Origin of the sequence: Comamonas sp. UBA7528, from assembly GCF_002479375.1 — a bacterium.
Lineage (GTDB): Bacteria > Pseudomonadota > Gammaproteobacteria > Burkholderiales > Burkholderiaceae_C > Comamonas.
Map to the genome: position 1 here is coordinate 57,672 of NZ_DLMU01000003.1, position 190,708 is coordinate 248,379.

The 190,708-nt window shown below is 66.8% G+C and carries 161 protein-coding genes and 2 pseudogenes (1 of these 163 running past the window's edge); 86 read left to right on the top strand and 77 right to left on the bottom strand.

Translation table 11 applies throughout. The annotated features are described in order from the left end of the window. The 6 genes from B3349_RS03295 to B3349_RS03320 form a co-directional block, all read right to left on the bottom strand. Positions 1-160: the 5' end (the start) of an amidase gene (locus B3349_RS03295; protein ID WP_291586384.1), read on the bottom strand. It extends 1,022 nt beyond the left edge of the window; 160 of the gene's 1,182 nt are visible here — the first part of the coding sequence; the start codon lies at positions 158-160; its stop codon lies beyond the left edge, outside the window. A gap of 140 nt (positions 161-300) precedes the next feature. Further along, positions 301-1,326 (bottom strand): ABC transporter ATP-binding protein, encoded by a 1,026-nt coding sequence (locus B3349_RS03300; protein WP_291586386.1) that lies wholly within the window; start codon positions 1,324-1,326, stop codon positions 301-303. Between the two features lie 14 nt (positions 1,327-1,340). Then, positions 1,341-2,378 (bottom strand): ABC transporter ATP-binding protein, encoded by a 1,038-nt coding sequence (locus B3349_RS03305; RefSeq protein WP_291586388.1) that lies wholly within the window; start codon positions 2,376-2,378, stop codon positions 1,341-1,343. A gap of 3 nt (positions 2,379-2,381) precedes the next feature. Next, entirely contained in the window at positions 2,382-3,284 is a 903-nt protein-coding gene (locus B3349_RS03310) for an ABC transporter permease (protein ID WP_291586390.1), read from the bottom strand. A gap of 24 nt (positions 3,285-3,308) precedes the next feature. Continuing rightward, entirely contained in the window at positions 3,309-4,259 is a 951-nt protein-coding gene (locus B3349_RS03315) for an ABC transporter permease (RefSeq protein ID WP_291586391.1), read from the bottom strand. Between the two features lie 161 nt (positions 4,260-4,420). Beyond that, complete coding sequence (locus B3349_RS03320; RefSeq protein ID WP_414646847.1) at positions 4,421-6,100, bottom strand: ABC transporter substrate-binding protein; 1,680 nt, start codon at positions 6,098-6,100, stop codon at positions 4,421-4,423. A gap of 153 nt (positions 6,101-6,253) precedes the next feature. On the opposite strand from B3349_RS03320, the gene B3349_RS03325 reads away from it, so the two are divergent. After that, a complete protein-coding gene (locus B3349_RS03325; protein ID WP_291586393.1) occupies positions 6,254-7,510 on the top strand; it encodes a Zn-dependent hydrolase in 1,257 nt (418 codons plus the stop codon). A 77-nt stretch (positions 7,511-7,587) separates the two neighbouring features. Further along, positions 7,588-8,271, top strand: a complete 684-nt coding sequence (locus B3349_RS03330) for an aspartate/glutamate racemase family protein (protein WP_291586396.1) — start codon at positions 7,588-7,590, stop codon at positions 8,269-8,271. Positions 8,272-8,289: 18 nt separating this feature from the next. Here B3349_RS03330 and B3349_RS03335 read toward each other — a convergent pair whose 3' ends face one another. From B3349_RS03335 to B3349_RS03375, 9 genes are all read right to left on the bottom strand, one after another. Next, positions 8,290-9,249 (bottom strand): tripartite tricarboxylate transporter substrate binding protein, encoded by a 960-nt coding sequence (locus B3349_RS03335; protein ID WP_291586624.1) that lies wholly within the window; start codon positions 9,247-9,249, stop codon positions 8,290-8,292. Between the two features lie 146 nt (positions 9,250-9,395). Continuing rightward, a complete protein-coding gene (locus tag B3349_RS03340) occupies positions 9,396-10,187 on the bottom strand; it encodes an IclR family transcriptional regulator (RefSeq protein WP_291586397.1) in 792 nt (263 codons plus the stop codon). Between the two features lie 186 nt (positions 10,188-10,373). After that, entirely contained in the window at positions 10,374-11,846 is a 1,473-nt protein-coding gene (locus B3349_RS03345; protein WP_291586399.1) for a M81 family metallopeptidase, read from the bottom strand. Further along, the gene (locus tag B3349_RS03350; RefSeq protein WP_291586401.1) at positions 11,843-13,111 is read right to left on the bottom strand and encodes a Zn-dependent hydrolase; all 1,269 of its coding nucleotides are present in this window, start codon (positions 13,109-13,111) and stop codon (positions 11,843-11,845) included. The genes B3349_RS03345 and B3349_RS03350 overlap by 4 nt, the downstream gene beginning before the upstream one ends. Before the next feature lie 50 nt (positions 13,112-13,161). Next, positions 13,162-13,869: an ABC transporter ATP-binding protein gene (locus B3349_RS03355; protein ID WP_291586402.1), complete on the bottom strand. Its 708-nt coding sequence runs from the start codon at positions 13,867-13,869 to the stop codon at positions 13,162-13,164. Next, positions 13,866-14,678 (bottom strand): ABC transporter ATP-binding protein, encoded by an 813-nt coding sequence (locus B3349_RS03360; RefSeq protein ID WP_291586626.1) that lies wholly within the window; start codon positions 14,676-14,678, stop codon positions 13,866-13,868. The genes B3349_RS03355 and B3349_RS03360 overlap by 4 nt, the downstream gene beginning before the upstream one ends. Positions 14,679-14,692: 14 nt before the next feature. Then, the gene (locus tag B3349_RS03365; protein WP_291586404.1) at positions 14,693-15,715 is read right to left on the bottom strand and encodes a branched-chain amino acid ABC transporter permease; all 1,023 of its coding nucleotides are present in this window, start codon (positions 15,713-15,715) and stop codon (positions 14,693-14,695) included. 11 nt (positions 15,716-15,726) lie between these two features. Next, positions 15,727-16,587, bottom strand: coding sequence for a branched-chain amino acid ABC transporter permease (locus B3349_RS03370; protein ID WP_272970264.1), 861 nt, complete (start codon positions 16,585-16,587; stop codon positions 15,727-15,729). Positions 16,588-16,671: 84 nt separating this feature from the next. Next, positions 16,672-17,877, bottom strand: coding sequence for an ABC transporter substrate-binding protein (locus B3349_RS03375; protein WP_291586409.1), 1,206 nt, complete (start codon positions 17,875-17,877; stop codon positions 16,672-16,674). A gap of 244 nt (positions 17,878-18,121) precedes the next feature. Here B3349_RS03375 and B3349_RS03380 point away from each other — a divergent pair. Then, positions 18,122-18,952: pseudogene (locus B3349_RS03380) on the top strand (FadR/GntR family transcriptional regulator); the annotation flags it as partial. 435 nt (positions 18,953-19,387) lie between these two features. Here the strand turns inward: B3349_RS03380 and B3349_RS03385 are convergent. The 3 genes from B3349_RS03385 to B3349_RS03395 form a co-directional block, all read right to left on the bottom strand. Beyond that, a complete protein-coding gene (locus B3349_RS03385; RefSeq protein WP_291586414.1) occupies positions 19,388-20,905 on the bottom strand; it encodes a CoA-acylating methylmalonate-semialdehyde dehydrogenase in 1,518 nt (505 codons plus the stop codon). Between the two features lie 136 nt (positions 20,906-21,041). Next, positions 21,042-22,400: an omega-aminotransferase AptA gene (gene aptA, locus B3349_RS03390; protein ID WP_291586415.1), complete on the bottom strand. Its 1,359-nt coding sequence runs from the start codon at positions 22,398-22,400 to the stop codon at positions 21,042-21,044. A gap of 156 nt (positions 22,401-22,556) precedes the next feature. Beyond that, a complete protein-coding gene (locus tag B3349_RS03395; protein ID WP_291586417.1) occupies positions 22,557-23,192 on the bottom strand; it encodes a LysE family translocator in 636 nt (211 codons plus the stop codon). Between the two features lie 251 nt (positions 23,193-23,443). Here B3349_RS03395 and B3349_RS03400 point away from each other — a divergent pair, with 251 nt between their 5' ends. Together B3349_RS03400 and B3349_RS03405 are read left to right on the top strand one after the other, a co-directional pair. Then, the gene (locus B3349_RS03400) at positions 23,444-24,379 is read left to right on the top strand and encodes a LysR family transcriptional regulator (protein ID WP_066538223.1); all 936 of its coding nucleotides are present in this window, start codon (positions 23,444-23,446) and stop codon (positions 24,377-24,379) included. A 650-nt stretch (positions 24,380-25,029) separates the two neighbouring features. Beyond that, a complete protein-coding gene (locus tag B3349_RS03405) occupies positions 25,030-25,326 on the top strand; it encodes a flagellar basal body protein (RefSeq protein ID WP_291586419.1) in 297 nt (98 codons plus the stop codon). A gap of 192 nt (positions 25,327-25,518) precedes the next feature. Here the strand turns inward: B3349_RS03405 and B3349_RS03410 are convergent, their stop codons facing one another. Next, a complete protein-coding gene (locus tag B3349_RS03410; protein WP_291586627.1) occupies positions 25,519-25,716 on the bottom strand; it encodes a DUF2061 domain-containing protein in 198 nt (65 codons plus the stop codon). Positions 25,717-25,740: 24 nt separating this feature from the next. Beyond that, a pseudogene (locus B3349_RS03415) lies at positions 25,741-25,941 on the bottom strand (DUF2061 domain-containing protein); the annotation flags it as partial. A 303-nt stretch (positions 25,942-26,244) separates the two neighbouring features. On the opposite strand from B3349_RS03415, the gene B3349_RS03420 reads away from it, so the two are divergent. The 4 genes from B3349_RS03420 (at position 26,245) to B3349_RS03435 (ending at position 32,180) form a co-directional block, all read left to right on the top strand. Next, positions 26,245-29,937: a PAS domain S-box protein gene (locus B3349_RS03420; RefSeq protein WP_291586421.1), complete on the top strand. Its 3,693-nt coding sequence runs from the start codon at positions 26,245-26,247 to the stop codon at positions 29,935-29,937. Next, positions 29,922-30,944, top strand: a complete 1,023-nt coding sequence (locus B3349_RS03425; protein ID WP_291586423.1) for a response regulator — start codon at positions 29,922-29,924, stop codon at positions 30,942-30,944. Before B3349_RS03420 ends, B3349_RS03425 begins: the two co-directional genes overlap by 16 nt. Positions 30,945-31,024: 80 nt before the next feature. After that, positions 31,025-31,567 (top strand): GNAT family N-acetyltransferase, encoded by a 543-nt coding sequence (locus tag B3349_RS03430; protein WP_291586425.1) that lies wholly within the window; start codon positions 31,025-31,027, stop codon positions 31,565-31,567. A 91-nt stretch (positions 31,568-31,658) separates the two neighbouring features. After that, the gene (locus B3349_RS03435) at positions 31,659-32,180 is read left to right on the top strand and encodes an NUDIX hydrolase (protein ID WP_291586427.1); all 522 of its coding nucleotides are present in this window, start codon (positions 31,659-31,661) and stop codon (positions 32,178-32,180) included. A 220-nt stretch (positions 32,181-32,400) separates the two neighbouring features. Here the strand turns inward: B3349_RS03435 and B3349_RS03440 are convergent, their stop codons facing one another. The 5 genes from B3349_RS03440 to B3349_RS03460 form a co-directional block, all read right to left on the bottom strand. Further along, entirely contained in the window at positions 32,401-33,381 is a 981-nt protein-coding gene (locus B3349_RS03440; protein WP_291586428.1) for a Bug family tripartite tricarboxylate transporter substrate binding protein, read from the bottom strand. 81 nt (positions 33,382-33,462) lie between these two features. Further along, positions 33,463-34,659, bottom strand: a complete 1,197-nt coding sequence (gene tcuB / locus B3349_RS03445; RefSeq protein ID WP_291586628.1) for a tricarballylate utilization 4Fe-4S protein TcuB — start codon at positions 34,657-34,659, stop codon at positions 33,463-33,465. Between the two features lie 9 nt (positions 34,660-34,668). Then, a complete protein-coding gene (tcuA, locus tag B3349_RS03450) occupies positions 34,669-36,108 on the bottom strand; it encodes an FAD-dependent tricarballylate dehydrogenase TcuA (protein ID WP_291586429.1) in 1,440 nt (479 codons plus the stop codon). Between the two features lie 232 nt (positions 36,109-36,340). Further along, the gene (locus B3349_RS03455; protein ID WP_291586431.1) at positions 36,341-37,729 is read right to left on the bottom strand and encodes a GntP family permease; all 1,389 of its coding nucleotides are present in this window, start codon (positions 37,727-37,729) and stop codon (positions 36,341-36,343) included. A 275-nt stretch (positions 37,730-38,004) separates the two neighbouring features. After that, positions 38,005-38,943, bottom strand: coding sequence for a LysR family transcriptional regulator (locus B3349_RS03460; RefSeq protein WP_291586432.1), 939 nt, complete (start codon positions 38,941-38,943; stop codon positions 38,005-38,007). Between the two features lie 63 nt (positions 38,944-39,006). Here B3349_RS03460 and mnmA point away from each other — a divergent pair, with 63 nt between their 5' ends. Beyond that, a complete protein-coding gene (gene mnmA / locus B3349_RS03465) occupies positions 39,007-40,125 on the top strand; it encodes a tRNA 2-thiouridine(34) synthase MnmA (RefSeq protein ID WP_291586434.1) in 1,119 nt (372 codons plus the stop codon). Here the strand turns inward: mnmA and B3349_RS03470 are convergent. From B3349_RS03470 to B3349_RS03490, 5 genes are all read right to left on the bottom strand, one after another. After that, positions 40,100-41,968, bottom strand: coding sequence for a sensor histidine kinase (locus B3349_RS03470; RefSeq protein ID WP_291586435.1), 1,869 nt, complete (start codon positions 41,966-41,968; stop codon positions 40,100-40,102). The two genes, mnmA and B3349_RS03470, sit on opposite strands and share 26 nt — an antisense overlap. Positions 41,969-42,057: 89 nt before the next feature. Further along, positions 42,058-42,750: a response regulator transcription factor gene (locus B3349_RS03475; RefSeq protein WP_291586437.1), complete on the bottom strand. Its 693-nt coding sequence runs from the start codon at positions 42,748-42,750 to the stop codon at positions 42,058-42,060. 108 nt (positions 42,751-42,858) lie between these two features. Then, entirely contained in the window at positions 42,859-44,220 is a 1,362-nt protein-coding gene (locus tag B3349_RS03480; protein WP_291586438.1) for a GGDEF domain-containing protein, read from the bottom strand. Positions 44,221-44,350: 130 nt separating this feature from the next. Further along, positions 44,351-44,914, bottom strand: a complete 564-nt coding sequence (locus B3349_RS03485; RefSeq protein WP_066538180.1) for a single-stranded DNA-binding protein — start codon at positions 44,912-44,914, stop codon at positions 44,351-44,353. Between the two features lie 300 nt (positions 44,915-45,214). Next, the gene (locus B3349_RS03490) at positions 45,215-46,399 is read right to left on the bottom strand and encodes an MFS transporter (RefSeq protein ID WP_291586629.1); all 1,185 of its coding nucleotides are present in this window, start codon (positions 46,397-46,399) and stop codon (positions 45,215-45,217) included. A 253-nt stretch (positions 46,400-46,652) separates the two neighbouring features. Between B3349_RS03490 and uvrA the strand changes: the two genes are divergently transcribed. Further along, positions 46,653-49,661, top strand: coding sequence for an excinuclease ABC subunit UvrA (uvrA, locus tag B3349_RS03495; protein WP_291586631.1), 3,009 nt, complete (start codon positions 46,653-46,655; stop codon positions 49,659-49,661). Positions 49,662-49,831: 170 nt separating this feature from the next. On the opposite strand, the gene B3349_RS03500 is transcribed toward uvrA, so the two are convergent. Then, complete coding sequence (locus B3349_RS03500) at positions 49,832-51,850, bottom strand: methyl-accepting chemotaxis protein (RefSeq protein ID WP_291586442.1); 2,019 nt, start codon at positions 51,848-51,850, stop codon at positions 49,832-49,834. A gap of 337 nt (positions 51,851-52,187) precedes the next feature. On the opposite strand from B3349_RS03500, the gene B3349_RS03505 reads away from it, so the two are divergent. Next, positions 52,188-53,336, top strand: a complete 1,149-nt coding sequence (locus tag B3349_RS03505; RefSeq protein ID WP_291586444.1) for an NAD(P)/FAD-dependent oxidoreductase — start codon at positions 52,188-52,190, stop codon at positions 53,334-53,336. 151 nt (positions 53,337-53,487) lie between these two features. Here the strand turns inward: B3349_RS03505 and B3349_RS03510 are convergent, their stop codons facing one another. The 3 genes from B3349_RS03510 to pyrF form a co-directional block, all read right to left on the bottom strand. Beyond that, positions 53,488-54,459 carry a Bug family tripartite tricarboxylate transporter substrate binding protein gene (locus B3349_RS03510; RefSeq protein ID WP_192334469.1) on the bottom strand — a complete coding sequence of 324 codons (972 nt, stop codon included), beginning with the start codon at positions 54,457-54,459 and terminating at the stop codon, positions 53,488-53,490. Between the two features lie 132 nt (positions 54,460-54,591). After that, complete coding sequence (locus B3349_RS03515) at positions 54,592-55,485, bottom strand: LysR substrate-binding domain-containing protein (RefSeq protein ID WP_291586449.1); 894 nt, start codon at positions 55,483-55,485, stop codon at positions 54,592-54,594. 26 nt (positions 55,486-55,511) lie between these two features. Next, positions 55,512-56,339, bottom strand: a complete 828-nt coding sequence (pyrF, locus tag B3349_RS03520) for an orotidine-5'-phosphate decarboxylase (RefSeq protein WP_291586451.1) — start codon at positions 56,337-56,339, stop codon at positions 55,512-55,514. A gap of 93 nt (positions 56,340-56,432) precedes the next feature. Here pyrF and B3349_RS03525 point away from each other — a divergent pair, with 93 nt between their 5' ends. From B3349_RS03525 to B3349_RS03535, 3 genes are all read left to right on the top strand, one after another. Next, a complete protein-coding gene (locus B3349_RS03525) occupies positions 56,433-57,314 on the top strand; it encodes a DMT family transporter (protein ID WP_291586453.1) in 882 nt (293 codons plus the stop codon). A gap of 126 nt (positions 57,315-57,440) precedes the next feature. Beyond that, positions 57,441-57,857, top strand: coding sequence for an RcnB family protein (locus B3349_RS03530; protein ID WP_291586455.1), 417 nt, complete (start codon positions 57,441-57,443; stop codon positions 57,855-57,857). A 239-nt stretch (positions 57,858-58,096) separates the two neighbouring features. Next, positions 58,097-58,690 carry an exopolysaccharide biosynthesis protein gene (locus B3349_RS03535; RefSeq protein WP_218333236.1) on the top strand — a complete coding sequence of 198 codons (594 nt, stop codon included), beginning with the start codon at positions 58,097-58,099 and terminating at the stop codon, positions 58,688-58,690. Positions 58,691-58,795: 105 nt separating this feature from the next. Here B3349_RS03535 and B3349_RS03540 read toward each other — a convergent pair whose 3' ends face one another. Next, positions 58,796-59,989 (bottom strand): phosphoglycerate kinase, encoded by a 1,194-nt coding sequence (locus B3349_RS03540; protein ID WP_291586459.1) that lies wholly within the window; start codon positions 59,987-59,989, stop codon positions 58,796-58,798. Between the two features lie 299 nt (positions 59,990-60,288). Between B3349_RS03540 and B3349_RS03545 the strand changes: the two genes are divergently transcribed. Together B3349_RS03545 and B3349_RS03550 are read left to right on the top strand one after the other, a co-directional pair. Then, positions 60,289-60,522: a hypothetical protein gene (locus B3349_RS03545; protein ID WP_291586461.1), complete on the top strand. Its 234-nt coding sequence runs from the start codon at positions 60,289-60,291 to the stop codon at positions 60,520-60,522. 104 nt (positions 60,523-60,626) lie between these two features. Continuing rightward, positions 60,627-61,304 (top strand): N-acetyltransferase, encoded by a 678-nt coding sequence (locus B3349_RS03550; protein WP_414646850.1) that lies wholly within the window; start codon positions 60,627-60,629, stop codon positions 61,302-61,304. Between the two features lie 45 nt (positions 61,305-61,349). On the opposite strand, the gene B3349_RS03555 is transcribed toward B3349_RS03550, so the two are convergent. Together B3349_RS03555 and purB are read right to left on the bottom strand one after the other, a co-directional pair. Next, positions 61,350-61,910 carry a YaeQ family protein gene (locus tag B3349_RS03555; RefSeq protein ID WP_291586463.1) on the bottom strand — a complete coding sequence of 187 codons (561 nt, stop codon included), beginning with the start codon at positions 61,908-61,910 and terminating at the stop codon, positions 61,350-61,352. Positions 61,911-62,058: 148 nt separating this feature from the next. Further along, entirely contained in the window at positions 62,059-63,438 is a 1,380-nt protein-coding gene (gene purB, locus B3349_RS03560; protein WP_066538153.1) for an adenylosuccinate lyase, read from the bottom strand. Positions 63,439-63,588: 150 nt separating this feature from the next. On the opposite strand from purB, the gene B3349_RS03565 reads away from it, so the two are divergent. Then, positions 63,589-64,209 carry a glutathione S-transferase N-terminal domain-containing protein gene (locus B3349_RS03565; protein WP_291586634.1) on the top strand — a complete coding sequence of 207 codons (621 nt, stop codon included), beginning with the start codon at positions 63,589-63,591 and terminating at the stop codon, positions 64,207-64,209. Positions 64,210-64,495: 286 nt separating this feature from the next. Here the strand turns inward: B3349_RS03565 and B3349_RS03570 are convergent, their stop codons facing one another. Together B3349_RS03570 and glnE are read right to left on the bottom strand one after the other, a co-directional pair. After that, on the bottom strand, positions 64,496-65,704 hold the full coding sequence (locus tag B3349_RS03570; protein ID WP_066538150.1) for an HD-GYP domain-containing protein: 1,209 nt from the start codon (positions 65,702-65,704) through the stop codon (positions 64,496-64,498). Between the two features lie 86 nt (positions 65,705-65,790). Then, positions 65,791-68,547 carry a bifunctional [glutamate--ammonia ligase]-adenylyl-L-tyrosine phosphorylase/[glutamate--ammonia-ligase] adenylyltransferase gene (gene glnE, locus B3349_RS03575; RefSeq protein WP_291586466.1) on the bottom strand — a complete coding sequence of 919 codons (2,757 nt, stop codon included), beginning with the start codon at positions 68,545-68,547 and terminating at the stop codon, positions 65,791-65,793. A gap of 106 nt (positions 68,548-68,653) precedes the next feature. On the opposite strand from glnE, the gene B3349_RS03580 reads away from it, so the two are divergent. From B3349_RS03580 to B3349_RS03595, 4 genes are all read left to right on the top strand, one after another. Then, a complete protein-coding gene (locus tag B3349_RS03580; RefSeq protein WP_291586468.1) occupies positions 68,654-72,715 on the top strand; it encodes a YhdP family protein in 4,062 nt (1,353 codons plus the stop codon). After that, entirely contained in the window at positions 72,712-73,530 is an 819-nt protein-coding gene (locus tag B3349_RS03585; RefSeq protein WP_291586469.1) for a carbon-nitrogen hydrolase family protein, read from the top strand. Before B3349_RS03580 ends, B3349_RS03585 begins: the two co-directional genes overlap by 4 nt. A gap of 89 nt (positions 73,531-73,619) precedes the next feature. Continuing rightward, complete coding sequence (locus B3349_RS03590; protein WP_291586636.1) at positions 73,620-75,575, top strand: two-component system sensor histidine kinase NtrB; 1,956 nt, start codon at positions 73,620-73,622, stop codon at positions 75,573-75,575. Between the two features lie 25 nt (positions 75,576-75,600). Next, a complete protein-coding gene (locus B3349_RS03595; RefSeq protein ID WP_283340233.1) occupies positions 75,601-76,245 on the top strand; it encodes a response regulator transcription factor in 645 nt (214 codons plus the stop codon). A 101-nt stretch (positions 76,246-76,346) separates the two neighbouring features. Here B3349_RS03595 and B3349_RS03600 read toward each other — a convergent pair whose 3' ends face one another. Then, a complete protein-coding gene (locus B3349_RS03600; protein ID WP_066538137.1) occupies positions 76,347-77,003 on the bottom strand; it encodes a YiaD family glycine zipper/OmpA-like lipoprotein in 657 nt (218 codons plus the stop codon). A 323-nt stretch (positions 77,004-77,326) separates the two neighbouring features. Continuing rightward, on the bottom strand, positions 77,327-77,452 hold the full coding sequence (locus B3349_RS03605) for a hypothetical protein (RefSeq protein ID WP_255503409.1): 126 nt from the start codon (positions 77,450-77,452) through the stop codon (positions 77,327-77,329). On the opposite strand from B3349_RS03605, the gene mltA reads away from it, so the two are divergent. After that, a complete protein-coding gene (gene mltA / locus B3349_RS03610) occupies positions 77,451-78,623 on the top strand; it encodes a murein transglycosylase A (protein ID WP_066538135.1) in 1,173 nt (390 codons plus the stop codon). The two genes, B3349_RS03605 and mltA, sit on opposite strands and share 2 nt — an antisense overlap. A gap of 234 nt (positions 78,624-78,857) precedes the next feature. Here the strand turns inward: mltA and B3349_RS03615 are convergent, their stop codons facing one another. Both B3349_RS03615 and B3349_RS03620 read right to left on the bottom strand, forming a co-directional pair. Beyond that, the gene (locus tag B3349_RS03615; protein WP_291586475.1) at positions 78,858-80,570 is read right to left on the bottom strand and encodes an MFS transporter; all 1,713 of its coding nucleotides are present in this window, start codon (positions 80,568-80,570) and stop codon (positions 78,858-78,860) included. Between the two features lie 125 nt (positions 80,571-80,695). Further along, the gene (locus B3349_RS03620; RefSeq protein WP_066538402.1) at positions 80,696-81,190 is read right to left on the bottom strand and encodes an Lrp/AsnC family transcriptional regulator; all 495 of its coding nucleotides are present in this window, start codon (positions 81,188-81,190) and stop codon (positions 80,696-80,698) included. A 292-nt stretch (positions 81,191-81,482) separates the two neighbouring features. Here B3349_RS03620 and B3349_RS03625 point away from each other — a divergent pair, with 292 nt between their 5' ends. The 4 genes from B3349_RS03625 to secF all read left to right on the top strand — a co-directional run bounded on the left by B3349_RS03625 (position 81,483) and on the right by secF (position 88,682). After that, positions 81,483-85,082 (top strand): indolepyruvate ferredoxin oxidoreductase family protein, encoded by a 3,600-nt coding sequence (locus B3349_RS03625; RefSeq protein WP_291586476.1) that lies wholly within the window; start codon positions 81,483-81,485, stop codon positions 85,080-85,082. A 317-nt stretch (positions 85,083-85,399) separates the two neighbouring features. Further along, entirely contained in the window at positions 85,400-85,738 is a 339-nt protein-coding gene (yajC, locus tag B3349_RS03630) for a preprotein translocase subunit YajC (protein ID WP_291586478.1), read from the top strand. Positions 85,739-85,815: 77 nt separating this feature from the next. Then, on the top strand, positions 85,816-87,717 hold the full coding sequence (gene secD, locus B3349_RS03635) for a protein translocase subunit SecD (RefSeq protein ID WP_291586480.1): 1,902 nt from the start codon (positions 85,816-85,818) through the stop codon (positions 87,715-87,717). A gap of 11 nt (positions 87,718-87,728) precedes the next feature. Then, entirely contained in the window at positions 87,729-88,682 is a 954-nt protein-coding gene (gene secF / locus B3349_RS03640) for a protein translocase subunit SecF (RefSeq protein WP_291586482.1), read from the top strand. 134 nt (positions 88,683-88,816) lie between these two features. Here the strand turns inward: secF and dprA are convergent, their stop codons facing one another. Beyond that, complete coding sequence (gene dprA, locus B3349_RS03645; RefSeq protein ID WP_291586637.1) at positions 88,817-90,040, bottom strand: DNA-processing protein DprA; 1,224 nt, start codon at positions 90,038-90,040, stop codon at positions 88,817-88,819. A gap of 215 nt (positions 90,041-90,255) precedes the next feature. Here dprA and def point away from each other — a divergent pair, with 215 nt between their 5' ends. The 5 genes from def (at position 90,256) to B3349_RS03670 (ending at position 93,564) form a co-directional block, all read left to right on the top strand. Next, complete coding sequence (gene def, locus B3349_RS03650) at positions 90,256-90,768, top strand: peptide deformylase (RefSeq protein WP_291586484.1); 513 nt, start codon at positions 90,256-90,258, stop codon at positions 90,766-90,768. Continuing rightward, positions 90,765-91,283, top strand: coding sequence for an outer membrane protein assembly factor BamE domain-containing protein (gene bamE, locus B3349_RS03655; protein ID WP_291586485.1), 519 nt, complete (start codon positions 90,765-90,767; stop codon positions 91,281-91,283). The genes def and bamE overlap by 4 nt, the downstream gene beginning before the upstream one ends. A gap of 78 nt (positions 91,284-91,361) precedes the next feature. Further along, positions 91,362-92,339: a methionyl-tRNA formyltransferase gene (fmt, locus tag B3349_RS03660; protein WP_291586486.1), complete on the top strand. Its 978-nt coding sequence runs from the start codon at positions 91,362-91,364 to the stop codon at positions 92,337-92,339. Continuing rightward, positions 92,336-93,226, top strand: coding sequence for an AzlC family ABC transporter permease (locus B3349_RS03665; protein ID WP_291586487.1), 891 nt, complete (start codon positions 92,336-92,338; stop codon positions 93,224-93,226). Before fmt ends, B3349_RS03665 begins: the two co-directional genes overlap by 4 nt. Continuing rightward, complete coding sequence (locus B3349_RS03670; protein WP_066538108.1) at positions 93,223-93,564, top strand: branched-chain amino acid transport AzlD family protein; 342 nt, start codon at positions 93,223-93,225, stop codon at positions 93,562-93,564. Before B3349_RS03665 ends, B3349_RS03670 begins: the two co-directional genes overlap by 4 nt. Before the next feature lie 115 nt (positions 93,565-93,679). Here B3349_RS03670 and B3349_RS03675 read toward each other — a convergent pair whose 3' ends face one another. Then, entirely contained in the window at positions 93,680-94,081 is a 402-nt protein-coding gene (locus B3349_RS03675) for a DUF3717 domain-containing protein (RefSeq protein ID WP_218333467.1), read from the bottom strand. Between the two features lie 426 nt (positions 94,082-94,507). Between B3349_RS03675 and B3349_RS03680 the strand changes: the two genes are divergently transcribed. The 3 genes from B3349_RS03680 (at position 94,508) to B3349_RS03690 (ending at position 96,409) form a co-directional block, all read left to right on the top strand. Then, a complete protein-coding gene (locus B3349_RS03680; RefSeq protein ID WP_291586488.1) occupies positions 94,508-95,281 on the top strand; it encodes a TerC family protein in 774 nt (257 codons plus the stop codon). Positions 95,282-95,444: 163 nt separating this feature from the next. Further along, complete coding sequence (locus tag B3349_RS03685) at positions 95,445-95,921, top strand: hypothetical protein (RefSeq protein WP_291586489.1); 477 nt, start codon at positions 95,445-95,447, stop codon at positions 95,919-95,921. Between the two features lie 140 nt (positions 95,922-96,061). Next, entirely contained in the window at positions 96,062-96,409 is a 348-nt protein-coding gene (locus B3349_RS03690) for a phage holin family protein (protein WP_218333225.1), read from the top strand. Here the strand turns inward: B3349_RS03690 and B3349_RS03695 are convergent. Beyond that, on the bottom strand, positions 96,383-97,954 hold the full coding sequence (locus tag B3349_RS03695) for a M48 family metalloprotease (protein ID WP_414646848.1): 1,572 nt from the start codon (positions 97,952-97,954) through the stop codon (positions 96,383-96,385). The genes B3349_RS03690 and B3349_RS03695 overlap by 27 nt on opposite strands. Positions 97,955-98,236: 282 nt before the next feature. Between B3349_RS03695 and moaC the strand changes: the two genes are divergently transcribed. Beyond that, entirely contained in the window at positions 98,237-98,707 is a 471-nt protein-coding gene (gene moaC / locus B3349_RS03700) for a cyclic pyranopterin monophosphate synthase MoaC (protein WP_291586490.1), read from the top strand. A 34-nt stretch (positions 98,708-98,741) separates the two neighbouring features. Here moaC and B3349_RS03705 read toward each other — a convergent pair whose 3' ends face one another. From B3349_RS03705 to sucC, 4 genes are all read right to left on the bottom strand, one after another. Next, entirely contained in the window at positions 98,742-99,443 is a 702-nt protein-coding gene (locus B3349_RS03705) for a TerC family protein (protein ID WP_291586491.1), read from the bottom strand. A gap of 239 nt (positions 99,444-99,682) precedes the next feature. After that, a complete protein-coding gene (locus tag B3349_RS03710; RefSeq protein ID WP_066538101.1) occupies positions 99,683-100,366 on the bottom strand; it encodes a TerC family protein in 684 nt (227 codons plus the stop codon). Positions 100,367-100,521: 155 nt separating this feature from the next. Further along, complete coding sequence (gene sucD, locus B3349_RS03715; RefSeq protein ID WP_066538099.1) at positions 100,522-101,415, bottom strand: succinate--CoA ligase subunit alpha; 894 nt, start codon at positions 101,413-101,415, stop codon at positions 100,522-100,524. Positions 101,416-101,436: 21 nt separating this feature from the next. After that, entirely contained in the window at positions 101,437-102,597 is a 1,161-nt protein-coding gene (gene sucC / locus B3349_RS03720; protein ID WP_192334460.1) for an ADP-forming succinate--CoA ligase subunit beta, read from the bottom strand. A 305-nt stretch (positions 102,598-102,902) separates the two neighbouring features. On the opposite strand from sucC, the gene argC reads away from it, so the two are divergent. From argC to B3349_RS03740, 4 genes are all read left to right on the top strand, one after another. Beyond that, complete coding sequence (gene argC / locus B3349_RS03725; protein ID WP_192334457.1) at positions 102,903-103,835, top strand: N-acetyl-gamma-glutamyl-phosphate reductase; 933 nt, start codon at positions 102,903-102,905, stop codon at positions 103,833-103,835. 253 nt (positions 103,836-104,088) lie between these two features. Continuing rightward, a complete protein-coding gene (cycA, locus tag B3349_RS03730; protein ID WP_291586496.1) occupies positions 104,089-105,531 on the top strand; it encodes a D-serine/D-alanine/glycine transporter in 1,443 nt (480 codons plus the stop codon). 216 nt (positions 105,532-105,747) lie between these two features. After that, entirely contained in the window at positions 105,748-106,686 is a 939-nt protein-coding gene (yddG, locus tag B3349_RS03735; RefSeq protein WP_291586498.1) for an aromatic amino acid DMT transporter YddG, read from the top strand. A gap of 66 nt (positions 106,687-106,752) precedes the next feature. After that, positions 106,753-107,979, top strand: coding sequence for an MgtC/SapB family protein (locus B3349_RS03740; protein WP_291586500.1), 1,227 nt, complete (start codon positions 106,753-106,755; stop codon positions 107,977-107,979). 30 nt (positions 107,980-108,009) lie between these two features. Here the strand turns inward: B3349_RS03740 and recX are convergent, their stop codons facing one another. After that, on the bottom strand, positions 108,010-108,471 hold the full coding sequence (gene recX / locus B3349_RS03745) for a recombination regulator RecX (RefSeq protein WP_066538087.1): 462 nt from the start codon (positions 108,469-108,471) through the stop codon (positions 108,010-108,012). 179 nt (positions 108,472-108,650) lie between these two features. After that, on the bottom strand, positions 108,651-109,769 hold the full coding sequence (gene recA / locus B3349_RS03750) for a recombinase RecA (protein ID WP_066538084.1): 1,119 nt from the start codon (positions 109,767-109,769) through the stop codon (positions 108,651-108,653). Between the two features lie 148 nt (positions 109,770-109,917). Here recA and B3349_RS03755 point away from each other — a divergent pair, with 148 nt between their 5' ends. The 3 genes from B3349_RS03755 to B3349_RS03765 all read left to right on the top strand — a co-directional run bounded on the left by B3349_RS03755 (position 109,918) and on the right by B3349_RS03765 (position 112,939). Next, complete coding sequence (locus B3349_RS03755; RefSeq protein WP_066538081.1) at positions 109,918-110,421, top strand: MarR family winged helix-turn-helix transcriptional regulator; 504 nt, start codon at positions 109,918-109,920, stop codon at positions 110,419-110,421. Between the two features lie 288 nt (positions 110,422-110,709). After that, positions 110,710-111,384, top strand: coding sequence for a response regulator (locus tag B3349_RS03760; protein ID WP_066538078.1), 675 nt, complete (start codon positions 110,710-110,712; stop codon positions 111,382-111,384). Between the two features lie 103 nt (positions 111,385-111,487). Further along, positions 111,488-112,939 (top strand): sensor histidine kinase, encoded by a 1,452-nt coding sequence (locus B3349_RS03765; protein ID WP_066538071.1) that lies wholly within the window; start codon positions 111,488-111,490, stop codon positions 112,937-112,939. Positions 112,940-112,997: 58 nt separating this feature from the next. Here the strand turns inward: B3349_RS03765 and B3349_RS03770 are convergent, their stop codons facing one another. Further along, complete coding sequence (locus B3349_RS03770) at positions 112,998-113,969, bottom strand: LysR substrate-binding domain-containing protein (protein ID WP_291586506.1); 972 nt, start codon at positions 113,967-113,969, stop codon at positions 112,998-113,000. A 107-nt stretch (positions 113,970-114,076) separates the two neighbouring features. On the opposite strand from B3349_RS03770, the gene B3349_RS03775 reads away from it, so the two are divergent. Beyond that, positions 114,077-115,051 (top strand): tripartite tricarboxylate transporter substrate binding protein BugE, encoded by a 975-nt coding sequence (locus tag B3349_RS03775; protein ID WP_291586508.1) that lies wholly within the window; start codon positions 114,077-114,079, stop codon positions 115,049-115,051. Positions 115,052-115,170: 119 nt separating this feature from the next. Here the strand turns inward: B3349_RS03775 and B3349_RS03780 are convergent, their stop codons facing one another. The 3 genes from B3349_RS03780 to B3349_RS03790 all read right to left on the bottom strand — a co-directional run bounded on the left by B3349_RS03780 (position 115,171) and on the right by B3349_RS03790 (position 117,289). Beyond that, positions 115,171-115,884 carry an SPOR domain-containing protein gene (locus tag B3349_RS03780; protein WP_291586510.1) on the bottom strand — a complete coding sequence of 238 codons (714 nt, stop codon included), beginning with the start codon at positions 115,882-115,884 and terminating at the stop codon, positions 115,171-115,173. Between the two features lie 13 nt (positions 115,885-115,897). Beyond that, the gene (locus tag B3349_RS03785; protein WP_291586512.1) at positions 115,898-116,713 is read right to left on the bottom strand and encodes a biotin--[acetyl-CoA-carboxylase] ligase; all 816 of its coding nucleotides are present in this window, start codon (positions 116,711-116,713) and stop codon (positions 115,898-115,900) included. A 72-nt stretch (positions 116,714-116,785) separates the two neighbouring features. Then, entirely contained in the window at positions 116,786-117,289 is a 504-nt protein-coding gene (locus B3349_RS03790) for an SET domain-containing protein (protein ID WP_291586514.1), read from the bottom strand. 121 nt (positions 117,290-117,410) lie between these two features. On the opposite strand from B3349_RS03790, the gene B3349_RS03795 reads away from it, so the two are divergent. The 3 genes from B3349_RS03795 to B3349_RS03805 all read left to right on the top strand — a co-directional run bounded on the left by B3349_RS03795 (position 117,411) and on the right by B3349_RS03805 (position 122,337). Next, the gene (locus B3349_RS03795) at positions 117,411-120,323 is read left to right on the top strand and encodes a DNA topoisomerase III (RefSeq protein WP_291586517.1); all 2,913 of its coding nucleotides are present in this window, start codon (positions 117,411-117,413) and stop codon (positions 120,321-120,323) included. A gap of 146 nt (positions 120,324-120,469) precedes the next feature. Then, positions 120,470-121,267 carry a tyrosine-protein phosphatase gene (locus B3349_RS03800; protein WP_291586520.1) on the top strand — a complete coding sequence of 266 codons (798 nt, stop codon included), beginning with the start codon at positions 120,470-120,472 and terminating at the stop codon, positions 121,265-121,267. Between the two features lie 248 nt (positions 121,268-121,515). After that, entirely contained in the window at positions 121,516-122,337 is an 822-nt protein-coding gene (locus B3349_RS03805) for an SDR family oxidoreductase (protein WP_291586522.1), read from the top strand. 347 nt (positions 122,338-122,684) lie between these two features. Here the strand turns inward: B3349_RS03805 and B3349_RS03810 are convergent, their stop codons facing one another. Next, a complete protein-coding gene (locus B3349_RS03810; protein ID WP_291586524.1) occupies positions 122,685-125,243 on the bottom strand; it encodes a penicillin-binding protein 1A in 2,559 nt (852 codons plus the stop codon). A 282-nt stretch (positions 125,244-125,525) separates the two neighbouring features. On the opposite strand from B3349_RS03810, the gene B3349_RS03815 reads away from it, so the two are divergent. From B3349_RS03815 to B3349_RS03845, 7 genes are all read left to right on the top strand, one after another. After that, entirely contained in the window at positions 125,526-126,086 is a 561-nt protein-coding gene (locus B3349_RS03815; RefSeq protein WP_291586526.1) for a DUF1439 domain-containing protein, read from the top strand. Between the two features lie 171 nt (positions 126,087-126,257). Further along, a complete protein-coding gene (locus B3349_RS03820) occupies positions 126,258-126,959 on the top strand; it encodes a glutathione S-transferase N-terminal domain-containing protein (RefSeq protein WP_066538033.1) in 702 nt (233 codons plus the stop codon). A gap of 178 nt (positions 126,960-127,137) precedes the next feature. Continuing rightward, entirely contained in the window at positions 127,138-128,184 is a 1,047-nt protein-coding gene (locus B3349_RS03825; protein WP_291586528.1) for a pirin family protein, read from the top strand. A gap of 260 nt (positions 128,185-128,444) precedes the next feature. After that, positions 128,445-130,658 (top strand): methyl-accepting chemotaxis protein, encoded by a 2,214-nt coding sequence (locus B3349_RS03830; protein WP_291586530.1) that lies wholly within the window; start codon positions 128,445-128,447, stop codon positions 130,656-130,658. Between the two features lie 100 nt (positions 130,659-130,758). Further along, positions 130,759-131,244, top strand: coding sequence for an FKBP-type peptidyl-prolyl cis-trans isomerase (locus tag B3349_RS03835; protein WP_291586532.1), 486 nt, complete (start codon positions 130,759-130,761; stop codon positions 131,242-131,244). 292 nt (positions 131,245-131,536) lie between these two features. Then, positions 131,537-133,717: a TonB-dependent receptor gene (locus B3349_RS03840; protein WP_291586534.1), complete on the top strand. Its 2,181-nt coding sequence runs from the start codon at positions 131,537-131,539 to the stop codon at positions 133,715-133,717. Positions 133,718-133,729: 12 nt separating this feature from the next. After that, a complete protein-coding gene (locus B3349_RS03845; RefSeq protein WP_291586537.1) occupies positions 133,730-134,992 on the top strand; it encodes a PepSY-associated TM helix domain-containing protein in 1,263 nt (420 codons plus the stop codon). A gap of 72 nt (positions 134,993-135,064) precedes the next feature. Here B3349_RS03845 and B3349_RS03850 read toward each other — a convergent pair whose 3' ends face one another. Next, positions 135,065-135,937, bottom strand: a complete 873-nt coding sequence (locus B3349_RS03850) for a gamma-glutamyl-gamma-aminobutyrate hydrolase family protein (RefSeq protein WP_291586539.1) — start codon at positions 135,935-135,937, stop codon at positions 135,065-135,067. A 412-nt stretch (positions 135,938-136,349) separates the two neighbouring features. Here B3349_RS03850 and B3349_RS03855 point away from each other — a divergent pair, with 412 nt between their 5' ends. Together B3349_RS03855 and B3349_RS03860 are read left to right on the top strand one after the other, a co-directional pair. Further along, the gene (locus B3349_RS03855) at positions 136,350-136,712 is read left to right on the top strand and encodes an HPF/RaiA family ribosome-associated protein (protein WP_291586541.1); all 363 of its coding nucleotides are present in this window, start codon (positions 136,350-136,352) and stop codon (positions 136,710-136,712) included. A gap of 271 nt (positions 136,713-136,983) precedes the next feature. After that, positions 136,984-137,259: a hypothetical protein gene (locus B3349_RS03860; RefSeq protein ID WP_291586543.1), complete on the top strand. Its 276-nt coding sequence runs from the start codon at positions 136,984-136,986 to the stop codon at positions 137,257-137,259. A gap of 138 nt (positions 137,260-137,397) precedes the next feature. Here the strand turns inward: B3349_RS03860 and dkgB are convergent, their stop codons facing one another. After that, entirely contained in the window at positions 137,398-138,234 is an 837-nt protein-coding gene (gene dkgB / locus B3349_RS03865) for a 2,5-didehydrogluconate reductase DkgB (RefSeq protein WP_291586545.1), read from the bottom strand. A 225-nt stretch (positions 138,235-138,459) separates the two neighbouring features. Here dkgB and B3349_RS03870 point away from each other — a divergent pair, with 225 nt between their 5' ends. Continuing rightward, positions 138,460-139,383: a LysR family transcriptional regulator gene (locus B3349_RS03870; protein WP_291586547.1), complete on the top strand. Its 924-nt coding sequence runs from the start codon at positions 138,460-138,462 to the stop codon at positions 139,381-139,383. Positions 139,384-139,404: 21 nt separating this feature from the next. Here B3349_RS03870 and B3349_RS03875 read toward each other — a convergent pair whose 3' ends face one another. After that, complete coding sequence (locus B3349_RS03875; protein ID WP_291586548.1) at positions 139,405-139,764, bottom strand: tRNA-binding protein; 360 nt, start codon at positions 139,762-139,764, stop codon at positions 139,405-139,407. Between the two features lie 233 nt (positions 139,765-139,997). Between B3349_RS03875 and B3349_RS03880 the strand changes: the two genes are divergently transcribed. After that, complete coding sequence (locus B3349_RS03880) at positions 139,998-140,975, top strand: tripartite tricarboxylate transporter substrate-binding protein (protein WP_291586550.1); 978 nt, start codon at positions 139,998-140,000, stop codon at positions 140,973-140,975. A gap of 215 nt (positions 140,976-141,190) precedes the next feature. On the opposite strand, the gene gap is transcribed toward B3349_RS03880, so the two are convergent. Next, on the bottom strand, positions 141,191-142,189 hold the full coding sequence (gene gap, locus B3349_RS03885; protein WP_066538004.1) for a type I glyceraldehyde-3-phosphate dehydrogenase: 999 nt from the start codon (positions 142,187-142,189) through the stop codon (positions 141,191-141,193). A gap of 95 nt (positions 142,190-142,284) precedes the next feature. Further along, positions 142,285-144,330: a transketolase gene (tkt, locus tag B3349_RS03890; RefSeq protein WP_291586553.1), complete on the bottom strand. Its 2,046-nt coding sequence runs from the start codon at positions 144,328-144,330 to the stop codon at positions 142,285-142,287. Positions 144,331-144,540: 210 nt separating this feature from the next. On the opposite strand from tkt, the gene B3349_RS03895 reads away from it, so the two are divergent. The 9 genes from B3349_RS03895 (at position 144,541) to B3349_RS03935 (ending at position 155,186) form a co-directional block, all read left to right on the top strand. Then, entirely contained in the window at positions 144,541-145,335 is a 795-nt protein-coding gene (locus B3349_RS03895) for a nucleotidyltransferase family protein (protein WP_291586555.1), read from the top strand. A 142-nt stretch (positions 145,336-145,477) separates the two neighbouring features. Then, the gene (locus tag B3349_RS03900) at positions 145,478-146,224 is read left to right on the top strand and encodes a sulfite exporter TauE/SafE family protein (RefSeq protein ID WP_291586557.1); all 747 of its coding nucleotides are present in this window, start codon (positions 145,478-145,480) and stop codon (positions 146,222-146,224) included. A 162-nt stretch (positions 146,225-146,386) separates the two neighbouring features. Further along, positions 146,387-147,769, top strand: a complete 1,383-nt coding sequence (locus B3349_RS03905) for an aminopeptidase P N-terminal domain-containing protein (RefSeq protein ID WP_291586561.1) — start codon at positions 146,387-146,389, stop codon at positions 147,767-147,769. 47 nt (positions 147,770-147,816) lie between these two features. Next, positions 147,817-148,599: a CPBP family glutamic-type intramembrane protease gene (locus B3349_RS03910; RefSeq protein ID WP_291586562.1), complete on the top strand. Its 783-nt coding sequence runs from the start codon at positions 147,817-147,819 to the stop codon at positions 148,597-148,599. 68 nt (positions 148,600-148,667) lie between these two features. Further along, positions 148,668-150,104, top strand: a complete 1,437-nt coding sequence (gene pyk, locus B3349_RS03915) for a pyruvate kinase (protein ID WP_283340291.1) — start codon at positions 148,668-148,670, stop codon at positions 150,102-150,104. A gap of 209 nt (positions 150,105-150,313) precedes the next feature. Beyond that, positions 150,314-151,378: a class II fructose-bisphosphate aldolase gene (gene fba, locus B3349_RS03920; protein WP_066537977.1), complete on the top strand. Its 1,065-nt coding sequence runs from the start codon at positions 150,314-150,316 to the stop codon at positions 151,376-151,378. A gap of 226 nt (positions 151,379-151,604) precedes the next feature. After that, the gene (locus B3349_RS03925) at positions 151,605-153,308 is read left to right on the top strand and encodes a long-chain-fatty-acid--CoA ligase (RefSeq protein WP_291586565.1); all 1,704 of its coding nucleotides are present in this window, start codon (positions 151,605-151,607) and stop codon (positions 153,306-153,308) included. A gap of 112 nt (positions 153,309-153,420) precedes the next feature. Next, positions 153,421-154,287 (top strand): aspartate dehydrogenase, encoded by an 867-nt coding sequence (locus B3349_RS03930; RefSeq protein WP_291586567.1) that lies wholly within the window; start codon positions 153,421-153,423, stop codon positions 154,285-154,287. A gap of 149 nt (positions 154,288-154,436) precedes the next feature. Continuing rightward, a complete protein-coding gene (locus B3349_RS03935) occupies positions 154,437-155,186 on the top strand; it encodes a 5'-methylthioadenosine/adenosylhomocysteine nucleosidase (RefSeq protein WP_291586569.1) in 750 nt (249 codons plus the stop codon). A 143-nt stretch (positions 155,187-155,329) separates the two neighbouring features. On the opposite strand, the gene corA is transcribed toward B3349_RS03935, so the two are convergent. The 4 genes from corA to tsaB all read right to left on the bottom strand — a co-directional run bounded on the left by corA (position 155,330) and on the right by tsaB (position 158,530). Next, positions 155,330-156,316 (bottom strand): magnesium/cobalt transporter CorA, encoded by a 987-nt coding sequence (gene corA, locus B3349_RS03940; RefSeq protein WP_066537970.1) that lies wholly within the window; start codon positions 156,314-156,316, stop codon positions 155,330-155,332. Between the two features lie 198 nt (positions 156,317-156,514). Next, positions 156,515-157,366, bottom strand: a complete 852-nt coding sequence (locus tag B3349_RS03945; RefSeq protein WP_291586572.1) for a uracil-DNA glycosylase family protein — start codon at positions 157,364-157,366, stop codon at positions 156,515-156,517. Further along, positions 157,350-157,829, bottom strand: a complete 480-nt coding sequence (rimI, locus tag B3349_RS03950) for a ribosomal protein S18-alanine N-acetyltransferase (protein WP_291586574.1) — start codon at positions 157,827-157,829, stop codon at positions 157,350-157,352. Before rimI ends, B3349_RS03945 begins: the two co-directional genes overlap by 17 nt. After that, positions 157,826-158,530: a tRNA (adenosine(37)-N6)-threonylcarbamoyltransferase complex dimerization subunit type 1 TsaB gene (tsaB, locus tag B3349_RS03955; protein WP_291586576.1), complete on the bottom strand. Its 705-nt coding sequence runs from the start codon at positions 158,528-158,530 to the stop codon at positions 157,826-157,828. Before tsaB ends, rimI begins: the two co-directional genes overlap by 4 nt. A 169-nt stretch (positions 158,531-158,699) precedes the next feature. Here tsaB and dacB point away from each other — a divergent pair, with 169 nt between their 5' ends. Continuing rightward, a complete protein-coding gene (gene dacB / locus B3349_RS03960; protein ID WP_291586578.1) occupies positions 158,700-160,217 on the top strand; it encodes a D-alanyl-D-alanine carboxypeptidase/D-alanyl-D-alanine endopeptidase in 1,518 nt (505 codons plus the stop codon). Positions 160,218-160,281: 64 nt separating this feature from the next. On the opposite strand, the gene B3349_RS03965 is transcribed toward dacB, so the two are convergent. The 3 genes from B3349_RS03965 to purE are packed head-to-tail and all read right to left on the bottom strand — an operon-like array spanning position 160,282 to position 162,953. Then, positions 160,282-161,280 carry an L-threonylcarbamoyladenylate synthase gene (locus B3349_RS03965; protein ID WP_291586580.1) on the bottom strand — a complete coding sequence of 333 codons (999 nt, stop codon included), beginning with the start codon at positions 161,278-161,280 and terminating at the stop codon, positions 160,282-160,284. Positions 161,281-161,289: 9 nt separating this feature from the next. Continuing rightward, positions 161,290-162,462, bottom strand: a complete 1,173-nt coding sequence (locus B3349_RS03970) for a 5-(carboxyamino)imidazole ribonucleotide synthase (RefSeq protein WP_291586582.1) — start codon at positions 162,460-162,462, stop codon at positions 161,290-161,292. Continuing rightward, entirely contained in the window at positions 162,459-162,953 is a 495-nt protein-coding gene (purE, locus tag B3349_RS03975) for a 5-(carboxyamino)imidazole ribonucleotide mutase (RefSeq protein WP_291586584.1), read from the bottom strand. The genes B3349_RS03970 and purE overlap by 4 nt, the downstream gene beginning before the upstream one ends. Before the next feature lie 481 nt (positions 162,954-163,434). Between purE and trxA the strand changes: the two genes are divergently transcribed. Further along, complete coding sequence (gene trxA, locus B3349_RS03980) at positions 163,435-164,391, top strand: thioredoxin (RefSeq protein WP_066537950.1); 957 nt, start codon at positions 163,435-163,437, stop codon at positions 164,389-164,391. Between the two features lie 76 nt (positions 164,392-164,467). On the opposite strand, the gene B3349_RS03985 is transcribed toward trxA, so the two are convergent. The 5 genes from B3349_RS03985 to B3349_RS04005 form a co-directional block, all read right to left on the bottom strand. After that, positions 164,468-165,484, bottom strand: a complete 1,017-nt coding sequence (locus B3349_RS03985; RefSeq protein ID WP_291586586.1) for a tripartite tricarboxylate transporter substrate binding protein — start codon at positions 165,482-165,484, stop codon at positions 164,468-164,470. Between the two features lie 14 nt (positions 165,485-165,498). Continuing rightward, a complete protein-coding gene (locus B3349_RS03990) occupies positions 165,499-165,984 on the bottom strand; it encodes a hypothetical protein (protein WP_291586588.1) in 486 nt (161 codons plus the stop codon). A 239-nt stretch (positions 165,985-166,223) separates the two neighbouring features. Continuing rightward, positions 166,224-166,586 carry a ribbon-helix-helix domain-containing protein gene (locus B3349_RS03995; protein WP_291586590.1) on the bottom strand — a complete coding sequence of 121 codons (363 nt, stop codon included), beginning with the start codon at positions 166,584-166,586 and terminating at the stop codon, positions 166,224-166,226. Between the two features lie 143 nt (positions 166,587-166,729). Continuing rightward, the gene (locus B3349_RS04000; protein ID WP_280013729.1) at positions 166,730-167,311 is read right to left on the bottom strand and encodes a DJ-1/PfpI family protein; all 582 of its coding nucleotides are present in this window, start codon (positions 167,309-167,311) and stop codon (positions 166,730-166,732) included. A gap of 256 nt (positions 167,312-167,567) precedes the next feature. Then, a complete protein-coding gene (locus B3349_RS04005) occupies positions 167,568-168,491 on the bottom strand; it encodes a phosphoribosylaminoimidazolesuccinocarboxamide synthase (RefSeq protein WP_291586593.1) in 924 nt (307 codons plus the stop codon). Between the two features lie 402 nt (positions 168,492-168,893). Between B3349_RS04005 and hpf the strand changes: the two genes are divergently transcribed. The 3 genes from hpf to hprK all read left to right on the top strand — a co-directional run bounded on the left by hpf (position 168,894) and on the right by hprK (position 170,778). Continuing rightward, positions 168,894-169,241 (top strand): ribosome hibernation-promoting factor, HPF/YfiA family, encoded by a 348-nt coding sequence (hpf, locus tag B3349_RS04010; RefSeq protein ID WP_280013726.1) that lies wholly within the window; start codon positions 168,894-168,896, stop codon positions 169,239-169,241. 102 nt (positions 169,242-169,343) lie between these two features. Continuing rightward, positions 169,344-169,820 carry a PTS sugar transporter subunit IIA gene (locus B3349_RS04015; protein ID WP_291586596.1) on the top strand — a complete coding sequence of 159 codons (477 nt, stop codon included), beginning with the start codon at positions 169,344-169,346 and terminating at the stop codon, positions 169,818-169,820. 4 nt (positions 169,821-169,824) lie between these two features. Then, the gene (gene hprK / locus B3349_RS04020) at positions 169,825-170,778 is read left to right on the top strand and encodes an HPr(Ser) kinase/phosphatase (RefSeq protein ID WP_291586598.1); all 954 of its coding nucleotides are present in this window, start codon (positions 169,825-169,827) and stop codon (positions 170,776-170,778) included. A 95-nt stretch (positions 170,779-170,873) separates the two neighbouring features. Here hprK and fur read toward each other — a convergent pair whose 3' ends face one another. Beyond that, on the bottom strand, positions 170,874-171,302 hold the full coding sequence (gene fur / locus B3349_RS04025; RefSeq protein WP_066537912.1) for a ferric iron uptake transcriptional regulator: 429 nt from the start codon (positions 171,300-171,302) through the stop codon (positions 170,874-170,876). Between the two features lie 150 nt (positions 171,303-171,452). Here fur and B3349_RS04030 point away from each other — a divergent pair, with 150 nt between their 5' ends. From B3349_RS04030 to B3349_RS04045, 4 genes are all read left to right on the top strand, one after another. Continuing rightward, positions 171,453-172,010: an outer membrane protein assembly factor BamE gene (locus B3349_RS04030; protein ID WP_280058267.1), complete on the top strand. Its 558-nt coding sequence runs from the start codon at positions 171,453-171,455 to the stop codon at positions 172,008-172,010. 146 nt (positions 172,011-172,156) lie between these two features. Beyond that, positions 172,157-172,981 (top strand): 4-hydroxy-tetrahydrodipicolinate reductase, encoded by an 825-nt coding sequence (dapB, locus tag B3349_RS04035; protein ID WP_291586602.1) that lies wholly within the window; start codon positions 172,157-172,159, stop codon positions 172,979-172,981. Between the two features lie 38 nt (positions 172,982-173,019). After that, entirely contained in the window at positions 173,020-173,673 is a 654-nt protein-coding gene (locus B3349_RS04040) for a MotA/TolQ/ExbB proton channel family protein (protein WP_066537897.1), read from the top strand. Positions 173,674-173,801: 128 nt separating this feature from the next. Next, positions 173,802-174,236 carry an ExbD/TolR family protein gene (locus B3349_RS04045; RefSeq protein WP_291586606.1) on the top strand — a complete coding sequence of 145 codons (435 nt, stop codon included), beginning with the start codon at positions 173,802-173,804 and terminating at the stop codon, positions 174,234-174,236. A 39-nt stretch (positions 174,237-174,275) separates the two neighbouring features. Here the strand turns inward: B3349_RS04045 and B3349_RS04050 are convergent, their stop codons facing one another. Then, positions 174,276-175,529 carry a mechanosensitive ion channel family protein gene (locus B3349_RS04050; RefSeq protein WP_414646849.1) on the bottom strand — a complete coding sequence of 418 codons (1,254 nt, stop codon included), beginning with the start codon at positions 175,527-175,529 and terminating at the stop codon, positions 174,276-174,278. A 191-nt stretch (positions 175,530-175,720) separates the two neighbouring features. Between B3349_RS04050 and leuS the strand changes: the two genes are divergently transcribed. From leuS to holA, 3 genes are read left to right on the top strand one after another with little or no spacing between them, the layout of a single operon-like run. Continuing rightward, positions 175,721-178,429 carry a leucine--tRNA ligase gene (gene leuS / locus B3349_RS04055; protein WP_291586607.1) on the top strand — a complete coding sequence of 903 codons (2,709 nt, stop codon included), beginning with the start codon at positions 175,721-175,723 and terminating at the stop codon, positions 178,427-178,429. Positions 178,430-178,456: 27 nt separating this feature from the next. Then, positions 178,457-178,969: an LPS-assembly lipoprotein LptE gene (locus tag B3349_RS04060; RefSeq protein WP_066537881.1), complete on the top strand. Its 513-nt coding sequence runs from the start codon at positions 178,457-178,459 to the stop codon at positions 178,967-178,969. A 10-nt stretch (positions 178,970-178,979) separates the two neighbouring features. Next, the gene (gene holA, locus B3349_RS04065) at positions 178,980-180,047 is read left to right on the top strand and encodes a DNA polymerase III subunit delta (RefSeq protein ID WP_291586609.1); all 1,068 of its coding nucleotides are present in this window, start codon (positions 178,980-178,982) and stop codon (positions 180,045-180,047) included. A gap of 75 nt (positions 180,048-180,122) precedes the next feature. Here the strand turns inward: holA and B3349_RS04070 are convergent, their stop codons facing one another. After that, positions 180,123-180,428 carry a hypothetical protein gene (locus B3349_RS04070; RefSeq protein ID WP_291586611.1) on the bottom strand — a complete coding sequence of 102 codons (306 nt, stop codon included), beginning with the start codon at positions 180,426-180,428 and terminating at the stop codon, positions 180,123-180,125. Positions 180,429-180,544: 116 nt separating this feature from the next. On the opposite strand from B3349_RS04070, the gene B3349_RS04075 reads away from it, so the two are divergent. The 7 genes from B3349_RS04075 (at position 180,545) to gshB (ending at position 190,565) form a co-directional block, all read left to right on the top strand. Continuing rightward, on the top strand, positions 180,545-181,825 hold the full coding sequence (locus tag B3349_RS04075) for a glutamate-5-semialdehyde dehydrogenase (RefSeq protein WP_291586613.1): 1,281 nt from the start codon (positions 180,545-180,547) through the stop codon (positions 181,823-181,825). Positions 181,826-181,884: 59 nt separating this feature from the next. Continuing rightward, positions 181,885-183,351: a Trk system potassium transporter TrkA gene (trkA, locus tag B3349_RS04080; protein ID WP_291586614.1), complete on the top strand. Its 1,467-nt coding sequence runs from the start codon at positions 181,885-181,887 to the stop codon at positions 183,349-183,351. A gap of 16 nt (positions 183,352-183,367) precedes the next feature. Then, positions 183,368-184,834 (top strand): TrkH family potassium uptake protein, encoded by a 1,467-nt coding sequence (locus B3349_RS04085; protein WP_291586615.1) that lies wholly within the window; start codon positions 183,368-183,370, stop codon positions 184,832-184,834. A gap of 93 nt (positions 184,835-184,927) precedes the next feature. Continuing rightward, a complete protein-coding gene (gshA, locus tag B3349_RS04090) occupies positions 184,928-186,229 on the top strand; it encodes a glutamate--cysteine ligase (RefSeq protein WP_291586616.1) in 1,302 nt (433 codons plus the stop codon). A gap of 132 nt (positions 186,230-186,361) precedes the next feature. Next, positions 186,362-188,239 carry a potassium transporter Kup gene (locus tag B3349_RS04095; RefSeq protein ID WP_291586617.1) on the top strand — a complete coding sequence of 626 codons (1,878 nt, stop codon included), beginning with the start codon at positions 186,362-186,364 and terminating at the stop codon, positions 188,237-188,239. Positions 188,240-188,381: 142 nt separating this feature from the next. Further along, positions 188,382-189,560 (top strand): benzoate/H(+) symporter BenE family transporter, encoded by a 1,179-nt coding sequence (locus tag B3349_RS04100; RefSeq protein WP_280013711.1) that lies wholly within the window; start codon positions 188,382-188,384, stop codon positions 189,558-189,560. A gap of 51 nt (positions 189,561-189,611) precedes the next feature. Next, positions 189,612-190,565 (top strand): glutathione synthase, encoded by a 954-nt coding sequence (gene gshB, locus B3349_RS04105; RefSeq protein ID WP_291586619.1) that lies wholly within the window; start codon positions 189,612-189,614, stop codon positions 190,563-190,565. Positions 190,566-190,708: the final 143 nt, after the last annotated feature.

Sequence of the window (190,708 nt, forward strand, 5' to 3'; positions counted from 1 at the left end):
TGGCCAGCACCAGCGGGTTGCCGCCACCGGTGGGGTAGCCGGCTACGTCAAACAGGTCTTTGACACCGAAATACAGACCGCTCAGGGGGCCGGTGCCGGCGTGGGGCACGGGCACATCGGGGTAGGGAACAAAAGCGTGTGCAGGGTCGTTCAAGGGCATGGCAAGTCTCGTGGAAGGACAGGGGGGAGTGGTGCTTGCGAGCAGGTGCTGCGAGCCGTGGTCTCCAGGGATTCACCTGCATGGCGCATGCAGAGCCCATAGGGACACACGCGGGGCAGCACCTGCGGCGTCAACGCGCGTCAGGCCGCCAGCAACTGGGGCGCCAGCGCGGCCGAGGCATCGGTGCGGATGCAGCGGGCGATGTGACCGGGCGCCAGCGTGACCGGGTTGGGTACGGCCTGCAGGCAGGCATCCTGTGCCAGGCGGCAGCGTGGTGCAAAAGCGCATCCGGGTGGAATGGCGGTCAGGTCGGGGGGGGCGCCGCCAATGGTCTGCAGGGGCTGGCCACGTTCCATGGCCCCGTGCGAGCGGCTTTGCAGCAGTGCCATGGTGTAGGGGTGGCGCGGGCTGCGGATCAGCTGCTCGGCCGTGCCTTCTTCCACGATGCGGCCGGCGTACATCACGGCAATGCGGTCGGCCACTTCCACGGCGGCGCCGATGTCGTGCGTCACAAAGATCACACCCAGGCCCAGCTCGCGTTGCAGTTCGCGCAGCAGCAGCAGCACCTGGATCTGCACCGTGGCGTCCAGTGCGGTGGTGGGTTCGTCCGCGAGCAGCACCTGCGGATTGCAGGCCAGGGCCAGGGCAATCATGGCGCGCTGGCGCATGCCGCCAGACATCTCATGCGGGTAGGCCTTCAGGCGTTGTTCCGGGCTGGGAATGCTCACGCGCTGGAACAGCTGCAGCGCGCGTTGCTCCGCTTCGGCCTTGCGCACCCCGGGTTCGTGGCGGCGGATGGCTTCCACAATCTGTGCGCCCACCGGATAGACCGGATCCAGGGCCAGCAGCGGGTCCTGAAAAATCATGGCGCAGGTCTTGCCGCGAAAGTCGTTCAGCGCCTTGCCCTGCAGGGCCAGCACGTCGTGGCCGGCCACCTGCACCTTGCCCTTCATGGTGGTCTTGCGCTCGGGGTGCAGGCGCAGCAGGGTGCGCAAGGTCACGCTCTTGCCGGAGCCCGATTCGCCAATCAGCGCCACGGCTTCGCCCGGGCGCACGGACAGGCTCACGCCGCTGACGGCCTGCACCGGTTTCCTGCCGCCGGTGAACTGGATGTTCAGGTCTTCAATCGCCACCACAGGGGCGGAGGAGGGGGTGGGGGTGCTCATTGCGTGCCTTTCCATCAAGCAGCCAAAGGAATGCAGCCGGCCGCCGGGGCCAGCGGGTGGCCGCTGCCGGGCTCGTGCACCAGGCAGCGCGCACTGTGGTGCAGCTGCACCTGGGTGATGCCGGGCACCAGCTGCGCGCACACCCCATCGGCTTTGGGGCAGCGGGGGTGAAAGCGGCAGCCGCTGGGTGGGTTGATGGGATTGGGCGGATCGCCCGCCAGCGGCGCCTGCTGCGTGCGATGGGCGGGGTCCATGCTGGGCACGGACGACAGCAGCGCCTTGGTGTAGGGGTGGGCAGGCTCGGCAAACAGCGCATCGGACGGGCCGATCTCCGCCACCTGGCCCAGGTACATCACCATCACGCGGTCGCTGATGTAGTGCACCACGCCCAGGTCGTGGCTGATGAAGACATAGGTCAGGCCGAATTCGCGCTTCAGCTCGGCCAGCAGGTTCAGCACCTGCGCTTCCACCGATTTGTCCAGGGCGGAGACGGCTTCGTCCAGAATCACCATGCGCGGCTGCAGTGCCAGCGCGCGGGCAATGTTGATGCGCTGGCGCTGGCCGCCGGACAGCTCGTGCGGGTAGCGCTCGGCAAAGCGGGCGGGTGCCAGGCCCACGCGGTCCATCAGGTGGTGAGCGCGGGCCACGGCCTCCTTGCGCGACACGCCGTGCACCTGGGGGCCAAAGGCGATGGAGTCCTCGATGGTCAGCCGCGGGTTCAGCGAGGCATAGCTGTCCTGGAACACCATCTGCACCTGGCGGCGGAACTCCTTCAGCGGCAGATCGCGCGAGCCCACGGTCCGGCCGTCAAAAATTAGCTCGCCCTTGGTGGGATCCATCAGGTGCATCAGCAGGCGTGCCGTGGTGGATTTGCCGCAGCCGGATTCGCCGACCACGCCCAGGGTCTCGCCCTTGAGCACCTCAAAATCCACCCCGTCCACGGCGCGCACGGTGGCGCCGTTCTTCAGCGGGAAATGCTTGGTCAGGCCGCGCACGGTGAGCAGGGGCTGGGCGGGGCCGCCCACATCGGGCATTGCGTGGGTCAAAGGCATGGCTTACCCCTTGTTGTCCATGGCCGAACGCAGGCCGTCGGACAGAAGATTGAACGAGATCGAGGTGATGAAGATCATCAGACCGGGCAGGGCGGCCACCCAGGGCTGGGTGTAGATGGCGGTGCGCAGGGTGTTGAGCATCAGCCCCCATTCCGGCTCCGGCGGCTTCACGCCCAGGCCCAGGAACGACAGGCCGGAGGCCAGGATCATCGACACCGCAATCAGGCTGGTGGAGTAGACAAAGATCGGTCCCAGTACATTGCCCAGCACATGCACGCGCACGATGGTGAACGGGTGGGCGCCGGTGGCCCGGGCGGCTTCCACATAGTCGCGGTTGCGGGCCTGGGCGGTGACGCTTTCGGCCACCCGGGCAATCTGCGGAATGAACACGATGGTCAGCGACACCAGCGAGTTGAAGATGCCGGCGCCCAGTGCTCCCGACAGTGCAATCGCCAGCAGTACCGAGGGGAAGGCATAGAACACATCGATGGTGCGCATGATCACGGTGTTGGTGCGGCCCCCGGCGTAGCCCGCCAGGATGCCGATGCCGGCGCCGATCACAAAGGCCATCAGCACCGGGGTGATGCCCATGAACAGCGACAGGCGCGCGCCCACCATCAGGCGCGACAGCAGGTCACGGCCCAGCTCATCGCTGCCCAGCGGCAGGCCTTCGGTGCCGATGGGCTTGAGGCGCTTGAGCATAGAGGCGGCATAGGGATCGGATGGGACGATCCACGGCGACAGAATGGCCACGATCACCAGCAGCAGGATGACGGCGGCTGCACCCATGGCGACCGGGTCGTGCAATAGGCGCTGCAGCACCGAAGACCAATAGCCGCGCGAGCGCTGCGCGGGCAGCGGCTGGACCTGGGCCGCCGCGTCGTTGGACAGGGAAAGGGTGGTCATGGAACGGACTCCTCAAGGTGGCGGTCAGCGGGCGATGCGGGGGTCGAGCAGGGTCTGCACCACGTCGACGATGAGGTTCAGCAGCACGAAGAACACGGCCAGCACCAGGATGGAACCCTGCAGCAGCGGCAGGTCCCGCTGGAAGATGGCCTGGTTCAGCAGAAAGCCGGTGCCAGGCCAGGAGAACACGGTCTCGATCAGGATGGAGCCGCCCAGCAGATAGCCCAACTGCAGGCCCATCACGGCCAGGGCGGTGGGGGCGGCGTTCTTCAGCACATGGCGGAAGATGCCGACGTGCGTCAGGCCCTTGGCCTTGAGGCCGAGGATGAATTCCTGGTCCAGCAATTCCGCCACCAGTGCACGCACGGTGCGGGCGATGATGCCCAGCGGAATCACCGACATGGTGATGGCCGGCAGGATCATGAACTGCACATGCTCCCAGTCCCAGGCCCAGTCGCCCGATCCTCCGGGGCCGGCGCCGGTGGCCGGCAGCCACATCAGCTGGGACGAGAAGACGATCACCATCACCATGCCCAGCCAGTAGTGGGGCACGCTCACGCCCAGCACCGACAGCATGGAGCAGGTGCGGTCCACCCAGGAGTTGCGGAAGTAGCCGGCCACAAAGCCGAACAGGCTGCCCAGCACAAAGCCGATCAGCGTGGCCACCACGGCCAGGCGCAGGGTGTTGACCACGGCGGTCATCACCTCGCTGGCGACAGGGCGGCTGGTGGCGATGGACTGGCCCAGATCGCCTTGCAACGCACGCCACACCCAGCGGGCAAACTGCTCGGGCAGCGGGCGGTTGAAGCCGTACAGCTCGCGCATCTGCGCCTGCAGTTCGGCCGAGGCATCGGCCGGCAGCACGGACACCAGCGGATCACCTGGCGCCAGGTGCACCAGTGCAAAGCACAGCAGGGCCACGCCCAGCATGATGGGGAGGGTGTAGAAAACGCGTCGCAGCAGGTAGGCAAGCATGGTGGGAGAGAGGTTCGTGGGAGGAAGCGGACCATGCGGGTTCGCACTGGCGGGTGGGTGGGTTTGGCACCCCCCCGCCACCGGCGTGGCAAGGGCTTGCGGCCCTGCCACCAACAGCGTGCGGCGGCGTCTGCGCGCCCGCTCACACGCGCAGAACGGGCTTACTTCATCGTCATGGTGGCGATGTCGATGAACCAGCTTTGGGGCTGGACCACATTGCCCACCTTGGCCGACATGGCGCGCGGGCCGACGTCGTGGGCCACGAACAGGAACGGTGCTTCGTCGACCACCAGGGTGTGCAGCTCGGCCAGGGCCTTGTCACGTTCCTTGGCATCGAAGGTGGTGCGCGCCTTGTCCACCACGGCATCGACCTGCTTGTTGCTGTAGAAGCCCCAGTTGTTGGACAGCGGCGGGAAGGCCTTGGTGCTGACGAAACGCACCATGGCGAAGAACGGGTCCATGGTGGCGGCGGTGATGTTGGTGGCGTTGCTCTTGTTGGCGCTGGCGTCCTTGGCGCCGATGCGCCAGCTGGAGAACAGCGTGTTCCACTCGACCACGTCGAATTCCACGTCAAAGAAGCACTGCTTGAGGTTCTGCTGGATGAATTCGTTCATCGGCAGCGGTTGCATCTGACCCGAGCCGGAGGCCGAGGTCTGGATCTTCACCTTGATGGGCTTGCTGGCACTGTAGCCCGCCTGCTGCATCAACGCCTGTGCCGCCTTCACGTCGTACTTGATCTGGAAGCTGGGCTTGCCGCGCCAGGGGTGGCCGGGCTCGAACATGCCGGTGGCCGGTTCCATCTGGCCATTGAGCAGCTGCTTCATGCTGGTGCGGTCCACGCACAGATTGGCGGCATGGCGCACGCGCTTGTCCAGCCAGGGCGAGCCTTCCACAAACGAGAACTGCCAGGGCCAGATGTGCGGCTGCAGGTTGGAATAGACCTTGAAGCCGCGGCCCTTGATGGCATCCAGCGCATCGGGAGCGGGGGCTTCGATCCAGTCCACCTGGCCGCTCATCAGCGCTGCGGTGCGGGAGTTGGCCTCGGGCAGGGGCAGCAGCACCACCTTGTCGATGGTGGGCGTGCGCTTGGGGTCCCAGTAGGCGGTGTTCTTCACCATTTCAAAACGTTCGCGCGGCACGAAGCGCGCGCCCTTGAACGGGCCGGAACCGGAAGGATCGGCTGCAAACGCGGTCCACGCGGCCTTGCTGCGCTCGGCCTTGCCGGTGACCGAGGCGGGCACCGCTGCCAGCTTCTTGGCCCAGTGTGCGGGCGAGGCCATGAACAGATTGGTCAGGTTGATGGGCAGGAAGGCATCGGGTTCGGACGTGGTCAGTTCCACGGTCAGGTCGTCGATCTTGCGGGCGCTGCGCAGCGTGGGCATGCGCGATGCCGTCACACCCACCTGGGCGGGGTCGAACTGCTCGGCCTCCTTGTCCAGCACTTTCTTGACGTTCCACACCACCGCGTCGGCGTTGAAAGCGCTGCCGTCGTGGAACTTGACGCCGGGACGCAGCTTGAAGACCCACTTGGTCTTGTCCTTGGCATCCACTTCCCAGGACAGGGCCAGGCCGGGGATCATTTCGCTGGGCTTGTCGGTCTTGGTCAGATCCCACTGGGTCAGCGCGTCGTACAGCGGAATGCCGGTGAAGCGGTTGCCTTCGAAACCCTGGTCGGGCTGGCCGGAGGTGCGGGGAATGTCCCCCGCCGTCATGGCAATGCGCAAGACTTTTTCTTGCGCCATGGCGGTGGTGGCTGCAGCACCGCCCAGGGTCATGGCGACAGCGAGGGCCATGGTTTTGAGCGCGGGGCGGGAAACGGAGAAACCGGAAGACGAGCGCATCGGAGACCTTTCCAAATTGGTGGGAGACAAGGCCTGCAATGCAAGTGCCGTGCCATCACGTATCTATCGAATATCGATATGTGATGCGGTGTGTTCGATGCGTGTTGGCACGGTTTATGCGAATTTCAGGCTTTCTATCGAGGAGTCCCGCGAATGAGCACGCCTGCAAATTCCCTGCGTATTGATGCCGACCGCCTGTGGCAGTCACTGATGGATCTGGCCCGGATCGGAGCCACCCCCAAAGGGGGGGTGTGCCGCATCGCCCTGACCGACGAAGACAAGGCCGGCCGTGACCAGGTGGTGCAGTGGTTTCAGGAGGCCGGTCTGGCGGTGCGCATCGATGAGGTGGGCAATGTCTTTGGCCGCCGTGCCGGCACCGATCCGCAGGCCCGTGCCGTGGCCACGGGCAGCCACATCGACACCCAGCCGACCGGTGGCAAGTTCGACGGCAACTACGGGGTGCTGGCAGGCCTGGAAGTGGTGCGCACCTTGAATGCCCAGGGCATCCAGACCGTGGCACCGCTGGAAGTGGCGTTCTGGACCAATGAGGAAGGCACGCGCTTCACCCCGGTGATGATGGGTTCCGGTGCATTTGCCGGTGTTTTTGGTGCGGAAGACATCCGCTCGCAACAAGATGGTGCAGGCATCACCGTGGGGGCCGAGCTGGAACGCATCGGCTACCGCGGCGCAGTGGCCTGCGGCGATGTGCCCGGCGGCCCGTTTGCCGCCTACTTTGAAGCGCACATCGAACAAGGTCCGGTGCTGGAGGCCTACGACAAGCCGATCGGCGTGGTCAGCGGGGCCCTGGGCCAGCAGTGGTACGACGTGACGGTGACCGGCATGGACGCGCACGCCGGCCCCACGCCCATGGATCTGCGCCATGACGCCATGCTGGCCGCCGCCCGCATGATGGACGCGGTGAACCGCATTGCCCTGGACGAAGCCCCGCATGGCCGGGGTACCGTGGGCCATGTGCAGGTGCTGCCCAACTCCCGCAATGTGATTCCCGGCCAGGTGAAGTTCACGGTGGATTTCCGCAATCTGTCGCAGGACGGTCTGGACCGCATGGACCTGGGCATGCGCACGCAGTTTGCACAGCTGGCGGCGCAGTGCCAGTGCACGGTGGAACTGGAGCAGGTGGTGAAGTTCGAACCCTGCGTGTTCCACGCCGATTGCGTGGCCAGCGTGCGCCATGCGGCCGAGCAGCTGGGCTATGCACACATGGATGTGGTCAGTGGCGCCGGCCACGATGCCGTGTATGTGCACGGGGTGTCGCCCACCGGCATGATCTTCGTGCCCTGCAAGGACGGTATCAGCCACAACGAGATCGAAGACGCCAAGGCCGAGCATCTGGCCGCCGGCTGCAATGTGCTGCTGCACGCCATGCTGGAGCGTGCCGGCATCGCCTGACGGGGGTGTTCAGGGGTTGGCACCCAATTTGCACGCGCCGTGTGCACAGGGCCGCTGGCCCGTGCAAAGGAGTGCGCATGCCGCAGTGGCTGGTGGTCAACCCCAATACCTCGGAAACGGTCACCCAGGCCCTGGTCCATCACCTGTCGGCGGGCACGCCGCAACGGCGCTGGCATGGGGTGACGGCGGCGTTTGGTGCCCCCTATATCGCCGATGAGCGCAGTTACTGCATTGCCGGCCACGCCGTGCTGGACGCCTGGGAACGGGCCCAGGCCGCGGCCCCGCCGCAGGGCTATGCGGGCGTGCTGGTGGGGTGCTTTGGCGACCCGGGGCTGGAGGCGCTGCGGTCCACCACTCCGGTGCCGGTGCGCGGGCTGGCCGAAGCCTCGCTGCAGGCGCTGTGGGTGCAAGGGCCGCAGCGCATTGCCATCGTCACCGGCGGGGCGGCATGGAAGCCCATGCTGCAGCGCTGGAGCCGTGCCCAAGGCCATGCCCTGGCGCCGCACGCCCATGGGGCCGGCATCACCGACATCCATGTGCTGCCGGCTTCCGGTGCGCAGCTGATGCAGTCGCCGGAGCAGGCTGCGCAGGCCTTGGTTGCGGCCTGCGCCCTGGCCTTGCAGGTGCCCGGGACCGATGCCGTGCTGATCGGTGGTGCGGGCCTGGCCGGCATGGGCGCCCGGGTGCGGGCCTTGAGCGGCGCACCGGTGTGGGACTGTGTGGAACTGGTGCGTGACGCCTGGGCACCGCACAACGCCTAGGCGGGCGGTGCTGCGGCGCTATTCCGCGGCCGCAAACTGCTTGAGCACCGGGGTCCAGCTCTTGAGCATGTCCTGGATATAGGCGCTGTAGGTGGGCGCGTCCTTGTAGTCGAGCTTGAGGCCGAACTGGTCAGCACAATTCTCGAACTCGGGCGACTGGCCGGCGATGTGGAAGGCGTCCTGCAGTTTCTTCACGGTGGCCGGCTGCATCCTGGCCGGACCCAGCACGCCCAGGGTGCTGGGCGCGACCAGGTTGTAGCCCAGCTCCTTGAGCGAGGGCGCATCGAAGCCCTTGACGCGGTCTTCGGTGAACACGGCCAGCAGGCGCAGGCGGCCGTCGCGCACATAAGGCACCCATTCGGCCGTCTGGGCCATGAAGTCCACATCGCCCCGCAGCAGTGCGGTGATGGCTTCAGGCCCGCTCTTGTACGGTGCATGCACCCAGTCCACCGCCACCTGCTTGGCCAAGCGCTCGGCCGTCAGGTGCTGGGGCGTGCCGATGCCGGCGGTGCTGTAGCTCAGCGTCTTGGCGCTGGATTTGGAGGCCTTGATCAGATCGGCCAGGGTTTTGTGCGGCGAGTCGGCCCGCACCAGAATGCCGGCCTGGTACTGCGCCACCATGGCCACGGGCGTGAAATCACGCACCACGTCATACGCGACCTTGGGCATCAGCACCTGGTTCAGCACACCGGCCGAGGACAGGGCGGTGAGTACATAGCCATCGGGTTTCTGGCGCGCACCGTGGCTCAGCGACAGCGTGGTGCCGGCGCCGGGCTTGTTGTCCACGATCACCGTCTGTCCCAGCTGTTTGCCCACATTCATGGCCAGTACGCGGTTGCAGACATCGGTGCCACCGCCGGCGCCGTAACCCACCACCAGCGTGATCGGGCTGGCGGGGTATTCGGCCGCGCCAGCGCCCAGGCTCAGGGTGCAGAGCAGGGGCAGCAGTGCCAGGGAGGAAGTCGTTGTGCGGTGCATCACGGTAGGTCTCCTGTGGGTGAATCCGGCAAGAACACGCGGGGTGTTGCAGGCATTCTTCACAGGCCTTGCGCGCGGTGCATGGATGTTTCTACCGTGCTGCTGTTGCCTAGGCGACGCTGGCACCGCAGGTGCCATGGCAGCGCTCAGGTCGGAGGCACCAGCCGGGAGATGGCCCGTGCGCACTCGATCACCAGCGGGGCCAGCTGGCGTTCCGCATCGGCCATGCTCCAGCGGCTGGTGGGGGGCGCCACATGCACGGCACCCACCGCCTCCCCCCGGGTGTTGAAGACCGGCGCGGCAATGCCCATGTCGCCGATGAAGAGCTCTTCGCAGTTGGTGGCGTAGCCGGTCTCGACGCAACGCTGCAGCTGGGCCATCAGCGGCTCCATCTGCGTCAAGGTGGTGCGCGTGCGTACGGGCCGTACTGCCTGCTCCAGCAGGGTGCGGGCCTGGGCCGTGGGCAGCTGGCTCAGGTAGGCACGGCCGCAGCTGCTGGCGTACATGGGGATCTGCGTGCCCACCGGTGTCAGCACCGGGATGTGCTGGGTGGTCAGCACCTGGGCCAGGTAGACCATGTGGGTGTCGGTCGGTTCGGTCAGTGTGGCGGTTTCGCCGCTGGCGCGTGCCAGCTGCGCCAGGTAGGTGTGGGCGGCGCTGATCATGGGGTGGGCGTCCAGGTAGTTGAAGCCGAGCTCCACCACACGTGGCAGCAGCAGAAAGCGCCGGGTGCTGGGGTGCTTGCCGATGTAGCCCAGGGTCTGTAGCGTATGCACCGAGCGCTGGGCCGAGGCCTTGCTCATGCCGGTGCGCTGTGCCACCTCGGCCAGTGTCAGGCTGCGGTGGGCGCCATTGAAGGCGCACAGCACTTGCAGGCCCTTGGCAAGCGACTGGTTGAACAGGCCGTCGGAGGAAGGGGCTGCATCGTGGGGTGGCATGGTCAGGACGGTGGTGGCAATGCCGGAGGCCTCGCAAGAACTGCACCAATCCGGGCCGTCGCGACACGGGCCCGTGCCATCAAAAAAGCCCCACCATGGTGGGGCTGTGAATCCGGGCGGCAAACCGAGGGTCCACCCGGCAAGGAGACCGGTGCGCCGAGCCGGGACAGCGGGCGCCGGGCGCAGTCACATGGCGTCCAGCGGGAAGGCGGGGCGCTGCACCTGCTGGAAGGCAAAACGGCTGTAGTCCGAGGTCGTCACGCCGGGGCTGTCGCATTCCACCAGTCCGGCGGACAGGGGTACGAACACCGGTCGGCAGTACATGCGGGATTTCAGCAGCAGGTAACGGAATTGGGTGGGATCCAGGCCCACGCAGTGGAACACGCCCAGGTCCCAGGGTTCGTGCGTCTGCTCGGTCAGCACCACCTGCACCGCTCCGGCATCCAACAGCACGGTGCGCCCCATGCAGAAGGTCTGGCCGGTGTAGATGGGACCGCTGACGGTGTAGCAGCCGTCGCTGATGGCACGGACCGTGCCGCGCAGCCGCACCGGTGCCGGGTCACGGCCGATCTGCGGCATGGGCACCTTGTTGCCCACGTCCAGTTCCACCACCGCACCTTCGCCAGCGGTGATCAGGTGGGCGACGGCCTCGGGGTCGCAGATGGGCCCCATGGCCATGCCATCCAGACCCTGGGCCAAGGCGGCCTGCAGCACATCCATGGTGTCGCAGGTGCCGCCGGACATGCAGTTGTCCCCATGGTCCAGCAGCAGCACCGGACGGGTCGCGCTGTGGGCCAGTTGTCGGGCCTGCTGCAACGCGCTGTCCAGGGATGCGCTGCGGTAGATGAAGTCCTGGCGGTGGCCCCAGATCCAGCTGGCGATCTGGTCCACCTGGGCCTTGCCTTGGGCGTAGGCGGCGCCGGTGTCCTGCACCGTGGCCACCACGCTGATGAAGGGCTGGGGAATGTCGGAGAGCGAGAAGCCGCCAAACACCGTGACGGCTGCCACACCTGCCTGCTCGGCCGCGCGGGCCTGGGTGACGGCCTCGGCCATGGCGCCCCCCAGCGTGGTGCTGCGCAGGGTGTGGCCCATCAGCGGCAGTTGCCGCCAGATGACGCGGTAGCGCGGGCCAGCAGTGGCCATGGCCAGCAGCAGGCGCGCGGCATGGGCACCTGTTTCGTACATGTCGACGTGCGGGTAGGTCTTGAAGCCCACCATCACATCGGCGTTCTGCACCATGGCCTCGGTCAGATTGCCATGCAGATCCAGCGCCACGCCGATGGGCACCCCCGGCGCTGCCGCACGCACGCGGGCGAGCAGGTCACCTTCACCGTCGGCCGCCTGTTCGGCCACCATGGCCCCGTGCAGGTCCAGCAGGATGGCGTCGCAGCCTGGCAAGGCGTCGAGGATGCACTGGGTCAGCGCGGCATAGGCATCGGCATGGACGGTGCCGCTGGGGTTGGCCATGGCGGAGACCGGGGTGACCAGGGTGGCGTTCAGGGTTTCAGCCTGGTCGATGAATGCCGCCATGGCGGTGCGCATGCCTTTGTTGGCGCGGTAGGCATCGCGGCCGTAGGTGGGGCTGAAGGCCTGCAGCGGCGTGGGCACGGGGGAAAAGGTGTTGGTCTCGTGGTTGAGCCGGGCGATCAGTACTTTCATGCAGCCACTCCTGCGACATCGAGCATGCTGCGCAGCAGCACGTTGCAGCCGGCCTCCAGGTGGTCGGGCTCGGCGTCTTCGATCTCGTTGTGGCTGATGCCGTCGGCACAGGGTACGAAAATCATGGCCGTGGGAGCCAGTCGGGCCACGTAGACGGCGTCGTGCCCCGCACCGCTGACCACGTCCATGGCGCTGTAACCCAGTGCCTGTGCATGGCGGCGCACCGCATCCACCAGGCGGGGCGTGAACGGCTGGGGTGCAAAGTACACCACCTGTTCGACCGCGATGTCGACATGGCGGCCGGAGGCAATCTCCTGGCACAGGCCGCGCAGTGCGGCATCCATGTCGGACAGCATGGTGTCATCGGGGGCGCGCAAGTCCACGCTCATCTTCACGCCGCCGGGAATCACATTGCGCGAGTTGGGGTAGACCTCCAGCTGGCCCACGGTGCCGCGCCCGTGCGGCATGCGGTCCACGGCAATGCGGTTGACGGCCGCAATCAGGTCGCTGGCGGCCAGCAGCGCATCCTTGCGCATCTCCATGGGCGTGGGGCCGGCGTGGGCTTCCATGCCCTGGATCTTCACGTCATACCAGCGCTGGCCCAGCGCGGCTTGCACCACGCCAATCACGCGCCCGTGCTTTTCCAGCACCGGGCCCTGTTCGATGTGGGCCTCGAAGTACGCACCCACCGGGTGCGCGGCGGGGCCGGCGGGACCCGCGTAGCCGATGGCGCGCAAGGCCTCTTCCACGCTGGTTCCCTGGGCATCGCGCTGCTGCAGTGCATGCTCCAGCGTGAAGGCGCTGGCAAATACGCCGGAGCCCATCATCACCGGGACAAAGCGCGAACCTTCCTCGTTGGTCCAGACCGCCACTTCCAGCGGGGCGCGGGTGCGCACGCCCGCGGCGTTGAGCGTGCGCAGCACTTCGATGCCGGCCAGCACGCCGTAGTTGCCGTCGAACTTGCCGCCGGTGGGCTGGGTGTCGATGTGGCTGCCGGTCATCACAGGGGGCAGGCTGTCATCGGTCCCGGCGCGGTGCGCAAAGATGTTGCCGATGGCATCCACCCGCACGCTGCAGCCGGCTTCCTGGGCCCAGCGCACGAACAGGTCGCGGGCCTGGCGATCCAGGTCGGTCAGGGCCAGCCGGCACACGCCGCCTTTGGGGGTGGCACCGATGCGGGCCAGATCCATCAGCGATTGCCACAGGCGCGCACCATTGGTGCGCAAGGTGGCGGTCTGTACGGCGGGGGGGGAATGCAAGTCCATGGAGGGCTCCCGGTGAAAACAAAGGTCAGCGCGCGGGTGTGGGCTGCCGCTCAGGCAATCCCCACGCCCAGGTAGCGGTCCTTGACGGTGTCGTCGGCAATGAAGTCGGCATTGCACGCTTCGTGCACGATGCGGCCTTGTTCGATGATGTAGTGGCGGTCGGCCAGCTGGGTGCAGACCTCCAGGTTCTGCTCCACCAACAAGATGGTCACGCCCGCCGCCTTGATGACCTTGAGCTGGGCGACGATCTCCTCCACGATCACCGGGGCCAGCCCTTCCACCGGCTCATCCAGCATCAGCAGGCGCGGCCTGTTCATCAGCGCACGGCCAATGGCCAGCATCTGCTGCTCCCCGCCCGACAGTTGCCCGCCCCCGTTGGTGCGGCGCTCCTTCAGGCGCGGGAAGATGCGGTAGACATCGTCCAGCTGCCAGGGGGAGTCCTTGCGCAGGGCCAGCAGCAGGTTTTCCTCCACCGTCAGCAGCTTGAAAACCCCCCGGTGCTCGGGCACCAGGCAGATGCCGCGCTGCGCCACATGGTGGGTGGCCAGTTGGTGTGTGGGTTGGCCGGCAAAGGTGATGCGGCCCTGCGGTGGCTGCAGCACACCGGCGATGGCCTTGAGTGTGGTGGTTTTGCCGGCACCGTTGCGGCCCAGCAGGGTCACCAGCTCGCCCTCCTGGATGCGCAGGCTCACGCCCTGCAGCACATGGCTTTTGCCGTAGTAGGCGTGGATCTGGTCCACAGTCAGGATGCTGCTCATGCCTTCCCTCCGGTGATCATATTGCCCAGGTAGGCGGTGCGCACCCGGTCGTCGTTGCGGATCTGCTCGGGAACACCCTCGGCCAGCACGCGACCCTGCTGCATGACGGTGATGGTGTCGGAGATGTCCATCACGATGCCCATGTTGTGCTCGATCAGCACCACAGTGTGCTCGTCCTTGAGGCTGGCGATCAGGCGCTTCATGTCGTCCAGATCGTCGATCCCCATGCCGGAGGTGGGCTCGTCCAGAAAAATAGCCTTGGGCCGGGCGGCCAGGGCCATGCCCACTTCCAGCCGGCGCTGCTGGCCGTGGGACAGATTGCCTGCCGCCGTATCCGCAAAGCGCTGCAGGCCCAGGCGTTCAATGACCTGGTCGACCACCTCCTGGTTGGCGCGCTTGCCGGTGGGAGCGTTCCAGAAGTCCAGCGCATGCTGGGGGGCGATGCCCTGTGCGGCCAGACGCAGGTTTTCGCGCACCGACAGCGTCAGGAACAGGCTGGTCACCTGGAACGAGCGTGCCATGCCGCGCTGCACGCGGCGGTGGTCGGGTTCCCGGGTCACGTCGTGGCCGTCGAAGACGATCTGCCCGCTGGTGACGGTCTTGGTACCCGTGAGCATGTGGAACAGCGTGGTCTTGCCGGCGCCGTTGGGGCCGATGACCGAGTGCACGGTATGCGCACGGACCTGCAGGTCCACGCCGCCCAGTGCGATGAATTTGTCATAGTGCTTCTGCACGCCGTTGGCCTGCAGCAGGACTGGCGAGCGCGCGTTGGCGGCAGAGGCAGGGTGTGATGCGGCCGGGGTGGCCATGGCGGTGGAGCTCATCAGACCTGCCCTCCCTGCTGGGTGCGGGTGACCGTGGGTGCCTCGGCCACAGGATCGACATCGGTGGCCGGTTTTCTGCCGCCGGGGCGCAGGCGCTGGAGGATGCTTTCACCCAGGCCCCACAGGCCGCGTTGCATGCCCAGGCTGACGACGATCAGCACCATGCCCAGCAGCATCAGCCAGCGCGGCCACAGCGTGGACAGCCAGTCGCCCAGCAACAGATAGAACGCCGCGCCCAGCACCGAGGCCAGCAGGTTGCCGGTGCCGCCAATCACGGTCATCAGCAGGATGACTTCGCTGGTGTGGTACTCCGCGTTCGACAGCGGTGCAATGCCTGCCATCATGGCGTGCAGCCCCCCGGCCAGACCGGTGACGGCGCCCGAGATCACAAAGGCCTGCAGCTTGAGCAGTCGCAGGTTGTAGCCCACGGCGGCGGCGCGCTCCTCGTTGTCGCGCACCGCCAGCAGGGTGCGGCCGAACATCGAATCGCAGGCACGGCGCAGGAACCAGAACGTGACCAGGAACAGCACCGCCACAAAGCTGTAGAACTGCCACGGCGTCTGCAGTGACCACAGGGTGTAGCCGGCCACGCCGATGGCGGGGCGGGGCACGTCCAGCAGGCCGTTGTCGCCGCCGGTGATGTCGGTGGCGGTGTAGGCGATGAAATAGAACATCTGCGAGAACGCCAGCGTCAGCATCACAAAGTAGGTGCCGCGCTGGCGTATGGCCACCCAGCCCACGATGGCGGCGCCCACGGCCCCCATCAGCACGGCCGACACCAGTGCCACGGGCACGGGCAGCTGCCAGCGCGTGAGCAGCACGCCAATGGTGTAGCTGCCCAGGCCGAAGAACACGCCTTGGCCAAAGGACAGCAGGCCGGTGTAACCCAGCAGCAGATTGCAGGCCATGGCGGCCAGCGAGAAGATCAGCACTTCGGTGGCCAGCGAGCCGGACTGCATGCACAGCGGCATCAGCAGCACGATGGCGAGTGCCAGCAGCAGTTGGATATGGGGTCGGTTCATCACACTCACCTTCAGGTCTTGCGGCCCAGCAGGCCGTGGGGGCGCAGCAGCAGCACGGCCGCCATGGCGATATAGATCATCAAGCGGGCACCTTCGGGCCAGAGGGTGCTCATCAGGCTCTGCACGATGCCGATGAGCAGGCCGCCTACCAGGGCACCGCCAAAGCTGCCCAGGCCGCCCACCACCACGATCACAAAGGCCACGCCCAGGGCTTCAATGCCCATGAACGGCTCGGCGCCGCGAATGGGCGCGGCCAGCACCCCGGCCAGTGCGGCGGTGCCGGCGCCCAGGGCGAACACCAGGCTGAAGATGCCGAACACGTTGTAGCCCAGCAGGGACACCATTTCGGTCGATTCGCTGCCTGCCCGCACCGCACTGCCCAGGCGCGTGCCTTCCAGCACCCACCACAGCAGCACGGCCAGCACGGCGGTGAAGCCAATCACGAACAGGCGGTACTTGGGGTAGACAAAGCTGCCCCACATGACCACGCCTTGCAGCAGATCGGGGGTGGCCACGGTGTCGCCCAGCGGGCCCCATTGCACGATGACCAGCTCCTGCACCACCAGTGCCAGGCCGACGGTGATGAGGATGTGGAACTCATGCGGCTGCGCGTACACATGGCGCAGCAGCAGCTTTTCCGTCAGCCAGCCCAGGGCGGCCACGGCCAGCGGCGCCACCAGCAAGGTGAGCCAGAAACTCATTCCCCAGCGGGTGAGCTGGTAGCAGAAATAGGCGCCCAGCAGGTAGAAGGCACCGTGCGCGAAGTTCACGAAACGCAGCAGTCCGAACACGATGGACAGGCCCACGGCCAACAGGAAATACAGCATGCCGATGCCGATCCCGTTGATTGTTTGCAGGAGGTAGATGCTCATGGGAGGGGGACGTCTGGGAAGCCGCGCTGCAGAGCGCACACACCCATGCGCCGCCGTGCGGCAGCGCATGGCGCGGGGCCGGTGTCAGGTCAGCTTGCAGCCGGTCTGGTCCACGGGCAGGAAGGACTTCCCGGAGCTGATGACGTCCACATAGTCATCCTTGTTGGCCATCTTGGCCTTGGCCTTGCCTTTGAGCAGGTAGTAGTTCTTGAGCACCTGGTGGTCGGCCTTGCGGACCTCTTCCTCGCCCGTCAGGCCCTGGTACTTCATGCCTTCCAGGGCGGCGATCACCGCCTTCTGGTCGGTCTTGCCGGCCTTGAGGATGGCGTCGATCAGCAGCTTGGTGCAGATGTAGGAGCCCGCCAGGCTGTAGTTGGGGTTGTGCTTGAACTTGTCCTGGGTGCGCTTGACCAGTTCCTTGTTCAGCGGCGTGTCGGCGGTGTGCCAGTACTGCGCGCCGAAGTACACGCCGTCGCACAGGTCGGCGCCCAGCGATTCGAACTGTTCCAGACCCGAGGCCCAGGCAATCAGGATGGTCATGTTCTTGTGCATGCCAAAGCTGATGGCCTGGCGCAGCGTGTCCGACGACTGGGCGCCGAAGTTCAGGATCAGCAGCACATCGGGCTTGGCCGCGGCGGCATTGGTCAGGTACCCGCTGAACTCCTTTTCCGTCAGCGAGTGGTAGCTGTTGCCCACATGCTCCACGCCCTTTTCCTTGAAGATGTTCTTGGCGGCGCCCAGCAGGCCGTCCCCGAACACATATTGCGGCGTGATGGTGTACCAGCGCTTGGCCTTGGGCATGGATTCGATCAGCGGACGCACCGTCTGCTCGACGGCACCAAAGGTGGGGACCGACCAGCGGAAGGTGGCGCTGTTGCAGTCCTTGCCGGTCAGTTCGTCGGCGCCGGCGGTGGTGATGAACACGCCGCCCGCTTTTTCCACCTCCTTGCCCATGGCCAGCGACTCGGACGACAGAATGCCGCCGGCAAAGAAGCGGGCGCCCTTCTGCTGCGAGCTTTCCTGCACCTTTCGCACGGCGGTGGCGGGCTTGCCTTCGGTGTCGAGCAAGGTGTAGGCCAATGGCATGTTGAGCGCCTTGCCGTATTGCTCGATGGCCAGCTTCATGCCCAGGTCGGCAAACTTCCCATTGGCTGCAAAGGCGCCGGACATGGGCACCGGGCAGCCGAACTGGATGGTGCTCTGGGCCTGTGCCCACACGCTGGACCCCAGTCCCAGCGACGCGGGCGCGGCGCCCAGGGCAGAAAGTTGCAGAAAGTGGCGACGTTGCATGGAGAAGCTCCGGTTCGTGGGTCGGTGGCACTACTGCCCTGTCGGGCGTGGTTCGGAGCTGCGGCGTGTGCACGCCATCAAGTTTCTGTAAGCTCCTTAATTCATATTTATAGTGATAAATAAGACGAAACTTACGCGAGCAAACCCTAGGCCGCGACAGGCATGCCGGCGATGCACCATACGGTGTGAGACGCCCGCCGAACATGTTGTTGTGGCCCCTGGGGCTGCGGAGGGAAAGACCGAAATGAGCACTTCCAGACCGGCTGGCTTGTCCATCAAGCCGCTGAAACGTTCCGATCTGATTGCGCAGGAAATCAAGCGCCTGATCACCGAGAAAAACCTGAGCCCGGGCGATCGCCTGCCGCGGGAAAGCGAGCTGCAGGCACAGTTCCGGGTCAGCAAGGGCACCATCCGCGAGGCGCTCAAATCGCTGGAAGTGCAGGGGTTGCTGTCGATCTCGACCGGGCCCTCCGGAGGGGGCACCATCGTGGAAGTGCCGCTGGATCGCACGCTGCAGTTCATGCAGAACTACCTCTTTTTCCAGGAGGTCACGATCGACAACATCTATGGTGTGCGCCAGATGCTGGAGCCCGAGCTGGCGGCCGGTGCCGTGCCCCATCTGACCGAAGCCGATTTCCACGCACTGGAGCACAGCATTTCCTGTTGCGACCCGAACCAGAGCGGTGTGGAGCTGCTGGAGCAGCGCCGTGAGGACGTGAACTTTCACGACATTCTGGCGGCCGCCAACCCCAATCCCTTCCTGCGCTTCACCTGCGAACTCATCAACGAGATGATTCGCCAGCTCATCGTGTTCGGCAACCGCACCGCACAGGCGGAGCACCGGCGTTTTGGTGCCGAGAATGCGGCCTTCCACCGCGACATCCTGGATGCCGCACGGGCGCGCGACAGCGAGCAGGTCCGTCGCCTGATGCAGGAACACATGCAGTCGGCCACCCGCAGTGTCCAGCGCATGAAAGGGCGGCTGCAAGGGCGCCTGATTCTGGATGCAGACACGCTGCGCCGTGGCAGTGCGGCATCCACCCCGCCGGCCCGCTCTGCGGCACGCAAGTCCGCCGGCGCTGCAGCCAGCACGCTCGCCAAGACACCCGCCAGGACGCGCGGGCAGGCGGCGGTGCGAACGGCCCCGGAACCGTTGCACGCTGCGACTTCGCCGAAGGCGAAGGCCGTTGCGAGCGCTCGATCCCGCAGCACCGCCGCAGCGAAGCCGGTGGCGGCAAAGACCGCTGCCAGGTCCAAGACAGGGACGCAGAAAAAGTAAGCTGGCGGTGCGGAGGCCGCTCAGATGCCCATGTGTTTTCAGGCCGGAGTCTGTGCCCGGGGGATGCAGACAGCCAGAGCAGGGCGGCGCAGCATTGCCGGTCTGCACCACAGACCCCGGGCATTGAAGAGTGCACCCTGGGGCAGGGTCCGTGCTGCAGGGCTGCCGTGGCCGGGCGCATAAAAAAGCCCCGCCGAAGCGGGGCATGTGGAGACAGACGCAAAAGCCTTTTCAGCGGCTGCTGGGGAAGCTGAACACCGCCCCTTCGCGCACGCCGGCGCTGGGCCAGCGCTGGGTGATGGTCTTGCGCTTGGTGTAGAAGCGCACGGCATCGGGGCCGTAGGCATGCAGGTCGCCGAACAGCGAGCGCTTCCAGCCGCCGAACGAGTGGTAGGCCACGGGCACGGGCAGGGGCACGTTCACGCCCACCATGCCGACCTGGATGTGGTCGGTGAAGTAGCGGGCTGCTTCACCGTCGCGGGTGAAGATGCAGGTGCCGTTGCCGTATTCGTGGTCGTCGATCAGCTGCATGGCTTGCTGCAGCGTCTGCACGCGCACCACGCCCAGCACCGGGCCGAAGATTTCTTCCTGGTAGATCTTCATACCGGGTTTGACATGGTCGAACAGGCAGGCGCCCAGGAAATAGCCTTCCTCGTGGCCGGCCACCTTCACGCTGCGGCCATCGACCACCAGCGTGGCCCCTTCGGCCACGCCGCTGTCCACATAGGCTTTCACCTTCTCGAAATGGGGCTTGGTCACCAGCGGGCCCATGTCGTTGCTGTTGTCGGTACCGGGGCCGACCTTCATCTTGGCGATTTCGGTCTTCAGGCCGGCGATCACCGCGTCGCCCACTGCGTCACCCACGGCCACCAGCAGCGGGATGGCCATGCAGCGCTCGCCGCAGCTGCCGTAGGCCGCGCCCATCAGCGCGCTGACGGCGTTGTCCACATCGGCATCGGGCATCAGGATGGCGTGGTTCTTGGCGCCACCCAGGGCCTGCACGCGCTTGCCGTGCTTGCAGCCTTCGGCGTAGATGTACTCCGCGATGGGGGTGGAGCCCACAAAGCTCACGGCCTTGACGCGCGGGTCCTGCAGCAGCGTGTCCACGGCGGTCTTGTCGCCGTTGACCACGTTCAGAACGCCCGGGGGCAGACCGGCTTCCAGTGCCAGCTGGGCGATGAGCAAGGTGCTGCTGGGGTCGCGCTCGGAGGGCTTGAGCACAAAGGTGTTGCCGCAGGCCACGGCCATGGGCCACATCCACAGCGGCACCATGGCGGGGAAGTTGAACGGCGTGATGCCGGCCGTCACGCCCAGGGCCTGGAATTCGCTCCAGCTGTCGATGCCGGGGCCCACGTTGCGGCTGTGCTCGCCCTTGAGCAGCTCGGGTGCGTAGCTGGCGTATTCCACGTTCTCGATGCCGCGCTGCAGCTCGCCATGCGCGTCGGCCAGCACCTTGCCGTGTTCGGCAGTGATCAGCGCGGCAATCTGGTCGGCGTTCTGCTCCAGCAGCACCTTGAGCTTGCTCATCACGCGGGCGCGCTTGAGCGGCGGCGTGTTGCGCCAGGCAGGGAAGGCTTTTTCAGCCGAGGCAATGGCCGCTTCCACCGTGGTCTTGCTGGCCAGCGCCACGTTCAGCGTGCTTTGGCCTGTGGCGGGGTTGAACACCGGCTGGGTGCGTTCGGTGTCGGGGACGAGCTGGCCGTCGATCAGGTGGCCGACGGTGGTGGTGATGGCGGAGTCCTTGTGCATGGGCTTGGTGCTCAATGGGCTGCAGCGCAATCTGGGTGTGCTGCAGCAGCTATGGTTTCAGGAATGTGCGGCAGTATCAGCACGCACGTCAACGGAGGCCAGCGCCTGCGGGACAGCGGCGCTGGCACGGGCGGATTTACGCCGTGGCCTGCAAGGTGTCGCCCAGCGCGCTGACCAGGCGGTCGATCTCGGCCTCGGTGCTGATAAAGGGCGGGGCCAGCTGGATGGTGTCCGCGCCATAGCGCACGTAAAAGCCTTTTTCCCACATGGCCATCGCGATCTCGTAGGGGCGCTTGGCAGGCTCGCCCGGCAGCGGGGCGATGGTGAAGCCGGCCGCCAGACCGAAGTTGCGGATGTCGGCCACATGCCGGGTGCCCTTCAGGCTGTGCACGGCCGCCTCGAACCTGGGTGCCAGTGCCTTGACGCGGGCGGGCAGGTCTTCCTTCTGCAGGATGTCCAGCGCAGCCAGGCCGGCGGCGCAGGCCACGGGGTGGGCCGAGTAGGTGTAGCCGTGGGCAAACTCCAGCATGTACTCGGGGCCACCGGCGGCCATGAAGGTGTCGTAGATGTCCTTGCTGGCCACACAGCCACCCAGGGGCTGGGCGCCGTTGGTGACCTGCTTGGCGAAGTTCAGGATGTCAGGGGTGACACCGAACACTTCCGACCCCGTCCAGCCGCCGCAGCGGCCGAAGCCGGTGATGACTTCGTCGAAGATCAGCAGGATGTTGTTCTGTGTGCAGATTTCACGCAGGCGCTGCAGATAGCCAGCGGGCGGAATCACCACGCCAGCCGAGCCGGAGAAGGGCTCGACGATCACGGCGGCAATAGTGCTGGCGTCGTGCAGGGCGATCACGTCCAGCAGGCGGTCGGCCAGCGCGCGACCGTCGATGTCGGGCATGCCTTTGCAGAACGAGCCGGTGGCGGGCTGGGTGTGGGGCAGGTGGTCGGCTTCGATACCCTGGCCGAACATCTTGCGGTTGCCCGACAGGCCGCCCACCGAGATGCCGCCGTAATTCACGCCGTGGTAGCCCTTTTCGCGCCCGATCAGGCGGGTCTTGCCGGCCTGGCCCTTGGTGCGCCAGTAGGCGCGCGCCATCTTCAGCGAGGTGTCTGCGGCTTCCGAGCCCGAGCCGGTGAAGAACACATAGTCCAGGCCGTCGGGCGTCAGTTCCTTGATCTTGTTGGCCAGCGCGAAGGCCGCGGGGTGGCCGAACTGGAAGGCGGGCGCATAGTCCAGCTGCAGCGCGGCCTTGCCCACGGCTTCGGCGATTTCCTTGCGGCCATGGCCCAGGCCCGAGCACCACAGGCCCGACAGGCCGTCAAAAATCTTGCGGCCGGCGCTGTCGTGCAGGTAAGCGCCCTGTGCACCCACGACCATGCGCGGATTGGCCTTGAAGTTGCGGTTGCCGGTGAACGGCATCCAGTGCGCGTCCAGCCAGGCGGCATCCATGCGGGTGGCGGTGGCAGCGGGTTGGGTGATGTCGGCAAAGTCCATGGGAGGCTCCAGGCAGGGGGATCGGTATGCAATCCATTGTTGGAGCGGTCCACGTTTTCTTGAATAGCCGTAAACCCATGTTTACTTGCGAAATATCGCAAGTAATGGGTGCGCGTGTTCGGCAGGCAGCGGGGTGGCCCGGGGGCTCTGCCGCGCCTAGCGGCGCTGTTCCATGGCCAGGCGCACCGCCAGGCCGGCCAGCACTGTCCCCATGACCCATTTCTGGGCGCGCAGCCAGTGCGGGTTGTCCTTGAACCAGATCGCAATGCGTGCGGCAAACAGCGTGATCAGCAGGTTGACGCTGAAGCTGGTGGTGATCTGGACCATGCCCAGCGTCACGCTCTGCCAGAACACCGAGCCATGCTCGGCGCTGACGAACTGCGGAAAGATGGACAGATAGAAGATCGCCACCTTGGGGTTGAGGATGCTGGTGAACAGCCCCATGGCAAACAGCCTGCGCGGTGACTCGGGCGGCAGCGTGGTGGTCTGCTCGAACGGTGAGGCGCCGCCCGGCCGCAGCGCCTGCCAGGCCATCCACAGCAGGTAGGCGGCACCGGCCCATTTCAGGGCCTCGAACGCCATGGGCACGGCCATGAACAAGGCCGTGACCCCCAGGCTGGCGGCCAGCATGTGCACAAAAAAGCCCAGCACCACGCCGGCCAGCGACGTCACGCCGGCCGTGCGCCCCTGGCAGATGGAGCGCGAGATCAGGTACAGCATGTTCGGCCCGGGGGTGAGCACCAGCAGCAGGGAGGCGCCGGCAAACACCAGCAGATCGTGGACAGGAATCATGGCGGGCAGCAGGAGGGCAGGGCGCACGGCGTGCGCTGGGGCCAATTACACCAGCGCTGCCGCGGCCCTGCTGTAACGGATGCGCAAGGCCTGCCGCAGGGCGAGAGCACATGGCCGGGTGCCGGGGAGATGCTGCTGTCTAGGCCGCTGGTGCAAAACTTGCTCTAATGCTTGCCATGACGTCACGGCCTGCTCGCATTTCTGCACCCGTTTCCGCTGCCGCCCCCACGGGCGCACCCGTGCCCGCGCCCATGGCCCGTGCCCGCGCGGTGCTGGGCCAGCTTAGCGACATGGATCTGCGCCTGCTGCGCATTTTCAAGAGCGTGGTGGAGTGCGGCGGCATGTCGGCCGCCGAGCTGGAGCTGAACATCAGCGCCTCCACGCTCAGCCGCCACATGAAAGACCTGGAAGAGCGGCTGGGCCTCGTGCTGTGCCGGCGCGGGCGCGCGGGGTTTGCCACCACCGCCGAAGGGCTGAAGGTGTACGAGGCCACGCTGCAGCTGCTGGGCGGCGTGGACCTGTTCCGCAGCCAGATCGACGACATCCACGACCGCATGGGCGGCAATCTGGAGGTGGCGGTGTTCGACAAGACCGTCACCAACCCGGCGGCCCACCTGGACGCCGCCATCCGTGCCTTCCACCGCCAGGCGCCCGAGGTGAATCTGCAGCTGCATGTCAGCAGCATCAACACCATCGAGCGCGGGCTGATGGACGGGCGCTTTCAGGTGGGCATCATTCCAGCGCACCGGGCTTCGGCCAGCCTGGTCTACCGGGATCTGTTTGCCGAACACATGCAGCTGTACTGCGCCGCCGGCCACCCGCTGTATGGCGCCCACCATGGCGATCTGGACTGGGAGGGGCTGCGCCACTACCCGTTTGCGGGGCTGGGCGAGCATTCCCCGAACATGGAGCTGAGCCACCGTGCGCACCTGCCGCGCAAGGCCACAGGCTTTGACCAGGAGGCAATTGCCACGCTGATCCTGTCGGGCTGCTACCTGGGCTTTCTGCCCGACCATTATGCCCAGGCGCTGGAAGCGGCCGGCCGCCTGCAGGCGGTGGCGCCGGCGCGCTTTCACTACGACTGCCAGTTTGTGGCGATGTGGCGGCTGTCACCCCAGCCCAGCCGCGCCGCGCAGGCCTTCATCGACTGTCTGGTGGCGGCCCATGGTGGGGAGGGCGCGGCATAGCGCTGCCGCACCCTGTTTGCGGGGCAGTCGGGGGCTTGTCCACAGAAGGGCACAGTTTCTACAGGCCTGTGCACAGGCTTGCTCCCAGCTTTATCCACAGGCCGCATGAGGCGGTGCCATGCCTTTGTTCGCCATGGGCGCCCGAGATGACCAGGGTGATGGTGCAGCGTCCAGCAGGCGGATGCCAGCGCAGCCGCGAGGCGGTCGCTGCGACCACCAGTGCAGCAAAAAAAAGCCGCCCCAGGGGGCGGCCATAAAGTAGCCCTGAAAGAGCCACAAGGAAACAATACTGCCAGCCAACGGAAAAACCGTGCGGACGCCGCCAGTGTGGCGTCCCGCCATGACAGCGGTGTGACGAACGGTGGACCCAGCACGGCGGAAAAAATTCCCTGCGGAGGCGGTTTTTTCGCGAAAACGGCAGAAATGGCCGAAATAGCCGAAAACCAACGGAGAAAGCCCATGGTGCAGGGGCTATCCACCGTACAGCCACAGCTTGCACACACCATCAGGTGGTTTTTATGAGGTTTATCCACAGTTTGTCCCGGGGGTGGTCTGCCGCCGGCCGGTGCCGCCGGGCTGGCCGAAATGGCGCTGCCGTGGCATGCTTTCGCCATGTTGATCTTGGTTCATCACTTCGGTAGGAGAGCGGCATGAGCGCCATCGCATCCATTGCCCAGTCCGGCTTGCAGGCAGCACAGCAGCGCTTGAACGCCTCGGCCCACAATGTGGCCAACCAGCAGACGGAAGGTTTCCGCCGCCAGCAGGTGGCGCAGCAGGCCGTGCCCGAAGGTGGGGTGACGGCGCAAACCGTGCGCGGCCAGCAAGGCGTGGCGCTGGAGCAGGAGGCCGTCGAGCAGATCAGCGCCAGCTACGCCTATCTGGCCAATCTGCAGGTGCTGCGCACCAACGACCGCATGCAAGGTTCCCTGCTGGACGAACGCGCCTGAGCGGCGTTCAAGGCACGGCATTCCTCACCCGCAGCCCGCCTGGTGCCCCTGCCCGGCGGGCTTTTGCATGCCTGCCTGCAGGCCGCCTGCGTCACAGCGCGCAGGCCCAGTGCGCCAGGCGCTGTGTCAACCAATGGCGAAACTGGGTGCGGATGGCATGGGACATGGTGGCTCCGATCGTGGACAGCGGGTTCAGGCTGCGGAAACGGTCTGCTGACGGCGCTGCGTGCGGCGTTCCCACAGCTTCTCGTGCAGGTAGAAGAAGACCATCTGTACGGTGGGCTCCAGCAGGCTCAGCGTCAGGGCCTGGATCCAGCTGCCGGTGACGGTGTAGGCCACCATCGACGCCACGCCGATGTGCAGCAGGTAGTAGCTGCCGGTCTTGACCAGGGTGCGTGCCCGGAACGCCCTGGTCCGTTCCCAGGCCTTGTCATGGAAAAAGAAGGCCACGGCCTGTACCGTGGGCTCCAGCAGGCTCAGCGCCAGCGCGGTGTGCAGGTTGCCGGTGACGGCATAGGCGACCGCAGCGGCCACCACGATGTGCACCAGATAGTAGCTGGCGGTCTTGCGCAAGCTGGTCTGGTGGTGGTCGATCAAACGGTGGATACAGGTCATGGCGGTGTCGGCAAAAAGGGGGGAAGGCACAGGGTCCGCATCACCAGCGAACCGTGTGGTCATGGTAGGTCACCGACTAATACAAATCCAATCAAAATGCTATAAATGATTGATTGAGGCTATCAATTGACCGCGGGGCATGGCCTTGGACCGGAGGGGTTGTTCGGAAATTTGTGAAACTTTGTGCAACAACCGGCCCGGGCATGTCAGCATGCGCCTGCTTGCAGTGCAATGGCCTCTGGTCAATGCCGCCGGCCATCGCCACCGTTTTCTGGACGAACCACAGCCTCTGCTGCCTTCATCGTGATCTTGGACCTGTTTTTCATCCACGGCGAGGGCTTTGCCCCTCCGCTGTGGACCTGGATGGACCCGCTGCTGGTGGCGGTTTCGGTGGCGATTGCGGTGCTGTCGTCCATGATGGCGCTGCAGATGGCCGTCATGGCGCGCCGCAGCCAGCACCGCTGGGCGCGCACCACGGCGCTGAGCACCGGTGCTCTGGCCATGGGCGGCGGTATCTGGAGCATGCATTTCGTCGGCATGCTGGCCTACCTGCCCTGTGCCCAGAATGGCTTCGATCCCTGGATCACGCTGCTGTCCACCTTGCCGGCGCTGCTGGCCTCATGGCTGGCACTGCGCGTGATGATGCGCGAAGCGATTTCCGTGCGCCGGCTGTGGCTGTCAGCCGTGCTGATGGGCGTGGCCATCGGCAGCATGCATTTCATCGGCATGGCCGCGTCCAGCCTGCGTGACATCATGCGCTACACGCCCCTGGGCGTGTTCCTGGCGGTGGCGGTGAGCGTGCTGCTGGCGGCTGCCGCGCTGGCCGTGCGCTTTCGCCTGGCATACAGCGGCCGGCGTCTGTGGCCCACGCTGCTGGGCGGCTCCATCATGGGCTGTGCCATTGCCGGCATGCACTACACAGCCATGGGCGCCATCCGCTATACCGACCCGCTGCCGGCGCAGGCCACGGCCGACCCCGGCACCCACCTGAGCCTGGTGGCCGGACTGAGCGGCTTTGTGCTGCTGCTCAGCCTGCTGGTCATCGCGCTGAATGTGGGCCTGCGCTACCGCCAGTTCTTCCATGACATCAAACGCAGCGAATCCCGCCTGCGCGCCGTGGTGGATACGGCGGTGGATGCCATCATCATGATCGAAGGCAATGGCCTGATCAGTTCCTTCAACGGGGCGGCAGAACGCCTGCTGGGGTGGACGGCGCAGGAGGTGATCGGCAAGAACGTCAGCATGCTGATGCCCCAGCCCATGCAGCGCGAGCATGACAACTACCTGCGCCGCCACATCGATACCGGTCACTCCAGCATCATCGGCGTAGGCCGCGAGGTGACGGCACTGCACAAGGACGGCTCTCTGGTCGACGTGCGCCTGGCCCTGGGGCGCGTCCCGCTGCCGGGCATGCCGCTGTTCGTGGGCTTTCTGACCGATATCCGCAGCCGCAAGCAGATGGAGGAAGCCGTGCGCCGCAGCGAAAAGCAGCACCGCACGTTGATCAGCAATCTGCCGGGGGTGACCTTCCGCCGCCAGCTGGGCGAGGCGGGCTCACCGCTGTTTCTGGGCGGGGCTGTGGAGTCCTTGACGGGCTGGCCGGCCGAAGACTTCCTGGACCAGCGCATCCGCTTCGTCGACATCTTGCACCCTGACGATGCGCAGGCGTTCTGGCGCCAGGTGAATGATGCGCTGGCGCGCAGCGAGCCCTACACGGTGGAGTACCGCATTCTGCACCGCGATGGCGGCGTGCGCTGGGTGACCGAGAGCGCGCGCGGCATCTATGGCGCCGATGGCGTGCTGCAGTATGTCGACGGCGTGCTGATGGACAACACCGCGCTCAAGACCCGCAATGCCGAGTTCGAAGGCACGATGAATGCCATCAACAGCGCGCTGGCCGTGGTGGAGTACGACCTGGCCGGCCGCATCACGGCCGTCAACGACAACTTCTGCCAGCTGTTCGGCTACAGCGCCGAGGAGGTGGTGGGCAAGTTCCACCGCCTGCTGTGCCCGCCTGAGCATGTGGCCGACGCCAGCTACATGCAGCTGTGGGGCCAACTGCGCAGCGGCAAGCCCGATGCCGGCGAATACCAGCATGTGGGCCAGGGCGGGCGCCTGCTGTGGGTGCAGAGCAGCTACAACCCCATCCTGGATGCCGGGGGGCAGCCGTCCAAGATCGTGCAGCTGATCACCGACCTGACGGGGCGGCGCAAGATGGAGCAGGAGCTGCTGCTGGCCAAGGAGCATGCCGAAGCCGCGGCCGCGGCGCGCAGCACCTTCCTGGCCAATATGAGTCATGAGATCCGCACGCCGATGAATGCCATCATCGGCTTCACCGAGGCGCTGCTGGACACACCGCTGCAACCCCAGCAGTCGCGCTATCTGAGCACGGTGCACTACTCGGCGCGCTCCATGCTGCGGCTGCTCAACGACATTCTGGACACGGCCAAGCTGGACAAGGGGGCCGTGCTGCTGGAGCAGGCGTCTTTCAGCCCGCGCGAGCTGTGCGAGCAGATCCTGGCGTCGCTGCGCATCAGTGCCGACAAGAAAAAACTCTTTCTGCGGCTCGATTTCGACCGCGAGGTGCCGCCCTATCTGGTGGGCGACGCGCTGCGTGTGCAGCAGATCTTGGTGAACCTGGTGGGCAATGCCATCAAGTTCACGGAAAGCGGCGGCGTGACTGTGCAGGTGGACTATCTGGACGGCCGACTGTGCATGACGGTACAGGACACCGGCATCGGCATTGCCCGGGAGCAGATCCGCCGCATCTTCGATCCCTTCGCCCAGGCGGATGCCTCGACCACCCGCCAATACGGCGGCACCGGGCTGGGCACCACCATCTCGCGCCAGCTGGCAGAGCTGATGGGCGGCCGCATCGAAGTCGAAAGCACGGTGGGCCAGGGCAGCAGCTTCCGTGTGATCTTGCCGTTGCCGCCGGGCCAGCATGTGGATGTGCAAAGCGTACGCAGCTATGGCGAGTTGCCTTCGCTGCGGGTGCTGGCGGCCGATGATGTGCCGGAAAACCTGGAGTTGCTGGACATCCACCTGCGCAAGTCCCACCACCGGGTGACGCTGGCCGGTGATGGCCGCGAAGCCGTGGCACTGTTCCAGCAGAACGGCTACGACCTGGTGCTGATGGACCTGCAGATGCCGGGCATGGACGGGTTGGAGGCCGCGCGCGCCATCCGTGCCTGGGAGGTGGCGCAGCAGCGTACACCGGTGCCCATCGTGGCACTGTCGGCCAGCGTGCTGGAGGAAGACCGCCGCGCCGCGGCGGCGGCCGGCATGGATGGCTTTGCCGCCAAGCCGCTGGAGCTGCCCAAGCTGTATGCCGAAATGACCCGGGTGCTGAAGCTCGATGCCCAGCTGAAGGCGGCCGTCCCGGACACCAGCAGCCTGCAGCGCGAGGCCATGGCCAACACCCATGTGATCGACTGGCCCGCCGGCCTGCAGCGCTGGGGCAGCATGGACAGTCTGCTGCGTGCCCTGCGCCGTTTTGCCAAGGACCAGCCGGGCCAGGCGCTGCGTCTGCAATCGCTGCGCGATGCCGAAGACTGGGTCGAGCTGGCCGCCGCCGCCCACCGCATGCGCGGTGCCGCGGGCAATCTGGCGCTGAACACGCTCTACACCATGGCCGCCACGCTGGAAGGCGCGGCCCGCAGCCGCGATGTGGCCCTGGCAGACCGCCAGCTGCGCGATCTGCCGCCGGCGCTGGCGCATCTGGACGGTCTGCTGGCGCGGCAGGACACCACGGCCGTCCCGGCGACCCCTGTGGAGGCGGCTGCCGACGTCCCGGCCGCGCAGCTGCAGTACTGGCTGGACGAAACCATTGCCGCGCTGCAAGGGGGCGAGCTGGCCTCGGACGCGCTGGATGCGCTGCAGCAGCATGCCTCGTCCCTCGACATCCTGCCGCTGCAGGAAGCCGTGGACGCTTTCGATTTTGACCGTGCGCTGGAATGCGCCCATGCTCTGAAGAAACAATGGACACTCGCGTAGCCCCCCGGCCCGTGGCCCCGCAGGCCCCCACTGACCAGCGCAAGCGCCTGCTGGTGGTAGACGATGAACCCACCAATCTGCATGTGCTGCGCCAGGTGCTGCAGGACGAGTACCGGCTGCTGTTTGCCACCGATGGTGCCAAGGCGCTGCAGCTGGCGCAGCAAAAGCCCGATCTGATCCTGCTGGACGTGATGATGCCGGGCATGGATGGCTACACCGTCTGCGAACAGCTCAAGGCCGATGCGCGCACGGCGGCCATCCCGGTGATCTTTGTCAGTGCCCTGTCCGACAGCGCGGACGAGGAGCGTGGCTTTGCCCTGGGCGGGGTGGACTACATCGTCAAGCCCGTGCGTGCGCCCGTGGTGCGCGCCCGGGTCCGTACCCATCTGTCCCTGGTGCGGGCGGACGAACTGCACGCCTCGCGGCTGCAGATCGTGCAGCGCCTGGGCCGCGCGGCCGAATACAAGGACAACGAGACCGGCAAGCATGTAATCCGCATGAGCCTGTATGCCAGGGCCCTGGCCCAGGCGCTGGGCTGCGGGCCGGACTGGGTGGACGATCTGTTCAACGCGGCGCCCATGCACGATGTGGGCAAGATCGGCATTCCCGATGCGGTGTTGCTCAAGCCCGGCGCGCTGGACGAGCGGGAATGGGCCATCATGCGCACCCACCCGCAGGTGGGCGCCGAAATCATTGGCGAACATGCCTTCCCCATGCTGCAGATGGCGCGCACCATTGCCCTGACCCACCACGAAAAATGGGACGGCTCCGGCTACCCCCAGGGGCTGGCGGGCCTGGCGATTCCGCTGGAAGCACGCATTGTGGCGGTGGCCGATGTGTTCGATGCGCTGACCACGGTGCGCCCCTACAAGGCTGCCTGGAGCGTGGACGATGCCCTGGCCTATCTGCAGGAGCAGGCCGGGCGCCATTTCGACCCGGCGCTGGTGGCGCAGTTCATGACGCTGCGCCCCGTGATCGAGGAAGTGCGCACGCAGTGGGGCGATTGAGCGCAGGGGGCAGGTCGCCCGCGCCAGGGCTCTGTGCCGCCCGCCGGCACGCCGGCAGCGGACTGCCGATAATCGGGGACATGGCTCCCGCAGCTTCTTCTCCGACCGATTCCCTGCAACTGCGCGGCCTGACCGTGGCCGACGTGGCGGCGGTGTTGCGCATCCAGGCGCTGTGCTACGGCACGGACTATGTCGAAGGCGCGGCCGTGTTCACCCGGCGCCTGCAGGCGCCGCACCAGTGTTCGTGGGCGGCCGAGCACCGGGGCCGGGTGGTGGCCTATCTGGCGGCGTACTGGTCGCATCCCGGCAAGATCACGCCGCTGCAGGGGGAATTCGATGCGCAGCCCCAGGCCAGCGTGCTCTATCTGCACGACATGGCCGTGGAACCGGCCCTGGCTGGCCAGGGCATTGCGGCCCGGTTGCTGGCCGCAGCCCGGACCCAGGCCCAGGCGCGCGGAGTGCAGCGCGCGGCCCTGGTGGCCGTGCAAGGAGCGGCCAGCTACTGGCAGCGGCGCGGTTTTGTCCCCAGCCAGCCCGGGGATACGGTGCAGAAAGCCCATTTGCGCAGCTATGGCGATGATGCCCTGTACATGGAGCAGCACTGGGCGCCACCCATGGTCTGAAGGCGCTACGGGGCGGCGGGCACTCACTTCCTACCACCTGTCACAAGTTGTCAGAAAGCTGCGACAAGGCTGTCACAGCCCGCTGGCGATAATGCCCGCCATGCCCAATCGATGGAAACCCAATGTCACCGTGGCCGCAGTCATCGAACGTGACGGCCGTTTTTTGCTGGTGGAAGAAGACACGGCCGACGGCCTGCGCCTGAACACGCCGGCAGGCCATCTGGATCCGGCGGAAACCCCGGAGCAGGCCTGCGTGCGCGAGGTGCTGGAGGAAACGGCCCACAGCTTCACGCCCACGGCCCTGGTGGGCGTCTACATGAACCGCTTTGTGCGCACCCGCACCGGCTCCGACATCACCTACCTGCGCTTTTCCTTCACGGGCGATCTGGGCACGTTCCATGCCGGCCGTTCGCTGGACCACGGCGTGCTGCGCACCCTGTGGATGACGCTGGAAGAACTGGAAGCCAGCGCCGAGCGCCACCGCAGCCCCATGGTGCTGCAAAGCGTACGCGACTATCTGGCGGGCCAGCGCTTCGGTCTGGACATGTTCCATGCCGACCCCAGCCTGTTCACCAAACCGCAGCCCACCTCGGTGCTGGCGGCAGCCGCCTGACGCCAGGCCACCCGAGGCGGGTGGCGGGAGCGTGGCAAGCGGCGCCTCCCCGCGCCTACCTGCCCGGTGGCGCAGGCCCCGGCTGTCCCCTGGGATGACGCCATAAAAAAAGGCCGCACGCGGCGGCCTGTCAAAGAAGGAATCCGGCGGTGGCCGCCGGATGTTCCCCGTGTTGGAAACGGGGCGGCTGGGCACGCTGCATGCCCGGCAGGGTGCGGCATCAGTTGGCGGTCAGCTTGCGTTCCTTGACCACCTTGCCCCACTGGGCGTATTCCTTTTTCATGAAGTCGGCCAGGCCCTGGCGCGTGGTGGGCTGGGGTGTCAGGCCGTGGGCCAGCAGGGACTTCTTCACCTCGTCGTCGTTCAGCACCTTGACGATTTCGGCATTCCAGCGGTCCAGGATGGGCGCGGGGGTTTTGCCCGGGGCCACAAAGGCATACCAGTTCAAGGCCTCAAAGCCGGGGAAACCGGCTTCGGCCACCGTGGGGATGTTGGGCATATAGGCCGGACGTGTCAGGCCGGTGGTGGCCAGCGGAATCAGCTTGCCGCTCTCCACATGCGGCAGGGCCGTGGGCGGGGCGGCAAAGTAGCTGGCCACGCGCTCACCCAGCAGATCCTGCAGCGCCGGGGCGCCGCCCTTGTAGGGCACGTGCACCATGTCCACGCCGGCGCGCTGGTTGAACAGTTCGCCCGCCAGGTGGGAGGCCGAGCCCGCGCCGGTGGAGGCAAAGTCAATGCTGCCGGCCTTGGCTTTGGCCTTGGCCACGAACTCCTGCAGGTTCTTCACACCCAGGCCCTTGTGCGCCACCAGCACATTGGGGAAGTTCACGCCGCCCGACACGGGCGCCAGGTCCTTGAACGGGTCGTAGTTCAGCTTCATCAGGTGGGGCGCAATGGTCAGCGGGCCCACGGAGCCGAACAGCAGCACCGAGCCATCGGTGGCGCTGTTGGCCACCTGACCGTGGGCGATATTGCCGCCCGCACCGCCCTTGTTTTCCACCACCACGCTCTGGCCGATGTTCTCGCCCAGCTTCTTGGCGATCAGGCGGGCGGCGGCGTCGGCCGCGCCGCCGGCGGCAAAGCCCACCACCAGGGTCACGGGCTTCTTGGGCGGAAAGTCCTGGGCCTGGGCGGGCAGGCCGCACAGCAGGCTGGCGCTGGCCAGCAGGGCAGAGGATTGAATGAGGGTGCGACGTTTCACGGGGGGTCTCCTGGATGGAATGTTTTCGTTTTTGGGGTGGGGAAAGCTGGGCTCGGCACGGGGCTTGTGGCCCCGTGCGGCTCAATCGGCCCCCAGGCCGATGGGGTTGGGTTGGCGCTTTTCCGTGTTGTGGCGCAGCAGGGCTGCGGTGCGGAACACGCCATGGGCAAACTTGCCGTAGGGCAGGGTGGCAAACAAGGCCATCACCGCGCCCAGGTGCAGGCACAGCAGCAGCGCCAGGGCCGGCGTGCCACGGCCCAGCCACAGCGCCAGACCGCTGCTGCTCACCAGGAACAGCAGGGCGATGAAGCCCAGGTCCATGGGCTTTTGCTGCACATCGCCATGCAGCGGGTGGCGTTGGCGGTTCAGCACCCACAGCCCGGCCGTGCCCAGCATCAGCATTACGCCGCCGACCGCGCCCAGCAGCTTGGGCAGGCTGGGAAAGTCGTAGGGTGCAGGCAGATCGAACAGGTAGTGGTAGAGCGTGGCCACGGCCGTGGCGGCAAAGCACAGCAGGAAGCCGTAGAACGTCAGGTGGTGGGCGCGACGGCGTTTCAGCGTGTAGGCGTCGTCCTCGTTGTGGCAACCGTCGCCATGGCCGCCGTCCAGGTATTTCAGGCGCAGCACATCGCTGGTGGCTTCCGAGGCGGCGGCGCCGCTCACATCGGCACCGCTGGTGGCGGGCTTGATGTCGCGCCAGAAGCGGCGCACGCCCATGGACAGCGCCAGTACCACGAACAGGAACACCGGGGCGAACATGCCCACCAGCAGGTTGTGCGGGAACAGTTGGTAGAAGTTGTGGCCCAGATCGGCGCCCCACAGTGCGCCCAGGCCGCCGCCCTGCAAGGTGGCACCCAGCACCAGGAACAGCGTCAGCGCCGCCACCAGGGCCAGCGACAGCGTCAGGCCGTTGCGCTTGTACAGCTGGCCCAGCGCGGGCGGCCAGGCGTAGTCGACATAGGTCTGGCCCCGTACCTCGGCCATGGCCTTGGGGATGTTGATGCCGAACTCATGCGGCGGCGCGTACTGACAGGCGTGCAGGCAGGCCCCGCAGTTGTGGCACAGATTGGCCAGGAAGTTCACGTCGGCCTTGGCGAATTCCAGGCGGCGCGTCATGGCCGGAAACACGGCACAGAAGCCTTCGCAGTAGCGGCAGGCATTGCAGATCTGCATCACGCGGGCCACTTCGTCTTCGGCGGCGCTCATGGGCACGATGGGGATGACCTTGCCGGTCGCCAACTGGCGGGCTTCCTGGCCCAGATCTTGGAGGGATTGCATGCTCATGGCTCAGGCCTCGTCTTTCACAGCGCCGTGCACGGCAGGTTGGCCGGCGGCAGCCCGTGCGGCGTTGCGACCGGCAATGCGGCCGAAGGCGGTGCCGATCGACATGCCCACGCCAGCGGTATAGCCCTTGCCCAGCACATTGCCGGCCATCATTTCGCCGGCCACAAACAGGTTGGGGCTGGGCAGGTTGTCGAAGCGCACGGCGGCGGTGTCGTCCACCTGGAGGCCCAGGTAGGTGAAGGTGACACCGGGGCGCAGCGCATAGCCGTAGAACGGGCCGGTGTCGATGGGGCGGGCCCAGTGCGTCTTGGCCGGTGCCAGGTGTTCGGTGTGGCAGTCGTCCAGCGCAGTGTGGTCGAAGTGGCCGACCTTGCAACTGCCGTTGTAGGCATTCAGGGTCTGCATGAAGCGCTCCACATCCAGGCCCAGTTTTTCCGCCAGCTCGGGCAGGGAATCAGCCTGGATGCCGGGGAACACCGGCGGCATGAAGCGGCCGATGGCTTTGCTGTCGATGATGGAGTAGGCAATCTGGCCGGGTTGCTGCGCCACCAGGCGGCCCCAGATCGCATAGCGCTTGGGCCAGAAGTCTTCACCCTCGTCGTAGAAACGCTGGGCCTCGCGGTTGACCACCACGCCTAGCGACACGCAGTCGATGCGGGTGCAGATGCCACCGTCGTACAGCGGGGCGCGCGCGTCGATGGCCACCATGTGCGCCTGTGTCGGGTCGCCCAGGCCGTCGGCCTGGTGCTCTTCCAGCATGTGCTTGAGCAGCACCCCCTTGTTGAAGGCGGTGCCACGGATGATGAAGTTGTCCGCAGGCCATTCGCCGCGCTCGTTCTGGCCCCAGGCTTCGCGCAGCCATTCGCGGTTGGACTCGAAGCCGCCCGCCGCCAGCACGCAGCTCCTGGCGGTGATGCGCCGGCCCTTGCTCCATGCGGCCAGGAAGCGGCCGTTTTCGATGTCGAGCCGGTCGACCGGCGATTCGTAGCGTATCTCCACGCCCAGCTGCTCGGCACTGCGGAAATACGCATTCACCAGCGCCTTGCCGCCGCCCATGAAGAAGGCATTGGTGCGAGCCACATGCAAGGCGCCCGACAGCGGCGGCTGAAAGTGCACGCCATGCTTGCGCATCCAGCTGCGGCAGGTGCTCGACGCGCGGATCACCATGCGGGCCAGATGCTCGTTGGTGATGCCGCCTGTGACTTTCAGCAGGTCCTGCCAGTACTCTTCTTCGGGGTAGGCCTCCACCAGCACATCCTGCGGTGCGTCGTGCATGCAGCGCAGATTGCGGGTGTGGCTGGAGTTGCCGCCACGCCAGGCGCGGGGCGCGGACTCCAGCAGCAGCACACGGCTGCCGGCTTCGCGGGCCATGAGGGCGGCGCACAGCGCGGCATTGCCGCCACCGATGATGAGCACATCGGTGTCAAAGGCTTCAGTTTTCATGATGGGCTGCCGCAGGCCTGGGCCTGCGGCGGTTCAACGTGGGGAAAGGCTTGTGCTGGCCTGCGCCCGGATCACCGGGAAAATGCACGGCCGCCAAGTGTTGAACCCGACTGTAGTAAGTACCACCCCTCCCGTGCAGCAGGGGGAGGGTATGGGGGTATCACGATTCGTGATGTGTCTTGGGCCCTGGCCCGCTGCCATGGCAGACCCGGGTGCTGGCACCAGCGGCGGCTTATGCCAGCGGGGCCACGGCGTTGAAGAACAGCACCATGACCAGCCCCACCACAGCCACGATGGACTGCACCACCGAGATGGTCTTGGTGGCCTCGCCCATCGTCATGCCAAAGGATTCCTTGACCATCCAGAAACCTGCGTGGTTGGCGTAGTTGAAGAACAGCGAACCGCAGCCGATGGACAGCGCCAGCAGCGGCAGGTTCAGGCTGGGGTCGGCGCCTGCCAGCGGCGCCAGCAGGCCGGCCGCCCCCACGATGCCCACGGTGGCCGAGCCGGTGGACACCGACAGCAGCATGGCGATCAGCCAGCCCAGGATCAGCGGCGGCAAGGCGAATTGCTGGGTGAGGTGGACAATGGCATCGCCCACCTTGGCGCTGGTGAGCATCTGCTGGAAAGCGCCGCCGCCGGCAATGATCATGATGATGGAGGCAATGGGCTTGAGGCTGGCGCCCAATGCATCGCGCAGCTTTTCCATGTCACCGCCGCGCACCAGAACCAGCGCCACGATGGCAAACAGCACCCCCAGCAGCATGGCGATCAGCGGATTGCCCAGGAAGCTGGCCGCCTGCAGAGCGGCGGAGTCCTTGGGCAGCAGCATCTCTGCCACGGCATGCACCAGCATCAGGATGGCGGGCAGCAGCGCAGCCAGTACCCCCAGGGCCACGCTGGGCCGGCTGTGGCCGGTGGTGGCAGGCGCGGCGATGGTGAACTGGTCCAGCAGGCCCTGGTCGGGCTTGGTGGTCATGCGCGGCGCGATGAAGGCGCCGTAGAGCGGACCTCCCAGCACCATGGCCGGAATGGCGGCCAGAAAGCCGTACAGCATGGTGGGGCCGACCGTGGTCTTGAGCGTGGCAATCGCCGTCAGCGGGCCGGGGTGGGGCGGCACCATGCCGTGCATGGCGGCCAGGGCGGAGATCACCGGGACCCCGACATAAACATAGGCCGAGCCCTTGAAGCGCGCCTGGCCCTCCAGCTTCTGCGCCACGCTGAAGATCAGCGGCAGCATCACGACCAGGCCCACTTCAAAGAACATGGGAATGCCCACGATAAAAGCCACCAGCGTCATGGCCCAGGGGACCATGCGGGTCGAGGCGTGCTTCAGGATGGCCGCAGCAATCTGCTCGGTGATGCCCGCGTCGGCCAGGATCTTGCCCAGCATGGCCCCCAGTGCGATCACCACGCCCACGGAGCCCAGCGTCTTGCCCGCGCCATTGCCAAGCTCTTTGACGATGTGGGCGGGGGCCATGCCCGTGGCGAAGCCCACGCCGACGGAGACCACCAGCAGGGCCAGCAAGGGGTGCATCTTGATGCGCGAGACGATGAGCGCGACCAGCAGCAACACGCTGGCCAGGGCGGTCAGCAGCAGTTGGGTATCGAGAGGGGTCATGGATGAGGCTTGGCTTGGGCTGACGGCCCGGAAACAGCCACCATGTACCGCCAGAGGGCCTGGCCCCTGGCAGGTTCTCCGTCATGCTGCAGCGGGAGCGCCGCAAGATGGCGACATGGCAACCGATCCCGGGGTCGTGGCAGCGGTGGTTGCAGATACGACACCAGCGGGGGGCGGGTGCTGCGCATCAACCCATTGCAGCCGCAACCCCCAGGCTGTCCAGCATAGTGATTTGTGCCCGGCCACGGGCAGAAAAGCTGCGTTGCGACCGTGGTTCAGGCGCTCAGGGTGGCGCCGACCCAGTTGCCGCATTGCACCAGTTGCCGTGCGCAGTCCATCAGCACCACGCGCGCGGCCAGCGCGGCGGGAGAGAGTTCATCGTCCGACAGACTGCACAGCGCGGCTTTGCGGCGCACGGACTCGTCCGCAATCTGCGACCACTGGAAGCGCTCGGCCGCATCCCGGTACATGCCGACGGCCGACCAGGGCTGAACGGTGGCGCCCAGGCCTTCGGCCACGGCCTCCATCAGCAGCGGCAGGGAATCGATTTCCATGGCCATCTGCGACTGGAAACCGGCATGGTTGAACGAGGCCATCACCGAACTGCGCAGGCCGTGGCTGCCCGAGGGCAGTATCAGCGGCACCTGCTGCAGCTGCGCCAGCGGGATGGGGGTGTCGTGCGGGATGTGGGGCGCCACGGGCTGCTGGCGGGACTGGATCAGGAACAGCTGCTCTTCCAGCAGCGGCATCACGCTCCAGCGGCGGGCATTGTGGGTATCGAAAAGTATGGCCAGATCCAGGTGTCTGGCGTTCAACAGGCTGGTCAGATGCCCGGAAAGCGCCGAGACCATGTGCAGGCGCACATCGGGATAGCGTTCGCGCATGGCACGCACCAGCGGCAGACCCAGCACATTGGCAATCGTGGGCGACAGGCCGATGCTCACCGCCCCCGACAGCCTGGCCTGCTGGGCCGCACGGATGGCCTGGTCGGCGTGGCGCAGTGTCAGCTGGGCCTCGTGGAAGAAGGCCACGCCGGCTTCCGTGGGCACCGTGCCCTTGCTGGTGCGCTGCAGCAGGCGGGTGCTCAGCTCACCCTCCAGGCGGCTGATCTGCTGGCTCAGTGCCGACTGCACCATGTCCAGGTCCACGGCGGCACGGCTCATCGAGCCCAGTTCCACTATGCGCACGAAATAGCGCAGCTGCCTCAATTCCATCGTCGTTCCGTCTTTATCCCCGCAAACTGCGGTTTGCCGGCTGGCTGGGATAATCGCACACCTATGACGAAACATCGGGTTGTGGTGGGACTTTCTGGCGGCGTGGATTCCGCGGTGACGGCTTACCTTCTCAAAAAGCAAGGCCACGACGTGGTCGGCATCTTCATGAAGAACTGGGAAGATGACGACGACAGTGAGTTCTGCTCCAGCCGCCAGGACTTTCTGGACGCGGCTGCCGTGGCCGACGTGCTGGGCATCGAGATCGAGCACGTGAACTTCGCGTCCGAATACAAGGACCGCGTGTTCGCCGAGTTCCTGCGCGAGTACCAGGCCGGCCGCACGCCGAACCCGGACGTGCTGTGCAATGCCGAGATCAAGTTCAAGGCCTTTCTGGACCACGCCATGCGCCTGGGAGCCGAGAAGATCGCCACCGGACACTATGCGCGCGTGCGCCAGAACCCGGACAGCAGCCTGTTCGAGCTGCTCAAGGGCGTGGACGCCAGCAAGGACCAGAGCTACTTTCTGCACCGTCTGAACCAGGCCCAGCTGTCCAAGGCCATGTTCCCGGTGGGCGAGCTGTGCAAGACCGAAGTGCGCCGCATTGCCGCCGAAATTGCGCTGCCCAATGCCAAGAAGAAGGATTCCACCGGTATCTGCTTCATCGGTGAGCGGCCTTTCCGCGATTTTCTGAACCGCTACATCAGCAAGGAACCGGGTCCCATCCTGGACGACCGGGGCCGCAAGCTGGGCAAGCACGTGGGCCTGAGCTTCTATACCCTGGGGCAGCGCTCCGGCCTGGGCATCGGCGGGGTCAAGGAAAAAGGCGCGGCCCGCGGCGCGGGCGATCATGCGCCCTGGTTTGTGGCGGCCAAGGAGCTGGACAAGAACATCCTGCGCGTGGTGCAGGGCCATGACCATCCCCTGCTGCAGTCGCATGCGCTGCTGGCGGACCAGGTCAGCTGGGTGGCCGGCCATGCGCCGGCACCCGGCCGGGAGTACGGCTCCAAGACCCGCTACCGCCAGCCGGATTCGCCGGCGCTGATTTCGCAGGCCACGCCCGAAGGGTTCCGCTTGGACTTCCCCGAGGCGCAATGGGCCGTCACGCCCGGCCAGTCGGCCGTACTGTACGACGGCGACGTGTGCCTGGGCGGCGGCATCATTGCTGCGGTGGATCCGCGCTGACCAGGGACTGAGGCGCCGGCCCGCTGGCCGTGCCGGCCGCTGCGGCCTCGGCTGGCAACCACAAGCTGGCTTCCAGCAGCGTTGCACCGGGTGCGCTCTGGATCTGCAAGGTGCCGTGAAAGCGCTCCAAACGGGCGCGCATGCTGCGCATGCCCACCCCCAGGCCGTGCTGCTGCACGCCGGGTACGTCAAACCCCACTCCGTTGTCGCGCACCCGCAGCTGCAGCCGCTGGGGCTGCAGCTGCAGCAGCTCCACGCGCACCTGGGTGGCACCGCTGTGCTTGAGCACATTGGTCAGCGCCTCTTCCACCACCCGGGTCAGGCCCAGGCATTGCAGGGCGCTGGGGCGGTGCTGCCAGTGGGCAGGGATCAGCCAGTCGGACCGGATGTCCAGCGCGTCGAACAGCCCGGTGAAGCGGTGGCGCAGCGGGGCGGCCCAGGCGCCGGGCGTTGCGGGCGTCTCGGTGTGACCGCTGTGGTCGATCAACTGGCGCAGGTCGTCGCGCATCAGCTTGAGCATGGACAGCATCTGGGCATTGGCCAGCGGCTGGCTGGCCTGTTCCACATAGGCGATGGAGCGGACCAGCGAGCCGCCCAGGCTGTCATGCAGGTCGTGGCTGAGCTGCAGGCGCTCCTCCAGCCGCAAATGGCGCAGTGCCAGCGCATGCTCGCGCTCCAGCGTCTGGGCCAGCTCGTCGCAGGCCCGGGCTACGGTGTCCGTCAGTTCTTGGTTGAAGTTTTCGATGCGCTGCATATTGCGCGTCACTTCACGCCCCAGGGTCACGGAAAGGGCCACCATGGTCAGCAGCGCAGAGTAGGGGGTCAGCGGGGAGCCTGACCACCACTGGTACAGCAGTCCCATATCGTGCGTGCCCGCCAGCATGAACAGCAGCAGACACCCTGCATAGATGCTGTGCATGAGCTTGCGCGTACGCCAGGCATGGAAGGGAAACTGCAAGGTGTTGGCCAGGGCGATCAGCGCGAACAGCGGGGTCACGGGCGAGGCGTTGGACAGCCAGGCGGCGGGTACCAGCAGGGCGTAGGCGCAGCCCAGACCGGTCAGTCCCCACAGCGCCCGCTCCAGCCGGGGGAAATGCTGTTCGCCAAAGCGCCAGGTAAAAAGGCAGTAGCTGCTGCAGAACAACACAAACAGCAGCAGATTGGTACGGGCCATCGCCATGGTGCCGGGAAAAGGCCAGGCCTCGGTCAGCAGCATATTGGCGGTGAACAGCACCCAGCAGGCGCAGTTGAAGGCATACCAGCCGTACACCGTGTGGCGGCGGCGCAGCAGCCAGGCGCACAGGAACAAGGTCCCCAGCACCCCGGACACCACCAGGTTCACGGTGATCAGCGTGCGCTGACTCCACTGCTGTGCCTCATACCAGGGGCGGACCGCAGCGGGGTCGCCCAGGCGTACCTCGCCCAGCCCAGGCGTCTGGGCCGCCAGGCCGTGGACGCGGACCCAGATATGGTTCAGGCCGGTCCGCAACGCAGAAGCCGGCAGCAGCGTGTAGCGCGGCAGGTTCCAGCTGCGCGACAGCGGCTCCTGCAGGTGCTTGTCACGCCACAGCAGATCCTGGTTGAGGTAGACCTCGCCGGCCAGCACCATGGAATACAGCGACAGGGCAATGGGCTGGGCAGGGTCGATGCAGTCGAGCTGCCAGTCCAGGCGGTACCAGACGGCACCATCGTGGTCGGGCCAGCGGCGCTGCCACTGGTCGGGCAATGTGACGGGCGTCCAGTCCAGCGCGGCATCGGCAGGCGGGGCCGCCGCTGCGCTGCTGTCGCGTGTCGCCTGCACCTGCAGCACCTGGGGCAGGCACTGGCGTGCCTCTGGCGGCACGCGGGGGCTGTCTGCGTGGGCCTGCTGGGCGACTGCACACCAGGCCCGCAGCAGGAAAAAGCCAAAAACCAGCCAGCGTGACGGTCGGCTTACAACAGCAGTCCGCGCGAGCGTGCTTCCTTCACCGCCTTGACGCGGGAGGAGACCGCCAGCTTGCGATAGATATGCTTGATGTGGCATTCGACCGTATATCGGGAGAGAAACAGCTTTTCGGCGATTTCACGGTTGGCAAGGCCTTCGGCGACCAGCTCCAGGATCTGGCCCTCGCGCATGCTGAGCTTGACCTCGTCGGAGGCCGCGCTCTCCATGGAGGGGGATGGCGCAGGCTGCAATTCGGCAATGATGCGGCGGGCAATGAAGGGGTCGATCGGGGCACCGCCGCGCAACACGCTGCGGATCGAGAGCGAGACTTCCAGATCGTCCCGCTCTTTCAGCACGTAGCCGGTGGCACCGGCGCGCAAGGCGCCCAGCAGCACATCTTCGGTGCTCCACGCCGAAATCACCAGAATGCCCAGAGCCGGGTCACTGTTGCGCAGTTCGGTGATCAGGTCAATCCCGCTGCCATCCGGCAGTCCCAGGTCGACCAGTGCCAGGGCGATGGGCGATTCCTGCACCAGATGCCGTGCCTGGGCCAGGGAATCGGAGAACAGCAGCGCATCGGCCTGGTATCCCAGGTGCGCCAGGATTCCCGACAGGCGCTGCCGGATCAACGGATCGTCTTCTACGACGAGTACCGGAGCGGGGAGGAGCAATTCCGGCGGGAAGGGAGGAAGGGGCAGCATAAGAAACAATTTGAAATTGCCATGGGACTATGGCGCGGTCCGTGCAAGCTGCCCATCCCTGGAATCAGGTAATTTGCAAGCGATCGGGCAGGTTTCTGTCCGGGCGCATCACTCGCCGGCCAGCTCCACCCGGTTGCGTCCCAGGTGCTTGGCCTGGTAGAGCGCTGCATCGGCACGGCGCAGCAGCATCTGGTAGTCGGGATGGCCGTCGAAAGTGGCCACGCCAATGCTCACGGTCACCTGCAGGGTCTGGTTGCGTGGCAGATGCAGCATTTCCCTGGCGATGTGCTGGCGCATGCGCTCGGCCGTGCGCCGGGCCGCATCGGAGGCAGCATCCACCAGCACCAGGATGAACTCTTCGCCGCCCAGGCGGAACAGGTAATCGCCGCCGCGGCTGTGCTGGCTCAGCAGCGATGCCACCTGCTGCAGCACCATGTCGCCGGCTTCGTGACCATGGGTGTCGTTGACCTGTTTGAAGTGGTCCAGGTCGATGGACAGCACCGAAAAGCTGTGACCGCCCTCGCGGGCATAGTGCACCTCCTTGTCCAGCACCACCGGCAGGAACTTGCGGTTGAGCAGGCGGGTCAGCACATCGCGACCGGCTTCCAGGGCGCTGGATTGCTCGAACAGCGAGTCCAGCAGGAAGGCAATGCGCCGGGTGTGGTCGCGCAGCGTGTGCAGCAGGGCCAGCCGGTCGGCGGGGGTACTGTCGGCGCGGTGGAGTGCGGGCAGGTGTTCGACGTCAATGGCGTCCATGGTGCCCAGGATGGTGGTGCACTCGTGCGTCCCCTGGAACACATGGGCGCCCTTGTGGCGGAACCACAGGCCGAACTCGGACTGTCCCAGCTGGGGCAGCTGCTCCGGCGCGCTGCCGACGGCGTGGGCAAACATCAGCTGGTTTTCCCAGTCCAGCAGGTTGGCGCGGCGGCGCTCGCGCTCGGTGGAGACGTTCTGCGCCAGCTCGAAATGCCGGTAGGCCTCCTTGGCCTGGGACTGGCGGTCGTGCGAGACGGCATAGGCCTGGCCCATGATTTCCATGGTCAGGTCGATCACGCTGGACACCAGGGCGACCGCGCCGTCCTGCGGCTGGGCCTGCAGCAGGGCGTACATGCGGTCCTTGAGGGTGCGTGCCCCGCGCAGCACCACATGCATGGGGATGTCGATCCGGGCGTGCACCTCGCCAATGCGCTTTTGCTGTGCCACCAGCGGCAGCAGATCGCCTTCTGCCGCAGCGCTGAACACCGATGCGACCCAGGCCTGCATGGACGCGCTGAGGCGCTGCTGCACCTGCGCGTGGTCCAGCATGGTGGCGGCCACGCTGTCCTGCAGCATCTCGCCGTAGAAGTGCTGGGCCAGCGCCTGCTGGTGGGCGATGGCCAGTTGCTGGACCTGGGCCCGTGCCGCAGGGGGGGCGGCTTGGAGGATACGCTGCCAGTCGGCCGCGTAATGTTCATCCGGGTACGTAGACATGGAAGGCACAGGCCACAAAGGCCGAAAAAACAGGGCCGCACGAGGTCGGCCCTGTCGGGTGCGCTCTGCAAATGGGAGCGCAGGAATGAAAATGCCGCAGACAGCGGCTGCGGCACAGTGGGGGAACGGCTTAGAACGGGATGTCGTCGTCCATGTCGTCAAAGCCCGAGGCGGCGCGCTGCGGAGGCGGGGCCATGGGGGCCGGTGCCGCTGCGGGAGGTGCCATGCGCGGAGCCGGTGCCTGACGGGGCGCAGCAGGTGCAGCCTGGCGGCGGGGTGCGGCGTCGTAGCCGCCACCGCCGTTGTCGCCGTAACCGGCGTCGTCACCATAGCCCTGGTTCTGGCCGCCGCCCATGCCCTGGCGGGCACCCAGCATTTGCATGGTGTCGGCGCGGATTTCGGTGCTGTAGCGTTCCTGGCCGCTCTGGTCGGTCCACTTGCGGGTGCGGATGGAGCCTTCCACATACACCTGTGAGCCCTTGCGCAGGTACTGGCCGACGATCTCGGCCAGACGGCCGTTGAAGACCACACGGTGCCACTCGGTGGATTCCTTGTTTTCACCGGTGTTCTTGTCGCGCCAGCGGTCGGTGGTGGCGATGGTCACGTTGGCCACCTGGTCCCCGCTGGGGAAGGTGCGCATTTCGGGATCGCGGCCGAGATTGCCGACGATGATGACTTTGTTGACGGATGCCATGGGTAAAAAATCCTGTGCAGCTAGCCGGAGAAAGTGGGGAGGGTCCCCGGCCAAATCGGTAGGTGCAGTCCCCCTCCGGCGGACTGCAGGGACGCAGCATAACGCAGGTCGGCCCTGTCGTGCAGCGCGATCGGCACAGACCCGCAAGCCTGTCGCGACAGGGTGACGGACAAATTAAAAAAGTGAGCAGATTGTGCTTTTCCAGAAATGTTTTCAAAGCTTTTTTGCTATGAAAACATTTATGTGTAATCTTCGTAAGCTATGGTTTTTGATGCAGCGGTGCTAAGCACCGTGCGCGGCTCAATGGCCGGCAGCGGCGCGGCCCACCGGGCGCAGCGGCCAGCTGACCACCAGCCACAGCGCGCACAGCACGGCGGTGGAGGCGAACAGCGCGGGCGTGCCCGCCCATTTGGCCAGGGCACCGCCCAGCGCGCCGCCGGCAAACAGGCCCAGCGACTGCAGCGTGTTGTATGCGCCCAGGGCCGTGCCGCGCAGCGGTGCCGGCGCCATGCGCGAGACCAGGCTGGGCTGGCTGGCTTCCAGCGCGTTGAAGCCGCAGAAGAACACGAACATCAGCAGGGCCATGCACCACACGGTGGGGATAGTGCCGCTGGCGGCGAGCATGCCCAGGCCGATCTGCACCACCAGCACCAGGCCGATGGCACCCAGCAGGGCGGCGCGCAGCCGGCCTTTGCGCTCCATGGAGAACAGCAGACCCATGGCCGCGAACGACAGCACCACGGCCGGCAGGTACACCTGCCAGTGCACCGCCTTGGCCAGCCCGGCCTGCACCAGCATGGCGGGCACGGCCACCCACATGGACATCTGCACGGTGTGCAGCACGAACACGCCCAGGTTCAGGCGCAGCAGATCGGTGTGGCGCAGCAGCTCCGAGGGCGCGGCGCGCGGGGCGTCGGCATGGGCGCGGGGCTCGGGCGGCACCACCCACAGCACGGCGCAGACGCCGGCCAGCGCCAGGGCGCAGGTCAGGCTGAAGATGCCGGGCAGGCCACCCCAGGCGGCCAGCAGCGGGCTGAGCACCAGGGCCAGCGCAAACGTCAGGCCGATGCTGCCGCCCACCATGGCCATGGCCTTGGTGCGCACGCTGTCGCGCGTCAGATCGGACAGCAGGGCCGTCACCGCGGCCGACACCGCACCCGCGCCCTGCAGCGCGCGACCTGCCAGCAGACCCGTGACCGAATCGGCCAGGGCGGCCAGCAGGCTGCCCGCCGCAAACACCAGCAGGCCGGCGACGATCACGCGCTTGCGTCCCCAGCGGTCCGAGGCCAGGCCCAGCGGCAGCTGGAACACGGCCTGCGTGAGACCGTACATGCCGATGGCCAGACCCACCAGGGCCGGATCATCGCCCCCGGGGTAGCGCGCCGCCTCCAGTGCAAACACCGGCAGCACCAGGAACAGGCCCAGCATGCGCAGCGCAAAGATCAGGGCCAGGCTGGCGCTGGAGCGGCGCTCCAGGCTGGTCATCCGGGTCGATGGCGCCGGTGTGGATGCGGTGGAAGAAGATGCGGAAGAAGCGGACACGCGAAAACAGGCAGGTGTGGAAAAGAGGAGACACGGGCAGGGAGATGCCCCCTTGCAGCATGCCATTGTCGGTCATCCGGCAAGAGGGCGCCAGGCAGGGCTGTGAGTGAATCTCTATCATGGTGGGTTTCCCCGTGGCGGGGGCCGCGTCAAGAAAGCTGTTTGCGTGAACCCGAAATCCTCTTCTTCCCGTCCGGTGCCTGCGGCACCGCAGGACCATGGCCGCTATCTGGGCGCCGTGGCCGGCCATGCCTGCATCAGTGTGCGCGGTGCGCGCACGCACAATCTGAAGAACATCGATCTGGACATCCCGCGCAACCAGTTGGTGGTGCTCACGGGGCTGTCCGGCTCGGGCAAGTCCAGCCTGGCGTTCGACACGCTGTACGCCGAGGGCCAGCGCCGCTATGTGGAGAGCCTGTCGGCCTATGCGCGCCAGTTCCTGGGCCGGCTGGACAAGCCCGATGTCGACCTGATCGAAGGCCTGTCGCCGGCGATTGCCATCGAGCAGAAGGCCGCCAGCCACAACCCGCGCTCCACCGTGGGCACGGTGACCGAGATCAACGACTACCTGCGCCTGCTCTATGCCCGCGCCGGTACGCCCTATTGCCCGGACCACGACCTGCCGCTGCAGTCCCAGACCGTCAGCCAGATGGTGGACAGCGTGCTGGCCCTGCCGGAAGAGACCCGCATCATGGTGCTGGCGCCGATGGCCCGGGCCAAAAAGGGGGAGTTCGCCGAGCTGTTCACGCAGATGCAGGCCCAGGGCTATATCCGCTTTCGCATCGACGGTGCGGTGGTGGACGCGGCCAACCTGCCGCAGCTGGACAAGAACGCCCGCCACGATGTGGATGTGGTGGTGGACCGCCTCAAGGTGCGTGCCGATGTGCAGCAGCGTCTGGCGGAAAGCATCGAGGCGGCGCTGCGCATCGGCGGTGCGGCGGCCAACGGCCGCATCGTGGTGCTGGAAATGGATGGGGGCCAGGAACACCTGTTCAGCAGCCGCTTTGCCTGCCCCCGGTGCACCTACTCGCTGCCGGAGCTGGAGCCGCGCCTGTTTTCCTTCAACTCGCCCCAGGGCGCCTGCCCCAGCTGCGACGGCCTGGGCGTGAGCGAGGCGTTCGATGTGGAGCGGGTGGTGGCTTTCCCCACGCTCAGCCTGGCCAGCGGTGCCATCAAGGGCTGGGACCGGCGCAATGGCTACTACTTCTCCATGCTGGAGAGCGTGGCACTGCACCACGAGGTGAGCGTGGAGACGCCGTTCGACGAGCTGCCAGAGGCTGTGCAGCAGGTCATCCTGTGGGGCTCGGGCGAAGAAGACATTGCCTTCACCTATCAGTTCGACAGCGGTGCGCGCAAGGGTGAGACGCTGGTCAAAAGCCACCCCTTCGAAGGCATCATCCCCAACATCCAGCGCCGCTGGCGCGAAACCGACTCCCAGGTGGTGCGCGACGACCTGGCCAAGCTGCGCAGCACGGCCGTGTGCCCGGACTGTCATGGCACGCGCCTGCGCCGCGAGGCACGCTTTGTGCGGGTGGGCGAGGGCGCGCAGCGCAAGGCCATCTACGAGATCGGTGGCGACACCCTGGCCAGCGCCCAGACCTGGTCCGAGACGCTGCAGCTGCAGGGTGCCAAGGCCGATATCGCCGCCAAGGTGGTGGGTGAGATCGCCGCGCGCCTGCGCTTTCTGAACGATGTGGGCCTGGGCTATCTGAGCCTGAACCGCAGCGCCGACACCCTGAGCGGCGGCGAGGCCCAGCGCATCCGCCTGGCCAGCCAGATCGGCAGCGGCCTCACCGGCGTGATGTATGTGCTGGACGAGCCCAGCATCGGCCTGCACCAGCGCGACAACGACCGGCTGATCGCCACGCTGCAGCATCTGCGGGACATCGGCAACACCGTGATCGTGGTCGAACACGATGAAGACATGATGCGTGCCGCCGACCAACTGATCGACATGGGACCGGGGGCCGGCGTGCACGGTGGCCGCGTGATGGCCCAGGGCACGTTCGACGAAGTGGCGGCCACGCCCGCCTCCCCCACCGGCCAGTACCTGCGCGGGGAGCGCCGCATCGAAGTGCCGCGCCGGCGCACGCCCTGGCTGCCGCTGCGGCAGGAAGAAGGAGCGCCCCCCGTGGCGGCACCACCGGCCGGCGGTTTTCCGCAGGTGCCGGGCGCGGACAGGGCGGCGGCGCCCCAGCACCACGCGCTGCAGGCCCTGCGCGTGGTGGGGGCCAGCGGCCACAACCTGCAGCAGGTGACGGTGGAGTTCCCCGTAGGCCTGTTCACCTGCGTGACCGGTGTCTCGGGTTCGGGCAAGTCCACCCTGGTCAACGACACGCTGTACGCCGAAGTGGCGCGCCAGCTGCACCGCGCCAGCACCGAGCCGGCGGCGCACGACGCGCTGGAGGGGCTGGAGCATTTCGACAAGGTCATCAATGTCGACCAGGCCCCCATAGGCCGCACGCCGCGCAGCAACCCGGCCACCTACACCGGCCTGTTCGCCCCCATCCGGGACCTGTTTGCCGAAACCAATACCGCCAGGGAACGTGGCTACGGCCCGGGGCGCTTCAGCTTCAATGTGGCCGGTGGCCGCTGCGAAGCCTGCCAGGGCGACGGCGTGGTCAAGGTGGAAATGCACTTTCTGCCCGATGTCTATGTGCCCTGCGACATCTGCCACGGCCGCCGCTACAACCGCGAAACGCTGGAGGTGCAGTGGAAGGGCCGCGATATCGCCAGCGTGCTGGAGATGACGGTCGAAGATGCGCACGCCTTCTTCCAGGATGTGCCGACCATTGCGCGCAAGCTGCAGACGCTGCTGGACGTGGGCCTGTCCTATATCCGCCTGGGCCAGAGCGCCACCACCCTGTCCGGCGGTGAGGCGCAGCGCGTGAAGCTGGCGCAGGAATTGTCCAAGCGCGACACCGGTCGCACGCTCTACGTGCTGGACGAGCCCACCACCGGTCTGCACTTTGCCGATGTGGATCTGCTGCTCAAGGTGCTGCACCAGCTGCGCGATGCGGGCAACACCATCGTCGTCATCGAGCACAACCTGGACGTGATCAAGACCGCAGACTGGTTGATCGACATGGGGCCGGAAGGCGGTGCTGGCGGCGGCCAGGTGGTGGCCGTGGGCACGCCCGAACAGGTGGCGCAGAACCCTGCCAGCCACACCGGCCGCTATTTGCAGCCGTATCTGCAGCAGTGAGCGCTTGGGGCCGGCGCCAGCGCAGCGGGGATTCCGGACCCGGGGTGGGTTGAGGCACTTGCCCCTTGGCATCCTGGGCCGGGCCAGCGCGGCGGGGCTGCGCATGGCGTACGCCCCTGGCCAGGACCCCCGATGGGACCGCAGCAGACCTGGCCGGGGGCGGCCTGGCTTCAGGCGGCGGTCAACGTCTGCAGCAGGGCCGGGCGCTCGACGGTGCCACCGGCCAGGGCCGGTGTCGGCGGACTGCTGCTGGCTTGCCCGCCATTCCAGCGGAAGGCCGAGACGGCGCGCACCAGCTCCTGACCCTGGGTGTGGAGGCTGGTGGCGGCGGCGGCCATTTCCTCCACCAGGGCGGCGTTCTGCTGGGTGACCTGGTCCATCTGCGTCACGGCTTCGCCCACCTGGGCCACGCCGGAGGCCTGCTCCTGGCTGGCGCTGCTGATGGCGTTGACGATCTCTGTCACCTTCTGGATGGCCAGCACCACATCGCCCATGGTGGCACCGGCCTGCTGGGCCAGCACATTGCCTTCGCCCACGCGGGAAACGCTGGCCTCGATCAGCTGCTTGATCTCCTTGGCCGCTTCGGCACTGCGCTGCGCCAGGGCCCGCACCTCGCTGGCCACCACGGCAAAGCCCCGGCCCTGGTCACCGGCGCGGGCGGCTTCCACGGCGGCGTTCAGTGCCAGGATGTTGGTCTGGAAGGCGATGCCGTCGATCACGCTGATGATGTCGGAAATCCGGCGGCTGCTGTCGTTGATGCCCTGCATGGTGCCCACCACGCGCGCCACTGCGTCGCCGCCCTGTACCGCCACATCGCGGGCGGATTCGGCCAGGCGGCTGGCTTCGCGGGCATTGTCGGCGTTGTGGCGCACGGTGGCGCTGAGCTCCTCCATGGACGCGGCCGTTTCTTCCAACGCGCTGGCCTGGCTTTCGGTGCGTGACGACAGGTCCTGGTTGCCCTGGGCAATTTCGGCACTGGCCAGAGCCACGCTGTCTGCCCCCCGGCGCACCTGCTGCACGATGGGCAGCAGTCTGGCACGCATCTGCTGCTGGGCACCGAGCAGCTCACCCACTTCGTTGCGGTCCACCGGCGCATCGTGCCCGGCCAGGTCGCCGTCGGCCACGGCCTGGGCCAGCTGCACGGCCTGCGACAGCGGGCGGGTGATGGAGCGCACAAAGGCCAGGGCCAGCAGCACCGCACCCACCAGGCACAGGGCCTGCAGTGACACCACCACCACCAGTTGCCGGCGCTGGCTGCGGGCGGCGTCTTCCAGGCGCTGGCTCAGTGCCTGGGCACCACCGGTGCCCAGTGCGTTCACCGCGTCGATGGCCTGGGTCAGTTTGTCAAAGTAGGCGGCCGGGGGCAGGGCCAGTGTCTGGGCCTCGATCACCTGGTCGTTCGCCAGCGTCAGGCTGGCGCTGGTGAGGGCGCGCATATTGTCGACCACGCTGCCCAGCGTGCTGCGGAATTCGGGGTTGAGCTGCATGGCGCGCTCGGTGGCGCGGCTGCCGGTGCCGCGGATTTCCGTGATGCGGCGCACCAGGGCACGCAGATGGCCCCGGGCTTCGGGCGAGAGCTGCTTTTGCGCCAGCGCCGCCGTGCCCTGGGCCCGCACAATGCCCAGGCTTTCGCTCAGCAGGGGCGCCTGCACCAGGGCGGACTGGATCAGGGCCTGGATGTCGGCGTGGGACGTCAGGGTCAGGCCGTAGGCGTTCAGCAGTTCCTCGCTCAGTTGGTGCAGGCTGGTCACCAGTTGGGTGTGCTCGGCCATGCTCTGCGGCGGGGTGATGGCTTTGGCGGCCACTTTCTGCTCCAGGCCCTGCCAGGCCTGTGCCAGCTGCTGCAGGCTGCTGCGCAGCGGTTCCGGGGCCTGGGCCTGTTGCAGGGCGTCCTGGGCCTGGTTCAGTGCCTGGTTCACGGCGTCGCGCACATTGGTGCGGCGGTTGGCCATGCCGGTGTCGCCGCCCAGCATGCCGGCCGTGGTGCCGCGGTGCAGCTGGACCTGCTGCGCCGCCTGGTTGACGGCCATCAGCGGTGCCATGCCGGCGGCTTCCTGGTCGGCGTGGCGCAGATTGCCCAGCACGTCCTTGATGTACAGCCCTGTGGGGATGGCCACCATCACCAACGCCAGCACTCCCAGGATCAGAAATTTCTGCGACAGGCGCAACTGTGAAAGCCAACGCGGCATGGGTGTTCCTTTGCGTGGGTGGAGTGCATGGAGGCGCCAGGTCAGGGGGCCGCGCCGCAGGGCCCCAAGACCCCCGGGCGCGACCGCAAGCGCCCATGTTCCCAGTATGGGCAGCACACCCGGATCTTTGCTGCGGTGCGGCGACCAGTGGACGTGCGAGCGTCACCCGATGGACGATTGCGCCACAAATTAAAGGGTTAACCCTTGGTTTTTTGCCAGACCGGCGGCGCAGCACGCGGCAAGCACATCGCCGGTGTATGGTGGGAGGCTTGAACCAGCGGCGGGGGGGCAGGGCACCACCGCCCAGCGCGGTCGCCGACCGCAGGAAGAACAGGCAATGCAGACAGCGGGTTGGGATGTGGTGGTGGTGGGTGCGGGCATGGCCGGCGCTGCCGCCGGATGGCAACTGGCGCAGGCCGGCCAGCGGGTGCTGGTGCTGGAGCGCGAATCCCAGCCGGGCTACCACACGACCGGCCGCTCGGCGGCGCTGTTCGAAGAGCATTACGGACCGGCCCAGGTGCAGGCGCTGACCCGCGCCAGCCGGGCGTTCTATGACGCGCCGCCCGCCGGTTTTGCCGACGCGCCCCTGCTCAGTCCGCGCGGTGTGCTCTACATCGCCACGGCCTCGCAGCGCGCGCTGGTCGATACGGCCTATGCTGAAGCGCTGCAGCATGCGCCTGCGGCCCGCCGTCTGGACGCGGGCGCTCTGCAGGCACTGGTGCCGGTGCTCAAAGACTGCATCGTCGACGGTTTTCTGGACGAGGGCGCGCGTGATATCGACGTGCATGGCCTGCACCAGGGCTTTCTGCGCGGCCTGCGCCAGGCCGGCGGCGCTCTGTGGTGCAGTGCCGAGGTGACGGCGCTGGCGCGGCCTGCTGGGTTGTGGACGGTCACGCTGGCCGACGGCCGCAGCGTGCAGGCTCCCGTGGTGGTGAATGCCGCCGGTGCCTGGGCCGATGTGCTGGGCGGCCTGGCCGGTGCGGCACCGATCGGCCTGACGCCCCGGCGCCGCAGCGCCTTCACCTTCGGCGTGCCGGAAGGGGTGGATGCCACGCACTGGCCGGCGGTGATCAGCGCCGACGAAAGCTTCTACATCAAGCCCGACGCCGGCCAGTTGCTGGGTTCGCCGGCCAATGCCGACGCCACCACCCCGCACGATGTGCAGCCCGAGGAGCTGGATGTGGCCACCGGCATCTGGCGCATCGAAGAGGCCACCACGCTGCAGATACGCCGCCCCAGCCACATGTGGGCCGGGCTGCGCAGCTTTGTGGCCGACGGCGAGCTGGTGGTGGGCTGGGATGCGTCGCCCGCGCCGCTGCCAGGTTTTTTCTGGCTGGCTGCGCAAGGCGGTTATGGCATCCAGAGTGCCGCCGGCTACAGCCTGCTGGCACGCAATCTGATCCTGGGGGAGGCGGTGGATGCCACGCTGCTGGCCCAGGGCGTGGATGCGGCCGTGCTGTCGCCCGCGCGGGTGCAGCAGGTCTGACACATCCAGGCTCCGGCGCTTGTGGCGCGGCGCAGTGTAATGGGGCTGCACCACCGTGGTGCAAGCGCAGAAAAGCCCCTGTGCCGGGGCAGCAGGGGCTTTGCATGTGCGGCAGGCGCCCGGGCTGTGCCAGGCGCTGCCCGCAGGGCGATCACATTTCGATCTTGGCCACGTCCACGATCTTCTTGTACTTGCCGATTTCGGTGTTGATGTACTTGCTGGGATCCAGCTTGGGGTCCATGACCTGGGCGCCAGCGTCTTCCATCTTCTTGCGGAATTCGGGGGCGGCCATGGTCTTGTCCAGCGCGGCCTTGATCTTGGCGACCACGGGGGCGGGCATGTGGGCCGGGCCCATCAGCGAGAACCAGCTGTTGATGTTCACGTTCTTGAACTCGGGCTGCTCGGCCAGGGCCGGGATATCCGGCGTGGCAGGGTAGCGCTTGGCTTCGGTGGTGCCCAGGGCCACGACCTTGCCGGACTTGATCAGCGGCAGGCCCGAGGACAGCACGAACACACCGAACTCGATGTTGTTGCCCAGCACGTCATTGGTCAGTGCCGGCACGCCGCGGTAGGGCACGTGCTGCATCTTGATCTTGCCCTGGTCCTTCATCATTTCGCCGGCCAGGTGCAGGGCCGTGCCCACGCCGGACGAGCCGTAGCTGGTGGCGTCGGGCTTGGCCTTCACCAGGTCGATGAATTCGCGGGCGTTCTTCACGCCGGATTTTTGGGAGGCGACCAGCACCATGGGCTGGGACGCCACCATGCCGATGGGGGTGAAGTCGCTGATCTTGTACTTCACGGCCTTGTTCACCAGGTTGGCAATGGCCAGTTCGTTGTTGGCGCCCACCAGCAGGGTGTAGCCATCGGGCTTGGCATTGGCCACCTTCTGGGCACCGATGGCGCCGCCGGCGCCGCCCAGGTTTTCCACCACCACGGTCTGGCCCAGGTGCTTTTCGATCTCGTTGGCCACCAGGCGGCCCACCAGATCGGTCGAGCCGCCGGCGGGGTAGCCCACGACGATGGTCACGGGCTTGTTGGGGTAGGAAGCATCAGCCAGGGCGGGAGCGGCCACCAGGGCCACGCCGCAGGCCAGCACGGTGCGGCGCAGGATAGTGCGGGTCATGAATTTCTGTCCTTCAGGGAGGAGGGGGGAGTGTTCGAAACGGGGTTGTTGCGAATTGTGCGATCTTCACCAGCAAGTTTGGTGCCAAAACGGCACATGTCCGTGCTGTTATCAGGGTATGCAAAAAACGCATCAAGCAGGTTGCAGAGCTTGCCAGAAATCTTCGGCCGAGGGGCTCAGTCGCCTTTTCGGGCGGTAGATGCGCACATCGAAGCGGATTTCCAGCGCGACCCCCCCGGCCACGGCCAGCCGGCCGTCACGGCAGTCGGCATGCACCATGGACCAGGGCAGCCAGGCCACCCCCAGGCCTTTGAGCGCGTATTCGTGCACCGCGTCGGCACTGTCGCACTCCACCAGACGCTGCAGACGCGGGGCCTGGCGGTGGTTGGCAAGGTGGTCTTCCACCAGCCGGCCCAGCGCCAGGGCGCGTGCATAGGCCAGGTAGGGCACCGGGGTGCCCCTTTCAAAGCGGTAGCGGGCAGCGCCGCTCGCATCGGCCCGGGCCACCGGCACCAGCTTGTCCGATGCCACATGCAGATAGTGGAACTGGCGTGTGTCCAGCCCGGGCGCCAGCGTGGGGTGGTGGTAGAGCAGCGAAAAATCGGCCTGGCCCTGCTCCAGCATCAACGCCGCCTGCTGCATGGAGGTGGTGCGCACCACCAGTTCGTGCTGGTTCAGCACCGGTTGCAGCTGCATCAGCCAGTCGGCGACCACGGTGCGTGCCAGCGTGCGGCCCGTGGCCAGGGTGATGGTGTGCGCCTGGCGACCGGCCGCGGCGCGCAATTCTTCCTGCGACTGTTCCAGGGTGCGCACGATCTGCTCGGCGGAATCCAGGAACACCTCGCCGGCCGGCGTCAGTCGCACCGGGCTGCCTTCCCGCTCCACCAGGGGGGTGCCGGCCCAGGCCTCCAGCGCACGGATGCGCCGGCCGAAGGCCGGGTGGGTCACATGCCGCAGCTCCGCCGCACGGGTAAAGCTGCGCTCCTGCGCCAGGGCCACAAAGTCTTCCAGCCACTTGAGCTGCATAACAGGCGCTGCGCTGGGGTGGGGATTCAGCTGCGGGCGGCGGCCTGCAGCGTGGCGCGGGTGGCGATGGCCGCAGCGCGTGCGGCCTGGGCAAAGTCTTCGCCCTGCGATGCGTAGAGGATGGCGCGCGACGAGTTGATGATGATGGGGCCGCCACCGATGCGTGCCGCCTTCACCGTGGCCACGGCATCACCGCCCTGGGCGCCGACGCCAGGGATCAGCAGCGGCAGCGTGGGGGCCACGGCGCGCACGCGTTCGATCTCCTGCGGGCGGGTGGCGCCCACCACCAGACCCAGCTGGCCGTTGGTGTTCCAGGGGCCCTGGGCCAGCTTGGCCACATGCTCGAACATGTGCGGCTGGCCGGGGAGGTCGGCCAGGGTCTGCGCCTGCAGATCGTCCCCACCGGGGTTGGAGGTGCGGCACAGCAGGAAGGCGCCCTTGCCCTCGTACTTGAGGTAGGGCGTGATGGAGTCGAAGCCCATGAAGGGCGAGAGCGTCACGGCGTCCGCACCGTAGCGCTCGAAGGCTTCCTTGGCGTACTGCTCGGCGGTGGAGCCGATGTCGCCGCGCTTGGCGTCCAGGATCACCGGCACATAGGGGGCGACGCGGCGCATGTGCGCCATCAGCTTTTCCAGCTGGTCTTCGGCGCGGTGGGCCGCGAAATAGGCGATCTGTGGCTTGAAGCTGTTGACCAGATCGTGGGTGGCATCGACGATGGCTGCACAGAAGTCGTAGATCTTGGACGCATCGCCCTGCATGGCGCCGGGAAAGCGGCTGGGTTCGGGGTCCAGACCCACGCACAGCATGGAGTCATTGCGCGTGGACGCGTCGCGCAGCATGTCGAGAAAAGTCATAAAGCGCGATTTTAGAGGGGGCGGCCCATCGGTGCCCAGGCTGTCGCGTGTGTCCCTCGGTGGGCCGGTTCTTGCCTGCACAATCGGCCGCCTATGCCCCGCTTCACGCCCCGTCAACTTGTCCTGCTGGTTTTGCTCACCGTCGTCTGGGGGCTGAACTGGCCCATTATGAAAGTCGGGGTGGCGCATTTCCCCCCGCTGACCTTCCGCATGGTGGCCATGTGGCTGGCCGTGCCGGTGCTGGCCGCCGTGCTGTGGCAGCAGCAAGCGCCATGGACCGTACCGCGGGCCGCCTGGGGCAAGCTGGCCATGCTGACGCTGACCAATATGCTGTTCTGGCACTGCCTGATGATTCTGGCCATCCCGCTGCTGTCCAGCGGGCGTGCCGCCATCCTGGGCTACACCATGCCCATTTTCTCGGCGGTGCTGGGCGCCTTCTGCTTTGGCGACCGGCTGGCCGGCCGGGCCTGGGGCGGCGTGGCCGCTGCGGCCCTGGGCGTGGTGTTGCTGCTGTGGCACGAAACGGCCGCCATGGGCAGCCGCCCCGTGGGCGTGGGCCTGATGCTGGCCGCCGCCGCCGGCTGGGCCCTGGGCACGCAGCTGCTGCGCCGCACCAGCATGCCGGTGCCTTTGATGACGCTGTCGTTCTGGATGGTGCTGATCACGGCCATCGTGCTGACCGTGCTGGCTGCGCTGCTGGAGCGCGAGCGCTGGGTCTGGCCGGACCGCACGGCCCTGGTCACCATCCTCTACAACGGCCCGCTGGCCATCGGCTTTGCCCAGGTGACCTGGTTCTTTCTGGCGCGCACGCTGCCGCCCGTGGCCTCCACCTTGAGCGTGATGCTGATTCCGGTGATCGGCGTGTTCAGCGGTGCCTGGTGGCTCGGCGAGGTGCTGCACTGGCAGGACTGGACGGCCGTGGGCCTGATGGTGGTGGCCATCGCTTCGGTGCTGTGGCCGGCACGGTCACGGTGAGGGCCTGACGGCGCGGTGGCGGTACGCACGGTCACGCAACTTTGCCTGCGCTTTACCTCGGTGTGGGCTGGGCGTTGCATGCGCTGCCTACGATGGCTGCATCGATATTTCCTGAGGAGGACTGCCATGCAACCGAAATTTTCCGCCCTGTTCGCCGCCGTGATCCTGGGCGCTGCCAGCCTGTCGGCCGTGGCCCAACCCGGCCCGCAGGGCGGACCGGGAGCGGAGCGCCACGACGCACCGCGCAAGGCGCCCGCCGTGCAACCCCATCCGGGCAAGCCTGCCGCCCCTGCGGCCCATGCGGCTCCCCACGCGCCTGCGCACGGACAGGCCCAGCGCCATGGCGCCGGTCCGGACCACCGCTGGGTGCAGGGTTCGCGCGTGCCGCAGCAGTACCGGGGCCCGCACTATGTGGTGCAGGACTGGCAGCACCATGGCCTGAAGCGGCCCGGGCGTGGACAGCAATGGGTGCAGAACGGCCAGGACTATCTGCTGGTGGCCGTGGCGACCGGCGTGATCGCCCAGATCGTCTTCGGCCACTGAGTGCCGGCAGGCCCGGCCGCTGCGGCCGCCCTGCCCATCGCGTTCTGCAAGCCCGCCAGCAGCCTGGCGGGCTTTGTTTTTGATAGCTGCGTGCGCGCATGGGTATTGCGGCAAAAACGGTGTTCCGTGGGAACATCCGGGCCCAGGCCGCCACGCCGCTGCAACTTTGGGCGCTGTGCGCACTCAGACCGCATCCGGCTGCGTCCGCAGCCCTGTACCGCCCGCCACCCAAGGATGCCATGCTGAGCCATCTGCTCACCACCCTGATTGACGATATCGACGGCGACACCGTCACCCTGCGCGCGCTGCTGGAGGCCAGTGGCCGCCAGGGCATGCTGTTGATCTGCGCGCTGTCGTCGCTGCCATTTCTGATTCCGGTGTCCATCCCTGGTGTGTCCACCGTGTTCGGCGCCGCGATTGTGCTGCTGGCCTGCGCGCTGTTCCTCAACCGCCTGCCCTGGCTGCCGCAGCGCATTCTGGACAAGCCGCTGGATGCCGCCAAGCTCAAGCCTGTGCTGCACAAGGGTGTGGCCGTGGTGCGCAGGATCGATCGCTGGGTGCAGCCGCGCTGGCCGGCGCTGACCGGCTGGACCATGCTGCGCGTGAACAGCGCCGTGCTGGCGTTTGGCGGCCTGCTGCTGATGGCGCCGCTGGGGCCGATTCCGTTTTCCAACACCGCCCCGGCCGTGGGCATTCTGTTGCTGACCGTCGGCCTGGTGCAGCGCGATGGGCTGTTTGTGCTGCTGGGCTACCTGGGTCTGGTGCTGAGCGTGGCGTATTTCAGCGTGCTGGGCTATCTGGCGTGGACCGGTGGCAGCATGCTGTGGGGGTGAGCGCCCAGCCGGCGCAGAGGCCTTCTTCCCCCTCACCCAGAATAAAAAAGCCCGCAGTGTGCACTGCGGGCTTTTTTTAGAACGGTGGCCCTGGGGGGCTGACCTTCAGCCGTTGGCGCGCTTTTCCAGGATCTCGAAGGCAGGCAACTGCTTGCCTTCCAGCACTTCCAGGAAGGCGCCGCCGCCGGTGGAGATGTAGCCCACGTCCTTGTCGATGCCGTACTTGGCAATGGCGGCCAGGGTGTCGCCACCGCCGGCAATGCTGAAGGCGGGGGATTCGGCGATGGCCTGGGCAATCACCTGGGTGCCATGGGCGAACTGGTCGAACTCGAACACGCCCACCGGGCCGTTCCAGACGATGGTGCCGGCTTTCTTCAGCTGTGCCGCCAGCAGGGCTGCGGTCTCGGGGCCGATGTCCAGAATCATGTCGTCGTCCGCCACGTCGGTGGCTTTCTTGACGGTGGCCACGGCGTCGGCCGCAAAGGTCTTGGCGGTGATCACATCGGTGGGCACGGGCACATTGGCGCCGCGGGCGGCCATGGCATCGATCACTGCCTTGGCGTCGGCCACCAGATCGGGCTCGGCCAGCGACTTGCCAATCTTCAGGCCGGCCGCCAGCATGAAGGTGTTGGCGATGCCGCCGCCCACGATGAGCTGGTCCACCTTGTCAGCGAGGCTCTTGAGGATGGTCAGCTTGGTGGACACCTTGGAGCCGGCCACGATGGCGGCCAGGGGGCGTGCCGGTGCGGCCAGGGCCTTGTTCAGCGCGTCGATCTCGGCCGACAGCAGCGGGCCGGCGCAGGCGATGGGCGCGTACTCGGCGATGCCGTAGGTGGTGCCTTCTGCGCGGTGGGCGGTACCGAAAGCGTCGTTCACGAAGATGTCGCACAGCTTGGCCAGTTTCTGGGCCAGCTCGGGCTTGTTCTTCTTTTCGCCCACATTCACGCGGCAGTTTTCCAGCAGCACGACCTGGCCGGGGGCGACTTGCACGCCGTCCACCCAGTTGGCGACCAGGGGCACCTCGCGTCCCAGCAGCTCGGACAGACGCTGTGCCACGGGGGCCAGCGAGTCTTCGGGCTTGAATTCACCTTCCGTGGGGCGGCCCAGGTGGCTGGTGACCATCACGGCAGCGCCGGCCTTCAGCGCCATCTCGATGGCGGGCACGGAAGCGCGCACACGCGTGTCTTCGGTGATGTGGCCGGCGTCGTCCAGCGGAACGTTCAGGTCAGCACGGATGAAAACGCGCTGGCCCTGGGCTTTGCCCTGGGCGCACAGGTCGGAAAAGCGAATGATGTTCATGGCGGTGAAACCGGCAGGTCTTATAGAAGTGTGGGAGACGAAATCGGGTCGCATTGTAGAGGTCGGGGCTTGCGCCGTGCTGAGAAGGCGGGCGGAGCTCTTGGGCAATCCCTGGACATTGGGCCGGGGCAGGCTGCCGCACTCCGCCCATATCGCACCCATTTGGTGCGATATGGCGCCGGTGCTGGCCGGCCATGGCCGGGTCGCCTAGGATGGCCGCTTTCCACCGACAGTGTGTGTATGCCGTGGTCACCCGGACCCGGCCTGTTGCCTCGATGCCCGCCTGCTGCCTGCCCCATGTGTCTGCCCGCCCCCGTGGCCTGGGGCTGCCCGTGCGCGTGCAAAACCTGCTGCTGCCGGTGATGGCGCGCCTGAGCGAGCGCGCCGTGGTGCGCCGTGAAATCGGCCCCCGCCAGGCCGCACGGCCTGTAGGCGCTGGCCTGGGTGTCGCAGGCCAGCGTGTGGCGGTGACCACTGTGCCCCCGGTGCCGGCCAGCCCGCGCGGGCGCATGCCGACGGACAGGCACAGCTGAATCTTTGCGGGCACGCTGGTGCCCGCAGACCGGATGCGCGTGCCCTGCCGTCACGCCGTGCGTCCCGCTGGCCCGCCAAGGAGCATGCGGTGTACCTGCCTGCCATCGGGACGTTGTCCCTGCCAACCTTTGCTTGCAATTTTGCCGTGCCTGCGGTGTCCGCCTGGTGGCGGACCGTGCAGCCGTTGCAGCCGCAGCTGCATACCGAACTGCGCATCGACGTGATGCTGCCCCTGGTCGACGGTGAGCTGGAAGCGCTGTACGAACGGCTGTACCAGCCGGGCAACAAGCTCTACGGGCTGGAACGCCGCCCCCTGCACGACCCACAGTTCGTGCTGCACTGGCGCGAGGCCGACGGCGAATGGTTTGCCTATGTGGAAGATGTGGCCAATGCCTGCCTGGCCGGCTACACCGTGTTCAACCGCCTGGTGGAGGTGGACCGGCGCACCGACCGCCGCGTGCGCTCGCCCCATTCCCGCCTGGCTCCGGCCTACCAGCGCCGCGGCATTGCCAGTGCGGTGTACCAGCAGGTGCTGGACCAGGGCGTCTGCCTGCTCAGCGGCGCGCGGCAGTCGCCGGGGGCCCACGGTCTGTGGAACCGGCTGGCGCGCAGCTACGGCAGCCACTACGTGGCGATTGCCGGCGATAAATCGCTGCAGCACCTGGGTGCCTCCATCCCCGACAGCGATGTGCTGGACCAGCGTGCCACCCGCCGCCTGCTGCTGGGTGCGGGCTGGGAGCTGGCGGCTTTTGCACAGGCCGTGCAGATGGACTGCGCCTAGCCCGGGGCAACCGGCAGCCGGGCGAAGACGACGGGATGGCGGGTGTTACTTCCAGCGGGTGGGTTCGACGACGACCATGCCCTGGTTGCTGGACAGGGTCAGCTGCCCTTCCTGGATGGTCGCCTGCAGCTGCATGCTGCGCTCGGCCAGGCTGCCCAGTTGCTGTGCGACGTCGGAGTCGATGTACAGCACTTCCAGCTTGCCCTGGCGGTTGACCTTGCCCTCGATGCCTTTCCACCACACATGCGCTGCATGGTTGAAGGGGTAGACCAGCACATGGTCGGACTTGTTGCAGGCCTTGGCGATGGGCTTTTCTTCGGGCTGCCCCACCTCGATCCACAGGCGCTTCTGGCCGGTGTAGTCGGTGATGTGGACGTCGGGATCGTCCGGGTCGCTCAGGCCGATGCCAAAGCCCAGCGTGCCGTCACCGTTGCACAGGGCTTGTAGCTGCCAGGCGTTCAGCGCCAGGGCGACCAGGCGCACCATCATGCGTTCGTCGGTCTCGCTGGGGTGGCGTGCCAGGGTCAGGTTGTGGTCGGCGTAGTAGTTGTGGTCAATGTCGGCAATCGACAGATTGGCTTTGAAGATGGTGGACTTGATGGCCATGGCGGGGCGTGGTGGCGGTGCTGCCCGCAGGCAGTCCTTGGGAAACTATCAAAAACAAGAGCCACCCGCGCGCCGGCAGTGGCGCTGAGGCAGCTCTACAGCTAGGTCTTGCGGGTGTTGCCACCCGCAGGCAGGCGCAGGGGCCGGCTCAGACGCGGCGGGCCAGTTCGGCCGCTTTGCCGATGTAGGAGGCCGGCGTCATGGCCAGCAGGCGGTCCTTGTCGGCCTGGGGAATTTCCAGGCCGTTGATCAGGCGGTGCAGGTCTTCGGCCAGCACGGTCTTGCCGCGCGTGACTTCCTTCAGCTTTTCGTACGCGCCCTGCACGCCATAGCGGCGCATCACGGTCTGGATGGGCTCGGCCAGCACTTCCCAGGCGTTGTCCAGGTCCTGCTGCAGGCGCTCTTCGTTCAGTTCCAGCTTGTTCAGGCCGGTCATCAGCGAGGTGTAGGCCAGGGTGGCATAACCGAAAGCGACACCGATGTTGCGCAACACAGTGGAGTCGGTCAGGTCACGCTGCCAGCGTGACACCGGCAGCTTCTCGGACAGGTGCTTGAGGATGGCGTTGGCCAGACCCAGATTGCCTTCGGCATTCTCGAAGTCGATGGGGTTGACCTTGTGCGGCATGGTCGAGGAACCGATCTCGCCGGCCTTCAGGCGCTGCTTGAAGTAGCCCAGGGACACATAGCCCCAGATGTCGCGGGACAGGTCGATCAGGATGGTGTTGGCACGGGCCACGGCGTCGAAGATCTCGGCCATGTAGTCGTGCGGTTCGATCTGGATCGAATAGGGCTGGAAGGTCAGGCCCAGGCCCTGGGGCTCGGGGGTCTCGATGACCTTCTGGCTGAAGGCTTCCCAGTCGAAGTCGGGCCAGGCGGACAGGTGGGCGTTGTAGTTGCCCACGGCGCCGTTCATCTTGGCCAGCGTCTTCACGTTGGCGATGTTGTCCGAAGCCTTCTGCAGGCGCATCACCACGTTGGCAATTTCCTTGCCCACGGTGGTGGGGCTGGCGGTCTGGCCATGGGTGCGGCTGAGCATGGGCACCGCGGCGTACAGACGGGCCATTTCGCGCAGCTTCAGGATGATGCGGTCCAGGGCGGGCAGCACCACCATGTCGCGGCCGACGCGGATCTGCAGCGCGTGGCTGGTGTTGTTGATGTCTTCGCTGGTGCAGGCAAAGTGCACGAATTCGGCGGCCTTGAGCAGTTCGGGACGGGCGTCGAATTTGGCCTTGATCCAGTATTCCACGGCCTTCACGTCGTGGTTGGTGGTCTTTTCGATCTCCTTGATGGCGGCGGCATCGGCTTCCGAGAAGTTGCTCACCAGACCGTGCAGATAGGTGCGGGCACCTTCAGACAGCGGGGGGAACTCGGCAAAACCGGCATCCGACAGCGCGATGAACCAGGTGATTTCCACCTGCACGCGGCGGTGCATATAACCCTGCTCGCTCATGATGGGGCGCAGGTCGGTCAGTTTGGCGGCGTAGCGGCCGTCGAGCGGGGAGAGGGCGGAGATGTGGGACAGGCTCATGGGGGGCGATTGTAGGTGGGACGGCTGCAATGCGCAGGGCCTGCCCCCGACAGCCCCGATAGAATTTGGCCCAGATTCCGGCGCCGGCGCATGCCGGCCCGCTGCCACGCCATCTCCCCGCTGCCTTCCGCGAAAGCCTCCGCCATGTCTTTGTTGTTGATTGGTTCCCTCGCCAGCCCCTATGTGCGCAAGGTGCGCATCGTGCTGGCCGAAAAAAAGCTGGACTACCGTTTCCAGGAAGACAACCCCTGGGCAGCGGACACGCAGCTGCCCCAGACCAACCCGCTGGGCAAGGTGCCGGCCCTGGTGCTGGACGGCAAGGAGGCGCTGTACGACTCGCGCGTGATCGTCGAGTACCTGGACACGCTGTCGCCGGTGGGCAGGCTGATTCCGGCGGGCGGGCGCGAGCGCGCCCATGTCAAGACCTGGGAAGCCCTGGCCGATGGCGTGCTGGACGCCGGCGTGGCCATGCGCCTGGAGCAGACCTGGGCCGGCCGCAGCGAGGCCCAGCGCTGCCAGGCCTGGGTGGACCGCTCCCTGGACAAGGTGCAGCGCGGCCTGGATGCCATGCAGGCCCAGGCGCCCAGCGCACAGCCGTTCCTGACCGGTCAGCATCTGAGCCTGGCCGATATCGCCGTCGTCACCGCCCTGGACTGGCTGGCCTTCCGCTTTCCGCAGCAGGACTGGCTGCAGGGACGCCCGGCCCTGGCCGCCCTGCGCGAGCGCCTGGCCCCACGTGCCAGCTTTGCCGGCACGGCGCCGCGGCTCTGAACCGCCCCGCCGGCCCCGACCGCCCGCAAAAAAGCCACCCGGAGGTGGCTTTTTGCTTTGCATAAAAACGTTGTGAAGCGTCCCGAAACGAATTAAGAGAGGGAGGGAGGAGAAGCGCTCCAGGATGGACAGATGCCAAGCATGCAGGCTTCACAACAATAAACCGTTACGGTGGAAGCGATCACTCTCGCCAATCCACTACTTGCTAGATGGGCTCATTGGACAAAAGTTCCAGAGGGCCCGGGGAATTTTTATGTAACGGCTTGCATCCAGGCGGCCTGCAGGCTCAGCAATTGATCTCCAGCAGGCGGTCCAGCGGCAGGCGCACGCGCACGTCGCGCTGTGCCACCGGGGCGGAGATCTTCCAGTTCGGGTGGGCGGTGTCGCGCGGAATGGGTTCGCCCGTGGGCATGCCTTCCTTGTTCACCAGCACCGCCACCTTGGGGGTGGCGGCCGTGGTGCCGCGGCGCACGACCACGGCGGTTTCGCCGCTGGCCAGCTTGACCCAGGCACCGGGCGGGTAGATGCCCAGCGACTTGATCAGCGCGGCCCCGGCTTCGTCCACCGATTTGGTTTCGTCGTAGTAGCTGGCCTGCATGGCCGAGGTGACCGACATGGGGTGGCGGTTGGCGCGGGGTGCGATCCGGGCGCCAAAGATGTCGGCGCGCTGGATCATCCGGGCCAGCTGGTCACCCGCCGTCTTCTCGGCCAGGCGGCCGGGTGCGCGCAGGTGGTGACCCCGCACGCCCTGCAGCCAGACCTCGTCGGTGACACCCAGGTCGCGCAGCATCTGCTCCGAGCGCAGGGCGTGGTCTTCCACGGCCTGCGCCTGGGTGGCGCTCAGCGGGGTGATCTGCTGGGCCAGGTCGTCCTGCAGATGGCCCATGCCCAGGTTCATGCTCAGACCGGCGCGGCCGATCTGGTGGATGCGCTCTTCCGGCCAGCGCAGGGTTTCCCGGGCGGAAATCATGCACACCGCCGCCACCAGCATGGCGTGGGTGGCGCAGTAGTGGCGGGTTTCCTCGGCGGACATCTGCACCAGGGCCAGCAGGGTGGCGTCCGGGGCTTCGGCGCAGTGGCGGGCCAGACCCTGGTGCATGTTCTCGAACCGGGGCAGAAAGCTATCCGGGTCGGGGGTGCGCATCAGCTGGGTCAGGCGGGCCTGCCAGGTGGGCCAGTGCGGTGTCTTGCGTTCCCGGTCGGCGGCATCTTCCTGGGCCAGGGTGGCATGCATGGTCATGCTGGAAATCATGCCCAGGGGCTTGTCCGACATCAGCATGTTCTGCAGGTGGGCCTTGAAGGCGCGGAAGCTGTCGCCCGACTCGTCGGTGTCCACGCACAGGGTCTGTCCACGGGCCAGCAGGATTTCCAGTTCCTTGGGCGTACGGATCACATAGCCCTTCTGGGCCAGCAAGGCACCGGCCACCCCGCGCAAGGCGAAAGGCAGGGGCTGACCCAAAGGAATGGTGTCAATATTCAGTTCAACAAGGTTCATGGCGGCCACATGGAAGATGTGACATATTTTTACATCTTATGGAGGACTGCTCCACGGAAATTTCCGTTGGAACTGGAAGTAATTGCTTACGCATCACCAAAAACGGACTGCCACAGCTGCCGGATGGCATCGGACTGGACCTGGACGCTGGCCGGATCCACCTGGCCGTTGCCCTCGTTCAGGCGCGACTGGTGCTGTACCCGGCGCAGTTCGCGGTAGGCCGCTGCCGCTGCCTGGCCCTGGCCTGCGGGCAGCAGCCCGGCGGCTTCGGCCCGTTGCAGCAGCGCGATATTGCCCACATTGTCGATGAGTTCACGGTGCTGTGCGGACTGGGACAGTACCAGGTACTGCACCGCGAATTCAGCGTCCACCATGCCGCCTTCGCTGTGCTTCACATCAAAGGCCGCACCGCGCACCGGATGGGCGGCGCGCACACGGGCACGCATGGAGACAATCTCCTCGCGCAGCGCTGCGGCGTCGCGGGGGGCGGTGATCACGGTTTCGCGCACGGCATCGAAGCGGGCGGCCAGATCGTCGCTGCCCAGCACGAAGCGCGCACGGGTCATGGCCTGGTGTTCCCAGGTCCAGGCGGTGTTGCTGCCGCGTTGCTGCTGGTAGTCGGCGTAGGCCTTGAAGCTGGTGATCAGCAGGCCGGAATTGCCGTTGGGGCGCAGGGCGGTGTCAATCTCGAACAGATCGCCTTCGCCGGTCTTCACCGTGAGCCAGTTGATCAGCTTGCGGACAAAGGCGGCATAGACCTCCGGGGCGTTGTCGTCGGCGTCGTCGAAGACAAAGACGATGTCCAGGTCGCTGCCATAGCCCAGTTCCTTGCCGCCCAGCTTGCCGTAGCCAATGATGGCGAACTGCGGGACCTCGCGGTGGCGGTTCTTCAGGCGTTGCCAGCACCAGGACGCGGTCACGCGCAGCACGGTGTCGGCCAGCGCGCTCAGGTCGTCGGCGACCTGTTCCACGGTGATGGCGCCTTCCACGTCGCGGGCCAGGGTGCGGAAGGTTTCGGCATGGTGGGCCCGGCGCAGCAGGTTCAACAGGGTTTCGTCGTCGTCTTCGCCAGTGGACTCCAGCGCCTGCAGGCGCAGCGCCATCTCGTGCTCGAAGTCGGCGGCGGAAAAGCGTTCCTGGAACAGGGCTTCACCCGCCAGCTCGTCGATCACCCCCGGGTGCTGCTGCAGGTAGCGGGCCGGCCATTTGGCGGCGCCCAGCATGTGTAGCAGGCGCTCGTGCACGGAAGGGCGTTCCAGCAGCAGGGCCAGATAGCTTTCGCGGCGCAGCAGCGGCTCCAGCCAGTTGATCATGCGCACGGCGGCTTCTTCGCCCACCTTGCCCTGCTGCACCCATTGTGCGGTGCGCAGCACCAGGCGGAACAGGCGGGTGCGGGCCTCGTCGCGCAGGCCTTGCACGCGCGGCAGGTCACGCCACTCGGCCACGCGGCTGGTCAGGGCCGGCGGCAGCTGTTCGAGCAGTGCTTCCAGATCGGGAATGGCTGGGCCCCCGGCGATGGCGCGCGGCCCGGCGCAGTTGCCGGAGGCGCAGTCCTGGGCCTTGTCGCCGCCCAGCAGGGTGTCGAACTCCTGGGCCACCAGCTCGCGGTGGGCATCGAGCTGGTGCAGGAAATCCTGGCAGCGGGCAAAGCCCATGGTGCGGGCAATCCATTCCAGATCGTCGTCGCGCGTGGGCAGCACATGGGTCTGCTGGTCGTCCAGGTACTGGATGCGGTGCTCCACGCCGCGCAGAAAGGTGTAGGCCTCCGCCAGTTGCTGGGCCGTCTCCTGCGGCATCAGATTGGCACGGGCCAGGCGCTGCAGCGCTTCCAGCGTGGGGCGGCAGCGCAGTTCGGGGAACTGGCCGCCGCGCACCACCTGCAGCAGCTGCACGGTGAATTCGATCTCGCGGATGCCGCCGCGCGACAGCTTCACATCGTTGGCGCGTTCGGGGTGACCGGCGCTGCGGCGGGTGGCATGTTCGCGGATCTGGCGGTGCAGGCTGCGCAGCGCATCGAACACGCTGTAGTCCAGATAACGGCGGAACACAAAAGGCAGGACCACGCCACGCAGACCCTGCACATTGGGCGTGCCAATGCAGGCCGTGGGCGCGACGATGCGGCTCTTGAGCCAGGCGAAACGCTCCCATTCGCGGCCCTGCACCAGCAAATACTCTTCCAGCGACCCCAGGGACACGGCGGCCGGGCCGGAATTGCCATTGGGGCGCAGCGCCAGGTCAACGCGGAAGACAAAGCCGTGCTCGGTGGTGTCGCCGATCAGCGCGTAGATGGCCTTGACCACGCGGCCAAAGTATTCATGGTTGGAGAGCTTGCCGCGTCCGTCGGGCAGGCCGGCGGTGTCGCCATCGTGTTCGTAGACATAGATCAGGTCGATGTCGCTGGAGACATTCAGCTCCCGCGCGCCGAACTTGCCCATGCCGATGATCCACAGCTGGACCGGCTGGCCGTCCGGCCCCTGCGGGGCTCCATGGCGGCTGTCCAGATCGGCGCGGGCGGCCTGGCAGGCGCGGTCCAGGGCCAGCTCACCCAGCTCGGTCATGCTGCGGGTGACGGCGCCCAGGTCGGCCGTGCCTTCGCAATCCAGCACCATGGTGCGCTCCAGCACCAGCTGGCGCAGGATACGCAACGCCGCCCCCAGCTCACAGGGCTGGGCCAGGAGGGCGTCGAGCGCCTGCTCCATGGTGGCACGGGTGGGCACGCCGGCCGGCAGCAGCGGGAACAGGGCGTCGTAGCGCCGGTGCAGACGCTGCCAGAAACGCGAATAGGCCGCGGGCGGCAAGGCGGGGGTTGCGTGTTCGGCCGGGGAAATGTCTGCGCTCTGCATGTTCACCAAGGGATAGGGCCTGGGAAGCGTCTGCCAGCACCATGCCCCTACATGCTCCCTGTGCCGGGAGCAGCGGGTCATAATTTGGCCACTCTTCACCTTGCCAATGATCGATCCGAAACCGCACCCCTCCCGCCTGCTCCACAGGGCAGCAGTGGTGGCGCGGTGGGCGCTGGCAGGGCTGCTGGCCTTCTGGTTGCTGCTCGCGGCCACGGCCGGGGTGCTCCATGGATTCATTGTGCCGCGAATCGGGGACTACCGCGGCAAGCTGGAACAGCTGGCCGCTCAGGCCTTGGGGGTACCGGTGCGCATCGGTGCCGTGACGGCCTATTCCGATGGTCTGGTGCCCAGCCTGGAGCTGAAGGATGTGGAGCTGCAGGACGCCCAGGGCCGGCCTGCGCTGCAGCTGCCGCAGGTGGTGGTGGCCATCTCGGCCCGCTCCCTCTGGCGCAGGGGAGTCGAGCAGATCGTCGTGGAATCCCCGCAGCTGGATGTGCGGCGCAGGGCCGATGGGCGCTGGGAAGTGGCGGGCCTGTTGCAGCAGGACGACGCCACACCCGACAGCAGCCCCCTGGAGTGGGTGCTGGACCAGCCCGAAATCGCCATCCGCAATGGCGTGCTGCGCTGGAACGATGCCCTGCGGGACACCCCCGAGCAGCAGCTGGAAGGGGTGAACCTGGTACTGCGCAACGGGCACTGGCAGCATGCGCTGCGCATGGACGCCCGGCTTCCCCAGGCCCAGGGTGGCGGTGCACTGCAGGTGATGGGCAACTTCAAGGAGCCTGTACTGGCCATCACCGGCCGTCCCTGGGAACGCTGGCAGGGGCAGTGGTTTGCCCAGGGGACCTTGCAGCAGGTGCCGCACCTGCCCTGGCCGGCCGAATGGGGGGTGGACCAGGTGCAGGCACGGGGCGACTTCCGTGCCTGGGCCGATGTGCGCAAAGGCACGCTGGCCGGTGTCACGGCCGACCTGCGGCTGCCCCAGGCGCGGGTGGACTGGCGCAACGGACAGCCCGCGCTGGATCTGCAACAGGTGGCCGGCCGGCTGGACCTGCAGGCCCTGGATGGGGGCTGGCAGGCCCGGGGGACGGGCTGGACCTTCACCCTGGCCGACGGTGCCCACTGGCCCGCCAGCGATGTGACGCTGCGCTGGCCCCAGGCCGGCAGTGACACGCCCCATGCGCTGGAAGCCAGCTTCCTGGATCTGGCGCTGGCCCGGGCCGTGGCCCAGCGGTTGCCCCTGCCGGCGGATGCCCAGGCGCAGCTGGCGCGCTGGGAGCTGCAAGGCCGGGCGGAAAAACTGCAGCTGCGCTGGCAGCCGGCCATGGCCGGCCACCCGCTGCGTTACCGGGCCCAGGGCCAGCTGCAAGGGGTGACGCTGCGCGACCTGCAGGCCGACAGCCACACACCGGGTCTGCACAACGCCAACCTGCGTTTCACCTTCGACCAGCAAGGGGGCACGGCCGATGTGGAGATGCGCCAGGGGGCGCTGGAATTCCCTGGCATTTTTGAAGAGCCCCGCATCCCGGTGGACCGGCTGCAGGCCAGCCTGCGCTGGAGCCAGGATGCCCACGGGCGCTGGTCGGTGCAGGTGCCGCAGGCCCAGTTCGCCAATGCCGATGCCCAGGGCCAGCTGCAGCTGCGCTGGCAGATGGGGGCCGATGCGGCCCGGCGTCTGCCGGGCGATCTGGAGCTGGAAGGCGTGCTCAGCCGCGCCAATGGCGCACGCGTACATCGTTATCTGCCGCTGGAAGTGCCGCAGGATGCGCGCCACTACGTGCGCGACAGCGTGCGCAGCGGCAGCGCCAGCAATGTGCGTTTCAAGGTGGCGGGGCCGCTGGAACAGTTTCCCTTCGACACCCGGGGCAGCAAAGGGGTGTTCCACATCGTCGCACCGGTGCGGGACGTGGTCTACGACTATGTGCCGCCGCGCCTGCGGGCGGAGGGCGAGGCCCCCTGGCCGCTGATCACCCAGCTGGCCGGGGAGCTGGTGTTCGACCGGGCGGGCATGCAGGTGCGCAATGCCCAGGGCTGGTTTGGCGAACACAGCAAGGTGCCGCTCGAAGCCATCCAGGCCGCGATTCCGGACCTGTCCACCCCGGTGCTGGACGTCTCCGGCCATGGCAAGGCGGCGCTGCCGGCCTGGCTGGATGTGGTGGCGCGCTCTCCGCTGGCCGGGATCACCGAGCATGCGCTGGACCGTGCCGCGGCGGCCGGCCCCGCCACGCTGAAACTGGCGCTGCACCTGCCGATCGAGCAGCTGGAGCGTTCCCGGGTGACCGGCACGGTGGGCCTGCAGGGCAACCGGCTGCGCCTGCGTCCCGATGTGCCCGAGCTGCAGGAGGCCCGGGGCATGGTGCATTTCAGCGAGAAGGGCTTCACCCTGCAGGGCGTGCAGGCCCAGTCGCTGGGCGGCAGCGTCTCCCTGGCCGGCGGGCTGCAGGTGGGCAAGGGTGCGCCGGCGCTGGACATCCGCGCCCGCGGCCGGGCCACGGCCGAAGGGCTGCGCAGCGACTTCTTCCTGGCGCCGGTGGCGGATCTGGCCCGGCATGCCACGGGTGCCACAGAGTACGAGGTGCAGGTGGGCCTGCAGCGGGATCTGCCGCAGATCGTGGTGCGCAGCAGCCTGCAGGGCATGGCGCTGAACCTGCCGGCCCCGCTGGGCAAGGCGGCTGAGGTGGCGGCCCCGCTGCAGGTGGCGCAGCGGCTGACACCGGCAGCGGCGGCCGACAGCAAGTCCCCGTTGCAGGACATGCTGCAGATCCATGTGCAGGACCGCGCATCGCTGACCTATGTCTACGACCAGACGGGCCCGCAGGCCCGGGTGACCGGAGGCTGGATCCAGCTGGGCCGCGATATCGGGCCCGCCGGGGCCTGGCCCGCAGGCTGGAACGGGGGGCCGGGCGTGCAGGCGCAGGCCCAGCTGGACACCCTGGACATCGACGCCTGGCGGGCGCTGGCCACCCCAGTGGCGGAAGCCGGGCGTGTGGCACCTGCCGCGGCCCCGGTGCCGCAGGACGTGCGGCCCTATCTGCCCCAGCGCCTGGGGCTGCGCGTGGACCAGTTGCACCTGCATGGCCGCGTGCTGTACGACGTGGTGGCCGGGCTGACCCAGTCCGATGCCGTGTGGCGCGGCAACATCCAGGCGCGGCAGCTGGGCGGCTATGTGGAATACCACCCGCCGGGCAAGACCCACCCCCAGGGTCTGGTGTTTGCCCGCCTGTCCCATCTGCTGCTGCCTGAAGGGGCGGCCGACCAGGCCGACAGCCTGCTGCAGTCCCAGCCCCAGCAGATGCCGGCGCTGGACATCTCGGTCAAGGAATTCGCCCTGGCCGGCCGGGCACTGGGCAGCCTGGCGGTGCAGGCCCAGAACCAGCGCCGCGATGGCCAGCCGCAGTGGGTGCTGGACCGCTTCGATGTGAGCCTGCCGGAGGCCACGCTCACCGCACAGGGCACCTGGGGCGGCCCGGATGCCCTGCGCCGCCGCACCCAGCTGCGCTTTACGCTGGCCCTCAAGGATTCGGGCGCGCTGCTGGAGCGCTTTGCCATGCCCGGCGTGGTGCGCGGTGGCAAAGGCAGCCTGGAAGGCGAGCTGGGCTGGCGCGGCGCACCGATTGCGCCGGACTGGCACAGCATGGCCGGCAAGCTGCACCTGGATGTGGGCCAGGGTCAGTTCCTGAAGGCCGAGCCCGGGCTGGCCAAGCTGCTGAGCGTGCTCAGTCTGCAATCCCTGCCCCGGCGCATCGGGCTGGACTTCCGCGATGTGTTCAGCAGCGGTTTTGCCTTTGACTTCGTCCGTGGCGATGTGAACGTGGCCCAGGGCGTGGCCCGCACCAACAACCTACAGATGAAGGGCGTGAACGCGGCCGTGCTGATGGAAGGCCAGGCCAATCTGGCCGACGAGACCCAGCAGCTGCGCGTGGTGGTGGTGCCGGAAATCAATGCCATGACGGCCTCGCTGGTGGCCACGGCCATCAACCCGGTGATCGGTCTGGGCAGTTTCCTGGCCCAGGCCGTGCTGCGTGGCCCGCTGGTGGCGGTGGCGACACGGGAATTCGACATCACTGGCAGCTGGTCCGAGCCCGAGGTGCGCGCCGTGCCCCGGCGCACCGCACCGGCCGCCACGCCATCCGCCGCCGCGCCGTCAACCAAGGAGCCCCAGCCATGAAGATCGCCGCCCTGCAAATGGTGTCCACCCCGGTGGTGGAAGAGAATCTGCGCACCGCCCGGAACCTGCTGCTGCAGGCTGCGGACCAGGGGGCGGAGCTGGTGGCCCTGCCCGAATATTTCTGCGCCATGGGCAGCAGCGATACCGACAAGCTGGCCTATGCCGAGCGATGGGGTGATGGTCCCATCCAGTCCGCACTGGCGGACTGGGCGCGGGAAGCCGGGGTGTGGCTGGCAGCAGGCACGCTGCCGCTGGTGGCCCAGGCCCCGGGCCATGTGCGCAACACCAGTCTGCTCTTCGATCCGCAAGGGGAGTGTGTGGCGCGCTACGACAAGGTGCATCTGTTCCGCTTTGCCACGGGACAGGAGCAGTACGACGAATCCCGGGTGGTGGAGCCCGGTGAGCGGCCGGTGACGGCGACCCTGACCGACCGCAGCGGCCAGACCTGGATCCTGGGTCTGAGCGTGTGCTATGACCTGCGCTTTCCCGAGCTGTACCGCGCGCATGCCGCTGCGGGCGCGGACCTGTTGCTGGTGCCCAGTGCCTTCACGCACACCACGGGCCGGGCGCACTGGGAGCTGCTGCTGCGCGCCCGGGCGGTGGAAAACCAGTGCTATGTGCTGGCGCCAGCCCAGGGCGGCATCCACGACAATGGGCGCCACACCTGGGGGCACAGCATGCTGGTCGACCCCTGGGGGCAGGTGCAGGCCCAACAGGCCACCGAAGGTGCTGGCGTGGTGCTGGGCCAGATGGACCGCACCTATCTACGGCAGGTGCGGCAGCAACTGCCTGCTTTGGAGCATCGCGTCCTGTGAATTCCCTGCAAACCTGGCCTTGGCGCCGTTGGCACAGTGCCTGGCGGCGCTGGTCGTTGTGGACCCTGCTGGTGGTGCTGGTGGTCAGCATGCTGGTCACCATGGTGTGGCTGGCCGGCCGCTACGAGGCCAGCCAGGTCCAGGACAAGCTGGAGCGCGACACCGTGGGCGCGGTGTCCGAAATCCGCTCCGCGCTGGCCCGCAACATGCAGGATCTGCAGGCCCTGAATGCCGGGGACGTGGCGCTGGAAGACTGGCGCGTGCGTGCGGCCGAGCTGCTGCAGGTGCGCCGCGAGATCGTGCGCGTGGAATGGCGCAATGCCGCCATGCGGCTGGTGGCCCACGCCGAGACCCCGTACCGTGGCGAATACTGGAGCGACAACTTCCGCGAGGAAAGCGAAACCCACGCCGTGGCGGCCTGTTCCAACGCCCGGCGCACCAATGCGGCGACCTATTCGCCCAGCTACTTCCAGCTGCTGGGCGAAGGCCTGGGCATGGAGCTGATGGAGGCCTGCCAGCCGCTGCAGCACCAGGGGCATTTCGTGGGCTATGTGGTGGCCACCTATTCGCTGCCCAACATCCTGAGCAGCCAGGTCAGCAAGAACCTGACACGCAACCAGGAGGTCTCGTTCACCGAGCCCGATGGCACGCGCCTGGCCCTGGTGGGGGCGGCCTGGCGTGGCACGCGCGTGTTCTCGGCCCAGCAGCTGCTGGACCTGCCGGGCCACACGCTGGTGCTGCGCATGGACAGCTGGCACCGGGCACCCAGCGTGTTCCCGAACGTGCTGACCGCGTTGGTGACGGCCATGTCGATTGCGCTGGTGAGCGTGCTGGTGGTGCTGGTGCGCGACAACCGGCGGCGCCTGCGTGCCGAACGCGACCTGGGCGATGCGCTGGCCTTCCGCAAGGCCATGGAGGATTCGCTGATCACCGGCCTGCGTGCGCGGGACCTGCAAGGCCGCATCAGCTATGTGAACCCGGCGTTCTGCGCCATGGTGGGCTTCAGCTCCGAAGAACTGCTGGGGCTGGACATCGCCCCGTATTGGCCGCCGGAGCTGGCGCAGGAATACCGCCAGCGCCAGGGGCGCAGGCTGTCCGGCGCCATTCCCACGGCGCGCGAAGGCCATGAATCGGTGTTCATGCGCAAGGACGGCACGCGTTTTCCGGTGCTGATCTTCGAGGCGCCACTGATCAATGCCCAGGGCCAGCACACGGGCTGGATGAGCGCTTTCATCGACATCAGCGAGCAGCGCCGCATCGAGGAAATCTCCCGCGCCTCGCAGGAGCGTCTGCAGGCCACGGCCCGTCTGGCCACGGTGGGCGAGATGGCCTCGCTGCTGAGCCACGAGCTGACCCAGCCGCTGATGGCCATTGCCAGCTACGCCTCGGGTTCGCTGCACCTGCTGGAAGGCGCGGGCAACACACCGGTGGCGCAGCTGACCGGCGAGCAGGCGCGGGAGCAGCTGCAGGAACTGGTGGCCGTGATGCGCAAGATCGGCTTCCAGGCCGACCGCGCCGGCCGGGTGATCAAGAGCGTGCGCGACTTCGTGCGCCGCCGCGACCAGTCGCGCGAAGCCGTGTTCCCCCAGGAGCTGCTGGATGCGGTGCTGCCGCTGGTGCGCATGCAGGCGCGCAAGCTGGGCGTGGACGTGGAGACCTATGTGGCCCCGGGCCTGCCGCCGGTGTGGTGCGATGTGACCATGGTGGAGCAGGTGCTGCTGAACCTGACGCGCAACGGCATGCAGGCCATGGAGACGGCGCAGATCGTGGAGCGCCGGCTGGAAGTGCGGGTGCAGGCCCCGGAAGCAGGACAGCCAGCAGACCGGCTGGTGTTCTCCGTCAGCGACTGGGGTATGGGCATTCCGGACGAAGTGGCCGACCAGCTGTTTGGCGCTTTTTTCACCACCCGTCCAGAGGGAATGGGCCTGGGTTTGAGCCTGTGCCGCACGGTGGTGGAGCAGCATGGCGGACAATTGCAGCACCGCCAGCACCAGCCGCGTGGTACGGTATTCACTTTCACGCTGCCCGTTGCGGTACCGCAGTGAAGCCACTCTCCCCCTGACAGACACCATGGAACCAGTCCCCAACGCTACCGTCTACATCGTCGACGATGACGCCGATGTGCGCGAGGCTCTTGCCTGGCTGCTGCGCTCGCGGCGGCTGCTGAGCGAATCCTATGACAGTGCCGAAGCATTTGAAGCCATGCTGGCCACGCACAGTCCTTCGCGCACGCCCTGCTGCCTGCTGCTGGACGTCCGCATGGGCGGCAAAAGCGGTCTGACGCTGTTCGACGACCTCAAGGCCCAGGACCAGATCGGCCGCATGCCGGTGATCTTTCTGACCGGCCACGCCGATGTGCCCACGGCGGTGGACACCGTCAAGCGCGGAGCCTTTGATTTCTGCGAAAAACCGTTTTCCGACAACGGTCTGGTGGACCGCATCGAGCAGGCGCTGGCCGTGTCGGCCCAGTGGCTGGAGGCGGCGGCCCAGCAGGAAACAGTGCGCACCCGCCTGTCCGAGCTGACCGAGCGCGAGCGCGCCGTGATGGGCCTGGTGGTGGAAGGTGTGCCCAACAAGCTGATTGCCGACCAGCTGGACATCAGCGTGCGCACGGTGGAGGTGCACCGCGCCCGTGTGTTCGACAAGATGCAGGTCAAGTCGGCGGTGGAGCTGGCCAATCTGCTGCGCGCCCACGGCCAGTTGCCGGCGGCCTGAGCCCCGCCAGGGTGGTGGGACGCATGGCCGCCACGACCCAGGTGTTTCCCCATGCAAAAAGGCCGCGACTGCGGCCTTTTTGTGGTCTGGCGTCGACGGCTTTATTGGGCCGAACGTTCGCCCACGAAGATTTCCACGCGGCGGTTGCGGCCACGGCCTTCGGCCGTGTCGTTGGTGGCCACGGGCTGCATGGAGCCACGGCCTTCCACACGGATGCGGTTGCCATTCACGCCGCGGGCGGTGAGGTAGTTGCGGGTGGATTCGGCGCGGTGCAGCGACAGCGGATTGTTGATGGCGTCGGTGCCGGTGCTGTCGGTGTGGCCCACGATGCGCACATCGGTGTTGGGGTTGTTGCGCAGGCCTTCGGCAAAGCGGTCCAGGATGGGGGCGAAGTTGCTCTGGATGTCGGACTTGCCGGTGGCAAACGAGATGTCGCTGGGGATGTCCAGCTTCAGCTGGTTGTCTGCCGTCTGGGTCACGGCCACGCCGGTGCCCTGGGTGGCGGCTTCCATCTCGCGCTTTTGCTTTTCCATGTGCTGCGACCAGATGTAGGTGCCCAGGCCGCCCACGGCGGCGCCTGCAACCGCACCCACACCGGCCTTGCCGCCGGTGGCCGCGCTGATGGCGGCGCCGGCCAGGGCGCCCACGCCGGCACCGGTGGCGGTGCGGCGGGTGGTGTCGCTCATACCGGTATTGGCGCAGCCGGTGATGGTGAGGACGGCGGCCGTGGCGGCTGCAAGGATGATCTTGTTACGCATAAAAACACTCCTAGTCAGGTTGCGTGGAGTAGGCGGCGCGGCAATCGCCACGTCGCGGACCTGAAATTGTGGTGACGTGATGCCTCGAGGCTATCAGTGTCTCGGGCCGGTTCACGTAGGACACCAGAGGCAGTGTAGGCCGTTGGTAAGGGAGTGTGCGCTGGCACTGCGGGCAATGAAGATTTTTCATAGTGTGCGCAGCCACCTCGGACGCCCGCACGGCCAGGCGGGCCGGTCCGGCGGCCAGCGGCATGCCGCGCCGCAGCGGTGCGCCATGCCTGTGCGGAACACCCGGTGCCACGCCGCGGTCGCCGCGCCGGAGGCTAGTGCTGCGGTGGCTCGTCCGGCGGCGGCCGTTCGCCCTTGGGGCGACCGGAGAACATGGTCCACCAGACAATCAACACCAATACCAACAAAGCCAGTAGCGCTTCAAGCAAAATCAGGGTCATGAATCTCTCTCTCCTGCTGCGAGCATCGTTGGCTGTCATTGTAGGAAGCCTGGTGGCCTGCTCCAGCCCCCCCAAGCCTACGGGTTCCGGCCCATTGCCTTCCGAGCCTTCGATCGCCCTGGGCGATGGCAGCGACGCCGAGCCGCTGCCGCCCACGGCCCTGCAGCCCAAGAGCCGCTGGGTGCCGGTGCGCTGGGCCGAGCTGCCCGGCGTGCAGCAGGACGCCCTGCACGAAGCCTGGAACGCCATGCTCAAGAGCTGCGAGCGCCCCAGTCCGGCGTTTTCGCCCCTGTGCGGCGAGGTGCGGCGCATGAGTCTGTCCAGCGAGGCCGAGCAGCAGCTGTGGCTGCGCTCCCGCCTGCAGCCTTACCGGGTGGAGGGCCATGACGGCCGCGTGGACGGCATGCTGACCAGCTATTACGAGCCGCAGATCATCGCCAGCCGCCAACCCACGGCCGAATTCAACATTCCGCTGTACGCCCTGCCGGCCGGCCGCACCGCCAAGGGTGGCCCCTGGTACACCCGCCAGCAGATCGAAACCCTGCCCGCCGCCCAGGCCGCACTGCAGGGCAAGGTCATTGCCTGGATGAACGATCCGGTCGAGGCCATGGTGCTGCACATCCAGGGTTCGGGACGCCTGCAGATCACCGAGCCAGACGGCCGTGTGCGCCAGGTGCGCGTGGCCTACGCCGGCACCAACGACCAGCCGTACAAGAGCATCGGCAGATGGCTGCTGGACCAGGGCCTGGTGCGCGATGCCACCTGGCCGGGCATCAAGGCCTGGATCGCGCAGAACCCCGGCCGCACGCAGGAGCTGATGTGGAGCAATCCGCGCTACGTCTTCTTCCGCGAGGAAGCCCTGGAAGGGGTGGACATCAACTTCGGCCCCAAGGGCGCGCAGGGCGTGGCGTTGACACCCGGGCGCAGCATTGCCGTGGACCGCGGCAGCATTCCCTATGGCACGCCGGTGTGGCTGCATTCCACCGGCCCGCAGGTCAGCCTGAGCCGCCTGGTGCTGGCGCAGGACACGGGCAGCGCGATTGTGGGCGCGGTGCGCGCCGACTACTTCATGGGCTGGGGGCATGAAGCGGGCGAACTGGCCGGCCGCATCAAGCAGAACCTGCGCCTCTGGGTGCTGTGGCCCAAGGGCGTGCCGGTGCGCGGAGGCTGATCTCCGCTGCAGGAGCGGCGCCATGGTCTGTGGAGGGCGCCGGAGCCGCCGGAGCCGCCGGAGCTGCGCGCGCGATGGACGCTGGCGCTGTCGCAGGTCTTTCCGGGCCGCAGATGCGGCAGGCCCCGGCCAGTGCAGATATTTCGGGCAGCATGCTGCGCTGCAATAAAAAAGGATGTCCAGGGCATCCTTTTTTTGTGGGCATCGGCCACCCGGCGCGGCCGGGCAGCCGGGTCAATCCGTCTCGAAGTAACGGCGCACCGTCGGCGGGGTGTCGTGCACATGGAAGGCCAGCTTGCGTTCGCGCAGCGCCACATCGGCGGCCGTCACGCGTTCAAAGCGGCGCAGGTGCTCGGTCCAGGATTCGTCCACGATCTGCTCCACATAGCGCTCGGGCTGCTCCATGCTGTGCAGCAGGCTCCAGCCCACCGCGCCCTGGCGCAGCCGGCTGCGGCGGCTTTCCTGCATCAGTGTGCGAAAGCGCTTGGCCTTGGCCGGGTTGATGCGGTATTCGATCTGCACCACCACGCGGCCCCCTTCGGGGCGATCGTGCGTGGGCGGGATCCAGGCCTTGGAGGGGCTCAGGTCTTCCAGCGCTTGGCGCTCGGTCACCAGGCGCTGCACCAGCAGCATCACCAGCACACCGGTGATGGCGGCCGCCATCAGGCTGGTGGGCACGCTGGTCAGCGATGCGACCTTGCCCCACAGCGCCGCACCAATGGCCGTGCCGCCCATGATGGACATCTGGTAGGCGGCCATGCCGCGTGCGCGCACCCAGTTGGGCAGGGCCATCTGGGCCTTCACGCCCAGGCTGTTGGCGGTGGAGATCAGCGCCATGCCTGCCACCATCATGCAGGCAATGGCCAGCAGCAGGTGCGGCACCAGAGCCACGCCCACCATGGCCGCCGCCATCACGCAGGTGCCCACCACGATCAACTTTTCGCCCAGCGCCTGCCGCAGGCGCGGCAGAAACATGGCGCTGATGATGGCGCCCGCGCCCATGGAGGCCAGCAGGATGGTGAAGGTGCCGGCGCCACCGACAAAGTGCCCTTCGAAGCGCTGGGCCGTCAGCGGAAGCAGCGCCATGATGGCGGTGGACATGAAGAAAAATGCCACGGTGCGTGCAATCACGGCACGCATGCGCGGCGATTCCTTGACGAACTGCAGGCCCACGCGCATCGCGCTGTGCAGGCGCTCGCGGCCCAGCGGATTTTCCGGCTGGTGGCGCTTCCAGCGCACCAGCACGATGCCCGAGAGGATGGACAGCACGGCATTCAGCACAAACACCCAGGCGCTGCCCAGGCTGGCGATGATGGCGCCCGCCACCAGCGGGCCGACGATGCGCGAGGCATTCATGGCCACGCCGTTGAGCGCCATGGCCGATGGCAGGTGGGCCTTGCTGACCATCTCCGGCAACAGGGCGGAAAACACCGGCCAGCGCATGGCCGTGCCAATGCCGTTGGCAAAGGTGAGGGCCAGCAGCAGCGGTGCCGTCATCCAGCCCATGGCCACGGTGATGCACAGCAGCACCGCCACCGTGGCCACCAGGAACTGCGTGGCAATCACATAGCGGCGGCGGTCCAGGATGTCGGCGAGCGCCCCGCTGGGCAGGCCCAGCAGAAAGACCGGCAAGGTGGAGGCGGTCTGCACCAGGGCGACCAGCACCGGCGAGGTGGTCAGCGAGGTCATCATCCAGGCTGCGGCCACATCGTTCATCCACATGCAGATATTGGCCGCCAGCGTGACCCCCCAGAGCATGCGGAAGCTGGGGGAAGCCACCAGCGGTGCCCAGGTGGACACCGGCTTGCTGGCCTGGGGCGAGCGGCTGTGCGGGCTGGCCGGGTCTTCCAGCACCTGGCCTGCGGGCGCCGGTGCAGGGGGAACAGGCGCAGCAGGGCCGTGCGCGCCAGAAGAATCGGAAGAGGGGGGAGGAGAGGCTTCGGACATGGCCGGGCCATTGTGCTTGGAAGCCGCGCGCCGTGCAGGCGGTCGGACGCCTTGGTGACAGTCAGTTGGCGGTCTTGCCGCGCGGCCGGGGCGTGCTGCAGTGCAGCGTTGTCCGCGGGCTGCGGCTAGCCCCTGGCAGGCGCCTTGGGCTGCAGATGGCCCAGCGGCCAGGCGCTGCTGGACTTCACCTCGCCCAGCGAAAAGCTGGTGTGCATGTCTTTCACATTTGGCAGGTTCAGCAGCACGGTGCGGGTGAAGTGCGAAAAGCTCTCCAGGTCCTTGGCCACCACCTGCAGCTCGAACATGCCTTTGCCGCTGATGTAGTGGCAGGACACGACTTCGGGAATGGCGCGGATGGCTTCCTCCATCTCGCGGGTGCGCACGCCGGTGCTGATTTCGGCATCGATGCGCACAAAGGCCAGCACCCCCAGGCCGATCTTGTGGCGGTCGATCTCGGCGTGGTAGCCGCGGATGAAGCCCGCCTCTTCCAGTGCCCGCACGCGCCGCCAGCAGGGCGCGGCCGACAGCCCCACGCGCTGGGCCAGCTCGGCATTGGTCAGGCGGCCGTCGGCCTGCAGGGCGGCGAGTATGCCCAGGTCGAATTTGTCGAGATTGTTCACTTTTTGGCAGATCTGAGAAAAATCCTTGCGCAAGACTGCAGGAAGTCGGCAAAGAAAGCAATCACCTTCCGGGCGGTGGAACCTACACTTGACCCGCATCATCGAAATTACATACAAAAGGTGCGGGGCCATGTCTGCGGGATTCGCTCCAGACGGGACCACTGCGCCGCCCATGGAGACAAGCGATGAAAGCCTATTCCGAAGCCGGGTGCGCCAGCGTGCGCGCCCCAGCCGAGTCCCGCCTTCCGGCCCAGGGCGCAGGAACTGCCGCTGCAGTGCATGGAGGTGGCCTATGAACGCCCCCTTGCCCGAAAGCGTGCGCCGCGCACTGGAAACCGTCACGCTGGATGACAAGTACGACCTGCAGCATGGACGTGCCTTCATGAGCGGGGTGCAGGCGCTGGTGCGCCTGCCCATGCTGCAGCGCCAGCGCGATGCCCAGGCCGGCCTGAACACGGCCGGTTTCATCAGCGGCTACCGGGGCTCCCCGCTGGGCACCTACGACCAGTCGCTGTGGGCCGCCAAAAAGCATTTGCAGGCCAATCACATCGTCTTTCAGCCGGGCGTGAACGAGGAACTGGCCGCCACGGCCGTCTGGGGTACGCAGCAGCTGGACCTGTACCCTGACTCCAAGAAGTTCGACGGCGTGTTCGGTATCTGGTACGGCAAGGGCCCGGGTGTGGACCGCTGCTCCGATGTGTTCAAGCACGCCAACATGGCGGGCACCGCCAAACACGGCGGCGTGATTGCGATTGCGGGCGATGACCACATCAGCAAGTCCTCCACCGCCGCCCACCAGAGCGACCATATTTTCAAGGCCTGCGGCACGCCGGTGTTCTTTCCCAGCAACGTGCAGGACATCCTGGACATGGGGCTGCACGCCTTCGCGATGAGCCGGTTTTCGGGCCTGTGGTCCGGGCTGAAGACCATCCAGGAAGTGGTGGAGTCCTCGGCCAGCATCTCGGTCGATCCGGACCGCGTGAACATCGTGCTGCCCGAAGACTTCGCCATGCCGCCGGGCGGGCTGCATATCCGCTGGCCCGATGCGCCGCTGGAGCAGGAAGCGCGCCTGATGGACTACAAGTGGTACGCCGCGCTGGCCTATGTGCGGGCCAACAAGCTGAACTACAACGTGGTGCAGGGCCAGAACGACCGCTTTGGCCTGATTGCCAGCGGCAAGGCCTACAACGACATGCGCCAGGCCCTGGTGGACCTGGGCCTGGACGACGCGGTCTGCCGCCAGCTGGGCATCCGCGTGCACAAGGTGAATGTGGTCTGGCCACTGGAAGCGTCGATCACCCGCGATTTCGCCCAGGGCCTGCAGGAAATCCTGGTGGTCGAGGAAAAGCGCCAGGTCATCGAATACCAGCTCAAGGAAGAGCTGTACAACTGGCGCAACGATGTGCGCCCGAACGTGCTGGGCAAGTTCGACGAGCAGGAAGGCGACAACTCCGGCGGCGAATGGAGCATGCCCAACCCCAGCCAGAACTGGCTGCTGCGCCCCAAGGCCGACCTGACGCCCGCCATCATCGCCCAGGCGATTGCCAAGCGCTTGAAGAAGCTGGGCGTCCCCGCCGACATCGAGGCACGCATGGAGCAGCGCCTGGCGGTGATTGCGGCCCGCGAACGGTCACTGGCCGAGATTCCGGCCGGCACCGCCGATCGCACGCCCTGGTTTTGCAGCGGCTGCCCACACAACACCAGCACCCGCGTGCCCGAAGGCTCGCGCGCGGTGGCCGGTATCGGCTGCCACTACATGACCACCTGGATGCCGGACCGCAACACCAGCACCTTCACGCAGATGGGCGGCGAGGGCGTGACCTGGGTGGGGCAGGCGCCGTTCACCACGGACAAGCATGTCTTTGCCAACCTGGGCGACGGCACCTACTTCCACAGCGGTCTGCTGGCCATCCGCCAGAGCATCGCCTCGGGCGCCAATATCACCTACAAGCTGCTCTACAACGATGCGGTCGCCATGACCGGCGGCCAGACCGTGGGCGAGCGGCCCGAAGGCCATTCCGTGGCGCAGATTGCCCACAGCCTGCGTGCCGAAGGTGTGGTCAAGCTGGTGGTGGTGACGGACGACCCCGGCAAATACCATGGCCGCACCCACCATGTGGACGCCAACCCGGCGCGCGCCAAGCACCTGGAGCTGCTGAACGACCTGCCGCCGGGCATCGAGGTGTTCCACCGCGACGAGCTGGACCGCATCCAGCGCGAGTTCCGCGAGATCCCCGGCTGCACGGCCATCATCTACGACCAGACCTGCGCCACCGAAAAGCGCCGCCGCCGTAAGCGCGGCACCTTGGCCACGCCGGACAAGACCGTGGTCATCAACGAGCTGGTGTGTGAAGGATGCGGCGATTGCTCGGTGCAGTCCAACTGCCTGTCGGTGGAGCCGGTGGAGACCGATTTCGGCCGCAAGCGCCGTATCAACCAGAACACCTGCAACAAGGACTACTCCTGCGTCAAAGGCTTCTGCCCCAGCTTTGTCACCGTCGAAGGCGGCACGCTGAAAAAGCCCAAGAAGGAGAAGAAGGGCGATCTGTCGGCACTGCCCCCCATTCCCGAACCGGTGCTGCCCGTGGCCGAGACGGCCTGGGGCATCGTGGTGGGCGGCGTGGGTGGTACCGGCGTGATCACCATCGGCTCGCTGCTGGGGATGGCGGCCCACCTGGAAGGCAAGGGCGTGGTCACGCAGGATGCCGGCGGTCTGGCCCAGAAGGGCGGCGCCACCTGGAGCCACATCCAGATTGCCAACCGCCCCGATGCCATCTACACCACCAAGGTGGACATGGCCAAGGCCGATCTGGTGATCGGTTGCGACCCCATCGTGGCGGCCAACAAGGCCTCGCTGGCGGTGATGCAAAGCGGGCGCACGTTTGTCGCGCTCAACAGCCACGGCACGCCCACGGCGGCGTTTGTGCACAACCCGGACTGGCAGTTCCCCGGCGGCAGCTGCGAAGCCGCGATTGCCGGGGCGGTGGGCGCCGGGCTGGTCGGCAGCTTCGACGCCGAACAGGCGGCCGTGCAGCTGCTGGGTGACAGCATCTACACCAACCCGCTGATGCTGGGCTTCGCCTGGCAGAAGGGGCGCGTGCCACTGGCCCACGCCGCGCTGATGCGCGCCATGGAGCTCAACGGCGTGCAGGTGGACAACAACAAGGCCGCCTTCGAATGGGGCCGCCGCTGCGCCCACAACCTGGCCGAAGTGCAGGCGCTGTACCAGGCGGCGCAGGTGATCCGCATCGTCAAGAAGCCTTCGCTGCAGGAACTGGTGGCCAAGCGGGTGGAATTCCTCAGCGGGTACCAGAACGCCGCCTATGCGGCCGAGTACCAGGCGCTGGTGGACCGGGTGCATGCGGCCGAAAGCGCGCTGGGCAAGAGCACGGCGCTGAGCGAGGCCGTGGCGCGCTATCTGTTCAAGCTGATGGCCTACAAGGACGAGTACGAGGTGGCCCGCCTGCACACCGATCCGGCCTTTACCGCCCGGATCGCGGACATGTTCGAAGGCGACTACAAGCTGGTGCACCACCTGGCACCGCCGCTGTCGGCCGCCAAGGACGCACAGGGCCATCTGGTCAAGCAGTCCTACCAGCCCTGGATCCGCAGTGCGTTCGGCGTGCTGGCCAAGCTCAAGGGCCTGCGTGGCACGGCGCTGGATCCGTTCGGCAAGACCGAGGAGCGCAGGACCGAGCGCGCGCTGATTGCCGAGTACCGGGCCAGTGTGGACGAGCTGCTGGCCGGCCTGACGGCCGAAAAGCTGCCGCTGGCCGTGCAGATCGCCCGCATTCCGGAAGACATCCGGGGCTACGGCCATGTGAAGGAGCGCCACCTGCAGGCCGCCCGGCCCAAGTGGGCGCAGCTGATGCAGCAGTGGCGCCAGGCTTGATCGCCTGAGGAAGTGCCCTGCCGCGGGCCGGCAGGGCACTGTGTACGGCCTGGGGCTGTGAGGGCCTGCGGGCCAGGGCTTGCAGGGGGCGATGGGGTGGGGGGCTGCTGGCGCCACGGCATCGGGCGGTTGCGCCCATTTTTTCTGGCCGCCCTGCCTGCGTACCGCTGCCGGCGCCGGTGGAGGCAAAAACCCGCCGCCAGCTTGGAATAGCCCCTGCGCCGCCAGAGAGGGCCGCATACAATGTCCCGTTCGCCTGGGACTTTTTGCGGTTGCAGGCACGTTTTATCTAGAACATTCCAAACTGGAGCTCCTCCGTGTTTATTTCTTCCGCTTTCGCCCAGTCCGCTCCCGCCGCCGCCGGCGGTGGCGACATGATGTCGTCGCTCACCGGCATGCTGCCGCTGGTGCTGATGTTTGTGGTGCTGTATTTCGTGATGATCCGCCCCCAGATGAAGCGTCAGAAGGAACACCGCAGCATGGTGGAAGCCCTGGCCAAGGGCGACGAAGTGGCCACCGGCGGTGGTCTGCTGGGCAAGGTGAATGACCTGAACGAACAGTTCCTGTTCATCGAAATCGCCAATGGTGTCGTTGTGCAAGTGCAGCGCAGCGCCGTGGTCCAGGTGCTGCCCAAGGGCACCGTCGCCTCCAAGTAAGCCCTTTTTGTGAGCGGGCCGGACGGCCGATGGCGCGCCCTGCCCTCTCACGCCCTGTGTGAGAGAAGAGCGCGAGCATGAACCGATACCCGGTCTGGAAGTACGCGATCATTGTGATCGCGCTACTGGTGGGGGTGGTCTACACCCTGCCGAATTTCTTTGGCGAGGCGCCTGCGGTGCAGGTGTCGTCGGCCAAGTCCACCGTCAAGGTGGACGATGCGGTGCTGCAAAAAGTGCAGACCGCCTTGCAGGCCGCCAGCCTGCCGACCGATCACCTGGCCCTGGAGGGCACGTCGGTCCGTGCCCGGTTTGATACGCCGGACGACCAGCTCAAGGCCAAGGACGTGATCCAGCGTGCGCTGATCACCGATGCGACCGACCCCGCCTACATCGTGGCACTGAACCTGGTGTCGCGTTCGCCCGACTGGCTCACCGCCCTGGGCGCCAAGCCCATGTACCTGGGTCTGGACCTGCGTGGTGGCGTGCACTTCATGCTGCAGGTGGACATGCAGGCCGCGCTGACCAAGAAGGCCGAGTCCCTGGCCGGCGACCTGCGCACCATGCTGCGCGACAAGAACATCCGCCATGGCGGCATCTCGCGTGACGGCCAGACCGTCGAAGTGCGCGTGCGCGACCAGGCGACGCTGACGGCGGCCCGCAACCTGATTGCCGACCAGTTCCCCGATCTGCAGGCCAGCGATGTGCCCGATGGCAGCGACGGCTTTGTGCTGCGCGCCACCATCAAGCCCGAAGCCCTGCGCAAGGTGCAGGAACAGGCGCTCAAGCAGAACATGACCACGCTGCACAACCGGATCAACGAGCTGGGCGTGGCCGAGCCGGTGATCCAGCAGCAAGGCCTGGACCGCATCGTGGTGCAACTGCCCGGCGTGCAGGACACCGCCAAGGCCAAGGACATCCTGGGCCGCACCGCCACGCTGGAAGTGCGCATGGTGGACGAGTCCTCCGAAGCGCGCTCTGCCGAAATGGGCTCCGGCCCCGTGCCCTTCGGCACCGAGAAGTACAACGACCGCAACGGCCAGTCGCTGATCGTCAAGAAGCAGGTGGTGCTGACCGGCGAGAACCTGACCGACGCCCAGCCCGGCTTTGACAGCCAGACCCAGGAGCCCACCGTCAATCTGACGCTGGATGCCAAGGGTTCGCGCATCTTCAAGGACGTGACCCGCGAGAACGTCGGCAAGCGCATGGCCATCATCCTGTTCGAAAAGGGCAAGGGCGAGGTCGTGACCGCTCCCGTGATCCGCTCCGAAATCGGTGGCGGTCGCGTGCAGATTTCCGGCCGCATGACCACGGTGGAAGCCAACGACACCTCGCTGCTGCTGCGCGCCGGTTCGCTGGCCGCGCCGATGGAAATCATTGAGGAATACACCATCGGCCCCAGCCTGGGTGCCGACAACATCAACCGCGGCATCCATTCCGTGGTGTGGGGCATGGTGGCGATTGCCGTCTTCATGTGCCTGTACTACATGGTGTTTGGTGTGATCTCCACCATCGCCCTGGGCGTGAACGTGCTGCTGCTGCTGGCCATTCTGTCCATGCTGCAGGCCACGCTGACCCTGCCCGGGATTGCCGCCATGGCCCTGGCCATCGGTGTGGCCATCGACTCGAACGTGCTGATCAACGAGCGCATCCGTGAAGAACTGCGCGGCGGCGCCTCGCCGCAGGCAGCGATCCAGGCCGGCTACGAAAACGCCTGGCACACCATTCTGGATTCGAACGTGACCACGCTGATCGCCGGTCTGGCCCTGCTGGCCTTCGGTACCGGTGTGGTGCGCGGCTTTGCCGTGGTGCACTGCATCGGCATCGTCACCAGCATGTTCTCGGCCGTGTTCTTCTCGCGTGGCCTGGTCAACCTCTGGTACGGCCGCCGCAAGAAGCTCAAGAGCGTGTCCATTGGCCAGGTGTGGAAGCCCGAGGGCGATGACCACCGTTCCGTGGCCTCCCGCGGCAACAGCAATTAAGGAGGAAGACCATGGAGTTCTTCCGCATCAGAAAAGACATTCCCTTCATGAAGTACGCGTTGGTCCTCAACGCGGTGTCCTTCATCACCTTTGCCCTGGCGGTGTTCTTCCTGCTCACCCGGGGTCTGCATCTGTCGGTGGAATTCACCGGCGGCACGGTCATGGAAGTGGCCTACCAGCAGACCGCCGACATTGGCAAGGTGCGCGACAAGGTTGCCAGCCTGGGCTACAGCGACGTGGTGGTGCAGAACTTCGGCACTTCGCGCGACGTGATGATCCGCCTGCCGGTACAAAAGGGCGTCACCTCGGCCCAGCAAAGCGAGCAGGTGCTGGGTGCGCTGCAGGCCGAAAATCCGGACGTCACCCTGCGCCGCACCGAGTTCGTCGGCCCGCAGGTCGGCGAGGAACTGGTGCACGGCGGCCTGATGGCGCTGGCCATGGTGGTACTGGGTATCGTGATCTACCTGGCGTTCCGCTTCGAGTGGAAGTTCGGCGTGGCGGCGGTGATCGCCAACCTGCACGATGTGGTGATCATTCTGGGCTTCTTCGCCTTCTTCCAGTGGGAGTTCTCGCTGGCGGTGCTGGCCGGCGTGCTGGCGGTGCTGGGCTACTCGGTCAACGAATCGGTGGTGATCTTTGACCGGATCCGCGAAGCCTTCCGCAAATTCCGCAAGCTCAGTACCCACGAGGTGATTGACCACGCCATCACCTCGACGATGAGCCGCACCATCATCACCCACGCGTCGACCGAAGCCATGGTGCTGTCCATGTTCTTCTTCGGCGGCCCCAGCCTGCATTACTTTGCGCTGGCGCTGACCATCGGCATTCTGTTCGGCATCTACTCCTCGGTGTTCGTGGCCGCTGCCATTGCCATGTGGCTGGGCGTCAAGCGCGAAGACCTGGTGAAGGCGCCGGTGCGCAAGGAAGGCGATCCCAACGACCCGAATTCGGGCGCGGTGGTCTGACCACCTCGCTGCGTACGTGATTCCAAGGCACCTTCGGGTGCCTTTTTTCATGGGGTGGTCGTGATCGGCAGCCCATCGCCGCAGTGGCCTCCCACCCTGGTTCTGCGCGCTCCGGCGCGGCGCCAGCGGGCCGCTCAGCTGCGCACCAGGCGCTGGAACAGTCCGCCGGGCAGGCGGGCCACCTGGCCGTCCAGCTCCTGCTCCAGCAGCCAGCCTTGCAGCGCGGCCGTGTTCCAGCCGGTGCGGCCCTGCAACTGGTCCAGGCCCATGGGGTCAAAGCCCAGCGCGGCCAGCACCGGGTGTTCGGTCGTGGCGGTGGTGCCGGGGGGCACCGCCGTGGAGGCCGGGGCAGCAGCGGGGGATGCTGAGGCGGGGGGAGCCTGTGTCAGCCGGTCCAGCGCCTGCCGGGCGGCGGGCAGCTCTTCCAGGATGTCCTGTACCGATTCCACCAGCTTGGCGCCCTCGCGCAGCAGCGTGTGACAGCCCTTGGCCTGCGGGGCGTGGATGGAGCCGGGAATGGCAAACACCTCACGGCCTTGCTCGGCCGCCAGCCGTGCCGTGATCAGCGAGCCCGAGGCCACGGCCGCTTCCACCACCAGCGTGCCAGCCGACAGGCCGGCGATCAGCCGGTTGCGCTTGGGAAAGTTGGCCGCCAGGGGCGGCGTGCCCAGCGGGTATTCGCTGAGGATAAAGCCCTGGCGCACGATGGCATGGGCCAGCGCCTGGTGGCTGCGTGGGTAGACCCGGTCGATGCCGGTGCCCACCACGGCCACGGTGCAGGGGCGCACGGCGCTCGGTAGCCCCTGCGGTGCGGATTCCAGTGCGCCCTGGTGGGCGGCCCCATCCACCCCCAGCGCCAGCCCGGACACCACGCACCAGCCTTGCCGGGCCAGCGTCTGGGCAAAGCTGCGGGCGTTTTCGCTCCCCTGTGCCGTGGGATTGCGCGAGCCGACGATGGCCAGCGCACAGCTGCTGTCCAGCAGCGGCACGGGCTGCCCTAGCCAGGCAGCGGGACCCAGGGCGTAGAGCATCAACGGGGGGTCTTCAATCTGCAGCAGGGCCGGGGGATAGCGCGGGTCGCCCAGCGGGATCAGGGCGCGTCCACAGCCTTCTCCCTCCGCTGCGCCCGCGTTCTGCAGCCAGGTCCATGCGGTGTCCAGGGCGGTGTCCCAGCCGGGGGGGTGCTGGTGCAACTGGGCGGCCTGGCTGGCATGGACGCAGGCCTGCAGCGCGGCCGTGCTCTGGGTGAAGATGGCCGCGGGGTGGCCAAAGCGTGTCAGCAGGCGCCGGGCCGCGCCGTTGCCGACACCCGGGGTCAGGGCCAGCCGCAGCCAGGCGGCCAGTTCGTCTTGCGACAGGGTCAGAGGGGGCATGGGGGCTTGGTGAGGGAGGACGGTTGGCGGGCGGCCGTGCCATGGGGCCACGGCGGAACGGAGGGATGGGGCTGCGCACGACCGGGCCGTGTGCGGAAATTTTCAGTCCATGCCCCGGAGTGGGCAATGCCTATCGGTCGGCTGCATGGCGGCCAGCGGCAAAAGTGGCGAAAATAGCGACATCTGTTCTTGCATCTGCCATGGCACTTCTTCCTATCCTCTGCTATCCCGATCCACGCCTGCACAAGGTGGCGCAGCCTGTGGCCCAGGTGGATGACCGCATCCGCACCCAGGTGGCGCACATGTTCGAGACCATGTACGACGCCAATGGCATCGGACTGGCAGCGACGCAGGTGGATTTTCACGAGCGCCTGATCGTGATCGACGTGTCGCAGGACCGTGACCAGCCCCTGGTGCTGATCAACCCGGAGATCCTGTGGGCCAGCGAAGAAAAGCAGCTGGGCGAAGAAGGCTGCCTGTCGGTGCCCGGCATCTACGACGGCGTGGAGCGCTCCACCGCCGTGAAGATCAAGGCGCTGGACGAACAGGGCCAGAGCCGGGAGATCGAAGCCGACGGTCTGCTGGCGATCTGCATCCAGCACGAGATGGACCACCTGATGGGCAAGGTCTTCGTCGAATACCTGTCCCCCCTGAAGCGCAACCGCATCAAGACCAAGATGGTCAAGCAGCAGCGCGAGGCAGAACGCGGATGATCGCCCACCCAGTGCTCCACCGACTGGCGCGCTGGGTGTGTGCAGCGGCCGGCATGGCCGTGGTGGCGCTGGCACTCACCGCCTGTGCCGTGCCCGAATGGCAAAAGCCCGGCACCCCGGCCAGCCAGATCCTGCAGGACATGGGGCCGCCCCAGGTGCGCAACCCGCTGCCGGATGGCGGCGAGCGCTGGGTCTACAGTCGCCAGCCCATGGGGCAGCAGATCTATCACTTTGATTTTGATAGCGGACAGCGCTTGCTGTCTGTGCGCCAGGTGCTCAACCCTTCCGATTTCCACCAGCTGCGCCCTGGCGTGGACACGCAGGACAGCGTCTACCGCTACTTCGGCAAGCCTGCGCTGGTGGAGGGGGTGGCCAATTTCAAAGGCGACATCTGGACCTACCGTTTCCGCGAGAATGGCGGAGACCGCATGGCCCATGTGTTCCTGGACCCGCAGCGCGTGGCGCAGCGCATCATGTTTACCGACGAGTGGCGCAACGACGACGACCGTCGCTGATGGCGTCGCCCGCACACGGCCTGGCGGCGGTGCATCGTTTTTTCCGGACCGGGGCTGGTCCGCAGACTGGTTGAACCCATGAAAGTTATTTTTGCCGGCACGCCCGATTTCGCGCGCGTGGCCCTGGAACGCCTGCTGGCTGCAGGCTTTGACGTGCCGCTGGTGCTGACCCAGCCCGACCGACCCGCCGGCCGCGGCATGAAGCTGCAGGCCTCCCCCGTCAAGCAGTGCGCGCTGGAGCACGGCATCCGCGTCGAGCAGCCGCGCAGCCTGCGCCTGGACGGCAAATACCCCGAGGACGCGGCCGCTGCGCGCCAGGCCCTGCTGGACGCGTGCGCCGACGTGATGGTGGTCGCCGCCTACGGCCTGATCCTGCCCCAGTGGGTGCTGGACCTGCCGCCCCGGGGCTGCCTGAACATCCACGCCTCCCTGCTGCCGCGCTGGCGCGGTGCGGCACCCATCCACCGTGCCATCGAGGCGGGGGATACGGAAACCGGCGTGACCATCATGCAGATGGACATCGGCCTGGACACCGGCGATATGTGCGTGCTCGAGCGCCTGCCGATTGCCCAGGACGACACCACCGGCAGCCTGCACGACAAGCTGGCCACGCTCGGCGGCCGCCTGATCGTGGAAGCGCTGGAGATGAGTGCCTGTGGCGGCCTGCACCGCACGCCCCAGCCGGCCGAGGGCGTGACCTATGCCCACAAGATCGAGAAAGCCGAAAGCGCCATGGACTGGCGTTTGAGTGCCTCGGTGCTGGACCGCCGCCTGCGTGCCTTCTCCCCGTTCCCCGGGGGCAGCACCCAGCTGGGCGAGGAAACCATCAAGCTGTGGGCCGCCGTGCCCGAGGACTTCGACGGCAGCGCCCAGCCGGGCCAGGTGCTGGCCGCCGACGCCCAGGGCGTGCTGGTGGCCTGCGGCGAAGGCGCGCTGCGCTTGACGCAGCTGCAGCGCGCCGGGGGCAAGAAGCTGGCCGCGGCGGACTTTCTGCGCGGTTTCGAGCTGCCCGTGGGCAGCCAGCTGCAATTGCCACACCTGCCGGAGCAGCCATGAGCGAAGTGAACGTCCTGTGGCAGCGGGCCACAGGCATTGCACGCCAGCCGGCCTTCATGCAAGGGGTGCGCGACATGCTGGGCACCATGCCCGGCATTGCGGCCTGGGGCCTGGTCACCGGCGTGGCCATGGTCAAAAGCGGCATGTCGCTGCCGCTGGCGGTGTTCATGACGCTGACCATCTACGCCGGCAGCGCCCAGCTGGCCGTGCTGCCGCTGATGGCCGTGGGGGCACCGCTGTGGGTGCTGTGGTTCACCGCGTTCTGCGTGAACCTGCGCTTTGTGATCCTGAGCACCATGTGGCGGGGCTTCTTCTCGCACCTGCGGCTGCGCCACCGGCTGGCGATCGGCTACTTCAGCGGCGACGTAATCTTTGTGGCCTTCACCAAGCGCTATCCCGAGGCGGTGAAGCGTCCCGAGCAGGTGCCGTACTTCTGGGGGGCCGCCCTGTCCAACTGGCTGGGCTGGCAGATTCCGTCCATTGCCGGCATCTACCTGGCCAATGTGATTCCGCTGTCCTGGGGCCTGGGCTTTGCCGGCGTGCTGGCGCTGCTGGGCGTGCTGTACTCCATGCTCAACGACCGCGCCACCTGGGTGGCCTGTGCCGTGGCCTCGCTGGCGGCGGTGGCGGCGTTTGCGCTGCCGCTCAAGCTCAATATCCTGACGGCGATTGCCGCCGCCGTGAGCGTGGGCCTGCTGATGGAGCAGGCCGAGCGCCGCGCCGCCCGTCTGCGCCCGCTGCCTGCGGTGCGCCCACCGGACCCGGCCAAGGGCGAACACCATCCGGTGCTGCCGCTGGATGAGGGCAGCGACACAGCGACTGCGCGGTCGCATGCCGCTGCAGCCAACCCGGCCGCGAATGCGGCGGCCAGCAAGGAGCGTGCATGAGCGGCGGCGAACACTGGATCTGGGGCTATGTGGCCAGCCTGGGGCTGGCGGTGATCACCCTGGTCACGCGGGCCTTCTTCATGGTGCCCGAGCGCGAGCTGCCCATGCCCGAATGGCTCAAGCGCGGTCTGCGCTACGCGCCGCTGGCGGCGCTGGCCGCCGTGGTGGCGCCGGAGATCGTGATGAGCAACGGCCAACTGATCCACACCCTGGTGGATGCGCGCCTGCCGGCCCTGGTCTGCGCCACCGCCTACTTCTGGTGGAAGCGCGGCATCCTGGGTACCATCGTGGTGGGGATGGCGGTGTACCTGCCGCTGCACATCGGCCTGGGCTGGTAGGGCCCGGGCAGCTGCAGCGCCGGCCTTGCCGGCCCGGTGCTGCGGAACACCCCAGGAGGGCGCGCAGGTCGCGCCCTTTTGCATGTCCTGGTGGATGTGGGTGGTGAGGGTGTGCTTACTTTGCGCGTTCGGCGTAGCGGGTGAAGCGCAGCGCCGTGCCTTCGGCCACGATGCGCCGCCACACGGCACGTTTTTGCACCGGGCTCAGCTCCAGCCACTGCTGCACCTCGCCAAAGCTGCGCCCGCAGCCCTTGCATTGCGCATCACCCTGGCTGGTGGAGCAGATCGCGATGCACGGTGTGTCCGGCTGCGTCTCGTACCAGCCCAGCCAGGCCTGCATGGCGGCGGAGGACAGGCTGGCGGGGTTCACTTCCTGGGCGCCGGCATGGATCAGCCGCGCATACACCGGGGCCAGCGCCCGCACCTCGGGCGACAGGCGTACGCCGTCCGGACTGGGGTGCCGCTGCCGCCAGTGGTTGATGGCGGCTTCGATGTCGGTGATGTGGATGCCGTGCATGGGCAGGAAGTGACGCAGCAAGGAAGCAAAAGGCAGGCGGCATGATAGTGCGCCCCCGGCATCCGCAGCCGCTGTGGTGTTTTGCGCGCAGATGACGACTTTTTGCTGCAACACCGCATTCTGTGTTCCAATAGCGAAATTCAAAGGGGAGTAGTTCCCCGTTTGCACCGCACTGTCCCAGGGCGGACCGCAGACGGATGCCAGGTCGTCAATACGGAGTCTTGCACTCCCGGCCTGCCAGGCACGGTCATACCGCTGTCGAACAAGACCTTTGGGCCCGTGGCTTCCATGGTCTGCTCAAAGTGTCACTTCCTGTCAGCAAGCACCGCTTGCCGGCAGTTTGTTGCCCCTTTTCTCCATGGTGCCCGGTATAAAGGCGCAGTCGGTTCGGAACTGGCTGTCTTTCGATAACGAGGACTTCTCACCATGGATTTGGACTTTCTCACCCATACCCCCTTCTGGATCGCGCTCGGCCAGATCATCATCATCGACATCCTGCTGGGTGGCGACAACGCGGTCGTGATCGCGCTGGCCTGCCGCAAGCTGCCGCCTGAGCAGCGCCGCAAGGGCATCATCTACGGCACGGCCGGTGCCATCGTGTTGCGCATCATCCTGATCGCCTTCGCCATGGTGCTGCTGCAGCTGCCTTTCCTGAAGGTGGTGGGCGCCCTGCTGCTGGTGTGGATCGGCATGAAGCTGATTGCGCCGGAAGAAGACGGCCATGACAACATTGAAGGCAGCGACAAGCTGTTTGCCGCCATCAAGACCATCATCGTGGCCGACCTGGTGATGTCGGTGGACAACGTGATCGCCATTGCCGGCGCCGCCCAAAGCTCGGGCGAGCACCAGTTCCTGCTGATCGTGCTGGGCCTGCTGATCTCCATCCCCATCATCGTCTGGGGCTCGCAGCTGGTCATCAAGCTGATGGAACGCTACCCCTCCATCATCGTGGCCGGCGGCATGCTGCTGGGCTGGATTGCCGGCGGCATGCTGGTGACCGACCCGCTGTTCGTGGTGCCTGACCAGTGGACATGGGCTCCCAAGCTGCTGGAGTACAACGCCGAGACCAAGATGGCGGTGTTCAACTCCTCCATGCCCATCTACTGGATCGCCCACGTCGGCGGTGCACTGCTGGTGCTGGCCATTGGCAAGATGGCTGCGGCTGCTGCCAAGAAGAAGGACAAGGCGGAACACGCCTAAGCGCTGAGCAAGCCGGGCCGTCTGCATGCGGGCGGCCCGCCATCTCCACAAGGGGCAATCGCAGGAAAGTGCTGCAAAAATGCGGGAACCAAACCGCAACATGCAGGCTCACACCGCCGATCTGCCCCTTTTTTTGCGCCGACAACCAACAGGAACCTACCGCGTGGAAACCATCATCGTGTATCTGGACGATGCGGAGTATGCCCAGCCGCTGCTGCAGTCCATGGCCCAGGCCCCCCGTGCTGCCAATACCCACTGGGTGGTGGTCGCCTGTGCGCCGCGCATCACCCACCGCGTGAGCAAATGGGTGAGCAACCGCGCGCGTGAGAACTGGCGCACCAAATGGGCGGACAAGCTGTTTGCGGCCTCCCTGCCGCTGCTGCAGGGCAGTGCGGGCCAGGTCACTCCGCTGCTGGCCCGGGGCCCGCTGGCCGAAGTGGTGGACCAGCTGCGCCAGGAACTGGGCACCTCGCCCCAGATCATTGACCTGCGCCGTCCCAAGCTGGAATCCCATACCGCACCGGTGCACGCGCCGGCGGTCCTGGGCAAGGGCAAGCTGCAGACCGGCCGTGCCCTGCCCGCCGTGCTGGCGGCCATGGCCACCTGCCTGGGTGTGTTCCTGGAAGAAGCACTGATCTGACGCGTTGCCCGGTGCGGTGCCGCTGTGGCACTGCACGCCGGTCGCTGTATCCGAGGCTGCGGTACCCCCGCAGCCTTTCTTTTTGGTGCTCGCGGGGGCTGGCACCCCGCACGCCGGCCTGCTGCGCTATGCTGGCTGGCATGAAATTGCTGCTCAACTGGATTCTCAGTGCGTGCGCACTGCTGCTGGTGGCCTCCGTCTACAGCGGGCTGCAGGTGCACAGTTTTGGTTCGGCCCTGTGGGCGGTGGTGGTCATCAGCCTGTTGAACCTGCTGGTGCGCCCCATCCTGGTGGTGCTGACCTTGCCGGTCACGCTGCTCACCGTGGGGCTGTTCCTGTTCATCATCAACGGCCTGATGTTCTGGGCCGCTGCCAACCTGCTGTCGGGCCTGAGCGTCAGCGGCTTCTGGGCGGCGGTGTGGGCCGCCTTCCTCTACTCGCTGCTGGGCATGGTCATCGACTCAGCGCTGGGCCGTCTGTTCCCGTAGCAGGGCCTGCACGGCACGCAGCCGCGTGTCGATGATGGAGGCTTCGAAGTGGTCGGCCTGGGCACCGCTGCGCTGGCCCAGCTGCTGGCCGGCCTTGAAGCGGTCCACGGCCGCCGCGTAGTCGTACTGGGCGACGGATGCCTCGGCCTCGGCCCGCAGCGCACGCAGCGGCTGGCCGGATTCGCGCGAGGCGCGGGCCAGGGCCTGCCAGGCGGCTGCATCCTGGGGATGGTCGCTGACCCAGGTTTGCAGTGCGCCCGCCACCTCTGCGCTGCGGTGCAGCATCGACAGGGCCTGGGCCCGCTGCAGCAGCGTTGTGCGCTCCGCCTCCGGATTGGGGTGCTGTGCGGCAGGGGCGGGCGGAAGCTGTTCCAATCTTTGCAAAGCCTGTTGCGGGCGTTCTGCGGCCAGGGCCAGCTCGGCGGCCAGCCACAGGGTCTGGCGCTGGGCGGCGGCATCGCCCTGGGTCAGGGCCTGCAGGCGGGGCAGCAGCGCTTCGGCGCCGGCCAGATCGCGCAGCTGCAGCAGGCCGTGGATGGCGGCATACAGCGTGCCGGCCTGCTGGGCAGGGGTCTGCTGGGCGAAGCTGTGCTGGGTTGGCAGGGCCGCCCATTGGCGCAGCGCATCCGGCCCGGGACGGGTCAGCACGCGGGCGCGGGCGCTGACCATGGCGTGCTCCAGCGTGGCAGGCTTGGCCTGGGCGGCCTGGCCCAGCATCTGGGTGCGGGCCTGCATATCGGCCATGCGCTCCGTGGTCAGCGGGTGGCTGCGCAGATAGGGCCAGCTGCCGTTGTCGTTGATGCGGTTGGCCTGCTGCAGGCGCTCGAACATGCTGGCAAAGCCGGCCGGGGCAAAGCCGGCCGGCGCCATCAGGCCGTAGCCCACTCGGTCGGCCTCGCGCTCCATGTCGCGGGAGAAGTTCAGCTGGTTCTGCACGGCCAGGGCCTGGCCGCCCATCATCATGGCCATGCCGGCGTCCGGGCTGCGGCTGGCTGCCAGCGCCCCCAGGATCATGCTGGCCACCATCAGCGGCGTGCTGCGCTTGTCCTGGGCGATCAGCCGAGCAATGTGGCGCTGGGTGACGTGGCTGAGTTCGTGGGCCAGCACCGAGGCGAGTTCATCGCGTGTGGCGACGGCCCCCACCAGTCCCAGGTGCACGCCCAGAAAGCCGCCGGGCAGGGCAAAGGCGTTGATGCTGCGGTCGCGGCCCAGCAGCACCTCCCAGGCAAAGCGTTCGTCCAGCTCGGGCGACAGCTCGCCACGCTGGGCGGCGGCCTCCTTTAGCGGGTACCAGATGCCCATTACATAGCTGTGCACCACCGGGTCGTCGATGTAGTCCGGGTCGCGGTAGAGCTGGCGGATGATGCTGTCACCCAGACGGCGCTCGTCGTTGGCGGTCAGCTCCGCACCGTCGCCCATGCGCGGCAAGGCCACGTTCTGGGCCTGGGCCGTGGGCAGGCTGGCGGGAATGACACTGAACAGAAACGTAGCGCCCAGCGCAGACAGGATGCGCGCCACAGGCATTTTTCGCACAGAAAGTTGCATGGCAGAAAAGTCGGCAGAAATCACAGGCAGGGCCCGCCGCAACGCCCGGGGTGCCAGGTGCTGCAGCAGCCAAGGCGCCGCTCCCGGCGATGGCTTGTGCACCGGGCCGTACCGGGTATCGCAGGCGCTATACCCTTGGCGGCCGGTGCAGGCGCGGCGGAATCACCCCCGTATGATGCCTGCAATCGCTCAATGTTCCTGGGCAGCGTTCGGTCGGGACCGGCCGACCCGGGTGCGGCCCGGCGCAGTACCCGGCTTTTCCTCGCATTTCACGGTATTTCTATGGCAGACCAACTCACCCACTTCGACGCACACGGACAGGCCCACATGGTGGATGTCGGCGGCAAACCCGACACCCACCGCATCGCCGTGGCTGAAGGCCGCATCGTGATGGCGCCGGCCACCCTGGCCATCATCGCCAGCGGCACGGCCAAGAAAGGCGATGTGCTGGGCATTGCCCGCATTGCCGGCATCATGGCCGCCAAGAAAACCAGCGACCTGATCCCCCTGTGCCATCCCCTGGCCCTGACCCGTGTGGCCGTGGATTTCGAGCTGCTCGACGCCGACCACGCGGTGCAGTGCACGGCGACGGTGGAGACCCGGGGCCAGACCGGCGTGGAAATGGAAGCCCTGACGGCAGTGCAGGTGGCCCTGCTGACCGTGTACGACATGTGCAAGGCGGTGGACAAGCGCATGTGCATGGAGGGGATCCAGGTGATTGCGAAGCAGGGCGGGAAGAGCGATTTCCGCTAGCTCGGGTCTGGCCGTACCGCTCCCGGGGCCGGATTCAGCGCTGCTCGGGGCCGGCGGAGGCGGCTTGGCGGCGCTGCAGGGTTGTGCCCACCAGCAGCACCAGGGCGGCCCCCGCGGCGGCGGCGGCGTAGTGGACCCAGGGACGGGCACCGGTGAAGTCGGCCAGCACATGGTCGTTGGCGATGGTTTCACCGGCCACCCAGCCGATCAGCGCGGCGCCCAGAGTGACGATGGCGGGCCAGCGCTCCATCAGCCGGATCATCAGCGTGGAGCCAAAGACCACCAGCGGGATGCTGATGGCCAGGCCCAGCATCAGCAGCGTGAAGTTGCCCTGGGCGGTGGCGGCCACGGCGATCACGTTGTCCAGGCACATCACCATATCGGCCAGCAGGATGGTGCGGATGGCCGCGAACATCGAGGTGCTGCCCGGGGCACTGCTGTCGCCGCTCTGCGGATCGTCCCCCTGGAGCAGGCCCACGCCGATCCACAGCAGCAGCAGGCCACCGACGATTTCCAGGAACGGGAACTGCAGCAGTCTGGCCGCCACGACGGTGAGGCACACCCGCATGGCGATGGCAAAACCCGCGCCCCACAGAATGGCTTTTCGTTGCTGTTGCGCCGGCAGGCTGCGGGCGGCCAGTGCGATGACCACCGCGTTGTCACCCGAGAGGATGACGTCGATCCAGATGATTTTGAAGAGACCGATCCAGAAGGCGGTTTCAAGCAAGGCTTCCATGCAGGCAGTGTAGGCATGGGCTGACACTGCGGCTACAGGCTGGCAGGCAGCAACGGCTGCGGCATGGACTTGGTGCGTGCGGCTTGCCAAGCCCGCAGCGCAGGCGTATCGCGCGCGGGCCTGCACGCCGAGGGGGCTGCATGCGGGGAAGGCTGCGTTCCAGGCCCCAGAACGCAACAAGGCGCCTGCAGGCGCCTTGAGCGTGGGGCGTGCGCGGGGCGCGCACGCGGAGGCAGCGGTCAGTCGCTGGCCTTGGCCGTGCGGGACTGCATGTACTTGCCCACGGCCACCACCAGGATGGCGCCCGCCGCAGCGGCGGTGTAGTGCAGCCAGGGGTGGGCTGCGGTGTAGGCGTGCAGCAGATTGTCGTTGACGATGGTCTCGCCGCCGACCCAGCCGATCAGGGCCGCGCCGAAGGTGATGATCACGGGCCAGCGTTCCATCAGCTTGATCATCAGCGTGGAGCCGAAGATCACCAGAGGGATGGAGATGGCCAGGCCCAGGATCAGCAGGACCATATTGCCCTGGGCGGTGGCGGCCACGGCAATCACGTTGTCCAGGCTCATCACCAGGTCGGCGATCAGGATGGTGCGGATGGCAGCGACCATGGAGCCCGTGCCCTTGGCTTCGCCTTCTTCATCTTCACCACCGCTGAGCAACTGGTAGCCGATCCACAGCAGCAGCACGCCGCCGATGACCTGCAGGAACGACAGCTCCAGCAGCTTGGCCGCCACGACGGTCAGCACAATGCGCAGCACCACGGCAGCGCCGGAGCCGAACATGATGGCCTTCTTCTGTTGCTCAGGGGGCAGCGAACGGGCTGCGAGGGCGATGACGACAGCGTTGTCGCCAGACAGGATGATGTTGATCCAGACGATCTTCACCAGGCCGATCCAGAAATCGGCATTGCTCAGGAACTCCATTTTTACTCCGCTGTTATGAATGGAAAACGCCAGCCTGCATGAGCAGACTGGCGTTTTCTTTTATGGGAGCGCCCAGTGTAGTAGGGCCGGGCACCCTTGCCGATGCGTAATTCTGCGTAACCCGGGCAAAAAAAGTCGCCCGGGAGACGGAGTGATTACAGCAGGCCCTTGAGCAGGCGGCCCATTTCGGAAGGATTGCGGGTGATGGTGAAACCGCATTCTTCCATGATGGCCAGCTTGGCGTCGGCCGTGTCGGCACCGCCGGAGATCAGCGCGCCAGCATGGCCCATGCGCTTGCCGGGAGGGGCGGTCACGCCAGCGATGAAGCCCACGATAGGCTTCTTCATGTTGGCCTTGCACCATTGTGCGGCTTCGGCTTCGTCGGGACCGCCGATTTCACCGATCATGATCACGGCGTCGGTGTCGGGATCGTCGTTGAAAGCGCGCATCACGTCGATGTGCTTCAGACCGTTGATGGGGTCGCCACCGATACCGACAGCGGAAGACTGGCCAATGCCCAGTTCGGACAGCTGTGCCACGGCTTCATAGGTCAGCGTGCCGGAACGGCTCACCACGCCGATGCGGCCCTTCTTGTGGATGTGACCGGGCATGATGCCGATCTTGATCTCGTCGGGCGTGATCAGGCCGGGGCAGTTGGGGCCCAGCAGCAGGGTCTTCTTGCCGCCGGCCGCTTCCTTGGCCTTCATCTTGTTGCGCACTTCCAGCATGTCACGGACGGGAATGCCTTCGGTGATGCAGATGGCCAGGTCCAGATCGGCTTCCACGGCTTCCCAGATCGCTGCAGCAGCGCCTGCGGGCGGCACATAGATCACCGATACGGTGGCGCCGGTGTTGTGTGCAGCTTCCTTGACGGAGGCGTAGATAGGGATGTTGAAGATCGACTCGCCGGCCTTCTTGGGGTTCACGCCCGCCACGAAGCAGTTCTTGCCGTTCGCGTATTCCTGGCACTTTTCCGTGTGGAACTGGCCGGTCTTGCCGGTGATGCCCTGGGTGATGACTTTGGTGTCTTTGTTGATAAAGATCGACATGTGTTTATCTCCGAGGGCTTCTTACTTGACGGCTTCGACGATCTTGGTGGCCGCTTCGGCCATGGTGTCGGCGCTGATGATGGGCAGGCCGGATTCGGCCAGCATCTTCTTGCCCAGCTCTTCGTTGGTGCCCTTCATGCGGACCACCAGAGGCACTTGCAGGTTCACGGCCTTGCAGGCAGTGATCACGCCGGTGGCGATGGTGTCGCACTTCATGATGCCGCCGAAGATGTTGACCAGAATGCCCTTGACCTTGGGGTTCTTGAGCATGATCTTGAAGGCTTCGGTGACCTTCTCGGGGGTGGCCCCGCCGCCCACGTCCAGGAAGTTGGCAGGCTCGCCGCCGAACAGCTTGATGGTGTCCATGGTGGCCATGGCCAGACCGGCGCCGTTCACCAGGCAGCCGATATTGCCGTCCAGGGAGATGTAGGCCAGGTCGAACTTGGAAGCTTCGACTTCGGCAGGATCTTCTTCGTCCAGATCGCGGAAGGCCACGATTTCGGGGTGGCGGAACAGCGCGTTGGAGTCAAAGTTGAACTTGGCGTCCAGAGCGATCAGGTTGCCCTTGGAGTCGCAGTTCAGCGGGTTGATTTCCACCAGCGATGCGTCGGTGTCCATGTAGCACTTGTAGATCTTGGCGAAGATGTCTACGGCTTGGTCCACGGAAGCGCCGGTCAGGCCGATGGCAGCAGCCACCTTGCGCGACTGCGCTTCGGTGATGCCGGTCAGCGGGTCGATCATCTCGGTGACGATCTTCTCGGGCGTGGAATGGGCCACTTCCTCGATGTCCATGCCGCCTTCGCTGGAGGCGATCAGGGCCACCTTCTGCGTAGCGCGGTCGGTCACCAGGGACACATACAGCTCATTCTTGATGTCGGCACCGTCTTCGATGTACAGACGGCGGACCTTCTGGCCTTCGGGGCCGGTCTGGTGCGTCACCAGTTGCATGCCGAGGATTTGCTCGGACAGCTTCTTCACGTCATCGATGGTCTTAGCCACCTTGACGCCGCCGCCTTTACCGCGGCCACCGGCGTGGATCTGCGCCTTCACCACCCACACGGGGCCACCCAGCTTCTGTGCTGCCTCTACAGCTTCCTGGACGGTGAACGCTGGAATGCCGCGGGGAACGGGCACACCAAATTGGCGCAAGATTTCCTTGCCTTGGTATTCATGAATCTTCATGAGTTTGTCTCTGTGAACGGAGGGGAAATACCCGTTTGCCATGGACGCGTGGTCAGGCGGCCGGGCTCGTATGACATGGCAATCGAAGAATGTACCATGCTGCATCGCAACGAAAAAGAGCTTTGTCAAGTGGCATATACGTATATACATACGTGGTTGTGCGACATTGTCGCCAGCCCGTCATTTGCATCGGGGCGCTGCAGCGGCCGTGATTTCAGTGACAATGCGGCCCTTAATTCCTTGGAATGAAACGTGCCGCTTGGCGGAGTGTGTGGGTGTGCGCCAGAGGGCGCGGGAGTGAGTGAATGTCCAAAGTCTTTATCGATGGCGAGGCCGGAACCACGGGTCTGCAGATCCGCGAACGCCTGCAGGGAATGGCTGGCGTCGAGCTGGTCAGCATTGCCCCCGAGCTGCGAAAAGACCCTGCTGCCAAGCGCGATTTGATCGCGGGCGTGGACCTGGTCATCCTGTGCCTGCACGACGATGCGGCGCGCGAAACCACCGCCATGGTGGACGCCATCACCGCCGAGACCGGTCGCGCCATCAAGATCATCGACGCCTCCACCGCCCACCGTGTGGCGCCGGACTGGGTCTATGGCTTCCCCGAGCTGCGCGCCGGTCAGCTGGAGCTGGTGAAAACCGCCACCCGCGTGACCAACCCCGGCTGCTACGCCACGGGCGCCATCGCCCTGCTGCACCCGCTGGTGGCTGCTGGCCTGATTCCGACCGATTTTCCGCTGAGCCTGCCCTCGGTGTCCGGCTACTCCGGCGGCGGTCGTCCCATGATCGAAGCCTACGAGGCGGGCACCGCTGCGCCTTACGAGGCCTATGCCCTGGGCCTGGGCCACAAGCACATCCCGGAAATCCTGCACTACACGGGTCTGACGCGCCGTCCGGTGTTCATCCCCGCCGTGGGCAATTTCCGCCAGGGCATGCTGGTGCAACTGCCCCTGCATCTGGACACTTTGCCCGGCGCCCCCAAGGCGGCCGATCTGCACGACGCGCTGGCCAGCCACTATGCCCGCACCAACACGCCCGCCAACTGGGTCAGCGTGCTGCCGCCCACGGACGACAACAAGCTGGCGGCCGACACCCTGGCCGACACCAACCAGCTGGAGCTGCGCGTGTTTGCCAATGAGCAATACCGCCAGGCCGTGTTGATTGCCCGACTGGACAACCTGGGCAAGGGCGCCAGCGGCGCGGCCGTGCAGAACCTGCAGCTGATGCTGGGCCTGTAACCCGGCGCTTCTCCTTCCATAGCATGCCGTGCAGGCCCACAGGGCGTGCGGCGCACCGGGCCAGGGCTTAGGCCCCGGCTCCGCCCCTGGCGGTCCCAGGGGGCATGGACCCTGCCGCGCGCCATGGCGTGCCGCAGCGGTTTATCCTAGGGTTTTCCCTTTTCGGATTTCCGGTTTCCTGCCAGCGGCAGTCGGGTGCCGCGGCTGCGGCGTTGCGGGTGCGCGGGTGGCAGCTTTTCAAAGGTTTCCCCAGATGACGCGCAAAGCACCCGGCACGGCCGGCCCCGAAGGTTCGGGCGACCTGCAACGCAACCTCACCAACCGCCACATCCAGCTGATTGCCATCGGCGGCGCCATCGGTACCGGCCTGTTCATGGGGTCGGGCAAGACCATCAGCCTGGCCGGCCCATCCATCGTCTTTGTCTACGCCATCATCGGCGTGATGCTGTTCTTTGTGATGCGGGCCATGGGCGAGCTGCTGCTGTCCAACCTGCAGTACCGCTCCTTCATCGACTTCTCGGCCGATTTGCTGGGCCCCTGGGCCGGCTTCTTCACCGGCTGGACCTACTGGTTCTGCTGGATCGTCACCGGCATTGCCGATGTGATCGCCATCTCGGCCTATGCGCAGTTCTGGTGGCCCGATCTGCCGCAGTGGGCGCCAGCCATCGCCTGCGTGGCCGTGCTGCTGGGCCTGAATCTGCTGACGGTGAAGCTGTTCGGCGAGATCGAGTTCTGGTTCGCCATGATCAAGATCGTTGCCATCGTGGCGCTGGTGGGCACCGGTCTGTACATGGTGGCCAGCGGTTTCACCTCGCCCGCTGGGCGCGGGGCCAGCCTGGCCAATCTGTGGAACGACGGCGGCATGTTCCCGCACGGGGCCCTGGGCTTCTTCGCGGGCTTCCAGATCGCCGTGTTTGCCTTTGTGGGCATCGAGCTGGTGGGCACCACGGCTGCCGAAGCCAAAGACCCCGAACGCACGCTGCCGCGCGCCATCAACTCGATCCCCGTGCGCATCATCGTGTTCTATGTGCTGGCGCTGATCGCCATCATGGCCGTCACCCCCTGGCGCGATGTGGTGCCGGGCAAGAGCCCGTTCGTGGAGCTGTTCGTGCTGGCGGGTCTGCCTGCGGCGGCCGGCATCATCAACTTCGTGGTGCTGACCTCTGCCGCGTCGTCGGCCAACAGCGGCGTGTTTTCCACCAGTCGCATGCTGTACGGCCTGGCGCTCAAGGGCGATGCGCCCGAATCCTTCCACCGCCTGTCGCGCGGTGGCGTGCCGGCCCGGGGCCTGCTGTTCTCCTGCGTCTGCCTGCTGGGCGGAGCCTTTCTGATGTGGGTGGTGCCGAATCTGGTGGAGGCCTTCACCCTGGTGACCACGGTGTCGGCGATTCTGTTCATGTTCGTCTGGTCGCTGATCCTGCTGTCGTACATCGTCTACCGCCGCCAGCGGGCAGCCCTGCATGCCGCATCCCGCTACAAGATGCCCGGTGGCGTGGCCATGTGCGTGGCCTGCCTGGCCTTCTTCGCCGGCATCCTGGTGCTGCTGACGCTGGAAGCCGACACCCGCCAGGCGCTGATCGCCACGCCCGCGTGGTTTGTGCTGCTGGGCGTGGCCTATCGGTTCCTGCGCAAGCGCCAACTGGCCGCCGCCGCGTCTGCCACGGTCACCCCGCTGGCCGCCAACACGCAGTCCTGAGCGACCCCGCGTGCGTTTCCCACCCAGGCCCTTGCGAGGGCCTTTTTTGCGCCACGGCCCTGCTGCGGCCATGCACAATGCCCTGCGCACGGTTGGCGCAGCGCGGCGGGAACGGCTTCGGCCGGCCGCTTGCGCAGGGGCGGTGAGCGCATGCGGCACGGCTTTCCGGCGTGCGCTGCCAGCCGCCCACCCTGTCATCCACCGTTTCTTCGCAGCATGTCCACTCCTGCTTCCCCTGTTTCGCACGCTGCTGCCAGCGTGCGCCGTGCCACCCTGATCGGTCTGGTGGCCGTGCTGTGCTGGAGCAGCACCGTGGGCCTGATCCGTTCGGTGTCCGAAGCGCTGGGCGCTTTAGGCGGTGCGGCCATGCTCTACAGCGTCAGCGCCGCGCTGCTGTTTGCGGTGCAGGGCGTGCCGCGCGTGGCGCAGCTGCGCAGCGTCTCCAAGGTGTACCTGGTGGGCTGCGGCCTGCTGTTCGTGCTCTACGAGATCTGCCTGTCCGTGGCCATCGGTCTGGCGCAGGACCGTGCCCAGTCCATGGAGCTGGGCATGATCAACTACCTCTGGCCCAGCCTGACCATCGTGCTGGCCGTGCTGTGCCGCCAGCAGGGCGCGCGCTGGTGGCTGTGGCCGGGCGTGGCGCTGTGCATCTGGGGACTGGTGTGGGTGCTGAGCGGGGATGGCGCAGGCAGCAACCTGCCCTGGTGGCAGGAGTTGCTGGCCCATATGCGCAGCAACCCGCTGGCCTATGCGCTGGCGTTCGCGGCCGCCGCCCTGTGGCCGGTGTATTCGGTGCTGTCACGCATCCACGGCGGTGGTTTCAACGGTGTGGGCCTGTTCGTGCTGCTGACGGCCGTGGTGCTGTGGGTGCAGTGGCTGGCGGTGGACACCGTGCCCCTGCGCTGGTCCTGGGGCGTAGGGCTGGAGGTGCTGGCGATCAGCGCGTCCACGGCCATCGGCTACAGCTGCTGGGAGCATGGCATCCAGCGCGGCAATCTGGCGGTGATGGCGGCGGGCTCGTATTTCGCGCCGGTGCTGTCGGCGCTGTGGGCCAGTCTGTGGCTGTCGGTGCAGCCGGGGTGGCCGTTCTGGCAGGGCGTGCTGCTGGTGACGGTGGGCTCGCTGGTCTGCTGGGGCGCCACGCGCGTGCGTTGACGCCGCCTTCCGGCGCGCCGCTGCGCTGGCGATAATCCGGCCATCTGCAACCTGGGCCGGAGGCGTATGGAAGGGGAAGCGATTTTTCGCGCGCTGCTGGCCGCCCTGGGTGTGGGCCTGCTGGTGGGGGTGGTCCGCGAGCGCATGCATCCCGGCCCGGCGCTGATGGCGGGCACGCGCACCCATGCCCTGGTGGGCCTGCTGGGGTGTGTGGCCTGGATGCTGGGCAGTGGCGTGTTCATTGCGGCCCTGCTGGCCGTGGCCGTGCTCACGGCGCTGGCCTATGGTTTCACTGCCCGCGAGGACCCGGGGCTGACGGGCGAAATCGCCCTGCTGCTCACCGCGCTGCTGGGTGGGCTGGCCGCCCGAGACGCGGCGCTGGCCGCAGCCCTGGGGGTGCTGATGGCCATTCTGTTGCAGGCCAAGGTGCCGATGCAGAAGCTCAGCCGCGAGTGGATCAGCGAAAAAGAGCTGCAGGATGCGCTGATGCTGGGGGCCGCGGCCCTGGTGGTCATGCCGCTGCTCTCCCGCAGTCCCGTCGATCCCTGGGGTGCGGTCAGTCCCCTGATGGTGTGGCGCATTGGGGTGCTGGTCATGACGGTGGGCATGCTTGGTCATGTCGCGCAGCGCTTGTTCGGCGCACGCTGGGGGCTGTCGATTGCGGGCTTCTTTGCCGGCTTTGCCTCGTCCACCGCTGCGGTCTCCAGTATGGGTCAACGTGCGCGGGTCGAACCGGCCCACACCGGTGCCTGCGCTGCGGCGGCGTTGCTGGCCAATCTGGCGTCGCTGCTGCTGTTCGTGGCCGTGGTGGGGGCGGTGTCGCCGGCCCTGCTGCAGACGGCTGCGGGGACCCTGGTGGGGGCTGGGCTGGCCTTGCTGGGGGTGGTGGCGCTGCTGTGGCGGCGCGCACAAGGTGTGCAGACCCAGGCGGCTGCGCCGACCGGCCGGGCCTTCCAGCTGTCGCAGGCGCTGTGGATTGCGGCACTGATTGCCGGGGTGTCACTGCTGGCGGCCTGGCTGGGCGCGCGCTATGGCAGCGCCGGGGTGCTGGCCAGCACCATGCTGGTGGCGCTGGCCGAGGTGCACGCCGCCGCCGCCGGCGTGGCCCAGATGGCGGCCAGCGGGGTGGTGCCGCTGGAGGTGGCGCATTGGGGAGTCCTGGGTGTGCTGGCCAGCAGCAGCCTGGCTAAAAGCGCGCTGGCCTTTGCCAGCGGGGGCGCCCGCTATGGCGTCTTGGTCACCGGCGGCTTGCTGGCCCTGGTGGCCGGCGGGGTCCTGGGCCGGCTGTGGTGAGGCGGGGCCCTGCACAGGGCCGATGCGGCATCAGCTGTGGTCGGGATCGGGGGGCTGGCCTTTGACCACCTTGCTCACCACCTCGCCACCAAAGCCCCGGCTGGACAGGAAGCGCATCTGCTTCATGCGTTCCTGGGGCGTGGCGGGCGGCTGGCCGAACTTCTGCTGCCACACTGCCCAGGCGCGGGCGTGTTCGGTGGCGCGCAGCTGTGCGGTGGCCGCACGCACGGTGTCATCGTCCAGGCCCTTGTTGCGCAGTTCCTGCACCACGCGGGCCGTGCCCAGCTTTTTGCTGCGGGTGTAGACCACGGACTGGGCCACCCGTTCCGGGTTGATGAAGTTCTTGGCCTCCAGCGCATCCAGCACGGCGGCCAGATCGTCGCCTTCGTCCACATGGGCGGCCAGCTTGCGCTCCAGCTCGAGCCGCGAGTGCTCGCGCTGGGCCAGCAGCCGCAGCGCGCGGCCGGTGAGGGAGAGTTTGGCAAAGCCCATGCGGTGCACGCTCCAGAAACAAAAAAGGCGCAGGGAACCCTGCGCAAAGATGGCAAACCTGTGTGGTGACGCGGCGGCGGGCAGCGACCGTAGGCCTGTGCGCTGCAGGCCGCAGGCAGGCGCTGCCCTGGCCCGGCGGCAGTCCCCTGGCGTGGCGAGGGGACAACCGCTCGGGGGCTTTAGCCGATCACGCCGTCTTCATCCACCGTGGCGTTCTTGTCGCCTTTCTTGCCCTTGGCGGGCTTGGCGGCGTCTTCGCCGGCGGCCACGGGCAGCAGGGCAATGCCCAGGCTGTCGCGCACCTTGTTCTCGATTTCCACGGCCAGTGCGGGGTTCTCGCGCAGGAATTCACGCGAGTTGTCGCGGCCCTGGCCGATCTTCTCGCCGTTGTAGGCATACCAGGCGCCGGACTTTTCCAGGATCTTGGCGTTCACGCCCATGTCCAGGATCTCGCCTTCGCGGCTGATGCCTTCACCGAACAGGATGTCGAACTCGGCGGTCTTGAACGGAGGCGAAACCTTGTTCTTGACGACCTTGACCTTGGTTTCGTTACCGATGGCTTCGTCGCCCTTCTTGATGGTGCCGGTGCGGCGGATGTCCAGGCGCACCGAGGCGTAGAACTTCAGCGCGTTACCGCCGGTGGTGGTTTCGGGCGAGCCGAACATCACACCGATCTTCATGCGGATCTGGTTGATGAAGATGACCATGCAGTTGGTCTTCTTGATGGTGGCGGTCAGCTTGCGCAGTGCCTGGCTCATCAGGCGGGCCTGCAGACCGGGCAGCTGGTCGCCCATTTCGCCTTCGATTTCGGCCTTGGGGGTCAGCGCGGCGACCGAGTCGATCACGATCAGGTCCACGGCGCCGGAGCGCACCAGGCTGTCGCAGATTTCCAGCGCCTGCTCACCGGTGTCGGGCTGGCTGATCAGCACTTCGCTCAGGTTCACACCCAGCTTCTGGGCGTAGCCGGTGTCCAGTGCATGTTCGGCGTCGATGAAGGCGCAGGTGCCGCCTTGCTTTTGCATCTCGGCAATGACCTGCAGTGTCAGCGTGGTCTTGCCCGAGGATTCCGGGCCGTAGATTTCGATCACGCGGCCGCGGGGCAGGCCGCCCACGCCCAGAGCGATGTCCAGGCCCAGCGAGCCGGTGGACACCACCTGGATGTCCTGGGCCGCTTCGCCTTCGCCCAGCTTCATGATGGTGCCTTTGCCGAATTGCTTTTCGATCTGGGCGAGGGCGGCAGCAAGTGCCTTGGCTTTTTCGCTGTTGGCGTCGGCGGACTTGGCGGCAATGGCGTTCATGAAAACTCTCCTTGGAAGGGTTTGGCGGGATGGGGTGCAGCCACTGGAATGAATAACAGGCTGGATGCTTGAACAGTAGTTTAGGGGTGCTGTTTTGCCAATTCCACAAATATTTAGTCAGTTTGCCTGACTAAATTACCATGGGGCCATGAGCGAACTTCCCCACGCCATTCCCCCCAGCGATGCCTGGCGCCAGACCCACCTGGGCCGGCTGCTGGGCCATGCCATGCGCCAGTTCGACGCCCGCGTGCTGCAGCTGATGGCACGCGATGTGGCCGTGCCGCTGGCGCTGTCCAACCTGGCGGCGCGCGACCAGGTGAGTGCGGCGCACATCCATATCACCCGCCACCTGTCGCTGGCGGGCGACCGCATCACCGACCTGGCCGAGCGCGCGGGCATGAGCAAGCAGGCCATGGCCGATCTGGTGGACCAGTGCGTGGCCTGGGGGTTGGTCACGCGGGAGTCCGATCCGCACGACCGGCGCGCGCGGCGCGTGTGCTTCACGCCCACCGGGCTGGACTGGCTGCAGGCCTTCCATGACGCCGTGGCCCAGGCCGAGGCAGAGTTTGTGGAATCGGTGGGCCAGGATGTGGCCACCGTGGTCCAGATTGGCCTGGAGGCCTACGCCGGCGACAGCGGCACGCTGGCCTGAGTGCCTGTGGGCAGGCGCGCGGGACGGCACGGTACCGTCTGTCGGCGCCAGCGGCCGGGGACTGCCGGATGCGCGCGGAAATGACTTGCATCAAGACCGGCGTGAATGTCAGCTTCCGTACAGGTGAACCGGGTGTTTTCCCGGGGGAAGTCCGCTGGTGCGGGGGATGGGCGGCTTCTAGAATGGTTCGGCTGGCCGACAGGCTGGTGCGGCGCACTTCACAGTGCCATCCGAAGCATCAAGACATAAACGACCGCGGCCCGACTGCGGCGCCTTCAGGAGACCCCCATGCGCATACTCATCGCCGAAGATGATCAGGTGCTGGCCGATGGATTGCTGCGCAGCCTGCGCGGCGCTGGTGCCGTGGTGGACCATGTGTCCAGTGGCAGCGAGGCCGATGCCGCGCTGATGACCAACGACCAGTTCGACCTGCTGATCCTGGACCTGGGCCTGCCCAAGATGCATGGGCTGGAAGTGCTCAAGAAGATGCGCAGCCGGGGCGATGCGCTGCCGGTGCTGATCCTCACCGCCGCCGACAGCGTGGAGGAGCGCGTGCAGGGGCTGGATTTCGGTGCCGACGACTACATGGCCAAGCCCTTCAGCCTGCAGGAGCTCGAAGCCCGCGTGCGTGCGCTGACGCGCCGGGGCATGGGAGGCACCAGCAGCACCGTCAAGCACGGCCCGCTGGTGTACGACCAGGCCGGGCGCGTGGCCACCATCGACGGCAAGATGGTGGAGCTGTCCGCCCGCGAGCTGGGCCTGCTGGAAGTGCTGCTGCAGCGTGCAGGCCGTCTGGTCAGCAAGGACCAGCTGGTGGAACGCCTGTGCGAGTGGGGCGAAGAGGTCAGCAACAATGCCATCGAGGTCTACATCCACCGCCTGCGCAAGAAGATCGAGCGCGGTCCCATCCGCATCGCCACCGTGCGCGGCCTGGGCTATTGTCTGGAGAAGATCAACCACTGAGGGGCTGCGCGCCCGGTGCGCGCGGCCTGTCCTGCGCCGCGGTGTCCGCCGTGGCGGTTTTGTTCCGGGCCACCTTTGCCGGCCCCTGGCGTGAACCTGCACCTTGAACATCTTCCAGCGTGAACAGCGGTCCCTGTTTGGCGAGATCCTCGACTGGATGCTCACGCCGCTGCTGCTGCTGTGGCCGGTGTCGCTGGCGTTGACCTGGCTGGTGGCGCAGGAGCTGGCCAACAAGCCGTTCGACCGTGCGCTGGAGTACAACGCCCAGGCGCTGGCGCAGCTGCTGGTGGTCAGCGACGGGCAGCTGCAGTTCCACATGCCGCGTCCGGCCAGCGAGCTGCTGCGCGCCGACGATTCCGACATGGTGTACTACCAGGTGCTGGGCGCCAAAGGCGTGCTGCTGTCGGGCGAGCGCGAGTTCCCCATGCCGCCGGAAACCGGCGGTGGCTTCGAAGCCAGCATCGGCCAGGTACAGCTGCGCGACGACGATCTGCGCGGCGTGGACATCCGCGTGGCCTCGATCTGGGTGCGGGTGCCGCTGGACCAGGAGGTGCTGGCACTGGTACAGGTGGCAGAAACGCGTGAAAAGCGCAGCGTGCTGGCGGCGGAAATCATCAAGGGCGTGATGCTGCCGCAGTTTGTCATCCTGCCGCTGTCGGTGCTGCTGGTGTGGCTGGCGCTGGCGCGTGGCATCAAGCCACTGCACCGGCTGGAAGAGCGCATCCGTGCGCGCAAGCCCGACGACCTGTCGCCGCTGAACCACAAGGCCGTGCCCATGGAGGTGGCGCCGCTGGTGGATGCGGTGAACGATTTGCTGCGGCGGCTGAACGATTCCATTGCCACACAAAAACGCTTTCTGGCGGATGCGGCCCACCAGCTCAAGACCCCGCTGGCCGGCTTGCGCATGCAGGCCGATCTGGCCCAGCGCCCGGGGACCAGCAACGAAGACCTGAAACGCTCGCTGCAGCAGATCGGGCGCAGCTCCATCCGCGCCACGCACACCGTCAACCAGCTGCTGTCGCTGGCCCGGGCCGAAGGCGCCAGCACGGCGCTGCAGCGCACTCCCTGCGACATGGCCGAGCTGGTGATCGAGGTGGTGCAGGACTGCCTGCCCCGTGCCATGGACAAGCACATTGACCTGGGCTACGACGGCGCAGAACCCGGCACCATGGCCCTGCAGGTCTGGGGCAATGCCACGCTGCTGCAGGAGCTGGTGCGCAACCTGGTGGACAACGCCATCAACTACACCCCGTCCAGCAATGCACAGCCCGGTCTGGTGACGGTGCGCGTGCTGCCCGATCCGTTCGGCCGCGTGGTGGTGCTGCAGGTGGAAGACACCGGCCCCGGTGTGCCCGAGGCCGAGCGCGATCTGGTCTTCCAGCCGTTCTACCGGGCGCTGGGCACCGAGGCCGACGGCTCCGGCCTGGGTCTGCCCATCGTGCTGGAGATTGCCCGCCAGCATGGCGCCCAGGTGGCGCTGGAAGATGTGCACCCGGGCCAGCCCATGCCCGGTGCCCGCTTCACGGTGCGCTTTCCGGCCCAGGTGGCGGAGTAGGGGCGGCGTCGAAGAGTGCGCCCAGCGGCACCGTGGCTTGCGGCCAGCCCGGTGCGTCTTATGCCAGGTCGGGGAACGCCAGCGCCGGGCGGGGAGAGGCAGACAGGCTGGCCTCGGCTTCGGCCGCCGCTTCGACCTTGGCCAGAAGCCAGTCGCGGAACTGCTGCAGCGGGGTCAGGTTGGCGCGCGTCTCGGGGTAGCACAGCCAGTAGCCCTGGTCGCTGAGCACGCTGTGCTGCGGCAGGGGCTCGCTCACCAGGCCGGCGTTGATTTCATCCTGCACCAGGCAGCGGGGCACCAGGGCCACGCCCATGCCGGCCTGCACGGCGCGGATGATGGTCTGGAACTGGTCAAACTGCGGGCCGCTGAGCGGGTCCATGTCTTCCACGCCATAGGTCTCGCTCCAGCGCGACCAGGCCTGAGGCACGGTCACATGGCGCAGCCGCGTGCAGTGCGCCACGTCGGCCGGGGTGCGGATGGTCTGTTCCGGGTTGCGCGGGGCGATCAGCACCACTTCGCGCCCGGTCAGGTAGTGGGCGCGGGTGTTGGGCCAGTGGCCGTCGCCAAACAGGATGGCACAGTCCAGCGTGGGGCTGCCAAAGTCATAGCCTTGCACATAGGGCACGAAATGCAGCGTCACCTGGGGGTGGCGGGTCTGGAAATCAGGAAGCTTTGGAATGAGCCACTTGGCGCCAAACGTCGGCAGGGTGGACAGGTGCAGTGCACCGCCGCCATCGCTGCTGGTGATCAATTCCAGCGTGGCAGACTCCAGCTGCGACAGCAGGGCGCGCACCGATTTCTCATAGCGTTCGCCCGCAGAGCTCAGGGTCAAACGTTTGCGGTTACGCTCGAACAGTGGCACGCCCACCCATTTTTCCAGCTCCTGTACCTGTTTGCTCACCGCGCTCTGGGTCAGGTGCAGGGCTTCGGCAGCGCGTGACACACCGCCAAACCGGGCTACGGTGGAGAAGGCCCGCAGCAGGTGGACAGGGGGCGTCAGGCGCCGCAGGGGTAACAGGCTGGAAGACACTGATTTGATTCCTTTAAGGAATGATAACAGGCACAGCTATTGCTTTTGTCAGCTGGACAAATCCCTTACCCTTCTTTTCTCTCTCCTCTGACTATCGGAATCCTCAGATGCAACGTCGTCACTTCCTCTCCTCCGTGGCTGCCGCCACTGCCGTGGCAGCTGCGCCCGGTATGGCCCTGGCACAGGACACCAGCCGTCCCATCCGCATCATCGTGCCCTTCCCGCCCGGAGGTGCTACCGACATGGTGCCGCGCAATCTGCAGGACGTGCTGGGCAAGCTGCTGAGCCAGACCGTGGTGATCGAGAACAAGGCCGGCGCCGGCGGCTCCATCGGCATGGCCGAAGTGGCCCGTGCCAACGACGGCGTGACCTTCGGTATCGCCACGCTGTCCACCCATGGCGTGAACCCCGCCGTGCTGAGCAAGCTGCCCTATGACGCCATCAAGGATTTCGTGGGCGTGACCGAAATCGTCAAGGCCCCGGGCGTGATCATGGTGAACCCCGCCATCCTGCCGGTGAAGAACTTTGCCGAACTGGTGGCCTACCTGAAGGCCAACCCCGGTAAGGTGTCCTACGCCACTCCCGGCAACGGCACCATCGGCCACATGTGGGGCGAACAGTTCAAGCGCAGCACCGGCACCGACATGCTGCACATTCCCTACCGTGGTGCAGGCCCGGCCATCAACGACGTGCTGGGCGGCCAGGTGCCCGTCTACTTTGACCAGGTGGCCGCGTCCCTGCCCCACGTGAAGGCCGGCAAGCTGCGCGCCATCGCCGTGTCCTGGCCCCAGCGCTTGGACGTGCTGCCCGACGTGCCGACCTACGCCGAAGCCGGTCACCCCGACCTGAACAACCCGTCGTGGTTCGGTCTGGTGGCGCCCAAGAGCATGCCTGCCGCCCAGGTGGAACGCGTGCAAAAAGCCGTGGTGGCCGCACTGAAGGACCCCGCTGTGCAAAAGCGCATGTCCTCCCAGGGTCTGTACCCCTCGGGTTCGTCCACTGCCGACTTCTCCAAGCAGATCCAGACCGCCGTGGCCACCATGAAGAAGGTGGCCGTGGACGCCAAGATCCAGATCGACTGAGTCTTTCCCCCAGGGGCCGCCGGCGTTGCCGGTCGGCCCAGGACATGGCAAAAAGAAAGCCCACGGCCGTCAGGCGGTGGGCTTTTTTGTGGTCGCCTGGGTCGCAGCGGTGGCGGTGCTCAACCTTCGCACAGGCGCAGCGGTTTGCCGGCCAGCGCGGGTTTGAGGCGTTCCATGCGGGCGTGCAGTTCCGGGGACACATGGGGCAGGCGCAGGGTGTAGAGCGTGGTTTCAGCCCGTTCCTGCACCACGCGGGCGCCGCGCACCCCCTTGCGCAGGAAGGTGGTCAGCTCGCGCGTGGCAGCCTCTTCGCTGGGGAAGCGGCCCAGCGACAGGCCGGGCTCCAGCGCGCCGGTGGCGCGGTCAAAACCCACGCCCTGCTGGCGCAGCTCGGCCCGGCGCGCATCCAGCGCCTCGGCGCTCGGGAACTTGCCCAGGTAGACCATCCAGCGGCCGTTGACGGCCGAGGTCTGCAGCTCCCATTGTTCGGCCGGGATCTCCAGGTCGCGCAGCGCGGTGCGCACGGCCACGACCTGTTTGTCGTCGAAGGTGCCGGCCTGCCAGCAACGGCCGGGTCCGCTGGCGGCGGTGAGGGTGGCGGTGTCCGGAGCGGCCGGTGCCGCCGCGTCGGTCGCCGGGGGCGCAGCCGGGGTGGCGCGTGCCGGCGGCGTGACGGGGCCAACCTGGATGGCTTCCGGGCGCATCTGCTGCTTGAGCCGGAAGGCTTCGGACTGGGTTTCGGGCTGCCAGCCCAGGGAGGCCATCCAGCCTTGGCTCCAGGCCAGGTAGCCGGCATTGGCCAACAGCAGGGCAAGCAGGGTGTGTCGCAACATCGTGGAGCGCAGTTTAGCGGGCCGGGGCCGCAGGCGCGGCGGGTGCTGGGCGCACGCTGACTTCGGAGCTGGTGATCTGCTCCAGGCCGCCGGCCGTGCGCACCAGCAGGGCGCCATCGGCGCCCACGCCCTCGGCCATGCCGTGGGTGCCGTCACTCAGGCGCACCGGGCGGCCGCGCAGCAGATCCCGGGCGGCAAATGCGGTGCGGAACGGGGCAAAGCCTTCGGCCTCGAAGCGCTGCAGGCAGTCCACCAGCGCGGGAATCACCGTGGCCAGTGCCGTGGGCGCATCCCAGCGCGGGTCCAGGTCCTGCAGGCAGGCTGGCGGAGTGGACAGATTCTGTTCATGCCGGGGGCGGATGTTGATGCCCACCCCCACGATCACCTGGCGTGGGCCGGGGCCGAAATGTGCGGTCTCGATCAGGATGCCGGCCAGCTTGCGGTCGCCTTCCAGCCACAGGTCATTGGGCCATTTGATGCCGATGCGCGGCTGGCCGCTGGTGCCACCGCCGGGCTGCAGTGCCTCGGCCAGGACCTGGCCCACGGCCAGCGACAGGCCGGACCAGTCCTGGGGGGTCAGCGGCAGGCCCAGCGAGAACATCAGCGAATCGCCCAGGCTGCTGGCCCATGGCTTGCCCATGCGGCCCCGGCCGGCCGTCTGCTGCTCGGCCACCAGCAGCGTGGGGGCGGTGTCGCCGGTGCGGGCGCGGCGCATCAGCTCGGTGTTGCTGGAGTCCACACTGGGCAGGATGTCGATGGTGAAGCCCGGCAGGCGCGGGGCCACGGCTTCCCACAGGGCTTCGGCGTTCCAGTGGATGGGTGAGGTCATCGTGGTTCTTTCTTGTTGTTGCTTACCGTGTGCGCCGTACGGTGCCGGGGGCGCCCCGCAGCGCGGCGGGCCTCATTGGTCGCCCGGCATGGGCGGGCGCCAGCCCTTCTTGGGCGCCAGCATGGTGCCCCGGCAGCGCGGCGCGCCGCAGTAGCAGGCGTATTCGGCCTTGAGCTTGGGCGTGTAGCGCTCTTCCACCATCAGGCCGTAGTCGTAGTTCAGTTCTTCGCCCGCCGCGATATTGCGCAGCGCCACGATGTAGATGCGGCCCTCGCGTTCGTCGGTGTAGCAGTTGGGGGCGCAGCTGTGGTTGATCCAGCGGGCCGAGTTGCCGCCGTAGTTGGCGTCGATCACCCGGTCTTCGTCCACATGGAAGTAGAAGGTGTGGTTGGGCTGGCTGGGGTCGTGCGGGTGGCGATCCTGGGCTTCCTGCCAGCCGATCACTTCGCCGGTGTACTCGATCAGGGTTTCGCCTTCGGCAATGTCCTGCACGGCGAACACGCCTTTGCCGTGCACGCCGGACCGTCTGGTTTGAATGCGGCGATGGCTGGAAAGGGATTCGGCGGTGCGGGGCATGGCAATCTCTGATAACTTGAATGTGCACACACGTGCGCGCATGTGCGCACGCGTGCGAGACGCATTGTAGAAGCGGTGGCTTCGCTGGTGAAGCCACCGTGGTAATGAACGAGAACCACCCATGACAAAGACCCTGGTGATTGCAGAAAAGCCCTCCGTGGCCCAGGACATCGTGCGCGCGCTGACGCCTGCCTACGGCAAGTTCGACAAGCACGAAGACCATTTCGAGAACGAGCGTTATGTGGTGACCAGTGCCGTTGGCCACCTGGTGGAAATCCAGGCGCCCGAGGAGTTCGACGTCAAGCGTGGCAAGTGGAGCTTTGCCAATCTGCCGGTGATCCCCCCGCGCTTCGACCTGAAGCCGGTGGACAAGACCAAGAGCCGTCTGAACGCCGTGGTCAAGCAGGCCAAGCGCAAGGATGTGACCGAACTCATCAACGCATGTGACGCGGGCCGCGAAGGGGAGCTGATCTTCCGCCTGATCGAGCAGTACGCCGGCGGCGCCAAGGGCGGGCTGGGCAAGCCCATCAAACGCCTGTGGCTGCAGTCCATGACGCCCCAGGCCATCCGCGACGGCTTCGACAAGCTGCGCAGCGAGCAGCAGATGCAGGGCTTGGCCGATGCCGCCCGCAGCCGTTCCGAAGCCGACTGGCTGGTGGGCATCAACGGCACGCGCGCCATGACGGCGTTCAACTCGCGCGATGGTGGCTTCTTCCTGACCACGGTGGGCCGGGTGCAGACCCCCACGCTGTCGCTGGTGGTGGAGCGCGAGGAAAAGATCCGCAAGTTCGTCAGCCGCGACTACTGGGAAGTGCATGGCGCGTTCAACGCCCAGGCCGGCCAGTACCTGGGCAAGTGGTTCAACCCCCAGTGGAAGAAGAGCGAAGACCCCGAAGCCAAGGCCGACCGCCTGTGGAACAAGCACGAGGCCGACGCCATTGCCGCCGCCGTGCGGGGCAAGCCCGCCACGGTGACCGAAGAGAGCAAGCCGACCACCCAGGCATCGCCGCTGCTGTTCGACCTGACCAGCCTGCAGCGCGAGGCCAACGGCAAGTTCGGCTTTTCCGCCAAGACCACGCTGGCGCTGGCGCAAAGCCTGTACGAGCGCCACAAGGCCTTGACCTACCCGCGTACCGATGCGCGTGCCCTGCCCGAAGACTACCTGCCCGTGGCACGCCAGACCTTCGAGATGCTGGCCACCAGCGGCATGCGCCATCTGGCGCCGTTTGCGCAGCAGGCCATCAATGACAACTACATCCGCCCGTCCAAGCGCATCTTCGACAACAGCAAGATCTCGGACCACTTTGCCATCATCCCCACCACCCAGGCGCCCAGCGGCCTGAGCGAGGCGGAGCAAAAGCTGTACGACCTAGTGGTGCGCCGCTTCATGGCCGTGTTCTTCCCCAGCGCCGAGCACCAGGTGACCACCCGCATCAGCAAGGTGGAGCAGCATGCCTTCAAGACGGAAGGCAAGGTGCTGGTCAAGCCGGGCTGGCTGGCCATCTACGGCAAGGAAGCCGCCAACGAGGTGGAAGACGCCAAGGAAGGCGACAAGGGCCAGCCGCTGGTCGCGGTGCAGCCGGGCGAACAGCCCCGCACCGACCATGCCGATGTGAAGGGACTGAAAACCAAGCCGCCCGCGCGCTATTCGGAAGCCACGCTGCTGGGCGCCATGGAAAGCGCCGGCAAGCAGATCGACGACGAAGAACTGCGCTCCGCGATGCAGGAGAAGGGCCTGGGCACGCCAGCCACCCGCGCGGCCATCATCGAAGGCCTGCTGACCGAGAAGTACATGTTGCGCGAAGGCCGCGAGCTGATCCCCACGGCCAAGGCCTTCCAGCTGATGACGCTGCTGCGCGGCCTGCAGGTGGAAGAACTCTCCCGCGCCGACCTGACCGGCGAGTGGGAATACAAGCTGTCGCAGATGGAAAAGGGCGAGCTGTCGCGCGCCGCCTTCATGCAGCAGATTGCCGCCATGACCGAAAAACTGGTCAAGAAGGCCAAGGAATACGACCGCGACACCGTGCCCGGCGACTACGCCACCCTGTCCACGCCGTGCCCCAACTGCCAGGGCGTGGTCAAGGAAAATTACCGCCGCTACGCCTGTACGGGCGCCAACGGGGCGGGCGAAGGCTGCGGTTTCTCGTTCACCAAGTCGCCGGCCGGCCGCACCTTTGAAACGGCCGAGGCCGAAGCCCTGCTGCGCGACCGCCGCATCGGCCCGCTGGAAGGCTTCCGCTCCAAGGCCGGCTGGCCCTTCACCGCCGAAGTGGCCATCGTGCGCGACGAAGAGGCGCAGAACTACAAGCTGGAATTCGACTTTGGCGACGACAAGGAAGAAGAGTCCGGCGAGATCGTGGATTTCAGCGCCCAGCAGTCTTTGGGCAACTGCCCCAAGTGCGGTGCACCGGTGTTCGAGCATGGCGCCAACTACGTCTGCTCCAAGGCCGTGCCCACGCAGCAGCAGCCCACACCCAGCTGCGATTTCAAGAGCGGCCAGATCATTCTGCAGCAGCCGATCGAGCGCGAGCAGATGACCAAGCTGCTGTCTGCCGGCAAGACCGATCTGCTGGAGAAGTTCGTCTCCAACCGCACGCGCCGCAATTTCAAGGCCTTCCTGGTCTGGGATGCCGAAGCGGGCAAGGTGAACTTCGAGTTCGAGCAGCGCGAATCCAAGTACCCGCCACGCAAGACGGCGGCGGGTGCCGCCGCCAAGGCCCCGGCCAAGACCGCGGCAGCCAAGAAGGCGCCTGCCGCCAAGAAAGCCGCCGCCAAGACCACGGCCCGCAAGCCCGCTGCCGCCAACTACCGCCCGGATGCCGCACTGGCCGCCGTCATCGGTGACGGTGCCGTGGCCCGCACCGAGGTGGTGAAAAAGGTCTGGGACTATGTGAAGGCCCACAACCTGCAGGACCCCAAGGACAAGCGCATCATCGTGGCGGATGCCAAGCTGCTGCCGGTGTTCGGCAAGGACCGCATCGGCATGTTCGAGCTGACCGGCATCGTCGGCAAGCACCTGGTCAGCAACGACTGACCCCGTCCATGCGACCGACGGCCTGCTGCTGCGGGCCGGGTGTCGCACGGGTACACGCGCTGGTCACGGAGTGCAGGCACCATCGGGTCTGCACGCTGTGCGGCCCCGGGTGCTGTGCCCGGTGATTGACCTTTGAAGGAGCGACCATGGACCTGGCTCTCGATGCCGCCCCCACTCCGGCCCCTGTTGCCACGCCGTTCCCCCGCAGCGTGGCGCTGCAGGGCACGACCAACTTCCGCGATCTGGGCGGCTACACCGGCGCCGATGGCCGCACGGTGCGCTGGCGCCATCTGTTCCGCTCCGACCACCTGGCAGGCCTGAGCCAGGCCGACCTGCAGGCCCTGCAGGAGCTGAATGTGGGTCGGGCGGTGGACTTTCGCGGCGTGGAAGAGCGCGTAGCCCAGGGCTACGACTGGCCGTTTCTGACCCAGCATGCGCTGGCTATCGAACCCACCGTGGTGCAGCGCGCGTTTGCCATGATCCACCAGGGCCACCGGCTCACACCGGCCGATACCGTGGGCCTGATGCAGGACACTTACCGCGGCTTTGTCATCGACAACGCCGAGCGCTTTGCCACGCTGTTCCGCATGCTGCTGGAAAGCGACCGTCCCCTGGTTTTCCACTGCACCGCCGGCAAGGACCGCACCGGCTGGGCGGCGGCGCTGATCCTGCTGGCGCTGGGCGTGTCGCGCGAGGTGGTGCATGACGACTATCTGCTGACCAACCAGCTCTACCGCCGCCCGCCCGAGCTGGCCGCCAGGGCTGCGCTGACGGTGCCCCAGGAAATTCTGGATGTGCTGTGGCGCGTGCAGATGCCGTTCCTGGACAGCGCTTTCGTCCTGGCCGAAGAACGCTACGGCACCATGGACCGCTATCTGGCCGAAGCCTTGGGCGTGGGAACTGCCGAGCGCGCGCAACTGGCGCGGATGTACCTGGAAGGCTGATCGCCGCCGCTCCGCAGGCGGGTCTGCGGAGCTTTCCACAAGCGAACGGCCGCTGGCGCATGGATGTGTGCCAGCGGCCTTTTTCATGGTGGCGACGGTCTGGGTACCTGGTGCGCAGTGGTGTATGGGCATGGCGCCGCGCTGATGCAGGGGCCAGGGTGGAGTCCAGTCGCGCCAGGTAGAGCCGGGTAGACTGGGCTTTTGCACATTCCATGCGCCGCCCGAGACGGTGGTGCACGGCCTCAGGTATGGACCAACGACTTGATTCCAAAGTGGCCATCGTCACCGGGGCGGCCCAGGGCATCGGCGAAGCGATTGCCGGCATGTTCGCCCAGCAGGGCTGCTTCGTCTATGTCACCGACATCGACCATGGACGGGGCCGCGCCGTGGCCAATGCGCTGGGCGCGCAAGCCTGTTATGCGCCGCTCGATGTGCGGCAGGAAGACGATTGGCGGCGCGTCACCGCGCAGGCCCTGGCAGAGCGCGGGTGCCTGGACGTGGTGGTGAACAACGCGGGCGTGACCGGGTTCGAAGGCGGGGTGGTGGCCCATGATCCGGAGCATGCCGATCTGGCCGACTGGCATGCCGTGCACCGGACCAATCTGGACGGGGTGTTCCTGGGCTGCAAGCACGCCATCCGGGCGATGCGGCCGCAACAGACCGGCTCCATCATCAACATCTCTTCCCGCTCGGGCCTGGTGGGCATTCCCGGGGCGGCTGCCTATGCCTCGTCCAAGGCGGCGGTGCGCAATCACAGCAAGACCGTGGCGCTGTACTGCGCCGAACAAGGGCTCCGTATCCGGTGCAATTCCATCCACCCGGCCGCCGTCCTCACGCCCATGTGGGAGCCCATGCTGGGCACCGGCGCGGACCGGGAGGCGCGCATGGCAGCGCTGGTGCGGGACACGCCGCTGCGCCGGTTCGGACTGCCGTCAGAGGTGGCGTCCGTGGCCGTGCTGCTGGCGTCGGACGAGGCCACCTACATCACCGGGAGCGAGTTCCATATCGACGGCGGCCTGTTGGCCGGAACGGCGGTGACCCCGGCCGTGGTGGGGGACGCAGGCGCCTAGCGCCTCCACGGGCCCTGGCCGCGTGTCCATGGGCCAAAGCCATGGGGCGGAGTCCTGCCTGAGGACGTCACAGGTGGCCCGCGACTGCCCTGAAAATTGTTTTGCAGCGCGGCGCACAGCCAGTTGCGCACCTCAAGTTCAATAGCGCTCCGGCACGCGGAGGCGTCTGCGCAGCAGCCTCTGCGGCCGCGCCGCCTGCGCCATCCCTGGAAAAGATTTTGCACGCCGCGTGCTGTGGCGCTTGTCCACAGTCTGGCCACCGGAAAGGTGCCGGGTGGGGGGCGTGCGTAGCGCATCCCGGCGCCTCGGTCGTCATCCGGCCGGGCGGCGAACATCCTTGTCCACCATCACCCGCCCAATGGCGGCATGGGGTAGGCCTCGCGGTCCTGCGGGCGGGGTAGCTGGCCGGGCAGGGGCGGCAGGTTGTACGGGTTGTAGGCCCCGTCCTGGCCGGCCGGGGGCGGTTGCACCGGTGCCGGGGCCGGTGCGGGCAGGCCCTGTTCCTGCAGTGTGGGCGTGCGTTCTTCCACCGGGCCGTCGTGGCTGGTGTCGGGGTCGCGGGTGACCGGGGCCGGGCCGCCGGGGCGCTCCTCCCAACCGGGCCAGCCGCCGCCGGGCATGGGGGGCGCCGCAGGTGTGGCTGGCTGGCTGGCGTCCGGCGCGGGCGCCGGGCGGCGGGGAGCGGACGGGGCATGGTCCTGCACGGCGCCTTCGTCCTCGGGGGTGCTGCCCCACCAGCCTTGGATGCGTTCGCGCAGACCGTCCACCAGATTGCCCCACCAGTCGCTGTGCTCGGGTTCGGCAAAGCGGGCCTGGGCGTCGATGCGGCGGGTGCCCAGCACGCGGTTGGTGAAGTCGCCCACCATGGGCAGGGCGCTGCGCGCACCCTGGCCCCAGTAGTCGCTGCGCAGGGTGATGCGGCCGTCGTTGAAGCCGGCCCAGGCGCCGGTCACCAGCTGCGGGTGCATCAGGATGAACCAGCCGTCGGCATTGCCCTGGGTGGTGCCGGTCTTGCCGGCCACATCGGCGTGGATGCCATAGGTGCTGCGGATGGCGCGGCCCGTGCCTTTGTCGATCACGCCGCGCAGCATGTCCACCAGGGCGTTGGCGGCGTTGGTGTCCATGGCGGCTTCGGCGCGGGCGGGGGCAAACTCGGCCAGCACATCGCCGTCGCGGTTGGTGATGCGGGTGACCATGACCGGCGGCAGGTACTGGCCGCTGCGTGCCAGGCTGGCGTAGGCGGTGACCATTTCCTGCAAGCTGACCGGGCTGCTGCCCAGGGCCAGGGCCGGCACGGCATCGAGCGCGCTGTCGCGCACGCCCAGGCTGCGGGCCAGGCGCACCACCTTGGCGGGGCCGACCTGCTGCATCACCTGGGCGGTGATGGTGTTCTTGGAATAGGCCAGGCCGTCGGCCAGGGTCATGGCCTGGTTGCTGGGCGGCTGGGCGTCGGTGGGGCGCCAGATCTGGCCGCCGGACAGCGGAATCTCCACGGCCTTGTCATCCAGCGTGTCGCCGGGCTGGCTGCCGTTGAGCAGGGCCGCGCCATAGACAAAGGGCTTGAAGGTGGAGCCGGGCTGGCGGCGTGCCTGTTGCACGTGGTCGAACGGGTCCTGCTTGTAATCGCGGCTGCCCACCCAGGCCAGGATATGGCCGTTGCGCGGGTCCATGGCCAGGAAGCCGGCCTGGATGCGGGTCTTCTCTTCGCGCAGCGCGGCCATGAAGGCGCGGTCGACCAGCAGGCGCTTCAGGGCCTCGGCCGGGGTTTCGCCGCTGGCCACGGCGCTGCGGTAGGCGCTGCTCTCCTTGACCAGGGTCTGCACCAGCGGCTGCTGGGCGCTCCAGGCGCTGGCCTGCGACCAGTTGCGCTGGGCCACGGCCTGCAAGGTGCGGCCATGGCGGGCCACGGCCTGGTTGGCCCAGGCCTGCATGCGCGAATCGACGGTGGTGTGGACCACCAGGCCGTCGCTGTGGATGTCATAGCCGTGGCTGTCGGCCCAGTCCACCAGCCAGCCGCGCAGCGCCCGCACAAAGTGCGGTGCCGGGCCTTCGGCGACTTCCTGGCGCTCGAAGTCCAGGCGCAGCGGGCGGGTCTTGAGCCGGTCGAACTCGGCTTCGGCCAGCACCTCGCGCTTGACCATCTGGCTCAGCACGGTGTTGCGGCGCTGCACGGCGCGCTCGGGGTTGCGCACCGGGTTGTAGTAGCTGGTGCCCTTGAGCATGCCCACCAGGGTGGCGGCTTCCAGCACCGTGAGCTTGTCGGCGCCTTTGTCGAAATAGGTGCGTGCCGCCATCTCGATGCCGAAGGCGTTGTAGAGAAAGGGGACCGTGTTCAGATAGGTCTCCAGGATCTCGTCCTTGGTGTAGAGCGCCTCGATCTTGTAGGCGGTCACCGCTTCCTTGAGCTTGCGGCTGAGTGTGGCGTCGCGCCCCACTTTTTCCGGGTAGAGGTTGCGCGCCAGCTGCTGGGTGATGGTGGAGCCGCCCTGGCGGTCCCCCGACAGGGTGTAGACCACCGAGGCGGCGGTGCGGCGCCAGTCCAGGCCGTGGTGTTCGTAGAAACGGTGGTCTTCGGTGGCGATCAGCGCCTTGACCACATTGGGCGAAATCTGGGCCAGCGGGATCCAGCGGCGGTTGCTGCGGGTGAACAGGGCCAGTTCCTTGCCATCGGCGCTCAGGATCTGGGCCGGGTTGTCTTCCTTGGCCTTGCGGATGTCCGACAGGCTGGGCGTGAGCAGCACCAGCACGCCCAGCAGCAGCACCAGGAACACCGGCACGCAGGCGGCGGCCTGCCACCACTGGCGGCGGGTGCGGGTGGCAAGAAACTGGCGCAGGGCTTGCCAGCCTTGGCGCAGCAGGGACTGCAGCTGCGCGATGGCAGCGGTGAAAGAAGGTGGCAAGGGCATGGTCTGCGAGAAAGGCCGGGTGGGGCGGCGTGCGGGGCGCTTGCGCATCCAACGCCTGCCAGCACCGGCGAGTTGACCCGGTCAGTGTGCCGTAGCCGGGCAGAAAACACACGGGGTGTGGGGAATTGCTGCCTCTGGCGCCCGGGACCCCGGCGCACGCTCCGGCAGAAGGCGGCGGATTGCCGCACAATCCGAGGTTTTTCGGCGAGGTACAGGGAACCTGTATCTCCCGCACGGTTCCAACACCGTACCGCTTTTGTGCTTTCCCGGATTCGCAGCCCCATGCAACGCCGCCGTTTTCTGCTCAGTGCCGCCTGTGCGGTCCCTCTTCTGACCACCGCCTGCTCGGGCCGCTCCCTGCCCCGCCAGCTCAGCATGAGCACGCAGCAGCTGCAAGCCACCGTGGCACGCAAATTTCCCAAACCCTACCCCGTAGCCGGCCTGCTGCAGCTGCAGTTGCAGGCGCCCGTGCTGTCCATGCTGCCGGACAGCAACCAGATCCGCGCCGTGCTGCCGGTGCTGCTGTCGGGTCCGGTGCTCAAGCAGACCTTCCAGGGCCAGCTGGATGTGAGCTTTGGCCTGCGCTACGAGCCCGGCGACCGCTCGCTGCGCGCCCAGCGCGTGCTGGTCAACAGCCTGCAGATCGCCGATGCCCCGCCCGCGCTGGCGGACATGCTGACCACCTACGGTCCGCGCCTGGGCGAACAGGTGCTGGACAACCTGGTGCTGCACCAGTTCGAGGACAAGGATCTGGCGCTGGCCGACACCATCGGCCTGCAGCCCGGGGTCATCACGGTCACGGCACAGGGCCTGACCATGAGCCTGGACAAAAAGACGTCCTGAGCACCTAAACTCGCTCAGGCGTATATGTGACGGTAATGGTTTGCTATGGTTTTATTGAGCAGGCTGTCGTTTTTTACCGTTTGTCGCTGGCTTTTTGTCCTACAAGGCCGTTAACATGCAGACACGCTGGCGCCAGCGCCAGCGGCTGTTGACACCTGCACAAGGCCCTGCATGATCGATCTGAGTCCTTACCCTGTCACCCGCAAATGGCCTCCCCAGTTTCCGGACTGGCTGCAGCTGTACTCCCTGCCCACACCCAATGGGGTGAAGGTGTCCGTGATGCTGGAGGAATGCGGCATCCCGTATGAAGCACACCGGGTGGACATCCAGACCGGGGACCAGTTCACCCCCGAGTTCCTGAGCGTCAACCCCAACAACAAGATCCCGGCCATCCTGGACCCGCAGGGCCCCGGCGGCAGCCCGCTGGTGCTGGCCGAAAGTGGTGCCATCCTCGTCTATCTGGCGGAAAAGTCGGGCCAGTTCCTGCCCCCCGACGCCGTGGCGCGCTACCAGACGCTGCAATGGCTGATGTTCCAGATGGGGGGCATCGGTCCCATGTTCGGCCAGATCGGCTTCTTCCACCGCTACGGCGGCAAGGACTATGAGGACAAGCGCCCGCTGCAGCGCTATGTCACCGAAGCCCAGCGCCTGCTCAAGGTGCTGGACCAGCAGCTCAAGGGCAAGTCCTGGATCATGGGCGACACCTACACCATTGCCGACATGGCCATCCTGCCCTGGGTGCGCTGCCTGATCGAGTTCTACGACGCAGGCGAGCTGGTGGGCCTGGGCAAATTCCCCAACGTGCTGCGCGTGCTGGCGGCCTGGGAAAAGCGCCCCGCCGTGCAGCGCGGGCTGCAGATGCCGCCGCGCTGAGACTTCAAGCTACAGAACAATGCCTGCTTTCTCGCAGGCATTGTTCTGTGGGTGAGATGCTGCGTTCCGCGGGCATGGCATTGGGAAACGGTGCGCCGGCCCCATCATCTGCACCATGGCGAGGCAGGATCTGCGGCACGTTTGCTTGCCGCCCCACCCGTCGCCACCGGAGACCCAGATGCCCCACACCCCGCACGCGATTCTCAGCCGCCAGCCCATCGACGGACTGCGCTGGCCGGTGCTGGATCCGTTTCTGTTCTGCGCCCACCACGACGATGCCTACCCGGCAGGGGACGGGCAGATGGGCCTGCAGGCCGTGGCGCTGGACGAGCGCGAGCTCGGCAGCGATTTCAGCGGCAAGGACGGTTTCTCGATGTACCACGGCGAGCATGTGCCCGGCTTCCCCGGTCACCCGCACCGGGGATTCGAAACCGTGACCCTGGTACGCCAAGGCCTGATCGACCATGCCGATTCGCTGGGAGCTGCCGCGCGCTTCGGTGAAGGGGATGTGCAGTGGCTCACCGCCGGCCAAGGCATCCAGCATTCCGAGATGTTTCCGCTGCTGCACCGCGACCAGCCCAATCCGCTGGAGCTGTTCCAGATCTGGCTGAACCTGCCCGCGGCCCGCAAGATGGTGGCGCCGCACTTCACCATGCTGTGGAGCGAGCGCATCCCGCGCCTAGTGCACACCAGCGACGGCGGCGCCCGGACCACGGTCACCATGGTGGCTGGTGCGCTGCCGGGCGCGGGGGCGCCGCTGCCGCCGCCGCCCGAGTCCTGGGCCGGCCAGGCCGATGCGGACGTGGCGATCTGGACGCTGCGGCTGGAACCCGGTGCCCGCTGGACGCTGCCCGCGGCCCAGGGTGCGCAGACCCGGCGCATGCTGTACTGGTTTGTGGGCCAGCAGCTGCAGGTGGCCGGTGACACGCTGCGCGAACATGCGGCGCTGGAAATGGCCGCCGGCCAGGACTGGGTGCTGGAGAACACCGGCAGCGATGTGGCGGAGCTGCTGCTGCTGCAAGGCCGGCCGATTGCCGAACCCGTGGTGCAGTACGGGCCGTTCGTGATGAACTCGCAGCAGGAAATCATGCAGACCATGATGGACTACCGCCGCACCCAGTTTGGCGGCTGGCCCTGGGACAGCCAGGATCCGGTGCATGGCCCCGAGATCCGCCGCTTCGCCCGCCACCCGGGCCAGCAGGTGGAAGAGCGGCCCACGGCCTGATGCCCGGCGGCTGCAGGCGACTGCACGGGCCTGCCTGGCCCAGCCGGGCAGGTCTGTGCGGTGCTGGCGGCGCAAAAGCGCCTTGCATAGCGCAGGGAGCCGCCGGATTTGTTACTTGATTGTTACGCTTTGACGTGGGTCAAGTGCTTTCCCGCGGTGATCGTTAGCCTTGTGATTTTGGGAGTGGACACCGCCGTGGCCCCGAGGCAGGGCCCGGCACTGCAGGTGCACGCGCCGCTCCCCCACCATCAAGAGGCACTATGCACATTGGGCAACGTTACTGGCGCCGCCAGGGTCTGGGAACCAAGCTGGCCATCACCAACTTCGTCTGGGTGGCGGCCATTCTGGCGGCGCTGCTGCTGGGCATCGCCTGGAGCGTGACCCGCGTGATGGAGCACAAGGTGCAGAACGAGCTGGAGCAGGGTGTCTCCATGCTGGGCCGCTTCATCGAAGCCAATGACCGCGATCTGCGCCAGCGCACCCAGTTCCTGGCCGACAGCTTCGCTGCCAGCCTGAACGGCACGCTGGAACTGGACCGCAGCGCCGAGCCGCTGCTGCGCCTGGACGGGGTGGCGCTGAATGGCGACAACGCCCGCATCGATCGTTTCACCCGCGCCACGGGTGCAGTGGCCACGGTGTTCATGCGCCAGGGTGACGACTACCTGCGTGTGGCCTCGTCGCTGAAGACCGACAAGGGCGAACCCGCCACCGGCACCCAGCTGGACCGCCAGCACCCGGCCTATGCCGAAGTCCAGGCCGGACGCAATTACATGGGCCTGGCCATGCTGTTCGGCCGCCAGTACATGACGCAGTACCGCCCGCTGAAAGATGCCTCGGGTGCCATCGTGGGCATGGCCTTCGTGGGGCAGGACTTCTCGGAGCTGCTGAACAACCTGAAGGCCTCCATCCGCGCGCTGAAAGTGGGCGACGGCGGCTATTACTACGTGCTGCGCAACGACGCCGCCGCCCCGGGCACGCTGGTGGTGCACCCGTCCCAGGAAGGGCAGAGCATTCTGGACTCCAAGGACAGCGACGGCCGTGCCTTCATCCGCGAGATCCTGGAGCGCAAGCAGGGCGCCATCAGCTATCCCTGGGCGAATGCGGGCGAGTCTGCGCCGCGCGCCAAGCTGGCGGTGTTCGGCGAATATGCGCCCTGGAACTGGACCATCGTCTCCAGCGCCTATGTGGACGAGTTCGTGGCAGAAACCCGCCGCATGATCGCCCTGTTTGCCGCCATGGGCCTGTGTGCCGTGCTGGTGCTGGCCGGGGTGTGGTTCCTGCTGCTGCGCCGCATGATCGTGCGCCCGCTGAACGAAGCCAGCCAACTGGCCCGCACCATCGCAGCAGGCGATCTGACGGTGAAGATCCCGCATGAGCGCAAGGACGAAATCGGCCAGCTGCTGGACGCCATGAACCACACGGTGGACGGCCTGTCGGATGTGGTGCGCACGGTCCAGGCCCAGGCCGAAAGCGTGGCCGCTGCCAGCGCACAGATCGCCCAGGGCAATCTGGACCTGGCCAGCCGCACCGAAAACGAGGCCAGTGCGCTGGAAGAAACCGCCGCCGCCATGGAAGAGCTGGGAAGCACCGTGGCCCACAACGCGGACCACTCCAAGACCGCCGACCAGCTGGCGCGCAGCGCCCAGCAGGTGGTGACCGAGGGCGGCCACGCCGTGCGCCAGGTGGTGCAGGCCATGCAGGGCATTGATGCCGGCAGCCAGAAGATTGCCGACATCACCGGGGTGATCGATTCCATCGCCTTCCAGACCAATATCCTGGCGCTGAATGCCGCCGTGGAAGCCGCGCGTGCCGGCGAGCATGGCCGCGGCTTTGCCGTGGTGGCCGGCGAGGTGCGGGCCCTGGCCAGCCGCAGTGCCGAAGCCGCCAAGGAAATCCAGCAGCTGATCAGCACCAGCGTGGCCGAAGTGCACCAGGGCAACGCCCGTGCCGCACGCGCCGGGGAAACCATGGAGCAGGCGGTCAGCGAGATCCAGAAGGTCACCCAGCTGATCTCCAGCATCAGCCTGGCCAGCGCCGAACAAAGCACCGGCGTGGCCCAGGTGGGCGAGGCTGTGACCCATATGGACCAGACCACGCAGAAGAACGCTGCGCTGGTAGAGGAAATGGCGGGCGCTGCCGACAGCCTGCGCCACCAGTCCGAAGAACTGCTGCATGCCGTGGCAGTGTTCCGTGTGCAAGGCGGCGGTCAGACCAGTCTGACCCGCCGTGCTGCGGCCCACACGGCGGCACGCAAGCAGGCGGCGGTCGCCACGGCCCAGGTGCTCCACACCGTCGCGCACAGCGCCAGGGCCGGCAGCCCCCTGGGCAAGCCCGCCGCCGCGAAGCCCGCATCCCCGGCCCCGGCACTCGCGTCTGCGCCACCGGCTGCGGAGGCGACTGCTGCCCGCGCGGCAGCGCCGTCCACTGCTGCCACGGCGGCGACAGCCGACACCGAGGAGTGGACCAGCTTCTGACCCCTGCCCCCGGGGGGCTGCGGCAGATCGGGGACAATGGTTCCCATCCCAACCAACGGGGTGGCTGCGCAGGCAGCCGCCCCGCTTTTGATTGCAGAGCATGAACATCACCAAAGACACCGCCGTCACCATCCACTACAAGATCCACGCGCTGCTGCAAGGCGGTCTGGCCGGTCCGCTGCTGGACAAGGGCGACGTGGCCTATCTGCATGGCGGCTACGACAACATCTTTGCCAAGGTGGAAGCAGCCCTGGAAGGCAAGCAGGCCGGCGATGCGCTGACCGTGGACCTGGCGGTCGAAGACGCCTTTGGTGAACGCGACGAAAGCCTGCTGCGCACCATCCCCAAGGGCGAGTTTCCTCCCGGCGTGAAGGTGGGCGGCCAGCTGCGCGGCACCAACGACCAGGGCCTGCCCCAGATCTACAACGTGGTGAAGATCAAGGGCCCGGTGGTCCAGCTGGATGGCAACCATCCGCTGGCCGGCCAGGCCCTGCGCTTTGCCTGCACCGTGAGCGAAGTGCGTGCCGCTTCCGAAGAGGAAATTGCCCACCGCCATGTGCATGGCGGCCACGGCCACCACCACTGAGCGGGCAGGGTGGCGGTGTGGCAGCCGCGTGCCGTGGCACTGCCAGCGCACGCAGGACCTGCACCGCTTCCGGCCCGGTGAGATCTGCCGCCTTCGGGCGGCTTTTTTGTGCCGAGGCGCTGGCCTCTGCTTCGCCTTTTCACCAGGGCCGCACGGCACAAGCAAGTGCTTACATGGAATGCGGCACTGTGTGCAAGGAGCGACAGACGGCGTCCTTGTCAGGAATGTGGATATACGAGTGAGAATGATTGTCAATAAAATTACGTTGACAATCTTCAACATCCCTGTGTCTATGAGCCATCCAGCATTCCCCCTGCGACCGATTGCGGTCGCTTTGTCTTTGTGGGCCTCTGGCGCCAGTGTCTGGGCGCAGGCCGCCGCCACGGAGCTGGAAACCGTCACCGTCGAAGCCAGCGCCGATGCCTCGGCCGAAGGCCTGTCCAAGCCGTATGCCGGCGGCCAGGTGGCACGCGGCGGCCGTGCCGGCATTCTGGGTACGCGCGACAACATGGACACGCCGTTTTCCATTACCAGCTACACCAATGAGCTGATCCAGAACCAGCAAGCACGCAGCGTGGCTGACGTGCTGCAGAACGACCCGGGCGTGCGCGTGGCACGGGGTTATGGCAACTTCCAGGAAGCGTATTTCATCCGCGGCTTTGTGCTGGGATCCGATGACATCGCCTACAACGGCCTGTATGGCCTGATGCCGCGCCAGTACACCTCGGCCGAACTGTTCGAACGCGTGGAAGTGCTGCGCGGTGCCAGCGCCTTCCTCAGCGGTGCCACGCCTTCGGGCGGCGGCATTGGCGGCAACATCAACCTGCTGCCCAAGCGTGCCCCCAATGAGCCGCTCAACCGCGTGACCGTGGGCGTCGCCAGTGGTGGTCAGCCCTATGTAGCGGCCGATATTGCCCGCCGCTTCGGGCCAGACCAGAGTGCGGGCATCCGCGTCAACATGGCGCACCGCAAGGGCGACACGGCCGTGGACGGCGATAGCGTGGGCCTCAATGTGGCGTCCCTGGGCTTGGACTGGCGCAGCAGCCGCGCTCGCCTGTCGGCCGACATCGGTTATCAGAATTACAAGCTCGATGGCACGCGTCCCAATGTCACGCTGGGCAGCGCCGTCACCGTGGTGCCATCGGCGCCGAACAACACCACCAACTACGCCCAGCCCTGGACGCATTCCTATGAACGCGATCTGTACAGCACGGTGCGTGGCGAATATGACTTCAGCGACAACCTCACCGGCTGGTTTGCTGCTGGCGCGCGCAAGAGCCATGAGGACAACCGCCTGGCCGGTGTGACGGTCACCAATGGCAGCACTGGGGCTGCAACGACCTACCGCTTTGACAACCGCCGCGAAGACACCATCAAGACGGCTGAAATGGGCATGCGCGGCAAGTTCACCACCGGTAGCGTGGGCCACACCGTGGTCGGCGCCTTCTCGTACTACGGCCTGCAGGAGAAGAACGCCTATGTGATGGACTTCTACAACACTATGCCGACCAATATCTACAACCCGGTGAACCATGCATTGCCGGCCATCAGCGGGACGGCCTTCCAGGGTGGCGATCTGTCCAACCCCGGCAAGCTCAGCACGATACGCATGACCAGCGTGGCGCTGGGGGACACCCTGTCCATGCTGGACGACCAGCTGCAGCTGACGCTGGGCCTGCGCCACCAAAAGCTGTCGAGCACCAGCTATGCCTACAGCGATGTGATGAGTGGCACGCCATACAACGAAAGCCGCACCAGCCCGGTGGCCGGCGTGCTGTTCAAGCTGCGTCCCGATGTGTCGCTGTACGCCAACTACATCGAAAGCCTATCCAAGGGCGAAAACATCACCGGCACCTTTGTCAATAACGGCACCTCGCTGCCGCCCTATGTGTCCAAGCAAAAGGAAGTCGGTGTCAAGTACGACGGTGGCCGGCTGGGCGGCTCATTGGCCTTCTTCTCGACCGACAAGCCGGGCAAGCTGGTGGTCAACAACTATGTGACCGCCAATGGCGAGGATCGCCACCAGGGCCTGGAATTGTCGGGCTATGGCGAGCTGGTCAAGGGCCTGCGCTTGTTGGGTGGCGTGACCTTTATGGATGCCAAGCAGAAGAACACCGGCAGCGCAGCCACCGACGGCAAGCGCGTGATTGGCGTGCCGCGCCAGCAGGCCAATCTGGGCGTGGAATGGGATGTGCCCCAGGCCCATGGCCTGACGCTGGATGCCCGTGCCGTGATGACGGGCGCCAGCTATGCCGACAACGCCAACACGCTGCGGGTCAGCGGCTGGACGCGCCTGGATCTGGGCGTGCGCTACCTGACCGAAGTGCAGGGCAAGCTGCTGACGCTGCGCGCCCGCGTGGACAATGTGGCGGACCGCAACTACTGGGCTTCGGTGGGTGGTTTCCCCGGCAATGGCTATTTGGTGCTGGGTGCCCCGCGTACATTCACCCTGAGCGCCAGCATGGACTTCTGAAGGTGACACTGCATGCGTGAATTCTGGACCGTGGTCCACCGCTGGATCGGGCTGACCGTGGCCCTGTTCCTGATGGTGGCGGGCGCCACAGGGGCAGTGATCTCCTGGGACCACGAACTCGATGAATGGCTCAACGCCGACATCATGCACACGCCGGGCCGCGGCGCGCTGCAGGACCCGGTGGCGCTGGCTGCCGCTGTCGAGGCCAGCGATCCGCGTGCCGAAGTGGCCTATATGACCCTGGGACTGGAGGAGGGGCATGCCGCCTCCTTCCTGGTGCGCCCGCGCCAGGACCCGGCCACCGGTCGTCCCTATGTGCTGGGCTACAACAATGTGTTCGTGGACCCGGTGACCGCGCAGGTCACCGGCCACCGGGATTCCAAGAGCATTGCGCTGAGCACCCGCAACCTGATGCCCTGGCTGCGCCACCTGCACGAAAGCCTGCACATGCCGGCCTTCTGGGGCAGCGACCGCTGGGGCTTCTGGCTGATGGGTGGCGTGGCGCTGATGTGGCTGATTGACAGCTTTGTGGCCCTGTACCTGACGCTGCCGCGGCGCCTGGCGGCCCGTGGTGCGGCCCAGCGCACGGCAGCACCGGCGCGTTCCTGGTGGGGGCGCTGGCAGCCGTCCTGGGTGGTGCGCTGGCGCGCTGGCGGCTACAAGCTCAACTTCGACCTGCACCGCGCCGGCGGCCTGTGGGTGTGGGGCATCATCATCGTGGTGGCCTTCACCTCGTTCTCGCTGAACCTGTACCGCGAGGTGTTCTACCCGGTGATGCGCCAGATCTCCACGACGACGCCCGGCCCGTACGAGACGATCAAGCCCGCGCCCTACGGCAGCTTCATCCAGCCCAAGATCTCGTTCGCCCAGGCCATCGACATTGCGCGTGCCGAGGGGCAGCGCCTGGGCTTTGCGCATACACCCGGCGGCATCTGGTACGGCGGGGATTTCCCGTTCTACAACGTGTCGTTCTTTGATCCCACGGACGAAATGGGTGCCATGGGCATGGAAATGTCCAATATCTACGTCAGCGCAGAAGACGGCACGGTGCTGGGCATGCACCGCCCCTGGCATGGCACGGCGGCCGATGTGTTCGTGCAGCTGCAGCTGCCGCTGCATTCCGGGCGCATCCTGGGCATGCCGGGACGCATCCTGATGTCGGTCATGGGGCTGATGGTGGTGATGCTCTCGGTCACCGGCATCGTCATCTGGGAACGCAAGCGCCGCGCACGCCGGGCGGTGCGGGTGGCGGAGCGGGCCATGCTCGCGCCCTGAGATGCCGGCAGCGCTTTGCTGCCGGAGCCGCGAAAATACAGCCGCCTGTGGGCGGCTGTGCTGTTTCTGGGGTCAGCGCTTGCGCAGCAGGGCGCGCCGCAGCATGCGGGCGGCACGGTCGCGGATCTGGAACGGGCTGTGGCTGAGCGCCGGCCGCACCTGGGCGCGCTCGCAGGCCGCCAGAAAGTCTTCCAGAATGACGCGGTCGTCCAGGGTGCGGCCTTCGGGGTCGCGGAACTCGGGATGCCACTGCGTGGCCGCGATATAGCTTTTGCCGCCGATGCGGCGGTGGATGGCTTCGGGAATGCGGTCCGGAATGCTCCAGGCCTCGATGTCAAAGCCCGGCGCCACGTTCTTGATGCCCTGGTGGTGGATGCTGTTGACCCGTGCGCGCGGCTGGTTGGGGTAGAGCCGGTCCAGGCGGCTGCCGGGCACGATGGCAATGTCGTGCTGGTGCTTGTCGTAGGTGATGGGGTTGCGGTGCTGCTGCGCGCCGGGCACCTGGGTTTCGATGTCCTGGTAGAGCGTGCCGCCAAAGGCCACATTGATCAGCTGCAGGCCGCGGCACACGCCGAAGATGGGCTTGCCGGCCTGGCTGAAGGCCTCCACCACCGCCATGTCGTACAGGTCACGCACCCGATCGCCCAGCCACTCGGGCTGCAGCGGTTCCTCGCCATAGCTGCCGGGCCACACGTCGGCACCGCCGTGCATCACCACCCCATCCAGCCATTCGGCGTAATGCGCCAGCGTCACGTCGCCGCGCGCGGTTTCGCCGGTGGGGCAGGGCACCATGACCACCATGGCGCCGCTGGACATGATCCAGTGGGCGATCGACTGCTCCACATACTGCAGTGTCTTGCCGGTGAACAGCGGCCGGTAAGGGTCGGCATAGGAGAAGCAGGCCGAGAGGCCAATCTTCAGGCGGCGGGAGGCGGGCGCGGTCATGAGCATCCATGCTAGTGCGCATGCGCCCCTTTGTGCGCAGTCGATCCGGGTTTTACATGTAGGCGCAGTCGTACGGCAGAACGGCATGTACATCTGGCGACGCCTGCAACTTCGGGCTACTTTGTGTCGTTTGCTATTAATTTGGAAGTGGTTCGCGCAGTCTGCATGCGCATTGGTGTGGCATAAGCTGTGGTTGCGGGGCCACGAAGTAAGACTTGACGGACATCAACAGGCGTCCTTCACGTGGCGACGAAAGGCTGCGCCGCAGGCCGAACTGGGGCATCATGAATCCGTGCATGGCAGGCCGAAGCCGGGCAGGTACCACCAGGTCGACCCGAGCAGGCCGTGGCGGGTGAGCCGTTTCACCGCTGCGCAGGCCATGCGCGGCAGCAAGGCAACAAGGAGGAAGCTGATGCAAGTTCAAGTTCATGCCGACGATTCCATCCAGGGCGGCGATTCGCTCGCGCAGTGGGCCCAGGAAGAAATCAACACCCGTCTGGCACGACTCAAGGATTACGTGCAACGCGTGGAGGTCTACCTCACCGGCGTCGATGCCCTCAAAAGCACCGGCGGCCCCGGCAAGCGCTGCGTACTGGAAACCCGTGCCAATGGCCGTCCCCCGATTGCGGTGAACGCAGAGGCCGAAAAGGTGCATGAAGCCTTTGCCATTGCCGTGGACAAGCTGTTGCGCGCGGTGGACACCGATCTGGGCAAGCTCAAGGACAAGAACGGTCGCGAGAGCGTGCGCGGTGTGGAAGACCCCGCCGTGGGCTAGGGTTGGAGGGCCACAGGCCCGGAGCCCGTGCAGGGCCCCTCTCCTGTGCGCACAGGCCGCCGGACAGGCGGCCTTTTTTTGTGTCCGCCGCTGCGGCGGGGGACCGGACAGGCCCTGTGGCAGGGTGCCGAGGCCGGCAATGTGCGCTGGCCGGATACAGCGCCTTGGCTGACAGACGGTGGGGCCGGCGGCAGCTACAGTAGGTGTCCCGTTGCTGCATGGCAGCACGCGGCCGGATTGCACGGCCCATCACAAGGAAAGGAACTTGCGCATGAGCACCCATCCCCCCATTCCCGACCCAGCCGACGACAGCGACACCGACGGCCTGCCAGCACGCTTCTCCGCACGGATTGCGGGCCTGGTGCAGCACCGTGTGGGAGACGGTCCGCTGGAGCCCATTCCCCAGGGCCAGGAGGTCGTGGTGGATCTGGCCATCGCCAGCATGGTGGTGTCCTGGACCAGCGAGGGCCAGCCCATTACCGTGACCTTGTCGCGCGAAGAGTTTCTGGAATACGTCGATCTGGGCTCCATCCAGATCACGGCCTGAAGCGCGGCCCCCATGGGGGCCGCCCGGGTCGCCTCGGTCGCGTCACAGGCGTGGCGTCGCCGTCAAAAAAAGCTCCGACAGGAGCTTTTTTTGTGGCCTGCGCGCTGTGGCGTGCGGACGGCAGCAGGCTGGAGGGTCTCAGTCCCACACCGGGGCCAGTCCTTCGGGGCTGACCTGGCGGTCGCCGCGCTCCAGCGCATCGATGCGGGCCATGTCATCTGCGCTCAGGCGCAGCGTGCGGCTGGCCAGATTGCTCTGCAGGTGGGCGCGCTGGGTGGACGAGGGGATCACGGCGATCCCGTGCTGCATGGCCCAGGCCAGGGCCACCTGGGCGGGGCTGGTGCCGTGGGTGGTGGCGATCTCGGTCAGCACCGGCTCGCCCAGCAGCTTGCCGTAGCCCAGGGTCATGTAGGACGTGGTGTGGATGCCATGCTGGCGCGCGAAATCCACGACCGCGCGGTTTTGCAGATAGGGGCTGAGCTCGATCTGGTGGGTGGCAATCTGGTCGGCACCCACGGTGTCGATGGCCTGCTGCAGCAGCGCGGTGTTGAAGTTGGAGACACCGATGTGGCGCGTCAGGCCCAGGTCCCTGGCGCGCTGCAGGGCCCGCAGGCTGTCCTGCAGCGGCACGTCGCGCGACGGCCAGTGGATCAGCGTCAGGTCCACATGGTCGGTGCGCAGGTGCTCCAGGCTTTGTTGCAGGCTGGGGATCAGGGCATCGGCCCCCAGGTGGGCGACCCAGATCTTGGTGGTCAGGAACAGGTCCTGGCGCGGCACACCGCTGGCGGCGATGGCGCTGCCCACATCGGCCTCGTTCTCGTAGATCTGCGCAGTGTCGATGGCGCGGTAGCCCAGTTCCAGGGCGGTGCGCACGGACTGTTGCACCACATCGCCCTTCAGGCGGAAAGTGCCCAGGCCCAGCGGGGGGACTACGGAAAGGGCTGCAGCAGCGGGGTGTGCCAGGGTGTCAGTCATGGGAAGGCTTTCAAAACAGGGGGCGGTTCGGTGGGCCGGACATCGCCATAGGGTGGGGCAATGGCATGCGCTGCCACCTGTACCGGGGAAGGCCGGCTGGTACGAGGCGCTGCAAGGCCATCACGAGGAAAGGCGCCAGTGTGGCGCAGCCATCTCTGCGAAAAAAGCCCTGAATCCACAGAAAATAATTGACTGAAAATCAATAATCGCGCCAAGCTCGGGTCCATGCAATCCACTTTGGAAGAACTGCTGGCCTTTCGGGCGGTGGTCGATACCGGCAGCATCACCGCGGCGGCCCTGCAACTGGACCAGACCACGTCCGGCATCAGCCGCAGCCTGTCGCGGCTGGAGAAAAAACTGGCCACCACCTTGCTGCGCCGCACCACGCGCAAGCTGGAGCTGACCGAGGAAGGCGCGCGCTTTCTGGCCCAGGCCCGTGCCGTGCTGGAGGCCCTGGACGCCGCCGAGGAGGACCTGACCGTGCGGCGCCAGGCCCCGGCAGGGCCGCTGCGTGTCAATGCCGCTTCACCCTTCATGCTGCATGTGGTGGTGCCGCTGGTGGCGGCGTTTCGTGCGCGCTACCCGCTGATCACGCTGGAGCTGAACACCGACGACCTGCACATCGACCTGCTGGAAAAGCGCACCGACATCGCCATCCGCATCGGGGCGCTGCGCGACTCCACGCTGCATGCCCGTCTGCTGTGCCACAGCCCGCTGCGGGTGCTGGCCAGCCCGGCCTATCTGCAGGGGCATGCGCGCATCCGCAGCGTGGCGGATCTGGCCCAGCACCAGCGCATCGGCAACAGCCAGGTGCCGGGCTTGAACCAGTGGCCGCTGCGCACCAGCGATGGTGGCGAACGCTGGGATGCGGCACCCCAGCTCACGGCTTCCAGCGGGGAGACCATGCGCCAGCTGGCGCTGGCCGGTCAGGGCGTGGTCTGCCTGGCCGACTTCATGACCGTGCGCGACCGTGCCCAGGGGACGCTGGTGCAGGTGCTGCCGCAGGCCACCGTGCTGCAGCGCCAGGCCATCCATGCCGTGTACTACCGCAACACCGCACTGGCGGCACGCATCACGGCGTTTCTGGATTTTCTGGCGGCAGCGATGGTGCCGCCCACGGACAATGCCGGGGGCTACGAGCACGCCTGAAGCTGGCGCCTCCGGCCCCCGTCAGAGCAGCTTGGTGCCGAGTGGCACCTCGCGGTCCGGTACACACAGCGCCACATGGCCGTCTGCATTGTGAAAGCCGGTCACCAGACATTCGGACTGGATGGGACCGATCTGCTTTTTGGGAAAGTTCAGCACCGCCACCACCTGCCGGCCCACCAGGTCCTCGGGCTGGTAGAGCTGGGTGATCTGGGCGCTGGACTTGCGCAGACCCAGGGCCGGGCCAAAGTCCACCTGGAGGAGGTAGGCGGGCTTGCGCGCCTGGGGGAACACTTCGGCCGCCACGATGCGGCCTACGCGCAGTTCCACTTGCAGAAAATGGTCAAAGCCAATCGGCGCGTGCAGGGAAGAGGGGGCAGTCATGGCGTCCATCATGCGGCCCCCGGGCGTGGCAACTGTCGTGCAACCCTGGTGGTGGCAGTCCAAGCCTGGACAGCCCCCGGGCCTTCGGTTGATTTGGTAGTTTGCACATGGCAAATGATTGGTTGGGTTTCGGGGGGTGGCTGGCCAGAATCGGGGGCTCGCACTCCCTGCGATACACAGGCGCCTTGCCGCTGTCGTGCTGCGCTGGTGGGTGCTTTTTTTCTTCCCCCTGCATGACTGTCGCGATGATCTTCTCCCCCCTCGCCCGCCGTTCCCTGCTGGCTGCTGCCGTGGCCGTTTCCTTTGCGTCCGCCGCACAGGCCGAGCGCCTGATCCGCATCGTGGTGCCGTTTGGTGCCGGTGCCACGCAAGACACCGTGGCCCGCACCTTCAGCAACGAACTGGGCCAGGCTCTGGGCGCTACCGTGGTGGTGGAAAACCGCGCGGGCGCGGGAGGCAGTGTGGGCACATCCCAGGTGGCCAAGGCCGCGCCGGATGGCAATACCCTGGTGCTGGCGGCCGCCAGCCACAACCTGGCCAGCCACCTGTACGCCAAGCTGCCGTATGACGCGCAGAAGGACTTTGTCGGCGTCTCCTTCCTGGGCCGCACCGGCTATGTGGTGGGTGTTCCCGCCAGCAGCGGCATCAGCTCGCTGGCGGCCTTGCTGCAGCGCGCCAAGGCCCAGCCAGGCCAGTTCAACTATGCCTCGGCAGGCAATGGCAGCGCGTCCCACCTGGCCAGTGCCCTGCTGGCGGCGCAAAGCGGTGTGCAGTTGCAGCATATTCCGATGAAGTCCACCGGCGACGCCACCACCGAGCTGCTGGCCGGCCGCGTGCAACTGGTCACGGGTGCCACCATTGGCATGCTGGCCTTCCAGCACGACCCGCGCGTCAAGCTGCTGGCGTATTCGGGCCAGCAGCGCTCGCGTTTCCTGCCCGATGTGCCCACAGTGGCCGAGGCCGGCGTGCCTGGCTATGCCTTCGATTCTTGGCTGGGTCTGCTGGCGCCGGCCGGTACGCCCGCCGCCGAGGTGGAGCGCATCAATGCTGCGGTGCGCAAGGTGCTGGCCGAACCAGTGGTTCAGGAACGCCTGGCCCGTGTGGGCGTGGAAGCCGGGACCTTGCCCGTGCCGGCATTCCAGCAGTTGCTGAAAGACGACTGGGTGGCGGCCGGCCAGATCGTCAAGGCGGCCGGTGGCCGTATCGAATAAGCCGACATCAGCCATCAGCCATCAGCCATCAGCCGTCAGCCGTCAGCCGTCAGCCGTCAGCCGTCAGCCGTCAGCCGTCAGCCGTCTTCGCCAGCGGCAAGCGGTATCCCGCAGATACAAAAAAGCCAGCCGCGTTGCCGGGCTGGCTTTTTTGTGGCGGATCGCTACGGGGCCGCAAGGCCAGCACAGCGATCCGGGCCGTGAAGCCGCAGGGCTTACTTGGCCACCACGCGCACCATTTCCAGGCACTTGTTGGAGTAGCCCCACTCGTTGTCGTACCAGGAAACGACCTTCACGAAGGTCTTGTCCAGCGCGATACCGGCTTCGGCGTCGAACACGGAGGTGCAGGTTTCACCGCGGAAGTCGGTGGCCACCACCTTGTCTTCGGTGTAACCCAGCACGCCCTTCAGCGCGCCTTGGGACTGGGCCTTCATTTCGGCGCAGATTTCTTCGTAGGAAGCTTCGGTGTTCAGTTCCACGGTCAGGTCGACCACGGACACATCGGAGGTGGGCACGCGGAAGGACATGCCGGTCAGCTTCTTGTTCAGCTCGGGAATCACCACGCCCACTGCCTTGGCAGCGCCAGTGCTGGAGGGGATGATGTTTTCCAGGATGCCACGGCCGCCGCGCCAGTCCTTGTTGGACGGGCCGTCCACGGTCTTTTGCGTGGCGGTGGCAGCGTGCACGGTGGTCATCAGGCCGCGCTTGATGCCCCACTTGTCGTTCAGCACCTTGGCCACGGGAGCCAGGCAGTTGGTGGTGCACGAGGCGTTGGAGATGATGGCTTCGCCCTTGTAGGTGGCGTGGTTCACGCCGAACACGAACATGGGGGTGTCGTCCTTGGAAGGAGCGGACAGGATCACCTTCTTGGCGCCCGCATCGATGTGCTTCTGGGCGGTTTCCTTGGTCAGGAACAGGCCGGTCGATTCGATCACCACATCGGCGCCGACTTCGTTCCACTTCAGGTTGGCGGGATCGCGCTCCTGGGTCAGGCGGATCTTCTTGCCGTTGACGACCAGGGTGTTGCCTTCGACGGAGACTTCACCGTCAAAGCGGCCGTGCACGCTGTCGTACTTCAGCATGTAAGCCAGGTAGTCGGGCTCGAGCAGGTCGTTGATGCCAACGATTTCGATGTCGCTGAAGTTCTGCACTGCGGAGCGCAGCACGTTGCGGCCAATGCGGCCAAAACCGTTGATACCTACCTTGATGGTCATGGTTGCCTCGTCTCTAGGGATGGTGAAAACAAAAACCGGATCACTCTATGCAAAACACCCGCCGCGGCCAAGCCGGGGCGGGTGGTTCTGCGTGATTACTTGTTACGGCGCAAAGCTTCGCGCACGGTGTCGGCCACGTTTTCGGCGGTGAAGCCGAAGTGCTTGAACAGCACCGGCGCGGGCGCCGATTCGCCATAGCTGTCGATACCGACCACGGCAGCGCAGCCGTACTTCCACCAGAAGTCGGTCACGCCCATTTCCACGGCGACGCGGGGCAGGCCGGCGGGCAGCACGGACTGCTTGTAGGCCATGTCCTGGCGGTCGAAGGTGGTGGTGCTGGGCATGGAGACCACGCGCACGGCAATCTTCTTCTCGGCCAGTTGCTTCTGGGCCGCTAGGGCCAGTTGCACTTCGGAGCCGGTGGCGATGATCACGGCCTGGGCTTTCTTGCCCTTCAGGCCCACGTCCTTGGGCTCGGAGAGCACGTAGCCGCCGCATGCGATGTTGTCCAGCGCGTCTTCGCTCTTGGGCGCGTAGGCCAGGTTCTGGCGCGACAGCAGCATGGCTGTGGGGCGGTTCTTCTGGCTGATGGCCACGGCCCAGGCCATGGCGGTTTCGGTGGTGTCGGCGGGGCGCCACACATCCAGACCGGGGATCAGACGCAGGCTGGCAGCGTGCTCGATGGACTGGTGGGTGGGGCCGTCTTCGCCCAGACCGATGGAGTCGTGGGTGAACACGTGGATCACGCGCTGCTTCATCAGCGCGGCCATGCGGATGGCGTTGCGGCTGTAGTCGGAGAAGGTCAGGAAGGTGCCGGCGTAGGGGATGTAACCACCGTGCAGCGCCACACCGTTCAGGATGGCGGCCATGCCGAATTCGCGCACACCGTAGTTGATGTGGCGGCCGATCTTGCCTTCTTCGGTCTTGACCACGGTACCGTTGTCGTCCACGCGGAAAGCGGGGGTGGACTTGGTGTTGGTCAGGTTGGAGCCGGTCAGGTCGGCGGAGCCGCCCAGCAGCTCGGGCAGCGCGGCGGTCAGGCCTTCCAGGGCCAGCTGGCTGGCCTTGCGGCTGGCCACGGTGGCGCCGGCGTCATGTGCGTCGGAAGCGATCTGTGCGGCCACTTCGACGAAGTTGTCGGGCAGGTTCCCGGCCATGCGGCGGGTGAAGGCAGCGGCCAGCTCGGGGTAGTCCTTGGCGTAGGCGGCGAACTTCTTGTCCCAGGCGGCTTCGGCCTTGGCACCCTGGTCCTTGGCGTCCCAGTCGGTGTAGACATCGGCGGGGATTTCGAAGGGGCCGTAGGTCCAGCCCAGTGCGGCGCGGGTCAGCGCGATTTCTTCGGCACCCAGCGGTTCGCCGTGGGCCTTGGCGGTGTCCTGGCGGTTGGGCGAACCCTTGCCGATGCTGGTCTTGCAGCAGATCAGCGTGGGCTTGGTGGCGCTCTTCTTGGCTTCGGCGATGGCAGCGTCCACGGCGTCCACATTGTGGCCGTCCACGGCGCGGATCACGTTCCAGCCGTAGGCCTCGAAACGCTCGGGCGTGTTGTCGACGAACCAGGGCGTGACCTTGCCGTCGATGGAGATGCCGTTGTCGTCGTACAGCGCGATCAGCTTGTTCAGCTTCCAGGCGCCGGCCAGGGAGGCGGCTTCGTGCGAGATGCCTTCCATCAGGCAGCCATCGCCCAGGAACACGAAGGTGTGGTGGTCCACGATTTCGTGCTTGTCCTGGTTGAATTCGGCGGCCAGCAGCTTTTCAGCCAGGGCAAAGCCCACGGCATTGGTGATGCCCTGGCCCAACGGGCCAGTGGTGGTTTCCACGCCCGGTGTCACGCCCACTTCGGGGTGGCCGGCGGTCTTGCTGTGCAGCTGGCGGAAATTCTTCAGCTCCTGCAGAGGCAGCTCGTAGCCGGTCAGGTGCAGCAGGGCGTAGATCAGCATGGAGCCGTGGCCGTTGGACAGGATGAACCGGTCGCGGTTGGCCCAGTGCGGGTTCACGGGGTTGTGCTGGAGGTGGCGGCTCCACAGCGCCACGGCCATGTCGGCCATGCCCATGGGGGCTCCGGGGTGGCCGGAATTAGCTTGTTGAACAGCGTCCATAGCCAGCGCGCGGATTGCGTTGGCCATCATTTGGGTGTTTGCCATGGAGGGCAGCTCCGAGGGGTGAGTGTGCAAAGAGATGGGCGGGATTTTACCGATGTGGCTGCGGCGAGTTTCATACGGGTTACAGAGCCCCCTGTGCAGCGCGGGGGCAGCGCAGTCGGAAATCACGCTGCGGCATGGAAATGTGAGCGCCACAAGCCCTACAGTAGCGCCTGCGGTGCAGGCCTGACACCGCGCAAGACAGGACAGGATATGAGCTCTTTACCGGCAGAACCCCACTCCCGCGCTGCGATGCTGCTGGCCGCAGGCCGTGGCGAGCGCATGCGCCCGCTGACCGATGCCACCCCCAAGCCGCTGCTGGCTGTGCGGGGCCGCGCGCTGCTGGACTGGCATGTGGCGGCGCTGCAGCGCGATGGCGTGGACCGCATGGTGGTGAACACCGCCTGGCTGGGAACGCAGATCCCTGCGCACCTGAATGCGGCCTGGCCCGCGCTGGCGGCGGCCGGTGGCCTGCACTACTCGCACGAAGGCGCGGATTTCGGCCATGCGCTGGAAACGGCCGGCGGCATTGCCCGTGCCCTGCCGCAACTGCCGCCCGTGTTCTGGCTGGCGGCGGGCGATGTGTTTGCGCCGGATTTCGTGTTCGATGCCGCGGCACACGACGCGTTTGCTGCCGGCGACGATCTGGCCCATCTGTGGCTGGTGCCCAATCCGGCGCACAACCCGCAAGGCGACTTCGGTCTGGCGGAAAGTGCACCGGGCGGCGGCACGGGCCGCGCCGTGAACGTGCCGAAAACGCAGGCCAGCGATGCGCTGGCGGCCTTGCCGCGCTATACCTACAGCACCATCGCGCTGCTCAAGGCCGAACTGTTTGGCGCGCCCTGGTGCGACCTTCCCGCGGGCAACCCGCAGGGCGGGGCCGCGCCGCTGGCGCCGCTGCTGCGCCGTGCCATGGATGCCGGGCGCGTGGGGGCCAGCGTCTACCGCGGCCTCTGGGTGGATGTGGGCACGCCCGAGCGGCTGGCCCAGCTGAATGCAGCGGCCTGAAAGGCAGAGCACCTGTCGCTGACGCAGCAAACGTTGGCGTAATAAAAGTGGTGCAATGTGGCGGCCTGGTATTGCAGGCAGCTCCTGTTTTTGTTGAATTCCCCATGGGTGGCCGGGGCAAGCGCCGCCAACGGACAGGCATATGGATGTGGATTGGAGCACCTACGGGTGGTTGATCGCGGTGGTGGTCGTGGCGTCGGCCTGCCAGAACCTCACCGGTTTCGCCTTCGGGCTGATTTTTGTCGGCATGGCCGGTGCCCTGCACCTGATGCCGATTGCCGATGCGGCCAACGTCGCAGGGCTGCTGTCACTGGTCAACGGCGCGGTGTACCTGCGCAGCCACCCGTTCCAGCCGCGCTGGGACATGCTCAAACCCATTCTGGCCAGCAGCCTGATCGGCGTGGTGGGCGGGCTGGCGCTGCTGCACTGGCTCAGCGGCGATCTGGTGAACGTGCTGCGCATGCTGCTGGGCGTGACCATCATCGCCTGCGCCATCGTGCTGCTGCTTCAGAAAAGCCAGCGCGCCACGTTGTCAGGGCCGGGCTCCATGTGGGTGGCGGGCGGTCTGTCCGGCCTGCTGGGCGGGCTGTTTTCCACCTCCGGGCCGCCCATGGTCTACCACCTGTACCGCCAGCCGCTGCCGGCGGCCCTGGTGCGCCAGTGCCTGCTGGTGATGTTCCTGGCCAACACCGTGCTGCGTCTGGGCATCGTCATTCCCTCGGGCGGATTGCGCTGGTCGTCGCTGTTCACGGCGGCCGTGGCCGTGCCGGTAGTCGCCGGCGTCACCTGGCTGCTGGCCAAGTACCCGCCGCCGCTGTCCACCCGGGTACTGCAGTGGATGGTTTGCAGCCTGTTGCTGGTGGCCGGGGTGAGCATGCTGCTGGCGTGAGCCCCGGCGGGCTTTCGAGGGCCGCTTCCGGCACCTGCTGATCCCGGCCGGCATCCGTTGTGCGGGTGGCGGGTGGGGGCGGCGCCACAAATTTCGGCCCCTGGCGGCCTCCGGGCGGCCATCTGGCATGCAGCGGGTCGCGGCAGCGCTACGATAGCTGCCATGATCTCTGTTTACGCCCAACGCCGCGCGCGCCTGGCTGCCCAACTGGGCGCCGGTGGCATTGCCATCATTCCCACTGCGCCGGAGCGGGGGCGCAACCGCGACAACAGCTACCTCTATCGGCACGACAGCTATTTCTACTACCTGACCGGCTTCACCGAACCCCAGGCCACGCTGGTGCTGGCTGCCGACGGCAGCAGCACGCTATTCTGTCAGCCCAAGGACCTGGAGCGCGAGATCTGGGACGGCTACCGCCTGGGCCCGGAAGCCGCCGTGGCCAGCCTGGGGGTGAATGCCGCCTATCCCGTCACGGAGTTGGGCAGCCGCCTGCCGCGCCTGCTGGAGAACCAGGAGCGCGTCTGGTACCCGTTTGCCACGCACGAGGGTCTGGCCGCCCAGGTGGAAGGCTGGCTCACCGCCGTGCGCGCCCGCTCCCGCTATGGTGCGCTGTGCCCCACGGCGCAGGGCGATGTCTGTGCGTTGCTGGATGACATGCGCCTGGTCAAGGATGCCTATGAGCTGGACGTGATGCGCCGCGCCGGCGTGATCAGCGCCCGCGCTCATGTGCGTGCCATGCAGCGTTCGGCCCGCATGCTGCGCGCCGGTGAGGACTGCCGCGAATACCACCTGGATGCCGAGCTGCTGCACGAATTCCGCCAGAGCGGCGCCCAGGGCGTGGCGTACGACTCCATCGTCGCGGCAGGTGCCAATGCCTGTGTGCTGCACTACCGTGCCGGCAACACGCCGGTGCGTGCCGGCGAGCTGGTGCTGATCGACGCTGGCTGCGAGCTGGACAGCTATGCCAGCGACATCACCCGTACCTTCCCTGCCGATGGTCGCTTCACCGGTCCCCAGCGCGCGCTGTACGAACTGGTGCTGGAAAGCCAGAAAGCCGCCATTGCCGTGACCCGTGCCGGCCGGCGCTTCAACGACCCGCACGATGCCACGGTGGCCGTGCTGGCCCAGGGCATGCTGGATCTGGGGTTGCTGGACAAGTCCACCTACGGAACCGCCCAGGATGTGATCGATGCGCGCGCCTACTTCCAGTTCTACATGCACCGCACCGGCCACTGGCTGGGCATGGATGTGCACGACTGCGGCAGCTATGTGGAGGCCGGCGAGCTGGGGCAGTCCAGCCAGCGCAAGGACCCGCTGTCGGGCGAGACCATCGCCAACCGCCCCAGCCGCATCCTGCGCCCGGGCATGGTGACCACCATCGAGCCCGGCATCTATGTGCGCCCCGCGCCCGGCGTGCCGGAGCAGTTCCACCATATCGGCATCCGCATCGAGGACGACGCCGTGGTCACCGACGGTGACTGCGAGCTGCTGACGCGCGGCGTGCCGGTCGAGCCCGATGATATCGAAGCGCTGATGCGCGCCTGAGACCACGCCTTGTTTTCTTCTCCCACCCGCCTGCTCTGCCCGTCGCCATGATGGACCCCGCCTCCGAAGACGACGCCCCTGTGTCCCTGCCCGCCGAGGAGCTGCGCCAGCCGCTGCGGCTGAGCCTGCTGCTGTGGCTGCTGGGCCTGCCCGGCGTGGTCGGCATGGCCTGGCAGGTGGGCCAGCGCCTGCCCAGCGGCCATCTGCCGGGCTGGGCCCTGCCGGTGATGGGCAGCGTGCAAAGCTTGCTGCTGCTGGCGGCGGCCGTGTTCTTTGGTGCCTGGCTGTCCCCGCGCGTCGGTCTGGGTGCGCCCATGCTGGGATCCCTGGTGCAGCGGCGCAGCCGGCCGGTGACGGCGCTGCAACAGATGTGGTTGCCCGGCGTGGCCGGCGGCGTGATGGGGGCGGCCTGGATGGTCACGCTGGCCCAGCTCACCCCGGATGCGCTGGCGCCGGGCGATCCGGTGCAGGCCTTGCCGCTGTGGATCAAGCTGCTGTACAGCGGCGTGGCCGAAGAGCTGCTGGTGCGCTGGGGCATGATGAGCGTGATGCTGTTCGGGCTGTGGCGCGTGCTGCAGCCGCGCGGCGGTGCGCCCCGCAGCGGGCTGGTGTGGATGGTGATCGCGCTGGCGGCACTGCTGGGTGCCGCGTCCAATCTGCCGGCGGCCATGGCGCTGATGGGCGGGCTCTCCCCGGAGCTGCTGGCCTATGTGCTGCTGAACCACACCGTCTTCGGCCTGCTGGCGGGTTACATCTACTGGCGCCACGGGCTGGGAGCGGCCATAGTGGCCCATACCCTGGCCCTGGCACTGTCCCATGGTCTGACCTGATCCCCCGGGCCGAGGCCCTTTCCCTTTGATAGCTGGAATCCATGAGCATCCCCGTCTCCTACACCCACCTGCAGGTGCGCCGCGCCACCAAGATTGTTGCCACCCTGGGCCCCGCTTCCAGCGAGCCGGAACTGCTGGCCCAGATGATTGCCACCGGCGTGAACGTGGTGCGCCTGAACTTCAGCCACGGCACGGCCCAGGACCACATCGACCGCGCCACCATGGTGCGCGCGGCCGCTCAGCGTGTGGGCCGGGAAGTGGCCATCATGGCCGACCTGCAGGGCCCCAAGATCCGCGTGGGCAAGTTTGCGGCCGGCAAGGTGATGTTGGAAGCCGGTCAGCCCTTTGTGCTGGACGCGGCGCGCACCGAGCCCGGTGATCTCGGCGGCGTGGGCCTGGACTACAAGGAGCTGCCGCGCGATGTGAAGTCGGGCGATGTGCTGCTGCTCAACGACGGGCTGATCGTGCTGACCGTGGACCGGGTGCTGGGCGATGCGGTCTACACCACGGTCACCATTGGTGGCGAGCTGTCCAACAACAAGGGCATCAACAAGCAGGGCGGCGGGCTGACGGCCCCTGCGCTGACGGCCAAGGACATGGAGGACATCAAGACCGCCATGGGCCTGGGCGCGGACTATGTGGCCGTGAGTTTTCCCAAGAATGCCACCGACATGGAAATGGCGCGCCAGCTGTGCAGCGTGGCGGCGGCAGGCAGCGGCCACCGCCCAGGGCTGATCGCCAAGATCGAGCGCGCCGAAGCCATTCCCCAGCTGGAGGCCATCCTGCGCGTGTCCGACGGCATCATGGTGGCGCGTGGCGATCTGGCCGTGGAAGTGGGCAATGCCGCCGTGCCGGCGCTGCAGAAGAAAATGATCCGCATGGCGCGCGAGATGGACAAGGTGGTGATCACGGCGACCCAGATGATGGAGAGCATGATCACCAACCCGGTGCCCACGCGCGCCGAAGTCAGCGATGTGGCCAACGCCGTGCTGGACGGCACCGATGCGGTGATGCTCAGCGCCGAGACCGCCGCCGGCAAGTATCCGCTGGAGACCGTGCGGGCCATGGCCGAGATTTGTGCCGCCGCCGAGGCCGCCGAGGAGCCGCGCAAGGATTCGGACTTCATGGACCGCCAGTTCCGCCGCATCGACCAGGCGATCGCCATCGGCGCGCTGTTCACCGCCCACCACCTGGGCGCCAAGGCCATCGTGGCGATGACGGAAAGCGGCTCCACCGCGCTGTGGATGAGCCGCCACCGCATCCACATTCCCATCTACGCGCTCACCCCCAAGGTGGCCACGCAACGCAAGATGGCGCTGTTCCGCAATGTGCGCCCGCTGCTGATGGACACCAGCGCCGACCGGGATACCGCACTGGAGCAGGCGGAAAACCATTTGCGCATGCGCAATATCGTGCAAAGCGGGGATGTCTACGCCATCACCTGCGGCGAGCCCATGGGCCAGCCCGGCGGCAGCAATATGCTGAAGATCTGCCAGGTGGAGTGAGCCGGGGCGCAGGCGCCGGGCGGCCCGGGCTTCTGGCCGCACGCCGGAACGGGAGGCGGCACCGTCCGACAGGGAGACCCCGCGCGGCCTTTCCCCTGCCGGTGCCACTGTGCGGGCAAATCGTTAAAATCGGCCGGTTACCACGTGGTTACGGCCACGTTTCCTTGCGGCCACCGTGCCCTTGATCCACTTTTAACGGAACCACGACCATGCCTTTGATCTCGATGCGCGAAATGCTCGACCATGCCGCTGAAAACGGCTATGGCATCCCCGCCTTCAACGTGAACAACCTGGAACAGGTCCAGGCCGTGATGTCGGCGGCTGACGAAGTCGGCGCGCCCGTGATCCTGCAAGCCAGCGCTGGCGCCCGCAAGTACGCCGGTGAGCCCTTCATCAAACACCTGATCCAGGCCGCTGCCGAACAGTACCCCCATATCCCCCTGGTGATGCACCAGGACCACGGCACCACCCCCGAAATCTGCCAGGGCGCGCTGAACCTGGGCTTTGGCTCGGTGATGATGGACGGCTCGCTGATGAGCGACGGCAAGACCCCTTCGTCCTTCGACTACAACGTCGACGTGACCCAGAAGGTGGTGGCCATGGCCCACCAGATCGGCGCCACCGTGGAAGGCGAACTGGGCTGCCTGGGCAACCTGGAAACCGGCGACGCCGGTGAGGAAGACGGCATCGGCGCCGTCGGCAAGCTGGACCACAGCCAGATGCTGACCGACCCCGAGGAAGCGGCCGTGTTCGTGAAGGCCACCCAGCTGGACGCGCTGGCGATCGCCATCGGCACCAGCCACGGCGCCTACAAGTTCAGCCGCAAGCCCACAGGCGACATCCTGGCCATCAGCCGCGTCAAGGAAATCCACGCCCGCATCCCCAACACCCACCTGGTGATGCACGGCTCGTCCTCGGTGCCCCAGGAACTGCTGGCCATCATCAACCAGTACGGCGGCAAGATGAAGGAAACCTACGGCGTGCCCGTCGAGGAAATCCAGGAAGCCATCAAGTACGGCGTGCGCAAGATCAACATCGACACCGACATCCGTCTGGCCATGACCGGCGCGGTGCGCAAGTTCCTGGCCGAGAACCCCGACAAGTTCGATGCCCGCGAATGGCTCAAGCCGGCCCGCGAAGCTGCCAAGCAGGTGTGCAAGGCCCGTTACATCGAGTTCGGCTGCGAAGGCCAGGGTGCCAAGATCAAGGGCTACAGCCTGGAACAGATGGCCAAGAAGTACGCCGCAGGCGATCTGGCCCAGCTGGTCAAGTAAACCGCCTTTGTGATGGCTGCCGGCGCTACAGGCTGTAGCGCGGCAGGCCCGGCACACACCCGCAGTGCGCAAGCCTGCGGGTTTTTTTGCGCCTGCAGCCGGAGCCGGAGGCGGCGGCATGCAGCGCCTAGGGTTGCACCCTAGGGTAACCACAAGTACCGAACGGCCGTGCTTTTTATCAGAATGGGGGATCGCGTTAGAACCATACAGAGTGGAGACCCCGGGCATGACGACAGAGCGTCCATGGCTGGCAGCCTATCCCGAAGGCGTGCCAACAGATATCGACCCTTCGCGCTACACCTCGCTGGTGGCGCTGATGGAACAGGCCTTCAAGGCCTATGCCGATCGCACGGCCTACACCTATATGGGCAAGAACATTCCGTTCGGCCATGTGGACCGGCAAAGCCAGGCGTTTGCCGCCTACCTGCAATCGCTGGGCCTGCAAAAGGGCGACCGCGTGGCCATCATGATGCCCAATGTGCCGCAGTACCCGGTGGCCGTGGCCGCCATTTTGCGCGCCGGCTATGTGGTGGTGAACGTCAACCCGCTCTACACCGCCCGCGAGCTGGAGCACCAGCTCAAGGATTCCGGGGCCAAGGCCATTGTCATCATCGAAAACTTCGCCCACACGCTGCAGCAGTGCATCGGCCACACGCCGGTGCAGCATGTGGTGCTGTGCAGCATGGGCGATGAGCTGGGCCTCAAGGGCCTGCTGGTCAACTATGTGGTGCGCAAAGTCAAGAAGCTGGTGCCCCCGTTCCAGCTGCCCGGCGCCGTGGGCTACAAGACCGCCGTGGCCCAGGGCCGCAGCCGCCGCTTTGTGCCGGTGGCCGTGGGGTCCGAAGACATTGCCGTGCTGCAGTACACCGGCGGCACCACCGGCGTCAGCAAGGGTGCGGTGCTGCTGCATCGCAACATCATCGCCAACACGTTGCAGTGCGAAGCCTGGTTCAACCCGGTGCTGCAGAATATCCGCAAGACGGGCGAGCAGGTCACCAGCATCTGCGCGCTGCCGCTCTACCATATCTTCGCTTTCACGGTGAACATGATGCTGGCCATGCACACCGGCGGGCGCAACATCCTGATCGCCAATCCGCGCGACCTGAAAGCGGTGTTCAAGGACCTGCAGGGCGAGGTCTTCCACAACTTCCCGGCGGTGAACACCTTGTTCAACGGACTGGCCCACCACCCGGACTTCAACAGCGTGGACTGGAGCCACCTGAAGGTCTCGGTCGGTGGCGGCATGGCCGTGCAGGGTGCGGTGGCCAAGCTGTGGCTGGAAAAGACCGGCTGCCCCATCGTCGAAGGCTATGGCCTGTCGGAAACCAGCCCCGTGGTCAGCTGCAACCCGGTCACGGCCAAGGAGTTCACCGGCAGCATCGGCGTGCCCAAGCCCAGCACCTATGTGAAGCTGGTGGACGAGGGCGGACTGACCATCACCGAGCTGGGCAAGACCGGCGAAATCGCCGTCAAGGGCCCGCAGGTCATGGCCGGCTACTGGCAGCGTCCGGATGAAACCGCCAAGGTCACCACGGCCGATGGCTATTTCCTGACCGGCGACATCGGCGTGATGGACGCACGTGGCTACTTCAAGATCGTGGACCGCAAGAAAGACATGGTGCTGGTCAGCGGCTTCAATGTCTACCCCAACGAGGTGGAAGACGTGGTGGCCACCTGCCCCGGCGTGCTGGAGTGCGCGGTGGTGGGCGTTCCCGATGCCAGCACCGGCGAAGCCGTGAAGCTGGTGGTGGTGCGCAAGGACGACAGCCTGACCGAGGCCCGGCTGCGCGAGTTCTGCAAGGAGAACCTGACGGGTTACAAGCGTCCCAAGGTGATCGAGTTCCGCACCGAACTGCCCAAGACCCCGGTGGGCAAGATCCTGCGCCGCGAGCTGCGCGACAGCACGCCGGCGGCTGCCGTCGCGGCCTGACGGACATCTGCCCGCACCACGCGGGCAGCCATTCCACCGAGGGAGCGTTCGCGCTCCCTTTTTTCATGGCAGGAGCGGCCGGACGCTGCCGCATGGCGTACGCTTGGGCGCCATGCAGACCTCCACGCCCCTTGCTGCCGCGGCCCCCCGGCAGCCTCACTCTCCGTCTTCTCTGCGCATTGCCCTGGTGGGCTGCGGCGCCATCGGCAGCGAAGTGCTGCAGCGTCTGCCGCAGCTGTCCGGCTTGCAGGGCCTGCGGGTGGACTGGGTGCTGGCCCGCCAGCCGCGTCCCGACCTGGTGGCCTGGCTGGCGCAGCATGCGCCCGGCGCCCAGTTGCTGCAGGCGCTGCCCGAGGATGCGCGGCCCGATCTGCTGGTGGAGTGTGCCGGCCACAGCGCCATTGCCACCCATGTGCTGCCGGCGCTGCGGCGCGGCATTCCCTGTCTGGTGGTGTCGGTCGGCGCGCTGGCGGCGCCCGGTCTGGTGGAGGAACTGGCCGATGCAGCCCGGCAGGGGGGCACGCGCGTGCAGCTGCTGCCCGGGGCCATCGGGGCCATCGACGCGCTGGCCGCGGCCCGCGAAGGGGGGCTGGCGCAGGTGACCTACACCGGCACCAAACCGGCGGCAGCCTGGAAGGGCACACCGGCCGAGGCGGTGTGCGATCTGCAGGCGCTGACGGCGCCGTGCTGTTTCTTCCAGGGCAGTGCGCGCGAGGCCGCGCAGCAGTACCCGCGCAACGCCAATGTGGCCGCCACCGTGGCCCTGGCCGGCCTGGGGCTGGACGCCACCGAGGTCCGGCTGGTGGCCGACCCCCAGTGCAGCGAGAACCGGCACCAGATTGCGGTCCAGGGGGCGTTCGGGCGGCTGTCGCTGGAGCTGGCGGGCCAGCCGCTGGCGGCCAACCCCAAGACCTCGGCGCTGACGGTGTTCAGCGTGCTGCGGGCCCTGCGCAACGCTGCCGCGCCGCTGGCAATCTGAAACCCGCCGGCCGGCAGCAGCGCCCCCGCTGGGCGAGAATGGCGGGCTGTGCCGCGCCGGGGTTCTGCCGGTGCGCCGCGCCCGAAACTCCGGCGGCGCCTGCGCCCCTGCTGCGCAGGCGCCGCCGACTTGACCTGTGAAGAACTGCCATGGCCCTTGCCATCCTCAGCGCCCTGCCCGAAGAACAATATGGTCTGCAGCACCTGCTGACGGATGCCCGGACCGTGCGCCGCGCCGGACGGGATTTCACCCTGGGCCGGTTGCACGGCCGCAGCGTGGTGCTGGGGCTGACCGGCATCGGCAAGGTGGCAGCGGCCACCACGGCCACGGCCGTGATGGAAGGCTTTGGCGCCCAGCAACTGCTGTTCACCGGCGTGGCCGGTGGGGTGGGGGCGGGCGTGCAGGTGGGGGATGTGGTGGTGGCCCAGCAGTTTCTGCAGCACGACATGGACGTGCGCCCGCTGTTCCCCCGCTGGCAGGTGCCCGGCTATGCGGCCCCCACGCTGGTCTGCGATGCGGTGCTGAGCGCCGGTTTGCTGGCGGCCGCACAGGCCTGTGTGGCGCAGGCAGCGGGATGGAACGAGCCCTTGCTGGGCGGCAGCGTGCCGCGCGCCCATGCGGGGCTGGTGGCCAGCGGTGACCAGTTCATTGTCTCGGCCGCGGTCTCCGGCCAGATCACGGCCGATCTGCAGGCCGCCGGCCATGTCCCCCTGGCGGTGGAGATGGAAGGTGCGGCCATTGCCCAGGTCTGTGCCGACTATGGCGTGCCGTTTGCCGCCGTCCGCACGATCTCCGACCGTGCGGACGACAGCGCCCATGTGGACTTCCCCGCCTTTGTGCAGGCCGTGGCCAGCCGCTACGCGCTGCAGATCGTGCAGCACTGGGTGCAGCAGGGGTGATGCGCCGTGCGCAGCGGGAGCGGTGCCGGCACCGCGAATCCCGGTGCGGGTGCGCGGATCAGACGCCGTGCTGTGCCGTGCCGCACGCCAGGCGTGCTCTCCCATGAGGGAGAGGCAGGGCGCCACAGGTGGTGCCTGGGGCTTTACTTGAGCCAGCCGCGCTTGCGGAAGTACAGCATGGGTCCGACGGCGCTGAGGATCATCAGCCCCACCACGTAGCCATAGCCGAACTCCCACTCCAGCTCGGGCATGAACTTGAAGTTCATGCCGTACACGCTGGCAATCAGCGTGGGAGGCAGCAGGGCCACGCTGGCCACCGAGAAGATCTTGATGATCTTGTTCTGGTTGATGTTCAGGAAACCGACCGTGGCATCCATCAGGAAGTTGATCTTGTCGAACAGGAAGGCGGTGTGGCTGTCCAGCGATTCAATGTCGCGCAGGATCTGGCGCGCGTCTTCGAACTGCTCGGCATTGAGCATCTTGGAGCGCATCATGAAGCTCACCGCACGGCGCGTGTCCAGCATGTTGCGGCGGATGCGGCCGTTCAGGTCTTCCTGGCGGGCAATGTCGGACAGCACGCCCTGGGCGTGGTCGTCGGTCATATTGCCTTCCAGCACCTGGGCGCTGACCTGCTTGAGGTCGTCGTAAATGCCTTCCAGCGTGTCGGCGGAGTATTCGGCATCGGCATCGAAGAGCTTGAGCAGCACTTCCTTGGCCTCTTCGATCAGCCCCGGCGCGCGGCGCGCGCGCAGGCGCAGCAGGCGGAAGACGGGGATGTCTTCCTCATGGATGGAGAACAGCACGCCGCAGCTGTTGAGCTCGGTGTTGTGCTGGTTCAGGATGAAGGCCACGCGCACGCTGCGTGGGTCATCCTCATCGTCCACCAGAAAGTCGCTGCGGATGTGCAGTTCGCCGTTGTCTTCTTCGTAGAAGCGGGCGGATTCTTCGATGTCTTCGTCGGTTGCGTCTTCAGGGATCGACAGGCCGTAGTGCTGCTTGACCCAGCGCTTTTCATCGACCGTGGGCGACTCCAGGTCCACCCAGATCGGCTGGAACTGCGTGAGTTCTTCCAGCGATTCGATTTCGACTTGAACCAGCCGTCCATTGGACAGCGTAAAGATGTTGAGCATGATGGCTCACTCCCATGGCTTGTTCTTGCAGTGTGCGGTGCGGGGTGCGCTTCCGGCTCCACGGCACTGGCCAGGGAGGCGGAAGCTACCAACTCGGGTAGGTTTCCACGGAGATATCTCCTCAATGTGACAAGCCGGCGATTATGCCTCTGGCACCGCTTTTGTGCAGTGCAACGGACATCGCCGGATGGGCGGTTTTCAGTGCGTGGGCGGTTGCAGCGCGTGGGCGCGGCACAGGTCGGCCCAGGCACCGGGTTTGGCGTGCGGGGCGCGCAGCAGGTAGGCGGGGTCGTAGCTGACCACGGCGGGTACGCCGTGCAGCTGGTGCAGCTCGGCACGCAGCGGGCCCAGGGCTTCGCTGCGCTGCAGCACGGCGCGGGCCGCATGCAGGCCCAGCACCAGCACGCGCGCCGGGCGGTGGGTGGCAAGGGCTGCCTGCAGCGCCGGGGCCAGCGGCTCCAGCCCGGGGTGGCCGGCGGCGCTGCCCGGCGTCTGGCGCGTCAGGGGCGCAATGCGCACCTGGGGGTGCTGCTGCAGGCGCAGTGCGCGCAGCATGTTGTTCAGCAGTGCGCCGGCATCGCCGGCCCAGGGGTCGGCCGGATCGGCACATTCGACCAGCACCAGCCAGCCGGCGTCGGGCGCATCGGGGGCGGCCGATTCGGCATAGGCATGCACCAGCGGGGCCATGAACCAGGGTGCACTGGCCGCAGCCGGGGCGCGGTAGACCGGCGTGGCATGGGCGGGTGCTGCGTCGGCTGATGCCGCCTGCGGTGCAGTGGGGGCCGCGTCCATCGCGGGCGGGATCGGTGCGGCGCGCTCGGGCTGCGGATCGGGCGCAGTTGCCGTTGCGATGACTGCGGTGGGCGGCTGCGGAGCTGCCTCCGCCGCAGAGGCCGCTGGCGTCGCTACGGCAGCCGGGAGGGCAGAGGCTTCGGCTGGGGCTGCTGCTGCGACCGCAGGCACGGCGGCCGGCGGCGCACTGGGGCCCCAGAAGGTAATGCCCATGTCTTGCAACATGGCGCGCTGGCGGGCGTCAAGGTTCAGGGCCATAGAGGGGCATGCTCATGATGATGGCGGTCTCGCGCTCGCCGTGGTGCACGGGATAGTAACGCTTGCGCTCGCCCACCTGGCGGTAGCCATGGCGTTCGTAGATGGCGCGGGCGCGGGTGTTGCTGGCGCGCACCTCCAGCCAGAGCCATTTGGCGCTTTGCAGGCGGGACCAGTGGTCCAGTGTCTCCAGCAGCAGCCGGGCGCAGCCCTGGCCCTGGGCGTCGGGGGCGACGGCGATGTTCAGCAGATGCACCTCGTCGAGCACCTGCATGGCCACGTAATAGCCCAGCAGCCGATCGCCCTGTACCAGCATCTGGGCCTGGTAGCCCGAGGCCAGTGCGTCGCGGAAGTTGCCCGGCGTCCAGGGGTGGGTGTAGGCCGCTGCCTCCACGGCCACGACGCGGTCCAGCCATTCCGGCTGGAGCGGCATCAGCAGCGGTGCGGGAGACAGCGTGGAGCTCATGCAGCAGGCGCAGTGGGCTGGGCGGCGGCCAGCTTTTCGGCTTCGCGTTCGGCCGTGGTTTTGGCCACTTTATCGCGGATATAGCGCGGCAGCGCATCGATGGCATCCACCAGCCCGCCGTCGGCCATGCACTGGGGGGCTAGGCGCAGCAGGGCGGTGGCCGTGGGCAGGGCGTGCAGATGGGTGGCGCCGGGTGCCAGCTGTTCGGGGTAGGCGGCGTGGGCATTGCCCACCACGGGCAGGCCCGCAGGCACGGACAGCGCCTCGGGCGCGCACAGGCCCAGCTCCCGGGTTTCGCGCCATCGGCCGTCGGCGTACTGGTAGCCGGCGTGGTAGACCTCGTGCATGCGCGCGTCCAGCACGGCCAGCAGGTCGGTGCAGCCGTGCTGCTGGCGTGCCTCTTCGGCCATGGCCAGCAGGGTGTCAATGGGCAGCAGCCGCAGCCCGGCCCCCAGGGCCAGGCCTTGGGCGATGGCGCAGGAGGTGCGCAGGCCGGTGAACGAGCCCGGACCGCGGCCGAAGGCAATGGCGTCCAGCTCGCCATAGTGCAGGCCCAGGGCCTGCATGCCTTGCTGGACGGCGGGAATCAGCGTGGACGACGACTGTGCGCCGCCCGCACCCTGGTGCTGCCAGATGCGCTCGCCATGCTGGATGGCGATGGACAGCTGGTCCGTGCTGGTATCAAAGGCAAGCAGTTTCATGGCGGGGCGACTTTCGAGGGGGCGGTCTGACACACAACAAACAAGGGCAGTGCCGCCAGGGCAACCATGGATTATCGGGCGCGCGCGCTTTCCCAGGGGCAGGCATGGCCTTGGCGCCAGCCGTCCCCGGTGCCGCCCGGGCCGGTGCGCAGGCACTAGACTGCGGGCCATGCGAATTTCTGACCCTGGGCGCGGTGTCCGCGCCATGCGCCGGCTGACCGCCGCCGGTGCGCTGGCCGTCCTGCCGGTATTGGCCGTGGCGCAGGCGGCGGCGTCTTCCTCCCCGGTGGTTGCACCGCCGGCGACCTCTGCCCGTGCCATGGCCCTGCCAGCCGTGGTCGACGCGGCACTGCAGCGCGCCAAGATCCCGCGCGAGGCGGTGTCCTTCTATGTGGCCGAAGCCGAAGGCCGCAGCAGCCCGCGCCTGGCCTGGCGCGAGCGCGATGCCATGAACCCGGCGTCCGTGATGAAGCTGGTCACCACCTATGCGGCACTGGACCTGCTGGGTCCGGCCTATGTCTGGCGCACCCCGGTGTACCTGGACGGCAGTATCGGTAACGGCAGCCTGCAGGGCCATCTCTACCTGCAGGGACGGGGCGACCCCAAGCTGGTGATGGAGCGGCTGTGGCTGCTGCTGCGCCGCCTGCAGGGCATGGGGGTGAAGTCGATTGCGGGGGACATCGTTCTGGACCGCAGCGCCTTTGCCCTGCCGGCCCACGATGCAGCCGCCTTCGATGGCGAACCTTTCCGGCCCTACAACGTGGCGCCCGATGCATTGCTGCTGAACTACAAATCCGCCGTGATGACGCTGGTGCCCGATGCCCGGGCCGGCGTGGCCCGCGTGCAGTGGGAGCCGCCGCTCGCGGGCGTGCAGCAGCAGGCCACGGTGCCGCTGGCACCAGCGGGTACCGACTGCGGGGATTGGCGCAGCGCGCTGCAAGGCGACTGGGCCGATCCGGCGCGCATGGGCTTTGCGGGCCAGTACCCGGCCAGCTGCGGCGACAAGGTGTGGTCCATCGCCCCGGCCGATCCGCAGCAGTTTGCGGCCCGGGCGGTGGAAGGCATGTGGCGCGAGCTGGGCGGCAAGCTCGGCGGCGTGGTGCGCGAAGGCCGTGTGCCCGCCGGTCTCAGCCCGGCCTTTGTGGCCGAATCGCCCGCGCTGGGCGAGGTGGTGCGCGACATCAACAAGTACAGCAACAACGTGATGACCCAGCAGGTATTCCTGACGCTGGGGCTGGAGCAGGCCGGCGTGGGCAGCATGCAGACCGCCAACGAAGCCGTGGCCCGCTGGTGGAACAGCCGCTGGGGCGCGGCCGAGCGGCCGGTGGTGGACAACGGTGCCGGCCTGAGCCGCGAGGCGCGCATCAGCGCCCATGCGCTGGGCCGCATGCTGCAGAGCGCCTGGCTGTCGCCGGTGATGCCGGAGTTCGTGGCATCGCTGCCCATTGCCGGCGTGGACGGGACGCTGCGCCGCAGCAAGGCCCAGGCTTCCGCCCACCTGAAGACCGGTTCGCTGCGCGACAGCAATGCGCTGGCAGGCTATGTGGATGGGGTGAGCGGCAAGCGCTATGTGCTGGTGGCCTTCGTCAACCATGCCAACGCCGGTGCCGCCCGCCCGGCGCTGGACGCGCTGGTGGACTGGGTGGCACGGGACAGTGGCGCCGTCACGGCGGCCGCGCCGCGCTGACACCAGGGGCAGGCAGGACGACTGGCACCGGGATCGGGCCGCTCAGGACCCGGGATGCGGTGGATCAGCCGGCTGCGGCCGCGCGCTGCAGCCGGTCGCGCACGCCTTCCCAGTCGGCGCTGTCGGGTGGGGTTTCGATCCAGATGAACTGGGCCCCCAGTGCGTCAAAGTCACGCAGCGTGCCAAACAGCTCCTGGGCAGCCGCCAGTGCCTGCGGGGGCATGGCGTGCAGCGTGACGCCGGGCACCGGTGAACGCAGCGCGCTGCGGTGGTAGACGCAGAGGCGGCGCGCCTCCGGCCCCAGGCCATCCAGGGCTTGCTGCAGCGCTTCGGCATCCATCAGCCGGACCTTGGCATTGGGCGCGTAATGGGCCAGCAGCGTCCCTGAGGCGCGCGGGGTGTCCGCTGTCAGCTCTTCTTTCGAGAGAGGGCGCTGACCGCAGGCACGCTCGATATCATCGCGTGTGATGGCGCCGGGACGCAGCAGCACGGGTACGCCGCGCGTGCAGTCCACGATGGTCGATTCAATGCCGACTTCGCAGGCACCGCCATCGAGCACCAGCAGGGCATCCCCGAATTCCGCGGCGACATGGTCGGCCGTGGTGGGGCTGACGCGGCCGAACTTGTTGGCGCTGGGGGCGGAAACGCCCCAGACCGGCGGGTTCAGCTGCTGACAGGCCGCCAGCACGGCGTGGGCCACCGGGTGCGACGGGCAGCGCAGGCCCACGCTGTCCTGTCCACCGGTCGAGGCCGTGGCGGCGCCAGGCAGGCGCGGCAGGATCAGGGTGAGCGGGCCGGGCCAGAACGCATCGATCAGTTGCTGCGCAAAGACCGGCACTTCCTTGGCGTAGCGGGTGATGGCCGTGCTGTCCGCCACATGCACGATCAGCGGATGGTTGGCCGGACGGCCCTTGGCGGCGAAGATCTGCGCCACGGCGGCGTCGTTGTCGCTGTCGGCGGCCAGACCATAGACCGTCTCCGTGGGCAGGCCCAGCAGCTCACCACGTTGCAGTGCTGCAGCCGCAGCACGGACCGAGGCGTCCAGCGTTCCATCCAGAATCACGTGTGTTCCTTAAAACGGCGCAATGCCGAGGATGGCGGCCGCCTGCAGCGCGGTTTCACGCGCCTGGTCGGGCGTGGCCGCAGTGATGTTCAGGTGCCCCATCTTGCGGGCGCGCTTGGCATCGACCTTGCCGTACAGGTGCAGATGGGTGCCGGGCAGTGCCAGCACCTGGTCCCAGGCGGGGGACTGGGCGGTGTCGCCCTGCGTGAACCACAGATCGCCCAGCAGGTTCAGCATCACGGTGGCGCTGTGCTGGCGTGGCTGCACCAGGGGCAGGTTGGTCATGCAGCGCACCTGCAGCTCAAACTGCGACACATCCATGGCGTTCTGGCTGTAGTGGCCGCTATTGTGCGGGCGCGGGGCGATCTCGTTGACCACGAGCTGGCCGTTGTCCAGCACAAAGAATTCCACGCAGAGCACGCCCACGTAGTCGAGACCGATGGCCACCGACTTGGCCGCTGCGATCGCCTGTTCTGCCTGTGCGGCGGGCAGGTTGCCGGCATACACCTCGGTCACGGCCAGAATGCCGTCGCGGTGCAGATTGCGCTGCACCGGCAGGTTGACGATGTCGCCATGGCGGCCGCGCGCGACGATGACCGAGCATTCGTGCGCCAGTGGCAGCATTTTTTCCAGCACGCAGGCCACCTGGCCCAGTTCGTCCCAGCCGGCGGCCAGCTCGGCCCGGGTCTTGACCCGGATCTGGCCCTTGCCGTCGTAGCCCATGCGGGCCGTCTTCAGGATGCCGGGCAGCAGTGCGTCGTTGACGGCCGCCAGCTGGGCGGCCGTTTCGATCACGGCATAGGGGGCGCAGGGCACGCCGCACTTCACGAAGTGGGCTTTTTCGGCCGCGCGGTCCTGGGCAATCGCGACGGAGGCGCCGGCAGGCGAGACGGGCAGGCTTTCGGCCAGCCGGTTCAGCGCCGCTGCGGGCACGTTCTCGAATTCGGTGGTCACGGCCGCGCACAGCGTGGCCAGCTCGGCCAGACCTTGTGCGTCCTCGTAACCGGTGCGCACATGGTGGTGGCTGACCCGGCCGGCAGGGCTGGTGGCATCCGGGTCCAGCACGGCGGTGAAGTAGCCCATGGCCTGGGCCGCGTGGGCAAACATGCGGCCCAGCTGCCCGCCGCCCAGCACGCCCAGCGTGGCGCCGGGCAGGATCACGTGCGTGTTGGTGGCGCTCATGCGTTCACCGGCAGGGTCATGTTGCGGGCCGCTTCGGTCTGCTCGGCGCGGAAGGCGTCGAGCTGCTTGCGCAGTGCCGCATCCTCATTGGCCAGCAGCGCCACGGCAAACAGGGCTGCATTGGCGGCGCCGGCGTTGCCGATGGCGAAGGTGGCCACGGGCACGCCCTTGGGCATCTGCACGATGGAGTGCAGCGAATCCACGCCTTGCAGGTGGCGGCTGGCCACGGGCACGCCCAGCACGGGCACCGTGGTCTTCGCGGCAATCATGCCGGGCAGGTGGGCTGCGCCGCCGGCACCGGCGATGATGGCCTTGATGCCGCGGTCGGCAGCGGCTTCGGCAAAGCGGAACATGTCGTCCGGCATGCGGTGGGCCGAGACGACCTGCGCTTCAAACGCGATACCGAATTGCTGGAGGATGGCAACTGCGTGTTGCATGGTGTCCCAGTCGCTGCTGGAACCCATGACCACGCCAACTTGGATGGGGTTCATGTTCTTCGGGGCACTGCCGCCCGGCCTAGTGGAACCCCTGATTTTACGGTTTCGCCATAGCTGTGGCCCTGCGCGGGGCATAGCCGGGCGTGGGGAGGGGCACCGCAGGCCGCGTGTGCACCGCCTGGTTCACCGCGCCCGGCACGGGGCGTGGTGTCTGGCGCGGAGCGCGGTGCTCTGAAAAGCGGAGCTGTCGGTGCCCTGCGTGGCAGGCGGGGGAGGGGTGGTGGCACACACGGCGCCCCTTGAAGAAGGCCGCAACCGCTCCCATGTGTGCAGCTGTCGTGCAGCGGTGCATGGTCGGGCGGCAGGCCTTCACAGGCGTGTGCCGCGTTTGCGGAGAGAATCGCAGCATGGTGCGCTGCCTGCTGTGCAGGCGGGGCGCGCCGCAGCCGGAGACCCCGTGGCCTGCCCCGCAGGCCGCGCCCGTAGAGACATACCGTACGCACGCCGTACCCCGCATTCGGACATTGGGAACCACATGATTGACGTCACCATTGAAAATTTTGAAACCGAGGTGGTTGCCGCCTCCATGCAGACGCCGGTGCTGGTGGATTTCTGGGCCACCTGGTGCGGCCCATGCAAGACGCTGGTGCCCACGCTGGAAAAGCTGGAGGTGGAATACGCCGGCCGCTTCACGCTGGCCAAGGTGGATGTGGACGCCAACCAGCAGATCGCCGGCATGTTCGGCATCCGCAGCGTGCCCACCTGCATCCTGATGATCGGCGGTCGCCCGGTGGACGGTTTCATGGGGGCCCAGACCGAAGGCCAGGTGCGCGACTTTCTGGACAAGCACCTGCCCAGCGAGGGCGAGCTGCAGGCTGAAGCCGAGGTGGACGAGGCCCAGCAGATGCTGGAAGCCGGTGACACGCAGGCTGCGCTGGGCAAGCTGGCCGATGCTTTGGCCGCCGACCCCACCAACGACGATGCCCGTTTTGACTATGTGCGCCTGCTGATCGCCACCGGTGGCTATGAAGAGGCCGCCAGTTTGATGATGGAGCCGCTCAAGCGCATTCCCCAGGTCCTGCGCTTCGAAGCGCTGAACCAGTGGCTGCAGTGCATGGTGTTTGTGCAGCAGGACGAGCGCGGCAACTGGCCGGTGGAGCAGTTCGATGCCGCCATTGCCCAGAACAAGCGCGACTTTGACACCCGCTTTGCCAAGGCCCGCATCCTGGCCGCCGAAGGCCAGTGGACCGCGTCCATGGACGAGCTGCTGGAAATCATCATGCGCGACAAGGACTGGAACGGCCAGGCCGCGCGCAAGCTGTACGTGGGCATTCTGGAGCTGCTGACACCGCCCAAGCCCAAGAAGCAGGATGCCGTGCCCGGCAAGACCGCCGGCGGCATCGAACTGGTGGGCAAGGGCGGCGCGGAGCAGGACGAGGCCACGGCCCTGGTCAACAGCTACCGCCGCCGTCTGAGCATGGCGCTGAACTGACGCCTGCGGGCCATGGCCCTGTGCAAAAGGCCACCTTCGGGTGGCCTTTTTGCTGGGCGCGATGCCCGCGCCGCGCTCACGGTGCGCGGGCGGTTTTGACCGCACCGCCCAGCAGGGCGGACCAGCGCTGTTGCTCGCGCTGGACCAGCTGGGCAAAGTCCTGCGGGCGTTCGGGGGCCTGGGCTTGTAAGGTGGCGTAGCGCTGCAGCACGGCGGGCTGGGCCTGCACTTCGGCAATCGCCGCCTGCAGCTGGGCGACCAGCGCCGCCGGCGTGCCGGCCGGGGCCATGAAGCCGCTCCACGGCACCACGGTGGCGTCCCCCAGGCCCAGCTCGGCCAGCGTGGGCACCTGGGCCAGCGCCGGCAGGCGGGTGGGGGCGCTCACGGCCAGGGCGCGCAGCTTGCCGCTCTGGATATGGGGCAGTGCCAGGGTGGCGGTCAGCGGGGCGATATGGATCTGTCCATTGGCCAGGTCGGTGATAAAGGGCGGCTGGCCCTGGTAGTTGACCTGGGTGATCTGGATGCCGGCGCTGGCGGCCAGACGTTCCAGCCCCAGGTGGTTGGAGCTGCCCTGGCCCGGGTTGGCCACATTGAAGGCGCCGGGCTGCTGGCGTGCCTGGGTGATGAACTCCTGTAGCGTGCGCCAGGGCGCGCTGGCGGGGACGACCCAGACATTCGGCGTGCTGCCGATGCTGGCCACAGGCACAAAGTCGCTGGTGCGGTAGCGGGTGGTTGTGTCCGTCAGCGGGTTGATGACGGTGAAGGTGGAGCCGATCAGCAGGGTGTAGCCATCGGCCGCCGCCTGGTGCACTGCCTGGGCGCCGAGGTTGCCGTTGGCACCGGGGCGGTTTTCCACGATCACGGGCTGGCCCCAGCGCTGGGCCAGGGCATCGGTGACGGCACGGGCCGTGACATCGATCACGCCGCCGGCCGGATAGGGCACCACCACCTTGACGGGGCGGGTCGGGTAGGCGGCAGCGGCCTTGGCCTGGGCCGCCAGCGGCAGGCCCAGGCCCGCCGTGGTGAAGGCCGTGGTGGCGGCCAGGGCGTTGTGCAGCCAGCTGCGGCGGGACACGGCAGTGGAAATGGGCATGGCGTGCTCCTTGTTTAGAAGGCGGCGCCGGGTGTCAGCACGCCGGCATAGCTGGAGCGTGACTGCACGCCCCAGTGGCCGTCCTGCAAGGTGATCACGTACAGGGCCGGGAACGATTGCTGGGCACGGTCCTGTGCGTCATAGCGGGTGAATTGCAGCGCGAAGTGCACCTTGGTGGCATCGGCCTGCACGGGGCGGATGAAGTCCCAGCGGCTGTAGGCCCAGCCGGTGTCGGCCAGCGGTGCCAGGTCGTTGGCGGCGGCATAGTCCGCAGCGTTGTGCCAGACGATGACCTGGTCGCCCGCCAGTCGCACATGGGGGTAGTTCATTACCTGGGCCCAGGCCAGGGCGTCGCGGGCGTTGAACGTGCGCATGAAGTCCTGCAGCACCTGCAGGCCGGCCTGCACGGCGGCCTGGGCCGCGGGAGTGTCAATGCCCTGACCGGCCAGCAGCAGGGGCAGGGTCTCGGGGGTGAACAGCGGGGCTTCGCGGGCAGTCATGGGGCGTCTTTCGGCTTGGAATGTCAATGGACGCCACTGTAGAAATCATTTGATATTTCTGAAAATAATGTTTTCTATTTTGTTAATGAGTAAAACATCTGTTTTAGCCTGGGCCAAGCGGTACTCACCGTGCCGGGTGGCGGGCGCAGAAGGGCTTGCGATGCCCGCATGCGGCGCCGCCGTCAGACCGCGTGTGCACCAAGGCCCCTATGCCGCGCCGCAGCGGAAGGGGGAGGCTTTCAGTGGCGCAGCGCGGGGCGGCCCGGATGGCGTTCCAGGCCGGTGGGGCCCACGGTCAGCGAGCGGATGGGGATGTGCACATCCTGCGGAATCTCGCCGGACAGCTGCAGCGCCAGGTAGCGGGTGCAGCACACGCGCAGAAACGAGGTGAAGTTGTCCACCGTCCCGCGCTCGGCCACCAGTTCGTCGTACAGCCTGGTGCACAGCTGGGGCACGGTGAAGCCGTCGCGCGTGGCAATCTCGTCCAGCACCTGCCAGAACAGGTTTTCCAGCCGGATGCTGGTGGCGACCCCATGCAGCCGTATGGAGCGGGCGCGGTGGGCGTAGAGCTGCGGGTCGGCGCTGATAAAGACTTGGCACATGGCAAGGTTCCCGGAAATGCAGGTGGCCGGGCCATCCTAGGGGGCGGTGGGGCAGGCGTCCAGCCGGGGTTGCGGGGAGGAGGGCCTGAGCGACACGGCGCCGGCCGCGCTGGAGCGGTGGGGTAACCGGCCCGGAAATCGCCTCAGTGGCTGATGCGGGTGCCCAGCAGCGCCAGGAACTGTGCCATCCACGCGGGATGGGCTGGCCAGGCAGGGGCGCTGACCAGATTGCCTTCGGTGTGGGCCTGGTCCACCGCGATGTCGGCATAGCGGCCACCGGCCAGTTCCACCTCGGCCTTGCAGGCAGGGTAGGCCGAACAGGTGCGGCCCTTGAGCACGCCCGCGCCAGCCAGCAGCTGGGCGCCATGGCAGACGGCGGCCACGGGCTTGCCGGCATCAAAGAAGTGGCGCACGGCGGCCAGCACGGCAGGATCGTTGCGCAGGTACTCGGGGCCGCGGCCCCCGGGGATCACCAGGGCGTCGTACTGTTCGGCCTTCACATCGGCGAAGCTGGCGTTCAGGGTGAAATTGTGGCCAGGCTTTTCGCTGTAGGTCTGCGCACCTTCGAAGTCGTGGATGGCGGTCTTGATGTGGTCGCCGGCCTTTTTGTCGGGGCAGACGGCATGCACGGTGTGGCCCACCGCCTGCAGCGTCTGGAAGGGGACCATGGTTTCATAGTCCTCGCAGTAGTCGCCGCAAATCATCAGAATCTTCTTGCCTGCCATGTCTGTCTCCTGTGTGTGGTGGTGCGCCCCTGCTGTGGAGGCGGCGACCATGGTAGGCAGACGGGCAGGGCGGCGGGTGTTAACCGCTTACTACGTGCCCGGAGGGGGCACAGGCCGTTGCACACGGAAAAACGCCTGGCGCATCCGGGTGCAGGCGTTCAGAGAGGGTTTTCTCTGGCGCCGCACACAGACGCACGCCAGGCGCTCTGTGAGGAGGGGCTGCGCGCACCGGGGCGCGCGGCAAGGAGGATGGCGATCAGGCCGTCAGGCGTTCCAGCGCTTCGTGGTACTTGGCGGCGGTCTTGGCGATCACATCCTGGGGCAGGCGGGGTGCGGGAGCGGTCTTGTCCCAGGGCTTGCCGTTGACCTGGGCCTGTTCCAGCCAGTCGCGCACGAACTGCTTGTCGTAGCTGGGGGGGTTGGCGCCGGCCGCCAGTGCGTCTGCATAGCCTTCCACGGGCCAGTAGCGCGAGCTGTCGGGGGTCAGCACCTCGTCCATCAGCACCAGGGTGCCGTCTTCGGTCAGGCCGAATTCGAACTTGGTGTCGGCAATGATCATGCCCTTGGTCAAGGCGATCTCGGCCGCTTCCTTGTAGATGCGGATGGCGGTATCGCGGATCTGCGCTGCCAGTTTCTCGCCCACCATCTCGACGGTGCGCTCGTAGGTGATGTTTTCGTCGTGGTCACCCATTTCGGCCTTGGCGGCGGGGGTGTAAATGGGCTCGGGCAGCTTGGCCGAGTTGACCAGACCGGCGGGCAGCTTCACGCCACAGACCGCTTGCGACTCTTGATACTCTTTCCAGCCGCTGCCGGCCAGATAGCCACGCACCACGGCTTCGATCAGCACGGGCTTGAGGCGCTTGACCAGCATGGAGCGGCCCTCGACCTGCTTGATTTCATCGGCCGTGACCACGGATTCGGGACGGTCGCCGGTCAGGTGGTTGGGGCAGATATGGCCCAGCTTGTCGAACCAGTACAGCGCCATCTGCGTCAACAGCACGCCCTTGCCGGGGATGGGCTCGCCCATGATCACATCGAAAGCCGACAGGCGGTCCGAGGCCACCATCAGGATGCGGTCGTCGCCCACGGCATAGTTGTCACGGACCTTGCCGCGTGCCAGCAGGGGCAGCGAACGGATATTGGAGGTGTGCAGGGCGGAAGGGCTGGACTGGGTGGTCATGGGGGTCACTGGGAATAGGGGGCGGACTCGGGGCGCTGTCCTGTGGGCAGGGCAACGCCAGTGCGGAATTCTACGTGCCGACGCCGGGCTGTGCCGGGTGGAAGACCACATCCACACCGGGCGTGTCGGGAGCCTTCCTGGGCAGGGTCGGCGGCCAGTGGTGCGTGCTGCCGACTGTCGGGATTTTCATCAAAACGACTTATTGTGCGCCCATTCCGGCGGTCGGTCAGCACCACCCCCATTCCCCAGCGGGATGTGGCGGTATGCCGTTGATTTCCCGGTTCAGATCGCGCACAGTGGGCTCCAAGCGAGACGAATGCGCATTCACCGCCGAACGCCTCCGACAGGTTTTTCAGCCTGTCGGAAAGCAATCTGGACTTTGAGACCACAGGAGGCTGGTTTATGAACCTGACCATCAGCGGGCACCATCTGGATGTCACCCCCGCACTGCGCAATTACGTCATGGAAAAACTGCAGCGCGTGCTGCGCCACTTTGACCAGGTGATCGACGTGAAGGTCTTGCTTTCGGTGCACAACGAAAGCGAAAAGGACAAGCGCCAGCGCGCCGAATGCAATGTGCGCGTCAAAGGCAATGACCTGTATGCCGGCAGTTCCCACTTCGACCTGTATGCGGCCGTGGATGAGCTGATCGACAAGCTGGACCGCAAGGTCGTCAAGCACAAGACCCGTCTGCAGGAGCGGCGAGGGGAAGCGGCGAAACGTGACCTCAGTGCGCTTGCAACAGCCTGACACCGACCTTTTCACCACAGAGGAGCCGCCCCGTGCGGCTCTTTTTGCGCGACTGGGGGGCATATGCCGTGATCCGGCCTCCCGGTGCATAATTCTTCCTACATGAACCGTCTAGCCTCCATCCTGCCGTCCGCACAAGTCCTTGTGAGCGTGGACGCCACCAGCAAGAAGCGCGCTTTCGAAGAAGCAGGGCTTTTGTTTGAAAGCCTGCACGGTCTGTCCCGCGCGCTCATCACCGACAGCCTGTTCGCCCGCGAGCGCCTGGGCTCTACCGGTCTGGGCCATGGCGTGGCCATTCCCCATGGCCGCATCAAGGGTCTGAAGTCGCCGATGGCGGCCGTGTTCCAGATGGCGCGCGCCATCGGCTTCGATGCGCCCGACGAGCAACCTGTCAGCCTGCTGATCTTCCTGCTGGTGCCGGAAGCGGCCACACAGCAGCATCTGGAAATCCTGTCCGAGATCGCCGAGCTGCTCAGCGATTCGGCCCTGCGCCAGCGCCTGGTGGCCTGTACCGACGCCGCAGAGCTGTACGGTCTGATTGCCGACTGGAGGTCGGCCGCCTCCTCCCCCGCGGCCTGAGCCTGTGAAGCCCACCGCCGTCAACGCCGACCGCCTGTTCGAGGCCTTCCGCGAAAGCCTGCGCTGGGAATGGCTGGCCGGTCTGGGGGCGTCCGAGCGCCGTTTCGATGAAATGGCGGTGCGCTCGGCCCGCTCCGGTGCCGATCTGGTCGGCTACCTGAATTACATCCATCCCTACCGGGTGCAGGTGATCGGTGAGCGCGAAGTCGCCTATCTGACCAATGCCACGCCCGAGGACTGTGCCCGCCGCGTGTCGCGCATCGTCATGCTGGAGCCGCCGGTGCTGGTGCTGGCCGATGGCCAGCAGGCCCCGCAGGCGCTGATCTCGATGTGCGAGCGCGCGCAGATTCCCATGTTCGCCACGCACGAGGCAGCGGCCTTTGTGATCGACGTGCTGCGCGCCTACCTGTCCAAGCACTTTGCCGACCGCACCACCATGCACGGTGTGTTCATGGACATTCTGGGCATGGGCGTGCTGATCACCGGCGAATCCGGCCTGGGCAAGAGCGAGCTGGGGCTGGAACTGGTCACCCGTGGCAACGGGCTGGTGGCCGACGATGCGGTGGACCTGTTTCGCATCAACCAGACCACGATCGAAGGTAAATGCCCCGATCTGCTGCAGAACCTGCTGGAAGTGCGCGGCATCGGCCTGCTGGACATCCGTGCCATCTTTGGCGAGACGGCGGTGCGGCGCAAGATGCGCCTCAAGCTGATCGTGCACCTGGTGCGCAAGGAAACCATGGAGCGCGACTACGAGCGCCTGCCCCAGGAGCCGCTGACACAGGATGTGCTGGGCGTGCCGGTGCTCAAGGTGATCATCCAGGTGGTGGCCGGGCGCAATATCGCCGTGCTGGTGGAAGCCGCCGTGCGCAACACCATCCTGCAGTTGCGGGGCATTGACACCTACCAGGAGTTCGTGGACCGCCACCGCCGTGCCATGGAGCGCGGCATCGAGTAGGCCGGCCCGATGCACGAGGCATCACGGCAGAGGCAACAAAAAAGGCGCTCCGTGGAGCGCCTTTTTGCATCAGCAGGTAAAGGTCGCGTCAGACCTCAGCGCTGTGCACCTTTCTTGGAGCAGTCGGCGCACTGGCCGTACAGCGACATGGAGTGGTCCTGGATGGACCAGCCCATCTGGTTGGCGATCAGCTGCTGGCGCTTTTCGATTTCGGGGTCATAGAACTCTTCAACCTTGCCGCAGCTGGTGCAGACAAAGTGGTCGTGGTGCTGGCCCTCGTTCAGTTCGTACACGGCCTTGCCGCTTTCGAAGTTGCTGCGCAGCAGGATGCCTGCCTGTTCGAACTGGGTCAGCACGCGGTAGACCGTGGCCAGACCGATGTCCGAACGCTCGTCCAGCAGCACGCGGAACACGTCTTCGGCCGTCATGTGGCGCTGCTTGCCGGTTTGGAAGATCTCCAGAATCTTCAGGCGGGGCAGGGTGGCTTTCAGGCCCGTGCTTTTGAGCTCGTCGATATTTTTCATGTCTGGGTCTCTGGTTGGCCTGGCGACCGTGGACGGACGGTGCGCCAGCGGCGGCAGGAATGGCCCTTGCAGCGGGGTGGCAGTGCACCTGGGGCTCCTCCCGGAACCTGCCGCTACAATGGTTCGGATCATATCCCGTAGCCATTACCCATGCATGCCAAAGCCCGCCGTTGTGTTTCTGTGCTCATGACCCTGTCGCTGGGCGGACTGCTTGCCGCTTGCGGCAGCTTCGACAGCGCCTCGCGCAGTGTTGCCAGCGTCATCACCCCCTACAAGGTGGACGTGGTGCAGGGCAACTTCGTTTCCAAGGAGCAGGTCGCTGCCCTGCAGCCCGGCATGAGCCGCCAGCAGGTGCGGGAAATCCTGGGCACTCCGCTGGTGACCAGCGTGTTCCACGCCGACCGCTGGGAATACGTGTTCACGCTCAAGCGCGCCAAGGTCGATCCCCAGACGCGCAAGCTGACCGTGTTCTTCAACGGTGACCAGTTTGACCGCGCCGAAGGCGATGAGATGCCCTCCGAAGACGAATTCGTGGCCTCGCTGGGCAAGAAGATGAACAACATCAAGGTGCCCCAGCTCGAAGCCACCGAGGCCCAGCTGGCCCGCTACCCGGTCAAGAAGACGGCCGACACCGCGGTGGCCGACGCTGCGCCGGCAACGCCCGCCAGCACCACGGCCTACCCGCGCCTGGATGCGCCGGCCCGCTGATGCCCACGGGGCGGCCACCGCTGTCCCCGGCACTGCCGTGCCATGAATTGAAAAGGGTCGCCGCGCAGCCATGCGCACCAGCGACCCTTTTTGCCATAGGAACCCCGGGCCGTACGCGGCCCCGCCCTGAATCCCGCTGTTTCACCATGACCGCTTCTTCCCCTTCTTCGCTGCGCGTGGCCATTGCCGGCGCATCCGGCCGCATGGGCCATATGCTGATCGAGGCCGTGCTGGCCAGCGGTGACTGCCAGTTGGCCGCCGCACTCGACCAGCCCGGCAGCCCCAGCCTGGGCCAGGACGCAGCCGCCTTTCTGGGCAAGGCCACCGGCGTGCTGATCGAGAGCGATGTGCGCACCGCTCTGGCCAAGGCCGATGTGCTGATCGACTTCACCCGCCCCGAAGGCACGCTGGCCCACCTGGCCGTGGCCGCCGAGCTGGGAGTGAAGCTGGTGATCGGCACCACCGGCTTCAGCGATGCGCAGAAGGCCGAAATCGCCGTCCATGCCCAGAAGACGGCGGTCATTTTGTCGCCGAACATGAGTGTGGGCGTCAATGTCACGTTCAAGCTGCTGGAAATGGCGGCCAAGGCCCTGCAGGAAGGTGGCTATGACATCGAAATCATCGAAGCCCACCACAAGCACAAGGTAGATGCACCTTCCGGCACCGCGCTGAAAATGGGCGAGGTGATTGCCGAAGCCCAGGGCACACTGCTGGCCGACCGCGCCGTGTACGAGCGCTTTGGCCACACCGGCGAGCGCAAGCCCGACACCATCGGCTTTGCCACGGTGCGCGGCGGCGACATCGTGGGCGACCACACCGTGCTGTTTGCCGGCACGGGCGAGCGCGTGGAAATCTCGCACAAGTCCAGTAGCCGCGCCGGCTATGCCCAGGGCAGCCTGCGTGCAGCACGTTTTCTGGCCGGCAAGACCAGCGGCCAGTTCGACATGTTCGACGTGCTCAGCCTGCGCTAAGCACCCAGGCCCCACCTTCACTCTTCCAGGAGCTGCTTATGGACGCACGTTGGCAATGGCTGGCGCAAGGTGACGCGGTCACCCGGGGCACGGCGGTGCTGCTGCTGGCCATGTCCGTGGCCAGCTGGGTGGTGATTCTGGTGCAGCTGGTGGGGCTGGTGCGCCGCCGTCGCCAGGCACCGCAAGCCATGGATGCGTTCTGGCAGGCTGCCGATCTGCCCTTTGCCCGGGGGCTGCTGGAAAAGCAGGGACCCTGGCTGCTGCCCCTGGTGCAGGCGGTGCAGACGGCACGGACCGAAGCATCGGCAGAGGCTACCCTGGCGGGCCAGTCCGCGCAGGGGGACCGGCTGATGCGCCATCTGCGTGTCGCGTTGCAGCAGGTGGGGGCGCGTCTGCAATGGGGCCAGACCATGCTGGCTTCTATCAGCGCGCTGGCGCCCTTTGTGGGCCTGTTGGGCACGGTCTGGGGCATTCACCATGCGCTGGCGGCACTGACCGGCGTGCAGCAGGTGTCGCTGGACCAGTTGGCCGGGCCGGTGGGCGAGGCACTGGTGATGACCGCGGCCGGTCTGGCGGTGGCCATCCCTGCCGCGCTGGCCTACAACCTGTTTGGCCGCAGCATCGCCCTGCTGGACGAAGCACTGGACGGCTTTGCCCACGATTTGCATGCGCATTTTGCGGACAGGCGATGAGCGCCTTTGTGAACGGCCTGCGGCTCCTTTCCCCGGCCTGCGCAGCGTGGTGTGAGGTGGGCAGGAGAACGACAGCCCGAACGGCGGGTGCGTGCGGGCAGCGCCGCCGGGCGCACTGAAGGGCGGCCATGGCATTCGGACGCTTTGCTTCCCGTACCCAGGCACAGCCGGTGGCCGGCATCAATGTCACGCCGCTGGTGGATGTGATGCTGGTGCTGGTGGTGATCTTCATTCTGGCTGCCCCCATTCTGGCGGCCACATTGCGGGTGCAGCTGCCCCAGGCTGAGGGGGTGAAGGCCGCACCGCCAGCGCAGACCCCGTCGCTGGCGCTGGAGCTGGACGCCCAGGGCGCGCTGCACATCGGCGCGGAGGCGGTGGATGAGGCGGCCGTACGCCAGCGGCTGGCCGCCCTCGCCGCCCAGGACCCGCAGGCCGAGCTGCAGCTGAAAGCCGACACTGCCGTGCCTTATGGCCGCGTGGTGCAGGTCATGGGCTGGGCCCACGCGGCAGGGCTGGGCCGCATCGGCTTTGTGGCGCAACCGGTACCGGCTGCGGCGCCGTAGACCGCCCGGAACGCAGCGTGCGCGGTGCTCCGGCTCCGCTCAGTGCGCGTTGAGCGCACTGGCCAGCTGGCGGCTGCCGAAGTCCGAAGAGCGTTGGTACAGCTGCAGGCCGAACTGCGGCAGCATGCCGATCAGGTGGTCAAAGATGGCGCCCTGGATGGTTTCGTACTCCAGCCACACGGTGGTGGCGGTGTAACAGTACAGCTGCAGCGGCAGGCCGGTGGGGGTCGGCTCCAGCGTGCGGGCCAGCAAGAACATGCCCGGGCCTTTGGCAATGCCGGGATGGGCCACCAGGTAGGCATAGGCATAGGCTTTGAAGGCAGCCAGATTGGTCACCTGGTCGGGGGGCACCGGGGCCAGTGGCAGGCTGGTCTCCATGCCGCTGGGAATGGGCAACAGGCCGCGTTCGGCATGCCAGTAGTCCTGCAGCAGCGGGATGTGCTCCAGCTGGCTGCGCTCCGACGGGGTCAGCAGGTGCACGGTGCTGGCGTCAAGGGGCAGGGCGCGCATGATGCGGCGCGCCCCCGAATTGGCCATGCCGCGCCAGTTCTTGAAGCTGTCGCTCATCAGCTTCCAGGTGGGGATGGTAGTGATGGTCTTGTCGAAGTTCTGCACCTTGACGGTGTTCAGTGCAATGTCCACCACGAAGCCGTCGGCACCCACCTGGGGCATCTCGATCCAGTCACCTACGCGCAGCATGTCGTTGGTGCCGATCTGCACGCCCGCCACAAAGGACATGATGGTGTCCTTGAACACCAGCATCAACACGGCCGACATGGCGCCCAGGCCGGACAGCAGCAGCAGTGGCGAGCGGTTCAGGATGGCGGCCGCAATCAGGAGCGCGCCGATGATGTAGGCCACCAGCTTGCCCAGCTGCACATAGCTTTTGATGGAGTGGGTGTGCGTGGCCTTGGGGCCGTCATGCCGGTCGTGGGCGGCGTTGATTTCGTTGAGCAGCTCCGCCACGGCGCGCACCAGGTGGTAGACCGTGAAGGCGGTGGCGAAGTTGCCGATGGTCTGGCCGAGCGGGGCGGGCAACTGCGTCACCGCATCGATGCCGATCTGGATCACCACCGAAGGGACGATCTTGGCCAGCCGGACCAGCACGTGGTCGTGCAGCAGGATCTGGGTCCAGCTGGTGGCGGGCAGGGTCTTGCGCCACAGGCGCACAAAATGCAGCAGCACGCCCTGGATCACCAGGCGCAGGGCGAAGGCCAGCACGGCCAGCAGGCACAGGCCCACCGCAGCCTGGTAGCGCGGTGCGAGCTCGGTGTAAAAGGAAAAATCGGTCAAGGTCACGAAAAGCCAGAATCGGCCCGGGGCCGGTGATGGCGGGGCCTGCAGGGTCAAAAACGGGGGGAGGGGCGCGGTGCCGGGCAGTGCCGGCGGCAGGGCCTGTCGCCCAGTGCAGCAAGGGGGATGCGCCCACAGCCTAAAATCCGGGCGAAGGCAGTATTGTGACTGCAGCACCAACCCCCAGTTCCATGCAAGACAAATACAACCACATCGAGGTGGAGCGCGCCGCGCACGCCCATTGGACCGCACAGGACGCCTACCGCGTCACAGAAGACGACAGCAAGCCCAAGTACTACGCCTGCTCCATGCTGCCCTACCCCAGCGGCAAGCTGCACATGGGCCACGTGCGCAACTACACCATCAACGACATGCTCTCGCGCCAGCTGCGCATGAAGGGCTACAACGTTTTGATGCCCATGGGCTGGGATGCATTCGGTCTGCCTGCCGAGAACGCTGCGCTGAAGAACAAGGTGCCGCCTGCCAAGTGGACGTACGAGAACATCGCGTACATGAAAAAGCAGATGCAGGCCATGGGGCTGGCCATCGACTGGAGCCGCGAGATCGCCACCTGCGACCCCGACTACTACAAGTGGAACCAGTGGTTGTTCCTGAAGATGCTGGAAAAGGGCGTGGCCTACCGCAAGACCCAGACCGTGAACTGGGACCCGGTGGACCAGACCGTGCTGGCCAATGAGCAGGTGATCGACGGCCGCGGCTGGCGCACCGGCGCGCTGGTGGAAAAGCGCGAGATCCCGGGCTACTACCTGGCCATCACCAACTACGCGCAAGAGCTGCTGGACCATGTGCAGATGGGCAACGACAAGGCCACCCTGACCGGATGGCCCGACAAGGTGCGCCTGATGCAGGAAAACTGGATCGGCAAGTCGGCCGGTGTGCGCTTTGCGTTCACCCACACCATCCAGGGGGCTGACGGCCAACTGATCCAGGACGGCAAGATGTTCGTCTTCACCACCCGTGCCGACACCGTCATGGGCGTGACCTTCTGCGCGGTGGCGCCCGAACACCCGCTGGCCCAGCATGCCGCCGCGTCCAAGCCCGAACTGGCTGCCTTCATCGAAGAATGCAAGAAGGGTGGCACGACCGAGGCGGAGCTGGCCGTCAAGGAAAAGGAAGGCAAGCCCACCGGCCTGTTCGTCACCCACCCCATCACCGGCGCGCAAGTCGAGGTGTGGATCGGCAACTATGTGCTGATGAGCTATGGCGACGGCGCCGTGATGGGCGTGCCTGCCCATGACGAGCGGGATTTCGCCTTTGCCAACAAGTACAACTTACCCATCCAGCAGGTTGTGACCGTGGCGGGCCAGGACGCGTACGACAGCAAGACCTGGCACGACTGGTACGGCGACAAGGAACGTGGCGTCCTCATCCATTCCGGCGCATTCGATGGCCTGAACCACCAGGATGGCGTGCAGGCCGTGGCCAAGGTGCTAGCCGACAAGGGCCTGGGCGAACTCAAGACCACCTGGCGTCTGCGCGACTGGGGCATCAGCCGCCAGCGTTACTGGGGCACCCCCATCCCCATCATCCACTGCGCAGACTGCGGTGCCCAGCCGGTGCCGGAAAAAGACCTGCCTGTGGTGCTGCCGCAGGATCTGGTGCCCGATGGTTCCGGCAACCCGCTGGTCAAGAGCGAAGCCTTCCACGCTGGCGTGGTCTGCCCCTGCTGCGGCAAGCCCGCTCGCCGCGAAACCGACACCATGGACACCTTCGTGGACAGCTCGTGGTACTTCATGCGCTATTGCGACGCGAAGAACAGCGAGCAGATGGTGGCCGACGGTGCCGACTACTGGATGCCCATGGACCAGTACATCGGTGGTGTGGAGCACGCCATCCTGCACTTGCTGTACGCACGCTTCTGGACCAAGGTCATGCGCGACCTGGGTCTGCTCAAGATCGACGAGCCTTTCACCAAGCTGCTCACCCAAGGCATGGTGCTCAACCATATCTACAGCCGTCGCACCGCCAAGGGCGCCAAGGAATACTTCTGGCCCAAGGATGTGGAGCACGTGCTGGACGAAGGCGGAAAGGTCATCGGTGCCAAGCTCAAGAGCGCGGTGGACAGCGCCGACGGCATGCTGCCCGCGGGCACGGCCATCGACTACGAGGGCGTGGGCACCATGTCCAAGTCCAAGAACAACGGTATCGATCCGCAAGAGCTGATCGAGAAGTACGGCGCCGACACGGCCCGCCTGTACACCATGTTCACGGCCCCCCCCGAGCTGACGCTGGAGTGGAACGATGCCGGCGTGGAAGGCAGCTACCGCTTCCTGCGCCGCGTCTACAACTTCGGTCACAAGCTGCTGGAGCTGGACTACGCGGCCGCGCAGGAAGCCACCAGTGGCCTGACGGATCTGTCGCAGGTGCAGTTCGGCAAGGATGCCAAGGCACTGCGTCTGGAGATTCACACCGTGCTCAAGCAGGTGGAGTACGACTACAGCCGCATGCAGTACAACACCGTGGTGTCGGGCGCGATGAAGATGATCAACGCGCTGGAAAGCTTCAAGGCCACGGACACCGCCGACGGCCAGATTGCCGTGATCGAAGGCTTCGGCATCTTGCTGCGTGTGCTCTACCCCGCCACCCCGCACCTGACCCATGTGCTGTGGAGCGAGCTGGGCTATGTCAACAAGCAAGGCGATCTGCTGGACGCCGCATGGCCCCAGGTGGATGCATCCGCCCTGGTGCAGGACGAACTGGAGCTGATGCTGCAGGTCAACGGCAAGCTGCGCGGCTCCATCCTGGTGCCGGCTGCCGCCGACAAGGCGCAGATCGAAGCGGTGGCCCTGGCCAACGAGGAGGCACAGAAGTTCATCCTGGGTGCGACCCCCAAGAAGGTGATCGTGGTGCCGGGCCGTCTGGTCAACGTCGTCGTCTGACGCGATACAAAGCGAGAAGGAGCCCCCATGCGCAAGCGCACGCTGCTTTCCCTGATGGCACTGGCACCTCTGGTGTCGGCCTGTGGCTTCCGCCTGCGCGGGGTGCCGGAATTCCAGTTCACCTCCATCTACCTGCAGGCGGACGGCCGCTCGGCATTTGCACGCGAGCTGGAACGCAACCTGGCCACGGCCGGAGACAAGCTCAAGGTGCTGCGGGCACCGCGGCGCCCGGACGAGGCCCAGGTGGTCTGGAAACTGCTGGGTGAACGCAATGACCGCATCATCATCAGCAAGAACGCGGCCGGCCAGGTGCGCGAGCTGACGCTGCGCTACCGCATGACGTTCAGTCTGACCGGTGCAGATGGTGTGGAGTGGATTCCGCCCACCGAGCTGGAGCTGGAGCGCGACCTGAGCTACGACGAAAACCTGGCGCTGGCCAAGGAGCAGGAAGCCGCCGTCCTGTACAAAACCATGCAGTCCGACCTGGTGCAGCAGGTGATGCGGCGTCTGTCCTCGGCCCAGCCGACGGCAGCATCCTGATCGGCGGTCCATGCAACTGGCGTTCAACCAGCTGGGGGCGCACCTGCAAAAAGGGCTGCGTCCGCTCTATACCCTGCACGGGGACGAGCCGCTGCAGCAGCAGGAGGCGGCCGATGCGATCCGGGCGGTTGCCCGCGCGCAGGGGCATACCGAACGCAGCGTCCACACCGTGGCGGGCGCGCATTTCGACTGGAGTGCGGTCCTGGCGGCAGGCGGTTCGCTGAGCCTGTTTGCCGACAAGCAGATGGTGGAAATCCGCATCCCGTCCGGCAAGCCGGGCAAGGACGGCAGCGCTGCCATCCAGCAGCTGGCCGCCCAGGCGGCGCAGGATGACAACACCCTGACCATCGTCACCTTGCCGCGACTGGACAAGCAGACCAAGAGCGGCGCCTGGTTTGCCGCACTGGAAGCCCATGGGGTGACGGTGCAGATCGACACCATCGAACGGGGCACGCTGCCGCCGTGGATTGCCCAGCGCCTGGCCCAGCAGGGCCAGCGCGTGGTGTCGGGCGAGGAAGGGCAGCGCACGCTGCAGTTCTTTGCCGACCGGGTGGAAGGCAATCTGCTGGCGGCCCACCAGGAGATCCAGAAGCTGGGCCTGCTCTACCCCCAGGGGGAACTGAGCCTGGCCCAGGTCGAACAGGCGGTGCTGAATGTGGCGCGCTACGACGTCTTCAAACTGTCCGAAGCGGTGCTCTCCGGTCAGCTGGCGCGCGTGGTCCGCATGCTCGACGGTCTGCAGGCCGAAGGCGCGGCCGAGGTGCTGGTGCACTGGACGCTGGCCGAAGATATCCGGGCCCTCAAGCGCGTGCGCGATGCCATGGCAAACGGCCAGCCGCTGCCGATGGCACTGCGGGCGCAGCGCATCTGGGGCGTGAAGGAGCGCCTGTTCGAGCGTATCCTGCCGCGCCTGAGCGATGCTGCCGCTGGCCGGCTGCTGCATTCCGCCCATGTGGTGGACGGCATCATCAAAGGCCTGCCGGCACCCGGTTGGCCGCAGGATGGCTGGCAGGCGCTGCGCAGGCTGGCGATGGACCTGGTGCAGACCGCGCAAGGACAGCGCTCGGCGGCCCGTTGACGGCGCGCTGCCTCCGGTGCGCGTAAGGCGGCGGCCCGGGTCCAGGGTGTCGGCGCAGAAGCTGCAGGCGCTGGCTCAGGTCCCCGCTGCCAGCCGTGCCTGGGCCTTGTCGGCCCATTGTTCCAGCGTGGCGAACAGATCTTTCTGGCTGAAGGAGCAGCTTTCCTCGGAAAACAGTGCGCTGGCCTCCAGCCGGTCCAGCAGGTTCAGCAGTACCTCTGCATAGCGCGGGGGCAGTGTGGTCAGCAGGGCACCGCTGGCGCGGGCCTGGGCACCCAGTGCCGCGGCGGACAGCTGTTGCTGCGCCAGCTGGGCAAAGCCGGTGCGCAGCTGCGCCAGTTGCTGGGCAGCCAGAAGGGTGTCGGGGATAGCAGGGTGCATGGCAGGCGCCGCAAAGGCAGGGTCAATGGTCGCCCCAGTGTAGGTCCTGCACTGCGCTCCCAGGGCATGGCGGTGCATTCCACCCCCTGGGCAGGCAACTCGGCGAGAATCGGGGCATGAACGCGCTGAATATTGCCGAAACCATGCAGACCCTGGGTCTGCAAGCAAAAGTGGCTTCCGCCCAGATGGCACGGGCGAACGCTGCTGTGAAAAACAAGGCCTTGCTGGCCCTGGCCCGTCTGCTGCGGGAGCAGGTGGAGCCGCTGCAGGTCGACAACGCCAAGGACCTGGAGCGTGCCGTGGCCAACGGCCTGTCGGCCCCGATGGTGGACCGCCTGCGCCTGACCCCCAAGGTGCTGGAGACCTGCGCCCAGGGCTGCGAACAGCTGGCAGCCATGCCGGATGTGATTGGCGAGATCATCGGCATGAAGCAGATGCCCAGCGGCATCCGTGTGGGCCAGATGCGCGTGCCCATCGGCGTGTTCGGCATGATCTACGAAAGCCGCCCGAACGTGACCATTGAAGCGGCCAGTCTGTCGATCAAGAGCGGCAATGCCTGCATCTTGCGGGGCGGCTCGGAAGCGATCGAATCCAACAAGGCTTTGGCCCGGCTGGTGGCCCAGGCCCTGCTCGAAGCCGGCCTGCCGGAAAACGCCGTGCAACTGGTGCAGACCACCGACCGGGAGGCCGTGGGCCATCTGATCGCCATGCCCGCGTATGTGGACGTGATCATCCCGCGCGGCGGCAAGAGCCTGATCGAGCGCATCAGCCGCGAGGCCAAGGTGCCGGTCATCAAGCACCTGGACGGCAATTGCCACACCTACGTGGACGACCCTTGCGACATCGCCATGGCTGTGACCGTGGCCGACAACGCCAAGACCCAGAAGTACAGCCCCTGCAACGCCAGCGAAAGCCTGGTGGTGGCGCGTGGCGTGGCGGCGGACTTTCTACCGCAGATCGGTGCCATCTACGCGGCCAAGGGGGTGGAGATGCGCGGCGATGCCGAAGCGCTGGCCATTTTGCAGCAGGTGCCCGGCGCCAAGCTGGTGGCGGCGACCGAGCAGGACTGGAGCGAGGAATACCTGGCGCCCATCATCAGCGTGAAGGTGGTGGCCGGTGTGGACGAGGCCATTGCCCACATCAACCGCTACTCCAGCGGTCACACCGAAGCCATTCTGACGCGCGACCATATGCACGCCCAGCAGTTCCTGCGCGAGGTGGATTCCGCCAGCGTGATGGTCAATGCCAGCACGCGCTTTGCCGACGGGTTCGAGTACGGGCTGGGTGCCGAAATCGGCATCAGCACCGACAAGTTCCATGCGCGTGGGCCGGTGGGCATCGAAGGCCTGACCTCGCTCAAATACATCGTGCTGGGCGAAGGCCAGGTGCGCGGCTAAAGTCGCCTCCCGTGCCGGGGCGGCCTGGCACACACCGTCACAACCATCAACAGCGCAGCATGAAAATCATCATCCTGGGAGCCGGCCGCGTGGGGTACAGCGTGGCCGAAAGCCTGGTCTCGGAGCGCAACGACATCACCGTGATCGACACGGATGCCGCGCGGCTGCGCGATCTGGAAGGTCGGTTCGACCTGCGCGGCGTGGTGGGCAGCGGCATCGACCCGCAGGTGCTGGCCGAGGCCGGTGCGGCCGACACCGACCTCCTGATTGCCTGCGCCGCGCTGGATGAGACCAATCTGGTGTGCTGCAAGCTGGGGCAGTTGCTGTTCAACATCCCCACCCGCATTGCGCGGGTGCGCTCGTCCAGCTTTGGCGCCGACGATGTGGTGCTGGGCAAGGACGGGCTGGGCGCGGACGCCATCATCTGCCCCGAAGCCTCGCTGACCCGCTACATCGGCAAGCTCACCGAATACCCGGAGGCGCTGCAGGTGCGCGAATTTGCCGGCGGCCGTGCCTGTCTGGCATCGGTGCGGGCACGCATGGGGGCTGCGGCCGTGGGTCTGCGCATTGGCGAGCTGCGGCTGCACAACCCCGAGATGGGGCTGCGCATCGTGGCCATCTACCGGCGCTTTGCCGACGAACCCGATCGCTTTGTGCGCTGCGATGGCAGCACGCTGATCGAGCCGGGTGATGAAGTCTTCATACTGTCAGCCAAGGAAAATCTGCCGGAAATCCTGGCGGCCATGCACCGCCCCGCCGGCCAGCCGGCGCGGCCGGTGCGGCGCATCATGATGGCCGGCGGCGGGCGCGTTAGCCAGCGGCTGGCGGCGCAGCTGGCCCAGGAGCCAGGACGCTTTCACATCAAGATCCTCGAAATGAACCCCCAGCGCTGCATGGAGCTGGCCGCATCGCTGCCCGAGGACGTGCTGGTGCTGCAGGGGGATGCCACCGACGAGGATCTGCTCGACGATGAAAGCATCGAAGATGTGGACCTGTTCCTGGCGCTGACCAACGACGATGAAAACAACATCATGGCCTGTCTGCTGGCCAAGCGGTTGGGGGCCACGCGGGTGCTGGCGCTGATCAACCGCCGCACCTATGCGGATCTGATGCACGGCACGCAGATCGATATTGCACTGTCCCCCGCACAGGCCATGCTGGGCGAGCTGCTGGCCCACGTGCGCCGGGGCGATGTGCAGGCCGTGCACAGCCTGCGCCGGGGGGTGGCCGAGGCGCTGGAGATTGTGGCCCGCGGCGACCGCAAGAGCTCGCGCGTGGTGGGCCGCCGGGTGGAGGAGCTGAAGCTGCCGCCGGAGGTGCACATCGGCCTGATCGTGCGCGGCCTGCCGGAGCAGGGCGAACATGCCGCGGACCCGTCCGAGACCGTGGCGGGCGAGCCCCAGGTCATCATTCCGCGCAGCCACACGGTGATCGAGAGCAATGACCACGTGGTCTTCTTCCTGCCCAACAAGCGCCTGGTGCAAGACGTGGAGAAGTTGTTCCGCGTGAGCGCCACCTTCTTCTGATCGGACCGAGGCCGCCATGCGTGACCTGTTACCCGTTCTGCGCCTGCTGGGCGCTTTGATGGTGATGTTCGGCCTGTCCATGGGGCTGCCGCTGGCAGTGTCCTGGTTTCTGCACGATGGCATGTGGCTGGTCTGGCTGTGGTCGCTGGGCGGCACGGTGCTGGCCGGCGCCCTGCTGTGGGCCTGCATGGAGCGTTACCGCAGAGAGCTGCAGCCGCGCCATGGCGTGATTCTGGTGACTTTGGTCTGGGTCTTTCTACCACTGTGCGCCAGCGTGCCGCTGCAGCTGGCCTATGCGGAGCTGGGGCGGTCGCTGTCCTTCACCCATGCCTATTTCGAGGCCGTATCCGGGTTGACCACGTCGGGTGCCACCGTCCTGTCCGGGCTGGATGCGCTGCCCGTGTCCCTGAACATCTGGCGCACGTTTCTGCAATGGCTGGGCGGCATGGGGATTCTGATTCTGGCCGTGGCCATCCTGCCGTTGCTGGGCGTGGGGGGGAGCCAGCTGTTCCGTGCCGAGGCCGCGGGGCCGGTCAAGGACACCAAGCTCACGCCGCGCATCACAGGGACGGCCAAAGGGCTGTGGGGCGTGTATGCCGTGTTCTCCATCAGCTGCGCGTTGGCCTTCTGGCTGGCGGGCATGACGCCGCTGGATGCGGTGATGCACATGTTTACCACGGTCAGCCTGGGCGGGCTGTCCTCGCACGATGCGAGCCTGGGTTTTTACAACTCGCCGGTGATCGAAGGCATCGCGCTGGTGTTCATGCTGATGGCCAGCTGCAATTTCGCGCTGTACTTCGTGGCCCTGCGCAAAGGGCACTGGCGCGGCTTTTGGCAGGACCCGGAAATGCGTGCCACCCTTGGTGTGCTGCTGGGCAGCGGGCTGCTGGTGGCACTGCTGCTGTGGCTCAAGGGCGTGTATGGTCCGGTGGATGCGCTGCGCTACGGGGTGTTCAACACGGTGTCGGTGGCCACCACCACCGGCTTTGCCACGGCCGACTATCTGACCTGGCCGGTGTTCGCCCCGGTGTTCATGCTGTTCCTGTCCGGGGTAGCCACCAGTGCCGGCTCGACCGGCGGCGGCATCAAGATGGTGCGGATGCTGATTCTGGTGAAGCAGGCGCGGCTGGAGCTGACGCGCCTGGTGCACCCGCGTGCCGTCCAGCCAGTGTTGCTGGGGCGCAGCGTGGTGGACCACCGCATGATTTTTTCGGTGCTGGCCTTTATGCTGGTGTATGGCGGCACCATCATTGTGCTCAGCATGCTGCTGATGCTCAGCGATCTGGATCCGATCACTGCATTTTCCGCCGTGGTCGCCAGTGTGCACTGCACGGGCCCGGGACTCGGTAGCATTGGGCCCTCGTCCACCTATGCGGTGCTCAATGACTTCCAGGTCTGGGTCTGCACCCTGGGCATGCTGCTGGGGCGGCTGGAAATTCTGAGTTTTCTGGCGCTGCTAACACCTTCTTTCTGGAGAAGGTGAGTACGTACTTGGTTGTGGCAAAGGTTGAGGGTTTACCCCTATTCGTTTCGCAAGTCCCTAAAATCTGGGTCACTACCGTCTCTTGAGGGTTTCATGGTTCCACATCTCATCACAGCTTTGACCGGCCCGATCAACGAGCTCGAGCAGCGCATCATCGACTCCATGCCAGCCATCGAGCGCTGGTTCCGCCTCGAGTGGATGGAGCACACGCCGCCGTTCTATTGCTCGGTGGACATCCGCAATGCGGGCTTCAAGCTGGCGCCGGTGGACACCAACCTGTTCCCCGGTGGCTGGAACAATCTGACCGACGAAATGCTGCCCTTGGCCGTGCAGGCAGCGATGGCCGCGATCGAGAAAATTTGTCCGGAAGCGCGCAATCTGTTGATCATTCCGGAAAATCAGCAGAAGAATCCGTCGTATCTGAGCAACATTCTGCAGTTGCAACGCATTTTCCGCATGGCGGGTCTGAACGTGCGCATCGGCTCGGTCAGCCCCGACATCAAGAAGCTCACCGAAATCAAGCTCCCCCACGGCGACACCATCACGCTGGAGCCGGCACTGCGCACCAAGCGCCGCCTGGGGCTGAAGAATTTCGACCCCTGCACCATCCTGCTGAACAACGACCTGTCGGCCGGCGCGCCGGGCATCCTGGAAGAGCTGTACGAGCAGTTCCTGATGCCACCGCTGCATGCAGGCTGGAGCGTGCGCCGCAAGAGCCGCCACTTCCAGAGCTACGAAGAAGTCTCCAAGCGCTTTGGCAAGCTGCTGGGGATCGACCCCTGGCTGATCAATCCGGTGTTCAGCAAATGCGAGAACATCGACTTTGTCGAGGGCACAGGCCTGGACCAGCTGGCGGTGCAGGTGGATGCCACCATCACCAAGGTGCGCCGCAAGTACAAGGAGTACGGGATCAAGGAAAAGCCCTTCGTCGTGGTCAAGGCCGACAACGGCACCTACGGCATGGGCGTGATGACCGTACGCGACGCCAAGGAGCTGGAAGCCCTGAAGGACAAGCGCACCCGCAACAAGATGGGCGTCATCAAGGACGGCCAGCCGGTGCACGATGTGCTGGTGCAGGAAGGCGTGCTGACCTACGAGCGTATGAACAATGCCGTGGCCGAGCCCGTGGTCTACATGATGGACCGCTACGTGGTGGGCGGCTTCTACCGCATGCACCCGGAGCGCGGCATCGACGAGAACCTGAATGCCCCCGGTTCGGGCTTTGTGCCGCTGGCTTTCCCGCCGCAGAGCACCCAGCTGCCGCAGATCGGTGCCCGCGCCGGCGCCAGCGCACCCAACCGCTTCTACATGTACGGCGTGATCGCCCGCTTGGCCATGCTGGCTGCCAGCTACGAGCTGGAAGCCACCAACCCGGACGCCGAAATCTACGACTGACCGCCGGGGCGCGCCGCCGCTGTTCGCTGATCGAACGGCGCCATGGGGTGGCTGGCAGACTGTCAGCACCTCGCGCACAATGGCGGCATTTCCACAGATAGGATCGGGCCCGTGGGGCCCGGTTTGCATTGGATGCAGCACACCTCATCCCGATCTTCATTGGCCGCGCTGACGCTGGGGGCCATTGGGGTGGTTTATGGCGACATCGGCACCAGCGTGCTGTATGCCGTCAAAGAAGTCTTCCGCAGCGGCCATGTGGCCTACACCCCGGCCAATGTCTACGGCGTGCTGTCGCTGCTGTTCTGGACCTTGACCGTCATCGTCTCCCTCAAGTACGTGGTGCTGGTACTGCGCGCCGACAACCGCGGCGAAGGCGGTCTGGTGGCCATGCTGGCCCTGGCGTCCGAGGCGGTGCAGGACAAGCCGCGCCTGCATGCGGTGCTGATGGCCGTGGGCCTGTTTGGCGCCAGCCTGTTCTATGGCGACGGGGTGATCACCCCCGCAATCTCGGTGCTGTCGGCCGTGGAAGGCCTGGAGGTGGTGGCGCCCGGTCTGCACCCGGTGGTGATTCCGCTGACACTGGCGGTGCTGCTGGTGCTGTTCACGCTGCAAAAGCGCGGCACGGCCAGCATCGGCCGCTGGTTCGGCCCCATCACGCTGCTGTGGTTTGGCGTGCTGGCGGCGCTGGGCCTGGGCCAGATCGTGCACCACCCCGAAATTCTGAGTGCCCTGTGGCCCACGCATGCGCTGCAGTTTGTGCGGGCGCAGCCGGGCACGGCCTTCATCCTGCTGGGGGCCGTGGTGCTGTGCGTGACCGGGGCCGAGGCGCTGTATGCCGACCTGGGCCACTTCGGCAAGAAACCGATCCGGCTGGCCTGGTTCTCGGTGGTGATGCCGGCGCTGACGCTGAACTACCTGGGCCAGGGCGCGCTGCTGCTGGACCAGCCGGAGGCCGTGCGCAATCCCTTCTTCCTGATGGCGCCGTCCTGGGCCACCCTGCCGCTGGTGGTGCTGGCCACCCTGGCCACGGTGATCGCCTCGCAGGCGCTGATCTCCGGCGCCTTCAGCATCACCAAGCAGGTGATGCAACTGGGCTACCTGCCGCGCATGACGGTGCTGCACACCAGCACCAAGGACACTGGCCAGATCTACATGCCGTTCGTGAACTGGTCGCTGTTCATTGCCATCGCCATGGCCGTGATCATGTTCCGTTCCAGTGACAACCTGGCCGCCGCCTATGGCCTGGCCGTGACGCTGGACATGCTGATCACCACAACGCTGACCTTCTTCGTCATCCGCTACCTGTGGCGCTACCCGCTGTGGCTGTGTGTCGCGGCGACCAGCTGCTTCTTTGTGGTGGATGTGCTGTTCTTCGCTTCCAATGCGCTCAAGCTGGCGGCCGGCGGCTGGTTCCCGCTGCTGATCGCCGGCTGCGTCTTCCTGCTGATGCGCACCTGGCGCATGGGCCGCACCTTGCTGTCCGAACAGCACCGCGCGGAAGCCGTGGACCTGGGAAGCTTTCTGGAGAGTCTGCAGCAAGGCAACCCGTTGCAGCGGGTGGATGGCACGGCCGTTTTCATCACCAGCGAGGAAGGGCTGGTACCCCCGGCGCTGCTGCACAACCTGAAGCACAACAAGGTGCTGCACACGCAAAACCTGTTCGTGGTGCTGCGCCACCACGAGGTGCCGTGGATCGGCCTGGAGCAGCGTGCCCAGGTGCAGGCGCTGGGCGCCGGCTGCTGGCAGGTGGTGCTGCACTTCGGTTTCAAGAACGACCCCAATGTGCCCGAGGCGCTGCGCTCGGCCGAGCTGCCGGGCTGGAAGCTGGATCCCATGCGCACCAGCTACTTCCTGTCGCGGGAAGTGGTGGTGCCCCGCATGGGGGGGCGCATGGCGCTGTGGCGGGAGAAGCTGTTCGCCCAGATGCACGCCGGGGCCAGCGGCGTAGCGGGCTTCTTCCACCTGCCGGCCAATGCGGTGGTGGAGCTGGGAACCAAGGTCCACATCTGAGGCCGAAAAAAAGCTGTCACAAGCCCGTCGGCTGCTCATGCAATCTGCAAGCGCATGAGCAGCTATGGAATTTGATGAATCTGCGCCCTCAGGCCGCACAGGTGTCAGCCTGGCGGCCCGGCGGGTGCCAGAATCTGCGGCCATGCGCTTCTTTCGTGATCTGAGCTTGTCTGCCTTCACGGCAGGTTTCGTGGCCGTGCTGGTGGGCTTCACCAGCTCTGTGGCGCTGGTGTTCCAGGCGGCCCAGGCCTTTGGCGCCACGCCGGCGCAAATCACCTCCTGGATGTGGGCGCTGGGCCTGGGCGTGGGCCTGTGCTGCCTGGTGCCTTCGCTGTGGCTGCGCAAGCCGGTGATGGTGGCCTGGTCCACACCAGGGGCGGCCGTGCTGGCCTCGGCAGGCATGGCGGGCAGCTTCACCATGCCCGAGGCCGTGGGGGCCTTTCTGGTGTGCGCAGCGCTGATCACCCTGTGCGGCGTGACCGGCTGGTTTGAAAAGCTGATGGACCGCATCCCCATGGAAATTGCTTCTGCGCTGCTGGCCGGGGTGTTGGCCCGGTTTGGCCTGCAGGCCTTTGGTGCCGCACAAACCGCACTGGGCATGGTGCTGGCCATGCTGGCGGCCTACCTGCTGGGGCGGCGCTTGCTGCCCCGTTATGCCGTGGTGCTGACGCTGCTGGTGGGGGTGGCCTGGGCGGCCGCCAGCGGCAAGATGGAATGGTCCCGTGTGCAGTGGGAGCTGGCGCTGCCGGTGTTCACTGCACCGCAATTCACCTGGCAGGCCTTTGTCAGCCTGGCGCTGCCGCTGTTTGTCGTCACCATGGCCTCGCAGAACATGCCGGGCGTGGCGGTAATCCGTGCCACGGGCTATGAGCTGCCGGTCTCGCGCCTGGTCAGCATGACCGGCATCGCCAGTCTGCTGCTGGCGCCGTTCGGCGGCTATGCGCTGAATTTTTCGGCCATCACGGCCGCCATCTGCATGGGGCCGGAGGCGCACGAGGACAAGGACAAGCGCTACACCGCAGCCGTGGTCTGCGGCGCCATGTACATGGTCATTGGCATCTTTGGTGCCGTGGTCACCGGTCTGCTGATCGCCTTCCCGCAGGAGCTGGTGCTGGCCATTGCCGGGTTGGCGCTGCTGGGCAGCATCGGCGGCGGGCTGGCCGGTGCGCTGCGGGACGAAACCCACCGTGAAGCGGCACTGATCACCTTCCTCGTAACCCTCAGTGGCGTGGTGATAGCCGGAGTGGGTTCAGCGTTTTGGGGTGTGGCTGCCGGCGTGGTGGCGCTGTTTGTGCAAAAGTATGGGCGTCGTGGCAGCTGAGGCTGCTGCTTTTTTCATCGCTGACCACGGGCCGGCCAGGCCCGCATACCCATGAAACTGCTGTTCATCGCCGATCCGCTGGAGTCCTTCAACATCAAGAAGGACACCACCTTCGTCATGATGCGTGAGGCCCAGTCCCGTGGCCATGTGATCTATGCCTGCGAACCGCAGCATGTTTCCTGGCAAACCGGCGGCAAGGTGCAGGCCACGGTGCGCCAGATCCGCCTGACCGGCGAAAAGCCCGCCTGGTTCACCGTGGAGCAGGAGTCCGTGGTGGTGTTGGCCGACTTTGACGGCATCGTGATGCGCAAGGATCCGCCGTTCGACAGCGAGTTCTTCTACGCCACCCACATGCTCAGCCAGGCCGAGCGGGAAGGCGCCAAGGTCTTCAACAAGCCCTCCGCACTGCGGGACCACCCGGAAAAGCTCTCCATCATGGAGTTCCCGCAGCTGCTGGGCCCCACGCTGGTGACCCGCGATCCGGCCCAGATCCGCGCCTTCCATGCCGAGCATGGCGACATCATCCTGAAGCCGCTGGATGGCATGGGTGGCATGGGCATCTTCCGTGTCGGCAAGGACGGCATGAATCTGGGCAGCATCATCGAGACGCTGAACCACCAGGGCGCTACCAGCGTGATGGTGCAGCGCTTCCTGCCCGCCATTGCCGACGGGGACAAGCGGGTGCTGATCATCGGCGGCAAGCCGGTGCCGTACTGCCTGGCCCGCATCCCCCAAGGCAACGAGGTGCGTGGCAACCTGGCGGCCGGCGGCAAGGGCGTGGCCCGTCCGTTGACCGCACGGGACCGCCAGATCGCCGACATCCTGGGGCCGGTGCTGGTGGAGAGGGGCCTGCTGCTGGTGGGCGTCGACGTGATCGGCGACAGCGTCACCGAGATCAATGTCACCAGCCCCACCTGCTTCCAGGAGATCGCCGACCAGATGGGCTGTGATGTCGCTGCGCTCTTTGTGGATGCGCTGGAAGCGGCCATTGCGCAAAAAAGCTGAGCCTGTTGCCAGCAGGGCGATCAAAGCCTGCTACAGTTCGCTCCCTTGCTTAGCAGCACTGCCTTGCAGTGCTGCTAAGTGAAGTCTTCAACGAGACGCCGGAATGTTTCAAATTTCGGTGTACAATGCAAGGCTTCGCTGCT

Excerpts from the sequence above, each read along its gene's own strand:
- B3349_RS03300 (WP_291586386.1), bottom strand. The coding sequence starts at position 1,326 with ATGAGCACCCCCACCCCCTCCTCCGCCCCTGTGGTGGCGATTGAAGAC.
- B3349_RS03305 (WP_291586388.1), bottom strand. The coding sequence starts at position 2,378 with ATGCCTTTGACCCACGCAATGCCCGATGTGGGCGGCCCCGCCCAGCCC.
- B3349_RS03310 (WP_291586390.1), bottom strand. The coding sequence starts at position 3,284 with ATGACCACCCTTTCCCTGTCCAACGACGCGGCGGCCCAGGTCCAGCCG.
- B3349_RS03315 (WP_291586391.1), bottom strand. The coding sequence starts at position 4,259 with ATGCTTGCCTACCTGCTGCGACGCGTTTTCTACACCCTCCCCATCATG.
- B3349_RS03320 (WP_414646847.1), bottom strand. The coding sequence starts at position 6,100 with ATGCGCTCGTCTTCCGGTTTCTCCGTTTCCCGCCCCGCGCTCAAAACC.
- B3349_RS03325 (WP_291586393.1), top strand. The coding sequence starts at position 6,254 with ATGAGCACGCCTGCAAATTCCCTGCGTATTGATGCCGACCGCCTGTGG.
- B3349_RS03330 (WP_291586396.1), top strand. The coding sequence starts at position 7,588 with ATGCCGCAGTGGCTGGTGGTCAACCCCAATACCTCGGAAACGGTCACC.
- B3349_RS03335 (WP_291586624.1), bottom strand. The coding sequence starts at position 9,249 with ATGCACCGCACAACGACTTCCTCCCTGGCACTGCTGCCCCTGCTCTGC.
- B3349_RS03340 (WP_291586397.1), bottom strand. The coding sequence starts at position 10,187 with ATGCCACCCCACGATGCAGCCCCTTCCTCCGACGGCCTGTTCAACCAG.
- B3349_RS03345 (WP_291586399.1), bottom strand. The coding sequence starts at position 11,846 with ATGAAAGTACTGATCGCCCGGCTCAACCACGAGACCAACACCTTTTCC.
- B3349_RS03350 (WP_291586401.1), bottom strand. The coding sequence starts at position 13,111 with ATGGACTTGCATTCCCCCCCCGCCGTACAGACCGCCACCTTGCGCACC.
- B3349_RS03355 (WP_291586402.1), bottom strand. The coding sequence starts at position 13,869 with ATGAGCAGCATCCTGACTGTGGACCAGATCCACGCCTACTACGGCAAA.
- B3349_RS03360 (WP_291586626.1), bottom strand. The coding sequence starts at position 14,678 with ATGGCCACCCCGGCCGCATCACACCCTGCCTCTGCCGCCAACGCGCGC.
- B3349_RS03365 (WP_291586404.1), bottom strand. The coding sequence starts at position 15,715 with ATGAACCGACCCCATATCCAACTGCTGCTGGCACTCGCCATCGTGCTG.
- B3349_RS03370 (WP_272970264.1), bottom strand. The coding sequence starts at position 16,587 with ATGAGCATCTACCTCCTGCAAACAATCAACGGGATCGGCATCGGCATG.
- B3349_RS03375 (WP_291586409.1), bottom strand. The coding sequence starts at position 17,877 with ATGCAACGTCGCCACTTTCTGCAACTTTCTGCCCTGGGCGCCGCGCCC.
- B3349_RS03385 (WP_291586414.1), bottom strand. The coding sequence starts at position 20,905 with ATGCACAAGGACTCCGCCATCACCACCACCGTCGGCCACCTGATCGAC.
- aptA (WP_291586415.1), bottom strand. The coding sequence starts at position 22,400 with ATGGACTTTGCCGACATCACCCAACCCGCTGCCACCGCCACCCGCATG.
- B3349_RS03395 (WP_291586417.1), bottom strand. The coding sequence starts at position 23,192 with ATGATTCCTGTCCACGATCTGCTGGTGTTTGCCGGCGCCTCCCTGCTG.
- B3349_RS03400 (WP_066538223.1), top strand. The coding sequence starts at position 23,444 with ATGGCCCGTGCCCGCGCGGTGCTGGGCCAGCTTAGCGACATGGATCTG.
- B3349_RS03405 (WP_291586419.1), top strand. The coding sequence starts at position 25,030 with ATGAGCGCCATCGCATCCATTGCCCAGTCCGGCTTGCAGGCAGCACAG.
- B3349_RS03425 (WP_291586423.1), top strand. The coding sequence starts at position 29,922 with ATGGACACTCGCGTAGCCCCCCGGCCCGTGGCCCCGCAGGCCCCCACT.
- B3349_RS03430 (WP_291586425.1), top strand. The coding sequence starts at position 31,025 with ATGGCTCCCGCAGCTTCTTCTCCGACCGATTCCCTGCAACTGCGCGGC.
- B3349_RS03435 (WP_291586427.1), top strand. The coding sequence starts at position 31,659 with ATGCCCGCCATGCCCAATCGATGGAAACCCAATGTCACCGTGGCCGCA.
- tcuB (WP_291586628.1), bottom strand. The coding sequence starts at position 34,659 with ATGCAATCCCTCCAAGATCTGGGCCAGGAAGCCCGCCAGTTGGCGACC.
- tcuA (WP_291586429.1), bottom strand. The coding sequence starts at position 36,108 with ATGAAAACTGAAGCCTTTGACACCGATGTGCTCATCATCGGTGGCGGC.
- B3349_RS03455 (WP_291586431.1), bottom strand. The coding sequence starts at position 37,729 with ATGACCCCTCTCGATACCCAACTGCTGCTGACCGCCCTGGCCAGCGTG.
- B3349_RS03460 (WP_291586432.1), bottom strand. The coding sequence starts at position 38,943 with ATGGAATTGAGGCAGCTGCGCTATTTCGTGCGCATAGTGGAACTGGGC.
- mnmA (WP_291586434.1), top strand. The coding sequence starts at position 39,007 with ATGACGAAACATCGGGTTGTGGTGGGACTTTCTGGCGGCGTGGATTCC.
- B3349_RS03475 (WP_291586437.1), bottom strand. The coding sequence starts at position 42,750 with ATGCTGCCCCTTCCTCCCTTCCCGCCGGAATTGCTCCTCCCCGCTCCG.
- B3349_RS03480 (WP_291586438.1), bottom strand. The coding sequence starts at position 44,220 with ATGTCTACGTACCCGGATGAACATTACGCGGCCGACTGGCAGCGTATC.
- B3349_RS03485 (WP_066538180.1), bottom strand. The coding sequence starts at position 44,914 with ATGGCATCCGTCAACAAAGTCATCATCGTCGGCAATCTCGGCCGCGAT.
- B3349_RS03490 (WP_291586629.1), bottom strand. The coding sequence starts at position 46,399 with ATGACCAGCCTGGAGCGCCGCTCCAGCGCCAGCCTGGCCCTGATCTTT.
- B3349_RS03500 (WP_291586442.1), bottom strand. The coding sequence starts at position 51,850 with ATGCCGCGTTGGCTTTCACAGTTGCGCCTGTCGCAGAAATTTCTGATC.
- B3349_RS03505 (WP_291586444.1), top strand. The coding sequence starts at position 52,188 with ATGCAGACAGCGGGTTGGGATGTGGTGGTGGTGGGTGCGGGCATGGCC.
- B3349_RS03510 (WP_192334469.1), bottom strand. The coding sequence starts at position 54,459 with ATGACCCGCACTATCCTGCGCCGCACCGTGCTGGCCTGCGGCGTGGCC.
- B3349_RS03515 (WP_291586449.1), bottom strand. The coding sequence starts at position 55,485 with ATGCAGCTCAAGTGGCTGGAAGACTTTGTGGCCCTGGCGCAGGAGCGC.
- pyrF (WP_291586451.1), bottom strand. The coding sequence starts at position 56,339 with ATGACTTTTCTCGACATGCTGCGCGACGCGTCCACGCGCAATGACTCC.
- B3349_RS03525 (WP_291586453.1), top strand. The coding sequence starts at position 56,433 with ATGCCCCGCTTCACGCCCCGTCAACTTGTCCTGCTGGTTTTGCTCACC.
- B3349_RS03530 (WP_291586455.1), top strand. The coding sequence starts at position 57,441 with ATGCAACCGAAATTTTCCGCCCTGTTCGCCGCCGTGATCCTGGGCGCT.
- B3349_RS03535 (WP_218333236.1), top strand. The coding sequence starts at position 58,097 with ATGCTGAGCCATCTGCTCACCACCCTGATTGACGATATCGACGGCGAC.
- B3349_RS03540 (WP_291586459.1), bottom strand. The coding sequence starts at position 59,989 with ATGAACATCATTCGCTTTTCCGACCTGTGCGCCCAGGGCAAAGCCCAG.
- B3349_RS03555 (WP_291586463.1), bottom strand. The coding sequence starts at position 61,910 with ATGGCCATCAAGTCCACCATCTTCAAAGCCAATCTGTCGATTGCCGAC.
- purB (WP_066538153.1), bottom strand. The coding sequence starts at position 63,438 with ATGAGCCTGTCCCACATCTCCGCCCTCTCCCCGCTCGACGGCCGCTAC.
- B3349_RS03570 (WP_066538150.1), bottom strand. The coding sequence starts at position 65,704 with ATGAACCTTGTTGAACTGAATATTGACACCATTCCTTTGGGTCAGCCC.
- glnE (WP_291586466.1), bottom strand. The coding sequence starts at position 68,547 with ATGCAGAGCGCAGACATTTCCCCGGCCGAACACGCAACCCCCGCCTTG.
- B3349_RS03580 (WP_291586468.1), top strand. The coding sequence starts at position 68,654 with ATGATCGATCCGAAACCGCACCCCTCCCGCCTGCTCCACAGGGCAGCA.
- B3349_RS03585 (WP_291586469.1), top strand. The coding sequence starts at position 72,712 with ATGAAGATCGCCGCCCTGCAAATGGTGTCCACCCCGGTGGTGGAAGAG.
- B3349_RS03590 (WP_291586636.1), top strand. The coding sequence starts at position 73,620 with ATGCTGGTCACCATGGTGTGGCTGGCCGGCCGCTACGAGGCCAGCCAG.
- B3349_RS03595 (WP_283340233.1), top strand. The coding sequence starts at position 75,601 with ATGGAACCAGTCCCCAACGCTACCGTCTACATCGTCGACGATGACGCC.
- B3349_RS03600 (WP_066538137.1), bottom strand. The coding sequence starts at position 77,003 with ATGCGTAACAAGATCATCCTTGCAGCCGCCACGGCCGCCGTCCTCACC.
- mltA (WP_066538135.1), top strand. The coding sequence starts at position 77,451 with ATGAATCTCTCTCTCCTGCTGCGAGCATCGTTGGCTGTCATTGTAGGA.
- B3349_RS03605 (WP_255503409.1), bottom strand. The coding sequence starts at position 77,452 with ATGACCCTGATTTTGCTTGAAGCGCTACTGGCTTTGTTGGTATTGGTG.
- B3349_RS03615 (WP_291586475.1), bottom strand. The coding sequence starts at position 80,570 with ATGTCCGAAGCCTCTCCTCCCCCCTCTTCCGATTCTTCTGGCGCGCAC.
- B3349_RS03625 (WP_291586476.1), top strand. The coding sequence starts at position 81,483 with ATGAACGCCCCCTTGCCCGAAAGCGTGCGCCGCGCACTGGAAACCGTC.
- secD (WP_291586480.1), top strand. The coding sequence starts at position 85,816 with ATGAACCGATACCCGGTCTGGAAGTACGCGATCATTGTGATCGCGCTA.
- secF (WP_291586482.1), top strand. The coding sequence starts at position 87,729 with ATGGAGTTCTTCCGCATCAGAAAAGACATTCCCTTCATGAAGTACGCG.
- def (WP_291586484.1), top strand. The coding sequence starts at position 90,256 with ATGGCACTTCTTCCTATCCTCTGCTATCCCGATCCACGCCTGCACAAG.
- bamE (WP_291586485.1), top strand. The coding sequence starts at position 90,765 with ATGATCGCCCACCCAGTGCTCCACCGACTGGCGCGCTGGGTGTGTGCA.
- fmt (WP_291586486.1), top strand. The coding sequence starts at position 91,362 with ATGAAAGTTATTTTTGCCGGCACGCCCGATTTCGCGCGCGTGGCCCTG.
- B3349_RS03665 (WP_291586487.1), top strand. The coding sequence starts at position 92,336 with ATGAGCGAAGTGAACGTCCTGTGGCAGCGGGCCACAGGCATTGCACGC.
- B3349_RS03670 (WP_066538108.1), top strand. The coding sequence starts at position 93,223 with ATGAGCGGCGGCGAACACTGGATCTGGGGCTATGTGGCCAGCCTGGGG.
- B3349_RS03675 (WP_218333467.1), bottom strand. The coding sequence starts at position 94,081 with ATGCACGGCATCCACATCACCGACATCGAAGCCGCCATCAACCACTGG.
- B3349_RS03680 (WP_291586488.1), top strand. The coding sequence starts at position 94,508 with ATGGATTTGGACTTTCTCACCCATACCCCCTTCTGGATCGCGCTCGGC.
- B3349_RS03690 (WP_218333225.1), top strand. The coding sequence starts at position 96,062 with ATGAAATTGCTGCTCAACTGGATTCTCAGTGCGTGCGCACTGCTGCTG.
- B3349_RS03695 (WP_414646848.1), bottom strand. The coding sequence starts at position 97,954 with ATGCAACTTTCTGTGCGAAAAATGCCTGTGGCGCGCATCCTGTCTGCG.
- moaC (WP_291586490.1), top strand. The coding sequence starts at position 98,237 with ATGGCAGACCAACTCACCCACTTCGACGCACACGGACAGGCCCACATG.
- B3349_RS03705 (WP_291586491.1), bottom strand. The coding sequence starts at position 99,443 with ATGGAAGCCTTGCTTGAAACCGCCTTCTGGATCGGTCTCTTCAAAATC.
- B3349_RS03710 (WP_066538101.1), bottom strand. The coding sequence starts at position 100,366 with ATGGAGTTCCTGAGCAATGCCGATTTCTGGATCGGCCTGGTGAAGATC.
- sucD (WP_066538099.1), bottom strand. The coding sequence starts at position 101,415 with ATGTCGATCTTTATCAACAAAGACACCAAAGTCATCACCCAGGGCATC.
- sucC (WP_192334460.1), bottom strand. The coding sequence starts at position 102,597 with ATGAAGATTCATGAATACCAAGGCAAGGAAATCTTGCGCCAATTTGGT.
- argC (WP_192334457.1), top strand. The coding sequence starts at position 102,903 with ATGTCCAAAGTCTTTATCGATGGCGAGGCCGGAACCACGGGTCTGCAG.
- cycA (WP_291586496.1), top strand. The coding sequence starts at position 104,089 with ATGACGCGCAAAGCACCCGGCACGGCCGGCCCCGAAGGTTCGGGCGAC.
- yddG (WP_291586498.1), top strand. The coding sequence starts at position 105,748 with ATGTCCACTCCTGCTTCCCCTGTTTCGCACGCTGCTGCCAGCGTGCGC.
- B3349_RS03740 (WP_291586500.1), top strand. The coding sequence starts at position 106,753 with ATGGAAGGGGAAGCGATTTTTCGCGCGCTGCTGGCCGCCCTGGGTGTG.
- recX (WP_066538087.1), bottom strand. The coding sequence starts at position 108,471 with ATGGGCTTTGCCAAACTCTCCCTCACCGGCCGCGCGCTGCGGCTGCTG.
- recA (WP_066538084.1), bottom strand. The coding sequence starts at position 109,769 with ATGAACGCCATTGCCGCCAAGTCCGCCGACGCCAACAGCGAAAAAGCC.
- B3349_RS03755 (WP_066538081.1), top strand. The coding sequence starts at position 109,918 with ATGAGCGAACTTCCCCACGCCATTCCCCCCAGCGATGCCTGGCGCCAG.
- B3349_RS03760 (WP_066538078.1), top strand. The coding sequence starts at position 110,710 with ATGCGCATACTCATCGCCGAAGATGATCAGGTGCTGGCCGATGGATTG.
- B3349_RS03775 (WP_291586508.1), top strand. The coding sequence starts at position 114,077 with ATGCAACGTCGTCACTTCCTCTCCTCCGTGGCTGCCGCCACTGCCGTG.
- B3349_RS03780 (WP_291586510.1), bottom strand. The coding sequence starts at position 115,884 with ATGTTGCGACACACCCTGCTTGCCCTGCTGTTGGCCAATGCCGGCTAC.
- B3349_RS03785 (WP_291586512.1), bottom strand. The coding sequence starts at position 116,713 with ATGACCTCACCCATCCACTGGAACGCCGAAGCCCTGTGGGAAGCCGTG.
- B3349_RS03790 (WP_291586514.1), bottom strand. The coding sequence starts at position 117,289 with ATGCCCCGCACCGCCGAATCCCTTTCCAGCCATCGCCGCATTCAAACC.
- B3349_RS03795 (WP_291586517.1), top strand. The coding sequence starts at position 117,411 with ATGACAAAGACCCTGGTGATTGCAGAAAAGCCCTCCGTGGCCCAGGAC.
- B3349_RS03800 (WP_291586520.1), top strand. The coding sequence starts at position 120,470 with ATGGACCTGGCTCTCGATGCCGCCCCCACTCCGGCCCCTGTTGCCACG.
- B3349_RS03805 (WP_291586522.1), top strand. The coding sequence starts at position 121,516 with ATGGACCAACGACTTGATTCCAAAGTGGCCATCGTCACCGGGGCGGCC.
- B3349_RS03810 (WP_291586524.1), bottom strand. The coding sequence starts at position 125,243 with ATGCCCTTGCCACCTTCTTTCACCGCTGCCATCGCGCAGCTGCAGTCC.
- B3349_RS03815 (WP_291586526.1), top strand. The coding sequence starts at position 125,526 with ATGCAACGCCGCCGTTTTCTGCTCAGTGCCGCCTGTGCGGTCCCTCTT.
- B3349_RS03820 (WP_066538033.1), top strand. The coding sequence starts at position 126,258 with ATGATCGATCTGAGTCCTTACCCTGTCACCCGCAAATGGCCTCCCCAG.
- B3349_RS03825 (WP_291586528.1), top strand. The coding sequence starts at position 127,138 with ATGCCCCACACCCCGCACGCGATTCTCAGCCGCCAGCCCATCGACGGA.
- B3349_RS03830 (WP_291586530.1), top strand. The coding sequence starts at position 128,445 with ATGCACATTGGGCAACGTTACTGGCGCCGCCAGGGTCTGGGAACCAAG.
- B3349_RS03835 (WP_291586532.1), top strand. The coding sequence starts at position 130,759 with ATGAACATCACCAAAGACACCGCCGTCACCATCCACTACAAGATCCAC.
- B3349_RS03840 (WP_291586534.1), top strand. The coding sequence starts at position 131,537 with ATGAGCCATCCAGCATTCCCCCTGCGACCGATTGCGGTCGCTTTGTCT.
- B3349_RS03845 (WP_291586537.1), top strand. The coding sequence starts at position 133,730 with ATGCGTGAATTCTGGACCGTGGTCCACCGCTGGATCGGGCTGACCGTG.
- B3349_RS03850 (WP_291586539.1), bottom strand. The coding sequence starts at position 135,937 with ATGACCGCGCCCGCCTCCCGCCGCCTGAAGATTGGCCTCTCGGCCTGC.
- B3349_RS03855 (WP_291586541.1), top strand. The coding sequence starts at position 136,350 with ATGCAAGTTCAAGTTCATGCCGACGATTCCATCCAGGGCGGCGATTCG.
- B3349_RS03860 (WP_291586543.1), top strand. The coding sequence starts at position 136,984 with ATGAGCACCCATCCCCCCATTCCCGACCCAGCCGACGACAGCGACACC.
- dkgB (WP_291586545.1), bottom strand. The coding sequence starts at position 138,234 with ATGACTGACACCCTGGCACACCCCGCTGCTGCAGCCCTTTCCGTAGTC.
- B3349_RS03870 (WP_291586547.1), top strand. The coding sequence starts at position 138,460 with ATGCAATCCACTTTGGAAGAACTGCTGGCCTTTCGGGCGGTGGTCGAT.
- B3349_RS03875 (WP_291586548.1), bottom strand. The coding sequence starts at position 139,764 with ATGACTGCCCCCTCTTCCCTGCACGCGCCGATTGGCTTTGACCATTTT.
- B3349_RS03880 (WP_291586550.1), top strand. The coding sequence starts at position 139,998 with ATGACTGTCGCGATGATCTTCTCCCCCCTCGCCCGCCGTTCCCTGCTG.
- gap (WP_066538004.1), bottom strand. The coding sequence starts at position 142,189 with ATGACCATCAAGGTAGGTATCAACGGTTTTGGCCGCATTGGCCGCAAC.
- tkt (WP_291586553.1), bottom strand. The coding sequence starts at position 144,330 with ATGGCAAACACCCAAATGATGGCCAACGCAATCCGCGCGCTGGCTATG.
- B3349_RS03895 (WP_291586555.1), top strand. The coding sequence starts at position 144,541 with ATGAGCTCTTTACCGGCAGAACCCCACTCCCGCGCTGCGATGCTGCTG.
- B3349_RS03900 (WP_291586557.1), top strand. The coding sequence starts at position 145,478 with ATGGATGTGGATTGGAGCACCTACGGGTGGTTGATCGCGGTGGTGGTC.
- B3349_RS03905 (WP_291586561.1), top strand. The coding sequence starts at position 146,387 with ATGATCTCTGTTTACGCCCAACGCCGCGCGCGCCTGGCTGCCCAACTG.
- B3349_RS03910 (WP_291586562.1), top strand. The coding sequence starts at position 147,817 with ATGATGGACCCCGCCTCCGAAGACGACGCCCCTGTGTCCCTGCCCGCC.
- fba (WP_066537977.1), top strand. The coding sequence starts at position 150,314 with ATGCCTTTGATCTCGATGCGCGAAATGCTCGACCATGCCGCTGAAAAC.
- B3349_RS03925 (WP_291586565.1), top strand. The coding sequence starts at position 151,605 with ATGACGACAGAGCGTCCATGGCTGGCAGCCTATCCCGAAGGCGTGCCA.
- B3349_RS03930 (WP_291586567.1), top strand. The coding sequence starts at position 153,421 with ATGCAGACCTCCACGCCCCTTGCTGCCGCGGCCCCCCGGCAGCCTCAC.
- B3349_RS03935 (WP_291586569.1), top strand. The coding sequence starts at position 154,437 with ATGGCCCTTGCCATCCTCAGCGCCCTGCCCGAAGAACAATATGGTCTG.
- corA (WP_066537970.1), bottom strand. The coding sequence starts at position 156,316 with ATGCTCAACATCTTTACGCTGTCCAATGGACGGCTGGTTCAAGTCGAA.
- B3349_RS03945 (WP_291586572.1), bottom strand. The coding sequence starts at position 157,366 with ATGGCCCTGAACCTTGACGCCCGCCAGCGCGCCATGTTGCAAGACATG.
- rimI (WP_291586574.1), bottom strand. The coding sequence starts at position 157,829 with ATGAGCTCCACGCTGTCTCCCGCACCGCTGCTGATGCCGCTCCAGCCG.
- tsaB (WP_291586576.1), bottom strand. The coding sequence starts at position 158,530 with ATGAAACTGCTTGCCTTTGATACCAGCACGGACCAGCTGTCCATCGCC.
- dacB (WP_291586578.1), top strand. The coding sequence starts at position 158,700 with ATGCGAATTTCTGACCCTGGGCGCGGTGTCCGCGCCATGCGCCGGCTG.
- B3349_RS03970 (WP_291586582.1), bottom strand. The coding sequence starts at position 162,462 with ATGAGCGCCACCAACACGCACGTGATCCTGCCCGGCGCCACGCTGGGC.
- purE (WP_291586584.1), bottom strand. The coding sequence starts at position 162,953 with ATGAACCCCATCCAAGTTGGCGTGGTCATGGGTTCCAGCAGCGACTGG.
- trxA (WP_066537950.1), top strand. The coding sequence starts at position 163,435 with ATGATTGACGTCACCATTGAAAATTTTGAAACCGAGGTGGTTGCCGCC.
- B3349_RS03985 (WP_291586586.1), bottom strand. The coding sequence starts at position 165,484 with ATGCCCATTTCCACTGCCGTGTCCCGCCGCAGCTGGCTGCACAACGCC.
- B3349_RS03990 (WP_291586588.1), bottom strand. The coding sequence starts at position 165,984 with ATGACTGCCCGCGAAGCCCCGCTGTTCACCCCCGAGACCCTGCCCCTG.
- B3349_RS03995 (WP_291586590.1), bottom strand. The coding sequence starts at position 166,586 with ATGTGCCAAGTCTTTATCAGCGCCGACCCGCAGCTCTACGCCCACCGC.
- B3349_RS04000 (WP_280013729.1), bottom strand. The coding sequence starts at position 167,311 with ATGGCAGGCAAGAAGATTCTGATGATTTGCGGCGACTACTGCGAGGAC.
- B3349_RS04005 (WP_291586593.1), bottom strand. The coding sequence starts at position 168,491 with ATGACCACCCAGTCCAGCCCTTCCGCCCTGCACACCTCCAATATCCGT.
- hpf (WP_280013726.1), top strand. The coding sequence starts at position 168,894 with ATGAACCTGACCATCAGCGGGCACCATCTGGATGTCACCCCCGCACTG.
- B3349_RS04015 (WP_291586596.1), top strand. The coding sequence starts at position 169,344 with ATGAACCGTCTAGCCTCCATCCTGCCGTCCGCACAAGTCCTTGTGAGC.
- fur (WP_066537912.1), bottom strand. The coding sequence starts at position 171,302 with ATGAAAAATATCGACGAGCTCAAAAGCACGGGCCTGAAAGCCACCCTG.
- B3349_RS04030 (WP_280058267.1), top strand. The coding sequence starts at position 171,453 with ATGCATGCCAAAGCCCGCCGTTGTGTTTCTGTGCTCATGACCCTGTCG.
- dapB (WP_291586602.1), top strand. The coding sequence starts at position 172,157 with ATGACCGCTTCTTCCCCTTCTTCGCTGCGCGTGGCCATTGCCGGCGCA.
- B3349_RS04040 (WP_066537897.1), top strand. The coding sequence starts at position 173,020 with ATGGACGCACGTTGGCAATGGCTGGCGCAAGGTGACGCGGTCACCCGG.
- B3349_RS04045 (WP_291586606.1), top strand. The coding sequence starts at position 173,802 with ATGGCATTCGGACGCTTTGCTTCCCGTACCCAGGCACAGCCGGTGGCC.
- leuS (WP_291586607.1), top strand. The coding sequence starts at position 175,721 with ATGCAAGACAAATACAACCACATCGAGGTGGAGCGCGCCGCGCACGCC.
- B3349_RS04060 (WP_066537881.1), top strand. The coding sequence starts at position 178,457 with ATGCGCAAGCGCACGCTGCTTTCCCTGATGGCACTGGCACCTCTGGTG.
- holA (WP_291586609.1), top strand. The coding sequence starts at position 178,980 with ATGCAACTGGCGTTCAACCAGCTGGGGGCGCACCTGCAAAAAGGGCTG.
- B3349_RS04070 (WP_291586611.1), bottom strand. The coding sequence starts at position 180,428 with ATGCACCCTGCTATCCCCGACACCCTTCTGGCTGCCCAGCAACTGGCG.
- B3349_RS04075 (WP_291586613.1), top strand. The coding sequence starts at position 180,545 with ATGAACGCGCTGAATATTGCCGAAACCATGCAGACCCTGGGTCTGCAA.
- trkA (WP_291586614.1), top strand. The coding sequence starts at position 181,885 with ATGAAAATCATCATCCTGGGAGCCGGCCGCGTGGGGTACAGCGTGGCC.
- B3349_RS04085 (WP_291586615.1), top strand. The coding sequence starts at position 183,368 with ATGCGTGACCTGTTACCCGTTCTGCGCCTGCTGGGCGCTTTGATGGTG.
- gshA (WP_291586616.1), top strand. The coding sequence starts at position 184,928 with ATGGTTCCACATCTCATCACAGCTTTGACCGGCCCGATCAACGAGCTC.
- B3349_RS04095 (WP_291586617.1), top strand. The coding sequence starts at position 186,362 with ATGCAGCACACCTCATCCCGATCTTCATTGGCCGCGCTGACGCTGGGG.
- B3349_RS04100 (WP_280013711.1), top strand. The coding sequence starts at position 188,382 with ATGCGCTTCTTTCGTGATCTGAGCTTGTCTGCCTTCACGGCAGGTTTC.
- gshB (WP_291586619.1), top strand. The coding sequence starts at position 189,612 with ATGAAACTGCTGTTCATCGCCGATCCGCTGGAGTCCTTCAACATCAAG.